Raw genomic sequence first — 225,880 nt, forward strand, 5'->3', positions numbered from 1 at the left:
ACCGTCGGGGTCGGGCAGTCCGAAGTGGACGTCGTGAAGCTGGCCGACACCACCGTGGTGCTGCTCGCGCCGGGGATGGGGGACGGCATCCAGGCCGCCAAGGCCGGGGTGCTCGAGATCGCCGACGTCTTCGTCGTGAACAAGGCGGACCGGGAGGGCGCCGACGCCACGGTGCACGACCTGAAGCAGATGATTTCCCTGGCCCGGCGGGAGCTCCGGGGCGCGAGCTGGCGGCAGCCGATCGTGCGGACCGTCGCCGCGAAGGGCGAGGGGGTCGACGAGGTGGTGCGGGCGCTGGCTTCGCATCACGAGTGGCTGGTCGCGCACGACGAGCTGGCCCGGCGCCGGGCGGCGCGGGCACGTGACGAGGTCGAGGCCATCGCGGTGCGACGGTTGCGGGCCGAGCTGGCCGATCTGCGCGGTGGTGGGCGGCTGGCCGAGGTGGCGGAGCGGGTGGTGGCGCGGGAGCTCGATCCGTTCGCCGCCGCTGATGAGCTGATCGCGGACTTGCGGGGTTGACGCGCTGCCGGGCGGGATGAGCCGGGCGCAGGTCTGCCGTGCGGTCCGGACCGCCGAGCTGAGGTGCGCGAGCAGAAACCGTGCCGCTGCAACGGTTCTTCGTCGGAACTCCATGACTTCCCCTCCTCTGGTGCGACCGGTTCGCCGCGTGATCACCATCGTGCGCCGGGGGTCCGACAATTTCCGGGGGTCCGCGGCCGGGTTCACCCGATGGGCTGACACGGGCGACTTTCGCCGGTTATTCCTGTCGGTGCCGGGCCCTAGACTGCGGGACGCTCCGGAAGCGGGCGATCACTGGGAGGGCGTGCAGGATGAAGAAGACACTCGTCACCGCGCTGGCGGTGGGTGCGTTGTTCGCGGCGGGCAACGGCGTCGCCACCGCGGCCGATGCTCCGCCGCCGAAGACGACGCACGGGCCGTGCCAGTACACCGAGACGCCGGATGAACCTGCCGCGCGGCCGGTGCCGTTGCCGCCCGATCCGCGGCGGACGCCTAGTCACGGCAAGGTGGATGTCGCGATTCCGACCAGTCAGGGTGCGCTGCCGCTGAAGCTCGACCGCGCGAAGGCGCCGTGCACCGTGCAGAGCTTCCTGCACCTGGCGCGGCACCGGTTCTACGACCACACCGTCTGCCACCGGCTCACCGCCTACCCGACGCTGAAGGTGCTGCAGTGTGGTGACCCGAGCGCGACCGGGGAAGGCGGGCCGGGCTACAAGTACAAGGACGAGCTGCCGGTGGACCTGCCGCCGGCGCCGAGCGATCCGACCGGTGCCCGGCGGGTTTACGCGCGCGGGTTGCTGGCGATGGCCAACGCGGGGCCGGACACCAACGGGTCGCAGTTCTTCGTCGTGTACGGCGATTCCGCGCTGCGGCCGAACTACACGGTGTTCGGGACGGTCGGGGCCGAAGGGCTGCAGACGCTGGACCGGGTGGCCGCCGGTGGGATCCAGCCGACCGCGGACGAGCCCGCGCCGGTCGACGGGACGCCCGTGCTGCGGACCGAGCTGCTGCGGGTTCGGCCGGACTGCTGGTTCTGACGGTGGCCGCGGGCCATCCGGACCGGGTGGCCCGCGGGCAACGGCGTGCGGGTATGAACCTTGGATGCGGGCGAAGCCGCTGCGGGCGCGGCGGCGGAACGCGCGAGTTCAGCTGGTGATCTCGTGGATCGCCTCGATCAACGTCTGCGTCGCCCCGGCGAAAGCGTGCTTCGCCGGCGCCGCGTAGCCCACGATCAAGCCGCCCGGGCGGTTCGCGTCCATCCAATAGCCGCCCAGGCCTTCGATGCCGATCGCGCGGCGGCGGCAGGCGGCGAGGGCCTGTGTTTCCGTCGGGCCGTCCGGGGGCAGCATCAGCAGCAGGTGCAGGCCCGCCGAAATGCCCTGGGGGCGGACCGAGTCCGGCAACGCGGCCAGGAGGCGGGTGCGGCGGGAGCGGTACTCCGCGCGGCTGCGGCGGACGTGCTGGTCGTACGCGCCCGAGTCGATCAGCTCCGCCAGGGCCAGCTGGTTGAGCAGCGCGGGGCGGGAACCGCTGTCGGCCATGGCCGCGCGGACCGGCTCCACCAGTGATCTCGGCAGCACCAGCCAGGCCAGGCGCAGGGCCGGGGCCAGTGTCTTGCTCGCCGTTCCCGCGTACACCACCCGCTCCGGTGCCAGTGCCTGCAGCGCCCCGACCTGCTGGTGGTCGAAGCGGAACTCGCCGTCGTAGTCGTCCTCCAGGACGATCGCGTCGGAGCGGGTCAGGGCGGCTCGGCGGTGCGGGGCCAGGGTGACGCCGGTGGGGTACTGGTGGGCCGCCGTCACGACCACCGCCGGACTGTCCAATGCGGACACGTCGAGGCCGTGCTCGTCGACCGGGACGCCGACCACGCGCGGGCCCTGGGCCGCCGCGATCGAGCGGTACATGCCCAAGGACGGGTTCTCGAACGCCACTTCGCCGATGCCCAGCCCGTAGAACGCCCGGGACAGCACCGCGATCGCGTGCGAATAGCCGTGGCACACGACGATCCGCGCCGGGTCGGCGACCACCCCGCGGGCGCGGGCGAGGTAGGCCGCGAGGGTGTCGCGCAGCTCGGGTGCGCCCAGCTCCGACTCGTAGCCGAACGCCGCCGCCGGGGTGCGCAGCAGGGCTCGGCGGGTTGCGGTGATCCACGCCTGGCGCGGGAACGCCGTCAGGTCCGGGCGGCCCGGCCGCAGGTCCCAGCGGGGTGCCGGGTCGCGGGGTGCCTGGCGCGGGGCGGACTGGGGGAGCGAACCCGCCGTCGCGACGCGGGTCGGCGCGCCCTGGGCCGTGCGCAGGTAGCCCTCGGCCGCGAGGTCGGCGTACACGCGGGTGACCGTGCCGCGGGCGACACCCAGGTCCTGGGCCAGCGCGCGGGTCGAGGGCACCGCCGCGTCCGGCTGCCAGCGGCCCTCGCGGATGGCCGCGCGGATCGCCGCCGCGAGGCCGGTCCGGCCGGTCGACGGTAGCCAGTCGAGGTGGACGTCGAGGCCGGAACTGGACCACGGATCTGCCATGTCACTGGACCATACCCGTGGACCAGTTCGGGCTAGCGTGAACACCATGACCAAGCGAATCGGACTCGGGGGCGCCCCCGAGCTCTACCAGGCGATGGCGAACCTCCAGGCCGAGGTGAACAAGGCCGGGGCCAACGCCGGGCTCGACCCGAAACTCCTCGAACTGGTGAAGACCCGCGCGTCGCAGATCAACGGCTGCGCGTTCTGCCTCGACATGCACTCCCGCGACGCGCTGGAGTTGGGCGAGTCGCCGCGGCGGCTGTTCGTCCTCGACGGCTGGCGCGAGACCGACCTGTTCACCGAGCAGGAGCAGGCCGCCCTCGCCCTCACCGAGGCGATGACCAAGCTGTCCGCGACCCAGACCGTGCCGGACGACGTCTACGAGCAGGCGGTCAAGGTGCTCACCGAAGACCAGTACCGCGCGGTCGCGTGGGAGATCATCGCGATCAACAGCTGGAACCGGATGACCATCACCAGCCACACGCCGCTGCCGAAGCGGGACTCGTGACCGCCGCGGCGCTCAAGGCGCTGCACGTCCCCGGCAAGCCGCTCGTGCTGCCGAACGCCTGGGACGCCGACACCGCCAAGCTCGTCGAAGCCGCCGGGTTCGCGGCCGTCGCGACCAGCTCGGTCGCCGTCGCGGCCGCGCTCGGGTTCGCCGACGGCGAGCAGGCGCCGGCCGGCGAGATGTTCGCCGCCGCCGCGCGGATCGCCAAGGCGGTCGGCGTGCCGGTGACCGTCGACGCCGAGTCGGGCTACGGCCTGCCCGGCGCCGAGCTGGCCGGACGGCTGGCCGACGCCGGCGCGGTGGGCTGCAACTTCGAGGACACCGACCACGCCACCGGCGGGGTGCGGCCGGTCGCCGAGCAGGCCGCGCGGATCGCCGCGCTGCGCGAGGCGGCGGGCGACGGCCTGGTGATCAACGCCCGCGTCGACTCCTTCCGCGGCGTCGACCCGAAGGACGCGCTGGCCGGCGGGATAGCCAGGGCGAAGGCCTACCTCGAAGCCGGCGCCGACTGCGTCTACCCGATCCACCTGCGCACGCCCGAGCTGATCGCGGAGTTCGTGCAGGGGGTCGGCGGCGCCGTCAACGCGCCCGCGTGGCCGGGCGGCCCGGGCCTCGACGGCCTCGCCGAACTGGGGGTGGCGAGGATTTCGCTCGGCGGCGGGCTGTGGCAGTACGCCCGCAAGCAGCTCGAAGCGACGCTCGCCGGGGTCGCCGAAGGCAAGCTGCCGTACTGACCCGGAAATGGCCGAAGGCCGCCGCGAGGGTGACTCACGACGGCCTTCGGTGTCTCGGGGGGTCAGTGCGCGACGGCCTTCTCGGCACCCGCGCCGGTCAGCGACCGGACCTCCATCTCGGCGTACTTCTTCTCGTCGTGCTCCTTGGACAGGACCGTGCCCAGCCAGCCCAGGATGAACGCGGCCGGGATCGAGACGATGCCCGGGTTGCTCAGCGGGAACCAGGCGAAGTCGGCGTTCTTGAACATCGACGTGCTCTTGCCGGAAACCGCCGGCGAGAAGACGATCAGCACGATCGTGATGGCCAGGCCGCCGTAGATCGACCAGAGCGCGCCCTGGGTGTTGAACCGCTTCCAGAACAGCGAGTACAGGATCGTCGGCAGGTTCGCCGACGCCGCCACCGCGAAGGCCAGCGCCACCAGGAAGGCGACGTTCTGCCCGTTGGCCAGGATGCCGCCGCCGATCGCGAGCGCGCCGATCACCAGCGCGGTGATCCGGGCGACCTTGACCTCCGAGTCCGGCGACGTCTTGCCCCGCTTGACGACGTTCGCGTAGACGTCGTGCGCGAACGACGCCGACGCCGTGATCGTCAGGCCCGCCACCACCGCGAGGATCGTGGCGAACGCGACCGCCGAGATCAGGCCCAGCAGCACCGGCCCGCCCAGTTCGAGCGCGAGCAGCGGCGCCGCCGAGTTCACCCCGCCGGGCGCCTTCTTGATCGTGTCCGGCCCGACCAGCGCGCCGGCGCCGTAGCCGAGGACCAGCGTGAACAGGTAGAACACGCCGATCAGCACGATCGCCCAGACCACCGAGCGGCGCGCGTCGCGGGCGGTCGGCACCGTGTAGAAGCGCATCAGGACGTGCGGCAGACCGGCCGTGCCCAGGACCAGGGCGATGCCGAGGGACAGGAAGTCCAGTTTGGACGTTCCGTTGGTGCCGTACTGCTTGCCCGGGCCGAGCAGCGTCTCGCCGGCCTTGCCCGCCTTGTCGACGGCGGCCTGCAGCAGGCTGGAGAAGTTGAAGCCGTACTTGCCCAGCACCCACAGCGTCATCGCGAGCGCGCCGACGATGAGCAGCGCGGCCTTGATGATCTGCACCCAGGTGGTGCCCTTCATGCCGCCGATCAGCACGTAGGCGATCATGATCACGCCGACGACGGCGATGACCAGCGCCTGCGCCCCGGAGCCTTCGACGCCGAGCAGCAGCGCGACGAGGCCGCCGGCCCCCGCCATCTGCGCCAGCAGGTAGAAGAACGACACGGCCAGCGTCGACGTCGCGGCCGCGGCCCGCACCGGGCGCTGCTTCATGCGGAACGCCAGGACGTCGCCCATCGTGAACTTGCCGGTGTTGCGCAGCAGTTCCGCGACCAGCAGCAGCGCGACCAGCCACGCGACCAGGAAGCCGATGGAGTAGAGGAAGCCGTCGTAGCCGTTGATCGCGATGGCGCCGGCGATGCCGAGGAACGACGCCGCCGACAGGTAGTCACCCGAGATCGCGACGCCGTTCTGCGGGCCGGTGAACGCGCGGCCGGCGGCGTAGTAGTCCGACGCCGTCTTGGAGTTGCGGCTGGCGCGGAACACGATCACCAGCGTGATGATCACGAAGAGGGCGAAGATGCCGATGTTCAGGAGCGGGTTGCTGCCTTCCACGCTCGCGGCAAGGGTCGCGGTCATGCCTGCTCCTTCTCGATGTCCTCACGGATCTTCTCGGCGACCGGGTCGAGCTTCCGGTTGGCGTAGCGGACGTACAGCCCGGTGATGACGAACGTCGAGACGAACTGCAGGAGGCCGAAGACCAGGCCGACGTTGATGTTGCCGACCAGCTTGGTGCTCATGAACCCGTGCGCGTAGTCCGCGAGGAGCACGTACAGCAGGTACCAGACCAGGAACAGCGCCGTCATCGGGAAGACGAACCGGCGCAGGCGGCTGCGCAGTTCCCGGAACTCCGTGCTGTCGTGGGCGTGTTCCCACACGGTCTCAGACGTTTCCGGGGGCCCGCCGCCGGTGTCCGTCGTGCTCATCGCTGCTCCTCGCGACGCTGCGGAAAGTGACCTGCGACACCGTAGGGACGTGTGAGTCTCGCGTGAAGATTCAGCGGCTCAACAGCCGGGCCAGACGACGAACGGTTGACGAACGGTCGCGCGGTCCCGTCGAACGGGGTTCGTCCAGGTGCAACCGGAGCATCGCCGACGTCGACCAGGTGGGTGGCCTGCCCCGCAAGGAGACCAGCACCATTGCGCCGAATGCCAGCGGTACCGACCAGGGTGCCGGTTGCTGCACCAAGATCGCCACCCAGCCGTGCAGATCCGGGCCGGCGAGGGCGAACAGGATCGAGCCCGACGACGCGATCAGCCCGGTCAGCACCCCGGCGATGCCGCCCGCCGCGGTCAGCCGCGGCCACCAGATGCCGAGCACGAGCAGCGGGCAGAACGTCGACGCCGCCACGGTGAAGCCCCACGTGACGAGCACCCCGGCGTCGAGCTCGGCCGAGCGCAGCGCCAGCAGCACCATGATCGCGGCGACGCCGAACACGGCGATCCGCAGCCGCCGCAGCCCGCCGGGCACGAGGTCGTGCGCGATGGCGCCGGACATCACCAGCAGCAGGCCGAGCGACGTCGCCAGGAACGCGGCGAACGCGCCCGCGGTCAGCAACGCCGTGAAGAGGCCGCCGGCCCAGCCGCTGTCCACCTGGCTCGGCAGCGCGACGACGACGGTGTCCGTGGCGCCGGAGAGGTAGAGCCCGGGCACGAGCACCCGGCCGAGCACGCCGTAGACGCCGGGGAAGAGGTAGAAGATCCCCAGCAGGGCCACGGTGATCGCGGCGGTGCGGCGGGCGGCGCGGCCGTCCGGGCTGGTGTGGAAGCGCATGAGCACGTGCGGCAGGCCCATCGTGCCGAGCATGGTCGCGATGAGCACGGCCCAGGTGCCGAGCAGCGGGTAACCCTCGTCGCCGAGGTCGAGCAGCGGCCGCTGCCAGTCGGCGCCGCCGAGCGGGGCCCCGCCGCGAACCGCCGGGACCGCCGCGCCCGCGCCGAACACGACCTCGTCCTGGCTGTGCGCGGTGAACTCGCCCGGCGGCAGGGTTTCGGCGACGCCGTTGCGCCGCACGGCGGTCGGCTCGCGGATCTCCATGGTGACGTCGACTTCGAAGCGGACCGGCGTATCGCGGGCGAAGTGGGTGAACTCGACGGGGTTGAGCGCGTCGGTCCGGTTGACCGCGCCCGCCTGGAGGACCAGCCAGATCGCCGGGATGAGGAACAGCAGCAGCTTCAGGACGAACTGGAACGCCTGGACGTACGTCGCCGCGCGCATCCCGCCGAGCGCGAGCGTGACGCTGACCGCGGCGCCGGCCACGACCACGCCGACCCAGTACTGCGTGCCGCCGACCGCGGCGAGCACCAGCCCGGCGGTGCGGAACTGCGGGACGACGTAGATGGTGCCGATCACGAGGACCACGACGGCGGTGAGGCGGCGCAGCGCGGGGGAGTTGAGCCGGGCCTCGGCGAAGTCCGGCACGGTCAGCGCACCCGAGCGCCGCATCGGGGCGGCGACCAGCACGAGCATCGCGATGTAGCCGGCGGTGAAGCCGACCGGGTACCACAGCGCGCCGATGCCGTCCTTGACGACGAGCCCGGCGACGCCGAGGAAGGACGCCGCGCTCAGGTACTCACCGGAGACGGCGGCCGAGTTGACCAGCGGCGAGATCCGCCGGGAGGCGACCAGGAAGTCGGACGTCGTGCGCATCGCGGCGACCCCGCGCACGCCGATGAGCAGCGTCACGAGCACGACCGGGGCGACGGCGAGCGCGATGCCCACTAGCGCGCTCCGCCGATCTCATGCGCCCCAATGTGGCGTTCGGTGCGTCCAACGCACCGAACGCCACATTGGGTGCGCTCGATGCACCCAACGCCACATTGGGGTGTTTGGGGCCGGGGGGAGCCGCGAGTCACCGGTCGTCCTCGAGGCGCTCGGCGCGGCGCAGCTGCCAGCGGGCGAGGAGCGCCATCGCCGGGTACGGGAGGACCGCCAGCATCAGCCAGGAGAGGGGAATGCCCAGCAACCGCACGGTGTCCAGGCCCGGGAAGATCGCGAAGACGCCGGGGAGGCCGAGCAGGAGGGCGAACATGAGGACGAGGGCCGGGATGCCGCGGCGGCGCTGGGCGCGGTAGAGGGTGGTGGCGCGCTGGGTGTCGCCGACGGGGAGACGGGTCTGGCGCCAGCGGTGGCGAGAACGGCGGCGGGCGTGGGCGAGACGCGTCTGCGGGCTGGTGACGGCGACGCGGCGGATCTTGCTCATCGCGGGCCTGGCCGGAGGTGCGCGGCCGCGGGGCGGTTCATCGCGGGCCCGGGCCGAGCTGACCGCGCTGGGCGGCTTCCAGGAGACGGTCCCGTAGATCGCGCGCGTGCCGCCGGCTGACCGGTACGTCGCCGGCCTCCGTGTGCGCCAGCAGTCCGCCCGCCGAATCGCTGCGCAGCTCCAGCACCGCTCCCACCGCGAGCAGGAACCCCCGGTGCACCCGGCTGAACCCGAATCCCTCCCAGTACTCCTCGAGCCGCGAAATCGGCATCCGCACCAGGTGCACGCCGCCGCGGGTGTGCAGCCGGACGTAGTCGCCGTGGGCTTCCACGAACAACACGTCGTCGCGGCGGACGTAGCGGGTGCGGCCGCCGGACTCCACCGGCAGGGCGGCCATCGCGTCCGGTGTCGAACGCGAAGACGGCGTCGCCATCCGAAGCACCTTCGCCAGTGCCGCCGAAAGGCGCTCCGCCCGGACCGGCTTCAGCAGGTAGTCGACGGCGCCGATGCCGTACGCCGCCACCGCGTGGCCGTCGTGGGCCGTGACGAACACGATCACCGGGGGCTCGTTCAACCGCGCCAGCAGCGAAGCGAGTTCGAGGCCGTCGAGACCCGGCATCGAGATGTCGAGGAACACCGCGTCGAACCGGTCCGCCTGAAGCAGTTTCAACGCCTTCAGCGCGTCACCGGCTCCGACGACTTCGCCGACCTCGGGGGCTTCGCCCAACATGCGGCACAGTTCGTCCAGCGCGGGCGGCAGGTCGTCGACGGCGAGCACGCGAAGCGAAGTCACGGCAGCACCCCCGGCTGGAACCGCGGCACCCGCACGACCACCCGGGTGCCCGCGCCGACCTCGGTCTCCACCGTCAGCCCGTACCAGGCGCCGTAGACGTCCCGCAGCCGACGGTCCACATTGGCCAGTCCGAGGCCGGCCGGGTCGTCGTCGCCCGCGCGGCCGGCGAGGAGGTCCGCCGCGCGCTTCGGGTCCATGCCGACGCCGTCGTCCTCGACGAAGATCACGCAGTCGTTCCCTTCCGCCTGGCCGTGCACCTGGACGAAGCCGGTGCCCGACCGCGGCTCGATGCCGTGCCGGATCGCGTTCTCCACCAACGGTTCCAGCACGAGGTAGGGCACCGCGACGGCGAGGACCTCCGGGGCCACCCGCACCTGTACGCGCAGCCGTTCGCCGAGCACCGCCCGCTGCAGCGCCAGGTACGTCTCGATCGCGCGGAATTCCTCGGCGACCACCGTGTACTCGCCGTGGCGCGCCAGGCTGTAGCGGGTGTAGTCGGCGAAGTCGAGCATGAGATCGCGGGCGCGGTCGGGGTCCGAGCGCACCAGCGACGCGATCACCGTCAGCGCGTTGTAGACGAAGTGCGGGGACATCTCCGCCCGCAGCGCCCGCAGTTCGGCCTGCGCCGCCTGCTCCGCCGACGCCTCCAGCCGCCCGCGCTCCAGCGCCTGGACGACCAGGTCGGCGGCCTGGGCCGCGACCGCGTCCCGGACGTCGCCGACCACCAGCAGCGCCCCGGCGAGCTCGTCGCGGACGTGCAGCGGCAGCACGAGGACATCGGGTGCGGAGCCGGGTTCCTCGGTGTGCAGCACGCCGTCGAGCACCGTCGCGACGACCGCGTCCGGCCCGGGCCGTCCCGACCAGAGCAGCGAACCGGAGAGGTCGGTGAGGCCGAGCCCGGGGAAGCCGAACAGCCGGCGCAGGCCGTGCGCGGCGCGGCGGGCGCGGGTGCCGGACAGGCCGTCGCGCAGGTCGCCGGTGATCCGGCGGGCGGCGGCGAGCACCGGCAGCGGGTCGGCGCGGGACGCCGGGCGCAGGTGCACGGTCATCGGGCCTCCCCTCGGCGGCGGTGTCCAGGGGAACAGATCCTACGGCCACGGTGCCGGCCGGTACCAATCCGACCGCGGCCCCGGCCGAATGGCTTCGCCGCAACGGTTGCGCGGCGCGCGGGGTGGCCGGATCAGTAGCCCGGCTCCTCGCGATCGGCCAGCACCTGGGCGTGGCGGCGGAAGCGGCGCCAGGTCCGGTAGTCGTCGAGCCCGGTGACCTTGGCGGGTTCCGGCAGCCGCACCAGCAGGCCTGCGTCGGCCGGGTAGGGCCGGTCGGGCAGCGAGATCCAGCCCGTCGTGCGGGTCTCCTTCACCGTCACCCGCACCGGCCGGAACGTCGCCGGGTCGAGCCCTTCGCTGTGCCGGACGACCTCGTCGAAGAACCACGCCGACGTGATCAGCCCGAGCACGCCGGGCGACTTCTTGAGCGCTTCCTTCAGCGGCGCCGCGTCCAGGAGCCGGAACGCGTGGTTGATCGCCGGCGCGGTGACGCCGTGGTCGTCGTAGGCCACCTCGCCCGCGTGCAGCGCCATCCGGAGCCGGATCCGGGCGCCGGCGTGGTGGGTCAGGTTGTGCCGGTGCAGCGCGACGGCGAGCGCGTTGGGCAAGTACTCGACGAAGAGCCCTTTCGGGATCTGCGGCGGGGCGAGGACGAAGACGCCGTCGCCGCAGTCCTCGCTCCGGCAGGCCGCCCAGGGGACGCCCGCGTCGTCGAACGCCCGGCGGAGCGCGCGGTACAGTCCGTCGCGCAACGCCAAGCGGTGTGGCGTGGTCCTGCTCCGGTCGCCGTAGCCCTCGACGTCCACGGCGAAGATCGTCCGGTGCACGGCCGATCGTTCGTAGTTCATCGCACCCTCCCTGCGATCATGCATGTGTAAATGCATGTGCAGATGAGTGTGACGGGGGACACTCGTCCGGGGGAACGGGTCGTGCGGTGAGCGGTTGCCCCACCGCGGTAACCGGCAGTGACCGATCACCGGGGGCGAAACCGCTGGTCAGGGCCCTGTGAGCGGTGCGCACACCCCACGCAGAGCCCTGACGGACGGATGATCAGCAGGACTGCTTGTAGAAGTACTGGGCGTTGGCGTCCATGTCCGCCTTGGTGATCGAGTGCAGCTGCGCGGTCAGGTTCCGCGTCACCGGCTTGCCCTCGATCGCCGCCACGGCCTGCTGCACGCCCTGGGTGCCGATCGACGCCGGGTCCTGGGCGATCAGGGCCTGGTACTGGCCGTTCTTCAGGCCCTCGACCTCGGACGGGCTGGCGTCGAAGCCGATCAGGTTCACCGCGCCGACCTTGCCCGCGTTGCGGAGACCGGTCGCCGCGCCCTCACCCGTGTTGAGGTTGGTCGCGAAGACGCCGATGAGGTCCGGCGTCGACGACAGGGCCGCCGTCACCTTCGACGCCGCCTGGTCGGGCTCGTTCTGGGTGAACTGGACCCCGATCGACTTGAGGTTCGGGGTGTTCTTCAGCTCGTCCTCGAAGCCCTTCGCGCGGGCCGCCGTGGTCGACGTGCCGGCGATCGTGTCGAGCACCAGCACCGAGCCGCTCTTGCCGGCGGCCAGCTTGGCCATCGTCTGCGCCGCGAGCTTGCCGCCCGCGGCGTTGTCGGAGGAAACGGACGACACGGCGACACCGGTGTCCTTCAGCGACGTGTCGACCTCGACGATCTTCGCGCCGCGGTTCTTGACCTGCTGGATCGGCGCGAGCATCGCCGTGTCGTCGGTCGGGGCGATGAGCAGCCCGGCCGGCGGGTTCGAGCCGAGCGCGTTGACGAGCTGGGTCTGCATGGCCGCGTCGAACTTCTGCGGGGCCTGTGTGGTCAGCTCGTAGCCGAGCTTCTTCGCTTCGGCCTCCGCGCCGCACTGCAGCGAGATGTAGAACGGTTCGGCCTGCACGCCCGGGATGAGCGCGAGCTTCTTGGAGCCGGACGGCTGGGCGGAGTCACCGGACCCGCTCTGCCCGACCGTGCCGGACCCGCACGCGGTGAGCAGCGCCGCGGCGGAGACCACGGCACCCATGGCGGTGAGAGTCTTGGTCAGCTTCATAAGCACCTCTTTGTACTCAGGGGGATTCAGCGGGAGTTGCGGCGACGGCGGCGCCGCTGGTCGAACCAGACGGCCGCGATGAGGACCGCGCCGACGGCGATCATCTGCCAGAAGTCCTGGACGTGGGTGATGTTGAAGCCCTTCTTCAGCACCGCCGGGATGAACACGCCGATCACCGTGCCCAGCACCGTGCCGACGCCGCCGAAGAGGCTCGTCCCGCCCATCACGACCGCGGCGATCGCGTTGAGGTTGTCGGTGGTGTGCGCCGAGATCGTGGTCGACGCGTAGTACGCCAGCGAGAGGAACCCGGCGATCCCGGCCAGGAACCCCGTCAGCGTGTACACCTTCAGCAGGTGCGCGGTGACGCCGATGCCGGCCCGGCGCGCGCCCTCGGCGTTGGAGCCGACCGCGTAGGTGTAGCGGCCGAACTTCGTGGTGTGCAGCAGCCACGCGCCGATCAGCGTGATCACGACGGCGACGATGACCAGGTTCGGCACGATGCCGAACGAGGTGCCGTAGCCGAGGGTCTGGTTGAGCGCGACCGGCACGCTGCGCACGTCCGACCCGTTGTTGAGCAGGTAGGCCGCGCCGAGCGCCGCGCCCATCGTGCCGAGGGTGACGATCAGCGGCGGGATCCCCGCCACGGCGATGAGGAACCCGTTGAGCAGGCCCCAGAGGGTGCCGGCGACGACCGCGGCGACCAGCCCGACGGTGATGACGCCCCAGCCGGCGTTCGACGCGTTGCCGCCGGACATCGCCTCCATCACCTTGCCGGCGACCATGCCGGCGAAGATGAGCACCGAGCCGACGGACAGGTCGATGCCGGAGGTGATGATCACGAACGTCATCCCGACCGACAGCACCAGCAGCACGGCGGTCTCGATGAGCAGCGTCTGGAACGTGAACAGCGTCGGGAACTCGCCGGGGGCGATCGCGCTGAAGACGATGATCAGCGCCAGCAGCACCAGCGCGATCCAGAACGTGTTGGCGCCGACCAGCCGCTTGCCCAGCGGCCGCTTGCCGAAGCCGGCTTCGGGCGTTTCCTGGATGTCCTTCGTGGGCGCGCTCACGCGGCCTCCTCCTGCACGAGCGCCCCGGTCATCGCGGCGACGAGGTCCTCGAGCTTCGTGTCCGCCCCGGCGAACCGGGCGACGCGCTTGCCGAGCCGCAGCACCTCGACGCGGTCGGCGACCGACAGCACCTCGGGCATGTTGTGGCTGATCAGCACGACGGCGATGCCCTTGTCGCGCACCTTCTTGATGACGTCGAGGACGCGCTCGCGCTGCACGACGCCCAGTGCCGCGGTCGGCTCGTCCATGAAGACGACCTTCGACGCCCACACGACCGACCGCGCGACGGCGACGCTCTGGCGCTGCCCGCCGGACAGCGAGCCGATCGGGACGTCGGTGCTCTGCAGCGTCACGCCGAGGCGCTGGAACTCCTCGACGGCCTGGCGCCGCATCTCGGCCTTGTCGAGCATCCCCAGCTTGCCGAGGATGCCCTTGCGGTGGATTTCGCGGCCCAGGAACAGGTTCGCCGCGGGGTCGAGCTCGGGTGCGACGGCGAGGTCCTGGTAGACGGTCTCGATGCCGAGCCGGCGCGCGGTGGTCGGCGAGTCGAAGTGCGCTTCGGCGCCGTCGAGGAGGATCTTGCCCGAGGTCGGCTGTTCCGCGCCGGAGAGGCACTTGACCAAAGTGGACTTGCCGGCGCCGTTGTCGCCGATCAGCGCCGTCACCTCACCCGCGCGGGCCTGGAAAGACGCGCCGCGCAGGGCTTCGACGGAGCCGTAGTGCTTGGTCAGGTCGACCGCTTCCAGGAGGATTTCGCTCATCCGTTCCTCTCTTCCGGCGCCGGCGGGCGGCAGCGGATCGCCGTCGCCGTGCCGGACAGCTCGGTCTGGCCGGCGTCGAACGGGACGACGTAGGTGTCGCCCTTCGCCAGCGCGTACTCGCCGCCGTGCTCGGTGCGCAGGGTGCCTTCGCCGTCGAGTACGACCAGGACCGCGAACGACGGGTCCGATGACAACGTTGTCGCCTTGTCGGTGCGCAGCTGCTCGGCTCGGAAGAAGCGCTCCGAACCGGTGGCCAGCAGGTCGACCGTGGCCGCGGTGTCGCCGGCGGTGCGCTTGATGATGGTGTCCAGGCGCTCGGCGTCCCAGCCCGAGGTGTCCAGCGCCTCGATCGCCGTGTCGAAGCCCAGGCCGAGGTGGCCCTTTTCGGGCGAGGCCAGGAAATCACGCCACTCGATGGTCAGCGAGAAGTCCGTCGGCTGCTGCAGTTCGACGACGAACACGCCCTCGCCGATCGCGTGCGGCAGGCCCGCCGGGATGTAGACGGTGTCGCCCGCGGTGACCGGGACGCTGTTCAGCGCGCCCAGCATCGACGGCACGTCCTGCTCCCGCGTCCACTCGGACACGGTGTCCTTCGACAGCGTCTCCTTGAAGCCGGGGTAGACGCGCGGGTCGTCGCCGTAGGTGCCGACCACGATCCACGCCTCGGTCTTGCCGAAGTGCGAGTCGAAGTGCCGCTTCGCGAACGCGTCGTCCGGGTGGAAGTGCACGGGCAGCCGCTGGCCCGCGTCGAGCAGCTTCACCAGCAGCCCGGTCGACGTCCCGAGCGCCTCGACGTGCTTGGTGCCGAGCCACGCCGGGGCGTCGCGCTCGACGGCGTCGCGCAGCCACGCGCCGTCCGGGAGGCGGGTGAGGCCGTTGGTGTCCTGGCCGAACATGGTGCTCACCGACGCGACCCAGTCCTCCGGGCCGAACTTCTTGTCGGACGAGGCGCCCCGCAGCGCCGCGATGGCGTCGCCGCCGCGGTAGAACTGCGGCGGCTGGTTGGCGGCGAGCCGGATCGGTTCGAGGGTCACGGGGCGACCTCACCGGAACCACGGGCGACGAGATGCACGGGCAGGACTACCTTTCTGGGCGGGGACTGGTCTCCTTGGACACGCGCGAACAGCAGCTCCGCGGCGGCGTGGCCGAGCGCGCTCACGTCGTGCGCGATCACGGTGACCGGCGGGTCGAGCAGGTCCGCCAGCTCGAAGTCGTCGAAGCCGACCATCGCCGGCCGGTGCTCGGCGTGGGCCAGCGCGCGCAGCACGTGCACGGCCACCCGGTTGTTGCCGGCGATCACCGCGGTGGCCGCGTCCGGCCCGGCCAGCAGGCGTTTCACCACGTCGCCGATGTACTCCGGCGTCGGCGTGCGCATGGAGACGAGCGACTCGTCGTAGGAGATGCCGTTGCGCACGCAGCCTTCGCGGAAGCCGCGCAGGCGCTCCGCCGCGGTGAAGATGTCCGGGCTGTCGCCGAGGAACGCGATCCGCCGGTGGCCGTGCTTCGCCAGGTGGGTGACGGCTTCGATGGTGCCGCCGAGGTTGTCGACCAGCACCGTGTCGGCGACGATGTCGCCGGCCGGGCGGTCGATGAACACCACCGGCGTGCCCGCCCGCATCTCCGGCACGAGGTAGCCGTGCTGCAGACCGGCCGGCACGACGAGGATGCCGTCCACCCGTCGCGCGCAGAACTCGAGGACGAGCTCGCGCTCGCGGTCGGAGTTCTCCTCGGACGAGCCGGTGAGCACCTGGCGCCCGAACGACGTCGCGATGCGCTCGACCGCGCGGTTCAGCTCGGAGTAGAAGGGGTTGCCGACGTCCTCGACGATCAGCCCGATGGTGCCGGTGGTCGACCCGCGGCGCAGGTTGCGCGCGCCCAGGTTGCGCCGGAACCCCAGCTGCTCGATGGCCGCCATGACCCGCTCGGCGGTGTCCGGGTGCACCGCCGGTTCGTCGTTGACCACGCGCGAGACGGTCTTGATGCTGACGCCCGCCAGCCTGGCCACGTCGCTCATCGTGGCCCGCCTGCTCGCGGTGCGCGTGCTGCCGTCCCGGTCCCGGCCGGGTGGAGACAACGTTGTCATAGTGACCGGGATTGAACGCCACGACCCCGCGGCTTGTCAACGCCTGCTGCGTGGATTGTGCCGATTCGGCTACCGACGTCGTAGGGCAGACGGCTGATCATGCTGTCCCGAAGTGGACAGGTCTTGACGAGCCCCCTTGACGACTTGGTGAGAGGCTGCCCAAGGTGACCCGGTTCGACCGACTGCGCGACAAGGTTGTCATGACACCGTTTCTGGTCGCGCTGATGAGGTGAGAGGCGATGGCGATGGCGCGAGCGCGCTTCAGAGCCGGTTTGGCTTTCCTGACATTGGCGGTGACCGCAGCGGTGGCTCCCGCTGTCCCCGCCGCGGCGGCCCAGGCGACGGACTTCGCGAAGTGGGTCAACCCCTTCGTGGGCACCCGTCCGGGTGGCGCCGACCACGGCACCGGGGGCGGGGCCGGCAACACGTTCCCGGGCGCGGTCGCGCCGTTCGGCATGGTCCAGTGGAGTCCCGACACGGTGAAGTCCCAGCCCGGCGGGTACTTCTACGACGACAACGCCCTCACCGGGTTCAGCCTCACGCACCTTTCGGGCGCGGGCTGTTCGACCTATGAGGACATCCCGTTCATCCCTTATGTCGGTGAAGTGACGACCTCCCCGGCGACCGACCCGTCCCACTACACGTCGAAGTTCTCGCACGCCAACGAACACGCGACCGCGGGCGCCTACGACGTCACCCTCGACAGCGGCGCGAAGGTCGAGCTCAGCGCGACCCAGCGCACCGGCTCCGCGCGGCTGACCTACCCGGCGGGCGCGTCCTCGACGCTGCTGGTCAACACGTCCGGCTCGGTCAACGGCACCGACGACGCGTCGATCACCATCGGCAAGGACACCATCAGCGGCTGGGCCACGAGCGGCCGCTTCTGCGGCGCGCAGAACAGCTACCGCGTCTACTTCTCGGCCAAGTTCGACACGCCGTTCGCGTCGATCGGCACCTGGAAGAACGGCGCCGTGACGCCGAACAAGGCCGCGGAAACCGGCGGGGCCAAGGCGAAGGTCGCGCAGCCCAACGGGGTGAACGCGTCGATCGCGCGCACCACGACCGCCAAGCAGCAGAACACCACCGTCTCCGGGCCGGGCAGCGGCGGGTACGTCACCTTCGCCAACCTCAACGGCGCCCAGGTGAACGTCCAGGTCGGACTGTCCTTCGTGTCCGTGGACGGCGCGAAAGCGAACCTGAAGGCGGAGAACACCGGCAAGTCGTTCGACACCGTCGCGGCGGGTGCGCGCAAGGCGTGGAACGCCCAGCTGGGCAAGATCGCGGTCACCGGTGGCTCCGACGCCGACCTGACGACGTTCTACACCTCGCTCTACCACTCGCTGATCCAGCCGAACGTCTTCTCCGATGTGGATGGTCAGTACACCGGCTTCGACGGGCGGGTGCACAAGGCCGACAAGGGCCACGCGATGTACACGAACTTCTCCGGCTGGGACATCTACCGCTCGGAGATCCCGCTGCTGGCGACGATCGCGCCGCACGAGACGTCGGACATCGTCCGGTCGATGATGGCCTACGCCGAGCAGGGCGGGTCGTGGGACCGCTGGACGGTCGCCAACGACTACACCGGCGTCATGAACGGCGACCCGTACCACATCATCGTGTCCAGCGCGTACGCGTTCGGCGCGCGTGACTTCGACGCCCAGAAGGCGTTGCTGCTCATGATCAAGGGCGCCACCCAGCCGACGCAGGGCTACACCGAGCGGCCGGGCCTCGACGACTACCAGAAGCTGGGGTACGTCCCGGGCGCCGGCGCGGACACGCTCGAGTACACCAGCGCCGACTTCTCCATCGCCCAGTTCGCGAAGCGGCTCGGCGACAGCGCGACGTACACGACGTTCATGAAGCGCGCGCAGAACTGGCAGAACCTCTACAACCCCGGTACCGGGCACCTGCAGCCGCGCAACGCGGACGGCTCGTTCGCCGGCACCTACGACCCCGCCAGCTCGCAGGGCTGGGTCGAGGGCAACGGCGCGCAGTACGAGTGGATGGTGCCCTACGACCTCGGCGGCGTCGTGACGGCGTTCGGCGGGAACACCGCGACCCAGTCCCGGTTGGACACCTTCTTCACCGACCTGAACGCGGGCACGCAGGAGCCGTACGCGTTCATGGGCAACGAGCCGAACTCCAACGCGCCGTACGTGTATTCGTACGCGGGCGCGCCGGCCAAGACCCAGTCGATCGTGCGCCGCTCGATGGACGAGCTGTACAACCCGCGTCCGGAAGGCCTGATCGGCAACGACGACCTCGGCCAGATGTCGGCCTGGTACGTGTGGTCCGCGCTCGGCATCTACCCGGAGATCCCGGGCCGCGCCGAGACGCTGCTCGTCACGCCGCGTTTCGAGCACGCCGTGCTCACCACCGGCGCGGGCAAGAAGGTCACCGTCAACGCGCCGGGCACCGGCGACTACGTGGGCAGCCTGAAGGTCAACGGCGGCGCGGCCGCGAAGGCGTGGCTGCCGGAGGCGCTGATCTCCAGTGGCGGCACGCTCGACTACACGCGCTCCGCCACGGCGACCGCGTGGGGCAGCGCGGCGGCCGACGCCCCGCCGTCGTTCCGCGAGCAGGAGAAGCCGAGCCTGTCCTTTGTGGACCCGGCGCGCGCGGTGACGCCCGCGGGGTCGACGTCGAAGGCGTCGGTGGGCGTCCAGGACCTTTCCGGGGTGGCCCGGACCTGGACCTACAGCGCGGGCAGCGTCGACGGGATCACGCTGACCCCGGCGTCGGGCAGCATCGCCGTCCCGGCGGGCGGCAAGGCGCACGCCGACCTGACGGTTTCCGTCCCGGCCGGGCTGGCCGACGGCGCCCGCCGCATCCCGGTGACGTTCTCGTCGCCGGGGCTCGCCTCGACGCAGGCGGTGCTGACGGTGCTGGTGGCCCAGCCGAACAGCTGGCTGGCCACGGTGAACAACGCCGGCATCTCCCCGGACGCGAACTCCGGCGCGGCCAACTTCGACGGCGGCGGCTGGAGCTACTCGGCCGACGCGCTGGCCGCGGCCGGTGCGACCCCGGGCGGCACGGTGACCAGTGACGGCATCAAGTTCACCTGGCCGGCGTTCCCGGCGGGCGACCCGGACAACGTGGTCGCCGGCGGCCAGACGGTGAACGTGTCCGGGTCCGGCCGCCTGGCGCTGCTCGGCTCGGCGTCCAACGGCAACGCGTCCGGCACGCTGACGGTGACCTACACCGACGGCACGACGTCCACCGCGACCATCGGGTTCTCCGACTGGACCCTCGGTGGCGGCGGCGCGCAGCCGGCGTTCGGCAACCGGATCGTGCTGTCCACGCCGTATCGCAACGCCGCGGGCAGCGACCCGCAGCAGATCCGCACGATGGTGTTCGGGACGAACCCGATCACCTTGGACGCGGGCAAGACGGTGGCGAGCGTGACGCTCCCGGCCACCGTCAACGGCGGCGCGCTCCACGTGTTCGCCATCGGCATCGGTGCGTAGTGATCCACCCCTGAAAGGCCGCCCGCCTCGCGCGGGCGGCCTTTCGCGGACTTCGGAGGAAGCTCAGTGAAGCGCAAGATCCTGGCGGGCGCGTTGACGCTCGCCGTGGTGGCGACGGGGGTGAGTCCCGTGGTCGCGGAAGCGTCCGGTGGGGACGCCCTCGACGCCGTCAACACGTTCATCGGCACGCAGGACGAGGGCAACACCTTCCCGGGCGCCTCGGCGCCGTTCGGGATGACGCAGGTCAGCCCGATCACCTCGCACTACGCCGGCTACCGCTACACCGACACGGCCATCCGCGGGTTCGGGCACTTCTTCCTGTCCGGCGCGGGCTGCTGGGAACAGGGCGGCCTCGTCTCGACGCTGCCGACGACCGGGGAGATCGGTCCCGGCAAGGCGTTCGACACCACGAAAGCGTCCAGTTTCGACCAGAAGCAGTACGCGTCGCCGTTCACGCACGACGGCGAGGTCGGCAAGCCCGGCTACTACAAGGTCCACCTGACCGGCTACGGCGGCGTCGACGTCGAGACGACGGCGGCCACGCGGGCGGGTGCCGAGCGGTACACCTTCACGAAACCCGGTGACGCCAACGTCTTCGTCAACGTCGGGCAGGCCAACGACAAGGAACCGGTGACGGGCAGCAGCATCCGCGTCGTCGACGACCGGACCGTCGAGGGAACCGTGGAGTCGCAGGCCTTCTGCGGCGGCAAGGCCTACACGACCTACTTCACGACGAAGTTCGACAAGCCGTTCAAGTCCTCGGGCACGTGGTCGCCGACCGGCGGCACGCCGGGTTCGCGCGAGTCGAGTGGCGGCGCGGGCCTGCGCGGTGCGTGGCTGACGTTCGCGGGCGGCGGTCAGGTAACCGCCACCACCGCGATCTCCCAGGTGGACGCGCAGGGCGCGCGGGTGAACCTGGCCGCCGAACGCATCCGGTCGTTCGACGCGGCGAAGGCCGACGTCCAGCGCGCTTGGCGGAAGGAACTGTCCAGTGTGGATATCAAGGGCGGCTCGACCGACGACCGGACGGTCTTCTACACCTCGCTCTACCACGCGCTGCTGCAGCCGCTGACCGCGAACGACGCCGACGGCCGCTACTACGGCTTCGACAAGAAGATCCACCGCGCGACCGGCTGGACCTACTACGACTTCTTCTCGCTGTGGGACACCTACCGCTCCCAGAACCAGCTCCTGGCGCTGCTGCGGCCGAGCCGCGCGAAGGACATCGCCAAGAGCATCCTCGCCATCCACGACCAGGGCGGCTGGCTGCCGCGGTGGGCGTACGCGAGCCAGGAGACGAACACGATGACCGGCGACCCGGTCACCCCGTTCCTGGTGGACCTCTGGCGGTTCGGCGCGCTGTCGGGCGAGGAAACGCGCGCCTACCAGGCGCTGCTGCAGAACTCGACGCGGATCCCGCCCGCGTCGTCGCCGTTCCAGGGCCGTTCCGGCAACGCCAGCTACCAGCAGGACGGGTTCGTCCAGTACGACCCGGACTTCCCCAAGAAGGGGCAGGACACCGACCCGAACCACGGCGCGTCGGCCACCCTGGAGTACGCGCTCGGTGACTGTTCGCTGTCGGTCATGGCCGCAGCGCTCGGCAAGAAGGACGACGCCGCCGCGCTGAAGGAGAAGGGCCGGACCTACCGGACGCTCTGGGACGAAACGCAGACCGACCGCGGCTTCACCGGCTTCTTCCGGCCGAAGGTGGCCGGTGGCGACTGGTTCAGCCCCGCCGACAAGCCGTACAGCCCGCAGAGCCAGGACGGCTTCCACGAGGGCACGGCCTGGCAGTACCAGTGGCTGGTCCAGCAGGACGTTCCCGGGCTCGTCGACCGCATGGGCGGCCCGGCGGCCACCGGGAAGCGCCTCGACGACTTCTTCGCCTACGACGAGCTGGTGAAGAACCCGGCGACGGCGGTCCGCGAGAACTGGGTCGTCGGCCCGTACGACTACTACGACCAGTTCCGCTACAACCCGAACAACGAGCCCGACCTGCACTCGCCGTGGATGTACGCGCTCACCGGCCAGCCGGCGAAGACCTCGACCGTCGTGCGGGCCGCGCACACACTGTTCACCAACGCGCCCAACGGCGTCACCGGGAACGACGACCTCGGCACCATGTCGGCCTGGTACGTCTTCAGCGCGCTGGGGCTCTACCCCGCCGTCCCAGGGACTGGGAACTTCGTGCTCAACGCGCCGCGGTTCGAGAAGTCCGTGCTGCACCTGGAGAACGGGCGCGACATCACGATCAAGGCGCCCGGCGCGGACGGCTCGAAGCTGCAGTACGTCTCGGGGCTGAAGGTCGGTTCGAAGCCCGGTGACAAGGTGTACGTCGGTGTCGACCAGCTCAAGCGCGGCGCGACGCTGGACTTCTCCCTGACTGCTGACGTCGCGAAGGCGACGTGGGGGACTTCGCCGTCCGCGGCACCGGTTTCCCCGTGTTCTGACTAGATAGCGGTGCTCACGAACGTGGTTCGGACCACAGTGGACCACGTTCGTGAGCATCATCACGGGACCCGGTGTTCCGGTGAGGGCCGTCACGCCTCACACTGGGATGAGCACGTCCGACGACGCCGTTGACGTACAAGGCAAGTCCGCCTTGGACGGTGTGTCGGGCGGCTTTTTCATGAACACAGCTCGTGCAGTGACCAACGTGGTGAGACCCCACAGGAGGAAGCAGTGTCCAGCAAGGCCGCTCTAGTGTTCCGCGTGGCCGCAGTAGCCGAAGCCCTTTCCTGGGCGGCGCTGCTTGTCGGGATGTTCCTCAAGTACGTCGTCCACTCTTCCGGTGAGGGCGGCGTGCCCGTCATCGGCATGGTGCACGGCGTGATCTTCGTCCTCTACGTGGTCGTCTCCCTGTCCGTGGCGAAGCCGCTCGGCTGGCGCCCGAAGACGCTGGTCCTCGCCCTGCTCGCGAGCATCCCGCCGCTGTTCACGTGGCTGTTCGAGAAGTGGGCGCTGCGCAACGGCAAGCTCGACGGCCCGCAGCGGCTGTCCCACGGCGGTGTCGGCCTGTTCCAGGTGCAGGAACCCGTCGCCGTCTGATCCCAGGATGTGAGAAAGGCCCGCACCGCCCGGTGCGGGCCTTTTTCGTCATTCCGTGAAGTCGCCCGCGGCCCGGCGCACCTTCGTCAGCAGGTCGGTCAGCTGCTCGGTCTGCCGCTCGGTGAGCCCGGACAGCCCGAAGTCGATCGCCGTCACGGCCTCGGTCGCGGTCTCGCGGCGCTTGCGGCCCTCGTCGGTGATCTCGACGAGCGTCGTGCGCCGGTCCGTCGGGTGCGGCACGCGCTTGACGAGCCCGTCGCGCTCCAGCCGGTCGACTATGTTGGTGACACTGGTGGGGTGCAGCTGGAGCCGCTCGCCCATCACCCGCATCGGCAGGCTGGCGCTGCGGGCGAAGGTGAGCAGCACCAGTGCTTCGTACCGGGCGAAGGTCAGGCCGTGCGGCTTGAGCGCGCCGTCCACCGCGGACTGGATGATCTGCTGGACCCGCATCACCCCGGTCACCGCGGCCATGGTCCCGGAGGGCCCGATCCGGTCCTCCCAGAGCGCGGCCGCGCGGGCGATCGGGTCGAACGGCAGCGGACGGTTCATGACACGCGAAGTTACCAGCGGGTACCGGCGCGTGTCCCACGACCGGCGGAAAGAGCACCGAAGAAGGGACTTCCGACCATGATCGTCGCGTTCAGCGTGAGCCCGTCCGGCGGGGAGCCCGACGGCGGAGTCAGCGAAGCCGTGGCTCGCGCCGTCAAGGTGGTCCGCGACTCCGGGCTGCCCAACTCGACCAACGCGATGTTCACGAACATCGAGGGCGAGTGGGACGAGGTGATGGCCGTCGTGAAGCGCGCGGTGGAAGCCGCGGGGGAGGGCTCGGCGCGCGTCGGGCTCGTCCTGAAAGCGGACATCCGGCCGGGCTTCGAAGGCCAGCTGGAGGCCAAGGTGGAACGCGTGGAAGCCCGCCTCCGCGAGTCGTGAGTCCCAAGCACCCCAATGTGGCGTTCGCTGCGCTGGACGCACCGAACGCCACATTGGGTGCGCTGGACGCAACCAACGCCACATTGGGGCGCGCGGGTCAGGGGAGCGGCGGGGTGAAGGCGACCGTCCAGCGGCCGTCTTCGCTCGTCACCGTCAAGGGGTAGCTGAACGGCTTGCCGTCTCCGAGCGTGCCCGTCACCGTGGCGCGCGACGGGGTGGCGGCGTCCGGCCCCAGCGCCACCCGCACGTCGTGGACGCCGTGGTCGGTCAGCACCGCGACGTAGTCCTTCGCGAAGTCGCCGCCGCCGGAGCCGGGGTAGTCGAGCAGGTCGGCCAAGGCGTCCGCGTCGTGCCCGGAAAGCGCCGTGGCCAGGCGGTCACCCAGCTCGGCGGGGGAAGCCGCGCCCGGGTCCGGCTCGTGCACGATGAGCAGCGTCACCGCGCCGATCCACGCGACGGCGGCGGCGATCGAGAGTCCCACCTTCACGTCACGCCGGATGTGCACCCGGCCGAGCCTGCCCCAGCGACGCCGTCCTGCCAAGCGGACCGGCCGGGGCACCCGGTGAAACCGTCCGGCGCGCGTGCCAGGATGGAAGCGTGACACAGCCACGCGGATCTGCAGCGAAGTCAGCGGCCTTGTCCGCCGCCCTGTCCGGCGCGGTCGACCTGTCCGCGCTCAAGGCGCGCGCCGACGCGGCGCAGCGGCAGCCGGCCCCGCAGGCCGGCCCGCCCGGCGGCGACGGCCCGCCGGCGCCCGTCTCGACCGACGCCGTGATCGATGTCACCGAGGCCACCTTCCAGACCGAGGTCGTGGAGCGGTCCCTGCGCCAGCTGGTGATCGTCGACCTGTGGGCCGAGTGGTGCGGCCCGTGCAAGCAGCTGTCCCCGGTGCTCGAGCGGCTGGCCGCCGAGTCCGCCGGCGCGTGGGTCGTGGCGAAGGTCGACGTCGACGCCAACCCGCGGATCGCGCAGCTGTTCGGCGCGCAGTCGATCCCGACGATCGTCGCCATCGGCGGCGGCCAGCCGGTCGACGCGTTCTCCGGCGCGCTGCCCGAGCCGGAGATCCGCAAGTGGATCAACGCGCTCCTGGACGCCCTGCGCGACAAGCTGCCGTCGATCCGCGAGGCGGAGGCCAACGGCGGCGGCCCGGTCGAGGAGCCCGAAGACCCCCGCTTCACCGAGGCGGAAGAGGCCTTCGAGCGCGGCGACTTCGCCGCGGCCCAGGCGGCCTACGAGCGCATCCTCGACGTCGAACCGGCCAACGAGCTGGCGAAGAACGCCCTGGCCCAGGTCAAGTTCACCGCCCGCGCGGAGAGCGCGGACCCGGAGGCCCCCGCGAAAGCCGACGCCGACCCGTCCGACCTGGCGGCCCAGCTCGACGCGGCCGACCTGGAGATCGCGGCGAACGACGTCGAGGCGGGCTTCAAGCGCCTGATCGACGCGGTCCGCCGCACGGCGGGGGAGGACCGGAACAAGGTCCGCGAGCACCTGGTGGCCCTGTTCGACCTCTTCGACCCGGCCGACGACCGGGTAATGAAGGCCCGCCGCGACCTGGCCAGCGCCCTCTTCTAGAGCTCACGGAAAAGGCCCCCACCGGGCGGTGGGGGCCTTTTTCACGCCTTCGCTCAGCCGTACTGCTTCGAGCAGACCGACGAACCTTCGAGATAGCCCTTCCGCAGCGACTCGACGCGGTCGAAACCGCTGTCCGGGCGCTTCCCGTTGACGTCCGCCGACACCAGGCTCTCCGGCTGCAGCAGGTCCGCGATGGCCTCGTCGAGGTCACCGGCCGACAGCCGCAGGTCGCCCGGCCGGTTCGTGAACGCCGCCCACGCGCCCACCAGGCACGCCGTGCGCAGGCCCGCGTTCGCGTTGTCGATCGACGCGCCGACGCCCTTCTGGATGCCGAGCGCGTACCGCGAAGCGACTTCCGAGAACGCCGCGAAGTCGCCCATGCCGCCCGGGTCCTCGCCCTTCATCTCGGCCTCGCGGTCGATCGGCTGGGCCAGCTCCGCCAGCTTCGCCAGGTCGATGCTCACCGTGTTGTCGCCGGGGCAGTACGACGCCGGCGGCGTGGTCTGGCAGCTGCCGCCGTCGGTGATCTCCGGCGCGGCGACGCCGGCGCCCTTGAAAGCCTCGTCGAGGCTCTTCTTCAGCAGCTCGACGGCCTGGTCGTTGAACTTCGCGTCGCCCTTGCCCTTGTCGCCCTTGTCGAACGGGCGCTCGGTCAGCCGGGCCTTGACGTTCTCGTTGTTCATCGCCGCGCACTCCTTCGGGCCCTTCTCGAACCCGGCCTGGAACGCGTACGTGCGGTCGAACGCCGTGCCGTGGGCGCCGCGGTCGGCGGCGCTGGTGCCCGCCTGGTCGCGGATCAGGAACATCGACGCCATCACCTGGTTCAGGCCCTCGGACGTCGACACCCGGTAGAACTTGCTCTTGTCCTCGGCGACCCAGCGGAAGTAGCCGCCGGCGAAGCAGTCGGCCTGCTGCTCCTTGACCACGGTCGGGGTGCTCTTGGTGATCCCCGCCTTGTCGCCGAGCCGGTACTGGACGGCGTGGCCGAACTCGTGCGCGAGCACGACGACCACCGACATCGGCCCGAACCGCTGGCGCAGCATCGGCAGCAGCACGCCGCGGTCCCACGCCACCGAGTCGTCGACCGGGCAGTAGAACGCGTTCACGAGCTTCTTGACGCTGCCGCAGCCGGTCTCTTCGGTGTCGGTCTGCGCGTCGTAGGACAGCAGCGACTTCACCGGCTCGAACTGCTGGCCGAAGTCGGCCTGCAGGTGCTCGCCCCAGTACGTCTGGACGTCGGCGATGGCGGCGGTGGCGAGCTTGTCGTCCTCGCCGCCGTCGGCGTTGCGGACGTCGAGGTCCGGCGATGGCGCGTCCGGCTTGAGGCCGCTTTCGAAGTGCGTCACCGGCAGCCCGGACACCGAACCGGCGCCGTTGTCCTGGACCGGCCCGCTCCCCGAGCTGCCCTTGTCGTTGCACCCGCTCACGGCCACGGCCGCGACGGCGAGCAACGCGACCAGCGCGCGCCGTCCTCCCCCTGGGATCATCTGTTCACTCGCTCTCGTACCCACCCGTACCCGACGGGCAGGACCATACCCAGGGCTTACGCGGAGCGTGCACGTTATCCCCGAACTACTCCCCCGCGCACCGCCGCCCGCGGCCCGATATCGTCGCATTCCATGCGTGCAGTCCGCCGGTTCACCGTTCGCGCCAGCCTCCCGGAGTCCCTGTCCGGCCTCGGCGCGCTGGCCACCAACCTGCGCTGGACGTGGCACCCGCCGACGCGCGACCTGTTCGCGTCGATGGACGCCGAGCTGTTCAACGCCGTGCGCGACCCGCTGCGGATGCTGACCGCGCTGCCGCCGGCCCGGCTCGACGAGCTGGCCGTCGACGACGACTTCCTCGCACGCGCCCGCGCCGCGGCCGAGGACCTGGAGCGGTACCTGGACGAGCCGCGCTGGTACCAGCAGCGCGACGACGCCGACCTGCCACCGGCGGTCGCCTACTTCTCGATGGAGTTCGGCGTCACCGAGGCCCTCCCGAACTACTCCGGCGGCCTCGGGGTGCTGGCCGGCGACCACCTCAAGGCCGCGTCCGACCTGGGCGTGCCGATGGTCGGCGTCGGCCTGCTCTACCGCAACGGCTACTTCCGTCAGTCGCTGTCGCTCGACGGCTGGCAGGTCGAGCACTACCCGGTGATCGACCCGAACGCGTTCCCCCTCGAACTGCTGACCGCGGGCGGGCGGCCGGTGCTGATCGGCGTCGCGATGCCGGGCGGGCGCGAGCTGTGCGCGCAGATCTGGCAGGCCCGCGTCGGCCGGGTCCCGCTGCTGCTGCTCGACACCGACGTCGAGGCCAACGACGAGGACCTGCGCGGCGTCACCGACCGCCTCTACGGCGGCGACGCCGACCACCGGCTGCGGCAGGAGATCCTGGCCGGCATCGGCGGGTTCCGCGCGGTGCGGAAGTACTGCGAGCTGACCGGCCACCCGCAGCCGATGGTGTTCCACACGAACGAAGGCCACGCGGGTTTCCTGGGGCTGGAGCGGGCGCGCGAGATCGTCCAGGCCGACGGCCTCGCGTTCGACGAAGCCATGCCCGCGGTCCGGGCCGGGACGCTGTTCACCACGCACACCCCGGTCAGCGCGGGCATCGACCGGTTCCCGGTGGACCTGGTGCAGCGCTACTTCAACGACGGCAGGCTCGTCCCGGACATCGACCCGCGGCGCGTGCTCGCGCTCGGCGCCGAGGACAACCCCGGGCTGTTCAACATGGCGCACATGGGCCTGCGGCTGGCGCAGCGGGCGAACGGCGTCTCGCAGCTGCACGGGCGCGTCACGCGGCGGATGTTCTCCCGGCTGTGGCCCGGCTTCGACCACGACGAGGTGCCGATCTCGTCGGTGACCAACGGCGTCCACGGCCCGACGTGGGTGGCGCGCGAGCTGAGCACGCTGCTCGGCCGCGAATGGGGCCTCGACGTCGGTGAGGGGCCGCTGCGCGACGGCGTCTCGGACGCCCAGCTGTGGGCGCTGCGGCGCGAGCTGCGCGAGAAGCTGGTGCACGAGGTGCGGCGCCGGGTGCGCGCGGCGTGGCTGCAGCGCGGCGCGTCCCCGCTGGAGCTCGGCTGGGTGGACTCGGTCTTCGACCCGGACGTGCTCACGGTCGGGTTCGCCCGCCGCGTCCCGACGTACAAGCGGCTGACGTTGATGCTGCGCGACCCCGAGCGCCTGCGCACGCTGCTGCTCAACGAGGACCGCCCCCTCCAGGTCGTCGTGGCCGGCAAGTCGCACCCGGCCGACGAGAACGGCAAGCAGCTGATCCAGCAGATCGTCCGGTTCGTCGACGGCGCGGACGTGCGGCACCGGATCGTGTTCCTCCCGGACTACGACATGTCGATGGCGCGGTACCTCTACCGCGGCTGCGACGTCTGGCTGAACAACCCGGTGCGCCCGCTGGAGGCGTGCGGGACGTCGGGCATGAAGTCGGCGCTCAACGGCGGCCTGAACCTCTCCATCCGCGACGGCTGGTGGGACGAGTGCTACGACGGCAGCAACGGCTGGGCGATCCCGACCGCGGACGGCGTCACCGACCCCCTGCGCCGCGACGACCTCGAGGCGGCGGCGCTGTACGAGCTGCTCGGCCAGCAGATCGCGCCGTTGTTCTACGACCGCTCCGGCGAAGGCGGCGTGCCCACCGGCTGGCTGTCGATGGTGTGGCACACGCTGGAGACGCTGGGCCCGCGGGTCCAGGCGTCCCGCATGGTCCGCGAGTACGTCGACAACGGCTACCTCCCGGCCGCCCGCATGGTGGCCACGGCCACCGGCGACGGCTACCGCGGCGCGCTGTCGCTGGCGGACTACCGCACGAAGCTCGAGGTCTCCTGGCCCCGGCTGCGCATCTTCGACTCCGAGCTCCTGGTGGAGCAGACCGAGCCGCTGGTGGTCGGCACCGAGGTGACCATCCGCGCCCGCATCGACCTGGCCGGCCTCGACCCGTCCGAAGTGGACATCCAGGCGGTGGTCGGCCAGGTCGGCGACGACGACGAACTCCGCGACGCGGTCACGGTCCCGATGACGGAGGACGGCATCGGCGCCTTCGCGGCGAGGTTGAAGCTGCCGAGGCCGGGGTCGATCGGGTACACGGTGCGGGTGCTGCCTAAGCACGGGCTGCTGGCGACGCCGGCGGAACTGGCCCGGGTCGTCCTGGCCTGAGTCACCAGTACGGCGGCGGCACCACCGGCCCCGGGAAGGGCGGCGGGATCCGGTGCGGCCCCGACGGCGGCGGCGGGGGAAACACGCCCAGCTCCTGCAGCCGGATCCGGTCCTGCAGGACGGCGACCAGGAAGTCGTGCTGCCGCTGCCGGCGCCGGAGCCAGCAGGTCGTCACCAGGCTGGTCGAGGTCACGCCGAACAGGTACGCGAAGACGAGCGCGGCCAGTTGCATCGGGTTCTCCGGGGGTCCGAGGGGCCGCTCCGTTCGCGGCCGACGAATCCACGGTAAGCACGGTGATCCTTTTTCGGCCACTGATCAGCGGTTTCCGCCGGAAACGTGACACCGGACAGTCGTACGGTTCTGTTTTGGTCAAGAAGTCGCCATGGCGGGTTCTTGGCCAGAATCGCCTTCGGACCGGTCGGGTGTGGCCACAATTTGGCATAAACGCAGGTGGGAGGCATTCCCGCGAGCTTGACACGCCAGTGGGCAAACCTGTTGTCGCACCGCATGAACACTCCTTTAAGATGCCTTTCCCGGTGGCGGAAAAGCAGGCGGAGGCGATGGACGAGAAGCGAAGCTCGGTTTCGAGCGCCGTGAAGAACGCCGCACTCGGCTTGCACAAAGGCGCCGGGCTCTGGCGACCTGGCCTGCGCGAATGGATCGGCCCCGAACTGCGGCGCATCTGGCGCATCACCGAGCACGACCCGGTGAGCCGGGTCCGGGCCGTCGTGGTGCTGCGCCTGAAAGCGGTGCTCGACGCCCTCGGGCGCGACGACCTGGCCTTCGTGGTCTGGACGGCTTACAACCTCGGCGTGACACCGGCGTCGGACAAGCTGGAAGACCGGCTGAAGCGCCTCGAACCCGAGGTGAAGAAGCGCACTTGCCAGCGGCGGGTCAAGGACTTCCTCGACGAGCTCGAGAACAGCCTGCTCGAAGACCAGCCGGAACTCGAAGAATGGGAGCTGCTGGAGGCCGAACGCTGGCTCGAGCACAACACCCGCCCGACGGTCGAGCCGGCACCCCGGACCGAACCCGGCGGGGAAGTGACGAAGCTGCTGAGCATTCTTTCGAGCCCGGAAGAGTGGTTCCCCCGGCTGGTTTCCCGCAGCATCGACGTCTTCCTGACCGGGCGGCGCCACGCACCGGCCGCCGCCGACGGCGCTCCGCTGGTCGTCGATTTGGGCGAGCGCGGGATCTGGATGTGCGTGTTCACCGAGCGGGAGCTCCTCGACGAGTACCGGGCGATCACCGACAAGCGCTGGGAAAAGACCCTGACCGCGACGGGACGCCATTTCGTCGGGCTCGCCCACGCCCGGCCCGAGCCGACCGGGGTGCTGATCGACCCGAGCGCCAGCCGGGGTGCGGGCGCCGGGACCACCCTTCCGCTGCCGCCGGTCGAAATCGCCCGGCTGGTCGGTGGACCGGACGGGGAGCGCCGTCGATGAGCGGGTTCGAGGTCGACCCTCCGCAGCTGCGGCTGTCCGGCGCACGGCTCGACGAGCTGGCCGGCGAGTGCGCCGTCCACCCGGCGCTCCGGTACTCGGCCCAGCCCCGGTTCGCCGGCGATCCGCTGCTGGCCGCGGCCCTGGAGACGTTCCAGGACGCCTCCGCGACCGCGGTCAAACAGCTCGTCGAAGACCTGGCGGAGCTCGGGGCGCGCCTGAACCGGGGTGCCGGGATGTACGAAGACCACGAAGCCGAGCGCGGGGCCGGGATCCGGAACCCGGAGGCGGCCGCGTCCGGCGCCCCGGCTGCACCGCGTCCGTCGAACGCCATCACGGCGGCGCTGAGCTGAGCGACGGACCGAACATGGCAGAGCCGCCGAGCCCCTGGTCGAAGGGGACCATCAACCTGCTCCGAGGCGAGGCCGACCGGATCAGGGGACTGGCGCACGCGCTCGAAGACCTGGCCGGCGACCTCGCCGGCGTCCAGCCGCGGAACTGGGCCGGTGACGCCCGCGACTCCTTCGTGGACGCGCGGGGCCGTCAGGTCCGGCAGGTCCGCACCGCCGCGGCCGCGCACGAAATCGCCGCGCAGGAGCTGGGCCACTACGTCGACGTCCTGACCGACCTGTCCGAACGCCGGCTCTACGAGTCGGACTCCCCGGCACTGGCCAAGCTCGAGCAGGAGCGCGTCGAAGCGGCCACGCACGCGGCCGCGATGATCGGCGAAGCGGCCGAAGAACTGCAGAAGGTCCGCGCCACGCTGCCCGACCTCACCGGTGACCTGCGGCCCGCGACGATGCCGGGTGCCGAGCCGGGCCTGGTCGTCGCGGTTCCGGCGCCGGCCGCCGTCCAGGAGCCGACGGTCCAGCCGAGGCCGCTGGTGGCCGGCCTGGACCCCCGGGCCGTCACCTTGGACCCGCGGGCCGTCGCCCTGTTCTACCAGCGGGTCCAGGACCTCAGCGACGCCATCCACGACCACCTTTCGGAGTCCTGAACCGCCCCTGACCTGGAGCGACTCCAGCCGGAAATCGCTGCGCACGCGGGCGCGGGCGGCGTTAGGTTGGCTGCATGCGCTTCGGAATCTTCGTCCCGCAGGGCTGGCGGCTCGACCTCGCCGGCATCGACCCCGCGGACCACTGGAAGACCATGCTCGGCCTCGCGAAGCACGCGGAGGCCGGGCCCTTCGAATCGATCTGGGTCTACGACCACTTCCACACCGTGCCCGTCCCGACCGAGGAGGCCACGCACGAGGCCTGGTCGCTGATCTCGGCCTTCGCCGCCGCGACCGACACCGTGCGGCTCGGGCAGATGTGCACCTGCATGGGGTACCGCAACCCCGCCTACCTGGCGAAGGTCGCCGCCACCGCCGACACCATCGCCGGCGGCCGCGTCGAGATGGGGATCGGGGCCGGCTGGTACGAGCACGAGTGGCGGGCCTACGGCTACGGCTTCCCGGGCGCCGGTGACCGGCTCGGGCAGCTCGACGAGGGCGTGCAGATCATGCGCGACCTCTGGACCACCGGGACGTCCACTCTGGACGGCAAGCACTACCGGACCGACGGCGCGATCCTGCGCCCGTTGCCGCCGCAAGAGGGCGGGATCCCGCTGTGGATCGCCGGTGGCGGGGAGAAGAAGACGCTCAAGATCGCCGCGAAGTACGCGAAGTACACGAACTTCGCCGCCGACCCGGAGACGTTCACCCGCAAGTCGGAGATTCTCGCGCAGCACTGCAAGGACGTCGGCACCGACTTCGACGCGATCGTGCGCTCGGCCAACCACAACGTCGTGCTCGGGGAGACCGAAAAGGACGTCCAGGACAAGCTGGCCTGGCTGAAGTCGCACCTCGACAAGTACGCCCCGGCCGACGCCGCCGAGCGCTGGCACGGGAACTTCGTGAACAGCCCGACGACCGGCACGCCCGAGCAGGTCACCGAGAAGCTCGCCGCGATGGGCGAACTCGGCATGTCGTACGCGATCTTCAACTTCCCCGAAGCGGCGTACGACCGGGCCGGCATCGACCTGTTCGCCGAGAAGGTCGCGCCCGCACTGGCTTAGGGCACCGCGGGGCTGCCGCCGGTCTGCACGGGCAGGCCGGCGGCGGCCCAGGCGCGGAAGCCGCCCACGAGGTCCGTCGCGTTCGCCAGTCCCAGCCGCTGCAGGTCGGCCGCCGCGAGGCTCGACGAGTAGCCCTCGTTGCACAGCACGATCACCTTCGAGTCCGCTGTCACCGAAGGCAGCCGCCACTCGCTGTCCGGGGCCAGCCGCCACTCCAGGTGGATCCGCTCGACGATCACCGCGCCCGGGATCTCGCCTTCGGCCTGCCGGTTTTCGAACGGCCGGATGTCGACCAGCAGCGCGCCGGCCTCCTGCAGCTCGCGGGCACGCGGGGGAGAAACCCGGTCCAGGCCGGAGCGGGCCGCGGCCAGGAACGTATCGACAGCGCTCATGGCCGGACGATAGCGGGCAAAGGCGGGATTTCCGCCGGGACGTCGGCCAGCGTGGCGTACTCGCGCGTCGCCACCAGGGGCGGCGAGTACGCGTGGACGCTCGCCGCGGGCCGGTCGCCGACGCCGGTGACCTGGTGGGCGCGGCCGGCGCCGAAGCCGAGGCCCTGGCCGGCGACGTGCGTGCGGCGCCGGATCGGCCCGCCGGGGTAGCGGTACTCCTCGCCGATCTCGCCCTGCAGCACGGTGAACGAGCCGGACGCGCCGCCGTGGTCGTGCGGCTTCGTGTGCTGGCCGGGCAGCCACGACAGCAGCCACAGCTCGACGCCGTCGGTGAGGGCCAGCCGGGCCCACCACCGCCGGTCTTCGTCGAAGCGCAGGATGCTCCGCAGGTTCGCGGTCAGCTCGGTGGTGACGGTGGCGGTCAGGTCGGCCAGCTCGCGCGGGGTCCAGAGCAGCCGCGAGGGGTGCAGCAGCTCGGGTAGCAGCGGGTCGGTCAGCTGCGGGTGGATCTCGACGGGCGGGCGGACGATCGAAGTGGTCAACGCGGGTGCTCCTCGGACGCGAAAAGTGATTCGGGACACGGGGCAGCGCGGCACGCGCACGCGTCGCGAAGCGGACGCGTGGGATCAGCGAAGCCGCGCCCGCGTACACCCGGCCGAAGCGACGAGGAGCAGGTCGATCGTGCGACGGCGCCAGAACGAACCCCGGGTGACCGGGGTGGCGGGCGCGTCGGCTGACATGCCAGTGATCGTGCCACAACTCCGCCGCGAGCTGCTCTCCCGCGGTGCGACGTTCCACGACGTGGACACTCTCCGACCTGCCGGATCGCCCACTCACCCGGGCGGGTGCGCACGCGCGCGCGACGGCAGACAGAATGGGGCTCGTGAGCGAGCCGATCCAGCCCAGCGAACTTGACGACCTCGTGGTCCGGATGGCCGGTGTCGGCGTCCGCCGGGGGACCAACGACCTCCTCAAGGGCCTCGACTGGTCCGTGGAACTGGACGAGCGCTGGGTGGTGCTCGGCCCCAACGGCGCGGGCAAGACCACCCTGCTGCGCCTCGCCGCGGCCGAGCTGCACCCGACGACCGGCGAGGTCGACCTGCTCGGCGAACGCATCGGCCGGGTCAACATCTTCGACCTGCGCCCGCGCATCGGCTTCACCTCGGCGGCCATCGCCCAGCGCGTGCCCGGCGACGAGCTGGTCAAGGACGTCGTGGTCAGCGCCGGCTACGCGGTGCTCGGCCGCTGGCGTGAGGAATACGACACCCTCGACACCGCGCGCGCGGCCGAGCTGCTCGACGCGATGGGCATCGGCAACCTGGCCGACCGCACCTTCGGGACGCTGTCCGAGGGCGAGCGCAAGCGGGCCCTGATCGCGCGCTCGCTGATGACCGACCCGGAGCTGCTGCTGCTCGACGAGCCGGCCGCGGGTCTCGACCTCGGCGGCCGCGAGGACCTGGTCGCGCGGCTCTCGGCGCTGGCCCTCGACCCGGACGCGCCGGCGCTCGTGCTGGTCACCCACCACGTCGAGGAGATCCCGCCGGGGTTCACCCACGCGCTGCTCCTCCGCGACGGCGGCGCGGTGGTCTCCGGGCTCGTCGACGACGTCATCACCAGCGAAAACCTGTCGAAGACGTTCGACCAGGACCTCGTGCTGGAGCGCTCCGGCGATCGCTTCTTCGCCCGCCGTCGCTAAGGTGTGGCTTACCGGCCGGTAGCCTGCTGGCAGTCCGTCAACGAGGAGGAGTGACGTGGGAGAGTTCGTAACCCTCGAGGTCAAGGACGGGGTCGGCACGATCCGGCTCGACCGGCCGCCGGTCAACGCCCTGAACGCCCAGGTCACCGCCGAGCTCGCGGAGCTGGCGAAGGAGGCCACCGAGCGCGACGACGTCCGCGCGGTGATCCTCTACGGCGGCGAGAAGACCTTCGCCGGCGGCGCGGACATCAAGGAGATGGCCACCCGCACGTACCCGGAGATCGCGAAGTTCGGCGCGACCCTCACCGGCACGCTGGCCGCCATCGCGAACATCCCGAAGCCGGTCGTCGCGGCCATCACCGGCTACGCCCTCGGCGGCGGCCTCGAGCTGGCGCTGACCGCGGACTGGCGGGTCGCCGGCGACAACGTCAAGGTCGGCCAGCCCGAGATCCAGCTCGGCGTCATCCCCGGCGCGGGCGGCACCCAGCGCCTGGCGCGCCTGATCGGCCCGAGCAAGACCAAGGACATCGTCTACACCGGACGGTTCGTCAAGGCCGAAGAGGCGCTGCAGCTGGGGATCGTCGACCAGGTCGTCGCCCCGGACGACGTCTACGCCGCGGCCCACAAGTGGGCGGCCCAGTTCGCGAACGGCCCCGCCGTGGCGCTGCGCGCGGCGAAGGCGGCCATCGACGGCGGCCTCGACACCGACCTCGCGAACGGGCTCAAGCTCGAGTCGCACCTGTTCGCCGCGCTCTGGGCGACCGAAGACCAGCGGAACGGCATGAAGTCGTTCATCGAAAACGGGCCCGGCAAGGCCACTTTCGAAGGGAAATGACGCCTTGACCGACGTGAACGACCCGGCCCCGAACCCGCACGCCACCGCCGAAGAGGTCCAGGCCGCCTACGCCGACCCCAAGCTGGCGAACGTGCTGTACCACGACTGGGAAGCCGGCACCTACGACGAGAAGTGGTCGATCTCGTACGACGAGCGCTGCATCTCCTACGCCACCGACGTGTTCAACGCCGTCGCGGGCGAGGACGGCCAGCCCTACCAGCACGCGATGGAGCTGGGCAGCGGCACGGGCTTCTTCCTGCTGAACCTCATGCAGGGCGGAGTCGCCAAGAAGGGGTCGGTCACCGACCTCTCGCCCGGCATGGTCCAGGTCGCGCTGCGCAACGCCGAGAAGCTCGGCCTCGACGTCGACGGCCGGGTCGCCGACGCCGAGCGCATCCCGTACGAGGACAACACGTTCGACCTCGTCGTCGGGCACGCGGTGCTGCACCACATCCCGGACGTCCAGGCGGCGTTCCGCGAGGTGCTGCGCGTGCTCAAGCCGGGCGGCCGGTTCGTCTTCGCGGGCGAGCCGACCAAGATCGGCGACTTCTACGCCCGCAAGCTCGGCCAGTTCACCTGGTTCCTGACGACCCGGGTGACGAAGCTGCCGGTGCTGAGCGGCTGGCGGCGCCCGCAGTCCGAACTGGACGAGTCGTCCCGCGCGGCCGCGCTCGAAGCCGTCGTCGACATCCACACCTTCGACCCGTCGGAGCTGGAGTCGTGGGCCCGCGGGGCCGGCGCCCAGGACGTCCGCGCGGTCACCGAGGAGTTCGCCGCGGCGCTCGCCGGCTGGCCGATCCGGACGTTCGAAGCCGCGGTGCCGCAGGAGAAGCTGACCGTCCGCTGGCGGCTGTTCGCCTACCGCCTGTGGCTGCGGCTGTCCGCTGTGGACAAGAAGGTGCTCGCGAAGGTCCTGCCGCGCGAGCTGTTCTACAACGTGATGATCACCGGGACCAAGCGGCCGTCCTGAATTGGGTTATTCGTTCAGCCTCGGCGACGTCGCCTACCTGCGCTCCGGCGCGGGGACGGCGGCGCTCGCCGAGGTCTCGTCGTTGCCCCTGACCGACCGCATCGCGGCGGTCGCCCAGGTGCGTCGCCTGGCCGGCGAGGAGCACGCGGCCGCCGTCCTGGAAACGGTGCTGCTGCGCCGGAAGGCCGTGGGCAAACTGTCCGGATCGGACTGGCTGTTCACCTCGGACGCGCTCCAGCAGGCGAGTGCCACGCCGGTCGCGCGGCACCGGGCGGCCCGGCTGGCCGGTCTCGACGTCCACGACGTGACGTGCTCGGTCGGTGCGGACCTCGTCGAGATCGCCCGGGTGGCGCGGCGGGCGTTCGGGTCCGATGTGGACCCGGTGCGGCTGGAAATGGCGCGGCACAACGGAACCGTCGCCGGTGTCGAGTTCGGGCTGGCGCGGGCCGACGCGCTGCATCCGGTGAGCCGGTCCGGCGTCGTCGTCGCCGACCCGGCCCGCCGCGACTCCGCCGGACGGCGGGCCTGGAAGCCCGCGGACTTCGCGCCGCCGCTCGACGGGCTGGTCGACGCCTACCCGGGGCGGGCGCTGTCCGTGAAGTGCGCGCCCGGCCTCGACTTCGCGCTGACTCCGTGGGCGGACGAGGTCGAGCTGGTGTCCCTGGACGGCCAGGTGCGCGAATCCTGCCTCTGGCGCGGCCTGGGCGAAGGCGTCACCCGCCGGGCGACCGTGCTGCGCTCGGACGGGACACAGTGGACGGTCACCGACGCCGAACCGGACGAACTGCCCACGCGGGAGCCGGGGGAGTGGATCGTCGACCCCGACGGCGCGGTGGTCCGGGCCGGACTGGTCCGCCACTACGCGGCGCGGCACGGGTTGTGGCAGCTGGACGAGCGCATCGCGTACCTGACCGGCGACACCCCGCCACTGGGCGTGCGGGCGTTCCGGGTGCTGGAGCAGGGGCCCTACAGCGAGAAAGCGCTCAAAGCCGTCCTCAAGCGACACGACGTCGGCCGGCTGGAAATCCTGGTGCGCGGCCTGGACGTCGATCCGGATGCCTTGCGGCGGCGGCTGAAACCCCGTGGTGGCGCGGAAGCTTCGGTGGTGCTGACGCGGATCGGCCGGTCGCCGGTGGCGTTCCTCTGTCGCGCCGAGAGGTGAACGGAAACTTTCGAGGGGTGGAACTCCGGGTGAACGTGACGTAGGTTCCCCGGGTCGGCAAGTCTGCACTGGAGGGTCGCTGTGTCCGGAAAATGGTCAGGTCTCGTCAAGCTCGCCGCCGCCGCGGCCATCGGCGCCACCGTCGCTTCGGGAGCCACCGCGCTGGCCGGCTCGGACGACGCGACCGCGGCCCGTGCCAAGGAGCCGGCCAACATCGGCCAGGTCAAGCTGGACGTCAAGGCGTACTACGGCGACTACCTCGACGCCGCGGGCAAGCACCACTACTCGGACACGAGCCGGTTCGTGAAGGACACCGACCGGATCGTCTCCGACGCGAAGCGCTTTCTCCAGCAGCAGCTGGGCAAGGTCAAGAACCCGGCGATCGTGCTCGACGTCGACGACACGTCCGAGGTCACCTACGGCTGGGAGGCCGACAACGACTTCGGCTTCGACCCGGTCAAGCAGCAGCAGGCGATCGACAACGGCACGTTCGTCGCGAACAAGCCGGTGCTGGAGCTGGCCAACTGGGCCGTGCAGCACGGCGTCAAGCTGTACTTCCTCACCGGCCGCAACGAGCTGCAGGGCCCGCAGTCGCTGAAGAACCTGGCCAACGAGGGCTACCCGGCTCCGGCCGGCGCGTTCTTCAAGCCGAAGGTGACCGCGCCGGACTACCTGCCGTGCGGCCTGACCTGCAATACGGTCCAGTACAAGTCGGGCACGCGGGCGCACATCGAGGCGACCGGCGCGAAGATCGTGCTGAACGTCGGCGACCAGTTCAGCGACCTCGAAGGCGGCTACGCGCAGCACCCGGTCAAGCTGCCGAACCCGATGTACTACCTGCCCTGACGCGGAATAACCACCGGGCCCGGCGTGCTGCTCCTGGTACACGACCTTTTCGAGGAGCAGACATGCCGGAGAAGAAGGTGCTGGTGCCGGGCCCGGACCACCCCATCACCGTCGAGCCCACCAAGGCCCGCGTGGTGGTCAAGGCGGGCGGGCGCGTCATCGCGGACAGCCGCAACGCGTTCACCCTGCAGGAATCCACGTACCCGGCGGTCCAGTACATCCCGCGGGCGGACGTCGACTTCAGCGTGCTGGAGCGGACCGACCACGAGACGTACTGCCCGTACAAGGGCGACAGCAGCTACTACAGCCTGAACGTCGGGGACGTGCACGGCGAGAACGCGGTCTGGACGTACGAGAAGCCGTACGACCCGGTCGCCCCGATCAAGGACCACGTCGCGTTCTACCCGAACGTCGTCGACTCCATCGAGCTCGTCGAGGACTGAGCTGGACCTCGACCTGCTGCGAACCTTCCTGGCCGTGCACCGGGCGGGTTCGCTGACCGGTGCGGCGCCGTCGCTGGGCCTGTCCCAGCCGACGGTGACCGCGCAGGTCAGAGCCCTGGAGGAGCAGCTCGGGCAGCAGCTGTTCGTCCGCCGCGCGCGGGGCGTGACCCCGACGTCGGCCGCGGACGAACTCGCGGCCCGGATCGCCCCGCACGTGGACGCGCTGGCGGTCGTGGCCGTCGGCGACGACCCGTTCGCGGCGCCGGTGCACCTGGCCGGCCCCGCGGAGCTGACCACCACGCGGGTGCTTCCCGCGCTGGCCGCCCTGGTCGCGTCCGGTCTCCGCCTGCGCGTGACGTTCGGCCTGGCCGACGACCTCCTCGCCGGCCTCGCGCAACGCCGCTACGACCTGGTCGTCTCCACGATCCGCCCCCGCCGCCGCGGCCTGGCGGCCACCCCGCTGACCGACGAGGAGTTCGTCCTGGTCGGCCCCCGCGGCTTCGACGGCGACCCCCGCACCGCGCCCCTGGTGGCCTACGCCGAGGACCTGCCGATCATCCGCCGCTACTGGCGTTCGGTACTGGGCGTCCGCCCACCGCCCGGCCCCGCGGTGGTCGTGCCGGACCTGCGCGGCGTCCTGACGTGCGTGCTGGCCGGGTTCGGCGTGAGCGTGCTGCCGCGGTACCTGTGCGCGGCGGAGCTGGCTTCGGGCTCGCTGGTCGCGTTGCTGGAGCCGGAGGAACCCCCGATCAACACGCTCTTCGCGGTCACCCGCGCGGAGCCCTGCCGGGCGGGCCCCGCGGCGGTGCGGGACGCACTGCTCGCGGACGCCGCCCGCTGGTGACTCAGCCCGTGTAGCCGGCGAAGATCTTGCCGAACTCGTACTTCGACTGCGGCACGTTCGTGCACCTGTACAGCGCGCCGGTGCACGCGTTGGCGTCGCGGCCGGCTTCCCAGAACGACAGCATGCCCACGTGGACGGTCTTCGCGAACGCCACCAGCGCCTGTGCGTCCTTCTGGTAGAAGATCTCGTTCTGCGAGTCGTTGACGCCGATCATCGGGGTCACGCCGACCTTCTTCCACGCCGCCGCGTCGCTCAGGCCGTACAGCGACTTGAGCTGCGCCTGCGTCGCCTTGGCCGCGGAAATCGCTTTCGCGCCCTGGTCGCCCGCGCCCTGGTAGTAGTCCATGGCCATGATGTTCACCAGGTCCAGGTTCACCCCGGCGTCCTTGGCGGACTTGACGACGTTGAGGCCGTCTGCGGTGAGCCCATTCGGGAGCACCGGCAGGGTCAGGGAGATCTTCAGGCCCGGGTTGTTGTTCTGGAGCGTCTTCAACGCCTGGGAGCGGCGGGCGATCGTCGTCGGGTCCGCGATGGCCGCGCCCTCGATGTCGAAGTCGGCGTACTTCAGCCCGTACGCCTTGACGACGGCGTCGTACTCGGCCGCGACCTGGGCGGACGTGCTGCACGCCTGCGCCAGTTCGATGCCGGACGCGCCGCCGAAGGAGATCTTGACGTCGCCGCCCGCGGCGCGGATCTTGGCGATCTCCTCCTGCTGCCAGGCCGTGCGCGGGTCGTAGGCGCCGAACCAGCTGGCCTTGCAGCCGTAGGAGTTGACGAACGCGAGTGTGAAGCCCTTGACGCCGCTGGCGGCCGACATCGCCGACAGGCTGGGCGTCGGCCAGGCGCCCATGTCGACGTAGGGCCCGACCGGGATCGGGGAGCCGGCCGCGGCGTTCGCGGGGGCGGAAAAGCCGGTGGCGAGCACGGCCAGACCGCCGACGGCGGCCAGCAGGGAACGGAGTCGCACGGGGGACCTCCACGACGTCGAACGCGGCGGCGGGAACTTGTCCCCATTGGTATAGACCAGTGACCTTGGTGTAGACCATAGACCGAACGGGGTACCCCGGTCACCCCGTGTGACGAACGGAACCGGAGATCATCCCGGGGAGTCCCAGTCCGGCAAGGCAGAGCCGACTGAGGGAGCTCGATGAACACCTGGAAGAGGAAGGCCGCCACGGTCACGGCGGGCGTCGCGGTCGCACTCGGGACTACCGTCGCCGCCGCCGAACCGGCGTCCGCCGCGATCAGCTGCTCGGCGACGTCGAGCGGGAAGCTCGCTTCGTTCTATTCCGGCCTTTCGGCGTCCTACGCCTACGACAGCCGCTTCGCGAAGGGCCCCGCGGTCCCGGAGCTGGACACCTACACGCCGCAGGGCGTCGCGACCTGGTACAGCTGGGACGGCGGCAGCGACCTGCTGGTCGTCGGCGCCTACCGCGCCGGCCACGACGCCCACCTGATCGGCATCGACGCGAAGACCGGCAAGCACGTCGGCACGGTCGCGATCGCCGCCACCCACGCCGGCGGTGTCGCGATCACCCAGGGCTGGGCGTTCGTGGCGGGCGAGGGGAACACGGTCCGCAAGTACAAGCTGTCCGAGCTCAAGGCCGCGATGAAGAAGTCCGGCACGCCGTACCTCAAGCAGGTCGGCGAAGCGCGGAAGGTCTACGGCGCGTCGTTCCTGACCAGCTACGGCGACAGCCTGTACTCGGGCAAGTTCAACGAGACCGGCCGCGACAAGATGTACCGGTACAAAGTGGGTACCGACGGGTCGCTGACCACGCAGTCCGGCGCGTACGAGGTGCCGACGAAGACCCAGGGGCTCATGGTCACGAAGTCCCGCTTCGTGTTCAGCACCTCGTACGGCAACGACAACCGCGGCAACCTCTACGTCGTCGACGCGGGTTCGCGGGACATCGACAAGGCCTCGACCCGGTGCTACCGCTCGCCCAGCATGAACGAGGGCATCACCGAGTCGGGCGGGTACGCCTACCTCGTCTTCGAATCGGGTGCCGCGCAGTACGTCGCGAAGAACCCGCGGAACATCATCCGGAACCTCCACAAGGGCAAGGTTTCCGGGCTGTAGGGCTCAGGCCGGGGACGGCGCGCGGCGGCGTCCCCGGCTCCGGCCCAGCCACCACTCGGCGGCCAGTAGCGGGACCACCCAGCCGGTCCACGTCGTCAGGCCCGCGATCGCCTGGCCCATCGCGACTTCGCTGCCGCCGAACATGGTGTCCAGCTGCCCGGGCAGCACGGTGCCCCAGAGGATCGCCCAGACCCGGTTGCTGATGATCGACATGCACAGCGCGAAGCTGCGGACCATCCAGCGGCGGTGTTCGCCGAACCGGCGGGCCCGCGCCGTCCGGAACCCCTGCACGGTGCAGGTGAACCAGAGCGTCGCCAGCAGGACGTTCGAGCCGGCGCCGACCGGGCCGAACGGCGCCGCGAGCGCGATCGCGAACCCCGCGATCGACGCCGGGATCGCGCCGGCGAACACGTACACGCGGCCGGTCCGGCGGTGCACCACCGGGTGCTTCTGCCGCAGCCACGGCCAGATCTGCAGCGCGCACGTCACCATCGCGATCGTCGCGAACCCGATGTGCGCCACCAGTACCGGGTAGTACCAGCCGGTGGGCGCCGGGATCCGGGACTCCGCGGGGTTCAGCCCGAGGTACGGCGGCAGGGAGTACACCAGGAACACCGTGACGAGCAGCCCCAGCGGGAACACCCACGGGCGGCGCCACCACGGCGTGGCCCTGCGGGCTCCGCCGAGGCTCGGCGCGGTTTCGGTCGTGGTCATGGGATCCCCCTGTCTCTTACGCTGTATCCGCACCGTACGAACCGGCTCGTGACCGCGGCAATCCTTCGCGTGGACATTGGGGGAGTACCCTGAAACCGTTCTAGGTGGACGGGCCAAGTGTTCTAGTACGGATCGAGGGTGTTCGTGGCCGAGCCGGCGCCGTACCTGCGGATCGCGGCGGACCTGCGCCGCCGGATCTCCGCCGGCGAGCTGCGGCCCGGCGACCGCGTCCCGTCGACGCGCGCGCTGGTCCGCGAGTGGGGCGTGGCGATGGCGACCGCCGCGAAGGCGTTGTCCGCGCTGGGGGAACAGGGCTGGGTGCGGGCGGTGCCGGGCAGCGGCACCGTCGTCGCCGACCGGACGCCGGTCAAGCCGCCGCTGGGCCGGACCACCCTGGTGCGCGCGGCGATCGCGCTCGCCGACGCCGAGGGCCTCGCCGCGCTGTCGATGCGGCGGCTCGCCGCGGAGCTGGGTGTCGGGCCGATGGCGCTGTACCGGCACGTACCCGACAAGGACGAGCTGCTCCGGCTGATGGCCGACACGGCGCTGGGGGAGGCGGAACTGCCGGAGCCGGGCCCGGTGCCGTGGCGGCCGCGTCTCGAGCTGGCCGCCCGCGCGCAGTGGCGCGCGTACCGGCGGCACCCGTGGCTCGCGCCGATCCTGCTGAACTCGCTGGTCCGCCCGCCGGTGCTGGCGGCGGGACTGCGGCTGGTCGACTGGTCGCTGCGCGCGCTGGCCGGCACCGGCCTGCGGCACCGGGTGCGGCTGCAGGTCGTCATGACGCTCAACGGCTGGGTCGGCGGCCTGGCGGTGAGCAACGCGTTCGAGGTCCAGGCCGAGCAGGACACGGGCATCACCGGCGACCAGCGGCTGGCGGCGGACATGGCGCTGCTCGCGGGGTACCTGGAGTCGGGCCGGTTCCCGGTGCTCGCCGAGGTGATGACCGGCGTCGAGGACGTCGGCCTCGACGAGGCCTTCGAGTTCGGGCTGCGCCGCCAGCTCGACGGCATCGCGGTGCTGCTGGGCGAACACCAGTCGCTTTGACGGATGGCCGGGCCGGCCGGGGCCGCCACGCTGGATGCATGAGCGAGAGCAAGGAAGAACCCCGCCGCTACAGCCGTCGCCGCCTGCTGGCCACCAGCGGCATCGCGGCCGGCGTCGGCGCGGTCGCCGGGGCCGGGCTGGTGCAGGGCGGCGCGAAGACGCCGCAGATCGGGCCGTCGGCGGCCCGCCGGTTCGCGGGCAAGGTCGTGCTGGTCACCGGGGCGACGTCGGGCATCGGCCGCGCGGCGGCGCTGCGGTTCGCGGCCGAGGGCGGCAAGGTCGGCTTCTGCGGGCGCCGCGAGAACCTCGGCGCCGCGCTCGAACGGGAAATCCGCTCGTCGGGCGGCGAAGCGACGTACGTGCGCGCCGACGTCCGGTCGGAGGACGACGTGAAGCGATTTGTCGACACGATCGCGGCCAGGTACGGCGGGCTGAACGTGTGCTTCAACAACGCGGGCGTCACCGTCCAGAAGCCGTTGCACGAGTACAGCGCGGCGGAGTGGGACGACGTCGTGGGCACCAACCTGCGCGGCACTTTCCTGGCGCTGAAGTACGAGGTCCCGCACCTGAAGGCGGCCGGCGGCGGCACGGTGGTGGTGACGGCGTCGTCCAACGCGCTGGCCACGGACGCGGGCCGCGCGGCGTACACGGCGTCGAAGCGCGGCCTGGTCGGCCTGGTCCAGACGGCGGCGCTGGACTACGCGGCGGACGGGATCCGCGTCAACGCCCTGGTCCCCGGTACGACGAACACGGAGCTGGTGCGCCGGGCCGGTGGCGCGATGGCCCTCCCGGACCCGGTCTGGGAAGCGATGGCGGCGAACTGGGCGCTGTCCAACGTGCCGGGCCTGAAGCGGATGGCGACGGCGGACGAGATCGCGGTCTTCGCCCTGGCGCTGGCTTCGGGCGACTTCCCCTACCTGACGGGCGCGCAGCTGGTGATCGATGGCGGGAAGACCGCGCACGCCTAAAGTGGACCCGGTGCTGATCACCACGGAACGGCTCACGCTGCACGCGTGGTCCGAAGACTGCTTCGACGGCTTGTTCGCGCTGGCCCAGCTCCCGGAAACGGTCCGCTACGTCGGAACCGGCGAGCCGTGGAGCCACGAGTACACCCTGGGCAAGCACCGCGCGACGCTGTCCCACTGGGAAGCGCGCGGCTTCGGCTGGTTCGCGGTGTCGGCCTCCCCGGGTTCGTTCGACGGCGTGGTGTCGCTGGTCAGCCGCAGCGCCGCGGAGTCGGGCCTGGGTACGCCGGCGGTGGAGATGGGCTGGTGGGTCGCCCCCTCGGGCTGGGGCCGGGGCTACGCGACCGAAGCGACTTCGGCGGTGCGGGACAAGGCTTTCGAGTCGGGCTGGGCGGACCGCCTGCTGGCGGTGTACGAACCGGCGAACACGGCTTCGGCCCGGGTGGTGGCGAAGCTGGGGTTCACCCCGCACAGCAAGTTCACGCTGGACGGCCGGGTCGAGCAGCGCGCGGTGCTGGACCGCCCGAGCTGACTCGCGGGCGTGGTTTTCCGAAGCGGCCTGCGGTAGAAGGAGGTGTGCGTAGGGAACCCGCGCTGACCTATGAGGGCGCCTTGCAGATCCTGGGCCACCGCGACCGGCGGTGGCTCAAGCGGGTCGACCTGGTGCTCGGCGGCGTCATCCTGGGCGCCGGCTTGGCCTCGGTGATCAACCCGGTCGCTTCGGTGGCCGCGTTCGCCGCGGTGTGGGGCTGGGTCGACCAGAAGAACGAGGCCGTCAGGCTCGTGCAGGAGGCGTTGAACGGCCTTCCCGCCGCGCTGCGCGGCTCTGCCGGGTTCGAACGCCGCCGGTTGGTCCTCGCGGCGCATTCGACGCTGGTGGTCGCGGCGTACTTCGAAGCGCTGCGGGAGCACATCGGCGAGGACGAGTACGCACTCCTCGAGATCACCGAGACCGAGAAGGCCCGCTTGGCCGCGCCGGGAGCCGAGCACCTGTACCGGAGCGAGGTGCCGGCGCCGTCGGCGCGGGCCGGGTTCGACGAGACCGCGGAGCACGTCCGCACGTGGCTGGTACAGCTCGACGAGCGGGTTCACCGCTTCGTCCGCGGTCTCGCGGTGGACGACCCGTACAGCCGGGACGTCGACACCTCCGTCGTCGACAAGGCCGTCCGGCGGTACACCTCGCACTACCTGAAAACGGCGGCGACCGTTCCGGAGTTCCGGGTGTGGGCCGAGCTCGGTGAGCACGCCGCGACCAGGACCAAGGTCGAGGACCTCGGGGAAGACCTGCGCAGTGCGCTGCACGGGCACGGATCCGCCCTGGTCCGCCTGGAGAACCTCCTGACCCTCATGGCGCCCGGTGCCGAACCCGCCGACGACCTGCGCACCGCGGTGCGCAGCGTCAACCGGGCCTTGCTCGACGAAGCGATCATCCCGCTCACCGCCGCCCGGCAGTACGGGAGGGACATCGTCTTCCCGCCGGTCGGGCAGATCTTCGTCAATCCGCGTTACCGCTTCGAGGTGAGCGCGCCGGACGCCCGGCCGGGTGACGAGACGTGGTGGGAGCATCGCGAGATCCACGACGACCTGGACGTCCGGCTCGTCGCCCACCTGGCGTCCGCGGACGCGCCGCGCCGGCCGTTGCTCGTGCTGGGCCACCCCGGCGCCGGGAAGAGCCTGCTCACCAAGGTGATCGCGGCCCGGCTCCCGGCGACCTCGTACACGGTCGTCCGGGTGCCGCTGCGCCACGTGCGCGCGCACACGCCCATCCACGAACAGGTGCAGCAGGCGCTCGACCTCGTGACCCACCGGCGCGTGCCTTGGGCCGACCTGGTCGAGCAGAGCGTCGAGACGGTGCGCGTGGTCCTGCTCGACGGGCTTGACGAGCTCCTCCAGCAGCCGCACGCGCGCCTGTACGGCTACCTGCACGACGTCATGGAGTTCCAGCGCAACGAGGCGAACCAGGACCGGCCGGTGGTCGTCGTCGTCACGTCGCGGACGACGGTGACCGACCGCGTGGAGATCCCCGACGCCATCCCGATCGTCAAGCTGGAGGACTTCGACCACGACCAGATCGGTGCCTGGCTGACCGAGTGGAACGCGGTCAACGCGGCCGGCACCGCCGCCGGGAGGACCCGGGCGTTCCCGCTGGAGGCGGCCCTCCGCCAACGGGAACTGACCCGGCAGCCTCTTCTGCTGCTCATGATGGCGCTGTACGTCGCCGACCCGGACGCCCCGGACCTGGAAGAGCAGCTCTCGTCGGCGGAGCTGTACCGGCGGCTGCTCACGCACTTCGCCCAGCGGGAAGCGGGGAAGTCGTCCACGGCGTTGTCCCCGCACCAGATCGAGCAGCGGGTCGACGACCACCTGCGACGACTGTCGACGGCGGCGCTGGGCATGTTCAACCGCGGCCGCCAGTCCATCACGGCCGAAGAGCTGGGCGCCGATCTCGCCGTCCTGGAGAAGAAGACGACGGACACGACGCAGACGCTCGCCGACCTCGGCCAGCGGGTCATCGGCGAGTTCTTCTTCGTGCACACGGCTCAAGCCCGTCTTCTCGCGGCGGCGCCACCTCAGCACCAGTACGAGTTCCTGCACGCGACGTTCGGCGAGTACCTGGTGGCAAGCCGCGTCACGGAGGAGCTGGCCGAGGTGGCCCACGCCGCCTTCAGCGCCCGGCGCGGGATCCGGGAGCCGGACGACGACCTGCTCTTCGCGCTGCTCGCCCACGAAGTGCTGGCTGTGCGCCAACCCACGCTGACGTTCGTCGCCGAGCTGGCGGCCGACCTCGACGGTACCGAGCGTGCGCAGATGCTCGAGGTGCTCGACATCCTGATCGCCCAGCACCGGAGCCGGACCGGTTCCACGCGCTACCTCGACTACCGGCCGAGACCCGTGGACCACGTGCGCGAGCTCGCCGGGTATTCGGCGAACCTCGTGTTGTTGCGGGTGGCACTCGGCGAAGACGCCGGGCTACCACTGGAGGAGTTCCTGCACGGACCCGAGAATCCGCTGCCGGCCTGGCGATCGCTGCTGGCCTTCTGGCGCGCGGGTCTCGCCGACGAATCCTGGGAGGCGATCCTTTCCGCCTTGTCGTACCGCGACGGTGAGCTGTCGCTGCCGAAGGAGATATTCTTCACGGGTTCCGAACCGATCACCTACGCCAGGCTAGCCGGTGACCTGCACGCGGAGCGGGTAGCGCGATTCGGGGAAGCTTTCGTCGACCGGAACTTCTACGCCGACGCCGGCGACGCGATGGCGGACATCGTCGAACCCTGGCTCGCACTCGGGCTGTCGAACCAGTACCCGGGGCCGTTCACCTCGGTGTTCAACAAAGACGCGGTGAAGCCGCCGCAAGAGCACCTCGACTCGATCTTCGACCGAGTCGAAATGCTTCTCAAAATGAGTTCTCCGTTCGCGGACACCCGGCATGTGGCGTGGCTGGTGCGGTGGGTGATGGACCACCGCGCGGACGGGCGGCTCGATCCGTACGCGCTCACGGCCGCGGTGCTGGCCCACCCCGGCCTCCTGGACGAATTGCCGGAACTGATGGACCCCCGGCTCTACGACGCGCCCGGCGTGCCGTTGATGCTGGAGGCCGAAATCGCGGCCCGCGGCGAGTCCGAGCCGCCGAAACTGGCCGAGCTCCGATACGCGATCCAACGGCGTCAGCCCGGTGAGCTTTGGCTCAACGAACGACTTCTCGCGGCCCTGCACGAGCTGCTTGCCGCTCACCGATGGCCGGCACCCCTGCAGGAGCCCGACGATCGGAGCGACCGCGACCCCGGCTTCCCGTGACGAACCGTCAGGCCGGCACCGGTGCCGGCGCGTCGCCGATCCACCGCCGCACGGCCTCCGCGAGCCCGGTGTCGTCCGCGCCCCCGGTCACCCAAGTGACGTGCCCGTCCGGCCGCAGCAGCACCGCGCCGAGGTCCGATGTGGACGAAGCCGCCACCACCTCCACCGCCGACGACCAGGCACCGAACGCCCCGGCCAGGTCCACCAGCACCGGCCGCCCGTGGTGCAGCAGCTCCGCCAGCCGCGTCGGCCGGCCCGCGACCGTCACCGGAACGTCCGGTGCCAGCCGCCCCAGCCAAGGGTGCCCGCCCGGCTCGTAGCAAGCGTCCAGTCCGGTGATGATCTCGGCCAGCGCCCGGTTCCCGGCCGGGTGCGCGGCCACCCGCCGCAGCAGGTCCGCCCAGGGCTCCCCGGCCGCCTCTTCCACCGCGACCTGCGCCTGGGTGTTGGCCAGAATCCGTTCCCCCGCGGCATGTCGCTCGGCGTGGTAGGTGTCGAGGAGCCCCTCGGGAGCCGTCCCGCGCACCGTCGCCGCCAGCTTCCAGCCGAGGTTGAACGCGTCGTCCAGCGCCACGTTCACCCCGATCGCCCCGGCCGGCGGGTGGATGTGCGCCGCGTCGCCGGCCAGCAGGACGCGACCTGACCGGTAGCTCGACGCCAGGCGCGCCGCGTCGCCGAAGCGGCTCAGCCAGCGGGGTGCGCGCAGCGGAACGTGCCGTCCCAGCACCGCGTCCACCTGGGCCTGCAGCAGCTCCAGCGTGACCGGCGTGTCCTTGTCCGCGGGCGGCTCGTCTTCCCGGACGACGATCCGGACGTACCCGGGCCGCGGGATGACGAACACCGTCCGGCCGTCCGGACCGGCCGAAGGTCCGTACGGCAGCTCGCATTCGACGTCGCCGAGCAGCGCGAACCAGCGCGCGTCCACGCCGGGGAAGCCGATCCCGGCCTGCTTGCGGACCGTGCTGCGCCCGCCGTCGCAGCCCACGAGGTAGCGCGCGCGGCCGGAAAGTCCATTGTGGATCGACGCCGTCACCCCGGAATCGTCCTGGGTGAAGGAAAGCAGCTCGTGGCCGCGCAGGATTTCGGCGCCGAGCTCCAGCGCCCGCGCCTCCAGGACCTCCTCGACGCGGGTCTGCGGGATGCCCAGCGAGAACGGGTGGTCGGTCGCCGCACCGTCGAGCAGCAGCGGGCCGGGCAGGCCGGTGACCGGGGCGTGTGGCACCTGGTGCCCCTCGGCGACCAGTCCGGCGGCCAGCCCGCGCCGGGCGAGCAGGTCCAGCGAGCGCGAGTTCAGGTTGAAGCCGCGGCAGTACGGCGGGCGCTCCGGGTGGCGCTCGACGATCGTGGTGCGGACGCCCGCCAGCGCGAGTTCCGCGGCGAGCAGCAGGCCGGCCGGGCCGGCGCCGGCGATGAGGACATCGGTTTCGTGCACGGTTCTTCCCCTCAGGAGTGTTCGGGCCAGGGCAGCGAGCCGGCGCGGATTTCGGCGGCCGTGCGGCGGGCCCAGTCGAGCTCGGCCTGCCAGGCGTGCCGGACGAACTCGACCTCGATCATGAACAGCCGCGGCGCGCCCTTGCCGACCGTTTCGGCCAGCGCCGTGTCCGCGCCCTCGATGCGTTCGGCCAGGTGCCGCGCCCGTTCCTCGAGCGCGTCGGCGGCGCGGTCCGGGCCGAGTGCGCCGAGGTAGCTCACCGCCGCGACGAACTTCGGGTACTCCGCGACCGGTTCGCGGACCAGTTCGTCGAGCCACGCGACGAACTCCTGGCGGCCGAGTTCGGTGTGCGCGTAGACGGTCCGCTCCGGCCGGTTGCCCTCCCGGACCGTCTCGACCGGCTCGATCCAGCGGTGCTTCGCCAGCGACTCCACGGTGTCGTAGAGCGAACCGGGGTTGATCTTGAAACTCGTGTCCTTGTACCGCTCGCGCAGCGTGGACGCCATTTCGTACGGGTGCATCGGGCGTTCCAGCAGCAGGCCGAGCAGGGCCAGGGCGAGGGTGTTGCGGATCTTGCGCGCCACTAGTCGCTCCCTATCAGTCGGAACCGACTATATGCCTGCCGTCAAGCCCGGCTAGAAGCGCGTGTGCGCCAGCCAGTGCCGGAACAGCTCCGCGTCGCCGGACACGCCGATCCGCGGGTCGTCCGCGGCGAGGCGCCCGGTCAGCGCGAGGAGCAGGTCGGCGGCCCGGCCTTCGACCACGACGTCCGCCGCGGCGGGCTCGTGGCTCACCTCGACCGCCGACGGCGTCCGCCGGACCAGCCAGCCGAGGTCCGGCTCGGTCGCGTGGAACAGCAGCGTCTCGCCGGTGCCCCGCAGCGGCGTCCGGTCCAGCGCCGGGTGGTGCGGCCGCGAGAAGACGGCGACCAGGCCGAGGCCTTCGGCGATGCCGTCCGCGGCGAGCTCGGCGTCGACGTCGTACGGCGTGCCGGTGGCGAGGGCCGCGTCCGCGCGGTGGACGACCGTCTCGTGGGTCAGCCGCCGCGTCCAGAACCCGGCGCGGCGATCGGGCGTCCAAGTCGACGTCGGCGTCTCGGGGCCGACCTCGGCCACCGCGGCGACGAGCCGCCCGGCGCCGTCGCGGAGCCAGTCGCCGAGGCCGGCGAACGCGGGCGGCTCGCCGATCGTGACGGCCTCGAACGGCACGTACCCCGCCGGGCGGCTCGCGATGATCGCGGCGGACTTGTGGTAGGCCACCCCGACGTGCCAGGCCAGGTCGCGCAGTGTCCATTCAGGACACGTCGGGACGGGCGAATCCGGTGCGGCGCCCGCGATCGTCGCGCCGAACCGCTCCGCTTCGCCGACGAGTGCGACGGCCAGCCGGTCGTGGCTCAACGACTTCACCTGGTCACGGTAGCCCTCCGCGCGGCGGCCATGGGGTCATGATCCGCTGCCCCGAAGGGCAGCCCGGTCCGTAGGGTGGCGGGGTGACGGGTGACTTGAAACGCGCCCGCCTGGGGGTTTCGGTCGTGTTCGCGGTGTGCGGTGCCGCGTTCGCGACCTGGCTGGCCCGGGTGCCCGCGGTGCAGGAGCAGCTGGGGCTGAGCACGGGGTCGCTGGCGACCGGGCTCTTCGGCCTCGCCGCCGGATCGGTGCTGGCGCTGCTGGGCGCGGGCGCGCTGCTGACCCGGATCGGCAGCCGCGCGGCCGTCGTGCTCGGGGCGGTCGTGCTGTGCGCGGGGCTGCCGCTGGTCGCGTTCGCCTGGTCGGCGCCGGTGTTCGTGGCCGCGCTCGCCGTGCTCGGCGTCGGCAACAGCCTGCTCGACGTCGCGATGAACGCGCACGCCGCCCGCGTCGAGGAGGGCTACGGGCGCCCGATCTTCGCCGGCTTCCACGCGTTCTGGAACATCGGCGGCCTCGCCGGTTCGGGCGTCGACGCGCTGATGGAGGCCGCGCACGTCCCGGTGTCGGTGCACTTCCCGCTCGCCGGCGCGGTGCTGCTCGCGCTCGCGCTGTGGGCCGCCCGCACCCGCTTCCTGACCGGCGCCGACCGCGGCCAGGGCGACGCGGCGTTCGCGTGGCCGAGCCGGGCGCTGGTCCCGCTCGGCGTGATCGCGTTCTGCGGGTTCGTCGCCGAAGGCGCGGTGAACAGCTGGAGCGCGGTGTACCTCGCCGACGTCACCGGCGCGACGCCCGCGTTGGCCTCCCTGGGCTACTTCGCATTCTCGGCGACGATGATCGCGGTCCGCCTGGTCGCCGACCGCGTCGTGGCGCGGACGGGGCCGGTCGCGTTCGTCCGCGTGGCGGCCGCGGTCGCGGTGCTCGGGTTCGCCGTGGTCCTCGCCGTGCCGTGGCCGGTCGCGGGCGTGCTCGGCTTCGCGGTGGTGGGGCTGGGCGTGGCCGGGATCGTGCCGATCGCGTGGAGCGCGGCGGGCCGGAAGCAGGCGGACGCGCCGGGCCGGGCGGTCGCCGCGGTCGCGGCGTGCGGCTACCTGGGCTTCCTGGTGGAGCCGGTGCTGGTGGGCGTGCTGGCCACCCGCGTCGGCCTGCACTGGGCGCTGTCGTCGGCGGTCGTGGTCACGTTCGCGATCGTCTTCCTCGCCCCGTCACTGCGGGTCCGGTCACCCCAGCCGCTCGCGCAGTAGCCGCCTGACGGCTTTCCGGTCGCCGCTCGCTTCCACGCGGCCGCCCGCGATCGCGGCGTCGAGGTCCGACGGCTTCTCGAGCAGCGCGTTCAGCGTCGGCGGGTCGGTGCGGATCGTGGCGTCCGGCGACTCGGGCGCACCGGGCTCGACCGTCAGGCGGCCCGGCTCGGTGCGGACCGTCCACACGCGAGTGTCGAGCTCGACGCGGTAGCAGGCGGTGCCGCGGGGCTGCGCGGCACCGCGGAGGAACAGCAGCACGGACGTCGTGCCGAGGTGCGCGTCCGGTGGTCGCGGAATGCCGCCACCCCAAGCCCCGAGCGCGAGCACGACGGGTTCCAGCTCACGACCCCAGCCGGTCAGTTCGTAGACGGTGGACCCGGCCGGCGGCGGCAGTTTCCGCCGCGCGACGACGCCGTGGCCTTCGAGTTCCCGCAGCCGGTCGGTGACGAGGTTCGAACTCGCGCCCGGCAGCGCGCGCCGGACGTCGGAGAACCGCTGCGGTCCGAGAAGCAGCTCGCGCACGACGAGCAGGGCCCACCGTTCCCCGACGACGTCCAGCGCGCGGGCGATCGTGCAGGCGTCCCCGTAGCTGCGGCTCGTCGACATGCTTTCAAAATACAACTTGGTGGTTGTTTTTAACAACTAGCCGGGCGTACGGTGCCGGTATGAGCCGACCTGTCGTGCACTTCGAGATCATCGGAACCGACCCGGCGAGCCTGCGCGGGTACTACGGCGAGCTGTTCGGCTGGGAATTCGACACCTCGGCGCCGGTATCGGCCCAGGTGTCGGAACCCGGCTACGGCTTCGTCGAATCCGGAACCATCCCCGGCGGCGTCGGCGGCGGCGCGGGCCACGAGAGCCACGTGCTGTTCTACGTCGGCGTCCCGGACGTCGCGGCCGCGCTGGCGGAGGCCGAGCGCCTCGGCGGCACCCGCCGGATGGGCCCGGACCGCGCCCCCGGGCGCGACCTGGTGGTCGCCCAGTTCACCGACCCGCAGGGCAACCTGGTGGGCCTGGCGGGCCCGGCCGACGTTCAGCGAGCTCCCTGAACGTCGGCGCGGCACGCCTCCAGGAACCGGTCACCGGCGTCGCTGATCCCCGACAGCACCCGATCGAGGCTTTCCCGCGGCACGGCCGACGCTCCGGCGTCCAGCTCGGCGAAGACGTCGTTGACGCCGTTGCGGGCCGCCTTCCACAGCTCCTTGCCGCGCCGCCGCGGGTCTTCGGTGCCCAGCAACGCCACCTGGTTGTGCGCCTTGCGCAGCTCGGAGCGCCGCTCGCGCCACCGGGTCTCGATCTCGGCCCGGTTCTCGGGCAGCTTGGGGAATTCCGACCTGACGAGCTGGAAAGCTTCTTCGCTCGCCGTCGACAGGTTCGCGTAGGCCTTCACGCGCTCGTCGCGCAGCCAGTCGGCGTGGTCCGCCGCACGCTTGCGCTCTTCGGCGCGCTGGGCCGCCTTCAGCTTGCGGCCTTCGACGAACGTGGTGGTCAGCATGGTGAGCAGGACCCCGCCCAGCGTGGCCCCCACGGTGATCAGCTGCGTGGTCGTCCCCGATTCCATGCCGGGATCATCCCAGCGCGGGACTGTCGTGGTAACCAGGTGGGTAGCAGCTCGGGGAGGGGTGCGATGGGCGACGAGTCCCGGAACGACGACGGCCGGCACGCCGGCTCGCACAACGAGGCGGCCGGCGGACGCAACAACAACTACGTGCAAGCCGGGAGCATCACGGGGGACGTCCACCTCCACCAGGCTCGCGGTGACGAACGCGGCGACATCGAAGATCCGATCATCGCCACCGTGGACCTGAAGCCGGGATCCACCCACGCCGTTCTCGTCGTGGACGACGAGCCACCCGGGGTCGTGACACCCAGCGGCACACTCCACGTCGTTACCTTGGAAGCCCGGACCTCGCGCGCGGTGGTCCTGCACTCGGCGCGGCTCGTGGTGGTGTCCCGGCGGTTCCCGCGGCCGGCGTGCCTCACCGCACGCATCGGAGGAATTCTGGAACCCCGCCGTTTCACGGCCGATTTCGACGCCGATCCGCCGGAGTTGCGGGCGGCCGGACCCGACTTCCCGTTCACGATCAGCGCCACCGACGTCGAGCAGTTCCGGTTCGAACCCGTCGTGCACGCCGAGGAGGTCCGCTGGCGCCTCGAGTTCGATTGGACCTGCGCCGGCCATCGCGGCAGCACCGTGGTCGACGACAACGGACAGCCCTTCGAGGTCTATCCGATCGCCGCGCTCTTCAGTGACGACGGCGGTCCTTCGGTCCTGCACTCGGGCTGCGGCTCGTACCGGCACGAGCCCGGCTGCCCGGTGGTCCGGCTCGAATCGCTGTCACCCGGAGCCACCCGGCGGGTGTACGGACCGGTGGTGCCGCGATGACCGGCGGCGACCCGACGCGGGTGCACCGAGACGTATGGAGCCTGCTGCGCGGGGAAACGGCCGACCCCGAGCACGTCGGCCGCACCGCCCGCGACCTGCTCGGCACCGCCGTGCTCCCCGACCCCGGCGGTCCCGGCTCGTGGCCGGTGTACCGCCTGCTCACCACGGACGTGCGGATGCTGCTGGCCGTGCTGGACCGGACCACCGTCGAGAGCCACGAACCCGAAGCGTTCCGCACGTTCTTGCTGCGTGTTCTCCGCTATCTCTTCGCGTCGGGGCAGCACCAGGTCGGTGTGACGGTGGGCCGGACCGTCCACCGGGGCTGGACAGCGGCACTCGGCGCGAACCACCCGGACACCCTCGCGGCGGCCGATCGCCTCGGCGCGAGCTTGTCCGGGCTGGGGAAGTTCGAGGGCGCGCGAGAACTGCTCGAGGACGCTCTGGCGCGGAGCCGGCAGGTGCTGGGCCCGGGTCACCCCCTGAGCGTGGCGCTGGCCGGCACCCTCTCCGGCAGCCTGATCGAGCTCGCCGAGCACGACCTGGCACGTGCCCTGGACGAAGACACGTTGCGTGTCAGCCGGCAGGTGCTGGGAGCGGACCACCCGGACACCCTGGCGTTCGCGGCTCGTCTCGCCAGTCACGAGGAGCTGATCCGGCGAGGTGCCGGCACCACGCCCGGCGCGATCGCGCGGTTCCGGCAGCTCAGGAAGGATCTCGACGCGATGGTGGCCGCGGCGGAGAACAGCGCCGTGGTTCGTGTCGCGGACGAACGAGCTTCGGACCTCGCCGGCCGCGCGAAGGACCACACCCAGCCGGATGACCTCCGCATGCCCGCCGCTCGGGAGCTGGCCGAGCTGACCGGGCACGAAGCGGAGGGCGCCCGGTTGCTCATCGGCTTCGCCCTGAACCGCGCTTTCGTCGCCCACCAGCGGCTGGACGCTGCCGCCGCCTTGGCCGAGCTGGACGGATTTCGAGCGGGCGGCGCCGGGTTGCTCATCCACCTCGCCGACGACACGTCGTTCGAGGAGGTCTACCGCGTGTACGCCGCAGCCGCTCTGGCCGGGGTGGACGGCTACACGGACGTGGGTGCCGAGTTGCTCACCCGCCTCGCCACCGACCGCACCGTGGACGAGGTCACCCGTGAGTACGCCGCCAGTGACCTGGCGAAGGTGAAGGGGTACGAAGCCGAAGGAACCACGTTGCTCATCAGCTTCGCCACCGACACGGCGCTCGAGTCCACGACACGCCTGTACGCCGCGGGGTCGGTGGCCCGGGTGGACGGCTACGCGGACGTGGGTGCCGAGCTGCTCACCCGCCTCGCCACCGACACCACCTTCGGCAGGCGGGTGGGCGCCGCCGCAAAGCTCCGTGTGGTCGGGTTTCGTGAAGAGAGCGCACGTCTGCTCTTGCAGCTCGCCACGGACACGACCTTCGGTGCTCGTGCTCGCGTCGACGCCGCCGGTTTCCTTTGCCTCTGCGACGAAACCGAGCGGCGGAACGAAGGCGAAGGTGTCAGGATTCTCCAGGACTTCTCCCGTGACCCCGCCTTTCCCGAACGCTCCTACGCCACCCGTGAGCTGACATACGTACTCACCCGGCGCGCTCGGACGGGCTAGGTGTGCACCTCGTCGAGCGGATGCCGCGGAACTCCCGGAGATCGTCAGGCTGTCGGGCGGCCCGCTCCCGCGTAGTCGTCGCCGTCCTTGCGGTACGAGTGGACCTGGACCGCCTGACCCGTCTGCGGCGCGTCGATCATCTGCTGGTTGCCGATGTACAGCCCGACGTGGTGGATCTTCGTCGCCGGCTCGCCGTAGAAGATCAGGTCGCCCAGCTGCGGGTCGGTTACGTGCTGGACGCTCCGGAACTGCGTGTCGGCCGTGCGCATCAGCTTGACCCCGGCACTCGCGTACGCCGCCGTCGTCAGGCCCGAGCAGTCGAAGCCCGGGTCGTTGCCGCCGGTGCCGTTGCCGCCCCAGATGTAGGGGAGGCCGATCTTGTCGATGGCGAAGTTCACCGCGCTCAGCACCGCGGCGTTCGGCGCCGCCGCGCCCTGGCCGACCGTGCCGTAGACGTTGACCGTGGCCAGCGTCCGGTGCAGGAACAGCGGCGCCGCCTGCAGCGTGCTGACCGAGTCCCACCACACCTGGCCCTGGGACAGGTCGTGGCCGTCGGCGCAGAGCGCGCGGCCGGTGGTCAGCGCGGCGTCGTCGATGTTCTGGACATCGGGCTTCCCGCCCGCGTAGCTCGCCTGGTACTTGCCCCAGATCGCCGGGGACAGCTGCAGCGGCCCGGCGGCGTTCGCCGTCGAGACGACCTTGTTGTAGAAGTCGCGCACCTCGATGGTGCCGAGGGCCTTGTCCAGCACGCCGGTGGTGCCGAACTGCCCGCCCTGCGCCCGCCCGTGGTCCGTGGTCACTTTTCCGACCGCGGCCAGCGTCACCCAGGAAAGGTGGCACCCGGGGACGTCCTTGCCGAGCTTCGTCGTCGCCTTCGCGTAGCCGACCATCGCGCGCAGCGGGATGTCGAGCCACTGGCTGGTCTTGGACGCCCAGGCGTCGAACTCGCTCGCCTCCGGCACCTTCGGCGGCGTGGACGTCTGCGGCGACGTGGTCGTTTTCGCGACAGGCGGCGTCGACGACGGCGTGACCGTCGCGGCCGCGTTCGCCGGCTCCTGCTGCTTCGGCGCGAACTGCACGCCGACCACCAGCGCGGCGGCGACCACGACCACGGCGGCCACCACGACGGCGGCCTTGCGGCGGCGGGGCTCGGGCGTCTCTTCGGGGACGATCTCGGGCTCTTCGCTCACCGCGCGGCCCCGGTCAGCCGGTCCAGCACGAAGCCGCGCAGGCCGTCGAGGTCGGTGTCCACCGCGACCTCGATCGGGCGGCCGGGGGAGAACTGCGGATCGTCTTCGCCGAGCCGCCGCCGGTCGACCAGGGTCTGCCCGCGCGCCGGCCCGAGCCCGCAGTCGACGTCGACGCGGTAGGTCTCGGTCCGCAGGATGCCCGGCGAGATCGCCTCGGCGACCGCGACGGCGTCGTGCATGACCATCCGGTCCTCGCCGAACACGCGCGTGTAGTGCTGCCGGTAGGTCGAGGTGAGGCCTTCGAGGGTGGCGCCGACCGGGCCCGACGCCGCGAGCTTCGCCAGCCAGTCGCCGTCGACGGCGCAGCGGTGGGTCAGGTCGAGCGGGACGAGCACCACCGGGACGTCCTCTTCGACGAGCACCCGCCGCGCCGATTCGGGGTCGCTCCAGATGTTGAACTCGGCGGCGGTCGTGCTGTTGCCGAACGTCACCCCGCCGCCCATGATCACCAGCCGCGCGATCTTCGCCGCCGCGCCCGGGTGGGCCGCGAGCAGCGCCGCGATGTTCGTCAGCGGGCCGATCGGGGCGATGGTCACCGGCTCGTCCGACGCGTCCAGCAGGTCCAGCATGAGCCGGACGGCGTCGCGTTCGTCGAGGGGCCGGCTCGCCTCGGGCAGCGTGTAGGAGTGGCCCGACAGGCCGTCGCCGCCGTGGACCTCCTTCGCGTCGCGCGGCTTGGAGTACACCAGCGGCCGCGCCGACCCGGCGGCGACGGGCACGTCGGCGCGGCCGAACAGCTCCAGCAGCCGCCGCGCGTTCGATGTCGTGCGGTCCAGGGGGACGTTGCCGAAGACCGCCGTCACGCCCAGCAGGTCGACGTCCGGTGACAGCGCCGCCAGCGCGATCGCCAGCGCGTCGTCGACGCCCGGGTCGGTGTCGATGATCAGCTTCGTGCCCATCCACGCTCCCCTTTTGTGAACCCGTCCCGTACACAGGTTACGGTCACGGGCATGACGTCGATGTGGGGTGCACCCGCGCTGTCGCGGGTGCGGGCCTGGCGCCGCGCCCGGCAGGACCCGCGGCAGGCGAAGTTCCTGACCGCCGACTCGCTGCGCTGGGTGCTGCGCAATCGCGCGTACACGCCCTGGTACCTCGTCCGGTACTACCGGCTGCTCAAGTTCCGGCTCGCCAACCCGCACATCATCCTGCGCGGCATGCTCTTCCTCGGGAAGAACGTCGAGATCCACTGCCGCCCCGGCTACGGGCGCCTGGAGATCGGCCGCTGGGTCCACATCGGCGACGGCAACGCCATCCGCTGCCACGAGGGTTCCCTGCGGATCGGCGACAAGTCCGTGTTCGGCCGCCAGAACGTCATCAACTGCTACCTCGACATCGAGCTCGGCGCGGCCACCCTGGTCGCCGACTGGGTGTACATCTGTGACTTCGACCACGTCATCGCGGACATCCACATCCCGATCAAGGACCAGGGCATCGTGAAGTCGCCGGTGCGCATCGGCCCGGACACGTGGCTCGGCACCAAGGTCAGCGTCCTGAAGGGCACCCGCATCGGCCGCGGCTCGGTGCTGGGCGCGCACGCGGTCGTCCGCGGCGACATCCCGGACTACTCGATCGCGGTCGGTGCCCCGGCCCGCGTCGTGCGCAACCGCGAAGAGGACTACGCGGCCGACGCGGCTCGGCGGGAGGCCGTCGCCGACATGGCGCGGAAGGCGAACAAGGCGCTGCAGAAGACCCTCGAGCAGTAGATCTACTCAGGTCCTTCGTCGCTTTCCCGGACATACTGATCCGGTGGGGGAGATCCGGACCGCGTGGGCCTCGGTCGTGCTGGCGTTGTGCGTCGTGGGCCTGCTGCTCGTCGTCCCGTTCCTGGTCCTGCTGGGCTTCTTGGCGAGCATCCCGGTGTTCGGCGAGACGAGCGGCGCGGCCGGCGGCTACCTGACCTGGGCGGCGGTGCTCGGCGCCGGACTGCCGTTGGTGGGCGTGGTCGTTTCGGCGACAACGCGGCGTCGCGGCTGGACCTGGTTCTTCGGCATCTGCCTGACGCCGGCGGCGGCGGTCGCGGCTTTCGCGTGGGCCGACCACGTCCGGCACGCGCCACCGCCACCGCCGGGCCCCCGCCACTGCGTCGAGCGCAGCGGCGGCACCACCGACTGCCCGGGCGGCTGACGGTGTGGCGCGATTTCGGCGACGTGGCCGCGGCCGTCCTGCTCGCGGTGGGCGCGGTGGTGTGGCTGATCGTCGTCCCGCTGATGTTCTTGCTGGGCGCGTTGACGGCGTACGGCATCGGGCTCGGTCCCGGCAACCCCGCGGCGGCGAGCGCGACCTTCACCTGGGCGTCCTGGCTCGGGGCGGGCATCCCCGTCCTGGGCGTGGTCGTTTCGGCGACCACCCGGCGGCGGGGCTGGACCTGGTTCTACGGAGTCTGCCTCGCGGTGGTCGCCGTGGTGGCGCCGGTGCGGTGGGCTCAGACCCACCACGCGCCGCCACCGCCGCCGGAGCCCACCCACTGCGTCGAGCGCAGCGGTGGCGAGAGTGACTGTCCCTGAGTCACTCCTCGAACGTCATCTCCGGCGGCGGACGCCGGAAGCCGCGGGTGATCGCGGCCAGCACGACGATGCCGATCGCCAGCCAGACCAGGCCGAACACCAGCGCGATGCCGTCGAGGTTGACCAGTAGCCACAAATCGACCACGGCGCCGACCACCGGGAAGACCACCCAGGTCAGCACGCGTTTCCCGGCGCGATCCCGCAGCCACGTCGCGAGCACGCTGACGTTGACGAACGTGAACGCGGTGAACGCGCCGAAGTTGATGAACGACGTCGACGTGCTGACGTCCAGCGACAGCGCGACCAGCCCGACGAGCCCGGTGAGGACGATCCCGAACACCGGCGTCGCGAACCGCGGCTGCAGCTTCCCGAAGACCCGCGGCAGCACGCCGTCCCGGCCCATGGCGAACATCAGCCGCGACGCGCTCGCCTGCGCGGCGATCCCCGACGCGAACTGGGCCACGACGAGCCCGGCGAGGAAGAACGACGCGAAGAGGTTCCCGCCGATCGTCGTCGCGATTTCGAACGCGGCGGACGACTCGTCGTCGAACGCGCTCCCCGGGTGCGCGAGCTGGGTGAAGTAGGCCAGCACGATGAAGATGCCCCCGCCGATCAGCGCGGTCAGCAGGATGGCCCGGGGAATCGTCCTGCGCGGCTCGGTCGTCTCCTCGGTCAGCGTCGTCACGGCGTCGAACCCGAGGAACGAGTAGGTCGCGAGCGCGGCGCCGCCGGAGATCGTGCCCAGCGTGCTGCCGGGGTGGAAGAACGGCTGCGTGCTCGCGAGCGAGCCGCCGACGTGCAACACCTGCTTGATCGACAGAACGACGAAGAAGCCGATCACCAGCAGCTGGAACGCCATCAGGACGAAGTTGGCCTTCTCGGCGATCTTGATGCCCAGGACGTTCAGGACCGTGGTCAGCACGATGAAAGTGATCAACCAGAGCCAATTGGGCACGGCGGGGAATTCGGCGGCGAGGTAGGCGCCGCCGATCAGCCAGATCACCATCGGCAGGAAGAAGTAGTCGAGCAGCACCGCCCACCCGACGAGGAAGCCGGCGCGCGCGTCGACCGATTTCCGGACATAGGTGTAGGCGGAGCCGGCGACCGGGTGCGTGGCGGCCATCTTCCCGTAGCTCACGGCCGTGAACAGCATGGCGACCAGCGCCAGCAGGTACGCGGAGGGGACGGTGCCCTCGGTCGTCGTGGCGACGATCCCGAAGGTGCCGAGCACGATCAGCGGCGCCATGTAGGCGAGCCCGAACAGGACGACGCCGGGCAGCCCGAGCCGGCGCTGCAGCGCGGCCGGGGCCGCGGCCGTGGTGGTCATCGGTCGTCTCCTCCTCGTGGGCGCCAGCGGTCCGGCTCGATCCGGCCCTGGTAGAGCGGCAGGTTCAGGGGCGCGTCGTCCGGGGTGAACTGCGCCCACATCCGGTTGGTGCCCGCGGTGCCGTCGCGGCGCACGCGAGCCACCTCGTCGAGGTCGATCGTGTGGGCGAGGACGCCGTGGTCGTTTCCCGGCAACGCGCCGAGGACGTCCCCTTCGGGCCCGACGAGCAGGCTGTCGCCCATCCCGACCGGCCCGGCCGTGTTCACGCTGGCGACGAAGACCTGGTTGACGATGGCGTTCGCCCGGGCCAGCACGAGTTCCTGGGCGCGGTCCGGGGTCGTCGTCTGCACGGGGTTGAGCACGAGCTCGGCGCCCAGCCAGGCGAGGTGCCGGGTCACTTCGGGGAACCAGGCGTCGTAGCAGATGGAGAACCCGACGCGCCCGGCATCGCCCAGATCGGCGACGACGAACCGGTCCCCGGGGTCGTACGGCTCGTGCGGCCGCCACGGGAAGACCTTGCGGTACCAGCCGGCGAGCTCGCCCTGCGGGGAGAAGACCAGCGCGGTGTTGAAGAGCTCGCCGTGGTCACCTTTTTCGCAAACGGTACCGGGCGCGAGCCAGATCCCCAGGTCACCGGCCAGTTCGCCGAGCTCCCGCGTTCGTTGCCCGTGCAGTGGCTCGGCGGCGTCCCGCAGCTGGGCGGTCCGTTCGTCGCCCTCGCCGTCGACGCCGCAGAGGTGCAGCTCGGGGAAGGCGGCCAGGCGCGTGTCCGGAAAACGGCGAAGGACGTCCTCGACCTCCCCGGCGAACCCCGCGTCCCCGGCCGGCCGGGGCGGCGCTTGCACCAGGGCGATCGGGAGTGGTCGCGACATGGACGAAAAATAGTCCATCTTGAACAGTTAAACAAGAGTGCTCAAGATGAGCAGTTTGTGCGGTACGGTCGTTTCATGGCGACGGCAGACCTGAGCGCCCCCGCGCTGACCGGAATCCGGCGGCTGTCGGCGCTCGACACCGTCCGCGCCCGGATCGCCCTCGCGGTGGAGCTCGGCTTGTTGAAGCCGGGGGAGCGGTTGCCGCCGAACGGCGAAATCGCGCGAGCCCTCGGCGTCGCGGAGATCACCGTCCGCAGGGCCCTGGAGTCCCTGGCCGAGGACGGCCTGATCGAACGCCGCCGCGGCCGCGCGGGCGGCACCCTGGTCGCCGAGCACCCCCCGGCATCCCGGGTCAGCGAGGTCGGCGCCTACCGCGAGTCGGCCGGCGAGGTCCGCGAGCTGATCGACCACCGCCTGGTGCTGGAGTCGGGCCTGGTCCAATTCGTGGCAAAACGGCCCCCGGACCTGGTGCGCCTGCGCGCGTTGGTCGCCCGGATGGACACGGTGCCGGACTGGGCGGAGTTCCACGAGCTAGACGCGGAGTTCCACCGCACGGTGGCCGCCCCCGCCCCACCGGCGGCGGTCGCCCAGTACGAGACGGTGCTGGCGGAGCTGTACCGGTTTTACCTGCCGTACCCGATGGAGAAGCTGCGCGAGTCGAACCGCGAGCACGCAAGCCTGGTGAAAGCCCTGGCGGCCGGCGACCCGAACGCGGCGGCCCGAGTGACGAGAAAGCACGTCGGCGGCCTCCACCGCACGATGTTCGTCGGCCTCGGCTGACCTGATCGGACGGGCGGTCGTGGCTCACGCACGGCCTGGCCGATTTCCGACCACGAGTCGGCCACGCACCCGCCTTGGCCGGAATCGCCCCGGCCGCGCACCAGCCCTGGCCGGAAATTGCCCACGGCTCGGCCGCGCATCAGCCGTGGTCGGAAGTCGCCCACGGCTCGGCCGCGCATCAGCCGTGGTCGGAAATCGCCCAGGGCCCGGCCCGCCGAACCCCGGTCGAATCCGGCCGCGCCTGGCCCGCCCGGGCCCTGGTCGAAACCTGACCACACCCGGCCCGCCCGGGCCCTGGTCGAAATCCGACCACCGCTCCCATCCCGGCCGTTCGGCGGCGAGCATCGGCTGATCGGCCGATCTCCCCACCACCCGGCGCCCGGCAGCCTGAGCCCCATGTCGATCACCCGGTTCGCCGTCCCGCTGCTCGCCGCCGCGGCGCTGCTGCCCGTTGCCCCCTCGATCGCCGCCGCCGACGGGGTCTCGTGGCAGCTCTGTGCCACCGTCGCCAAGGGCTGGGATCCCGGTGACCGCCGGACCGAATGCGCGCTCGTGCCGGTTCCGCTCGACTACGCCGACCCCGGTGGTCCGAAAATCGACATCGCCGTCAGCCGGATCCGGGCGAGCGGGGCGCGGGCCGGAGCTGTGCTGCTGAATCCCGGCGGTCCCGGGCAGTCCGGGCTCGACATGCCGCGCAGCATCGCCGACAGCCACGCCGGGGGCATCGGCGTCCACCACGATCTCATCGGGTTCGATCCCCGCGGGGTCGGCTACAGCGCCGACGTGCCGTGTTCCGCCGACGTCCAGGAGCCGGACCCGGGCCTCCCCGACAAGGAGAAAGCCCGCGAAGCCGCGGAGCGGGCGGCCCAGGCCAATTGGCGTTGCGTCGCCGCGCACCCGGATTTCGTCCGAAATCTGACCACGCCCACCATCGCCCGCGATCTCGACCGCATCCGCCTCGCGCTGGGCGAAGACAAGATCGGCTACTACGGCGTCTCGTGGGGCACCGCGCTCGGCGCGCAGTACCGGGCGCTCTTCGACGCCCACGTCGACAAGATGCTGCTCGACTCCGTCATGCCGCCCGACCTGAACGTCACCGCGATGGACGACGGCCAGGCGACCGCGGGCGAGAACACTTTCCACGACTTCGCCTCGTGGATCGCCAGGTACGACGCCGTCTACCACTTCGGGACCACCGAGCCGGCGGTCGCGAAAGCCCTGCTCGACCTCCGGGCCGAACTCACCGCTCACCCGCGGGGCGAGCTGAACGGCGCGACCGTCAACGGCATGCTCGCCAACCCGCGCCGCGAATGGGCGGGCCTGGCCCGGCAGCTCGCCCAGGTCCGCGACGGCGGCACGACTTCACCCGAAAGTGCGAAACAACCCGGGAAGCTCGGCTGGGACGGCGAACCGCACGCCTTCAACCACTTCCAGCAGACGGCGCTCCTCTGCAACGAGTCGCCGAGCCCGCGTGACTTCGAGACCGTCTGGCGGCACCGGCTCGAGCGGATGAAGCGGCTGCCGGTCGCGGGTGGCTACGGCCTCTACGAACAGCTCTGCGTCGGCTGGCCCCTGCCCGCGCGGCCGTGGGCGCTCACCGCCGGCAAGAGCCCGCTGCAGCTCGTCGGCCACGCCTACGAACCGGTCACGCCGATCGGCTGGGCGCTGGCGATGCGGCAGCGGGCCGGCGGTTCGCTCATGACCGTCGAGGACGACGTACACGGCTCCCTCAGCTCGCTGACCTGCGCGAACGCCGTTGTCACTTTTTTCGACACGGGCAAGACGACGTCGGAATCCTGCCCGGGGGCGCCCATCCCGGCGCCCTGATTCAGATGCGGGCGCGCAGCTGCTCGCGGACCTCCATCAGCGCGAAGCCGAGCAGGTTCAGCCCGCGCCAGTAGTCCGGCTTGGTCGCGTTCTTCTCCTCGCGAGCCAGCCCCGAACCCCACACGAGGTCCTTCTTCGACGCCTCGACGATGACCGCGTCCCCGGTGCCGAGCAGGAATCGCCGCAGGTCGCGGTGCTGCCGGAACTTGGCCAGGTTGCCGTCGACGGCGATGTCGAACCGGTGGCGCTCCCAGACCGCGGCGTCGAAGCCGGCGACCTCGCGGCCGAGCACCTTCGCCGTCTTCGGGTCGGGCGCCGAGCGGATCAGGGCCGCCTTCTCGTGGTCGCCGAACAGCTCGGCCTTGCCGGCCATCATGTAGTGCTCGGCGGTCGGGTAGACGACGCCGTCGTCCTCGAACGGGTCGAGCCACCACTGGCTCAGGCAGCTCGCGGTCACCCGCCCGGACGTCGAGGGCGCGTGCCCGTAGAACAGCAGGTATTCGGGCTCCGCACCCTCGTGGATCTTTTCGCGCAACGCCTCGACACTGCGGATCCCGTCGACCTTCACCATCCGACTAGTGGACCACAACCCTTATAGCAGGAAGTGGAACAGGGGGCTGCCCGGCTCGATCCGCTCCACCTGAAGCGGGCTCGCGGCCATCCGCGCCAGCAGCCCGGGCAGGTCGGACGGCCGGGCGATTTCGACGCCGACCAGCGCCGGGCCCATCTCGCGGTTGGTGCGCTTGACGTACTCGAAGCGCGTGATGTCGTCTTCGGGCCCGAGGACCTGCTCCAGGAACCGCCGCAGCGCGCCCGGCTCCTGCGGGAAGCCGACCAGGAAGTAGTGCTTCAGCCCTTCGTGCATCAACGAGCGTTCGAGGATCTCGCTGTAGCGGCTGACGTCGTTGTTGCCGCCGGAGACCACGACGACGACGGTCTGCCCCGGCTCCACCTGGACCACGGACCCGAGCGAAGCCGCGGCCAGCGCGCCCGCGGGCTCGGCGATGATGCCGTCGGACTGGTACATCGCCAGCATCTCGGTGCAGATGGCGCCCTCGGCGACCGCGGTCAGCTCGGCGCCGCTGTCGCGGACCAGCGGGTAGGTGACCGCGCCGGCTTCGCGCACCGCGGCGCCGTCGACGAACGAGTCCAGCTCGGGCAGCCGGACCGGGTGCCCGGCGGACAGCGCCGCCGCCATGCACGCCGCGCCGGCCGGTTCGACGCCGACGACCCGGACGTCCGGGTGCCGTTCGCGCAGCCAGCTGCCGACGCCGGCGAGCAGCCCGCCGCCGCCGACCGGGACGACCACGACGTCCGGGACGAAGCCGAGCTGCTCGACCACCTCGGACGCGACCGTGCCCTGCCCGGCGACCGTGCGGACGTCGTCGAACGCCGGCACCAGCGTGGCGCCCGTGCGCTGGGCGTCCTCGTTGGCCGCGGCGAAGGCGTCTTCGTACGTTTCGCCGACGACGATGACCTCGATGTGCGCGCCGCCGAGCGTCGCGATGCGTTCGCGCTTCTGCCGCGGCGTGGTGCCCGGGACGTACACGCGGCCGTTCGCGCCGAGCCGGCGGCACGCGTACGCGACGCCCTGGGCGTGGTTGCCGGCGCTGGCGCAGACGACCCCGAGCGCGCGGGTGGCTTCGTCGAGCTGGACGATGAAGTTGTAGGCGCCGCGGATCTTGTACGACCGGACGGTCTGCAGGTCTTCGCGCTTCACCCAGACCTGGGCGTCCACCCGGGACGACAGCCGCGCGCTCGGTTCCAGCGGCGTCCGGGTCACCACCCCGGCCAGCCGCTCGGCGGCCGTTTCGATGGTCGCCGCGGTCACCGTGTCGATGTCGTGCACCCCGATGAATCTACGACTCGCGCGTCCCGGGCAACCTGCCGGGCTCCCGGGCGCATCAAAGGGGTGACGAACAGGATGGGGGACGCCGGTGGACGACTTCACCGAGTACGTGACCGCCCGCGCGGGCTGGCTGCGCAAGGTCGCGTACCTGCTCTGCGGCGACTGGCACCGGGCCGACGACCTGGTCCAGTCGGCGATCACGCGGCTCTACGCGAACTGGTCACGGGCATCGCGAGCGGACAACCTCGACGGCTACGCGCGCCGGACGCTGGTCAACACGTTCCTCGCCGAACAGCGGACGTCGTGGTGGCGGCGGGTGGACCTGCGCGGCACCGGGCACGAACGGCCCGTGCCCGGCTCCGACGTCGACGCGGCGCTCGACCTGCGGGCCGCGCTCGACCGGCTGCCCGCCCGCCAGCGCGCGACCGTCGTCCTCCGCTACTTCAGCGATCTGCCGGTCGCGGAGACCGCGCGGGCGCTGGGCTGTTCGGAAGGCACCGTCAAGAGCCAGACCTCGAAGGCCGTGGAAACGCTCCGCGAGCTGCTGGGCGAACCGATCCGGGAGGGACGAGCATGACCGACCACGAGCTGGCCACCAAGCTGAAGGAACTCGCCGACGTGCCCGCCCCGCCGCTCCGGATCGACGTCGACGGCGCGCGCCGGGAGGGGGGACGGCGTCGGCGCCTGCGGACCACCGCGCTGGTCGTGGGCTGCGCCGCGGTCGTGACGGCCGGCGGGCTGACGGCGGTGTCGGTGTTCCGGCCCCAGCCCGCACCCGCGCCGCCCGCTGTCCAGCCCCGGCCGCAGCCCATCGCGCCCGCGCCCACCGACAACCCGCTGGTCGCGAAGGCGAGTTTCGGCTGGCTCCCGGAGGAGGTCACGGGCGTCGAGTACGCCGCCGGCGGCCACGGCGACACGACGCTGGCCATCGGCCGCGGCGAGCTGCCGCCGATGCTCTGGCTGTCGGTCTCGGACAAGGAACCGGCCCCGCCACGCGATCTCAGCGGTGAGCCGAAGACGATCCCGCAGCGCGTGGGCGACCGCGACGGCCACTGGGTGACGGCCGACGCGAACGACCCGCTCAACCACGGCGACAGCTACCTGCGCTGGTCGACCGCCGACGGCCGCTGGGCCCAGCTGCACACCTACTACCTCGCCCGGCCCGACCTGCAGCAAGCGCTGGTGCGGGTGGCCGAAGGGGCGACGTTCGCGAACCGGGGAGTGCCGCTGCCGCTGCGCATCACGAGCCTGCCGCCGTCGTTCCGCCTGTCCGACGCCTACACGTCGCGGCGGCCGGACCAGGACAACGTCCCGTGGAAGCTGGTGCTGCAGTACTCGGCGAACGGGGCGCTGGTGACGATCAACGTCGCCCCGCCGGGTGCCACGAGCAAGGACGGCCTCGGCGTGCCGAAGTGCGTGAAGAAGAACGGGCTCGAGGCCTGCGTCGCGATCGACAAGGAGAACGCCGCGGGCATCACGGCGAAGGAGCTGCTGAGCCGGATCACCCTGCTGGGTCCCGACGAGAAGACGTGGACCCCGCACGTGCTCGGCTGACCGGCCGGTCCCGAGTGGACAGTCGGCGGCGATCTGCGAGGGTGGGTGCGTGACGGAACTGCTCGTCGTGCTCGTGACCGGGTTCCTCGTGATCGCCGCGGCCACCGTCGTCGGCCCGCGGCTGGGAGTCGCCGCGCCGCTCGTGCTGGTGGTGCTCGGTGTCGCCGCGAGCCTGCTGCCTCTGTTCGCCACGGCGCACATCGAGCCCGAGTGGATCCTCGAAGGCGTCCTGCCGCCGCTGCTCTACTCGGCCGCGGTGTCGATGCCCGCGATGAACTTCCGGCGCGAGTTCGGTGCGATCAGCGGGTTGTCGGTGCTGCTCGTCGTCGGCAGCTCGCTGGTGCTCGGCCTGTTCTTCGCGCTCGTCCTGCCCGGGCTTGGGTTCGCGTGGGGTGTCGCGCTCGGCGCGATCGTCAGCCCGACCGACGCTGTCGCGACGTCGATCGTGAAGCAGACCTCGCCGTCCCAGCGGGTCGTGGCGATCCTCGACGGGGAGAGCCTGCTCAACGACGCGACCGCGCTGGTCGTGCTGCGGACGGCGATCGTCGCGACGGCCGCGTCGTTCTCCTTCTGGGGCGCGCTCGGCACGTTCGCGTACTCGGTCGCCGTCGCGGGCGTGCTCGGCTGGGTCGTGGGCCGGCTCAACCTGCTGGTCCGGCGGCGGGTGACCGACTCGACCGTCAACACGGTCATCTCGTTCGCCGTGCCGTTCGCCGCCTCCCTGCCGGCCACGCTGCTCGGGGCGTCCGGCCTGGTGGCGGCGGTGGTCGCCGGGCTCGTGACGGGCATCCGCGCGCCGCGGGAGCTCTCGCCGCGCAACCGCCTGTCGGACACGCAGAACTGGCGGACGGTCGAGCTCGTCCTCGAGGGCGCCGTGTTCCTGACCATGGGCCTGCAGATCAAGGCGATCGTGGCGAACGTGCAGCACGACCACGGCGGGGTCGGCGCGGCCGTGGCCATCGCGGCCGTCGCGCTCCTGCTGACGGTGCTGGTGCGCGCGGTGTACGTCGCCCCGCTGCTCAGGTACCTCATCGCGCGCGTCCGGCACGGCGAACGGCTGCAGGCCCGGCTGCAGGACATGTCGGAGCGGATGAGCACGCCCGAGGGCAAGCAGCAGACGTTCGAGGAGGTCAACGCGGGCCGGCGCAAGCTGTCGGAGCGGGACCTCGACCGGTTTTCGACCAGAGTCACCCGGGGGCTCGCCACCATCGACTACTTCCTGCGCGAACCGCTCGGGTGGCGCGAGGGCGTCGTCGTCGTGTGGGCGGGCATGCGCGGCGCGGTGACGGTGGCCGCGGCGCAGACCCTGCCCGAGGACACCCCGCAGCGCTCGGTGCTGGTGCTCGTCGCGTTCGCGGTGGCGATCCTGTCGTTGCTGCTGCAGGGCGGCACGATCGGCTGGGTGCTGCGCCGGCTGTCGCCGGAAATCGACCAGGCCGCCGCCGCGAAGCAGGCCGAGACCGAGCGGACCCAGATCTTCGAGCTGCTGCGGTCGAGCGCGGCCGGCATCCCGAAGCCGCCGGAGCCCGAAGGCCACCCGGAGCAGGCGGACTTCGACGCGGCGATGCGCTACCGGCTGGCTGTGCTGGAGACGCAGCGCGGCGCGTTGCTCGACGCCCGCGACAACGGCACGTTCGACGCCGACGTCCTGGCGAACGCGCTGGTCAACCTCGACGCGTCGCAGATCGCCCTCGAGATGCGCGGCAAGCCGGCCGACTGACGGGTTCAGCCCTTCGGCACCGCCGGGTAGGGGACGAAGGTGCTGGTGTTCTCGTCCACGGTCAGCTGCTTGCCGATCGTCGGGAACGCGCGCTGCGAGCACGCCGGGCGTTCGCAGACTTTGCAGCCCATCCCGATCGGCGTCGCCGCGGCGGGCTCGTCCAGGTCCAGGCCGGTCGAGTAGACGAGCCGGCCGGCGTGCCGGAGTTCGCAACCGAGACCGACCGTGAACGTCTTGCCGGGGCTGCCGTAGCCGCCGATGTTGCGTGAGATCGTGCGCGCGATCCAGAAGTAGCTCTTGCCGTCCGGCAGGGTCGCGATCTGGGTGAGGATCTTGCCCGGCTGGGTGAACGCCTCGTAGATGTTCCACAAGGGACACGCCCCGCCGACGCGGGAGAAGTGGAACCCGGCCGCGGACTGCCGCTTCGACATGTTCCCGGCCCGGTCCACCCGCACGAACGAGAACGGCACCCCGCGCTGCTTGGGCCGCTGCAAGGTGGACAGCCGGTGGCACACGGTCTCGAAGCCGACGCCGAAGTGGTCGCAGAGCCGCTCGATGTCGTAGCGGAACCGTTCGGCCGTCGCCAGGAACGGTCCGTAGGGGAGGATCAGCGCCCCGGCGAAGTAGTTCGCCAGGCCGACGCGGGCGAGCGAGCGGGCCGCCGGGCCGGAGAACGCCCACGAGTCGGCCAGCTCGGTGATCAGGTCGTCGTACTCGAGCAGCGCGATCTGCGAAGCCATCCGGAACGCCTGCTGCCCGACCCGCAGGCTCGGCGCCAGCCGCAGCACCCGCGTCACCGGCTCGTAGCGGTGCTGCTGACCGGCGGATTCGTCGATGCCGTCGCTGGTCACCTCGACGCCGTAGCGCTGCCAAAGCCGTTCCTTCAGCGCGCCCAGCACCTGACCCCGTTGCAGCGGGATCTCGGCGGCCATCTTCTCGGCGCGGTCGTCCAGCTCGGCGACGTAGTTCTCGCGCTCGTAGAAGAAGTCGCGAACCTCTTCGTGCGGCAGCGGCGCGGCGGCGCTGCCGTGCAGGCCCAGGCCGTTTTCCGTGGTCAGCGCGGCGGTGCTTTCGACGGCGTTGCGGTAGCTGCGGTGCAGCTTGACCAGTGCCTGCGCGATCGCCGGCAGGTTCGTGGCCAGGTCGTTGAGCTCGCCGGTGGTGACGTCGACGCCGAGCACCTCGTCGAGCAGCGCTTCCTTGACGTCGGCGACCAGCCGGGACGTGTCGTTGTTGGCGAAGAACTCGGTGTCGACGCCGAAGGCCTGCGTGATCCGCAGCAGCACCGGGACGGTTAGCGGCCGCGAGTTGTGCTCGATCTGGTTGAGGTAGCTCGGTGAGATCTCCAGCACACGAGCGAGGTCCGCCTGGCTCATCGAGCGGCTTTCGCGGAGGTGCCGCAGCCGCGCGCCGGCGAAAGTCTTCTCCATTCGAGCCCTCCTTCCCGGAAGGTTTCCGGCCCTGAACGGTTACGTGAACGGTCAAGAACGCGGATTTTCGATCACTTGCGAACCGGGCGATTCGCAACCTTTGCAAAGAGCGTACGTACCCTTCGCACAAATTGGCAAATTGGACGACTGGACCGGATTTCCCCTGGCGTGTGAGGGTCAGACCAGGCAAGGCGAGCAATCGCAAACTTCGCAACACCGGGAGTACCGATGACGGAACAGGCCAAGCAGGCGGCCGCGGAGCTGGCGGCGCAGTGGGCGAACGACCCCCGCTGGGCGGGCGTGCAGCGCTCCTACTCGGCTGAGGACGTCGTCAAGCTGCGCGGCAGCGTCGTCGAGGAGCACACGCTGGCCCGCCGCGGCGCGGAGAAGCTGTGGGACCTGCTGCACACCGAGGACTACGTCCACGCGCTCGGCGCCCTGACCGGCAACCAGGCCGTCCAGCAGGTCCGCGCGGGCCTGCAGGCCATCTACCTGTCCGGCTGGCAGGTCGCGGCCGACGCCAACCTCTCCGGCCAGACCTACCCCGACCAGAGCCTCTACCCGGCCAACTCGGTCCCGGCCGTGGTCCGCCGCATCAACAACGCGCTGGGCCGCGCCGACCAGATCAACTGGGCCGAGGGGAACACCGACATCGACTGGTACGCGCCGATCGTCGCCGACGCCGAGGCCGGCTTCGGTGGCCCGCTCAACGCGTTCGAGCTGATGAAGGGCATGATCGCGGCCGGCGCCGCGGGCGTGCACTGGGAAGACCAGCTCGCGTCCGAGAAGAAGTGCGGCCACCTCGGCGGCAAGGTCCTCATCCCGACCAAGCAGCACGAGCGCACGCTGAACGCCGCCCGCCTCGCCGCGGACGTGCTGAACGTCCCGTCGCTGATCGTCGCCCGCACCGACGCGCAGGCCGCGACGCTGCTGACCAGCGACGTCGACGAGCGCGACCAGCAGTTCCTCACCGGGGGCCGCACCGCCGAGGGCTTCTACGAGGTTCGCAACGGCATCGAGCCGTGCATCGAGCGCGGCCTGGCCTACGCCCAGTACGCCGACCTGCTCTGGATGGAGACCTCGGAGCCGGACCTCGAGGTGGCGCGCAAGTACGCCGAGGCGATCAAGGCGAAGTTCCCGGACCAGATGCTGGCCTACAACTGCTCGCCGTCGTTCAACTGGAAGAAGCACCTGGACGACGCGACGATCGCGAAGTTCCAGCGCGAGCTCGGCCACATGGGCTACAAGTTCCAGTTCATCACGCTGGCCGGCTTCCACGCGCTGAACTACTCGATGTTCGACCTGGCGCACGGCTACGCCCGCGAGGGCATGACCGCCTACGTCGACCTGCAGGAGCGCGAGTTCGCTTCGGAGAGCCGCGGCTACACCGCCACCAAGCACCAGCGCGAGGTCGGCACCGGCTACTTCGACAACGTCGCGACGGCGCTGAACCCGGAGAGCTCGACCACCGCGCTCAAGGGCTCCACCGAAGAAGCCCAGTTCCACTGATCCCGGCCGCGGCCTGACGACGGCACCCCCCTCCCGTCGTCAGGCCGCGTCCCTCCCTTCTTTTCCTTCCCTGCACAGCTCGTGGAGGCACCCCATGGTTGATCGGCTGAACTACCGCATCGAGGTCACCGGGCCGGTCGAGGGCCGGTTCGCGGAGATCCTGACCCCGGCGGCACTCGACTTCCTGGCCAAGCTGGACAACACGTTCGCCGGTCGCCGGCGCGAGCTGCTCGACGCCCGCCGCACGCGGCGCGAGGAACTGCAGTCCGGCGAGAAGCCGCTCGGCTTCCGGCCCGAGACGCGGCACATCCGCGAAGACCGGTCGTGGCAGGTCGCCCCGACGGCGCCGGGCCTGGAGGACCGCCGCGTCGAGATCACCGGCCCGACCGACCGCAAGATGACGGTCAACGCGCTGAACTCCGGCGCGAAGGTCTGGCTGGCGGACTTCGAAGACGCGACGTCGCCGACGTGGCACAACGTCATCGACGGCCAGCTCAACCTCTTCGACGCGATCCGCCGCAACATCGACTTCACCACCGAGGCCGGCAAGCGCTACACGATCGGCGACGACCCGGCGACGATCGTCGCGCGCCCCCGCGGCTGGCACCTGGTGGAGAAGCACATCCGCATCGACGGCCGCCCGGTTTCGGCGAGCCTGGTCGACTTCGGCCTGTACTTCTTCCACAACGCGCGACAGCTGCTCGCCCGCGGCGTCGGCCCGTACTTCTACCTGCCGAAGCTGGAGAACCACCTCGAAGCGCGGCTGTGGAACGACGTCTTCCTGATGGCGCAGCGCGAGCTGGGCGTCCCGCGCGGCACGATCCGCGCCACGGTGCTGATCGAGACGATCACCGCCGCGTTCGAGATGGACGAGATCCTCTACGAGCTGCGCGAGCACGCGGCGGGCCTGAACGCCGGCCGCTGGGACTACATTTTCAGCCTCATCAAGAACTTCGCCGCGCACGGCGCCGACTTCGTGCTGCCGGACCGCGCGCAGGTCACCATGACCGTGCCGTTCATGCGGGCCTACACCGAGCTGCTGGTGAGCACCTGCCACCAGCGCGGCGCGCACGCCATCGGCGGCATGGCCGCGTTCATCCCGAGCAAGGACCCGGAGGTCAACGCGACCGCCGCCGAGAAGGTCCGCGCCGACAAGGAACGCGAGGCCGGCGACGGTTTCGACGGCTCGTGGGTCGCGCACCCCGGTCTGGTCCCGATCTGCCGCGAAGTCTTCGACGACGTGCTCGGCGGCTGGCCCAACCAGCTCGGCAAGCTGCGCGAGGACGTCCACGTCACCGCTGAGGACCTGCTCGACGTGGCCAGCGCCGGCGGCGAGGTCACCGAAGCGGGCGTGCGCGCGAACATCAACGTCGCGCTGCGGTACGTCGACGCGTGGCTGCGCGGCACCGGCGCCGCGGCGATCCACAACCTGATGGAGGACGCCGCCACCGCGGAGATCGCGCGCTGCCAGGTCTGGCAGTGGATCCGCAACGGCACGAAGCTCGAGGACGGCACCGCGCTGACCCGCGAGCTGGCGGTCGAATACCTGGACGACGAACTCGCGTCGGTGCGCGCCGAGCTGGGCGCGGGCAACCGCCTCGACGACGCGTACGAGATCTTCACCGAAACCGCGCTGGGCGAGAAGCTGCCGAGCTTCCTCACCACGGGTGCCTACGCGCGGTACCTCACGGACGCCCGGTAGCAGGGGCCCCGCCCGCCCCTACCTGACGAGGGGCGGGTGGATTCCACACTGTTGGGATGGTGTGGGTCCGGACCGGTCCCGGTGGCGGCGGCTCCCCGCCACCGGGACCGGTTCATTTTTTCACCTCAGCCCACGGCGTACGCCCGGATCACCGTCTGCCGCACGGTGTTCCCGCGGTCGTCGGCCGCGCTCGCCCGCAGCGAGACGAACCCGCCCGCCGGGTTCCGCACGGCGACCGTCCAGTGGTCGCCGGTCCGCAGCGCCGGCGCGGGCTGCCAGCTGCGGCCGTCGTCGGTGGACGTCTCGACGGCCAGCTTCGTCCCGCTGCCACCGCCTTGCCGCTCGACGAACGCCGGGAACGTGAAGACCCGGTTGGCCGGCGCGCTGTTGCGCAGGTCGACCGCCGGCGCGAACCGGGCCGTCAGCAGGGGCAGTGCCCGGCCGTCCGCGGCGGCCGAGGAGCGGAACCCCCACTCCGCGACGACGTCCGTCCACAGTGGCCACCAGTCGGTGTGCCGGTGCGCCTCGGCGGTGAGCCGGTAGGCGCCGTCGGCGTCCGGCACCGGGATCCTCGCCAGCGTCGGCTCCCCCGACGGCTCCACGGGAATCGCGACGCCGTCCTTCGCGAGGGTCACCGAACCCGTGTCCCCGGCACCGGATTCCGGCTTGCGCGGGCGGCCGGCGGCGTCGCCGAACAGCGGCAGCCACAGGTCGAAGACGCCGTCCTTGCGCCACGCCCACGGCCGCGGCTGCTCGCCCGAGTGCGTCATGGTCAGCCCGCGCAGCGACGGCCCGGCCACCGCCTTGTTCCAGCTGAGCTGGTACTTGCGACCCGCGGCCAGGTCGAGGTTCTCGGTCAGCTCACCGCGGAACCCGGACGTCCACACGCTGTCCCACTTGCCGGGGGAGTAGTACTCGACACGTTCCTGTTGCGCGGCAACGGGTTCGGTGTAGCCGTACCCGACCAGCCGGCCGAAGAACTCGCGCCCGGCGACGTACCGGACCTCGCCGGGGGCGTTGTCGTGGTAGGCGGTGCGCACTTCGGCGAGATCGCCGGTCTTCGGCCGCTGCACCCGCGGAGCCGTCACCTGCCCCTCGACGCCGTCGCCCAGTTCGTAGCGGAAGCGCGGCGACGGCCGGCTGACCACCGTCGCCGAGGCGTGGCCCGTCTTCGCCAGCTCCGAGAACCGCTGCGCGGTGACGCTCAACCCGCCCCAGATCACCGGCAAGTGCAGCGTAGGTAGCCCGCCGCCGAGGACCGTGGTCCCGGCGGCGCCGCCGTCGAGCGCGACCACGCCGAGTTTCGCGCCGGCGTTCTCGACGTTCACCAGCCGCTGGTACGCCTCGTCGATCCGGATGCCGAGCGGCAGCCGGACGACCACGAGCTTGCCGCGCGCGTCGATCCCGGCCAGGTCCTCGGGCGTGCCCCCACCGCCGGACACGACCGGGAGCGCGCTGGTCCCGGCCGGGGCGGCCGACTCCAGCCAGACGCCCCGCACCGCGAACGGCTGCCCGTCGTCGGCGGTCAGCTCCAGGTCCGGCTCGGTGGCCCGGCGTTCCTGACTGAAGGCGAAGGTCGCCGACGACGTACCCGGGACCGTCGCGGCGAACGCCTCGTGGAACCGCGGGTCGAGGTCGAAACCGTCGGCGAAGACGCACGAGCAGCTGGTGACGCGGCTCAGCCGTTCGACGCTCTGGGTGCCACCGCGCGCCGCCGGGTTGTCCGGCTCCAGCGACACCGGCTTGCCCTCGCGTGCGTCGAAGGTCTGCGTGACGGCGTGATCCAGCGCCAGTTCGGGGTGCGTGATGAAGCTGTACGACGGCTCCTGGCCCGGCCGCGGTGTCTCGATGACGCTGTTCACGGCGTAACGGCCACGCGGTAGCCGGAACGTGCCCGGCTCGCCCAGGGTGAGGGCACCGGTGTCCAGATCGATGATCGACACCGGCGGGTAGCCCGTCGGCGCCCACGGCCTGCCGTCGCGGTCGACGAGGCCGACGGTCAGGTCGTAGGTCTCGGCTTCCTGCCGAAGCGACAACGCGGTCCGCGTGGTGACGCCGTCGCCGCTCGCGGTCAGGACGCCGGAGCGGGTGCCCGGGTGGCCGTCCTGCGCGGTGAAGGTCAGCTCGACGGGGGTGCTGCCCCCGGCGGGAACGGTGACGCTCGCCGGGAAGCTCACGCCGTCGACGGCCGCCCCGAGCGTCAGCGTGACCGGCGTGGCGCCGGAGTTGTACCAGGTGACGGTCGCTTTCTTGGTCGTCCCGCGGTTGGGCCACGGGAGGTACGCCGACGCGCTCCCGGTGGCGGTGACCGCCGTGGCCGTCGCGCGGGCGACGTCGACGCGGCCGGTGCCGACCGCGGCCGGTCCGGCGTCGACCGGGGTGGCGGTGCTGGTGAGGGCCGCTTTGAGGCGGTCCGCGGTCCAGTCCGGGTGCTGCTGGGCGAGGATCGCGGCCGAGCCCGCGACGTGCGGCGTCGCCATCGACGTCCCGTCCAGCGCCTGGTAGCCGCCGCCGGGCCAGGCCGCGGTGATCGACTCGCCGGGCGCCGCGACGTCCGGTTTCGCGGCGCCGTCGCCGATCCTCGGACCCCGGCTGGAGAACGGGCTGAGGACGTCCTTTTTGGACACACTGGCGACGGCGAGCGCCGCGTCGGCCGCGGCCGGGCTCGACACGGATTCGTCCGCGCCGAAGTTGCCCGCGGCGACGACGAAGAGCGTGCCGTACTGCCGGGTCAGGGTGTTCACGGCTTCGGACACCGGATCGGTCCCGTCGGACGGGCCGGCGCCGAGGCTCATGTTCACGACGCGGGCGTGCGCTTCGGTCACCGCCCACTGCATGCCGGCCAGGACCGTGTCGAGCGTGCCGTCGCCGGAGTCGTCGAGGACCTTGCCGACGGCCAGCGACGCGTCGGGCGCGACGCCCTTGTACTTACCACCGGACGCGGCGCCGGAGCCGGCGATCGTCGAAGCGACGTGCGTGCCGTGCCCGGCACCGTCCTCGACGGTGCCCTTGCCGGTGAAGTCCTTGGACAGCGAAACGCGGCCGCCCAGATCCGGGTGCGTGCCGGCGATGCCGGTGTCGAGCACCGCGACCGGCACGCCGCGGCCGGTCAGGCCCGCCTGCCACGCCGCGGGCGCACCGATCTGCGGCACGCTCTGGTCGAGGCTCGCACGCACCTTCGCGTTCAGCCACACCTTCGCGCCGCCCGCCGCGAGCGTGGCGGGTTCCGCGGCGAGCCGGTTCCAGAACGCCGCGGCGCCGGACTTCGGCTCGTCGAGCGCGGTGTAGCCGAGCGCGGACGCCCGGGCGGCGACGCCGGTCCGCGCGGCGAGCGCCGGGCCCGCCTGGCGGACCAGCAGCGGGACGTTCGGGGTGCGCGCGTCGTCGTAGCCCTGACGCAGCAGGCCGGTGACGTTGAACAGCTGCTCGTCGAGCCGTCCGGCGCGAACCAGCCCGGCGGCGTCGCCGGGCAGGACGTACTGGTCGCCGTGGCGGACGTACTGCCGGATCGGCACCGGCCGGTCGCGGCGGGCGGGCAGCACGCGGACGTCGGTGCCGCCGACCAGCACCTGATCGCCGGTGACCAGCGTGATCCGCGTCGGTGTCACGGGTGGCCGGTCCGCCGGGGCGGCCACCGCGCCGGGTGCGGTCAGCACGCCCGCGGCCAGGGTCACCGCGACGACCGCGGTGATCGGTTTCCTCATGGGATGGTTCCTCACTGTCGGGGTCCTCGGCTCGTGGAACGGCCCCGGCGCGCCCGCGGGTTGCCCGGATTTCGATCTCGGAGCAACCCCGCGGGCCGCGCACCCCGTTCCACCGGGTGTGGGGGCGACGAGGAGGAATCGGTGAAACGGTCCGAAGAAGCGGGGTACCGCGACTACGTGACGGCGCGGATGGAGGTCATGCGCCGCACGGCCTACCTGCTGTGCCGGGACTGGCACCTCGCCGACGACCTGGTGTCGATCACCATCGGCAAGCTGTACCGGCACTGGCCGAGGGCTCGGCACGTCGAGTTCCTCGACGCCTACGTGCGCCGGATCCTGGTGCGGACGTGGCTGGACGAGAAGGCCCGGGCGTGGCGGCGCGAGGAACCGGCGGACGTGTTGCCGGAGCCGACGGTGCTGCCCGCCGACGACGTCGTCGAGCGGCTCGGCCTGCTGGAGCTGCTCGACGCGCTGCCGCCGCGGCGCCGGGCCGCGGTGGTGCTGCGCTACTACTGCGACCTGTCGATCGAGGAGACCGCCGAGGTCCTCGAGTGTTCACCCGGAACCGTGAAGAGCCAGACCGCGCGCGGGCTCGACTCGCTGCGCGCGCTCGTCGCCGCGAGCCAGAGCTGAAGGAGGAGCCATGAGCAAGGACCAGTTCGACGCGGCGATCGGCGTCGTCCCGCCGTCCACGGTGGACGTCGAGGCGGTGCTGGACCGCGAACGCCGCCGGGCGCGGGTGCGCCGCGTGGCGAACCCGTGGACCGCCGCGGGTGCGGGCGTGGCGGCGGTCGCCGTCGGGGCGGCGGTGGCGTTCCTGCCCGCGGATCCCGCGCCGGTGCTCGTGCCGCCGGCGGCGAGCAAGCCGCCGCCGGCGGAGGATCCCTGCGCGGTGCTGCCGTACCCGCCGCAGACCGGCGCGCCGATCCCGGAGACCTCGACGGCCGCGTCGAGCCGGCTCACCACGGTGCTGACCGCCGCCGTCGAGCAGCGGCTGGCGGCCGGCTCGACGCTCGGTCCCCACGAACACGGCGTCTACCCAAAGGGTGTCGCGCACGGGCCGCTGGCCTTCTTCCACGTGTTTTCGGCGCGGGTGCCCCACGAAAGCACGTGCAGCGGCGGCGAGGACTACTTCATGTCGGCGGCCACGACGGCGAAGGGGGAGCTCAAGGGCAACGTCATGGCGATCGTCACCCGGATCGGCGGCGTCGCGACGCCCAGCACCGAGTGCACGCCCCCGCCCGAACGCACGGAGGGGTCGTGCCAGCGGCGGACCGGGCCGCACGGCGAAACGATCGTCGAGTCCACGGTGCTCCAGCCCGGCGGCCCGACGATGTACCAGTCGGACGTCACCAAACCCGACGGCACCGGCATCATCCTCTCGGCGGAGAACGTGGCCGGGGACGCCAAGCGGGGCGGCGAGCCCGACATGCCGTCGCCGCCGCTGAGCCTCACGCAGTTGACGGAGATCGCGCTCGACCCCGGCCTGACGCTCTACCCCTGAGCGGCCAGCAGCACCTTCGCGGCTTCGCGGGCCGTGCTCGCCTCGCCCGGGTCACCGGTGATCGCGGCGAGCACGGTCGCGCCCTCGACCAGCGAAAACAGCTGGTCGGCGAGCCTTTGGTCGGAAATCAGACCACGGAGGTACGCGCGGACTTCGTCCTTGTGCAGCCGGATGGCGGCGGCGATGCCGGGCGCCGGTTCGCCGAACTCGCCGAAGGAGTTGATGAACGCGCAGCCGCGGAAGCCGGGCTCGGCGAACCAGTTCGCGAGCCAGCCGAAGACGGCGAGGGGATCGTCGCCGCGGGCGTGGACGAAATCGCGCAACGACTTCCGCCAGCGCTCGTCCCGGCGTCGCAAGTAGGCCTCGACCAGGTCGTTCTTCGCCGGGAAGCACTGGTAGAGCCGCTTGAGCGAGACGCCGGAGCGCTCCCGCACGGCGTCCATCCCGACCGCTTGCACGCCGTGCGCGTAGAAGAGGTCCTCGGCGGCTTCGAGCAGCCGGTCGGTCGCCTCGGTGGAATTCACGTCACCTGCCCCTGGCGCGGAGAATGATCGTTCTCTAGGGTAGCGGATGCCACGGAGAACGCACGTTCTCCACGTTCCGAAGGAGCCGTCATGACCCCGCGACCGCCGTTCCCGCCCTTCGACGAAGACACCGCCCGGCAGAAGGTCCAGGCCGCCGAAGACGCGTGGAACACCCGCGACCCCGAGAAGGTCTCGCTCGCCTACACCGAGGACTCGGTCTGGCGGAACCGCGACCGCCACGTCGTCGGGCGCGCCGAAATCGTCCGCTTCCTTACCGCGAAGTGGGAGCGCGAGCTGGACTACGCGCTGCGCAAGGAGCTGTGGGGCTTCCGCGGCAACCGCATCGGCGTCCGCTTCCAGTACGAATCCCGCACGGCCGAGGGGCAGTGGTTCCGCAGCTACGGCAACGAGCTGTGGGAGTTCAGCGACGAAGGCCTGATGCGACGGCGCGAGGCGAGCATCAACGACGTCTCGATCGAGGAGGCCGACCGCCGCATCTTCGGCCCGCGCCCGGCGGACGAACACGGCCTCCTGCTGCCGGTCTTCTGAGCCGCACCCGAGTCCGCCCGGCGCGAAACGGGCCCTGTCCGCCCGCCGTGCCGGGCATGGTCGAAAAATGACCACACCGGCGTTCGGCGGCGAAGTGAGCGAGTTCTACCAGCGGTTCCGCCGCGGCTACCCGCCCGAAGCGGCGGACGAGCTGGCCGCGGCGTTCGCGCTGACCCGCGACGACGTCGTCCTCGACCTCGGCTGTGGCACCGGCCGGCTCACCCGGGTCCTGGCGGCCCGGACGGGCGCGGTGCTCGGCATGGACCCGGAGCCGGCGATGCTCGACCAGGCCCGCTGGGCGACGTCGCTGCCGAACGTCAGCTGGCTGCTCGGCGCGGACACCGAGGTCAGCGCGCTGTTGCCGATTTTCGGCAACGGCCGCCTGGCCGCGGTGACGGTCGCGCAGGCGCTGCACTGGATGGACCACGAGCGCCTGTTCGCGGACGTCCGGCCGCTGGTCCGCCCGGGCGGCGGGATCGCGGTGGTGACGAACGGCGAGCCGCTGTGGCTCCAGGACACGGCGTGGTCGGCCGCCCTGCGGGACGTCCTCTCGGCGTACCTGGGGACGCCGTTGCACAGCACGTGCGGCACGGACGCGGCGAGCCAGGAGCGGTACGAGGCCGCGCTCTCGGCCGCCGGATACGCCGTCGACCTGCGCGTTGTCGATTACGCGACAACGCTGACGGTCGAGGAAATCGTCGGTGGCGTTTTTTCGGCCATGAGTCCCGACCAGCTGCCTGCGCCCGACGAGCGGCCGGCTTTCACCGACCGCGTCCGGACGGCGCTGGCCCCGCACGGACCGCTCCGCGAGGCAGTCCGGGTGCGGATCCTCACCGGGATCCGGTGACCGGTCACTCATGGCGAATGCGTAGGCACCCCTACTGTTCCGCTTATTGTTTCCCCGGGGAGCGGCGCGGATGCTCGCTGCGAGGCGCCCGTCGCGCCGTCACCCCGAGGAGTCCCCATGACCAGCAAGGTGAGAGCGGCTGTCGCCGTCCTCTTCGTCGTGTTGTCGTTTTCGTCCGGCGCGGTGGTGATCACGGCCGCGCCCACCGCGGCGCGGCCCGACTGCGTCCGCCCCTGCCGCTTCTGAGCGGTCCGCTACCTACAGTTCCGGGATCCCGGCCGCGACCGGCTCGAACGCGTTGCCGGTCGCGATCTTCGGCCGCGGCAGCTCCACCGGTTCGGCCGGCTTCGCCCGCCGGTAGACGTCGGCGGTCGCCTCGGCGATCCGGCCCCAGTCGAAGTCCGCGGCCAGCCGGGACTGCGCCGCCTTCGCGCGCTTCGCCGCTGCCGGCGCGTCGCTGAGCACCGCCGTCACGGCGTTGGTCAATTCCGTGACATCGCCGGGGCTGAACGCGAGCCCGGTCTCGCCGTGCACCACGACCTCGCCGAGCCCGCCGGCGGTCGACGCCACCAGCGGCGCCTTCGCGGCCGCGGCCTCCAGCGCGACGATCCCGAACGGCTCGTACCGGCTGGGCAGCACGACGGCGTCGGCGGCGGCCAGCGCCGCCCGCAGGTCGCGGTCGGAGAGGTGCCCGACGAAGTCGACCGCGCGCCGCACCCGCAGCTTCCGCGACTGTTCGACCAGCTCGTCGAAGTGCCGTCCTTTTCCGGCGACGACCACGCGCGTCCCGGGGTGCCGCCGCCGGATGCGGGGGAGTGCGGCGAGCAGGTCCTGCACGCCCTTCTCCCATTCGAGTCGTCCGAAGTAGAGCAACAGCGGCGCCCCGGCCGGGCTGTAGACCTCCCGGGCCCGGGCGATCTCCTTCGCCGGCACCTGCCAGCCGCGTTCCTCGATGCCGTTGTGGATCACCGTGACGTCGGCGGCTTCGACCTCGAAGAGGTAGGAGACTTCGCGGCGCATGGCCTGCGAACACGTGATCAGCGCGTCGGCGCGGTTCGCCAGCCACCACTCGACGGAGTGCACCTGCTGGTTCAGCGGGTGCGACAGCCAGCCGGAGTGCCGGCCGGCCTCGGTCGCGTGGATGGTGCCGACCAGCGGCACCCGCGCGGCCTCGGCGATGGCGATCGCCGGGTGCGCGACCAGCCAGTCGTGCGCGTGGACGACATCGGGCTGCCAGGTCCGCAGCAGGTCCTGGGCGGCGCGGATCATGGCGTGCCCCATGGCCAGCGTCCAGGCGACGAGGTCCCGCTCGAACGTCACGTGCATCGGGTCTTCGGCCACCCGGACGATCCGCACGCCCTCGACGACGCGGTCGGTGCGCGGGTGCGTCCCGGCGTCGGTCCCGGCGGCGTGCCGGCAGAGCACCACGACCTCGTGACCCTGGCGCGCCAGGTGGGTGGCGAGCGCGTGCACGTGCCGGGCCAGGCCTCCGATGGCCACTGGCGGGTACTCCCACGACAGCATCAGCACACGCATGCGCAGAGGTTACTCGCGAGTCAGAACGCCCCGACGCGCCCGTGCTGGCGAAGTGTTCACATGTGATCCCGATCACTGGCGGCCGCGCCGAACTCTGCCACCATCGGCCGGGATGACTTCTCCCGAGGACACCGGCTGGCGCCGGCTCGACCCGCCCCTGCCGACCCCGTGGAGCGGCGACGTCGCTGCGGACAACGCGCTGCCCGAGTACCCGCGGCCCCAGCTGACCCGGCCCCGCTGGCAGAACCTCAACGGCGTCTGGGAGTACGCGGGCTGGCCGTCGTCGCCGGACGAACCACGGCCGTCCGGGTACGCCGAGCGGATCCTGGTGCCGTTCCCGCCGGAGTCGGCGTTGTCGGGAATCGGCCGACGCGACGAAGTCCTCTGGTACCGGCGGCTCTTCGAGGTCCCGCCCGGCTGGACCGGCTCCCGGGTCCTCCTGCACTTCGGCGCGGTCGACCAGACGGCGAAGGTGTGGGTCAACAACCAGCTCGTCGCGACGCACGAAGGCGGCTACACGGCGTTCAGCGCGGACATCACCGACGTCCTGCGCGCCTCGGGTCCGCAGGAGCTGACCGTGCGCGCCGAGGACCGCACCGACATCGAGCCCTTCCCGGTCGGCAAGCAGCGCAACACCCCCGGCGGCATCTGCTACACCGCGTCGTCCGGAATCTGGCAAACGGTCTGGCTGGAGCTGGTGCCCAACCACCGCGTCGACCGGCTGGACCTGACCCCGGACCTGACCGGCGTGACGGTGTTCCCGCAGGTCACCGGCGGTGCCGAGGTCGTTGTCGCAATTTCGGCAAACGGCACGGAGGTAGCGCGGGCGTCGGGAGCGGCCGGGACGTCGGTGCGCGTTGACGTCCCGTCGCCACGCCTCTGGACCCCCGACGACCCGCACCTCTACGAGCTGCGCGTCGAGCTCCGGGACCGGCACGGCGCTCTCCTCGACGAAGTCGGCAGCTACACGGGCCTGCGGACGATCGGCTTGGTCCCGGACGAGCAGGGCCGCCCGCGGATCGCTCTCAACGGCCATGTCACTTTTTTGCACGGACCGCTCGACCAGGGCTATTGGCCGGACGGCATCTCCACCGCGCCCACCGACGAAGCCCTGCGCTTCGACCTAGAGAAGACGAAGGAACTGGGCTTCAACTTCGTCCGCAAGCACGTCAAGGTGGAGCCGGCCCGCTGGTACTTCTGGGCCGACACGCTGGGCTTGGTCGTCTGGCAGGACATGCCGTCGCTGACGGTGTCGTTCGACGGCCCGCCCGGGATCGCGCCGGACCCGGTGCCGCTGGCCCGTGAACGGTTCGAAGCAGAACTGATCAAAATGATCACACAGCTGCGGGCGGTCCCCTCGATCGTCGGCTGGGTGCCGTTCAACGAGGGCTGGGGCGAGTTCGACACGGCCCGTGTCGCGAAACTGGTCAAAGCCCTGGACCCGACGCGTCTGGTGATCGCGAACAGCGGCGTCAACTGCTGCTTCTCCCGCCCGGACACCGGCGCGGGCGATGTCTACGACGACCACACCTACGTCGGCCCCGGTGACCCCGCGGTCCACGACGCCCGAGCGATCGTCGACGGCGAGTACGGCGGTCTCGGCCTGGTCCTCGACGACCACCGCTGGCCGGGCCCGCCGAACGCGTACGAAATGACGCCGACGCGGGAGCGGCTCACCGAACGCTACGCGGAAGTGAGCGCGGCCCTCGAGCGCGTGGTGGCGGAGCGCGGGTTGTCCGGTGCGGTCTACACCCAGACGACCGATGTCGAAAACGAGGTCAACGGCCTGCTGACGTACGACCGCCGGGTGGTCAAAGTGGACCCGGCCGTGGTCGCGAAGTGCGCCAAGGCGGTGATCGAGGCGGGCTCGCGCTGACCGGCTTTTCGCTGGTCAGCGCCGTGGTCAATTTTCGGCAACCGCGCTGAGCAGGCTGTTTCGCCCGTGGTCGAGCGCCGACAACAACGCGCCGCGCAGCGCCGCCGAGTCCGTCACTTCGCCGGCTTCGACCCGGACCGGGCCAGGGGTCATGGCGCGGACCGTTCGCCGGATTTCGGCGACGAGGGCCGCCCGGCTCCCGGCCGGCCCGCCCAACAGCACGAGGTCCGGATCGACGATGGTGCAGATCGCGGCCACAGCCCGGCCGAGCGTCGCGCCGAGCAGCCGCAGCCGTTCCGCGGCGACGGCGTCCTCGGCGGCTTTATCGAGCGTGGTCAAAATTGCGCCAACGTCCAGCGAGGGCGCATCCGGCCGGCCGAACCCCAGGTCGGCGAGTGCGGCGGCCAGCGTCGACCCCGAGTTGTCCAGGTAGCCGATCTCGCCCGCCAGTCCGTGCGCGCCCCGCACGAGCTGGTCGCCGACGTAGAGGCTCACGCCGAGCCCCGCGCCGACGTAGACGTACGCGAAGCTCTTCGCCTCCCGCGCGGCGCCCTCCCGGCGTTCGGCGAGCGCCGAGAAGTTGACGTCGTTGTCGAGCAGCACACCGGGCCCGACCTCCCCGGCCCGGAGCTTGCCCTCGGGGAACGGCGACCCCGGCAGCGCGACGACCTCGTGCGTGACCGGGTCCACCGGGTTGGCCACCGAGACCGCGGTCGCCCGCACCGGCCCCGTCCCCGTGGCGCTCGCGGTGGCGACGGCGGCCCGGACCGCGGCGGTGATCGGCCGGCCGTCCGGCGCGTGCCGTTCGGTGGCCAGGACGGTGCCGGTCAGATCCGTCGTCACCGTGCGGATGCCCTGCTGGTTCACCTCCGCGGCGACGACGCGCCCGGCGTCGGCGGCCAGCTCGTAGAAAGTCGCGATCCGGCCGCGGCGGCCGGTCTGGTCGGTGCCGGTCGCCCGCAGCGCGCCCGCCGTCTCCAGCCGCCGGACGGACTCCGAGATCGTCGGTTTCGAGATCCCGGTCGCCGCGGCGAGCTCGGCGCGCGTGGTCCGGCCGTGGACGAAGACCTGGTCGAGCACCGCGCGGTCGGTCATGGCCCGCAGCATCGCCAGACGCGGGAGCGGCCGGTCGGGGTCGGACATCGCACCTCTTGTGGCGGGGAAGGAACTGGGGTTACCGTAGCCGGGACATTCTAGTAAGGAGTCCTAACCAAAAACGGAGGACGTCGATGACCACCACCGAGCTGCCCGCGAACCTGGCCGAGGCCGTCACGCGGACCAAGCAGGAGCTGCGCGCCCGGGTCGGCGACGTCGCCGGCGCGTTCGCCGGGGTCCGCGACTGGATGCGGCGGGAGGTCGACGCCGTCGCCGCCGACCCGGCCGCCTTTCCCGTGGTTCGTTTTCGCGACATCGCCGAGGGGACCGTGCCGCAGCGGACGCTCGACGCGGTCCGCCGCCGCGGCTGCGCCGTCGTCAAGGACACCTTCCCGCGCGAAACGGCCGAAACCTGGGACGCCGAGCTCGCCGCCTACCTTGCCGACAACGACTTCGCCGGCACCTACCAGGGCCCGGCCGACGACGTCTTCGCCGGGCTCGCCTCCGGTCAGCCGCAGATCTACCCCGTGTACTGGTCGAAGCCGCAGATCCAGGCCCGCCAGCACGAGCACATGGTCGCCGTCCGGCGCTTCCTCAACTCCTTCTGGCGGCACGAGTCGCAGGGTCGCGTCTGGTTCGACCCCGACCGCGACACGGCCTACCCCGACCGCATCCGCCGCCGCGCGCCCGGCTCGGCGTCGCTCGGCCTGTCCGCCCACACCGACTCCGGTTCGGTCGAACGCTGGCTGCTGCCCGCCTACCAGCGGGTCTTCCGGCACGTCTTCGACGGCGACTGGCGCGCCTACGACCCCTGGGACGGCGCTCACCGCACCGAAGTCGACGAGTACCCGTCGACGGTGATGTGCTCGGCCTTCCGCACCTTTCAAGGCTGGACGGCGTTGTCGGAAATGCGACAAGGCGACGGCGTGCTGCACGTGGTGCCGATCCCGTCGGCGATCGCCTACGTCCTGCTCCGCGCGCTCCAGGACGACATCCCCGACGACGACCTCTGCGGCGCGGCCAACGGCCAGGCGCTGCCGGTCGACGACAAGTACCACAACGACCTGCTGCCGGCCTTGACGTCGATTCCCGACGTCGAACCGGGCGACACGGTGTGGTGGCACGGCGACGTCGTCCATGCCGTCGCCGACGGCACCAATCCGGACCGCTGGGGAAACGTCATGTACATCCCGGCGAGCCCGCATTGCGCGAAGAACGCCGCGTACGCCGAAAAATGCGGCCGCGCTTTCCTGACCGGCGCGAGCCCGGGCGATTTCGCGCCCGAAGACTACGAAGTGAACTGGACCGGCCGGGCCACGGTCGACGACCTCGACGCCATCGGCCGCGATCAGCTCGGGTTGTGAACGGGGGCCGCGCCGGGGCGGAGGCCATCGCCCCGGCGCGGCGGGCCGGCTACAGGTGCAACCAGAGCCCCAGTACGTGGATGTGCCCGTGGTGATGGTGGTGCCCGACGCACAGCAGCAGGCAGTGGCGGGCCTGGACGTCCGCGGCGGTCCGCGGCGCGGCCGACGCGGTCCCCACCGCGGGGCCGGCCAGCAGCAGCCCGAGTGCCACGGGGAACGCGGCCAGCGCGGCGCGGCGTCTGGAGGTGATCATGGGGTGGTCCCTTCTCCCGCACGTCGACGCCGGAATGGCGTCGTGAGAAGTATTCGGTGCGGCGAAGGGAAACGGCAGGCTGATCACCCGGGATCCGCCCGTCCGGCTCACGAAAACCATTTTCGACTACGTTTGCGTGATACCCGGACGGCCGCTGTTTCCCGCCGATCCGGTGAATTCCGGCGACGGCGGGGGACCGGTGTCCCCCGCCGCGGTGTCAGGCCGGGAGCGCCGCTTCGATGGCCTTGACGACGGCCTCGTCCTCGGGCTCGGTGCGCGGCCGGAAGCGGGCCAGGATCTCGCCGTCCGCGCCGACCAGGAACTTCTCGAAGTTCCACTGGACGTCGCCCGCGGCACCCTCCGCGTCGGCGGCCTTGGTCAGTTCCGCGTAGAGCGGGTGCTGTCCCTCGCCGTTCACGTCGATCTTCTCGAACAGCGGGAACGTGACCCCGTAGGTCGTCGAGCAGAACGTCTGGATCTCGTCCGCGCTGCCCGGTTCCTGCCCGGCGAACTGGTTGCACGGAAAACCGACCACGGAGAAGCCCTGGCCGCCGAAGCGTTCCTGCAGCCGCTCGAGCCCGGAGTACTGCGGGGTCAGGCCGCACTTCGACGCGACGTTGACCACGAGCAGCGCCTTGCCGGCGAGGGAGCCCAGCGAGCTGTCCTGCCCGTCGAGGGTCTTGACCGGAATTTCGTGGATTCCCATGGGGCCCTTTCAGTCGTGCTTCAGCGCCCGGGCGTCGAGGTGCCCGAACGGTCCGTCGTCGGCGCGGTAAGCGGCGGCGAGTTCTGCGGCCCGCGCGCGGTCGCCGCGGCGCAGCAGCCCGGCCAGCGCGTCGAAGCGCTCGGTGTGCACCGCCGCGCGGCGCCGGGCGTAGTCCGCGGCGGAGTCCTTGGTGACCATGAACGCCCAGTCGCTTTCCAGCGCCAGCATCGCCTCGGCCACCGCCTGGTCGGCGACGGTGTCCCGGGCTGTCGTCCCCAAATCGGCAACGAGGTCGAGCAGCCGCCGCTGGAGCGCCGCGTTGGCCTCGACCATGTCCTTGACCTGCTCGCCGTCCCAGACCCGCCAGTCCTTGCCCGATCCCCACGACGACGCGGGCAGGTCGATCGGCTCGCCGACGTGACCGGCCTCGATCGCGCCCTTCAGCGTCGTCACGCGGACACCGGCCTCGGGGAGCGCCCGCAGCACGCCTTCCAGCCAGGCCGGACCTTCGTGCCACCAGTGCCCGAACAGCTCGGTGTCGTACGCGGCGACCACGAGCGCCTCTCGCCCGTGCTGCGCCTTCAGCGAACGCAGCCGCGTCACGACCGTTTCGACGAAGTCCTTGACGTGCTGCTGCAGCACGTCCGCGGCGAGCGCGGGGTCGTAGGGCGCCTTGTCCTGCGGCTCGACCGTCTTGCCGGTGACCCGCGCCGCCTTCAGCCCGACCTCGTGCTGCCAGGTGTGGAAGTCGCGGTACGCGGCGTGCCCGGGGTACCCGGCCTTCGGCGACCAGACGCGGTAGGTGACTTCGAGGTCCCGCCCGAAACTGACCACGTCGCTCGCGCCGACCGGCCGCGCGGCCCAGGTCTCGCCGCGCAGCGACGGGCCGTCGACCATGAACCGCCGCACGCCGGCAGCGGCGTAGTCGGTTTCCATCCCCGGCGCGTAGCCGCACTCCGGCGCCCAGATCCCCTCGGGTCGCGACCCGAGCCGCAGCGCCGTGTCGTCGAGCCCCGCGTTCAGCGCGAACTCGCGGACCCGCGGGTCCAGCAACGGCTGGAACGGGTGGGCCAGCGGACCCCCGAGCAGCTCGATCGTCGAATTTTCGACCAGGGAACGCAGGACCGGGGAGAAGCCGTGCCGCCAGCGGGTCCCCAGCTCTTCGGCGGCGCGGACCGCGGTCCGGTGCTCGGCCGCCGCGAGCTCGCGCAGCAGCGGGTCGCCGCGCCACAACGTCGCCGCGTGCTGGGCGCGCAGCTGCCAGTGGCCGAGCCAGTCGTGGAACGCGCGGATGCTGTACGGGTCGTCGAGCTGCGCGGCCAGCACCGGCGTCACGCCCAGCGTCAGCACGTCCCGGCGCCCTTCGGCGGCGAACCGTTCGAGCAGGTCGACCATCGGCAGGTACGAATGCGCCCACGCCTGGTACAGCCATTCCTCGCCGACCGGCCAGGTCCCGTGGTGCGGCAGCCATGGCAGGTGGCTGTGCACGACGAGGCAGAACGTCCCTTCGCTCATCGGCGCACCGCCACGGCGATCAGGTCGAGGCTCGCGTCGATGTCGTCCCCGTGGATGTCGAACCCGGACGCTTCGATCGCCGCGACATCGGCGAGCAGCGCCGCCGGCCAGACGGCCTGGCCCGGCAGCTCGCCCATGACCACGTCGAGCTGGGCGTCGATGATCGAACCGCCGTACCGCTCGTCGAGCGCGCGCACGGCCTCGCCGTGGTGCAGCCCGTGCAGCGTCTCGACCTCGAAGCCGGCGTCGTCGAGCAGCCCGGCCAGTTCGGACGGCGCCAGTTCACGGGTGTGGAACGGGTTCAGCGGCGTGTCGCTGTCCGGCGTGAACGTCAGCCGGTTCGGGGTCGTGACCAGCAGTTTGCCGTTTTTCGGCAAGACCCGCCGGCACTCGGCGAGGAACCCGGCCTGGTCCCACAGGTGCTCGATGACCTGGAAGTTGGCCACGACGTCGACCGCGCCGTCCCGCACCGGCAGGAACGCCAGGTTCGCCCGCGCGACGCCGAGCTCCGGGTAGCGGCGGGCGACGTGCTCGGTGGTCGGCACGTCGTAGTCGAGCGCGAGCACCCGGCGGGCCTTCGTCGCGAGCAGGCTCGCGCCGTAACCCTCGCCGCAGCCGGCTTCGAGCACCGTCGCGTCCGCGCAGTGGGGGAGCAGGGCGGCGTACGCGGCTTCGTGGCGCTTGAACCAGTAGTTCTCCTCGGCGATGCCGGGGACGGTTCGTTCACCCGTCAGGTGCAGCGCCTCGGCCCGGGTGGCTGGGGTGGTCACCTGCGCGACCATAGCGGGTGTCACGTCCGGCCCGGCCGTGTCGTTCCGTGGTCATGCAACGGACCATCACCCGCGTTCTGCTCGTCTTCTTCGGCCTGGTCGAGGCCGTGGTCGGAATTTGGCCACTGGTCTCGCCCATGGGCTTTTACCAGGACTTTCCCGGGTTTCGCACCGGCTGGGTCGCCATGGACGGCGCCTTCAACGAGCACCTCCTGCGCGACTTCGGCGGCCTCAACCTGGCCCTCGCCGCGCTGCTGATCGGCGCCGCCGTGATCGGCACCACAGCCGTGGCGCGGCTGGCCGGCGTGGCGGGGCTGCTCTTCGGCCTGCCGCACTTCCTCTACCACCTCGGCCACGTATCGCACTTCGAGCGGATCGACCAGGTGCTGATCATCGCGATGACCGGGCTCGGCGTCGTGGTCCCGCTCGTGGTCCTGCTGGTCCCGGGCCGGCGGGTCAGCCCACCGGCGACACCGTGATGCCGAGCGCGCCCGGGCCGAGGTGCGCGCCGATGACCGTGCTCGCCTCGACTACCATGCTCTCGGCCATCGCGGGCACCCGGCGTTCGATCTGCCTGCCGATCTCGAGTTCGTGGTCGCTGGCGCCGAACCGGGTCACGGCGATGTCGGCGCGGAACCCGCCGGACTTCTTCACCGCGAGGTCGACCATCTTGGCCAGGGCCCGCCGCGTGCCGGGGACCCTGGCCAGCGGCGCGACCTCGCCGTCCTTGACGGTGAGCAGCGGCTTGATCGAGAACGCGGTGCCGATCATCGCCTGCGCGGCGCCGATCCGCCCGCCCCGGCGGAGGTACTCCAGCGTGTCGACGTAGATGAACTCGGTGCTGGTGAAGCACCGGCGTTCGGCGGCTTCGATGACGCGCGCGGCGTCGGCGCCGGCCGCGGCCGCCCGAGCTGCCGACACCACCGCGAAGCCCAGGCTCATGCCGGTGGTGCGGCTGTCGAGGACGTGCACCGGGATGCGGACCTGCTGGGCGGCGTCCCGCGCCGCGCGGACGGTGTCGGACATGCGGCCGGAGATGTGGATGCTGACGATGGCGGTCGCGCCGGCGGCGGCCGCTTCCTGGTAGGTCCAGAAGAACGCCCCCGGATCCGGGGGCGAAGTGGTGAGGACTTGCCCCGCTCTCAGCGCGTCGATCACCTCGCCGCGGTCGAAGCGGTTTTCGTCGTCGAAGTGACCACCCAGGTTCAGCTGGATCTGGACGACCCCGATCGCCCAGCGGGCGGCGACGATGTCGGGCAGGCAGGAGCTCGAGTCGGTGATGACGGCGATGCGCGCGGGCATGGGTGGGGAGGTTAATGCCTGACATCCACTGCGAGTAGGCCGTGGTTGGTCCGATCGGACGAACGGCTGTTCAAGTGGGGTAACCGGTCGACTACTGGGACGATAGTCCCACTAGATTGCGCATCCAGGTGAATGGCGTCACCTCGGCGGGTACTCAGCCCCGAATGGCCCTAATCTACCGGCCAGTAGAGCACTGTCCCGTGGTCGACCGCGGGCCACGAACCGGGAGGTCGAAGCAGACCCATGACCAACATCGTCGTCCTGGTCAAGCAGGTACCGGACACCTACTCGGAGCGGAAGCTCAACGGGTCCGACCACACCCTTGACCGCGAATCCGCCGACGCCGTGCTCGACGAGATCAACGAGAAGGCCGTCGAAGAGGCGCTGAAGATCAAGGAAGCCGGCGAGGGCGAGGTCACCGTGATCTCGGTGGGCCCGGACCGCGCGACCGACGCCATCCGCAAGGCGCTGTCCATGGGCGCCGACAAGGCCATCCACGTCTCGGACGAGGCGCTGCACGGCTCCGACGCGATCGCCACCGCCAAGGTGCTCGCCGCCGCGATCGGCAAGGTCGAAGGCTTCGACCTGGTCATCGCCGGCAACGAGTCCTCCGACGGCCGCGGCGGCGCCGTCCCGGCGATCCTCGCCGAGCTGCTCGGCCTGCCGCAGGTCACCTACGTGCGCGAGCTGACCGTCGACGGTTCGACGATCAAGGCGACCCGCGAGACCGAGGACGGCCTCACGCACCTCGAGGCGAACCTGCCCGCGATCGTGAGCGTCGGCGAGAAGATCAACGAGCCGCGCTACCCGTCGTTCAAGGGCATCATGGCCGCGAAGAAGAAGCCGGTCGAGACGTTCACCATCGCCGACCTGGGTGTCGACGCGGGCGACGTCGGTCTCGGCAACGCGTGGTCCACCGTGACCGAGTCCGCTCCGAAGCCGCCGCGCACCGCGGGTGAGAAGGCCGAGGACGAGGGTGACGGCGGCACCAAGGTCGCCGAGTACCTGGTCGGCCAGAAGCTCATCTGACAACGGCTCTTCGAGGAGGAACAAGAACATGGCTGAAGTACTCGTCCTCGTCGACCACGTCGACGGTGAGGTCAAGAAGGTCACGCTCGAGCTGCTGACCGCCGCCCGCGCGCTCGGTGAGCCGTCGGCCGTCGTCGTCGGCCCGACCGGCACCGCCGCCAAGGCGAAGGAGGCGCTGGCTTCGCACGGCGCCGCCAAGGTGTACGTCGCGGAAGGCGACGACGCCGCGAACTACTTGGTCACGCCGAAGGTGGACGTGCTCGCCGCGCTCGCGCAGCAGGCGTCCCCGGCCGCCGTGCTCGTCACCGCCAGCGGTGAGGGCAAGGAGGTCGCCGCCCGCCTGGCCGTGCGCCTGGGCTCCGGCCTGATCTACGACGCCGTGGGCGTCAACGGCGACGGCGTCATCGACCAGTCCATCTTCGGTGGCGCGTTCTCGGTGAAGTCCAAGTCCGCGAAGGGCGCGCCGGTCGTGTCCATCCGCCCGGGTGCGGTCGAGGCCGAGCCGGCCGAGGGCGCGGCGGCCGAGGAGTCCGTCGAGATCCCCGCGGTCGACGCGGCGAAGGCCACCAAGATCACCGGCGTCGAGCCGGTGACCGGCGGTGACCGTCCGGAGCTCACCGAGGCATCGATCGTGGTCTCCGGTGGCCGCGGTGTCGGTTCGGCGGAGAAGTTCGACGTCGTCGAGAAGCTGGCCGACTCGCTCGGCGCGGCCGTCGGCGCCTCGCGCGCCGCGGTCGACTCCGGCTACTACCCGGCGCAGTTCCAGGTGGGCCAGACCGGCAAGACCGTGTCGCCGCAGCTGTACATCGCGCTCGGCATCTCCGGCGCGATCCAGCACCGCGCCGGCATGCAGACGTCGAAGACGATCATCGCCGTCAACAAGGACCCGGAGGCGCCGATCTTCGAGATCGCCGACTTCGGCATCGTCGGCGACCTGTTCAACGTCGCGCCGCAGCTGACCGAAGCGGTCGAGAAGCGCAAGGGCTGATCCAGCTCTTCGGAAGGGCCTCCCGGGACGTCCCGGGAGGCCCTTCCCGCGTTTTCGGGACCTGAGAGAAGCCTGAGAACCCGCCATTAACTGAACGTGCACTAATCGGTCATCGGATGGCACTCTCCGCGGCTTCCTACGCGCGGGTACACCTTGACCATGACGACGTCACAGCTTCTCGTCAGCACTGATCAGGCGGGTGTCGAGCTCCCCGCGGACGCTCCCCGGTACTCCCTCCTCGTCGCCCACGCGAACGACGAAGTGGTCGCCGCGCAACGGCTGCGGCACCGCGTTTTCGCCGAGGAAATGGGGGCGCGCCTGCACTCGCTCCGGCCCGGTCTCGACGTGGACGAGTTCGACGAGTTCTGCGACCACCTCGTGGTCCGCGACGACAACACGGGCGAGATCGTCGGCTGCTACCGGATGCTGCCGCCCGAACGCGCCGCGCAGGCCGGGAAGCTCTACGCCGACAGCGAGTTCGACCTGGGCGCGCTCGACGGGATCCGGCCGCACCTGGTCGAAACCGGCCGCTCCTGCGTGCACCCGGACCACCGCAGCGGCGCCGTCGTCAGCCTGGTCTGGGCCGGCATCGCCCGCTACATGCTGCTTTCCGGCCACCGGTACCTCGCCGGCTGCGCGTCCGTCCCGCTGGTCGACGGTGGTTCCTTCGCCGCCGGCGTGTGGGACCTCCTGCAGGCCAAGCACTATTCGGACGAGGCCACCCGCGTCTCGCCGCTGACCCCGTGGGGCGCGTCGGAGATCGAACGCCCGGCGCGCGCGACGCTGCCGCCGCTGATCAAGGGTTACGTCCGGCTCGGTGCCAAGGTCTGCGGGCCGCCCGCCCTCGACGCCGACTTCGGTGTCGCGGACTTCTTCGTCCTGCTGGACCTGCACAACGTCGACGAGCGGTACCTGAAGTTCTTCCTCGGGACCCAGGGATGAGCCACGCGTGGATGCCGACGTCCCCCTGCGGTGACGGCTGCCTGACCGACGGCGACGCGATCGTCGGCCTCCCGCGCCGCATCGTGCGTTTCGCGGCGGCGATCACCGCCGTGCTCGCGGCGCTGCTGTCGGCGCCGCTGCTGCTGGTGCCGTGGGGCCGCGAACGCCGCATCCGGCTGATCTTCCGCGCCGTGCTGCGGGCGTTCGGCGTCCGCCTGGACGTCCACGGCGGCGCCGACTTTCTGACCACGCCCGCCGGCCGCGGCGCGCTGGTGGTCAACAACCACATCTCGTGGCTGGACATCGTCGCGATCAACGCGCTGCGCCCGATGCGCGCGCTGGCCAAGAAGGAGATCGCGGGCTGGCCGGTGCTGGGCGGCCTGGTCCGCCGCGGCGGCAGCATCTTCCTCGACCGCGAGCGGCTGACGACGTTGCCCGCCACGATGGCCTCGCTCGCCGACGCACTCCGGACGGGTTCGCTGGTCAGCGTGACCCCGGAAGGCACGACGTGGTGCGGCCTGGCCTCGGGCCGCTTCACGACGGCGACGTTCCAGGCGGCCATCGACGGCGGTGTCCCGGTGCGCCCGATCGCGCTGCGGTACCGCCTCGCCGACGGCCGCGAGACCAGCCGCCCGGCGTTCATCGGCCCCGAGTCGCTGATCGCGTCGCTGCGCCGGGTCGCCGCCCTGCGCGGCCTCGTCCTCGAAGTCCACATCTGCCCGGAGATCGCCCCCGGCCGCGCGGAAAACCGCCGCGAGCTGGCGGCCCTCGCCGAGGCGGCGGTCCATTCCGCGCTGGGCACGGTCCAGATCCCGGCCCAGCAGCGCCGCCGCACCCCGCGCCGCCAGCCGGCGCCCCTCGCTTCGCCTCCCGCGAAGTGATCCGGGCCCTGTCGCCGCGATCCGGCGACAGGCCCGGTTCAGCCGCGCTCAGCCGACGGTGATCGTGAGCTTCCCGCCGGGGTGCCCACCCTCGCTTTCGGTCTGCGCGGCGGCCGCGTCGGCGAGCGGGTAGCTCGTGCCGTGCGCGAGACCGACCCCGCGGTCGGTCACCCAGCCGGCGATCCCGGTCAGGACCTCGCGGGTCTGCTCACCCCCGCTGGAGAACGTGATCCCCAGCTCGAAGGCGGCCGCGTCGGCGATCGTGATGACCCGCTCCTTCGTGCCCCGCAGCTCGACGGACCCGGGCAGCACCCCGTGCCCGGCGGCGTCGAACACGGCGTCCACCGACCCGGACGCGGCCTCGCGGACGCGCTCCTCCCAGCCGTCGCCGTAGAGCACGGGGATGACGCCGAGCGACTTCAGGTCGTCGAGGCTCCGGCTCCCACCGGTCCCGATGACGGTCACACCCTGCGCGACAGCGACCTGAGCGGCGAACCGCCCGACCGTGCCGCTGGCGCCGTGGAGCAGCAGCGTCTCGCCCTCGCGGACGCCCAGCAGCCCCAGGACGCGCAGCGCGGTCTCCCCGGCGACCGGCAACGCCGCGGCGTCCGCCCACGAAAGGCTCGCCGGCTTCGGCGCGAGCGTCTTGGCCAGCGCGTACTCGGCGTAGGCGCCGGTCTCGGACCAGCCGAACACCTCGTCGCCGACGGCGAAGTCCGCCCCCGCGCCGACGGCGTCGACGACCCCGGCGACCTCGAGGCCAGGCGTGTGCGGGAAGGAGACCTGGAAGTTCTGCTGCATGAAGCCGCTGCGGATCTTCCAGTCGATCGGGTTGACACCGGCGGCCCGCACGGCCAGCCGCACCTGCCCCGGGCCGGGCTCCGGCACCGGCACCTCGGACAGCTGCAGGACGTCCGGTCCGCCGTAAGCGGAGAAGGTGATCGCTCGCATGGTGTTCGGCACTCCTCGGTTCGTGAGTCTTCGAATGTCCTCTGCACGCAGTCAACTCGCCCCGCCGGTCCCGCCGAACCACTCGGACGAGCAGTGTTCACTAGCCGGACGAGCAGGCCACCCGGCGGCGGACACGCCTACCTTGGACCGCATGGACGCTTCCTGGTCGGATCCGCGGCACGTGCTCGACGTCGTCGACCGCCTGCTGTCGGCCCCTCGGCCCCAGTTCCTCAGCCGGTTCTCCACGGAGCTGGCCAGGCTGGTCCCGCACCGCGCCGCCGCGATGCAGACGGGCGACTGCCCCCGCAGCCCGCTCAAAGTCATCGGCGACGAGACGATCACCGCGACCGTGACGAGCGTCGAGCTGCAGCGCCTGGTCGACCGCAGCGAGCCGGGCAAGGCCCTGGTCATCGACGGCGACCTCGGCGGCACCGAACGCCGCATCGTCCTGCTCGCGTCGACCCCGGCCATCGGCAAGGGCGCCGTGCTCGCCGTGGTGCCGGAGCCCGGGGAACTGCACGCCGCCGACCTGGAGCTGGCCGCGCAGCTGTGGCACATCGTCAGCACGGACGCGGCCCAGCGCGCGACGGACCCGGGCCCGGACGTCCTGGCCAGCAGCCTCGCCGCGGCCTCCGCACGAGCCCAGGCGATCACCGACCTCGGCCAGACCCACGCGGCGACGTTGACCACGCTCCTGGCGGTGCTCCGCTCCGGACGTCTCTCCGACACTGTCGCCCGCCGCACGGCGGTCGACCTCGCGGCCGACGCGCTGCTCTCGCTCAAAGGCGTGGTCGACCGCGACCAGGTCCTGTCGGTGGAACAGGCGGACGCCGCCTTCGCGGTACTGAAGACGCAGCTGGCCGACCTGGTACGCCACACGGAGGTCGCCGTCGACCTCGCCGACCCGATCGGCGACGCGTCCCTCCCGCAGGACATCGCCCACACGGCCCGCACCCTGACCCGCGGCCTGGTGCTCGCCGCCTTGGACCGCCCGACGACCACCCGCCTCCGAGCGTCCTGGCGCCTGGACGGAACGACGCTCCGCATCACGGTCCGTGACGACTGCCCGGACGTCGCCGACGCGATCCCGGCCCGCGGCCTCACCGACCGCCTCACGGCCCTGGGCGGCCACTGGGAAGTCGACGCGGTGCCCGGCTGGGGCACGACGATCACGGCGGTCCTCCCGCTCGGCGTGGCCGAACCGCCGGAGCTGCGCCCGCTGGACCGTCTCAACCCGCGCGAGCTCGAGGTCCTGTCAGGAATTTCCCAGGGCTTGCGCAACCGCCAAATCGCCGAACAGCTGCAGCTCAGCGAGCACACGGTCAAGTTCCACGTCCGCAACATCCTCGACAAGCTGAACGTGACCTCCCGCGGCGAGGCCGCCGCCCTGGCCCGCGACCTGCCGCTGGACCAGGTGGTCCACCGCACCGCTTGAGGCGGCTTGACCTCCAGCGGGCTGGAGGTTGCACGCTGCTGATCATGGCCTCGACGATCGACTCCGCGCCCCGCCGCCGAAGCGTGCTGTGGAGCGCGGAACACCGGCTGACCACGATCGCCCTGCTGCTCGTCGTCACGTTGGTCGCTTTCGAGAACATGGGCGTGGCGACGGCGATGCCGACCCTGGTCGCCGACCTCGACGGCCTGGCGCTGTACTCGTGGCCGTTCACGATCTTCCTGATTTCCAGCGTGGTCGCGACGGTGCTTTCGGGCCGCATCGGCGATCGCCGCGGCCCCGCACCGGCGTTGCTCGCAGGTCCAGCGCTGTTCGCGACCGGCCTGATCGTCGCGGGAGCGGCGAACGGCATGCCGGTCTTCCTACTCGGCCGCGCCCTGCAGGGCTTCGGCTCGGGGCTGCTCCTGGTCTCGATCTCGCTCTTGATCGCGCTGACGTTCACCGACCACGAACGCCCGGTCATCTACGCGGTCAACGCGGCCGCCTGGGTCCTGCCGGCGGTCATCGGCCCCTCGGTCGCCGGCCTGGTGACGGTGAGCATCGGCTGGCGCTGGGTCTTCCTCGGCCTGGTCCCGCTCGTGGTCGTCGGAGCGGTCATGCTGCTCGTGGTCGTCCGCCGGCTGCCCACCCACACGCCCGCCCCTGACGGTCGCCGCGCGAGCGTGCCCCAAGCGATCATCGCTGCCTTCGGCGTCGCGGCACTGACGTGGGCGGCCCAGCATCACTCCCTCCTCGCCCTCGCTTACGGCACGCTGGGCCTCGTTGCCTTGGGCTACGCCCTCCGAACCCTCCTGCCGAGCGGCACACTGACCTCCCGCCCGGGCCTGCCGACAGTCGTCGCCTCGCGCGCCCTGATTGCGGGCGCGTACGCCGGGATGGAGGCGTACCTGCCCCTGACGATGAGCGCGGTCCACGGCTACAGCCCGGCACTCGCCGGCCTGCCCCTGACCATCACGGCTTTGGGCTGGTCCGCGGCCTCGGCAGCCCAAGGCCGCTACCTCAACTGGTCGAGAGAGGCCTCACTGCGCACGGGGTTTTGGCTGGTCGCGGCCGGGCTCGTCTGCTTCGGCCTGGTCTCGCAACCCTGGTGCCCCGGCTGGCTCGCGTTCGTGGCCTGCGCGGTCGGTGGCGCCGGCATGGGGATCGCGATGCCTGCGATCTCGGTTCTCCTGCTGCGCTATTCACCCGAAGGTGAACGCGGGTTCAACACCTCAGCGATGCAACTCGCGGACTGGGTGGGCTCCGCCCTGCTGATCGGCTTGGGCGGCGTCTTGCTCGGCGTGGTCGGCTCGGTTCTCGACCCATCGCCGGCGATGGCCCTGCTCACGGTCGCATTGGCAGCGCTCGCGCTGATGGGCGTCCGGCTGACTGGTCGGTGGCCGTCGAAGGTGTGACAGCCCACTTCGAGGGCCAGGGTGGGCTTGGTCACGCGCTGAAGCGGACTACCCTGGTGGAGCGATGACCTATCTCGACCACGCGGCGACCACTCCGATGTTGCCCGAAGCCATAGCGGCGATGACCGAGGCGCTGTCCACCGTGGGCAACGCCTCCGCGCTGCATTCTTCGGGCCGCCGAGCCCGGCGGATGGTCGAAGAAGCCCGCGAAACCATCGCTGACGCGCTGGGCGCTCGTCCCTCCGAAGTGATCTTCACCGGCGGCGGCACCGAGAGCGACAATCTCGCGATCAAAGGCATCTACTGGGCTCGTCACGATGAACGAGAGCAACGACGTCGCGTCTTGTGCGGTGCCGCGGAGCACCACGCGGTGCTCGACACCGTCGAATGGCTCGAAACCCACGGTGGCGCCGAGGTCGTCTTGCTCGACGTCGACAGCCAGGGGCGGGTTTCGCCTGACGTCCTTCGCGCTGCCATCGCCGCGGATCCCGAGACCGTGGCGTTGGTCACCGTCATGTGGGCCAACAACGAGGTCGGCACCATCAACCCGATCGCTGACCTGGCCGCGGTGTGTGCCGAGTTCGAGATCCCGTTCCACACCGACGCGGTTCAGGCTGTCGGCGCGGTTCCGGTCGATTTCGCCGCCAGCGGCGCAGCCGCCCTGACCTTGACCGGGCACAAGCTGGGTGGGCCGATCGGAGTGGGAGCACTCTTGCTCGGACGGGATGTGACTTGCGTGCCTCTGCTGCACGGCGGCGGCCAGGAACGCAACGTCCGCTCCGGCACCTTGGACGTTCCGGCGATCGTGGGGTTCGCGGCCGCAGTGCGAACCAGCGTCACCACCCGCGCCGACTACGCCAAGCGCGTCGAGGGGCTACGGGACGAACTCGTTGAGGCGGTCCGCCGCGAAATTCCCGACGTGGTCCTCAACGGGGGAGACGGCGAAAGGCTGCCCAGCCACGCTCATTTCACGTTCCCTGGGTGTGCCGGCGACAGCTTGCTGATGCTGCTCGACGCCAAGGGCATCGAATGTTCGACGGGGTCGGCATGCACTGCAGGCGTCGCCCAACCGAGCCATGTGCTACTCGCCATGGGGGCTGACCCAGCCGCGGCCCGCGGCTCCCTCCGTTTTTCTCTCGGTCACACATCCACTGCCGCGGATGTCGAGGCAGTGGCCGCCGAGATCGGTGGAGTCGTCCTGCGCGCACGGCAGGCCGGCCTCGCCGGAATGCGCAAGCAGACCCAGAAGCAAGAGGTGTAAGGCAATGCGGGTTTTGGCCGCGATGAGCGGAGGAGTGGACTCGGCAGTCGCCGCAGCGCGCGCTGTGGACGCCGGACACGATGTCGTCGGCGTGCACCTGGCGCTGTCGGCCAAACCGGGAACCTTGCGGACCGGCTCGCGCGGGTGCTGCACGATCGAGGACTCGCACGATGCCCGGCGAGCCGCGGATATTCTTGGCATTCCTTTCTACATCTGGGATTTCGCCGAGCGCTTCACCGAAGAGGTCGTCGAGACCTTCGTCGGTGAATACGCCGCCGGGCGTACCCCCAACCCGTGTGTGACCTGCAACGAGAAGATCAAGTTCGAAGCCCTTCTCGAGAAGGCGATGGCGCTCGGGTTCGACGCGGTCGCCACCGGCCACTATGCACGGCTGTCGGTTATCGACGGTGTGCCTGAGCTGCGCCGTAGCGCGGACAGTGGCAAGGATCAGTCCTACGTGCTCGCCTCCCTCACAGCGGAACAGCTCAGCCACGCCATGTTCCCGCTCGGCGACTCCTGGAAGTCCGATGTCCGGGCCGAGGCAGAGCGGCGAGGCCTGTCCGTTGCCAACAAGCCTGACAGCCACGACATCTGCTTCATCCCGGACGGCGACACCAAGAAGTTCCTGGAGAACCGTTTGGGACAGCGTCCCGGCGAGCTCGTCGACGCGGAGACCGGTGCGGTCCTCGGCCGGCACACCGGAGTGCACGGATTCACCGTTGGCCAGCGCAAGGGCCTGGGGATCGACGCTCCGGCGCCGGACGGTCGTCCGCGGTACGTCCTGTCGCTCGAACCGGTGTCCGGCTCCGTCAAGGTCGGTCCCGCAGCCGAGCTCGGCGTCAAGGTCATCGAGGCTGATCGGGCGATCTGGCCCAGCGGCAGGCCGCTGACCGAACCGACCGAGTGCGTGGTCCAGGTCAGGGCTCACGGGGGCATCGTCGACGCGGTCGCCGACGTGGACTCCGACACCATGACGGTGCACCTGCGTGAGCCGCTTCGCGGGGTCGCGCCGGGCCAGGTCGTCGTTCTCTACCGGCCGGATTCCGAACACGGGGACGTCGTCTTGGGCAGTGCCAAGATTTCTGGCACTCGCTGACGGACCATCACTTCCGAGTCTTCCTTCGGCTTCGATTGCCTCGTCGCCGGTCCGGCTGGATCGACGGTGGCGTCGTCGAATGCACCTGCCCCGCCGGCGTCGCGACGTTCACGGTGCCGTCCGAGGTGACTTCGTAGTCCCAGCCGGGTTGCCTCTTCAGCCTACGGTGTCGTGCGCAATAGGTGACAGGCTGATCCGCCGTTCCTTCGGCCCCGCCCCCGGGACGCGTCGCTTCGATCCCGCAGTTCTGTGCCGGACGGGTACACCCCGGCTGCCGGCATTCCTGGTCGCGGACCCGGATGAACTCGTCGTGGTGAAGGGGATAACGGGTCGGAGAAAGTTCGAGCGCCTGACCGGTGCGCGGGTCGGTGAGAACCCGTCGCAATGCCGTGTTGGGTCCGCCGATGATGTTGCGGGCCACCGCGGCGGCGATGGGCCCGCGGCCTGCCAGAGCCGCTGGCGTCTCGCTGAGGCCGAGGTAGGTGTCCAGGTCGATGTGCAGGAAGACCTCGGTGCGCTCGCTCGGGCCACCCGCGCCGCTGAGCAGCAGATCCATGGCCACATCCGCGCGGAGCTGATCCAGGGTGCGCGCCTCTTGCGGAGTCTTCAGTGCTCGAGCGGCCCGATCGATGCGCGCGTACGCAGCGGTCGCCTTCTCGATGGGAGCGTTGTTGACTGAAATGTGGGTCACGCCGGTGTCCTGGTGGTGCAGTACGAATCGCCGCTCGACCAGTTTTTGCTCAGTGCGGAGGGCTGCACCTTCCGGGTCGGCTTGCGCGGCCGCGTAGGTTGCCGCTCGCCGGACCTGGGTGGCGTTCTTTCCCGGGACTCGGTCCTCGAGCGTCGCATCGACGGCGCCAACGTGTTCTTGGGATAGCCACGCCGTCGCGTCGGTGACCTTCATGGCGCGGTAGAGGTCGAGTCTGCCGTCGTCCATGAGGTTCAGCATCCGGGGGAACCGGACGATCAGTGCGCTGGCGGCCGAAACGATGGCTCTGGCGCGATGTTCGGTTATCGACAGCGCAAGTGCTACTTCCGAAGCTGCGCTGGGCTCCTGTCTCCGGCGCACGCTCAGATCTGCGATCGCTCTCAGCTGAACGGCTTGCAGCTTGGAGATTTCCGCATCGGTATCGCGGATGAGGGCGACGACTTGGTCATCTTTCATGCGCTGCAACGAATCCGGGTCACATCGGACCGAGCGCAGCATCATGGGTGGTCTGTCGTCCTTGCTCGTGGAGTCAGTCGCAGGGACGAGCTTGTGTACTGGTTGTGAAGGTGCCATGGGGCCGACCGTACGACGGCTCGCAACAAAAGTCATCGAGATTCGCGAAAAAGGGTGGCGAGAGGGCGCGAACGGTCCTTTCGCGCCCTTCACGGCTTGACGTAGTGCAATTAATTCGGAATGGTTCGCGTGCGCGGACGTCCGTGTCCCGACGTGCAGGAGGTGGACTTGAGTGACTTGGTGTCCGAAGTGGACAAAATTGAGTTCGGTCGCGGTGGGTGGTGCAGCTCAAAGCTTGAGCTTGAATCCCGTGTGGCTCGGTGTGAAGCCGAGCCGTTCATAGAAGCGATGCGCGTCCGTCCTGGACGTGTCGGACGTGAGCTGCACGAGTGCGCATCCGCGCCGCCGCGACTCGGCGATCGCCCAGTGCATGAGGTCGGCGCCGAGTCCGGAGCCACGGTGGTCCGCGTGGATCCGTACGGCCTCGATCTGACCGCGGAGCGCGCCTCGCCGGGCCAGGCCGGGAATGATCGTCAGTTGCAGCGTTCCGACCGGCTCGTCATCGGACGCGACGACAATCAGCAGTTGGTTGGGATCCCTGACGATTTCATCGAAGGCATGCAGATAGGGATCGAGGTCGTCAGGGTCGTCTCGGGTAGCGCCCAGCTGGTCGTCCGCCAGCATGCGCACGATTGCACCGATGTCCTCACGCCGTGCCCTGCGAATCACGTATTCGGTCACGGCGCCAGTATCACAGCGCGCGGGTGAACCCTTGATAGCTGTACTCGAAACCGAAGCGTGCGTAGAACTCCCGCAGATCGCCACGCGTGAGTCCGGAATCCAGGTGGACACGCGCGCAGCCGCGGCGGCGGGCTTCATCGATACCCCAGGTCAGGAGCGCGCTCGTCACGCCGCGTCGGGCGGCGCGGATACCCTCGAGCAGGCCGCGGGTCGCGCCGTTCCATGAGAGTCCTCGAAGCACCGTCAGCTGTGCGGTACCCACGACGCCGTTGTCGTCTTCGGCCACGACCAGCGCGACATGAGGGGTGTTCATGAGCTCACGGAGTGTGGCCGCCAACGGATCACCCGGCGCGCCGAACAGGCGCTCAAGCGCCTCGATGTCCGTGGTTCGGGCGCGTCTGATGACATCCATTTCACCCAGTATGCAGGACGCCCAATGATGGTTGTCCCTGTTACGGGGCGGCTACTCCCGGTGCTCCCTACGCGATCATCAAGCGACCGTGTAGTGCCGAACGCCGTCGACGGTCTGCGTGTTCAGTTTTCCTTGCGACGCCAGCAGGTCGAGGTGGGCGGCGGTTTCCAGCACCGCGAGCATCCGGTTGAACGAGTCCATTTCGGACAGCTTGCGGTTCCGGCGGGTCCAGCCGACCCGGTGCGCGGCTTCATTGGCGGTGGTAGCGCCGGCCGCGATCTGCGATCCCATCGTCTCGAGGCGCTGCCGATGGTGCTCAAGCAGTTCGTCGACTCGTGTGTGCACGCTGTCGGACACAGGGCCGTGCGCCGGCAGCATGCGGCGGTCCGGCATGGCGCGCACCAGGCGGAGGGAACCGATGAAGTCGTTGAGCGGCAACTCGGCGGGCACAGGCTGGAACCCGATCGAGGGCGTGATGTGCGGCAGCACGTGGTCGCCGGAGAACAAAAGTTCGGCGGTGTCGTCGACGAAGACCACGTGCCCGGCCGTATGCCCGGGCGTGGCGACGACGTCGAACTCGCGTCCGGGAAGGATCGGCCGACGGCCCGGTGTCAGCCACTCGTCGGGCGCCTCCCAGAGGTCGGCCTCCGTGTGACGCCGGTTCGTGCCGAACTCCCGGGCGAGCGCTTCTACGACTTCGCCGGCGCCGGCTTGGAACAGGAGATCGACCTGGGCCTCCATCGGCAACCGGTCGGGATTGCCTGATGCCTTGAGCGACGGTTCTTCGTCCTGGCCGAGGGCGATCTTCGAGCCGAATTCACGACGGAGGACCACGGCCTGCGAATAGTGGTCCCGGTGCACGTGGGTGACCAGGAATTCGCTCACGTCAGCGAGTTCCGCGCCGATGCCGCCGAGGGAATCAGCAAGCTGTTGCCGGGCCACGTTCAGCGCCCAACCCGAATCGACAAGCACGAGCTTCTCGCCATCGGTGACCGCGTACACGTTGACCGCGCGCAGACCGTCGTTCGGCAGCGGCAACGGGATCCGGTAGACACCAGCCGAGACCTCGTAGATCCCGGGCTCGGTCCAGTTCCGGTCGCTGTTTTCCGGCAACGGTTCCACGGTGACCTCCGTCCCGGCGAGACTGCGGCGTCCCGGCCCTTCTTCACATTGAGCCGTGCCGGGCCCGCTGTCCACCTGGAGAAGATGAGACACCGGTCACTCGATCAGTCGGTGTCCTGCTTCAGCGCGGTGTCGATCGTGAGCGCCGCGGCGACGACCATGCTGGCGAGCGGATCCGGCAAGGGGTGGGGGATCTCCACGACGTAGTTGTCAGCCGTCGTGAACGCGGCCTTGATGAAACCGCCCCACGTCTTCGTCACCCGGGCGACCTCGGTGCCGGCGTGGTCGCGGATCGAGAAGTTCCAAGCTCGCCAGTTTTCGGCGAAGATCCCGCCGACCGAACGACCGTCGACGATGAAGCCGAACCGGATCTTCCCGAAGACGTTCTCCTGCACGATCTCGCCGATCGGGGTCTCGTCGGCCCGTGTGACCAGGAATCGCGACTTGAACACCTTCGCGGGCCGGGTCACCTTCAGCACGGTGCTGTGGTTGGCGTCGCGGACCTCGAACTTGTGGGTCAAGAACTGGTCGTACTTGGTCAGGAGCCGGATCGCCTTCTTCAGCGTGCTCTGGCCGACCTCCACGACGCCGCCGAGGCGGTTGCCGTTCTGGTCGAAGACGCCGAACTCGTTGGCCATTTCGATCAGCTTCGCGCGTTGGTTCACCACCAGCACGGGTTCGGTGAACAGGGTTCCGCCGCCGTTGCGTGCCGCACCGCGGCCGCGCGTTGCACGGGTGACCTGGTCCTGGATCCGAGTGGGGTCGTGGCCGCGTTCGATGTCCAGCTCGATCGGCGTTGAGTCGCTCGGCGGTGGCGCCTGGTGGGCGGGCCGGGTGTTGGCGGTCCAGGCCTGGCCGTCCCACCATCGGTGCAGACGGGGGTCCCGCGCGTCGGGATACCAGCCCGGCTGCGGTGGCGAACTCGTCATGGCCGATGAGCCTATCCGCGCGGACCTGCTTGTGGCGGTGGTAGCTGGAAATGCGTCGAATGTCCGCATCGACGCCGGCTGTCGAGGCAGCCCGGTCGGCGCCGCCGGTGGGTGGTCGACCAGAATCGGTGGTCGTGACTGAGCGACTTTGGCCCATGGGTGCCGCGACGGCGATCGGTTCGATGCCGGGCACGGATCCCGCGGAAGCGGCAGCGGTCGTGTTCGGCGAGCTGCCCGACTTCCCGCATCTGCCCGAGCTGCCTGCCCGCGGTGTCGGGGCGGACTTGCTCGGCCGGACCGCCGCCCTGCTGGTCGACTTGGCCATCGACGTGGTTCCGAGCGGCTATCGCGTCGCGACCCGGCCCGGTCACGAGCATCGTCGTGCGGTCGATCTGCTTCGCTGGGATCTCGACGCCGTGCAGGAGGCGCGTGAGAAGGCCGGGGCCACCCCGCCGGTCTTCAAGGTCCAGGTCGCCGGCCCGTGGACGCTCGGTGCCGGGATTGAGCTGCCGAGGGGGCACCGGGTGCTCACTGATCACGGCGCCTTGCGGGATTTCACGTCTTCCCTGCTCGACGGGCTCGCGAGCCATGTCGCGGAGGTGCAAGCCAGGAGCGGGGCGCCGGTGGTGGTCCAGTTCGACGAGCCGTCGTTGCCCGCGGTGCTCGGCGGCGGCCTGTCGACACCGTCCGGCTACGGGAACGTCCCGGCGGTGCCGGAGCCCGAGGCCCGTGACCTGCTCGCCACCGTGATCGAGGGCGCCCGGCGGATCACCGGCCGGCCGGTGATCGTGCACTGTTGTGCCGGGAAACCGCCGCTCGGCCTGCTGCGCGAGGCCGGTGCGGACGCGCTGGCCTTCGACCTCGCCGCACTCGATGGTGCGTCCGCGGCCTTCCTGGACGAGATCGGCGAGGTGTGGGACGGCGGGGCGACGCTGTTCCTGGGAGCGGTCCCCACCACGGCACCCACGTCCCCGCTGAGCCTCAAGGATGTCGGCGAGCCGGCGTTCCGGCTGGCCGACCGGCTCGGCTTCAACCGCAGCGTCCTCGCGGAACGTGCCGTGCCGACACCCGCTTGCGGCCTCGCCGGTGCGACGCCGGAATGGATGCGCCGGGCCCTCTCGCTGACGCGCGATCTCGGCAAAGCCTTCGTGGAGCCGCCGGAAGGCTGGTGACGGAATCCGGCGACTCGCCGACGTCCGCTCCGCTCGGCCAGTAGCGTGTCGGGTAGCCGACCGAACGAGGACCATCCGCAACCATGCGCCTGTTTCGCCGCAAGAACACCGTCGCCGACCCGCCCGATCCCCGCACCGCGTGGCCCGAGCAGCACGTGCCGGAGGACCCGGCGGCTGCCGCGGAGGCGTTCTGGCAGGGGTGGTTCGAGCTGCTTCCGCTGGTCAGCGCGGCTCTGGGCGAGGGTGAACCGCACCGGGTGGAGCACGAGCTCTGCCAGCTCGTCGAGGCGCTGCACCCACGGCTGCACTTCTCGCTGGAGCGTGGTCGCCAGGCGATCTACGCCCTGGTCGTCACCGGTCAGGAGGATCCGGAGGTCCGGCCGTTCACCGACGCGTGGCGGGCCGCCGCGCCGCCGGATGATGCGATCTGGGAGTACCACGACTCGGTCCCGCCGGTGCCCGATCCGACCGAGGTCACGGTGAACCTCGGCGAGCGCCGGATCGCGCTGGCCGAGGTCCGGATCGTCGCGCAGGTGGACGAAGACGAGCGCGTGGTCGATGTCGCCGTCTACCACCCGGGGTTCGGCGACCTCGACGACGTCACCCGGCGGACCATGACCTTCCTGCCCCTCGACGCCACACTGGGTGAACGGCTCGCCGCCGAACGACTACGGCGCGTCGAGACCGCGGAGGTCGAGCCGGCCGGGGCGATCACCCTTCTGGAGTTCCGTGAACTGGTCCGCGGGCTGGCCAGTGGGCCGGACGAAAATGTCGGTACCTCCGGCTAGGGTTACCACCCGTGAGCAGCACCGAACTCCCCCAGGACCAGATCGCGGCGGTCGACGCTCCGGCGGCCGCCGAGGACGTCACCGACGTCCCGGCCGCCGTGCGTGAGCGGCACAGCGCCCTCGCCGAGGAACTGCGCAACCACCAGTTCCGGTACTACGTCCTGGACTCGCCGATCATCTCCGACGGGCAGTTCGACGAGCTGCTGGGCGAGCTGCAGCAGCTCGAGGAAGCGCATCCGGCGCTGGTCACGCCCGATTCGCCGAGCCAGCGGGTCGGTGGCACGTTCTCGACCGAATTCACCGCGTACGACCACCTCGAGCGGATGCTCAGCCTGGACAACGTGTTCGACCGGGACGAGTTCCTCGCCTGGGTGGAACGCGTCGAGAAGGAGGTCGGGCGCACCGAATTCCTCGCCGAGCTGAAGATCGACGGCCTGGCGATCAACCTGCTGTACGAGAACGGCCACCTCACCCGCGCGCTCACCCGGGGTGACGGCCGGACCGGTGAGGACGTCACGCTCAACGTCCGCACGCTCGACCAGGTCCCGGAGACGCTGACCGGCACCGATCAGTTCCCCGTGCCCGCGCTGGTAGAGGTGCGCGGCGAGGTCTACTTCCGCGTCGAGGACTTCCTCGAGCTCAACGCGAAGATGGTCGAAGCGGGTAAGCCGCCGTACGCGAATCCGCGCAACACCGCGGCCGGCTCGCTGCGGCAGAAGGACCCCAAAATCACCCGTGAGCGGCGGCTGCGGCTGATCTGCCACGGGCTCGGCAAGCGCGAGGGCTTCGAACCGCAGCGCCAGTCGGAGGCGTACGACGCGCTGGCGGCGTGGGGCCTGCCCGTGTCGCCGCACAGCAAGGTCCTGTCGACGGCCGAGGAACTCACCGAACACATCGTCTACTGGGGCGAGCACCGGCACGACGCCGAGCACGAGATCGACGGCGTGGTCATCAAGGTCGACCAGGTGGCGCTGCAGCGACGGCTGGGCACGACGTCGCGCGCGCCGCGGTGGGCGATCGCGTACAAGTACCCGCCGGAAGAGGCCATCACCACGCTGCTGGACATCCAGGTCGGCGTCGGGCGGACCGGGCGGGTGACGCCGTTCGCGGTCACCGAGCCGGTCAAGGTCGCCGGGTCGACCGTGGCCAGGGCGACCCTGCACAACGCCGAAGAGGTCAAACGCAAGGGCGTGCTGATCGGCGACCGGATCGTCATCCGGAAGGCCGGCGACGTCATCCCCGAGGTGCTCGGGCCGGTGGTGGACGCGCGCACGGGTGACGAGCGCGAGTTCGTCATGCCGACCCACTGCCCGGAATGCGGTACCGAGCTCGCCTACCAGAAGGAAGGCGACAAGGACATCCGCTGCCCGAACACGCGGTTCTGTCCCGCGCAGCTGCGGGAGCGGCTCTTCCACCTGGCCGGGCGCGGCGCCTTCGACATCGAGGTCCTGGGGTACGAGGCGGCGGTCGCCCTGCTCGACGCCCGGGTGGTCGCCGACGAGGGTGATGTCTTCGATTTGAACGAGGAGAGCCTCGCCGAGGTCGAGCTGTTCCGCACGAAGGCCGGCGAGTTGTCGGCGAACGCGCGGAAGCTGATCGCCAACCTCGACGCGGCGAAGGACCGGCCGTTGTGGAAGGTGCTGGTCGCGCTGTCGATCCGGCACGTCGGGCCGACCGCGGCGCAGGCACTGGCCCGCGAATTCGGGTCGATCGAGCGCATCGAAGAGGCCACCGAGGAAGAGCTGGCCGACGTCGACGGGGTGGGTCCGACCATCGCCCGCGCGACGCAGGAGTGGTTCGAGGTCGGCTGGCACCGCGAGATCGTCGAAAAATGGCGACGCGCCGGCGTGCGGATGGCAGAGGAGCGCGACGAGTCGATCCCGCGCAACCTCGAAGGGCTTTCGATCGTGGTGACGGGCTCGCTCGACGGCTTCTCCCGCGACGAGGCCAAAGAGGTCATCATGGCCCGTGGTGGCAAGGCCGCCGGGTCGGTTTCGAAGAAGACCGCGTTCGTCGTCGTCGGGGATTCGCCTGGTTCGAAATACGACAAGGCGGTTCAGCTCAAGGTGCCGGTGCTCGACGAAGCCGGCTTCCGCGTCCTCTTGGAGCGGGGGCCCGAGGCGGCGCAGGAGGTGGCGCTGCCGGCCGGGGACGAGACCGACGAGTCCGGGGAGACGGATGGGTGACGTCGAAATCCGGCCGCCGCGGTCCGAGGAGTACGCCGCGGCGGGCGAGGTCACGGTGCGCGCTTACGACGTCGATGGTCACCTGGCCGGCGACGTCGGGTACGACGCCGTGCTGCGTGACGTCGCGCGGCGGGCCGAGCAGGCCGAGGTCCTCGTCGCCGTCGATGGCGCGGGGGAGGTGCTCGGGACGGTGACCGTCGTGCTCCCGGGGTCCGGGCTCGCCGAGATTTCGCGTCCGGGCGAGCTGGAGTTCCGGATGCTGGCGGTGGCGCCGTCGGCGCGGGGCCGGGGCATCGGTGAGGCGCTGACGAAGGCTGTGCTCGACCGTGCCCGGACGCTGGGTATCCCGAGGGTCGTGCTGAGCAGCCTCGAGGGCATGCGCAGCGCGCATCGGCTCTACGAGCGGCTCGGGTTCACGCGCCTGCCCGAGCGGGACTGGCGGCCGTTTCCGCACATCAGCCTGATCGCCTACCAAATCGACGTCTGACCTGGGATTGGTCGAAAAAGGGACGAGCCCACGCGGGCTCGTCCCTTCGTCGATCCGCTCCGGGGTCAGCCGTCGAGGACGACCGCGACGATGCCCGCGAGGTGAGCCAGCCGGGCGACTTCGGCGGCCCGGAAGGCGGGGCCGCCCGGGCGGGCGACCAGCAGCGCCTTGCCCGGCTTGCCGAGCGGCGTGGCGGCCAGCTCGGTGCCGAGCTCCTTCCACGTCTCCGGGATCCAGGCCTCTTCGCCGTCGAGGACCGTCGCGCGCTCCAGCGGCAGCCAGGGCAGGTCGGTGATGGGCGTCTCCGGGGCGGCGCTCGACGACGCCAGCCGGACCGCGCCGGTTTCGGCGTGCTCGACGACCATCGCCCAGCCGGCGCGCACGATGCGGGGTACGCCCTCGGCCAGGATGTCGAGGCCCGACTTCGGTTGCGCGGCGATCTCTTCGACCAGCTCGAGCTCGCGATGGGTGTCCAGGACACCCGCGTAGGGCCGGACGGCGTCCACTTCGACGCCTTCGACGCTTTCCGCCGCCGTGATCAGCGCGTCGGGCAGGCGGCCCGACGGCAGCTCGACGACCAGGTCGTCCACGGCCACTCCGGTGCCGCGTTCGACGACGTCCACGCTGAGGATGTCGGCGCCTACCGTGCCGAGCGCCGTGGCGACCGCGCCGAGGGTCCCCGGGCTGTCCGGAAGGAGGACCCGGATCAGGAACGACACCACGCGCCCCTCTCACCTCTGGCGTCCCAGCCTTGCCGTGGGACGCTCGATGCCGGTCGCCGATTGTGACAGACCCGCCCGGCTCGCGGGACCTGCTGTCCGGCGGGCGGGACGCGAGCGTCGCCGGACGGCACCCGGCCTGCGCCGGGCGTAACCCAGTCGAGTCCGCCCACGCCGTCACCATAGACTTGCAGCTTCCGAGACAACCCGCACAGCACAACCCGGGAGTCACCCGCGTGCCCAACATTTCCCGAGACGAGGTCGCGCACCTCGCGAAGCTGGCCAGGCTGGCCGTGACCGACGACGAGCTCGACGTCTTCGCCGGCCAGCTCGACCAGATCCTGGACTCGGTGGCCAAGGTGAGCGAGGTCGCCGCCGACGACGTGCCGCCCACCTCGCACGCCGTGCCGCTGACGAACGTCTTCCGGCAGGACGTCGTCGTTCCCGGGCTCACGCAGCAGCAGGCGCTGGCCGGTGCGCCGGCCGCCGAGGACGGGCGTTTTCGGGTGCCGCGGATTCTGGGGGAAGAGCAGTGACCGAGCTCATCAAGCTGACCGCCGCGGAGCTGGCGGAGAAGATCCACTCGCGTGAGGTGTCCGCGGTCGAGGTCACGCAGGCTCACCTGGACCGGATCGCCGAGGTCGACGACCACATCCACGCGTTCCTGCACGTCGACACCGAGGGCGCGCTGGCCGCGGCCAAGGCCGTCGACGAGGGCATCGCCGAGGGGAAGGCGCCGGCGTCGTCGCTGGCCGGTGTGCCGCTCGCGCTCAAGGACGTCCTGACCACCCAGGGTGTGCCGACGACCTGTGGTTCGAAAACGCTCGAAGGCTGGATCCCGCCGTACGACGCGACCGTGACGCGCAAGCTGCGCGAGGCCGGTGTCGTCATCCTCGGCAAGACCAACATGGACGAGTTCGCCATGGGGTCGTCGACGGAGAACTCGGCCTACGGCCCGACGCACAACCCGTGGGACCACGCCCGCATCCCGGGCGGGTCGGGTGGTGGCTCGTCTGCGTCGATCGCGGCTTTCGAGGCGGCCATCGCCATCGGAACCGACACCGGCGGCTCGATCCGGCAGCCCGGGTCCGTCACCGGCACCGTCGGCGTGAAGCCGACCTACGGCGGCGTGTCGCGCTACGGGCTCGTCGCGTTTTCGTCGTCGCTCGACCAGGCCGGGCCCTGTGCGCGGACGGTGCTCGACGCGGCGCTGCTGCACGAGGTCATCGCCGGGCACGACCCGCTGGACTCGACCTCCATCGACGCGCCGGTGCCGCCGGTGGTCGCCGCCGCCCGGCAGGGCATGACGGGTGACCTCAAGGGCGTCAAGGTCGGCGTCGTGAAGGAGTTCGGCGGCGACGGCTACCAGCCGGGCGTGGAGCGGTCGTTCCAGGCCGCCGTCGAGCAGCTGCGTGCGCTGGGCGCCGAGGTCGTCGAGGTCTCGTGTCCGCATTTCGTCTACGCGCTGCCCGCGTACTACCTGATCGCGCCGAGCGAGTGCTCGTCGAACCTCGCCCGGTTCGACGCCATGCGCTACGGCCTGCGCGTCGCCGACGACGGCACGCACAGCGCCGAAGAGGTCATGTCGCTGACTCGCGAGAAGGGCTTCGGCGCCGAGGTCAAGCGGCGCATCATGCTGGGCACCTACGCGTTGTCGTCCGGCTACTACGACGCCTACTACGGCTCGGCGCAGAAGGTGCGCACGCTGATCACGCGTGACTTCGCGGCCGCGTTCGAGAAGGTCGATGTCCTCGTTTCGCCCACGACGCCGACCACGGCGTTCAAGATCGGCGAGCGCGTGGACGACCCGATGGCGATGTACCTCGCGGACCTGTGCACGATCCCGTCGAACCTCGCCGGCAACGCCGCCATGAGCGTGCCGAGCGGGCTGTCCGACGAGGACGGCCTGCCGGTCGGCCTGCAGATCATGGCCCCGGCGCTCGCCGACGACCGGCTCTACCGGGTCGGCGCCGCCTACGAAGCCGCTCGCGACGCCGCCGCCGGCGGGGCGCTCATCCACAAGGTCCCGGAGCTGGGAGGAACGAAGTGACTGCCGTGGCCGAGTTGATGGACTACGCCGACGTCATCGAGCGGTTCAACCCCGTGCTCGGGCTCGAGGTGCACGTCGAGCTCAGCACGAACACGAAGATGTTCTGCGGCTGCGCCAACGAGTTCGGCGGCGAGCCGAACACGAAGGTGTGCCCGACCTGCCTGGGCCTGCCGGGCGCGCTGCCGGTCGTCAACGGCAAGGCCGTCGAGGGCGCGATCCGGATCGGTCTCGCGCTGAACTGCGAGATCGCCGAGTGGTGCCGGTTCGCCCGGAAGAACTACTTCTACCCGGACATGCCGAAGAACTTCCAGACGTCGCAGTACGACGAGCCGATCGCCTTCAACGGCTACCTCGACGTCACGCTCGACGACGGTGAGGTCGTCCGCGTGGAGATCGAGCGCGCGCACATGGAAGAGGACACCGGGAAGTCGCTGCACGTCGGGGGCGCCACCGGCCGGATCCACGGTGCCGAGCACTCGCTGCTCGACTACAACCGGGCCGGCGTTCCGCTGATCGAAATCGTCACCAAGCCGATCGAGGGCACCGGCGAACGGGCCCCCGAGGTCGCGCGGGCGTACGTGAGCGCGTTGCGTGACCTGCTTCGCGCGCTCGACGTGTCGGACGTCCGCATGGACCAGGGCTCCCTGCGGTGCGACGCGAACGTTTCGCTGATGGCGAAGGACGCGACCGAGTTCGGTACCCGTACCGAGACGAAGAACGTCAACTCGCTGCGGAGCGTCGAACGGGCCGTTCGCTACGAGATGACGCGGCAGGCGGCCATCCTCGCCGAGGGCGGTTCGATCAAGCAGGAGACGCGGCACTTCCAGGAGGCCGACGGCACGACGTCGTCGGGCCGGACGAAGGAGACCGCGGAGGACTACCGGTACTTCCCGGAGCCCGACCTGGTCCCGATCGCGCCGTCGCGCGAGTGGGTCGAGGAGCTGCGCGGCACGCTGCCGGAGATGCCGTCGGAGCGGCGGAAGCGGATCCAGCAGGAATGGTCACTTTCCGACGAAGCCCTGCGTGACCTGCTGAACGTCGGTGCGGTCGACCTCGTCGCGGCCACCGTCGAGGCCGGTGCGTCGCCGGACGAGGCGCGCGGCTGGTGGGTCAACACCCTCGCGCAGGAAGCGAACACCCGCGAGGTCGAGCTGGCCGACCTGCCGATCACGCCGAAGCAGCTGGCCGAGGTCATCGGGCTGGTTTCGTCCGGTGAGCTGACGAACAAGCTCGCCAAGGAGGTCGTCCAGGGCGTGCTCGCCGGGGAGGGCGAGCCGCGCGAGGTCGTCGACAAGCGCGGGCTGAAGGTCGTCTCGGACGACTCGGCCCTGCTCGCGGCGATCGACGAGGCCTTGGCGGCCCAGCCGGACGTCGCGGAGAAGATCCGCGGCGGCAAGGTCGCCGCGGCCGGGGCGATCGTCGGTGCGGTCATGAAGGCGACCAAGGGGCAGGCGGACGCCAAGCGGGTCCGGGAACTGATCGTCGAGCGCGTCGGCTCCTGACCGTTTCATGACATCGCCGTTTTCCGTCAAGAGCGTCACCTGGCGCGAGTGGCTCGGCCTGGCGGCCGGGCTGCTCGCGCTGGGGTCGACGTTCCTGCCGTGGACCACGCTGAGCACCAACAAGCCGGACATCGAGGTCGTCCTCTCGTCCTTGCCGCACAGTGACGTCGTCCGGAACGCGTGGCAGTCGAGCTTCTTCGCCTGGTGCCCGCCGCTGCCGCTGGTGCTGGCCGGCCTGGTCGTGGTCGTTTTCGGGCGAATCCGGAAAGTGCGGGTCAGCGGCCTGCCGCACCTGTGGCTGGTGGTCGCCGCGGCGTCGCTGCTCCTGATGGTGCTCGGCTGGTTCACGATCGACTGGGAGTTCGACGCCGACCAGCGCGGCATCTTCGACGCCGCCGGGATCGCGATCAGTGCGGGTTTCGGGCGGTTCCTCGGGCTGTTCGCCGCGGTCGTTTCCGCTGTTGTCGCTTTTCTGGACATCCGCGCGGTGCGGGCCGAGAGCCGGCAGCCGCGGAAGCGGGAGCCCAAGAGCAAGACCCGCTGAACTACGGGTGCCGGAGTGGGGCAGCGCTCGGCCTGGGTGTCAGCGCTGAGGACGTGAAGCCTTGGTGGCGTTGAAGTCGCGATGCCGACGGGCCGCTGAGGCTGTCGTCCGTTCCGGTTGACCCACCCCTCGTGACAACGTTGACATCTGGTCGGCCGTTGCGTGAGAAAGCGCTTTCTGGAACGGTCGGCAGGGGTGGGTCGGCTGAGGGGACGGCCGCTGGGAGGCGTGTCACCGAGGAGGGAGACCTGGGTTGACTCACGGAAAGCGCTTACGGGTCGCTGTTGTCGGCGCCGGGGGGATCGCGGACAGCCATCGGGCCGCCTTCCAGGCGCACCGCGACGACGTCGACATCGTGGCCGCCGCCGATGTCGATGAAGCTCGGGCGGTCGCGTTTTGTGCCGCGGCCGGGAATGCCAAGCCCTACGGCGATCTCGACACCTTGCTCGCCGAGCAGGAGCCCGATCTCGTCTCGGTCTGCACGCCGCCGGGGCTGCACGTCGAGCAGACCACGAAGGCGCTCGAGAGCGGGGCCTGGGTCTGGTGTGAGAAGCCGCCGTGCCGGTCGCTCGCCGAATACGACGAGATGGCCGCCGCCGAGGGGGATGGCGGGCCTTACGTTTCGTTCGTTTTCCAGCAACGGTCCGGGGCCGGTGCCGCGCACTTCCGGCGCCTGCTCGCGGACGGGGAACTGGGGCGCCCGCTCGTCGCGCACTGCCAGACCACCTGGTACCGCGATGCCGCCTACTACGCGGTGCCGTGGCGCGGGCGCTGGGAATCCGAGGGCGGCGGGCCCGCCATGGGCCACGGCATCCACCAGATGGACCTCCTGCTCCACCTGCTCGGCGACTGGGCCGAGGTGCGCGCGATGACCGCGCGGCTGGTGCACGACGTCGAGACCGAGGACGTCTCCACCGCGCTCGTGCGGTTCGAGTCGGGGGCGCTCGCGACCGTCGTCAACAGCGTCCTGTCGCCGGACGAGGTGAGCCGGATCCGGGTCGACTGCGAAAACGCCACCGTCGAGCTGACTCACCTCTACGGCTACGGCGTCAAGGACTGGCGCTACACCGCCGCGCCGCACGTTGTCGAAAAAGTGACGAACCGCTGGTCGGCGCCGCCGGACGAGGTGGTCAGCTCGCACGCCGCCGCGTTCGCGCCCGTGCTCGCCGCCTACCGGGCCGGGCGGCGGCCGCCGTGCAGCGGGGACGACGGGCGGCGGGTGCTGGAGCTCGTCGCGGCCCTGTACAAGTCCGCGGCCACCGGGCTCGGGGTGCGCCGCGGGGAGATCGGTCCCGGTGACGCCTTCCACCGGTCCATGGCGGGAGCGCGGGCGTGACCGCGGCGATCACCGTCACGCACCGGCACGGGGAGCGCGTGACCGTCGAGGCAGGCGGCGTCCAGCTGATGTCCTATGTGTACAAGCCCGACCCGGTGGCCTTCGAGTCCCGCAAGCCCTACACCCACCCGCTGCGGACCCTCCGTGGCCGCGGCGTCAGCGGGTACCGGCCCGCCGACCACCGGTGGCACAAGGGCCTGCAGATGACGTCCAGCCACCTCTCCGGGCAGAACTTCTGGGGCGGCCACACCTACGTTCCCGGCGATTGGTACCAGGACCTGCCCGACCGCATCGGCTCGATGCGGCACGACGACTTCGCCGCCTTCACCGTCGGGCGCGACCGGCTCGGCTTCACCGAACGGCTCACCTGGGTCGCCAACGGCGGTGAGGAGTGGGCGCGGGAGCGGCGCGAGCTCGCCGTCCACTCGGTCGAGCCGGACGAAGGGGCCTGGGCGCTCGACTGGGGGATCGAGCTGACCAACGTCCGCGACACCCCGCTCGAGTTCGGCAGCCCGACGACCGCCGGCCGCGAGCGGGCCGGGTACACCGGGCTGCACTGGCGGGGGCCGCGCGACTTCAGCGGGGGGCGCGTCCTCGGGCCCGGTGAGCTCGGTGGCGAGGACATGATGGGCGTGCAGGCGCCGTGGCTGGCGTTCGTCGGTGAGCACGACGACGTCGACGCGCACTCGACCTTGGTCTTCGCCCATTCGCCGGAAAACGACCAGGCGATCCACGAGTCGCACTGGTTCGTCCGGTCGCGGGAGACGCCGATGGTCGCTTTCTCGTGGGCGTTTTTCGACGAATTCGTGCTGGAGCCAGGGGAGAGCTTCACCTACCGCTACCGGGTCGTCGTCGCCGATGGGGCGTGGGACCGCGATCGGGTGACCCGCTACCTCGATGGGCACGGGTGGTCATGAACACGTTCCCACTTCCAGGTGGAATCGGTGTCTCGCACCTGCGCGCCTACGACTGGGCGGCGGAGGATGGGGTGTGCGGTGGCAGCCCGCACGTGCACCTCGCCTGCACCGAGGCGTACGTCGTCACCGGCGGCCGCGGGGCGGTCCAGACGTTGAGTGTCGGCGGCTACGACGAGACACCGCTGGGAGCCGGCGTGATCGCGTGGTTCGCGCCGGGGACCGTGCACCGGATGGTCCAGGAAGACGGGCTGCGCGTCACGGTGCTGATGCAGAACAGCGGGCTGCCCGAGGCGGGGGACGCCGTGTTCACGTTCCCGCCCGACGTGCTCGCCGACCCGGGTTCCTACGCCGAAGCCGCGGCGTTGCCGAAAAACGACCAGGCCGCTCGACGACGCCGTGACCTGGCGATTCGTGGCTACCTGCCGCTGCGGGAGGCGCTGCGGGACGGCGACGCGGAGCCGTTGCGGGAGTTCCACCGGGCGGCCGTCGCGCTCGTTTTGCCGAAAATCGGCGAATGGGTTCCGCGCTGGCGGGCCGGGGCGTTACGGGCGGCCGAACTGACCGGGGCGCACCTCGCGGCGCTCGCCGGCGGCGACGGGAGTCACCTCGAACAGTCCGGTGTCCGGGTCGCGGCACCTTCGAACCCGGACGGCTACGGCATGTGCGGACGTCGCGCGGAATACGACATCGACCAGGAAGGCCGGCAGTGATGAACCAGCCCAGTATCGGAGTGCTGCTCAACGGGGTCACCGGCCGGATGGGGTACCGGCAGCACCTGCTCCGGTCGGTCCTGGCGATCCGGGACCAGGGCGGCGTCGCCCTGCCGGACGGCAGCCGCGTGCAGCTCGAGCCGATCCTCGCCGGGCGCAACGCCGGGAAGCTCAAGGACCTCGCGGGGCGGCACGGCCTGAGCGCGTGGACCACCGACCCGGACTCCGCGCTGGGCGACGTCGGGATCTACTTCGACGCGCAGCTGACATCCGCGCGGGAGCCGTCGGTGCGGGCGGCCATCGCCGCGGGCAAGCACGTCTACGCCGAAAAGCCCCTTGCCGAAAAACTGACATCGGCGCTGGAGCTGGCCGAACTCGCGCGCGACGCCGGGATCTGCCACGGCGTCGTGCACGACAAGCTGTTCCTGCCCGGGCTGCGGAAACTGCGGCGGCTGGTCAACGGCGGGTTCTTCGGGCGGGTCCTGTCGGTGCGCGGCGAGTTCGGCTACTGGGTCTTCGAGGGCGACTGGCAGGAGGCGCAGCGCCCGAGCTGGAACTACCGCGCCGAGGACGGCGGCGGGATCGTGCTCGACATGTTCTGCCACTGGAACTACGTCCTCGAGAACCTCTTCGGCCGCGTCGAGGCCGTGACCGCGAAAGCGACAACGCACATCCCGCGCAGGTGGGACGAGCGGGGCGACGCGTACGCGGCCACGGCGGACGACGCCGCGTACGGGATCTTCGAGCTGGAGTCCGGGGTCGTCGCGCAGATCAACTCGTCGTGGTCCACGCGGGTGTTCCGCGACGAGCTCGTCGAGTTCCAGGTCGACGGCACCGAGGGCAGCGCCGTCGCCGGGCTGCGGCGGTGCCGGGTCCAGCACCGCTCCGCGACGCCGAAGCCGGTGTGGAACCCCGACCTGCCCGCGACCGAGTCGTTCCGCGACCAGTGGCAGGAGGTGCCGGACAACAGCGAGTTCGACAACGGCTTCAAGGCGCAGTGGGAGGAGTTCGTCCGGGACGTCGTCGCCGGGCGGCAACACCGCTACGACTTCTTCTCGGCCGCACGCGGGCTGCAGCTCGCCGAAGCCGGGCTGACGTCGTCGGCGGAGGGACGGCGGGTGGAGCTGAAGCCGTAGGGCCGGCAGCGAGGGGCCGTCGGCCGGTCAGTCCTTGCCGTTGCCGCCGCCGGAGGTCGCCGGGGTGATCAGCACGACGCGGTCGTCGCTGGACACCGGGGTGCCGCCGTCCTTGTTGACCGTGCCGGCCACCGCGAGCTGGGGGTTGATCATGCTCATCCCGGCCAGGCGCCCGTACGTCACCGGGGGTTTGCCGGTCTTGCCGTCGAGGCTGACCGTCGGCTTGCCGCTGACCGCGCCCTCCGGGGTGACCGGCAGGTTCTGCAGGTTGCCGGCCAGTGACGTGCCGACCGAGACCGAGCCGTTGGCGTCGACGAAGTCGGCGCAGCCCGCGACGCCCGGCTTGTCCGGCCACGTCCACGCCGGCGCCGCCAGCGGCTGCCCGGCCTGCAGCCGGTAGAGGGCGTCCTTGTCGGCGAGCCGGTCGGTGATCCAGACGCGGCCGCCGTCGGCGGAGGCGCAGATGCCGCCGGGGGCGTGCAGGCCGGCTGCCACGGTGAGCGACCCGTTCGCGTTGCCCGCCGCGGCCTTGCCGGACGTGTCGATGCGCAGCACCTTGCCGGCCAGGGAGTTCGGGTCGGCGGCGGCGTTCGGGTTGCCCGCGTCGCCCGTCGCGACCAGCAGCGCGCCGCGGTTGTCGGTCGCGATCGTGCCGCGGTTGCCGGACGCGCCCTTCGGGATGCCGGTGAGCACCGGCTTCGCGGCCTGGCCCTTCGCGAAGCGCACGACGCGGTTGTCCGTCGCCGTCGTCACGTAGGCGAACACCAGCTGGTCCTCGACGTACGACGGCGAGAGCGCGAGCCCGGTGAGGCCGCCGTCCCCGGCCGCCTGGACGTCGAGCTTGGCGAAGTCCGTCGCGTCCTTGCCCGCCGTCGCCAGGAGCACGCGGCCGCTCTTGCGCTCGCCCGCGAGCGCGCTGGGCGTCGAGCCGTCGCCCGGCAGGCCGACCACCGCGGCGACGGTGTCCAGGCACGTCGAGATGACCGACGGGTCGAAGTCCTTGCAGCCCTGGGGCGGCGGTACCGGCGTGGCCGACTGGCCGGGGCGGGCCTGCTTGCCGTCGCCGCCCGAATCCGCGCCGGGGCCCTGGACCTGGGGCGGCGATTCGGGGCTCGGGACGGGCGCGGGGCTGAACGACTGGCCGGCCGCGGTGTCGTCGAACCGCGCGCAGCCGGCGGGCAGCAGGACGCCGCAGGCCAGGATCGCCAGCAGGGCCGACCGGTACCGAGTGCGCATGATCCCCCAGCCTAGGGGCCGCCGCGTGAACCATGGGTGAGTACTCCTGGTTTACGTTGGGGATCATGACGCTGACCGTGCTGGTTCCCGACGACGAGGGCATGACCGTGCTCGCCGAGGTCCCGCGGGTCCTGCCCGTGCGCTACCAGTGGGGCGAGCCCGTACCCCCGGAGGCCGCGAAGGCCGAGGTCCTCATCCCCGGCAAGCACCCGCCCGGCGAGGAGCTCTGGCGCACGCTGCCGAACCTGAAGCTGATCCAGCTGCTGTCCGCCGGCGCCGAGGACTGGGTGGGCAAGGTGCCCGACGGCGTCCTGCTCTCCACCTGCCGCGGCGCGCACGGCGGGAGCACCGCCGAGTGGGTCGTCGCGGTGCTGCTGTCGATGTACCGGGGGCTGGACGTCTTCGCGGCGGGGCAGCGCGAAGGCCGGTGGGAGCGGCAGACGGCCGACACGCTGCAGGGCAAGCGCGTGCTCGTCATCGGCGCCGGTGACCTGGGGCAGCACCTGCGGCGCCGGCTCGAGCCGTTCGACGCGCGGTGCACCATGGTGGGGATGACCGCGCGGGAGGGCGTGCACGGCGTGCGCGAGCTGCCGTCGCTGCTCGGGCTGCACGACGTCGTGGTGCTGATGGTGCCGCTGACCTCGCGCACCCGCGGGATGGTCGACGCGGAGTTCCTGGCCGAGATGCGCGACGGCGCCGTGCTGGTCAACGTCTCGCGCGGCCCGGTCGTGGACACCGGCGCCCTGGTCGCCGAACTGACCGCGGGACGGCTGCGCGCCGCGCTCGACGTCACCGATCCCGAGCCGCCGCCGTCCGGGCACCCGCTGTGGACGGTGCCGGGGCTGCTGCTGACGCCGCACATCGGCGGGGCCGTGCGCGGGGTGCGGGGCCGGTCGTACGCCGTCGCGGCGGCGGAGATCGCCCGGTACGCCGGCGGTGAGCTGCCGGACAACCTCGTGCACGGCGAGTACTGAGCGCGGCGGCTCGCCAGGCCCGGGTGGATCCCCTACCCTTCGCGCGTGAGCAGTGGAGACGATTTTTCGCAGCAGCCCACCAGCCTCCTGTCCGGCGTCGAGGACGACGGGGGTGACGACACCCCGCGCCAGGGCGGGCTCGGTCTCGGCCTGCTGATCCTGCGGCTCGCGCTCGGCGTGACCATGGGCGCGCACGGCCTGCAGCACCTGTTCGGCCTGTTCGGCGGGCCGGGCATCGGCGGGTTCGCGCGGGTGCTGGAGACGTTCGGCTACCACAAGCAGACGACGCTGCTGTCGTGGATCACGGGGATCGCCGAGGTCGGCGGCGGCGTGCTGGTGATCGTCGGGCTGTTCACGCCGCTCGCGGCGGCGGCGCTGCTCGGGGTGGCGGCGAACGCGGTGTACGCCAAGTTCCACGGCGGGTTCTTCGAGCAGCAGGGGCAGGGGTTCGAGTTCGAGCTGGTGCTCGGGGCGTCCGCGCTGAGCCTGCTGTTCACCGGGGCCGGGCCGATTTCGCTGGAGCGGAACACGCCGTGGCGGAAGCGGCCGCTGCCGCTGGGGCTGGTTTCGCTGCTGCTGGCCGCCGCGGCGGCCGTCGTGGTCATCGTTTTGACGCGGTAGGGCGCCGCGGTCCGGCTGGGGACAACTCGGCCGAGTCGGGGCGGGCTGTGGACAACCCGGGTTCGCCGGCCCGGGATTGTCGGTGGCCGCCGGTAACGTTGAAACCGGGGGTCCCCCTCGCGGGCGGGGGTGGTTCGGGCGCCGCGAAGGCCGCCCCGGAAGCCGGGACGGCCTTCGCGGTTCGAGTCCGGCCTACTTGTTCACGTCGCGGACCGCGCCGGTGTCCGCCGACGTCGCCATCCGGGCGTACGCGCGCAGGGCCGCCGTCACCGGGCGCTGGCGCTCCTTCGGCTGCCACGGCCGCTCGGACGCCTCCATCTTCGACCGGCGCTCCGCCAGGACCTCCGGGTCGACCAGCAGTTCCAGTCGGCGCTCGTGGACGTCCAGGAGGATGCGGTCGCCGTTCTCCACCAGGCCGATCAGGCCGCCGGCCGCGGCTTCGGGGGAGATGTGGCCGACCGAGATGCCCGAGGAGCCGCCCGAGAAGCGGCCGTCGGTGATCAGGGCGCACTTCTTGCCGAGGCCCGAGCCCTTGAGGAACGCCGTCGGGTGCAGCATCTCCTGCATGCCCGGGCCGCCCGCCGGGCCTTCGTAGCGGATCACCAGGACCTCGCCGGGCTGGATCTCCTTCTTCAGGATCGCCGAGACGGCCTCCTCCTGGCTCTCCAGGACCCGCGCCGGGCCCTCGAAGTGCCAGAGGTCCTCGTCGATGCCCGCCGACTTGATGACCGCGCCGTTCTCCGCCAGGTTGCCGCGCAGGATGGCCAGGCCGCCGTCCTTCGTGTACGCGTGCTCGACGTCGCGGATGCAGCCGCCCGCCGCGTCCGTGTCCAGGGACGACCAGCGGTTCTCCGTCGAGAACGCCTCGGTCGTGCGGACTCCGCCCGGCGCCGCGTGGAAGAGCTCGAGGGCGACCGAAGAGGGCGAAGAGGCCCGGATGTCCCAGGTCGAGAGCCACGAGTCGAGGTCGGGGGAGTGGACCGACCAGACGTCGGTGTTCAGCAGGCCGCCGCGGTACAGCTCGCCGAGGATCGCCGGGATGCCGCCGGCGCGGTGGACGTCTTCCATGTGGTAGTCCGAGTTCGGCGCCACCTTCGACAGGCACGGCACGCGGCGGCCGATCGCGTCGATGTCGGCGATCGTGAAGTCGACCTCGCCCTCCTGGGCGGCGGCGAGGATGTGCAGCACCGTGTTCGTCGAGCCGCCCATCGCCATGTCGAGGGCCATCGCGTTCTCGAACGCCGCCTTCGACGCGATCGAGCGCGGCAGGACCGAGTCGTCGTCCTGCTCGTACCAGCGCTTGCACAGCTCGACGACCGTGCGGCCGGCCTCCTCGAACAGCGCGCGCCGCGCCGCGTGGGTCGCCAGCGTCGAGCCGTTGCCCGGCAGCGAGAGGCCCAGGGCCTCGGTGAGGCAGTTCATGGAGTTCGCGGTGAACATGCCGGAGCACGAGCCGCAGGTCGGGCACGCCGAGCGCTCGACGATCGCGAGGCCGTCTTCGTCGACCTCCGGGCTGGCCGACGCGGCGATCGCGGTGATCAGGTCGGTCGGGGCCTGGGCGACGCCGCCGACGACGACCGCCTTGCCCGCCTCCATCGGCCCGCCGGAGACGAAGACCACCGGGATGTTCAGCCGCATCGCGGCGTTGAGCATGCCGGGGGTGATCTTGTCGCAGTTGGAGATGCACACCAGCGCGTCGGCCTGGTGCGCGTTGACCATGTATTCCACCGAGTCGGCGATGATCTCGCGCGAGGGCAGCGAGTAGAGCATGCCGGAGTGGCCCATGGCGATGCCGTCGTCGACGGCGATGGTGTGGAATTCGCGCGCGACGCCGCCGGCTTCCTTGACCGCGCCGGCGACGATCTCGCCGAGGTCCTTGAGGTGCACGTGGCCGGGCACGAACTGGGTGTAGGAGTTGGCGATCGCCACGATCGGCTTGCCGAAGTCGCTGTCGGTCATGCCGGTGGCGCGCCAGAGCGAGCGCGCGCCCGCCGCGTTGCGGCCGTGGGTGGTGGTCCGGGAACGGAGAGGCGGCACGGCGAAACTCCCAGGTCGGATGGTCGGCGGGAACACTCCGCCTAAAACTGGTCCTACCAATTTAGGCCAGTCGTGCGGAGCCCGTCCATCGAGGGTGCTACGAGCCGGGCTTGAGGTCTTCCTCTTCGAGCAGGCCGCTCGGGTCGGCGACGAGGCCTTCGCTCACCAGCGACAGCACCGGCAGGTGCCGGGTGCGGACAGTCGGCAGCGGCACCTTCGTGTCGTCCTTCAGCACCGCCTGGACGCGGGACTTCTTGGTGATCGCGAGGCCCTTCAGCGCCGACCACGGCACGTCGCGCTTGCCGAACACCGTCCGGATCGCGAGCCCTTCGCGCGTGGCGACGGTGCGGTGCCGGACCACGAAGACCGCCAGCGCGATCGGGAAGACGTAGAGCCACTGCAGGTACGGGATTTCCCCGAGTGCGATCGGCGTCACGCAGACGGTCAGGAGCGCGATCGCCATGAACGACGTGCGGGGGACGCGGAAGACGGCTTTCCGGCCCTCGTCCTGCTGAGCTTTTTCGGCCACCCCGAAATGGTGCACCGCCGCGCCGACCGGCCCGAACCCGGGTCGCGCAGGCGTGACACGCACCCCTTCCGGTGTCCAGCATCCGGACACACCGTCCCGCAGAGTTGACACCCGCGCGGCGTTGCGGCTAGCGTCGTCGCCGTGACACCGCTGACCGGCCTCGTACTTCCCAAGCGCGTCGACGCTTAGGGAAGTCCTTCCGCTGCGTCGACGCGCGACCCTCGTGCGACCTTACGGTCGGCGAGGGTTTTTTGTTGCCCAAGGAGAAGAGCTTCTTCGCCGTACCGCATCAAACTGACCCGAACGAGTGACACCGAGACCCACGAGGCAGAACCGATGACCAGTGCCACGTCGCGCAGCGACGCGAAACCCGGGCCGACGCCCGGTACGTCCGGAGCTCGTCCGAAGCCGGCGCCCCCGGCGGGAACGCCGGTGCGCGTCACCGGCGCCCAGTCACTCGTGCGCTCGCTCGAGGCCGTCGGCGCCGAGGTGGTCTTCGGCATCCCGGGCGGCACCATCCTGCCCGCCTACGACCCGCTGCTCGACTCGACGAAGGTCCGCCACGTCCTGGTGCGCCACGAACAGGGCGCGGGGCACGCGGCGACCGGCTACGCGCAGGCCACCGGCAAGGTCGGCGTGTGCATGGCCACCTCGGGCCCCGGCGCGACCAACCTGGTCACGCCGCTCGCGGACGCCAACATGGACTCCGTCCCGGTCGTGGCCATCACCGGCCAGCAGACCCGGGCGCTGATCGGCACGGACGCGTTCCAGGAAGCCGACATCTGCGGCATCACCATGCCGATCACCAAGCACAACTTCCTCGTGACGGACCCGGCGGAGATCCCGCGGACCATCGCCGAGGCGTTCCACCTGGCCGCGACCGGCCGGCCCGGCCCGGTCCTGGTGGACATCCCCAAGGACGTGCTGCAGGAGATGACCTCGTTCTCCTGGCCGACCGAGCTGCGCCTCCCGGGTTACCGCCCGACGCTGCGCCCGCACGGCAAGCAGGTCCGCGAAGCCGCGAAGCTGATCGCGAAGTCGCGCCGCCCGGTGCTCTACGTCGGCGGCGGCGTGATCAAGGCGGAAGCGCACGAGCAGCTGAAGCAGCTCGCCGAGCTGACGAACATCCCCGTCGTCACCACCCTGATGGCGCGCGGCGCGTTCCCCGACTCGCACCCGCAGCACCTCGGCATGCCGGGCATGCACGGCTCGGTCGCCGCGGTCGCCGCGATGCAGCGCGCCGACCTGCTCATCGCGCTCGGCGCCCGCTTCGACGACCGGGTCACCGGCCAGCTGTCGTCGTTCGCGCCGGACGCCGCGGTCGTGCACGCCGACATCGACCCGGCCGAGATCTCCAAGAACCGCAAGGCCGACGTGCCGATCGTGGGCGACTGCAAGGAGATCATCGGCGAGCTGATCGCCGCGGTCACCACGGAGTTCGAGCACGGCGGCAAGCCTGACCTCGCCGACTGGTGGACCCAGGCCGACGACTGGCGCAAGGGCTACCCGGCCGGCTACGAGTGGCCCGACGACGGTTCGCTGTCGCCGCAGTACGTCATCGAGCGGATCGGCCAGATCGTCGGCCCGGACGCGGTGTACGCCGCCGGCGTCGGACAGCACCAGATGTGGGCCGCGCAGTTCGTCAAGTACGAGAACCCGCGCACCTGGATCAACTCCGGCGGCCTCGGCACCATGGGCTACGCCGTGCCCGCCGCGATGGGCGCGCAGTTCGGTGTCCCGGGCACGCAGGTCTGGGCGATCGACGGCGACGGCTGCTTCCAGATGACCAACCAGGAGCTGGCCACCTGCGCCATCGAGGGCGCGCCGATCAAGGTCGCCGTGATCAACAACGGCAACCTCGGCATGGTCCGGCAGTGGCAGAACCTCTTCTACTCGGAGCGGTACTCCAACACCGACCTCGGCACGCACAAGCACCGCATCCCGGACTTCGTGCTGCTGGCCGAAGCGCTGGGGTGCGCCGGCCTGCGCTGCGAGACGAAGGAAGACGTCGACGCCACCATCCGCCGCGCGATGGAGATCAACGACCGCCCCGTCGTGATCGACTTCGTGGTCGGGAAGGATGCCCAGGTGTGGCCGATGGTCGCCGCGGGCACCGGCAACGACGAGATCATGGCGGTCCGGGGCATCCGGCCGCTGTTCGACGACGACGAGGTTTCGGTCGAGACGACCGAAGCCGTCGAAGCTGCCGCGGAAGGTGAGCGCTGATCATGAGCGTCCACACGCTGAGTGTCCTGGTCGAGAACAAGCCCGGCGTGCTCGCGCGCGTCTCTGGCCTGTTCTCCCGCCGCGGCTTCAACATCGAGTCCCTTGCCGTCGGGCCCACGGAGAACCCCGAGGTGTCCCGGATGACGATCGTGGTCGCCGTGGAAGAGCTACCGCTCGAACAGGTGACGAAGCAGCTCAACAAGCTGGTCAACGTGATCAAGATCGTCGAGCTGGAGCAGTCGACCGCCGTGCAGCGCGAACTGCTGCTCGTGAAGGTGCGCGCCGACAACACCGTGCGCAGCCAGGTCCTCGAAACCGTCCAGCTCTTCCGCGCCAAGGTGGTGGACGTCTCCCCGGAGGCGCTGACCATCGAAGCGACCGGGACGTCGGACAAGATCGGTGCGCTGCTGCGGATGCTGGAGCCGTATGGCATCCGCGAGCTCGTTCAATCCGGCATGGTCGCGGTGGGGCGGGGCGCCCGTTCCATCACCGCCACATCACCGCGTTAAAGAAGTAAGTCAGGAAAGGAAGCAGTAACCCCCATGGCAGTGGAAATCTTCTACGACGACGACGCCGACCTCTCGATCATCCAGGGGCGCAAGGTCGCTGTCATCGGCTACGGCAGCCAGGGCCACGCCCACTCGCTGAGCCTGCGCGACTCCGGCGTCGACGTCCGCATCGGCCTGCCCGAGGGGTCCAAGTCGCGGGCCAAGGCCGAGGAGCAGGGCCTGCGCGTGCTCACCCCGGCCGAGGCTTCGGCCGAGGCCGACCTGATCATGATCCTGGCGCCGGACACCAAGCAGCGCTTCATCTACGAGCAGGACATCGCGCCGAACCTCAAGGACGGCGACGCCCTGTTCTTCGGCCACGGCTTCAACATCCGCTACGACCTGATCAAGCCGCCGTCCAACGTGGACGTCGCCATGGTCGCCCCCAAGGGCCCGGGTCACCTCGTGCGCCGCCAGTTCGTCGACGGCAAGGGCGTCCCGGCGCTCATCGCCGTGGAGCAGGACGCGTCCGGCAACGCCCAGGCGCTCGCCCTCTCCTACGCCGCCGCCATCGGTGGCGCGCGGGCCGGCGTCATCAAGACGACGTTCACCGAGGAGACCGAGACCGACCTCTTCGGCGAGCAGGCCGTGCTCTGCGGTGGCGCGTCCGCGCTGGTGCAGACCGGCTTCGAGGTGCTCACCGAGGCCGGCTACGCCCCGGAGATCGCCTACTTCGAGGTGCTGCACGAGCTCAAGCTGATCGTCGACCTCATGTACGAGGGCGGCATCGCGCGCCAGCGCTACTCGATCTCCGACACCGCCGAGTACGGCGACCTGACCCGCGGCCCGCGCGTCATCTCGCCGGCGGTCAAGGAAGAGATGAAGAAGATCCTCGGCGAGATCCAGGACGGCACGTTCGCCCGCGAATGGGTCGCCGAGGACGAGGCCGGCCGGCCGAACTTCACCAAGCTCGAGGAGCAGGGCAACCAGCACCCGATCGAGGCGACCGGCAAGAAGCTGCGCGACCTGATGTCGTGGGTGGACCGGCCGATCACCGAGACCGCCTGAGCTTTTCCCGCAAGACGCTGAAGGGGACGCCCGCCACGGGCGTCCCCTTCAGTGCGTCTTGGCTACGCTGAGGAGCATGACCGACGACAAGGCGCACATCCGGCACCACCTCGACCTTTCCGGGGCCGAGTGGATCCGGGGCGAGCCCGCGGGCGTCACCCTCGACGAGGTCGTCGAGTACGCGTTCGTCGAGCACACCGACGGTGCCACCTACGTCGCGATGCGCCGTTCGCCGGACGTCGACGGCACGATCATGGTCTTCACGACGTCGGAGTGGGACGCGTTCACGAAGGGCGTCGACGACGGCGAGTTCGACGACCTCGGGGCTTAGGAACCCAGCTTCGCGGCCAGCTCGGGGATCTTGCCGAGATCGCCGGCGATGCCGAGGTGGTCGCCGTAGTCGCGGGACTCCGCGATGAGCCCGTCGCGGACCCGCAGGACGAAGATGTTCGCGATCCGCACCGGGCGCCCGCCGTACTCGCCCTGGTAGGCGAACTCGCCGATCAGCACCTCCGGATCGGTGCCCTGGTAGGTGACCAGGTCCGCGACCTCGAAGCCCGGGTTCAGCGCCTTCCCCGCCGCGAAGTGCGCGCGCAGCTCGTCGCGGGTGCGCACGACCTCGGCGCCCGGCAGGAACGGGTGCGTCACGTGGGTTTCTTCGGCGTACAGCTCCGGCAGCTCGTCCCAGCGCCCGCCCGCGACGCCGTGCACGAGCCGCTCGAACACCGTGCCCGAGCCCTCCGGCGTGACCGGCGAGAGCGCCCGCGGCGGTGCCTGCTCGTACGCCTTCACCAGCTGGTCGACGCCGTCGCGGATGACCGCGAGCTTCAAGTGGTCGTGGTAGTCGCGGGAATGGACGATCAAGCCGTCGCGCACGCGCAGCACCTGGATGTTGGCCGCCGCGATCGTCCGGCCGGTCTCGATCGACTCGGCGTCGTAGTCGTATTCGGCGACGATCACCTCGGGGTCGGTCGTCTCGTGCACGACGACGTTCTTGCGCTTGAGCCGGTACGCGCCCGCCAAGGCGCCGGTGAACCGCTCGTGGACCGCGTCGCGGCCGGTCAGGCGCGTCGGCCGGGGGACGGCCTGTGGGTGCTCGACGACGGTGTCCTCGGCGTAGAGCGCGGAAAGCTCGCCGAAGCGGCCTTCGCTGATCCCGTCGGACAACGCGGTGAAGACGTCGCGCGGTGCGGTCATGGTTCCTCCCAGAAGACAAAACGGAGTCTGCAGTCCGTCTCCGAAGATACGGACTACAGACTCCGGTTGTCTAGCGAAGCAGCTCACGGGCCGCGGGCTGCCCGCACACCTCCGCCCACGTCTCGGGAGTGCTGCCGAAGTTCGCGTCCCGCGCCCCGCGGTCGGCGCCGGCTTCGAGGAGGGCGTCGATGACCTCGAGGTGCCCGGACTGCGCGGCCAGGTGCAGGGCCGTGACGCCTTCGCCGTGCCCCGGCCCGCCGAACGTGCCCGGGTGGTTCACGGCGGCGCCGAGGTCGAGGAGCGTCCGGACGGCGGCGAGCCTGCCCTGCGCCGCCGCCCACGCCAGCGCCGTGCCGCGGTAGACGTCGGCGTCCACGTCGGCGCCGCGCGAAACCAGGGTGCGCAGGGCCTCGGTGCGGTCGTTGCGGGCGGCCCAGGCGAGGGCTTCGTCGCGGGCTTCGGCCGGGTCGCCGCTCGGGTGCCAGGCCGGGAAACCGCTGTGGGGCCGGTAAAAACCGCGGTGGGCGCCGCCGCGGCCCGACGTCAGGAGCTCGTCGAGGAGGGCGCCGTCGCCGAGCCCGGCCGCGACCCGCAGGTTGCCCGGCGCCCGGCTGTGCGCGGCCAGGGTTTCCGCGGCTTCGCGGTGCCCCCAGAAGAGGGCGACGACCAGGGGCGTGCCGCCGTCACCCCGGGCGGCGACGTCGACCGGGGCGCCCGCGGCGAGGAGCAGGTCGAGCAGCAGCGGCAGGTTGCGGTACGCGGCCTGGTGCAGGGGGGTCCAGCCGTGGACGTTGCCGCGGGCGGGGTCGGCGCCGTGGGCGAGCAGGACGCGGCTGAGCCGCTCGTCGCAGGTCGCGCCGGCCATGCCGAGCAGGTCGTTGCCGTTGGTGCCGCGGGCGGTGACCAGCCCGGGGAACTCGTCCAGGAGCGCTTCGAGCTGCCCGGCGTCCCGGGCCTCGACCGCCCGGTACGCGCGGGCGAACGGTTCACCGCTGTCCACAAGGGACTTGATGTGCGCGCGAAGTGCTTTCCAGGAAACGAATCCGTGCTCGCGGGCCACCACCACGCGGGCGCCGTCACGGGTGAGCGGCTGGCCCCGGCGCTCGAACGGCTCGCGTGCGCCGGGTGTTTCGTCCTCGGCGGAGGCGAGCAGCCCGAGCGCGCGCTCGGCGTAGTACTCGACGTCCTGGTGGTACGGGTGCTGCAGGGTTTCGCCGTGCTCGGTGACGCGCCGGACGTAGGCCTGCAGCTTCGGCCAGCTCGGGAACCCGTGCTCCCGGGCGATGCGGAACTGCGCTTCGGACAGCTTCACGGCTTCGGCGCGCGCGAGTTCCTTCGCGCGTTTGCGCAGCTGGTCCAGGCTGGGTTTGGCGGGCAGCACGCCCATGGTGCCTCCTTCCCTCGTCGCCCGTGGTCCGCCGGCACCGGGCAGGAAAGAAGGTGCGGAGCTGGTGGTGCGGTGCTGCAGGGGTGGGCTCTGCCCTTTCCGCGGACGGGGCGCGGCCCGCACCGCGCCCCGCCAGCGTACCCCCGTCAGGGCAGCAGGTCCGCCAAGCGGCGGTAGGAGTCCTTCGTCCGGGCGAGGACCTGGACGCAGACGTGGTCGGCGCCCGCGTCGAGGTGCGCGCGGATCCGGTCGGCGATCCGCTGTTCGCCGGTGACGACGACGGCGTCGACCAGGCGGTCGCTGCCGCCGCCGGCGAGGTCGTCGTCGGTGAAGCCGAGGCGGCGCAGGTTCGTCCGGTGGTGCGGTGCCTGCCGCACGTAGAGCCCGGCGTGCTCCCGCGCCGCCTCCGGGGCCGCGTCGAGCACCACCGCCTGCTCGACGGCGAGGTACTTGCCCGGGCCGAGCCGTTCGCGCGCCATCGCCGTGTGCTCCGGCGGGACGAAGTACGGGTGGGCCCCGTCGGCGCGTTCGGCCGCCAGGTCCAGCAGCTTCGGGCCCAGCGCGGCGAGCAGCCGGCGCGGGCGGGGCGACGGCCGGGGCAGGCCCGGCAGCTCGGCCGCGTCCATCCCGTCCAGATACTCGCGCAACGCCGTCAGCGGGCGGGCGCCGGGCCGGTGCCCGCCGAGCCCGGCGATGAACCGGCCCGGGTAGGCCTCGCCCAAAGCCCGGACGGCGCCCTCCGCGGCGAGGGGTGACCGCTGGTCGAACCGCGCGACCCCGGTGGCGACGGTCAGCTTCGCCGTCGCCGCGAGCAGCAGGGCGGCTTGGGTGAACGCCTCCCGCCCGGCGTACTCGCCGAACCAGATCGCGTCGAAGCCGAGTTCTTCCACTTCCGCGGCCGTTTCGCGGAGTTCGCCGATCGGGGCGCCGTCGAAGAACCGCCAGATCCCGACGCTCATCGGAGCACCGCCGGGGCCAGCTCGACGAGTATGTCCACAGTGGACTCGAAGGTGGCCGCGGACGGCGTCAGCAGGACGTGGTCCGCGCCCGCGTCGAGCACTTCCCGCACGCGTTTCGCGATGGTCGCGGCGTCGCCCCAGAGGACGAGGTCGTCGACGAACCGGTCGCTCGGGCCGTCGATGTCCGCTTCGGTGTAGCCGAGCCGTTTCCAGCCCGCGAGGTAGGCCTTCACCTGGAACTCCCGTGACTGCGCCACGCTGCGCCGGACACTCGCCCGGGCGTCCTCGCGGCTGCCGAGCAGGACGGTCTGGTGGGGGACGAGCAGCTTGTCCGGCCCGAGGATTTCGCGCGCGTACGGCGTGTGCGAGACCGGCTGGGCGAACGGGTGCGCGCCGTCGGCGTGGTCGCGCGCCAGCTCCAGCATCTTCGGCCCGACCGCGGCCAGCACGCGCGGGAACGCCACCGGGGCCGGGTTTTCCGCCGCGACCGCGTCCATTTCGGACAGATAGGCCCGCATCCGGTCCAGTGGCCGGTACTCCTCGCCGTACTTCGCCGCCTGGAACGCGTGGCCGATGCCGACGCCGAGCACGAACCGGCCCGGGTGCGCGTGGGCGAGGGTCGCCCCGCCCTTTTCGGCGGTCCGCCCCGGACGCGCCCAGGTGTTGGCGATGCCGGCGCCGAGCACGACGTCCGGCACCGAGGCGAGCAGGTCGCCGAAGGCCGCGAACAGTTCGCGGCCGCCGGGGCCCTCGCCGCTCCAGACCGAGCCGTAGCCGGCTTCGGCGAGCCGCCGCGTCGCCGCGCGTTCGACGTCCGGGGGCGGGGCCAGCGGGGCGCTCGGCAACCAGGCGCCGACCGCGCCGAGCCGGGCCCGCGTGTCTTCGATCAGGGTCATCCTCGAATTCCTCCCAGTAAGATGAGGCTACCTCCGGTTAATATACGGAGGCAGCCTCCGATTGGCTACCCGGTAAGGTCGGGAGGGCGATGACCGACGTGAAACCGATGCGCGCGGACGCCCGCCGCAACTACGAGCGCCTTCTCCGGGAGGCCCAGCGCGCCTTCGCCGAACACGGCGTCGAGGCGTCCCTCGAAGACATCGCGCGCCGCGCCGGGGTCGGCATCGGCACGCTCTACCGGCACTTCCCGACCCGGGAAGCGCTGCTCGAGACCCTCCTGAGGGCTCGGTTCGACGGCCAGGCCGATCGAGCACGCGAACTGCTGACCCATCCCGAACCGCTGAACGCGCTGCAGACGTGGCTGGCCGGCCTCGGCGATGCCACGGGCACCTACCGCGGCCTGGTCGAACTGACCGCCGACGCGCTGAGCGACGAATCGTCCCGGTTGTACGCGTCGTGCCACGCGATGCGCGACGCCGGTTCCCAGCTGGTGGAACGCGCGAAGGAAGCGGGCGAGCTCCGCGCCGACGTCACCACGCACGAGCTCCTTCTGTTGCTGCACGCGGCATCCTGGGCGGGCGGGCACCTGCCCGGCGAAGGGGGCATGCAGCGCCTGCTGGCTCTTGTTTTCGAAGGATTACGAGCGAGTTAACACCATGGGAAGCCAGGGGGCCGTCCAGCGGGTTAAACTCCGCCACGACCGGGGCACAACGACGTGCTGAATCCGTCTGTCGACACCTGGAAGCGACCAGATAGTGGGAGCCGCATCGTGAGCAAGCCCAGCAAGCCCGTCGTCCTCATCGCGGAAAAGCTCGCGCCTTCCGTGCTGAGTGTGTTCGGTGACGAGGTGGAGGTCCGGCACGTCGACGGCACGGACCGGTCCGCGCTGCTCGAGGCGGTGAAGAGCGCCGACGCGCTCCTGGTCCGCTCCGCCACCAAGGTCGACGCCGAGGTCTTCGGCGCCACCACGCAGCTGAAGGTCGTCGCCCGGGCCGGCGTCGGCCTGGACAACGTCGAGGTGCCCGCGGCCACCGAGCGCGGCGTCCTCGTGGTCAACGCCCCGACGTCCAACATCGTCTCCGCCGCCGAGCACGCCGTCGCCCTGCTGCTGTCGGTCGCGCGGCGCGTGCCGGCCGCCGACCAGAGCCTCCGCGGCGGCGAGTGGAAGCGCAGCTCGTTCTCCGGCGTCGAGCTGCAGGGCAAGACCATCGGTGTGGTCGGCCTCGGCAAGATCGGGCAGCTGTTCGCCCAGCGTCTGGCCGCCTTCGACACGAAGCTGATCGCCTACGACCCCTACGTCTCGGCCGCGCGCGCCGCGCAGCTGGGCATCGAGCTCGTCACCCTCGACGAGCTGCTGACCCGCGCCGACGCCATCTCCATCCACCTGCCGAAGACGCCGGAGACCAAGGGCCTCATCGACGCCGAGGCACTGAAGAAGACCAAGCCGGGCGTCATCATCGTCAACGCCGCCCGCGGCGGGCTGATCGTCGAGGAGGACCTCGCCGAGGCGCTGCGCTCGGGCCACGTCGGCGGCGCCGGCGTCGACGTCTTCGTCACCGAGCCGACCACGTCCAGCCCGCTGTTCAACCTGGAGAACGTCGTCGTGACCCCGCACCTGGGCGCCTCGACGGCGGAGGCGCAGGACCGCGCGGGCACCGACGTCGCGAAGTCGGTGCTGCTGGCGCTGCGCGGCGACTTCGTGCCGGACGCGGTGAACGTCTCCGGCGGCGGCGCGGTCGGCGAGCACGTCCGCCCGTACCTGTCGCTGACCCAGAAGCTCGGCACGCTGCTGACCGCGCTCAACCCGAAGGCGCCGACGTCGGTGACCGTGCAGGTCAAGGGCGAGATCTCCAGCGAGGACACCGCCGTGCTGCAGCTGGCGGCGCTGCGCGGCGTCTTCACCGGCGTGGTCGAGGACCAGGTCACGTTCGTCAACGCGCCGCAGCTGGCGGAGAAGCTGGGCGTGCAGGTCGAGCTGACGACCGAGCCGGAGAGCCCGAAGTTCCGCAGCCTGGTCACGGTCCGCGCGGTGCACTCGGACGGGCAGGCGCTGACCGTGTCCGGTTCGGTCACCGGCAAGGACGAGGTCGAGAAGCTGGTCGAGGTCAACGGCCGCGGCTTCGACCTGCGCGCCGAGGGCACGGTCCTGCTGGTCGAGTACCCGGACCGGCCGGGCGTCATGGGCCGCGTCGGCACGCTGCTCGGCGAGGCGGGCATCAACATCGAGGCCGCGCAGATCAGCCAGACCACCGACGGCTCCGACGCGGTCATGCTGCTGCGCGTCGACCGCCACATCGACGCGCACCTGCTGGAGCCGATCGGCGCCGCGGTGGGCGCGCACACGATCCGCGCCGTCGACTTCAACTGACGCAACGCTTTCGAAGGCCCCCTGTCACCCGGCAGGGGGCCTTCGTGCGCAATCACATTCACATAACGGAGTCCTTTGCCTACGTAAGTAGGTGTTTTGGGGCATTAAGTTCTCCCCGCGAGGTTGAACCACGCGTCGTCGAGGGCACGGCGCTGTGCCGCGCTTCACCGTCGGGGGTGTCAGGAGCGGCAGGCAGGTTCGGGTCCAGACCTCGAGTAAGGGGCCGACTCATGAGCAGATCCCGCTTACCCGCTCGCGTCACGACGGCGTTCTTCGCCGTCGTGCTGGCGGCCGCGCTGGGGGCGCCGGTGGCGAGTGCAGCGGACGCTCCGCTCGCCGACGGTGTCGCACCGGCGAAGATCGACGACGCTCAGCTCCAAGGCAAGCTTTCGCCGCGCCTGGGCGCCGCGCAGGGCCGCGTCACCGCGTTCGTCGAGCTGGCCAAGAAGCCCGCCGTCGACGCGTTCACCGCCGCGCAGCCGCAGGGCAAGGACCAGGCCAAGCGGGCCGCCAAGGCTGCCAAGGCCGACACCGCCGCCGCGGTCGAGTCCGTGGTCGGCCAGCTGCGCGCGGGCAACGCCCAGCCGCAGGTCGTCACCCAGACCGCCAACGCCGTCCCCGGCGTGGTGGTCACCGCCGACGCCGCCAAGCTGCGCGAGGTCGCGAAGCGGGCGGACGTCGTCGCGGTCCGCACGGTCGTGCCGAAGACCCGCACGAACGCCAGCGCCGAGCAGCTGACCAACACCCTCGCGGCGTGGCAGCAGACCGGCAAGTTCGGCGACGGCGTCCGCGTCGGCGTGATCGACGACGGCATCGACTACACCCACGCCGACTTCGGCGGCCCGGGCACGCAGGCCGCGTACAAGAGCGTCGATTCCACCAAGCCGACCCCGCTGTTCCCCAGCGCCAAGGTCGTCGGCGGCACGGACCTCGTCGGCAACGACTACGACGCCGCCACGGCGGGCAAGACCACCCCGAAGCCGGACCCGAACCCGCTGGCCTGCGGTGAGCACGGCACGCACGTCGCCGGCACCATCGGCGGCTTCGGCGTCACCGCCGACGGCAAGACCTTCAAGGGCGACTACAAGAAGCTGGACGCCAAGAAGGTCGACGCGATGCAGATCGGCCCGGGCACGGCGCCGAAGTCGCTCCTCTACGCCATCAAGGTGTTCGGCTGCGCGGGCTCGACGAACGTCACCTCGCAGGCGCTGGACTGGGCGCTCGACCCGGACGGCGACGGCGACTTCACCGACCACCTCGACGTCGTCAACCTGTCGCTGGGCTCCGACTTCGGCGCCCCGGACGACCCGGACTCGCTGTTCGTGCGCAAGCTCGCCGCGAACAACGTGCTCCCGGTGATCTCGGCGGGCAACGGCGGCGACATCAACGACATCGCCGGTTCGCCGGGCAACACCCCGGAGGCGCTCACCGTCGCCAGCACGCGCGACGCGGGCATCCTGCGCGACGCCGCCGAGGCGAAGGCGCCGGCGACCGCCGCGGGCCAGAAGACCGGGCAGTACAGCCAGAACTACACCGGCTACGACACGCTGGACCTGACGGCGCCGGTCGTCGCGTTGTCCGCGGCGAACAACGCGGGCTGCGCGCCGTACTCCGCCGAGGACAAGGCGAAGGCAGCCGGCAAGTTCGTCTGGCTGGAGTGGGACGACAACGACTCGACCCGCGCCTGCGGTTCGGCGGCGCGCGCCAACAACGCGCAGGCGGCCGGGGCGAAGGGCGCGCTGCTGTCGTCCACTTTGGAGCACTTCAGCGCGGGCATCGCGGGCAACGCGGCGATCCCGATGTTCCAGTTCACCGGCTCCGCGACCAAGACGCTGCGCGCGGCGCTGACCGCGGGCACCCTGCAGATCCGGCTCTACGGCACCGGCCGCGCCTCGATCCAGACCTACGACAAGACGATCGTGGACACCCCGAGCTCGTTCACCTCGCGCGGCACCCGCGGCCCGGCCGTCAAGCCGGACGTCGCCGCGCCGGGTGACACGATCACCTCGGCGTTCCGCGGCAGCGGCAACGGCCGGACCGTGCTCTCGGGCACCTCGATGGCCGCCCCGCACACCGCGGGCATCACCGCGCTGGTCCGCCAGTCCCACCCGGACTGGTCGGTCGAGGAGGTCAAGGCGTCGGTCATCGACACCGCCGGCCACGACGTCTCCGACGGCGCCGGCCACACCTACGCGCCGCAGCGCGTCGGCAGCGGCCGGATCGACGCCAAGGCGGCGCTGGACAACCAGGTGCTCGCCTACGTCCAGGACGACCCGGGCGCGGTCAGCGTCAGCTTCGGCACGGTCGAAGCGTCCGGGCCGGTGACGCTGTCGAAGACGATCAAGCTCGTCAACAAGGGCGTCACGCCCGCCGAGTACACCGTCGCCTACCAGGCGGTCAACGCGCTGCCGGGTGTCGAGTACACAGTGGACAAGCCGACGGTGAAGCTGACCCCGCGCGGCACCGCCAAGGTCAAGGTGACGCTGAAGATCACCGACCCGAAGGCGCTGCGCAAGGTCATGGACCCGACCATGCAGGCCACCCAGGCCGGCCTGGCCCGCCAGTTCGTCGCGGACGCCTCCGGCCGCGTCGCCTTCACGCCCACCAGCGGCGCCAAGGTGCCGCTGCGGGTTTCGGTCTACGCCGCGCCGAAGCCGGTGTCGACGATTTCGACGCCGCAATCGGTCAAGTTCGGGCCGGACGCGACCCAGGCCGTGCTGAACCTGACCGGCAAGGGCGTCGACCAGGGTGCCGGCGCGCAGCGGTACCGCTCGCTGATCAGCGTGCTCGAGCTGCAGGCGGAGTCCCCGCAGCTGCCCGAGTGCGACGCGGACGTGGTCACCGACTGCACGCTGAACAAGACGGCCAAGGGCGGCGACCTCCGCTACATCGGCGCGGCTTCGACCGCTCCGCTGGCGAAGGCCCAGGGCGAGCCGGAGAACGCGATCCTCGCGTTCGGCCTTTCCACGTGGGGCGACTGGGCGAACATCGGCAGCAACACCTCGCCGTTCGTCGACATCGACACCACCGGGGACGGGCAGCCGGACTTCGAGACCTACGTGACCAAGGCGACGTCCACGGACGTGCTGCTGGCCGTCACGGTCGCGCTGACCGCGGGCTTCCCGACGGTCGACGTCCAGGCGGTCAACGGCCAGCTCGGCGACGTCGACACCAACGTGTTCGACACGAACGTCGTCACGCTGCCGGTTTCCCTGGCGGCGCTGGGCATCGACGCGAACGCCGACAGCCACCGCATTTCCTACACGGTGGGCACCAGCGGCTTCTACGTCGCGCCGGGCACGACGAACGGGCTGATCGACTACGTCGGGACGCCGCTTTCGTTCGACGCGCTCGCCCCGGGCTACTCCGTCCAGGGCGGCGGCGACGCCGCGCTGGGCTACGTCGCGAAGCCGGGCACGGCGCTGGTCGTCACCCGGAACGCGGCTTCGGCCGCGGCGGACAACGCGCTCGGGCTGCTCGCCATCGAGCACCACAACGCCGCGGGGAACCGGGCGAACGTGGTCAAGGTGGACGCCGCGCCGGGCGGCCAGGCGGCGCACGGCCGTCAGCCGATCGGGGTGGGTCGCCGCTAGTCCGCGGCAAGATCGATCTGTGCAGGAACAGGGGCGTCTCCGGCGGCTTCCCGCCGGGGGCGCCCCTGCCCGTATTCACCCGATTGGGTGTCTCACCCTGCGGGAGGATGCGGCATAAGGGTGGTGCGGCTACGGCCGTTTGTCTACGGCCGGTAACCTTCCGGCTGCTGGCGTTTTGTTGCGGTGGGCCATCGGTGCGCCGGTGGCCCGGTCGACGGAGGTGTGTGGATGCGGCTCGCGGTGATCCCAGGTGACGGGATCGGGCCCGAGGTGGTCTCCGAGGCGCTGAAGGTGCTCGGCGAAGTAGTACCGACGGCGGAGATCACGAACTACGACCTCGGCGCGGCCCGGTGGCACTCGACCGGCGAGCTGCTCCCGGAGTCGGTCCTGGGCGAGCTCCGCCAGCACGACGCGATCCTGCTGGGCGCGGTCGGCGACCCGACGGTGCCGAGCGGCATCCTCGAGCGCGGCCTCCTGCTGCGCCTGCGGTTCGAGATGGACCACCACGTCAACCTGCGCCCGGCGCGGCTGTACCCGGGCGTCCGTGGCCCGCTGGCCGACGCGGGCGACGTGGACATGGTGGTCGTGCGCGAAGGCACCGAAGGCCCGTACGCGGGTACTGGCGGCCTGCTGCGCAAGGACACGGAGCACGAGATCGCGACGGAGGTCAGCGTCAACACGGCGTTCGGCATCCGCCGCGTGGTCGCGGACGCGTTCAACCGCGCCGAGGCCCGGCCCCGCAAGCACCTGACGCTGGTGCACAAGACCAACGTGCTCGAGTACGCGGGTTCGCTGTGGTCGCGCATCGTCGAAGAGGTCTCGCTGGAGCACCCGGAGGTGACGGTCGCCTACTCGCACGTGGACGCGGCGACCATCCACCTGGTCACCGACCCGTCCCGGTTCGACGTGATCGTCACGGACAACCTGTTCGGCGACATCATCACGGACCTGGCGGCCGCGGTGACCGGCGGCATCGGCCTGGCGGCGAGCGGCAACCTCGACATCACGCGCCGGAACCCGAGCATGTTCGAGCCGGTGCACGGTTCGGCGCCGGACATCGCGGGACAGGGCCTGGCGGACCCGACGGCGGCGGTGCTGTCGGTTTCGCTGCTGCTGGACCACCTGGGCCAGAAGGAAGCCGCACGGCGGATCGAGGCGTCGGTGGCGTTCGACCTGGCGACGCGGGACCAGTCTTCGCCGGGGGCCACGCAGGCCATCGGTGACCGGCTGGCGGCGCTGGTTTCGTCGAACGTGCGGACGGCCGGCTGAGTTTTCGTTTTGTCGGGAAGGCCCCGCACCCCTGGTGGTGCGGGGCTTTTTCGTGCGCGCGGGTTGGTGGTGGGCGGGCTCGGGCTTGGGATGGCCCGCTCTTGGGGGTACTCCCGGGGTTTCGGCAAAGTCGCGCGGCCAGGTCACTCCGCCGCCGGTGACCCGCTCGCCGGCGCAACGCTGCGGACCGCACCGACGTGACTTTGCCGGAGCCCTTGGGGGTGCTCCGGTCTGGGGTTGCTCGGTCTCGAATGACCCGGTCTCGGAACGTCGCGAATGACTCATTCGGGACCACTGACGTCCCCAATGAGTCATTCGCGACCCCACCGCCGGCGCCTTGTCCACAGGACCACCGTGCTGTGGACAAACCAGTGCCCGAACCTCTTCCCGGCCGGTTTTGTCGGCGGACGCCGATAGACTGGACCGGGGTCAGCCCCCAGGGACGGGTGGGGCTTGCGGGGTGGGGTGTTCCCGGATCGTGGGAGCTTGACCCAGCTTGTGGACTTCGCCGGAAGCCCTGTGGCATGATGCGACCATGACCAGCTTCGCGATCATTATCGACGAGCGCGCCGGACGATAGCTCCACAAGAGCCCCCGGCGCGCAACCTCTCGCACCCTGCGGGAGGTTTTTTTGTTGCCTCGAAACGCTAGGAGATGACCGTGACCCGCCAGGAGCCCGCCGATACCCCGCTCGGTGACGCCTTCCACCTCTACGACACGACGCTTCGCGACGGGGCGCAGCGCGAAGGCATCACCTACTCGGTCCAGGACAAGCTCGCCGTCGCGCGGCTGCTGGACGAGCTGGGCGTCGGGTTCATCGAGGGCGGCTGGCCGGGGGCGCTCCCCAAGGACACGGAGTTCTTCGCCCGCGCGGCGAAGGGCGAACTCAAGCTGAAGCACGCCGCCCTCGTCGCGTTCGGGGCCACGCGCAAGGCCGGTACCACCGCCGACACCGATCCGCAGGTGCGCGCGCTGCTCGACAGCGAAGCGCCGGTCATCACGCTCGTCGCGAAGTCCGACCTGCGGCACATCGAACGCGCGCTCCGCGTGGACGTCGACGAAGCCTGCGCCATGGTGCGGGACACCGTCGCGTTCCTGACGCGGGAAGGCCGCCGGGTCTTCCTCGACGCCGAGCACTTCTTCGACGGCTACGCGTTTTCGCCCGAGACCTCGCTCAGGGTCCTCGACGCCGCCGCCCACGCGGGCGCCGACGTGCTCGTGCTCTGCGACACCAACGGCGGGCAGCTGCCGCTCGACCTCGCCCGGACCGTCGGGGAAATCAAGGAAAAGACCGGATTCCGCCTCGGGATCCACTGTCAGGACGACACTTCCTGCGCCGTGGCGAACTCCGTCGCCGCGGTGCAGGCCGGCGTGACGCACGTCCAGTGCACCGCCAACGGTTACGGGGAACGGGCCGGCAACGCCGACCTCTTCGCCGTGACAGGGAACCTCGTGACCAAGCTCGGCATGGACGTCCTCCCGACCGGAGGAGCGGCCGAGCTGACCCGGGTCTCCCATGCCCTTGCCGAAATCGCGAACATCGCCCCCTACACCCACCAGGCTTACGTAGGGGCGTCGGCTTTTGCCCACAAGGCAGGACTGCACGCGAGCGCGATCAAGGTGGATCCGTTGCTGTACAACCACATCGATCCGTCTTCCGTCGGCAACGACATGCGGGTGCTGGTCACCGAGATGGCCGGCAGGGCCAGCCTCGAGCTCAAGGGACGTGAGCTCGGGGTCGACCTTGCCGGCCGGCCCGAAGCGCTGACGAGCGCCATCACCAAGGTCAAGCGCCTCGAATCCGAAGGCTGGTCCTTCGAAGCCGCCGACGCCTCCCTGGAACTGCTGCTGCGCCAGGAGGCCGACGTCCCCGCCGAGGCGCCGTTCGAGCTCGAGTCCTACCGCGTGGTCCTCGACCACCGCGCCGACGCCGAGGTCGTGTCCGAGGCGACGGTCAAGGTACACGTCGGCGGCCAGCGCGTGATCGCCACCGCCGAGGGCATCGGCCCGGTGCACGCGCTCGACGCCGCCCTGCGGAAGGCGCTCTCCCCGCACCTGTCCTGGTTGGACAGTGTGGAGCTCGCCGACTACAAGGTCCGCATCCTCCAGGGCCACCCGGGCACCGACGCGGTGACGCGCGTGCTGGTCGAGAGCACCGACGGCGAGCGTGAGTGGACCACGGTCGGGGTGCACGGCAACATCGTCGAGGCCAGCTGGCTGGCCCTCTGCGACGCGCTCGTCCACAAGAGCTCGACCGTGGCCCCGGTCACGGATCCGGCGGACGTAGACTGACGCGGTGCGCCTAGCCCGTATTGCTCATCCCGGTGGTGTCGCGTTCGCTTCGGTCGAAGGGGACGGTGACGACGCCCAGGTCCTGGAAATCGCCGAGCACCCGTTCGGCAACCCCAACTTCACCGGCAAGCGGTGGCCGCTGGCCGACGTCCGGCTGCTCGCGCCGATCCTGCCGTCGAAGGTGATCGCCGTCGGCCGGAACTACGCCAAGCACGCGGCCGAATTCGGCAACGAGGTGCCCAGCGCCCCGATGCTGTTCCTCAAGCCGTCCACCACGGTCGTCGGCCCGAACGCGCCGATCCGGCGTCCGTCGGGCATCGGCCGCGTCGACTTCGAGGGCGAGCTGGCCATCGTCATCGGGCAGCCGGTGAAGAACGTGCCCGCCGCCCGCGCCGCGAGCGCGATCCTCGGCTACACCGTGGCCAACGACGTCAGCGCGCGCGACCTGCAGAAGTCCGACGGCCAGTGGGGCCGCGCCAAGGGCTTCGACACGTTCTGCCCGCTCGGCCCGTGGATCGAGACGTCGCTCGACGCGTCCGACCTGGCGTTGCGGGCCGAGGTGGACGGCGAGCTCAAGCAGGACGGCCGCACGTCCGACCTGGTCCACAAGATCCCCGAGCTGGTCGAGTTCGTCTCCGGCGTGATGACGCTCCTGCCCGGCGACGTCATCCTGACCGGCACGCCCGAGGGCGTCGGCCCGATCGAGGGCGGCCAGAGCGTCTCGATCACCATCGAGGGCATCGGCACCCTGACCAACCCGGTCGAGAACGTCTAGTCCCGCGCCACCGGCTCCATCGGCCGCCGGGCGAACGCCGGAGCGTGCTCCGGCCGCAGCCCGAGGCCGAGGAGCCGGGCCGGGAAGTACGACAGCCGCGGGAACCGCGCGAACGCCTTGATCATCGGCTCAGGCGGGCCGTTGCGCTTGTCGGTCATCACCCCGCGCACGACGGTCCGGTGCATCAGGCGTTGCAGCCCCTGCACCATCAGCGTCGGCGCGAGCCGCCGCGAACGCACCTTCGCCAGGTCCGCCTCCGTCGGCCGGCCCCGGCGCAGCGGTTCGGCCAGCAGCGTCGCCGCCGCGACCGCGTCCTGCACCGCGAGGTTGATGCCGACGCCGCCGATCGGCGACATCGCGTGCGCCGCGTCGCCCAGGCAGAGCAGCCCGTCGACGTGCCACCTGCGCAGCAGGTTGAGCCGCACGTCGAGGAACTTGACGTCGTCCATCGTCTTGAGCTCGTGCACCCGGTCGGCGAACTCGGGGCAGATCTGCGTCACGTTCTCCCGGAAGGCCTCGATGCCCTGCTGCCGCAGGTCGTCGCCCTTCGGCGCGAGGTAGGCGACCTGGTAGAAGTCCGGCCGGGGGAGCGGCACGGCGAAGCGCCGGTCCCGCATCTTCGGCAGCAGCATGCCGCCCTTTTCGTCCTCGTGCCGCGAGAGCCGGAACCACCAGACGTCGAACGGGCAGTCGTACTCGTGCGGCACCAGGCCGGCTTCGCGCCGGGCCGACGACCAGCGGCCGTCGGCGGCGATGACCAGGTCTGCGCGGATCTCCCCGGTCTCACCGGCCGCCGTGCGGTAGGTGACGCCCGCGACGCGGCCGTGCTCGCGGACGAGGCCGGTGCACTCGGTCTCCATCCGCTGGACGAACGTCGGCTCCTTGCGGGCGCTCTCGGCGAGCAGGTCGAGGAAGTCCCACTGGGGCACCATCGCGATGTACCGGTGGGCGACCTTCAACCGGGTGAAATCGGCGAGCTTCATCATCTCGCCGTTGTCCTGCGGGAACCCGGCCGCGGTCAGTTCGCTGTGCGGCAGCGCGTGGAACTTTTCGCCGAGGCCCAGCTCGTCGAGCAGGGTCAGCGTCGAGGGGTGCACCGTGTCGCCGCGGAAGTCGCGCAGGAAGTCCGCGTGCTTCTCCAGCACCGTCACCTCGACACCGGCCCGGGCCAGCAGCAGCCCCGCGACCATCCCGGCCGGCCCGCCACCGATGACGACGCAGCTCGTGCGCTCGGCCATCTCGACCATCTCCCCATCTATTCATCGCTTGTTGAATAACTTGAGGATGCACCCGCCGGACCCCGGCGTCAAGGGGTGTGACCGGGGATACGCTGATCGGGCGAGCCCGCTTCGTTACCGGAAACCGTCCAAACGCGACGGTTGGTCGAATTTGCCCGGGAGTGGCCGGGGTTCACGGCCGCGCGCTTGTGGACCGAACGGATCTCCCGTCGCCGCAACGGTTTTCACGGGATGGGACCGGTGCGCACCGGAGGAGTCGACGTGGCCCCGGATAACCGTCGGAAGACGGTGCGCCAACTGGGAGTAGAGCCGGTGCGCCGGAACAGGCGAACGCCAATCACCTTTTTGGCAGCGTCGCGAACGCGGCGGTTGCCCTAGCCTCACTGGGTGGATTTCGCCTTGGCACCCCGGACCCCTTCGCGAACCGCCTCGCCCACCGCGGGAGCGTCCGAGCCCTGGGCGCCGCCCGAGTTGCGGCTGGTGTGCCTGGACATCGACGACACCTTGATCGACTGCACCGCCGCGATCCGCCGCAGCCTCCACATCCTCACCGGCCGGGGCGACCTGTGGCCGTTGTGGGACTTGATCACCGAAGAGCACGTCGCCCTGGTCGTCGCCGGCGAACTCGACTACGCGACCATGCACCAGCGGCGCACCGACTGCTTCCTCGCCGAGATCGGCATCCTCGCCGACGCCGAGCAGGTCATCTCGTTCGAACGCCGCCGAAGAGAACTGCTCGACCATTCGTGGCAGTTGTTCGACGACGTCCTCCCGTGCCTGGAGTGGCTCCGCGCGGCGGGCCTGGCGCTGGCCGCCGTGACGAACGCCTCGGGCGTCCACCAGCGGCGCAAGATCGCCGACCTGGGCCTGGCGCCGTTCTTCGACCACGTGGCCATCGCGGGCGAGCTGGGCGTGGCCAAGCCCGACCCGGTGATGTTCCACACGGTCTGCCTCGGCATGGACTGCGCCCCCGCCCAGGCGGTCCACGTCGGCGACAAACTGGACACCGACGCGATCGGCGCCCGCGACGCGGGCCTGGGCGCGATCTGGCTCGACCGCGACGGCATAGCGGAGCGCGCCCCGGCGGGCGTCCACACGGTGACCGGCCTCGCCGAGCTGCCTGAGCTGCTGGTTTCCGAGTACGCGACGATCGGCGTCCCCGCCCAGCGCCGCGGTGAGACCCCCGCGTTCACCGTCGGGAACGGCGTGCTCTAGTATTTCTCCTCGTGCGGTGCTGAACCGGCAAGCCGGGAAAGTACCTCACTGGGGTATGGTGTAATTGGCAGCACGACTGGTTCTGGTCCAGTTAGTCTAGGTTCGAGTCCTGGTACCCCAGCTGCGGAGAGTGACCCCCCTGCAGAGCGAGAAATCGCCTCTGGTAAGTTCTCTCCAGCAAGAAAAACAGAAAAGCCCCTGGGAAACCAGGGAAGTTCCTAGCCCCCGTCGTCTAGCGGCCTAGGACGCCGGCCTCTCACGCCGGTAGCGTGGGTTCGAATCCCATCGGGGGTACCAGCAGTAATGAAGGAAGTCGCGTTGACTCAGGTCGACGCGGCTTTTTGCTGTGTGTAGTGGGCGCCACGTCGGCGGAGATCCTTTCCGCGCTTGAGTCGGATGACTTCGAACAGCTCGTACAGGAGCTCCCGCGATGCTTTCGCCAGGTTCACGGCGAGGTAGGGGAGTGCATCCAGCCGAGCGATGATCGCCAACGCCCCTGATTCGCGAACATGTGGCAGCCGACCTGCCGCTCTGATCATTCGCTGATGAGGTGTGGCCCGGCGTGGACCTTCTTCGCGCGGTCGATTGGGTCTGAACGCTCGTCCGGATCGAGCCTGCTCCAAAGAAATCCCACGGACCGGCCTGGGTGGCTGACCGCGCGGACTAGATTCTCGGCTTTCCCGGCGTGAGCTTGCCGGCGCTGTAGGTCCAGGTGGTCTGCGCGCGGCCACTGGGACAGCAGTGGGCGTCGTCGGGGTGGTACCAGTCTTCGATGGCTTCGATGCGGCCGCGGGAGATCGCGATCGTTTCGACGCCCGAGGTGTACGTCTGCGGTGTCTGCTTCTGTGCCGTGACGACGCCGACCGGGGCGGGTTTGCCGCTCTTGCCGGTGATGACGACGAATCCCTGCCCGGGGACGCCGTTGCCGCCGCTGAAGTTGCAGTAGACGTCGATGGCGGCTTCGTCGAGGCCGTCGCCGTCGAGGTCGCCGTAGACGACGGTGCCGTTGGTGCCCGCGTCGAGAGGCCCGTACCGGGACGGGATACCGCCGGCGGAACCGTTGCGCAGGGTGAAGTCGCCGTTGGTGTCGCAGAGGGCGGCCGGGACGCGGATCGAGGTCAGCTTGGTGCGGTGCAGGTCCACCGGTGGTACGTGGGCATCGACGGTGATCGTGAACGTATCGGTGCCGCTCGCGCTGCGGACGACTCCTTCGAGGCCGGCCGCGACCAGGCCGATGCCGGTGGTGAGGATGCCGATCGCCACCTTCACCCGGCGGCCTGTCTCATCGTCTTTCACCGCCGCGCTGACGCAGGAAAGCACCGACTTGGTCAGATCGGCGACGGCTTCGGCGGTCGGTGGCGTCGGGACGTGCGCGGCCTCGATCGCGTCGCCGAGGCAGCGCATGCTGTCGGCGGCGGTCTCGAGGTGTCCGGCGCCGCTCTCGAAGACCTCGAGTGCCTCTTCGACGCCGAACAGCAGCGCCATGCCGAGGTAGGTTCCGGCGTCGATCTTCCCGGTGATCACACCGGGGAGCCGGGCGACCGGGAAGCGGTAGGTCCGTGGTACGCCCGGGATGAGGAGTCCTTCGGCGTACGGCTTGGTTTTGATCAGGGTGTCGTAGCCGGCGAGCACGGCTGCCTTGCCGGCGTCCACGGTGCCAGGCGGCTCCAAGACGGCCTCGGGAGCGGCGCGGAGCAGCCACGGCAGAGGCGAGCCGGGCGTCATCGTGACGACCGCTTGGCCGTTCTCGACGCGGAGGCACGACCACACCGGATTTCCGGCGACGGCCCCGCCGAGCGTCACGCTCGTGCCGTCGCCGGTCGTCGCGGGCGAGGTCGAGCAGGTGGGCTTGGCCGAGGTGATCCCGGTCGTCTGCGCGGCGAAGCGCGTTACGGATCCAGTCAGCTTGCCGAAGTCGAAGAAGCCCGGCCAGAAGCTGCTGAGGTGGTCGATTTCCGCGGTCAACGTCCGTTCCCCGGCGTTGTACACAGCCGGAATCAGGTGTGTTTCGGCCGTGCCGGCCGGATTCGTCAGCACCGCTCCGGCCGCGGCGGCGGGTGGCGAGGCAGGAACGGGGAACCGGATCGACATCGGTTTGGCGGGTTGCATTCCGTTCGCGAGTTTCAGTTCGAGCGGCGAGCCGGTGCCGGCGAACATGGACGCACCCTTGCCGAACGGGGCGCCGGTCCCGGCCTCCGCGCTGAGGACCGTGCCCGCTGGTGCCACCCCGGCCGGGCCCGTGACGAGAATACCGGCCACCACCAGGGAAACGCCTTGCTCGGTGACCTCCGCCGTGGCACTCCGCCCGGCGGCGGGGGCAGCACCGCCGCCGCCGAACACGACGATCGCGCCGACGGTGGCCAGGCAGGCGACCACGGTGGCGATCGCGATCGACCATTTGACACGGTTTCGGCTCACCCCTCGGAGATCGCCGCATCGGCCGCGAGGTGTTACGGCGGATGTGGTGTTGTTATCCGAGGGTGTCAATCGGCGGGAAGAACCGGTTTCGCCGCTGGTTTGTTGGTCATTTTCGGTGGCCCTCGCTGTAACAGCAATACGCCCTCCGGCGCTTAAGAGGATCGTGGCCGCCGGACGGATCAATCGCGGCCGCCGTTTCCCAGCGATTCTGGAGGCCGAGTGCCAGGGCAAAGACGAACGCGTGCCGCGGTCGCGGTGTGGGCGGGAGTGTTCCTGGCCGCGACGACGTTCGTGGTGGTCGCGGCGAGCAGCGACGCGCGCCCGGACCTGGACTTCCAGCAGGAAGGGCACTGGGTCTACAACGCGGCCGAGCAAGCCGCCTTCCACGTCAACGGCGGGACCAAACAGGTCGACGCGCGCACCGGCAAGGTCCAGCTCACCGGTGCGGTCGCGATGGGGCAGGGCGACCGCCAGTTGAGCGCCGTCGGCGACGGCAAGGCCGTGGTCTTCGGGAAGTCCGACCTCGCCGTAGCGGCCACGTTGGCCGCGCCTGGCGGAGATGTCCCGGTCAGCCTCGAAGTTCCCGGCGGGCCGTACTACGTCTACAAGCAGGCCGGCACGGTGGTGCGGTTCGCGCAGCTGCCGCCGGTCACCATGCGGGCCGGGGGCACGGTCGGTGAACCCGCGCCGCTCGCCGACGGCACGATCTGGTTCCAGCGGGTCGACAACGGCGCCTTGTGCCGGGTCAAGCGTGATGCCGGGGATGTGCTCTGCCCGGTGGACACCGGCGGCAAGCAGGGTGACGTGGTGGCGACCGGCGACCAAGCGGTCTTCGTCGACCCGGCCGGGGGAACGATCACCCCGTTCGGGGAGCGGGGTGCCGGTACGCCGGCGAACCTCGGGGTGCGGGTCGGCAAGGACGCCCGCACGGCGACCGTCGCGGTCGCCCAGCGGCTGCCCCTGGTCGACCCGGCGGACAACCGGCTGATCCTGGCCGGCCTCGACGGCCTCGGCGGCGAGCGACCCGGATCGGCGCCGATCACCGTCGGCCTGGGCCAGGGTGACTTCGCCGCGCCGGTGACGTCGACGGACGCCGTCGCGGTGCTCGATCGCGCGGGCCGGCGGGTGCTGACGTTCACCCCGACCGGCAAGCAGAAAGCCACGACGCCGCTGCCCGAAGGCGCCGGCCGGCCGCGAATCACCCGCGGTCAGGACGGGCGGGTGTACGTCGACGCCCAGGACGGCGCCCACACCGTGGTGGTCGACCACGACGGATCGGTCACCACGGTCGGTATCGGCAAGCAGGACGTGCCGTCCCCGGACACGCCGAAGACGCCTCAGCCGCCCGTGAACCCGCCGCCGGTCGCACCGCACGGCAAGCCGCAGGCGCCCTCGGCCGGCAAGGGGACGAAGGACCCGGCGAAGACGGCTCCGAAGGCGCCGGGTGCGCCGGGGCCGGTCCAGGCGCAGCCCGGCAACGCCACGGTGAAGGTGTCCTGGGGTGAAGCGAGTGCGAACGGCGCGGCCGTCACGGAGTACCGGGTGAGCTGGCGCTCGACCGCCGGGGAGGGCACCGACGGCGCGCTGGGTGTCGGGGGCAACCAGCTGCAGACCGACGTGCCCGGCTTGCGCAACGGTGCGACCTACGTCTTCACGATCATCGCCGTGAACTCCGTCGGTACCGGTCCCGGTGCCGACTCGCCGCCGGTCACGCCGAGCTCCGAGGTCCCCGGTGCACCCGGTGCGCCGACGGCGACCGCGGGCGAAGCCGGCACGGTGCAGCTGACCTGGGCGCCGGCCGACGGGCAGGGGCACCGGATCACCGGCTACACGGTGACCGCGCACGGCGCCGACGGCAGCACGACGGCCGCGGGGACTTCGACGGAACCGTCGCTCACCACCGCGGCCGGCGTGCTGACGCTCGGCACCGCGTACACGTTCACCGTGACCGCGGCCAACGAGCTGGGGCTGTCCAGTGCGGACTCCCCGTCGAGCGGTGCGGTTTCGCCGTACTCGCCGGCCGCGGCGGTCGGCGGCCTGAGCGCGGCAGCCGACGACTCGACCGTGACCCTCACCTGGACCGCGCCCGAGCTCAACGGTGGCGACCTGGCCGGGTACCTGGTGGAGGCCGACGGCCTGACGCCGCAGACGGTCACCGGCACGACAGCGACCTTCAACGGGCTGTCGAACGGCACCAAGTACAGCTTCACCGTGAAGGCGCAGACCCGCCAACGCGGCACGACCGGAGCCACGGTGGACGGCGCGCCCGCGACCGCCGAGGCCACGCCCGGCCGGGCCCCGATGGTGGACGTGACCGGAGCCTCGAGCAGTGGCGACCGGCAGATCACCCTGACGGTCAACGTTTCGGACTACAGCAGCGGTGCGGTGACCTGCCACGTCGTGTTCAACGGCGCCGAACGCTGGACGGGCGGTTGTGCCAGCGGCAGCTCGATCACGGTCGGCGGCCTGGACTACGCGACCACTTACGACATCTACGTGACGGGCGAGAACAGCTTCGGCCGCGGGCCCACCGGGTCGAGAGGATCGGCGCGCACCAACGATCCGCCGCCGCCACCGCCGTCGGTCACGGTGTCCAGAGGTGGCGCCTACTCCAGCTCGGCTTGCACCGACCCGAGCTGCGCTTACGTCGTCATCTCGGCGCGCAACTTCGCCGCCAACGCGAGCTATTCGGTGTCCTGTGTGTCCTCTGGCGGCGGGACTTACTACACGTACAAGACGCCTGCGCGAACCAACGGTTCCGGCGCTTTCGACAGCGCCGTCTGCTTCTTCGGCTACCGGGGCCAGCAGGTCTGGGCCGTCGTCGGTGGCGTCGAGTCCAACCACATGACCTGGTGACCCGGTTTCAGTGAACGAGGAGAACGAATGAACCAGCAGCTGACCCCGGGCGACGCCTACAGCCTGATCTCGGCCAACGTGCAACGCGTCGTGCAAGGCAAGCCCGACGTGGTCCGGATGGCGATCGTCGCCATGTTCGCCGAGGGCCACGTCCTGCTGGAGGACGTGCCCGGTCTCGGCAAGACCACACTGGCCCGCTGCCTCGCCGCGAGCGTCGACGGCACGCTGAACCGGATCCAGTTCACGCCGGACCTGCTGCCCGGCGACATCACCGGCGGGTCGATCTACCACCAGAGCAGCGAAACGCTCGAGTTCCACCCGGGTGCCATTTTCGCGAACATCGTGCTCGCCGATGAAATCAACCGCGGCACGCCGAAGACGCAGTCGGCCCTGCTGGAGGTGATGGCCGAAGCGGCGGTGACCGTCGACGGTCACCGCTACGCCATGCCACGGCCGTTCCTCGTGCTGGCGACGCAGAACCCGATCGAACTCGAAGGCACCTACCGGCTCCCGGAGGCGCAGCTGGACCGGTTCCTCGTACGGCTCAGCGTCGGCTATCCCGGCCACGACGCCGAAGTGCAGGTGATCTTGGGCGACATGGCGGGGGCAACGCCCGCTCAGCTGGGTCCGGTCCTGAGCCAGGACGCACTCGCCGGCGTGATCGCCGCGGTGCGGCAAGGGCAGGTGCACCCGGCCGTCTGCTCGTACGCCGTGAGCCTCGCGGAGGCGACGCGGCACCACGAACTGGTGCGCTTCGGTGCCAGCCCCCGTGGCAGTGTCGCCCTCGTCCGTGCCGCACGGGCGTGGGCAGCCACCGACGGCCGCGCCTACACGACGCCCGACGACGTCAAGGCCGTGGCGCCCGCGGTGCTCGAGCACCGGCTCGTGCTCACCCCGGAAGCGGAGCTCAACGGCCGCAAGCCCGCCGACGTGCTCGGCGAGGTGCTGCGGGCGGTTCCCGCCCCCGGTGGCTCGGCGACGGTCCGGGGCTGAACCGTGCCGTCCATTCCTGCCCCTCGTGGTCTCCGGCTGACCCGCCGGGGCACCGGTCTGCTGGGCGCCGCCGCGGTCTGCCTCGCCGCCGGGATCGGACTGGGTTTCCCGCTCCTGCGGCTGGTCGCCGGTGCGGCGACCGCCGTGGTCGTCGTAGCCGTGCTGAGCTGCCTGCGACGGGTGAGTGTCGACGTCCACCGCGAACTCGTGCCCGACCGGGTCGAACGAGGCGACACCGCGGTCGCCACGCTCACCCTGACCAACCGCTCGCGCCGGCGCAGCGGCGGGTTCACCGCCGTCGACCCGCCCACCGAGGACGCGCGGCTCGCCGTGCACCCCCTCGCCCCCGGCGCTTCGGTCGAGAGGGCCTACCGGCTGCCGACCCGGCGGCGCGGCGTGCTCACGGTCGGCCCGCTGACCGTCCGGCGCGCCGACCTGCTCGGACTGGTCGCCGCGGACGCGCGCGGCGGCAGCACGTCGACGCTGCTCGTGCACCCGCGGCGGCACCGCGTCGGTGTGAGCCTGGGGGCCCACCCGCGCCACCACCACGAGGGTGTCATCGCTCCGCGGCCGATGGCGGGTTCGGCCGACCTGCGCGCCGTGCGCGAGTACGTGCTCGGTGACGAGCTCCGGCACGTGCACTGGCGCGCCACCGCCAAGACCGGCCGGATGATGGTGCGCGAGTACGTCGATCCGGCGCAGCCCCGGTTCACGGTGCTGCTCGACGACCGCGCCGGAGCACTCGACGAGGACGGCTTCGAGGCGGCCGTCGAGATCGCCGCTTCGCTCACCCACGCTGCCACCGCCGCGGGCACCCAGACCCGGCTGCTCACGACGACCGGCCTCGACCTGAACACCCGGGGTGGTGTGGCGGGCAGCCGCGTGCTGCAGGACGCCCTCTGCGCCGTGGAACAAGGCACCGACGAGCTGAACTCCGAGGTTCTGGTCTCACGGTGTGCCAGCGGCACCAGTCTGGCTCTGCTCGGCGGCAGGTTCGAGACGGCTTTGGTCGGCGCATTGGGCAAGAGGGCGCGCGAGGTGACGCTGTTCGACTTCGGGAACTCCGAGCCGGTCGTGCTGCCCGGCGTGACCGTCATCAAGGAGCGTGACGCCGTCGCGGCCGCGGCGGCCTGGAACCGGGTGGTGGCCGCGTGACCCGGTTCGCGGCGTGCGCCGCGGTCATCGTCGCGGCCGGCATCGGCGGCCTGCTGTTCCAGCCGGTGTTCACGCTGCCCGCGTTGCTCATCCCGGTGCTCGCCGCCTGCGTGGCCGTCGTGGCCGCGGACCTCGCCGCCATACGCGCGCCGGCGGTCCTGCGGCCGCCGCTGGCCTTGCTGTTCGGGCTGCTGGCCCTCATCGCCACCGTGCTGCGCCCGACGTTGAACGGCGTCCTGCCGACGTCCGCCACGGTGCACGCGCTGGGCGACGGACTGCTGCACGGATGGCTGCGCACCCTGGAGAGCACGTGGCCCGCCCGGCCGGAGCCGGAACTCCTGCTGTTCGTGCCCGTGCTCGTGCTGCTGACCGGCGTGCTCGGGGTCGAATGCCTCCGCCGGGACCGCAGTCCGCTGGTGGCGCTGGTCCCCAGCCTGGCGCTGGTCGGGCTTTCGCAGGCGTTCTCCGTGGCCGACGGCGGAGACGCTCTGCTGTTCGGCGGCGGCTACACGGTGGCCGCGGTCGTCGTCCTGGCCGCGGCGAAGTCGGCGGAGAACCGGATCGGGGCACCCGCCGGGCACCGGCGTGCGGCGCGGCTCCGCGGTTCGGTCACCGGGTACGCGCTACCGGCGGTGGCGACCGTCGCGGCGATCGCGGCCGGCTGCTTGGCGTTCACGGCGTGGACGCCGCTGAGCAGGCCCGCGTATTCGCTGCCCGCCCACCACCAGCCGCCGGCGGTCACTTCGGTGCTGGCCAATCCGCTCGACGAGATCGGCTCGCGGCTGGCGACCCCGGCCGCCGAGGTGTTCCACGCCCGCGTCTCCGCACCGGTCGACCGGTGGACCGTGTCGGTGCTGAACCGCTTCGACGGGGTGAACTGGACGAGCAGCGCGCGGTTCCGGCCGCTGGGCAGCACGTTGCCGGGCCTCGCCGGGGTCCCGGCAGGCGGCCCGACGGCCGAAGCGGCCGTCACGCTCGCCTCGGCGCCGGGTGCCTGGCTGCCCACGGTCACCCGGACCGACCACGTCGAGGGAGCCAGCCCGCTGGTGGACCCCGCCACCGGGACCCTGCTGTCGACCCAGGCCGCGGACGGGCTGGCCTACCGCCTGTTCTGGCGCCCGCCGTCGGTGGACGCCCCGAAGCTGGCGTCGTCCGATGTGGACGGCGCGGCGGACGGGCTGGAGCCGGTGGGACAGCTGCCGAAGGAGATCGCGCCGCTCCTGCGTGAGGCCACCGGCGGATCGGGGCCGTCGCTGCGGACCGCGTTCGTCCTGGAACAGTGGTTCCGCAAGAACTACAAGGTGGCCTCGGGGGAGGACATCCCGACCGGGCACGGCTACGCGCAGCTGAGCTTCTTCCTCGCCTCGAGCAAGCGCGGCACGAGCGAACAGTTCGCCACGGCCTACGCCGTGCTCGCCCGCGCCGCGGGCCTGCCGGTGCGGGTGGCGGTGGGGTTCCGGCAGCCGGCGGCCGCGCCGGGTGGCTCGGTCGTGGTGCACAACAGCGACGTCCTGGCGTGGCCGGAAGTCGCGGTCCGCGGGGTCGGCTGGGTGCCGCTCGACCCGTCCGGCGCGGCCACCGCGGACGCCGGACGGCCGGAAAGCAGCGTGGCGCAGGCGACCGACGACGCGCGCAAGAATCTCCCGCCGCAGCCGGACAACCGGCCGCAGCCGACGACGAACCCGCCGCCGCAGCCGGCGGCGGCCGGCACTCCGTGGTGGGTGTGGATCGCGCTCGCCCCGCTGGCACTGCTGCTGCTCGTCGCGCTGACACCCGTAGCGGTCAAGACCGTGCGGCGCCACCGCCGCCGTCGCGGTGCACCGGCGGAGGCGGTGGTCGGAGCGTGGCTCGATGCCCGTGACCGGTTGCGCGACCGCGGTGTCACGGTGGTGCCCGGCATGACGGCGCGAGAGCTCGCGGCGCTGGTCGGGCCGGACTACCCGGAAGCGGTCAGCCAGGGGCTCCGGCAGCTGTCCCAGTGTCTCGACCTGGCGTTGTGGTCGGGGTGGACCGCCTCCCCGGAGGTGGCGCGGCGGGCCTGGGCGGCGTCCGACGCCGTGCGCGCCGCCAGTCGGGGCAGCTTGCGGCAGCGGATCGCTTCGCTGTTCGCGGTGCGCAGCCTGGTGCCCGTGCGAGCGTGAAATGCCGAAGGGGCGCCGGAAAACCCCGGCGCCCCTTCGGCATTTCTCACGAGCTAGGTGCCTTGGTGCACGCATCGGGCCTGGCGAATACCGAGGCTTTCACTGGCGGCCGTGCGGTTCCCGCTGTCCCAGGTGGCTTGGATCTGGAAGCAGTACCGCTTGCCGGCCGTCACGTCGACCGTGTAGGAGGTCTGGCGGTCGGCGAGTTGGACGGTCGGCGCGGAGCCACCTTCTTCGGCGATGACGACCGCGTAGTCCCAATCCGGCCCGCCGGTCCACGAAAGCCGCACCTGCGCGCCGAGGTCCTCCGGCGGGGCCAGGACCGGCGCGGCCACGGCGGTGGCCGGCGAGGTCGGCGCCGGGGACGGGACCGGCGCGGCCGCCGGCGGCGTGGTGGTGTCCCGGGTCAGCAGGACGGTGAGCCCGCCACCGGTCACGACGACGAGTGCGGCCGCGCCGGCGATCAGCCAGCGGGTGGCCGCGGACCTGCGCTTGGGCTGCTCCGGTTCCGGGACGACCGGCCGCAAGCCGGTCTCGCTACCCGGTGCGAAGCCCGCCGGGAAAGATCCCGCAGCCGGACGTAGGCCGGTCGAGGCCGAGCCGTCGTACGGGGTGTCCGGGACCCAGCGCCGCGGAGAGCCGGACGGCGCGGACAGCGTGGCCAGCTCGGTCGCGAAGTCGTTCGCGCTGACGTGGCGGGCATCCGGGTCGGCGGCGAGCGCCTTGCCCAGCACGGCCGAGAACGCCGGGCCGGCCACCGTCTCCGGCAATGCCGGTGCCGGCGTCGCGACCGCGCGCAACCGGTACTCGCGCAGGGGCTCACCCGGCGCCCGGGGGATGGGCGGGCGTCCGGTGAGCGCGGTGTAGAGCGTGGAACCGAGGCCGTACACGTCCGAGACGAAGCTCGAACGGCCCTGGTAGACCTCGGGACCGGCGTGTTCCCACGTGGCGTAGTCGGCTCGGGCACCGTCGGCGTCGGCGTGGAGCGTCAGCCCGAAGTCGCCGAGGACCGGCTGGCCGGTGGGGCGGAAGAGGATGTTCGACGGCGTGATGTCCCCGTGCACCAAGCCGGCGTCGTGCACCGCGTGCAGGGTCACGGCCAGCCGCGCGCCCAGGGCGGCGACCTCGCCGGGCTGCAGCGGCCCGTGCGCGATCCGGGCGGCCAGCGATTCCCGGCACAGTTCCATGACCACATACGGTCTGCCGTCGCTGCCGGGGATCACCCCGCTGTGGAACATGGTGACCACGTCGAGCCCGCCGGGCAGTTTCCCGATCGCCTCGCACTCCGCGCTGAAGGAATCGCGCGAGCGACGGTCCGGCAGTGCGGTGTGGAAAACTTTCACCGCGACCTCGCGGTGAAAACTTTCCTGTACCGCGCGGTAAACCGTCGCGAAACCACCCCGCGCGATCGGTGTCAGTCCCGACAGGCCGGGTATCCGCGGAATGTCGTTGCCGTTGTTTTCGAAACCCACGCCGAAAGCGTAGCGTCCGGCGCCCCGTCGGCGATAGTTTCCGCGAGAACTGCGGACCCCGTGGGAGAAAAAGTGCGCATTCGTTTGTCAGTCCGTGATCCGCGCGATGGGGTGTTACGCGATTTCGGTATCGAATGCGTACCGGAGAATACCGCGGGCGAGGTGCTCGAGGCGGTGGGAGCGGTGCTCGGCGGGACCGGCCCGGCGACCGTCGGCGGCAACCGGATCGACGAGGCTCTGCCTGTCGCCGATTCGCCGGTGCGCGACGGCGTGGTCGTGGACTTCTCCGGTGCCGTCGCGCCTCCACCGGTGGCCGCACGCGGTCCGGTGCTCCGGGTCGTTTCCGGACCCGACGCGGGCCGGTCACTCCCTCTCGTGCTGGGCCGGGACACGCGGATCGGCCGCCGTGGCGAGGTCGATCTCGCGCTGTCCGACGGTGATGTGTCGCGGCTGCACTGCGTGGTCCGGTGGGACGGTACCCGGATCCGGCTCGTCGATCCGGGGTCCCGGAACCGCACCGTGGTGAGCCGCGACGGCCGGTTCGACGGCCGTACTCCCTTGCCGCACGGCGTGCCCGAGGACCTGCCGCCGGGAGAGCAGTTCCAAATCGGCGGAACCCGGCTCGCCGTCGAGCTCCCCGGTGCGCGTGTTCCACTGAGGCCCGACGGGAAGGGAGGTCTCCTGGTCAACCGCGCACCGCGCACGCGCGCACGCTTCACCAAGTCCACAGTGGACCTGCCGGGACTGCCGCCGGTCCAGACGGCGCACCGGAGCCCGCTGTTGCTGATGGCCGGCTTGCCCCTGGTGCTCAGCGTGGTGATGGCTTGGGTGTTCCACCAGCCGTCCTTCCTGATGCTCGGGTTGCTGTCGCCGGTGATGGCGGTCGGGATGTGGTGGAACGCGCGCCGCGTGGCGAAGCAGGCCAACGCGGACAACGCCCTTGATTACGACCGGCGCCTCGCCGGGGCCAAGGTCGCGGTGCACGCCGCCGTCGACGAAGAAGACGCTTTCCTGCGCCGGGAGTGGCCGGCGCCGGTCACGGTGCTGGAGCGGGCCGAGCCGGGCGCCGCCGGCCTGTGGCAGCGGCGTACCGGTGACGACGACTGGCTGCGGTTCCGGCTGGGGCGCAGTACCCGCGCGGCGTCGGTCGGGCTGAACGGACCCGCGCCGGCGGACGGGTGGCGACCGCCTCAGCTCGCCGACGCGCCCATCGGTGCCGGCCTCGACGGTGGCGCGCTCGGTGTTGCCGGCCCCGCCTCGGACGCCGGGCGGGTGCTCGACTGGCTGCTGGTCCAGGCCGCCGTTCTGCACGGGCCGGACGAGCTGCGCATCGCGGTCCTCGCTCCCGGGTCGCGAGAGCTGCTCTGGACGCGGTGGCTGCCGCACCTGAGGACCGGCACCGGCGGTGTCCGGGCAGCGTGGGCGCACGAAGCGGTGGGGGACGCGGTGAAGCCGCTCACCGAACTCGTGCGGACGCGGCTGGAAAGCCGGCGGCCCGGTGAATCCGCGGCGGACACGCTCGTGGTGCTCGTCGGTGCCCGGGAACTCGGCGAGCGGCAAGACGTCACCGATCTCCTGCGGGAAGGCCCGCTCGCCGGGCTGCGCTTCCTCTGCGTCGACGAATCGGTCGCGGCGCTGCCCAGCTCGTGCGACGCCGTGCTCGCTCTGGAACCCACCGGGGACCGCCTGAGCGTGGCACAAGGGGATCCGTTCGCGGTGACCGCCGACCGGATCGACACCGGTGCGGCGGAGCGGGTGGCGCGGATGCTGGCGCCGCTCCGGGTCGTCGGCTCGGCGAGTGCGGCAGCCGCGCTGCCGGACGTGGTCCGCTTCAGCGACATCGTGCCGGCGATCGCCGAGGACGAAGTGCGGGCTGCCTGGCAGCTGTCCCCCGAATGCACCTCGGTGCCGATCGGTGCCGACGCGTCGGGGACCGTGCACGTGGATCTCGTGAAGGACGGCCCGCACGGCGTGATCGTCGGCACCACCGGCGCCGGCAAGAGCGAGTTCGTGACGACCTTGGTCGCGTCGCTGGCGCTCGCGAACTCCCCGGCGCACCTGAACTTCCTCTTCGTCGACTTCAAGGGCCACTCGACGTTCCAGGACCTCGAGCGGCTTCCGCACGCCGTCGGCACGGTCACGAACCTCGACGGCGCGGTTCCCCGGTTCTTCGGCTCGCTGCAGGCGGAACAGCTGCGCCGGCAGCGGCTGTTCGAAGCGGCCGGCGTGAGCGAGTTCGGCGGGTACGGCTGTGCGGCCGCCCGGAAGGGGTTGCCGCCGCTGGCCCGGCTGGTCGTCGTGGTCGACGAGTTCGCCGAGCTCAAGCACCACCTGCCGACCGCCGTCGACGACCTCGTCGGCCTCGCCAGGCTGGGCCGGTCACTCGGCCTCCACCTGCTGCTGGCCACCCAGGACGAAGCCGATGTGACGACCCAGATCAAGCACAACGCGGAGCTGAAGGTCGCGTTGCGGGTCAGCCGGTCGGTGAGCGACATGCTCCTGGACAGCCCGCTCGCCGGTGAGATCGGCAAGCGGCAGAAAGGTCGCGCCGTGCTGCGGCAGTCCGACGTCCTCCGCACGGTGCAGACCGCCTGGTGCGGTGCGCCCAGCGGCAGCGCGCAGACCATCGCGCTGCGCGTGGTTCCGCTGCGGGACCAGGATCTGGAGCTGCCCGAGCCGCCCCGGAAGAAGAAGATTTCCGCGGACCGCACCGAACTGGACGACCTCGTCGACGCGATCACCGCGGCCACCGAGGCCGCCGGAATCCAGGTCCCGCACCGGCCGTGGCTCCCGCCGTTGCCGGATCTGCTGGTCCGCGACGCGTGCGCCCCGGTCCCGTTCGCACTGGACGTGGGACTGCGCGACGTCCCGGCCGAACAGCAGCAAGTCCCGTTCGCTCCGCGCCTGGGCAGCGGGCACCTCCTGCTGATCGGCGCGCCCCGTTCGGGTCGCACGAGCGCGGTGCGCGCAATCGCTTGCGGACTGGTCGCGGACACGTCGCCCGACGCGCTGCAGCTGCACGCGATCGCGGTCGGGCACAGCCTCGGCGAACTGGCGGACCTGCCGCACAGCGGTGTGGTCACCGACGTCGGTGATGCCTGGCAGGTGGAACGGGTGCTCAGCCGGCTCGGCGAAGAGGTGCGATCCCGCCGCGAGACGCTCGCCGCGGCCGGCGTGAGCACCCTGGACGAGCTGCGGGAACGCGACTCCGGAGCACCGCCGCACCTGGTGCTGCTCGTCGACGGTGTCGACGTCCTCACCGAACGCGACAGCACGGCCCAGCTGCTCCAGCGGCTGTTGGAGGACGGCGTGACCGTGGGACTCACCGTGTGCGTGACGAGCACCGGAACCAAGCTGCGGACGCGGTTCGCCGGACTGTTCGAGCACCGCCTGAGCCTTCGCCGCGCCGACAACGACTGCCTCGGCGCACTGGGGTTCGCCCACCGCGCCGACGTCACCAAGCTCCCGCCCGGCCGTGCGCTCCTGCGGGACGATTCCACCCTGGTCCAGATCCCCTTGCTGACCGGCGATCCGTCCGGTGGGGCACAACGAGCGGCGCTCGCCGAGGAGGTCGGCCGCGCGGTGAAGCGCTGGACACCGCCCAGGCGGGCACCCCTGCGCGTCGACCGGATTCCGGCCACCTTGCCACTGTCCGGCGCGCTGGCGTACGGGAACCGGCCGGCCGGCCGGCCGGCCCTGCTCGGAGTGGGCGGCGACGAGCTGACCACGCACTGGGCCGACTTCGACCGCGATCACGTGGTGGCGATCGTCGGTCCACGCAGGTCGGGACGCTCCAGCGCACTCTGCTCGATGGCGCTGAGTGCCGCGGCGAACGGCCTCCGCGTCGCCGTGGTCGCCGACCGGCGAGGTGCGGCGCACGCGCTGGTCGAACGGGCGGGCATTTTCGTCGGCGGCGCGGACGAGCTGGCGCGGGCGCTGACACCGGGGCTGGACGCGCTGTTCGTCGACGACGCGGACCGCTTGGGCTTCCCGGAGCCGCGTCCCTTCGGCCTGCCCGGCCGGCCGGCGTTGGTGGGTGCGTTCATCGCCGACAAGTTCGCCCACGGCCGCGGCTTGGCCCAGGTCCTCGCGGCCGCCGAAGTCGGTGTCGTGCTCAGTCCCGGCCGGGGCGAGGTGCTCGGCGTCGACTTCCCGCGCCCGGCGTTCGACTTCCCGGTGGGACGCGGCTACCTCGTCTCGCACGGCGAGGCGGTGCTCGGCCGGATCGCCGAGCCCGAGGCGGTCACCCCGGTGGGCTGACCGCCTCGCGGCGGTCAGCCGACGAAGCGGAAGGTGTCCGCGATCTCGGTGAAGAGCCGGTCGAATCCGGCGGCGAAGTCCACATTGGGCGTGACGAACGCCAGCACGGCGACCTGGTCCAGCCCGGGCACCGGGACGTGGAACCGGCGGGTGAACGCCTCGGTGCCGGTGTGGGGCAGGCGCACGCGCCCCCACGTGGTGAGAGCCGGGCCACCGGAAAGGTCGTGGACGCCGATCTCGGTGCCGGTGGCCCGCGCTTCACGCTCGATCTCGCCCCGCACGCCGGCACCGTCGCCGACGTGCGGGGACAGCGCGACCGTGACGTTGGCCGTGAAGACCTCCAGTCCGCCGGAGCCGCTGTCGACGTATTCGGTGAAGAAGCCCGCCAGCACCACGTCGACGTGCGCGGACAGGCGTCGCAGCTCGGTGCTGAGCGGCGCGACGAACCGGGCCACCGCGGCTTGGTCGCTCGTGTCGGCCCCGTGCTCGGCGAGGGTGCGGAGGACTTCCGCGTCCAGATCGGGCACGCGGGGATCGACTTCCAGCCAGGTCTCCGGTAGCCGCAGCCGGACGCCGGTCGCGGTGCGGCCGGGAAGGTCTTCGACAGTCACCGTTTCACCTCGACGAGTGTTTCCAGGGACTTCCAGCCGAACGTACCCAGTTCGCCGATCCGTTCCGAGGTCGACGGCTCCGGGCCGTACCAGTCGCCGTCGATGTCGCGGCGGACCTTGTCGATCGAGCCGGTGACGTCGGATCCGGTGTTCGCGAGCTCGTCGGCCTGCACCGCCGCGCCGGTCAGGTGGTAGGCCCGGGTGACGAAGTTGCCGCCGGGTGCGTCGAAGAGCCGGACGTGGTCCACCAAGTTCTCGGCGTCGTGCACGGAACTGACGGTCTCGGTGCCCTTCGCCGTGAGCCCCGCCTTCCCCACCGCGCCCAGCGATGCGATCCCCAGCGCGACTCCGGCGTCCACCAGCTTCGGGGCTTTGCTGTGATCGGCCGCGGTTTGCAGGCCGCGTCCGACGACGGCGATCCCGCCCAGCACCAGCCCGGCGCCGTACATGCCCGCGGCGATCTCACCGGCGCCGGGGACCAGGCCGACGAGCGGCGCGATCTGGGTCAGCATCGAACTGCAGTCCGACATCCAGGTGAGGAACTCGTCGAACTCGGTCGACGTCACCAGAGCCTGGAACCCGTGCCAGGCCGTTTCGAGGGGGTTGCGGTGGTAGCTGTGGGCGACTTCGGCGGCCCGGTCGACGGCCTCCGCGGCGGTGTTGCCGGCGTCCTGGTGCAACGCCTGGACGCGGCTGCCCGTGCGGCGTGCGGCGTCAAGCCGCTCATCGGCCAGGTCCAGCTGTGTCGAGGCGTACTTCGCGTCACCGTCGGCTTGTCCCTTGGCCGCGATCGCCTGGCGCTTGACCTGCTCGTCCTGCTGGATGTGGTGCTGCGCGTCGGCCGTGCCGGCGGCGTCGGCCGCGGTCTGGCTCACCACCAGCCGCTGCCGGGTGAAGACCAGCCGGGTCTGCGCCGAAGTGGCTTGCCTGCCGGAGTCGGCCGACCGCCGCTGGGCGTCGGCGAGGTTCCGCCTGAACAGCTCGGCGTCGGCGGCCGCGGCGGCGGCGGAGCGTTCGGCTTGCTGCGCGTCGAGCTGGTTCTGGACCAGTTCGTCGGCGTAGATCATCAGCGCGTCCCCGGCTTCCCGGTAGGACTCGGAAAGCCGGTCGAGGTCCGAGCACAGCTCGATGACCGACCGCCCGAAGGCCTCCGCGCCGAGCCCCGCCCACACCTCGTCGGCCTGGCCATTGCGAATCTCGCGCAGCTCGTCGCGGGCGTGCTCGGCGCGGTCGGAGATGGCCAGGAAACCCTTGGCGGTACCGCGCACTTGTTCGGGGTCGCCGGGAGCGGGATCCCAGCCCAGGTGCTCGAAGCTCATTGCGCGCCCCCGAGCGTGCGCACGACTTCGCCCTCGGTGCCGGTGTAGGCCCCGAGGGCCTGGTCGAGCCGGTCGGCGAAGTCGTCGAACTTCGCACCCAGCTCACGCCGGCCGTCGCCCCACTTGCCGACGAAGCTGTGGACGGCGTCGGCCAGCCGCGGGTAGCCGGTCTCCGCGGCACTGAGCGAATCGGCCTCGGCAACCGATTCGAGGTCGCCGTGGATCTCTCGCACGGTCGCGGCCAGCCGTCCCACTGCGGAGGGGTCGACCGAGAACCCGGTCATCGCCGGAGCCACTCGGCCGAGGGATTGGGGGTCGCACACCTGGATGACATGCCAAGAGGTCGCTTGGCCGAGCACACCTGTTACGGCTACGAAGGTTGACGACGAGTACCGCGCTGTCAGCAGCCGTCCTCCCGGTTGGTCGGAGCGTGGCCCGGCAACCCGACGCCCGCGACGTAGGAGACCTTGGCGCGGCCGGCGGCGTAGTCGCTCTGGCTACCGTCCTCCAGGCCGAAGCCGATGGCCCCCTTCGCCGAGCTGACGACCACCCCGTTGGAGCCCTGCCCGAAGTCGAGGTCGAGCTGCTCGTCGATGGTGTAACCGGCGAACGCCTTCCGCAGCTCGGCCAGTGTGGAGCCGACTCCGATCCCGCCGACCTGCGTACGGAGGGCCTGGTCGCCGCCGAAATTGCGCACGGCGAGGATCCGGCCCGTCTTGGCCTCGACGCTGGCGCTGAGGCTTTGACCGTCCTTGGCGTACCGCACGCACGACGGGGAGTTCTGGTCGTAGGCGTTGCCCTGGTCGGTGTATCCGCGCTCGCGGAGATCGTTCGCGGTCAGGTCGAAGTTCACCGGCCCGATTCCGTCGAACCGCACGACGTGGGGGTCCTGGTCGCTCACCTTCGGGCGGTAGCCGACGGTCACGGTCTCCCGGTCGCGGCCGCCCAGGAGATCGCGGAGGGTTTCGAACTGGCTGCGGAAGAACTCGGCGGCGGGGCCCGCGACCATCACCGCACCCAGGAGCACACCCCGCCAGCCGAACACCTCCGCCAGCGCCGCCGGGCTGAAGCAGCCCTTGAGGATGGCGCCGACGTCCGGCGTCCGCTGGTCGACGGCCGCGGCGCACTCCTTGATGCCGAGGGCCTTCGCCATCTTCTCGACGACCCGGTCGTACTCGCTGATCTTGAGGGCGCCGTTGCTGATCGTGCCGCCCCCGGCGCCGAACCGGGTGAGGATGTTGATCAACGAGGTCAGGCCGAACTCGAGCTGGTACAGGGACTCGGCGAAGCCGTCGTATTCGGTCGTGAAGCTGAGGTTCTGCCCGCTGCCGAGCTGGAAGGTCAGTCCGGCCTGGTCGAACGGCATCAGAGCCGTGCGTTTGTCGCTGAAGGACTGCTGGGCGACCCACTGCAGGGCGAACCTGTCCTTCGGCCGCTCGGCGACGGTGAGTCCGGCGTGGTTCACCAGGATCGGATAGCGCCGCTTGTCCACGATCCGCACGATCGGCTTGCCGTTCTCGATGCCCAGGCACCAGTGGAGCGGGTCGCTGCCCTTCGTGCCGATGGAGTAACCCCGGGCGCGGGCGTCGCGCTCACCGGCGCACTTCGGCTGCTCCGCCTCCGCGAACGCGTCCCCGGTCAAGGTGTCGAAGCTCTTCTTCAACTCGGTCTTGACCGCGTCCACCAGGTCGGTGAAGGGCCGGATCAGCGGATCCCACCGCGACAGGTGGTCGGTCGTGACGTAGGCGAAGCCGCCCTCCACCTTGGAAGGTGCCACGAGTTCCCAGCCGTCGGCCTCGCCGGTCCGGTTGACGGCGATGACCACGTCGGCTGCCTCGACCTGGCGGTCCAGCGCGAACCGGAGCGTGACGGGCGCCGGCAGGTCACCGTCGGGTGTGAGGTGGACGACGCCGTTGAGCGACTCGGTTCCCGTGAAGGACGGCTTCGCGGCCTGGTCGTCGGGGATCGCCTTCATCGATGGCGGAGCGCCGTCCGAGACGCTCACTCCGCTGCCGATGTCCCGGAACGCACCGTTCGCGGGGTTTTGCGGCGGCGCGGAGGTGCCGGTCAGCAGCCAGGCGGTCAGCCCGCCCGCCACCAGCACGCCCACCACCACGAGCGCGAGAACGGCACGCTTTCGACGCGATCGCGGCAGCACGCGTCCTCCTCGGCATTCCGGCATCGAGGAAACGGCGGGTGTGCGTTCCTCCCCGCCAGAGTCTCTCCGCCGACGGCCGCTGTTACGGACGACGTTCGCATGCCGGTAGCTCGCCGGCCATGGCTACCGGGACGCTCGACTGGGTCTGGCGGGCCGGCACTGTTGGAGCGCGCGAAGCGTTCCGCCGTGACTGGTTGACCGCCTGATCGTGACTGCTCAGCGACGCCGTGGCGCGCTGGGCACGCACGCCAGGATCGAACCGGCGACCAGCCAGCCGAAGTGTGTAATCGACGTGGCGATCCACTGGGCTGATGCCCACGATCGTCCGGCGTCCCTCCTGGCCGAGATCGATGATCGGTAGGGCCGAGTCTGCGGTGAAGACGAACGGATTCCAGGGCGCGCCATCGCACCGACCACGGGTGGCGGTGACAGCGGTCGTCCGCGGCCTGGCCCGCGCCATCGGCGACGCGCTGCGCACGCGGCGAAGCCGAACGCCGGCCCTTTTCCGTTCGAGCCTTGGTCGGTGGCGCGGCGGGCTCGTTCCTACCCGGTGCTCGGTCGCCGTACCCATCGCCGGATCCGACGGGCCCGTCGTGCCTTGCGGCTCCGAGGCGGAGCCTTGGGAACCGGGGAACCAGGGCCGATCGTGGCAGAGAGGGCGGACTCGACGGGCAGAATCCGGTCCAGGCCGGCGAGCAGGTCGTCGGATGCACTTCCCAAGAAGGTGTAGACCGCGGCGACGTCCTCGGCACCGCGGGGCGCGCCACCCTCCCGATGCGGATCACTGGTCATGGGACACCGCCTTGAGCTTGAGGCTGAGCGTGGTCAGCGCACGTGAGATGTTCTTGCGGACGGCAGCTTCGGTCTTTCCCGTCTGGGACGCGATTTCCGTGTTGGTGTAGCCGTCCAGGTGCCAGGTCAGGTGCAGTCGCTGGGTCGGTGGGAGGGTGTCGAGCACGAGGCGGGCGTCGGCCGTGCTGTTCGCGAGGGCGACGACGTCTTCGGGCATCAGGTCGCTATCCGGGTGGTCGGGCACGTCGCGGCGCGACCGGTGCGTCCGGTCTGGGCTGAGGCGCCAATACGCCCTGGTGGCGGTTGTTCGGAGCCAGGCCTTTCTCGCCATGCGATTGTCGGAGAGAGTGGCCCACTTGACCCACGCGCTCGTGAAGGCCGTCTGTGCCGCGTCCCAGGCATCCTCGGCGGACGCACCGAAAGCCATCATCAGGAATCCTGCGAGAGGAGCGGCCTCGTCGCGGTAGAACCGCGAGTAGTCGGCACGCAGACGATCCGCGCGGCTCCGGGTGGTGACGGGCTGCCGATCGAGCGAAGACGGCGGGAACAGCTGTCTGCGTGTGCGGTAGTGCGCTTCGGTGCGAGGTCGGTCATCGTCGGCCAGGAATACCCGGCTCCTTCGCGGGTTCCCCAATGGTGACCCAGGTTCGGCTCCCTTGCCCGAACGTGGTGAGCGTACTGCCGGGCGGCGCGCCCCGGGTGAAGTCGCGGACGATCGACCGCCGGATCCCGGTGGTCCGGCTTCGGGCTTTCGCGCAGATCCTCGCCATCGCCACGGCTGTACTGGCGACGACGGTCGCGGCGACCACCACCAAGGAAGTCACGACGTCTGATCACCTTCCCTCGGTCTGATGAGCTCGTACGTCACCTAGAGCGGCCGGGGGCGTGAACTGTGACATTCACGAGGATGCGGCCCAGTCGGACGCGGCTGCCCCGTAAGAACGGTCCGCGTGGTCTGCGACAGGCACACTTCGTCCAGCGGTAGCCCGCGATGGGCTCACCCGTTCGGCGGCCAGTCGGGGTGCGTCCTTGCCTCCGCTCAACTTCGTAGAACTCCCACATCGTTGAGCCGGCAGGGATTTCTCCGTACCCGCGTCGAACAGGTGAGCGACCGATTGGTCTCTGTCCTCTATGGACAAAATTGGCCGGCGGCGACGTATTCGCAGGTCAGGTGGATATTCTTGCTGCGCGTGTGTGTCCAGGTGGGACTCGATGAGGGTGCGCTTGCCGCTGTTTTCCCAGTGGTGCAAGAGAGTTCACCGCCGCCCTCGTTTGGATTTTGGCCATCTTGGTAATACTCTGTGTGACGTCGGCCGTGATGGGCCGTGGCGAGTTCCGCTATGGAGGACTGGAATGACGAACAAGGCCCAGCTGATCGAGGCGCTGTCGGAGCGTCTGGGCGACAAGAAGGTGGCTTCGCAGGCCGTGGACGGTCTGGTGGACATCATCATCCGGACGGTCAACAAGGGCGAGAAGGTCAACATCACCGGCTTCGGTGTGTTCGAGAAGCGCGCCCGCGCCGCTCGTACCGCGCGCAACCCGCGCACCGGTGAGGCCGTGAAGGTGAAGAAGACCAACGTGCCCGCCTTCCGCGCCGGTACCACGTTCAAGGACGTCATCGGCGGCTCCAAGAAGCTGCCGAAGGCGACCCCGGTCAAGCGCGCGACCGCGACCCGCGCGACGGCGACGAAGACCGCTGCCGCGGCCGCGCCGGCCAAGGCGACCACGACCCGTACGACCCGCGCGGCGGCCGCGAAGCCGGCCACCACGCGCGCGGCCACCACGCGGACTCGCGCCACTGCGGCGAAGCCGGCTGCCAAGGCCACCGCCACCAAGGCGGCGCCGAAGACCACCGCGGCGAAGACCACCGCGGCGAAGACCACCGCGGCCAAGGCGACGACGGCCAAGGCCACCACGGCGAAGGCCACGACCACCCGCGCCAAGGCCGCCGCCAAGCCGGCCGCCACCAAGACCGCAGCGGCGAAGAAGACCACCGCCGCCAAGGCTCCGGCCAAGCGCACGTCGGCCGCCAAGAAGAAGTAACACCTGCGTCACACGCAAAGGGCCCCGCGCCGAGCCGGTGCGGGGCCCTTCGTCATGACACGCCCAAGCCCGAGAACAAGTCAAAGCCGCCCGAGCTTCGGTCGTCGGTCGGACCCGGCTCCGGTCGAGCCCGACGACCGACGGCCTGCGTTCGCCTTGACCCAGTCGCTACACGTGACGCATCCAGATGTTGGTTTCCTCGTAGCACCCGTGGTCGCGTTCGCGGTCGATCTCGACCAGGTCGAGTCCGCCGGGAACCACGTACCGGCCGGTTTGGGGGAATGCCATGTCCGCCCACTCTTCCCACCGGTTCACCGTGCCGGTCACGACCATCGAACGGGGTGCCGGGGCGATGAGTGCTGCGCCGAGGCGCTGGTGCGTCCGGACCCAGGGATCCAGGTGCAGGCCGTCTTCGCGAGTCCACTTCATGAAGTCCGCCATCGGGGTCAACGGGTAGCTCGCTTTGAGCGTCGGCCGCACCGGCACGATGACCCGCTGGAGCCCGGCTTCGGTGGCGCGGTCGCGCAACTCGGTGAGCAGCGTTCCCGCCAGGCCGCCCCGGTTCGGTCGGGGCGCACGGTGGCGGCCACGACGCACAAGGTGTCCGGCTCGACCGAGTTCTCGTGCTCGGCCACTGACGCGATCAACGCGCCGTCGTAGCCACTGGGGAGCGTCGGCACGCTGCCGTCCCAACGCAGCGCCACCGCGGTTGCCCGGCCCAGCACCTCGCTGTCGTTTTCCAGCAGCAGGACGTCGAACTGAGGGAAATATCGCTGCACGGCATCGCGGTGGGTGCCGGAGATCGGGTCACGGAGCACAAAGGGCGGCCAGCCGAGACGAAGCGGAGCCATGCCGTCACCCTTGAGGTCGGGTCGCTCGCCGGTGGTGACGATCTTCATGCCCGGGACTTGAGGGTCTCGTCGGCGAGCCGTCCAAGAAGAGGCGTCGCGAGTCACCGCTCGGGTCAGGTGAGGTGAGCCGCCGGGTGGGACTCCCAGCCGAGGTGGGCTGAAATCCTCGCTGCCGCCTTCGCTGTCTCCCGGCCCGCCGCCTCGAGACTCTCGCCCAGGCGCTCCGTGGGCGCCGAGATGTTCACCGCGGCGATCACGCGGCCGCGGAAGTCGCGGATCGGGGCTGATACTCCCGCCAGGCCCGGCTCGAACTCCTCGAGGACGCGGGCGTAGCCGGTGCGGCGGGCTTCCTGGATCTTCAGAAACAGGTCCGGCAACGCGGGTTCTTCCGCGCCGGCGAAGCGGATGTACAGGTCGTCCGGGGTGGCGTCGAGCAGGAGTACCCGGCCCGCCGACGTGCAGTGGGCCGGGACGCCTCGGCCTTCCCAGTCGTGGGCGCGGAAGGAGTGCCCGGACACCGACAGCAGCGTCAGGACCTCCTGGTCGCGCAGGACGCACAAGTGGCTGGTCTCTTCGAGCTCGGCCGAGAGTTCGCGCAGCACCGGTTCGGCGGTGCGGACGAGACGGTCCTCGACCGTGCGGGCGACGAGGGAGAACAGCCGCCAGCCCAGGCGGTAGCCGAGGGTGTCCGGGTCGCGCTCGACGACGCCCTCCTCGGCCAGTGCCTTGAGGGCGCGGGAAACCTGGCTCTTCTCGCGGCCGGTCAGCTGGGCGAGGCGGACGACGCCCAGCTCACCCGCGCGCTGCGCCTCGGGGGAGGCCAGGGCCTCCAGCAGGTCCAGGTCGCGGCGCAGGCCGTGGCCCTGGTGCCGGGCGCCGTCGTCCGGGGTGGGCATGGCAGCGAAAGTACCCGCCGGGGCGGGAGTTGGCGTCAGCGCAACGGGCGTTGCAATGCCCGGTCGATCCTTGCTCGCCGGTTTCGCGCGCTCTTACCGTCGGAAGGGCCGCACAGCCGAAGGAGCCGGAGCCATGACTTTCGCGGGGCACGTGCCGCCGGTCCGCGCCACGCTCGCGGCGGTGGCCCGGTGAAGATCGCCGCCATCTCCCTGGACCGGCTGCGGCTCGACCTCGACCCGCCGCTGCGCGCGGCCTGGGACCCGGACCCGCGGCGGCACTTCGACGCCACGATCGTGCGCGTGCACACCGACGAGGGCGTCACCGGCATCGGCTCCGGCGACACGATGGCCGGCTTCGACGCGGTCGAGCACCTCTTCCTCGGCGAGGACCCGCTGGACATCGTCCGGCACGTCCAGGCGATCGAGACGGCCAACTTCCACGGCGGCCGCTACTGGCCGCTGGAAGCCGCGCTCTGGGACGTCATCGGCCAGGTCGCCGGCCTGCCCGTCGCGACGCTGTTCGGGAACGCCGCCCGCGCGCTGCCCGCATACGCCTCGTCGGCCGAGCTGAAGCCGCCGCCGGAGCGCGTCGAAACCGCGTTGCGGGCCCGGGAGGCCGGGTTCCGGGCGATGAAGATCCGCATCGCCCGTGACCGCGTGGCCGACGGCGTCGCCGCTGTGACGGCGGTGCGGGACGCGCTCGGGCCGGACTTCGGGATCATGGTCGACCTCAACCAGTCGTGGCGGATGGCCGGGGACACGAGCGCCGCGGCCGGCCTGGCGGAGACACGGAAGCTGGTGCGGCGGCTCGCCGAGCTGGACGTCCTCTGGGTCGAGGAACCGCTGCCGTACCACGACCTGGCGGGGTTCAAGACCCTGCGCGCGGAGAACCCGGGCGTGCGGATCGCGGCGGGCGAGATGCATCACTCGGTCCCGGAGCTGCTGCGCTACCTGGAGGAGGACGTCCTGGACGTCTACCAGATGGACGTCGTGCTCGCGGTCGGCCTGCACCGGGCGCGCACGCTGGCCGAGCTGGCGCGGCTCAAGCACCGCGCGTTCACGCCGCACAGCTGGACCAACGGCATCGGCCTGCTGGCCAACCTGCACGTCGCGGCCGGCGTCGGCGGCGGCCCGTACTTCGAGTTCCCCTGGGACCCGCCCGGGTGGACGCCGGAACGCCGCGACTTCATGTTGGCCGAGCCGGTGCCGATCACCGCCGCGGGCGAGGTCGAAGTGCCGCGGCGGCCCGGGCTCGGCGTCGAACTGGACGAAGAGGCGGTGCGGCGGTGGCGGATCTGACGGGCGAAGACCGGCTCACGGAGTCCACTTCGGACGAGACGGTCGCGGGCGGTTCCACCGGCGCGGCGGCGCGTACCCCGTCCCGGCTGTCCGTCGAGCCGGGCGGCCGCACCGAATACGGCCCCGGCGTCGTCGCCGAACTGCCCGCCTTCGTCGAACAGCTGGGTCGCACCCGGGTGTTCGTGGTCACCGACCGCGGCCTGCGGGCCACCGGGATCGTCGGCCGCGTCGAGAAGATCCTCGCGCGGGCCGGGATCGAGTACGCCGTCCACGAAGACGTCGGCCCGAACCCGTCGACGGCCGAACTGGACCGCGGCGCGGCCTGCCTGCGCGCGTTCGGCGACGCGGCCGTGCTCGCGCTCGGCGGCGGGTCGGCGCTGGACGCGGCGAAGGGCATTTCCCTGCTCGCGGGCAACCCGATGGCCGGCGCCGCGGACGCCGACCGCCTGTGGGACGCCGCCGACGGCCTCCCGCTGATCGCGGTCCCGACGACGGCGGGCACGGGCGCGGAGACCAACGGGTTCGGCGTCACCGAGGACGTCCGCGCCTGCCGCAAGGTCTACATCGGACATCCGTCGGTGCGGCCGCGGATCGCGGTCCTGGACCCCGAGCTGACACTGGGCCTGCCCGCGCCGGTCACGGCGGCTTCGGGCCTGGACGCCCTGGTCCACGGCATCGAGTCGCTGGCTTCACGCGGCTCGAGCCCGATTTCGGCCGCGTACGCCACCCAGGCGATCGGCCTGGTCGGGCGCTGGCTGCCGGTCGCCTTCCGGGACGGCGGTGATCTCGAAGCGCGTTCTCAGCTGATGCTGGGCGCCCACCTGGCCGGGCACGCGCTGACGCTGTCGGGACTCGGGCTGGTCCACGGCATCGGGCACGCGCTGACCGCGCACACCGGAACCCCGCACGGCGTCGCGCTGGCGGCGGTGCTGGCGGAGGTGATGGAGTTCAGCGCGGAGGCGGCCGAGGAGGCCTACGAGACAACGGCGTGGGCCCTGCGGGTGCCGCCCGGCTCGGCGATCGCGGCGGTGCGGGAGATTTCCGGCGTGCTCGGCATCAAACGGCCGTTGCGGGAGCTCGGGGTGAACCGGGACCGGATCGCGGTCATCGCGGCGGACGCGGTCGGTGACGCTGTGACGAAGAACGCGCCGCGGTTGCCTCGGGAAGCCGAGGTCGTCTCGCTGCTGGAGTCGGTTTACTGAGATCCCAGGGTGTTCAGCCGGGCTCCGATCTCGGCGGCCCGCTGGTACCGGCCGTATTCGGTGGGACGGCGACGTTCAGATCGAGGTTCATGTCGAGGTGGCGGCTGATGGCGATCGCTTTCCGGCAGAGGACGATGGCCGCTCCGTGGTCTCCCAGTCCCTGCTCGGCGCGGGCGACGTGGTGGAAGGTGGACCGCCGCCAGGCGTTGCAAAAGCCGGCGAGTGCGCGAGAGCGGCAGTCAGCGACCGCGGCGGCCGCGTGCGGGCTGAAGTCGGGATCCACGTGCGTGCCAAGACGGCGGAACAGCCGGGCTTCATCGGCGGGGAGCTTTTCGCAGGACCGGCCGAACACCGAGCGGATCGCGGCCCGTTCGTCCCGGTCCCAGCTCAGCGCATCCAGCCGAGATCGGTCGTCGGTGAGTTCGGTGACCAACTTCGGAGACGGTGGCTGTCTCCGTGGACACCCGGCTGGCAGCGAACCTCAAAGCCAGGGGCAGGCGCGCGCACAAGCGGGCCAGTTCCTCGATCGCTCCCGGCACGACAGTGCCACAGCGAGAACCGAGGATTCCCCGCACCAGCGCCACCGCCTCGCCGGGGGAGAGAGGGTCCAGCGTGAGCCGGGAGGCCGGCTCGGTCACCACCAGGCCGGTGAGGCTGTCCCGGCTCGTCACGACCACGACGCACCCGGGGGCTCCCGGCAACAGGGGCCGGACTTGCTCGGCGATGTTCGCGTTGTCCAGGACGATCAGCACCTTGCGGCCGGCGAGCAGGGACCGGTAGCGGGCTGATTGCACGTCGGCGCTCTGCGGCAGGGCGTCCGCCCGGACTCCCAGTGCTCGCAGGAAGCCGTCGAGCACCTCGGCCGGAGCGGCCGGATCGCCGGGGCCGTAGCCCCGCCGGGCGCGGGTCTTCCCGATTCCCGCGGTACCGGCGACGAGCTTGTCCAGTGCCGTCGGCTGATCTGTGCGGCCGGTGAACTCACGGATCGACATGGCAGCTGACGCGGTACTTCCGCAGGACCGGAGCCTTCGAGGCTCTCGGTTTTCCCCTCGAACCGTCCGGTGGGGGAGAAGAAAAGAATGCCTGCCCCGGAATTCGGGGTACTGCCAAAAGTGACGGGTTGATCGCTGCCCGTGCGGGGAGCCTTGCGGGAAATGGCCTCCGTCGGCGGCGAGGGTGTTCAGTCCTTGCCGCCAACGGGCCGGGTCCCCAGTGATCTGCCGGCCAAAGCCTTACTTCTTCGCGGCGGCGACCTTCTTGCGCGGGGCACGCTTGCGCGGGGCGGCGGCGGGGGTTTCCGCTTCTTCGGCCTGGGCCTGCTCGTAAGCCGCGATCACCTCGGAAGAAAGGCGGCCGCGCTCGGAGACCTCGTAGCCGTTCGCGTTGGCCCAGGCGCGGATCTGCTGGTTGCGCTCGCGGTCGGTCGTGCTGGTCGTCGTCGACTGGCCGGTGGCCACGCGGACCTTGCGGCCGCCGATGCGGCGGCCGGCCGAGACGTAGCGGGCCAGTTCGTCGCGCAGGGCGGCGGCGTTGTCGTCCGACAGGTCGATTTCGTAGGTGACGCCGTCGAGGCCGAACTGAACGGTCTGGGCGGCTTTGCTGCCGTCGATGTCGTCCAGGATCTCGACGAGGACTTTCTGGGCCACGGGAATGCTCCTCAGCTGGATGTGCGTCCGGGGAACGTGACGTGTGACAAGTTGCACAATGGTCGACGTTCTTCGGTGGAGTGTATCCAGTCGAGGATCGGTAGGGCAATTTCCCGTCCGCTTGCGCGACGTTCGGCGGGTTTCCGAAGGGCTTATCGGCTCACATTCCCGGGTCGGTGCCCTCTTCGCCGTGCCGCTCGGGCGGATCGGTCTTCTGCGCCTCGGCCGCTTCGCCCTCGGCCGGGTCGGTCAGCTCGGCCGCCGCGGCGGCCTCCTTGGCCTCCTTGATGGACTGCCGGCTGCGGGCGAGGTCCGCTTCGGGGTCCTGTGGCCGGTTCTCGTTCATCGCGACTCCTCCGCCGGGTCTGCTTCCCCGGCGGCTACCCCGGAACCGGGAACGGCAACCACGGGCGTTCACCCCAACGGGTGGGCCGGGACCGGTTTCGGAGTGCCTGGAACGCGGAAGGGCCCCGCACCGAGTCCGGTGCGGGGCCCTTCCGATGTCGCCAGGGGTGTTACTTCTTCTTGGCGGCGGAGGTGCGCTTGGCCGGGGCCTTGGCGGCGGCCGGCTTCTTGGCCGCCGCGGTCTTGGTGGCGGCCGGCTTGGCGGCGGCCTTGGCGCGGGTGGTGGTGGCCTTCGCCGTGGTGGCCTTGGCCGCGGTGGTCTTCGCCGCGGTCTTCGGGGCCGCCTTGGTGGCGGTGGCCTTGGCGGCCGGCTTCGCCGCGGTGGCGCGGGTCCGCGTGGTGGTCGCCCGGGTGGTGGCCGGCTTGGCGGCGGCCGCCCGCGTGGTGCGGGTGGTGGTGGCCTTGGCCGGGGCCGCGGCGGCGGCCTTGGTGGCGGTCGCGCGGGTCGTCGTCGCCGCGGTGGCGCGCTTGACCGGGGTGGCCTTCGGCAGCTTCTTGGTGCCGGAGATGACGTCCTTGAAGGTGGTCCCGGCGCGGAAGGCGGGCACGTTGGTCTTCTTGACGCGCACGGCCTCACCGGTGCGCGGGTTGCGCGCGGTACGAGCGGCGCGGGCGCGCTTCTCGAACACACCGAAGCCGGTGATGTTGACCTTCTCGCCCTTGTTGACCGTCCGGATGATGATGTCCACCAGACCGTCCACGGCCTGCGAAGCCACCTTCTTGTCGCCCAGACGCTCCGACAGCGCCTCGATCAGCTGGGCCTTGTTCGTCATTCCAGTCCTCCATAGTGGAACTTAGTCACGGCCCATCTCGGCCGACACTGCACACGGTATTACCAATACCGCACAAAATCCAACCGGGGGTCGAAATTTTTCCTTGTACGGGGGCGGGTTCCGCCTCCCCGGCGGCCTCCGCCGAGGAGTTCCCGGACGGCGTCCCGGACTCCGCGCACGGCTCTGAGCAGGCAAAACCCCGGTCCGGCGCCGTCCACTGTGGTCGTCCATATAGGACCCGAGGGTGTTTTGGAGAACTTTCGCCGCGACACGCCGGGAGCGGCCCGTCCCGGCGTGTGGTGGGGGCCACCCGGGCGCCGATCCCGCGCAGCGGCCGGGGTTCGGGGCCCGTCCGGAGGTCGTCCGAGGGGTGCCCGGCGCCGCTTCGCCGTGGAGCCAGGCGGAAGCGGGACGCGGCGGCGGCGGGCCCGCCGCGGGGCCGGGGCGGCCGCCGGCGGGAACGGCCTGTGGTGGCAACGGATCTTCCCCGAAGGGTGAACTCACTCGTTCGGCGCAGTCTTGGCCTGCCGGGACAACTCGGGGAGAACGCCGTGTTGGGCGCGGAGCGGAACCCCGGGCGGGCTAGTCTGCCGCGGGAGGAACACCCGCGCGGACAGGGAGAACCGTGGACCAGGAGACGCTCACCACCGTGGTCGGACGGGTGGCAGGCACCGAGGACTCGACGCCGCTGCAGTTCAGCGTGGCCATCGATCCGGAAGCCTATCTGCAGCTCGACGACGTCGTCGTGACCCGGCGGGATCTGCCGGGGCTCGGGGAAGTCACCTCCTACGGCGTGGTCACGCAGGTGAGCGCGCGGCACGAGGGCGCCAGCTTCGGCAGCGACGTCTTCCTGATCTCCGACGGCGTCCTGCCCGCGCAGGTGCAGGAGATCGCCGAGATCGCCACCACCCGCGTCGAACCCGAGTGCTACGTGCCGCCCAAGCCGGGCGCCGTCGTCTCGCGGGCGGTGGGGGAAGATCGCGCGCAGGCGCTGTACTTCGACAACATGACCCGCCAGGTGGCGGTCGGGCTGGGCCGGGACGGCGAACCCGTCTACCTCAACATGGACTTCCTCGACGGCACGCGGGGTGCGCACGTCAGCATCAGCGGGGTCTCCGGCGTGGCCACCAAGACGTCGTTCGCGTTGTTCCTGCTGCACTCGATCTTCCGCGGCGGCGCCCTGCCCAACGCCCACAACGCCAAGGCCCTCGTCTTCTCCGTCAAGGGCGAGGACCTGCTGTTCCTCGACACCCCGAACGTCCACCTCGACGAGAAGCTCAAGGCCGAGTACGCCAAGCTCGGCCTGCCCGCGGAGCCGTTCGCCTCGGTCGGGTTCTACGCGCCGCCGACGCCGTCGGACACCACGGGGAAGCCTTACGTCACCGGGCGCACGTCCGGTGTCGGCGCGTTCTGGTGGACCATCGCGGAGTTCTGCGCGAAGGACCTGCTGCCCTACGTCTTCGCCGACGCCGAGGACGAGCGCAACCAGTACACGATGGTCATCCACCAGGTCGCGAACCGGTTGCGGCTGGACAGCACCCCGGCCGGGAAGGACGGCGCGGCCAACGTCGACGGCGAGCTGTGCCGCACCTACGCCGAGCTCGTCGACGTCATCTGCGACCGGGTCACCGACGAGGAAACCCGCGCGAGCTGGGCGGGTGCGGTCACCGGCGCGGGCACGGTCAACGCCTTCATCCGCCGCCTGCGGTCCAGCCAGCGCGCCCTGTCCGGCCTCATCCGCGGCGACCTCGCCGATCACCCCGCGCGCTCGTTGTCCACGGAGAACCAGCAGGTGACCGTGGTGGACATCCACAACCTCGTCGAGCGCGCGCAGCGGTTCGTCGTCGGTGTGACGCTGGCGGCGGAGACCGCGCGCAAGGAAGCCGCCGGCCCGGGCGGGCTGCTGTTCACCATGCTGGACGAGCTCAACAAGTACGCGCCGCGGGAAGGCAGCAGCCCCATCAAGGAGGTGCTGCTGGACATCGCCGAGCGCGGCCGGTCCCTCGGCGTCATCCTGATCGGCGCGCAGCAGACCGCCAGCGAGGTCGAGCGCCGGATCGTCAGCAACAGCTCGGTGCGGATCGTCGGGCGCCTCGACGCCGCCGAGGCTTCGCGGCCCGAGTACGGCTTCCTGCCGCAGAGCCAGCGGGTCCGCGCGACGCTCGCCACGCCCGGCACGATGTTCGTGAGCCAGCCGGAGATCCCGGTGCCGATCGCCGTCGGCTTCCCGTTCCCGGCCTGGGCCACGCGGCTTTCCGAGGCCGGTCAGGTGCCGGTCAAGACCGCCACGGCGAAGAAGGCCGATCCCTTCGCCGGCCTGCCGTCGGGGAGCGCCGACCCGTTCGGTGACGACCCGCCTCCCTTCTGAGCCCGCCGCCCGCTATCCGAACGGAAGGACGAAGTGTGAAGTTCCTGCACACCTCCGATTGGCACGTCGGCAAGACGCTCAAGGGCCGCAACCGGCTCGACGAGCAGCGCGCGGTGCTCGGCGAAATCGTCCGGATCGCGCGGAAGGAGGAGTTCGACGCGATCCTCGTCGCCGGCGACCTGTACGAGACGTCGGCGCCGTCGGCCGCCGCGCAGGAGCTCGTGGTGCAAGCGCTGATGGCGCTGCGCGACACCGGTGCCGAGGTGCTGGCCATCGCCGGGAACCACGACCACGCCGCGACGTTCGAGGCCTACCGGCCGCTGCTGCGGAAAGCGGGCATCCACCTCACCGGGAACCCGCGCCCGGCCGCGGACGGCGGGGTGGTGTCGTTCGACGCGCGTTCGACGGGCGAGCGCGTCAACGTCGCCGTGCTGCCGTTCCTTTCCCAGCGCTACGCGGTCCGCGCCGCCGAGCTGATCACCGGGACCCCGGCGGACAACGTCGGCGAGTACGACCAGCGCGTGCGCGACATCCTGGAACGCCTCAAGGAAGGCTTCACGCCCGGCGCGGTGAACCTCGTCATGGCGCACCTGACGGTGACCGGCGGCGCGCTGGGCGGCGGGGAGCGGGCGGCGCAGTCCATCTTCGAGTACCACGTGCCGGCCACGGCGTTCGGCGCCGATCCGCACTACGTCGCCCTCGGCCACCTGCACCGCCGCCAGTCGCTGCCCGCCGCGTGCCCGGTGCACTACAGCGGTTCGCCGTTCGCCGTCGACTTCGGCGAGCAGGACAACAAGAGCGTCGTGCTGTCCGTCGAGGTTTCGCCGACGACGCCGGCGAAGATCACCGACCTGCCGCTGACCTCGGGGCGGCGGCTGCGGACCGTCCACGGCGCGGTCGCCGAACTGATCGGCCGCGCGGCGGAGTTCGGTGAGGACTACCTGCGCGTCTACGTGCGCGAAGCGACCAGGGCCGGGCTGCGCGAGGAGATCCAGGAAGCCCTGCCGAACGCCCTGGAAATCCGCATCGACCCGGAGTTCGCCGCGCCGGTGACGACGTCGGGCGGCGACCGCGCGATCGCGGACCGTTCACCGGGGGAGCTGTTCGCGTCCTACTGCGAAGAGCGGACCGTCGACGACAAGCGCGTGCAGTCGCTCTTCGCGCGGCTGCACGACGAAGAGACGAGCGGGGTGTGACATGCGGCCAGTGCTGCTGGAGATGACCGGCTTCGCGTCCTTCCGCGAGAAGACCGAAGTCAGCTTCGCGGACACGGACTACTTCGCGCTCGTCGGGCCGACCGGTGCGGGCAAGAGCACCGTGATCGACGCGCTCACCTTCGCCCTCTACGGCTCCGTCGCCCGCTGGGACCACGAAGGGCTCGTCGCGCCCGCGCTCGCCCCGACGGCGAACCGCGCCACCGTGCGGCTGGTGTTCGACGCCGGGGGCACGCGCTACCACGTCGTGCGGGAAGTCCGGCGCAGCGGCGGGAAGAAACCCACGGTCAGCGTCAAGAACGTCCGCCTGGAACGGCTGATCGACCCCACCGCGCTCGGCGGTCCGGAGGACGACGCCGACCCGGTCGCCGCCGACTCCGAGGTGACCCCGGCGGTCGAACGCCTGCTCGGGTTGACGTTCAAGCACTTCTGCACCTGCGTGGCGCTGCCGCAGGGCGACTTCGCGGAGTTCCTGCACGCCAAGGCCGCCGACCGGCAGAAGATCCTCATCAAGCTGCTGGGCCTGGAGGTCTACGAGCGGATCGGCCGGCGCGCCGGGGTCACCGCCGAGCAGCAGAAGCAGCGGGCCGCCGTCCTCACCGAACAGCTGGGCAGCTACGCCGACGCCACCGAGGAAGCCGTCGAAGCGCTCGCCGCGCGGATGACCGCCCTCGCCGAGCTGGACGCGCGCGTGACCGCGGCCCTGCCGGGGCTGAACGACGCGACCCGCACGCACGACGAAGCCCGGCAACGCGTCGCCGCGCTGACGAAGGAGCTCGGCGTCCTCGACGCGCTGGAACGCCCGGACGGCGTCGAAGACCTCGAATCCCGGCGCCGGGCCGCGGCGGACGCCGTGACGGCCGCGCAGGCCGGGCTGGAAACCGCGGAGACGGCCGACGAAGCGGCCCGTGCCGCGCTGGCCGCCGCGCCGGACCGGACCGGGCTGGAGCGGATCCGGGCCGCGCGCACGGAACTCGCCGAGGCCGAGCAGGCGCTCCCGGGCCTGGAAGAAGCGGCGAAAGCGGCGACGGAGGCGAAGACGGCCGCGGCGGCGGCGGTCACCGAAGCGGTGGCCGCGGTCGACGCGGCCCGCAAGATCCGGGACACCACCGCGCGGGCCGCCGAAGACGCGGCCGGGCGCGCGGACGTGTCCCGCCGGGAACGCGACCGGCTCGCCGGGCTGCGGCCGCCGGCGGATCTCGGGGATCTGTCGGAAGCTGCGGCTCGGGTGGCGAAGCGCACGTCCGCCGCCGAAACCCGCCTGCGCACCGCCGAGACCGCCGACGCCGAAGCACGCGCGGCGCTGGCCGCGCAGCCCGACGTCGCCCCGCTCGCCGCCGCCCGCTCCGACGCCCGGACGCTCTACGCGGTCGCCGAAGCCCAGCGGAAGGCCGCACCCGAGCAGGCCGCCCGCCGGACGGAACTCGAAGCGGCGCGGACCGCCTTCGCCCGTGCCGACGCCGAAGTCGCCGCGGCGAAGGCGGCGGTGACCGAAGCCGACCGGGCCGGGCAGGCGCTGGGCCTGCGGGCCGGGCTCGCCGTCGGGCACCCGTGCCCGGTGTGCGAGCAGGAAGTCGCGACGCTGCCCGACGCCGGCGGGCACGCCCACCTGGCCGAGGCGCGGGACCGCCTCGAGCGCGCCGAAGCCGGCCGCGCCACGGCGGAGGCCGCGCTGCGCAAGCTGGAACGGGCCGTGGACCGCGACGCCGACTCGGCCGCGTCGGCGGCCGCGCAGGCGGAAGAACTGCGCGTGGTGCTCGCGGAAGTGGCCGGACCACCGGAGTCGGTGGTCCTGCGCCGCCCGGTCGAATCGGCGTTTTCCGAGCAGGACTACGCCGACCTCGTCACGGCCGTGCGCGAGCGGGGGGAGTGGCTGTCGGCGACGATCGACGCCCGCACCCGCGTCGCCGAGGCCGCCACCGCCGCCGACGAGGAACTGGCGGCGGCCCGCGCCGACAACGCGGCCGCGCAGCGCGAGGCCGACGTCGTCGAGAAGTCCTTCGCCGCGGCCGGGGAAGCCCTGCGGGCGGCCCGCGATCCCCTCGTGGAGCTGGGCGCGCCCGCGGTCGACACCGGCGACGTCCCGGCGGGCTGGCGGCTGCTGACGACGTGGGCGGCGTCGGCGGTCGAGGAACGGCGGACCGCGCTGGCCGCGCTCGAAGCGGCCGCCGAAGCCGCGGGCAAGGAAGCCGTCGTCGCGGCGGACGACCTCGCCACCGCCGAGCGGACCGCGGAACAACGCCGGAAGCAGGCAGGAGAAGCCGCGCTGGCCGAGCAATCGGCGAGCACCGCGGTGACGACCACCCGGCGCCGGCACGGCGAACTCGTCGAAACGCTGGCCGGGGCGCCGTCCGCCGAAGTCGTCACCGAGCAGCTGGCGAAGGTCGCCGAACTCGAGCGAGCCGCGAAAACGGCCGACGCGGACCTGCGGACCGCCCGTGCGGTCGCGAAACAAGCGGCGGAGGCCCAGGCCCGCGTCGCCGAGCAGGTCGCCGCCGAACGGCAGCGGCTGTCCCGGGCGCGCGATCCCTTGGTGAGTCTCGGCGCGCCGCCGATCGACGGCGAGAGCCTGCTCGGCGCGTGGACCGCGCTCACGGACTGGGCGGCCGGGCAAGCGGACGAGCACCGCACCCGGCTGGCTGCCGCCGGAAAAGCCGAGGGCGAAGCCGCCGAAGCGTTGCGGGCGGCCGAACGCAAGGTCGCCGACGACATCACCGCGCTCGAAGTCGCGCTGCCGGAAGGATCGGTGCGGGACCGGGCCCCGGTGGCCCTCGCGACCGCGCGGGCCCGCGCCGAAGCCGACCACACGGAAATGAAGCGGCGCGTGGCGCACGTGGCGGGCCTGCAGGGCGACATCACGGCCGCCGAGTCGGACGCGCAGGTCGCGCGGCTGCTCGCGGACCTGCTGCGCTCGGACAAGTTCCCGCGCTGGCTCATCGCCGGTGCGCTCGACACGCTGGTCGCCGAGGCGTCGGCGTCGCTGCTCGAACTCTCCGGCGGCCAGTTCGAGCTCACCCACGACAAGGGCGACTTCCTGGTGGTGGACCACAACGAGGCCGACGCCCGGCGCCCGGTCAAGACGTTGTCCGGCGGGGAGACGTTCCAGGCGTCGCTTTCCCTGGCGCTGGCGCTGTCGTCCCAGCTCGGCGCGATGGCCGCGGAGGGCGCGACCCGGCTCGAGTCCATCTTCCTCGACGAAGGCTTCGGGACGCTGGACGAAGCCACCCTCGACGTCGTGGCTTCCACGCTGGAGAACCTCGCGGCCACCGGTTCCCGGATGGTCGGGGTGATCACGCACGTGCCCGCGCTGGCCGAGCGCGTCCCGGTGCGGTTCCTGGTCACCCGCGACGGCTCCGGCTCGCACATCGGCCGGGAGGGCGCATGACCGCCGTGGCAGGCATGAACTTCAGCATCGACACCTGGGACCCGGGCTACGGCAGCTCGATGGAAGCCGAGGAACTGGGCCGCTCCCAGGCCGAGGTCGAGCTCGACGTCGAAGTCCCGGAAGACGAGTGGGCACCGATCGACCCGTCGCCGGTGACGCCGCCCGAGGCCGTGCTGTTCGTCGACGGCGTCCGCCGGATCGACGCGCGCGTCTGGATCGACGACCCGGCCGGGACGAACTCGGCGTCGATCGGGATCTGCGCGTCCTACGCGGCCGGTGTCGTGTGCTGCTGCGCGGGGCAGGCGCACGTCGTCGGCACCGACGTCCGGCGCGGGCTGTTCACGGTGGCCCCGCAGGCCGACGACATCGCGACCCCGGCGGGCGTCTACACGGCGCACCGCGCGGCGCCCAAGGAAGACAAGCCGCTGCCGGTGGTGCTGTCCTCGGCGTTGCAGGAGCAGCTGGCCGAAGCCGAGCTGGAGACGGCGGTCCGCGCGCGCACCGCGAGCCACGTGCGCGGCGACCTGCTGGTCGTGGACGGTCCCCTGCGCGGCCGCGCGCACCTCGAGCGGGCGGTCGGGTTCATCAAGAGCCACCAGACGACGTACCTGCCCGGCGAGCTCAACGCGATGGTCGGCGCGCTCGGGCCGCACCAGCGGACGCCGGTGTTCCTGATGGGGACCACCTGGGTCCGGCACTCCTGGTACCTGCGCCTGCCATCGGTGGGCGGGCCGCCGTGGTCCGGGGTCGTGCGGGTGGAGGCGGCGCCGCACCTCGGGCGCGCCGAGGTGGCCGGCCTGGCGAACCTCACGCAGTCGGTGCTGGGGCGGTTCGCGTCGGTGGCTTACAAGGACTCGCGGGCGCCGCAGAACCTGTACCCGATCGCGGGGCTGGAGCGCGACCTGCGGCACCGGCTCGGGGACCAGCAGTTCGTCTACCGGGCGCTGCGGCTGGCCGCGGCCCGCTGACGCGCCGGGGCCCCGGGACGGTGGGCCTGGGAGTGCGCGCCGCCCCGGGGTGTCCGGTGTGGAGGGTCAGCTCGCCGAGCCGTCGCCGGTCTGCGGTGCGCCGGCCGGTTTGACCGCGACCTGCGGTTTCGCCGGCTTGGGGGTCTTCGACGTCGCCGGCGGCTTCGGCTTCGTGGTGGGCGGCTTCGGGTGGGCCGAGCTGCTCGGCGGCGGCGTGCCGAGGATCGTGAAGCTGCCGGTGGCCACGCGCCCGTCCGAGCAGGTGAACTGCGCGGTGTACTTGCCCGGGGTCGTGATCGCGGTGGTGTGACCGCCGGCGCGGCCCCAGTTGCCGCCCTCGGTGAACACCAGCGGGGCGGCGAACCCCTTCGACGTGACCGCGGTTTTCGGGGAGCAGCCGCCCAGCGCCGCGTGGGTTTCCGCGTCGACCCGGCCGCCCGGTTCCACCTGCTGGGTCAGTCCCCAGCTGACTTCGGCCGCGCTCGCCGGCGCCGCGAGCGCGAGGGTCGCCGCGCTCGCCGCCATTAGGCCGATCAGGGTTTTCTTGACCATGGTTCGTCCCCTCTCCTTCGTGCTCTTCCCACGCTTGAGCCGGGGAAATGGTTGAGTCCACCAGAAATTTCATGTACGTGAACATCGTCGTGGTTGTGTTTCCTGCTCACGTATGGGTTAGCTGGGTCGATGCGCAACGGCCGGCTCGTTCTCGCGGTGGTCCTGGGTTTGTCGCTGGCGACGTCGGCGGCGGCCGACGCGCAGCCCTGGCGCGATGCCCGGCAGTCACCGGATCGCCGGGCCGCCGAGCTGATCGCGGCGATGACCCTCGACGAGAAGATCTCCCAGCTGCACCTGCAGCCCGACGCCGAGCACCAGCGGTTCGTGCCGCCGATCCCGCGCCTCGGCGTGCCCGGGTTCCGCATCGCCAACGGCCCTGCGGGCATGGGCCCGGCCGACGACAAACCGCAGAAGCCGGCGACCGCGCTGCCGGCCACGATGGCGCTGGCGTCGACGTTCGACACCGATGCCGCACGCCGGTACGGCCGGCTGATCGGCAGCGAAACCCGCGCGCTCGCGCACAACGTGTCGGAGGCGCCGGACATCAACATCGCCCGCGTCCCGCGCAACGGCCGGACGTTCGAGGGCATGGGGGAGGACCCGGTGCTCGCCGGCGCGCTGGCCGCCGCCGACATCCGCGGCATCCAGGAGAACGGCACCATCGCCGAGGTCAAGCACTACGCGGCGAACAACCAGGAGACCCAGCGCTTCACCATCGACGAGCACATCGACGAGCGCACGCTCAACGAGATCTACCTGCCGCACTTCGAGCAGGCGGTCGTCGAAGGCCGCGCCGGCTCGGTGATGTGCGCGTTCCCGAAGATCAACGGTGTCTTCATGTGCGAGAACCCGGCGCTGCTGCAGGGCAAGCTGCGCGACGACTGGGGGTTCGACGGCTTCATCCAGTCGGACTGGGGAGCCGCGCACAGCACCGTGGGGTCGGCGGCCGCGGGCATGAACCTCGAGATGATCGACGGCACCTGGTACGGCGAGCGGATGAAGCAGGCCGTGCTCGCCGGGCAGGTGACCGAGCGGCGGGTCGACGAGCTGCTGCTGCCGCGGTTCCGCACGATGTTCGCCTTCGGCCAGTTCGACCACCCGCCGGTGCTCTCGCCCCTGCCGACGGCCCGGCACGACGCCGCCGCGAAGGACTTCGCCGAACGCGGCATGGTGCTGCTGCGCAACGAACACGCCCAGCTGCCGCTCGACGACCGCGCGGTGCGGTCGATCGCGCTGATCGGGCCGTTCGCCACCCAGGCCAAGACCGGGGGCGGCGGCAGCTCGGCCGTCCTCCCGACGTCCACAGTGGACCCGCTGCCCGGGCTCCGGCAGCGCGTTCCCGGCGCCGCGGTGACGCTCGACGACGGCAGCGACCCCGGGCGGGCGGCCGCGCTGGCGGGCACGGCCGACGTCAGCGTCGTGATGATCGGCGACAACGAGACCGAGGGCAAGGACCGGCCGAGCCTGGCGCTGGATGGCAACCAGGACGCGCTCGTGGCGGCGGTCGCCGCGGCGAACCCGCACACCGTGGTCGTGGTGAAGAGCGGCGGCCCGGTGCTGATGCCGTGGGCGGCTTCGGTGCCCGCGATCCTGCAGGCGTGGTACCCCGGCCAGCAGGACGGCGCGGCGGTGGCGAGCGTGCTCTTCGGCGACGTCAACCCGTCGGCGAAGCTGCCGATCACGTTCCCGGCGGCGGACACCGACACCCCGGCGAACACGGCCGCGCAGTTCCCGGGCGTCGGCGGGGTCGCGACGTATTCGGAAGGCCTGGAGGTCGGCTACCGCTGGTTCGACGCGCAGGGCCGCGCGCCGCTGTTCCCGTTCGGCTACGGCCTGTCGTACACGACGTTCGCGTTCTCCGGCCTGTCGGTGCGGAACACCGGTGACGGCGCGACGGCGACGTTCACGGTCCGGAACACCGGGCGGCGGGCGGGCGCCGAGGTGGCCCAGCTCTACCTGGGCTTCCCGGCGGCGGCCGGGGAACCGCCTCGGCAGCTGAAGGGGTTCTCACGGGTTTCGCTGGCGCCGGGGGAGGCCCGGCGGGTGACGATCCGGCTGGCCGCGCGCGACTTCGCGGTGTGGGACACGGCTGGCCACGCGTGGCAGCCGGTGCGGGGCGGGTTCACGGTGTCCGTCGGCGGCTCTTCGCGGTCCTTGCCGCTGCAGGCGTCGCTGGCGCGGTGACGGCACGCCGCCGCGCGGTCAGCCCTTGCAGCCCGGCGCGGTCGCGGCGGCCAGCATCGCTTCCGGGGATTCCGCCATCGGCGCGACCGGGTCGTAGGCGCCGTCGACGTCCTGCTGCGCGCGCCGGATGGCGTCCGCGGCCGGGCCTTGGGAAGCGCCGTCGCCCGGTTTGGCGTTGTCGAGGGTCTTCTTCGCGTCCGCCGCGTGGTCGCGGGCCGTCGTGTACTTCGTCACGAACGCCTGCCGGACCTTCTCGGCGACCGGGACCGGGGCCGGGGGCAGGGCCGTCAGCTTGTCGACCACCTCGCCGGTGCGGGCCGCGATGCCGCCCAGCGTCGCGCTCAGCACCCGCTGCGCTTCGGCCACCGAGCCCGGCTCGGGCTTCGGCGGCGCGGCCTCCTCGTTGGTGCGCTCGCGGTAGCCGTGGATCGCGGAGCAGAACCCGTCCATCCAGCTGAGCACGGCCGGGTCGGCGGCGGTCGCCGACGGTGTCGCGGGTGCCGTCACCGTCACGGTCGGCGGCGCCGCCGGCGGCGGGGGCGAGCCCGAACACGCGGTCAGCAGCAGGCAGGCGCCGAACAGTCCCGGAACGATCCTCATAGGGGTCCCCCTCGCGGTGTCCTCGGCCGGTACACGCGCGAGCCTGCCGGAAGGTTGCCTTCAGGCCGCGGCGAGGGTCCCGCCCAGCGCCCGCTGCCCGTCGTCGGTGAGCTCCGCCCGCGCCCACTGCCCGACGGCGACGACCCGCGCCGGCCGGATCAGGCCCGCCCGCGCGAGCTCGTGCGCCGTCGACTGGTCGCAGCACGGCAGGCCGTCGACCCGCAGGTCCGGTTCGCAGCTGCAGGTCAGTTCGGCGCGGCCGGCGCCGACCGCCCGCAACATCGCCAGTGCTCGTCTGTTCAACATCGTGGTCCCCCTCCGTGGAGCTGTCTTGAAGGAGACGTGACCGCCGTCACCGAATACGCGGGATTCGCGAGGTTCCCCCGAACGGTGCACCATGAGCGCCATGACCGATCCGATCGCCGATCCCGCGGTGCGCGCCTTCGTCGACGCGCTGAACGCGGGCGACCGCACGGCGTTCCGGGCCGCGCTGGCCCCGGACGCGACGATGTCCGACGACGGCACTGAGCGCGACCTGGGGGAGTGGACCGAGCGGGAGATCTTCGCGAGCCAGGGCCACCTCGAGGTGGTGACCGCGGAGGACGACGGGCGGAAGTTCGTCGCCGACTACGCGAACTCGACCTGGGGCGCGATGCGGACCCGGTGGGCCTTCACGGTTCGCGACGGCAAGGTGGCGCGGTTCGAAACCGGTCAGGCCTGACCGGCGGCGCGGTCCGGTGTCGCTAAAGCCGTTCCTGCAGGGCGTCCGCCGCCGCGAGGAGGTCCGCCGCCCAGCGGGCGCCCGGCTTGCGGCCGATCCGCTCGATCGGCCCGGACACCGACACCGCCGCCACGACCGTCCCCGCCGAATCGCGCACCGGCGCCGAGATGCTCGCCACGCCGGGCTCGCGCTCGGCCACGCTCTGGGCCCACCCGCGCCGCCGCACCTCGAGGAGCGTGCGCTCGCCGAAGACCGCGTCGGCCAGGATGGTGCGCTGCGTGTGCGGGTCCGCCCACGCCGCGAGCACCTTCGCGCCCGAACCCGCCGTCATCGGCAGGCGTGAGCCGATCGGGACGGTGTCGCGCAGGCCGCTCGGCGGTTCCGCCGTCGCCACGCACACGCGCTGGACGCCGTCGCGCCGGTAGAGCTGCACGCTTTCGCCGGTGACGTCCCGCAGCTTCGGCAGCACCACGCCCGCCGCGTCGAGCAGGGGATCGGTCGAGCCGCCCGCCAGTTCGGCCAGCGCCGTGCCGGGGCGCCAGCGCCCGTCCGGACCGCGGCGCAGCAACCGGTGCACCTCGAGCCCGACCGCGAGCCGGTGCGCGGTGGCGCGCGGCAGACCGGTTCGCGTGCAGAGTTCCGCGAGGCCGCAGGGGTCGTCCGCGACCGCCTGCAGCACGGCCACTGCTTTGTCCAGTACTCCGATACCGCTATGCTGTCCCACGACCCGATACTAGCGTCCCGCACTTTGGGAAGTCCAGCATCTGGGAAAACCCTGAACTCGAGCTGCGCTCCTCCTTCGCGGCTCGCATTCGCCCCCGCGGTGCGCGCCCGAGTTCCGACGTCGAACCGTGGAAGGAGCCGGAGATGACCAGCCCGACCGGCAAGGCCCGCACACTGGCGGAGAAGGTGTGGGAAAGCCACCTCGTGCGCCGAGGGGAAGGCGCCGAACCGGACCTGCTCTACATCGACCTCCACCTGCTGCACGAAGTGACCAGCCCGCAGGCCTTCGACGGCCTCCGCCTGGCCGGGCGGCAGCTGCGCCGCCCCGACCTGACCATCGCGACCGAGGACCACAACGTCCCGACCGTCGACATCGAGCTCCCCATCGCCGATCCGGTCTCGCGCACCCAGGTCGACACCCTCCGGCGCAACTGCGAGGAGTTCGGTGTCCGGCTGCACCCGATGGGTGACGCCGAGCAGGGCATCGTGCACGTCATCGGCCCGCAGCTCGGCCTGACCCAGCCCGGCATGACCGTGGTCTGCGGCGACAGCCACACCTCCACGCACGGCGCGTTCGGCGCCATCGCCTTCGGCATCGGCACGTCCGAGGTCGAGCACGTCATGGCCACCCAGACGCTGCCGCTCCGTCCTTTCAAGACCATGGCGATCACGGTCGACGGCGAGCTGCGCCCCGGCGTCACGGCGAAGGACGTCATCCTCGCGGTGATCGCCAAGATCGGCACCGGCGGCGGCCAGGGCTACGTCCTGGAGTACCGCGGCTCGGCCATCGAGGCGCTCTCGATGGAAGCCCGGATGACCGTCTGCAACATGTCGATCGAGGCCGGCGCCCGCGCCGGGATGATCGCCCCGGACGAGACGACGTTCGAGTACCTGAAGGGCCGCCCGCACGCGCCGCAGGGCGCCGACTGGGACGCGGCGGTCGAAAACTGGCGGCAGCTGCGCACCGACGAAGGTGCCGAGTTCGACGCCGAGGTGCACCTCGACGCCGGCGAGCTGACGCCGTTCGTGACCTGGGGCACCAACCCCGGCCAGGGCCTCCCGCTGGGCGCCGAGGTGCCCGACCCGGAGCGGATCCCGGACGAGAACGACCGCGTCGCGGCCGAGAAGGCCCTGTCCTACATGGACCTCAAGCCCGGCACGCCGCTGCGGGAGATCGCGGTGGACACCGTCTTCCTCGGCTCCTGCACCAACGGCCGGATCGAGGACCTGCGGGCCGCGGCCGAGGTGCTGCGCGGCCGGAAGGTGGCGGACTCGGTCCGGATGCTGGTGGTCCCCGGCTCGATGCGGGTCCGCAAGGCCGCCGAGGCCGAGGGGCTCGACGCCGTGTTCACCGAGGCCGGCGCCGAATGGCGGCAGGCGGGCTGCTCGATGTGCCTCGGCATGAACCCGGATCAGCTGAAGCCGGGCGAGCGCAGCGCGTCGACGTCGAACCGCAACTTCGAGGGCAGGCAGGGCAAGGGCGGCCGGACGCACCTGGTGTCGCCGCTGGTGGCCGCCGCGACGGCCGTCCGGGGGACGCTTTCGTCGCCGGAAGACCTGCTGACCGCCGCCCGCTGACCCACCCGAGGAGCTCCCACCATGGAACCGTTCACCCAGCACACCGGCGTCGGCGTCCCGCTGCGCCGGTCCAACGTGGACACCGACCAGATCATCCCGGCCGTCTACCTCAAGCGGGTCACCCGGACCGGCTTCGAGGACGGCCTGTTCGCCGCCTGGCGCGGTGACGAGGACTTCATCCTCAACCAGGAGCCGTTCAAGGGCGGCAGCGTGCTGGTCGCGGGACCGGACTTCGGAACCGGTTCCTCCCGCGAGCACGCCGTCTGGGCGCTGATGGACTACGGCTTCCGGGCCGTCATCTCCGCCCGCTTCGCCGACATCTTCCGCGGCAACTCCGGCAAGGGCGGCCTGGTGGCCGCGCAGTGCGAGCAGCACGACGTCGAACTGCTCTGGAAGCTGCTCGAGAACGAGCCCGGCACCGAGGTCACGGTCGACCTCGAGACCAAGACCGTGCGGGCCAAGGACTTCACCGCGCCCTTCCAGATCGACGACTACGTCCGCTGGCGGCTGCTGGAGGGCCTCGACGACATCGCTCTCACGTTGCGCCATGCCGGTGAGATCGATGCCTTCGAAGGCGGCCGCCCGTCCTGGAAGCCGACCACGACGCCGATCACCGCCGGCTAGCTCGTTCCACAGCGGGATCCCTTGCCCGGCAAGGGATCCCGCTGCCGTTTCCGGCTCCGGAACACGGCCGGACGGCGCTTGCGAGGCCTTCTCCGCGGGGCGGAACCCGCCCCGGGGCAAGGGAAAGGGTTCGCGTGCCGGTTGGAATTTGTGCTGCCTTGGTAATACCGTGTTGTGGTCGGCCGACCGGGCCGTGGACGGGTACTCCCTTCTTGGAGGACTGGAATGGCCAACAAGGCCCAGCTGATCGAGGCGCTGACGGAGCGCCTGGGCGACAAGAAGGCCGCTTCCGAGGCGGTCGACGGTCTGGTCGACATCATCATCCGGACGGTCAACAAGGGCGAAAAGGTCAACATCACCGGCTTCGGTGTGTTCGAGAAGCGCGCCCGCGCGGCCCGGACGGCCCGGAACCCCCGCACCGGCGAGGCCGTGCGCGTCAAGAAGACGAACGTGCCCGCGTTCCGCGCCGGAACCACGTTCAAGGACGTCATTTCCGGCGCGAAGAAGCTGGCCAAGGCAGCACCGGCGAAGCGCGCGGCCGCGGGCACCCGCGCCTCCACGACAACGCGCGCAACCACCCCCCGCGCGGCGGCGGCCAAGCCGGCGGCGGCCCGGGCGACGGCGACGCGCACCCGGGCGGCAGCGGCGAAGCCGGCGACGACGCGTACGAGGGCGGCGGCCCCGAAGGCGGCTGCGGCCAAGACCACGACGACGCGCACCCGCGCGGCGGCCACGAAGACGGCGGCGGCGAAGCCCGCGGCGGCCAAGACGACGGCGGCGAAGCCGGCGGCCGCCAAGACGACTGCGGCGAAGCCGGCGGCCGCCAAGACGACTGCGGCCAAGACGACGGCTGCGAAGACGACCGCCACGAAGACGACCACGACCCGGAAGACCACCGCGGCCAAGGCACCGGCCAGGCGAGCTTCGACGGCGGCGAAGAAGAGCTGACCTCCGAAAACTGTCGGACCCCTGCGGTAACGTGAAATCGGGGGGTCCCCAGGGGGCGACCTCTGGTCAGGTGAGCGACTTTTCGGGCAGGGCCCCGCGCGAAGTGCGCGGGGCCCTGCCGCATGTCCGGGGCTTGGTGCGGCGGAAGCGCTGCCGGCCGGGGTCGGCTCCAGCGGGAGGACCGGGCAAGGCGGTGCCACCTGGAGGAGAGGCGCTTCCGGCGGAGACGGCTTCAGCTGGGAGAAGTGGGCAAGGTGCGCTGCTGGCCTGGGCTGGTGGGGCCGAAGTGATCCGGGCTGGCGGCGTGGGCTGGTGCACGAGTTCGCGGGGTCGGGTCCCGGCTGGGGAGAAGTGCTTCCGGCGAGGCGGCTTCAGCTGGGAGAAGAGGGCAAGGTGCTCTGTTCGCTTGGGCTGGTGTGGCAGAAGCGGTCCGGGCTGGCGGGTGTGGGCTGGTCGGTGCGCGAGTACGCGGGCCGGGTCCCGGCTGGGGGAGAAGTGCTTCCGGCGGAGGCGGCTTCTGGGGGCGCAGAGGGCAAGGTGTGCTGCTGGCCTGGGCCAGTGGGGCAGAAGTGATCCGGGCTGGCGGGCGCTCGGCCTGGCTGGTGCACGAGTGCAACGGGCCGGGTCCCGGCTGGAGGAGAAGCACTTCCGGCAGGGCCCGGTGCGGCACAAGCGCTGCCTTCCGGCCGGACTCGGCTCCAGCGGGGAGAACCGGGCAAGGGTGCGTGCGCGCGCCGCTGCCCGTGCGGCAGAAGCGATCCCCGCCCGCGACCCAACCCCTAACCGGAACCGGCCCAAGAAACCCGCCCCTCCGGCCGTGAAAGTCACTCACCGCCAACTCCGCTATCCCGAACGGAACCTTCACCCCACCCGCTCGGCCGAACCCCGCGCCCGGGACCGGTTCCGCCCAATTTCGCAAAGTTGCTTGAGCGCCCGGCCGAGTGATGCCACGCTGCGTTCCTCGGGGCCCGCGTGCGGCGCGGGCCCGGCGGTGCGCGACGGCTAACCTGGGGGCGACCACCATCGACATCCGGCTGCTCGGCCCGTTCCAGGTGCTCGTCGGCGGTTCCCCGGTCGTGCTGACCAGTTCCCGGCAGCGCGCGCTGCTCGCGACCCTCGCGCTCGCCGCGGGCCGGCTGGTTTCGATCGATGCGCTCGCTCGCGGGGTCTGGGGCGAGACGCCGCCCGCGCACATCCGGGGCAGCCTGCAGACCTACGTCATGCGCCTGCGCCGGCTTTGCGGCGAAGACACCGTCGTCACCGAGCCGGACGGCTACCGGCTGGTCGTCGACCCGTCCCGGGTGGACGCGCTGCGCTTCCTGCGCGCCCTCGACCAAGCCGCCGCCACGACCGATCCCGCGCAGCGGCGGGCGCTGCTCACCGCCGCGCTCGCCACCTGGGGCGGGACTCCGCTGGAGGGCGTCGGTTCGCCCGCGCTCGCCGCCGAATGGGGGCCGTTGCTGACCGAGCGGCACCTCTTCGCCGTCGAGCAGCGCATCGACCTCGACACCGGGCTCGTCCCGGATGCGCGGCTGGTCGCCGAACTGACCGACCTCGTCGCCCAGCACCCGCTGCGGGAGTCGTTGTGGGAGCGGCTGGTCCGCGCCCTCGCCCGGTCCGGGCGCCGCGCCGAAGCACTCGCGCGCTACGCCGGGCTGCGCGCGTTGCTGGCCGACGAACTCGGGGTCGAACCGGGGGAGGACCTGCGGCGCCTGCACGCCGAACTCCTCGCCGCCGACGCCGGGCCCGCGGCGCACACCGTTCCGCGGCAGCTGCCCTTCGACGTCGCCGGCTTCACCGGCCGCGGCCCCGAAATCGCCGAGCTCGACCGGCTGCCGCCCGGCGGGGCCTCCGGCATCGTCGTCATCGAAGGTACCGCCGGTGTCGGGAAGACGTCGCTGGCCGTGCACTGGTCGCACCGCGTCCGCGACCGCTTCCCCGGTGGCCAGCTGTTCCTCGACCTGCGCGGCCACTCCGCGGGCACCCCCGTCACGCCGGACGCCGCGCTCGCCGGCTTCCTCCGCGCCCTCGGCGTCCCGCCCGAGTCCGTGCCTTCCACAGTGGAGGAACGCTCGGCCCTGCTGCGCAGCCGGCTCGACGGCAGCCGCACGCTCATGCTGCTCGACAACGCCCGCGACGCCGACCAGGTCCGCCCGCTGCTGCCCGGCTCCGGGAACCTCGTGGTCGTGACCAGCCGAAACCAGTTGCGGGGCCTCGTCGCGCGCGACGGCGCCCGCCGCATCGCGCTGCGGTCCTTCGACGACGGGGACGCCGCCGCGCTGCTCGCCGGCAGCGTCGGCCCGCGGCGGCTGGCCGCCGAACCCGACGCCGTCGCCGAACTCGTCCAGCTCTGCGGGCGCCTGCCGCTCGCGCTGGCGCTGGCCGGAGAACGCGCTTCCCGCTTCCCCGGCGTTTCGCTCGCCGGCATCGTCGAGGAACTCCGCGACCAGCGGCTGCGCCTGGACACCCTGCGCGACCCGCAGGACGCCGGCACCGACCTCCGCGCCGCGTTCTCCTGGTCCTACAAGGCCCTCCGCCCGGCCGCCGCCCGGTTCTTCCGGTTGCTCGGCCTGCACCCCGGCCACGGCTTCAGCCTGTCCGCGGCCGCCGCGCTCGCCGGTACCGACCTGCGCGAAGCGCGCGAACTCGCCGACCAGCTCGCCGCCGCGCACCTGCTCAACCAGCCCGGCACCGACCGCTACCAGTTCCACGACCTGCTGCGCGTCTACGCCGCCGAACTCGTCGAAACCGAAACGACCGCGGACGACCGCGCGGCCGCCCTGCGCCGGCTGCTCGACTGGTACCTCGCCACGGTCGCGGAGGCGAACAAGCTCGTCCGCCCCGACCTGCTCACCGAGGACATCACCCTCGGGCCGCCGCCGGTGCCCGCCGTCCACTTCACCCAGCACGAGCAGACGATCGCCTGGTACGCCACGGAACGCCCGGCCCTCACCGCACTGGTCGGCGTCGCGGCCGCCCGCGGCTGGACCGCCCACGCCTGGAAACTCGCGTGGCTGCTGCGCGGCTTCTTCGCCGAACGCCACGACCGCGACGACTGGATCACCACCGCGCGCGCGGCCGTCGCCGTGACCCGCGACGCCGGCGACAACACCGGTCTCCAGTACAGCGCCAACAACCTCGGCTCGGCCTACTTGCGCACGCTCCAGCCGGACCAGGCGCTGGAAGCGCTGGAGGAGGCCCGCGCCGCCTCGGAGTCCGGCGGCGGCACCGCGCTGGCCGTGGCGATCCTGTCGAACCTCGCCGGGGCCTACTACGTCCGCGCCGAGTACGCCGAAGCCGAGCGCTACGCCCTCCAAGCCGTCCACCTCGCGCGCGACCACGGGCAGCGCACCTTCGTCCCGCACGCGCTGCTGAACGTCAGCGCCAGCCGCATCGGCCTGCACGACTACGACCACGCGGCCGAAGCCGCCGAAGCCGCGCACGAGGCCTTCGCCGAGTTGGGCGACCGCTACCACGCGGCGCTCGCCCTCGGGAACGTCGCCGAAGCGCTCGCCGGCGCCGGACGGCACGACGAAGCCGAGAAGGCGGGCCTCGACGCGCTGGCCGAGCTGAAGGAGCTGAACGCCGACTACGGCACCATCGACGTCCAGATCACCCTGGGCCGCCTCAAACAGCGCACCGGACGCGGCCGCGAGGCGGGCGGCCACTGGACCGAGGCGCTGACCGTCAGCCAGCGCCTCGGCGACCCCCGGGTCACGGAGATCCAAGCCCTGCTGGCCACGGTGCCGACAGACGAGCCCTCGCCCGGGGATGCGCCGTACCCCTAGCCCGGCGCAGCCCAGCGGGACCCGGGACAAGTACACCAAGATCTACTGTCAGGACGCTGTCTTCCCGCCCCGGGCCCCGAGCACCCCAATGTGGCGTTGGTTGCGTTCAACGCACCGAACGCCACATTGGGTGCGCTGGACGCACCGAACGCCACATTGGGGTTGTTTCATCGTGGTTGTGGCTGGTTGGGGCGGTGTGGCTGGGTGGATGAGGTTGCGTGGCAACACCTGCCCGCGCGGACCAGCGTGGTGGCCCGGACATAGGCGAAGCCCTCGGCAAGATCGAGATGTGAGTCAATCACCCGCCGAGGGCTTCGGTTCTCTTTCCTACCAGGTCACCCTTCCCCTCTCACGACAGACCCTGCAGCTGACCGCCGAGCTGATCCGCACCCATCGCCGGCGGCGGCGCTCCCGCTGGCGCAAAGCCACCCCGGCCGGGCAGGCCCTGGTCGTGCTGGCGGTGCTGCGCCACGACCCCCGCCTGGCCCACATCGGCGCCGGCCACGGTGTCTCAGCGGCCACGGTGCGCCGGTGGGTGCTGGAAGTCATCGCCCTGCTCGCCGCCCGAGCCGCACGGCTGGACCGCGTGCTGCGCGGCCTGCTCACCCGAGGTGAAGCAGTGGTGCTGGTCGATGGCACCCTGATCCGCACCCGCCGCCGCACCGGGCGAGCGAACCGCGGCAACTACAGCGGCAAACACAAACACCACGGGCTGGTCGTGCTCGCGTTGACCGACGAGGCAGGCCGGTTGCTGTGGGTATCGGCGGTGCTGCCGGGCAAGACCGCCGATATCACCGCCGCCCGCCGGCTGGGGCTGCGGGAACGGCTGCACGCTCACGGTCTGACCCCGGCCGGAGATAAAGGGTTTCACGGCTGGCACAAAGACGTCCGCGGCACCCGCGACTGCGGTATCTGCGGCGGGGTGTGTGAGCAGATCGTGCTCACCCCTGACAAAGCCGAGGCGAATCGGCCGTTGACTCCGGGCCAGCAGCAGGCCAACGCGGCGTTCGCTGCGATGCGCTGCGCTGTTGAGGGCGGCTTCGCCGCCCTCAAAGCCTGGCGGGTGCTGGACAAACTCCGCCTGCATCCCCGCCACGCCACGACGTTGCTGCGGGCTCTGCTCGTGCTGACCCAGCACGAGCAGAGCGTCCGACACGCCCAGGCCTGAACCAATACCAGACTTGGTCAACCCGCCCTGACCAGCACAGACCACGATGAAAAAACCCCATTGGGGTGCTTTGGTCAGGAGCGGGTGGGCGCCGGTGCCGGGAGCGCGCTCGGGTAGTAGTCCGCCGCGAGGAGCAGCGGGCCTTCCTCGGCCGTCGGCGGGCGGAACGACAAGACCCAGAACGAGCCCTTCTTGCTGGGCACGACCCCGCCGCGCGCGGCGGACAGCTCCACGCCGTCGCGGTCGGCCAGCGCGCTCACCAGGTCCGGGATCACCCCGCCCTGGCTGGACACCACGGGTGTCCCGCCGTCGCCGGCCACGGCCAGCAGCCGCGCCACGCCGAGCACCGGGTCCGGCCAGTAGCCCTCTTCCGAGAACAGCGGTTCGTGCCGGACTTCGGCGCCGACGTCCTCGGCGATCCCGTGCACCGTCTGCACGCACCGCAGCCGCGGCGCCGACAGCACCCGGTCCGGCCCGAACAGCGCCACCACGCGCCGCAACGCGGCGGCCTGCCGCTGGCCCGCTTCCGAGAGCGGGCGCAGGTCGTCGTCGCCGGTCCACTCGTCGCGCTTGCCCGCCTTCGCGTGCCGCACCAGCAGCACCGTCGACAGGCCCACCGGCAGCTCGCAGAACGCCCGCAGCACGCGCACGTCCCCCGGCCGCGTCAGCAGCTTTTCCGCCGCCGGCGGCTCGAGCCAGCGCAGCTCGTCGACCTCGTCGTTCGCCGCGAACTCGCCGGACACCGCTTCCGCGGCGAAGTAGTCGACCGTCTTCGGCACCGTCCCGGACCCGTCGCGCGACGGCACCGCGTACGACGTGCGCGCCACGTAGCGGCCCAGGACCGCGGCGAACCCGGTCTCTTCGCGCACTTCGCGGACGGCGGCCTCGGCGATCGTCTCGCCCGCGTCGAGCTTCCCCTTCGGCAGCGACCAGTCGCCGTACCGCGGGCGGTGGACCAGGGCGACCTCGGTCACCCCGGCGGTGACGCGCCACAGCACCGCGCCGGCCGCCCGTACCTCGTGGGTCATCCGGCGGCCCCGTGCAGCTTCGCCAGCTCCAGCTGGTGGTCCCGCACCCGCGAGCCGTCCGCCGGGAACGGCGCCCACTCGCCGCTTTCGGTCAGCACCCAGCAGCGCGTCGCCGGGTCGAGCGCCGAGTCGAAGATGTCGTCGAGCTGCCGGGTCAGCTTCGGGTCCTTCACCCGCACCAGCGCCTCGATCCGCCGGTCCAGGTTCCGGTGCATCATGTCCGCGCTGCCGATCCAGTGCGTGCCGCCCGCGCGGAAGTGGAAGACCCGCGAGTGCTCCAGGAACCGGCCCAGGATCGACCGGACGTGGATGTTCTCCGACAGCCCTTCGACACCGGGCTTCAGCGTGCAGATCCCGCGCACGACGATTTCGACCGGCACCCCCGCCTGCGACGCGTGGTAGAGCGCGTCGATGACCTGCTCGTCGACCAGCGAGTTGCACTTGATCCGGATCCCGGCCTGCTGCCCGGCCCGCGCCAGCTCGATCTCCTCGCCGATCGCGCGGACGATGCCCCGGCGGATGCCGTGCGGCGACGTGAGGATCGTCCGGTAGGTGTCCTGGCGCGAGTAGCCGGTGAGCACGTTGAACAGGTCCGTGACGTCCGCGCCGATGCTCGGGTCGGCGGTGAACAGGCCGATGTCCTCGTAGAGCCGCGCGGTCTTCGGGTTGTAGTTGCCGGTGCCGATGTGGCAGTACCGGCGGATGGTCGAGCCCTCCTGGCGCACGATCATCGACACCTTGCAGTGCGTCTTCAACCCGACCAGGCCGTACACGACGTGCACGCCCGCGCGCTCCAGCGTCCGCGCCCAGGTGATGTTGGCCTGCTCGTCGAACCGCGCCTTGATCTCGACCAGCGCGACGACCTGCTTGCCCGCCTCCGCGGCGTCGATCAGCGCGTCGACGATCGGGGAGTCGCCCGAGGTCCGGTACAGCGTCTGCTTGATCGCGAGCACCTTCGAGTCGGCCGCCGCCTGCTCGATGAACCGCTGGACGCTGGTGGAGAACGAGTCGTACGGGTGGTGCACCAGCACGTCACCCTCGCGCAGCGTGGCGAAGACGCTCTTCGGCGTCTCGCGCTCGCCGAACGCCGGGTGCGTCGCCGGGACGAACGGCCGGTCCTTGAGCTCCTTGCGGTCCACACCGGACAGCTGGTGCAGGCAGGTCAGGTCCAGCAGGCCGGGCACCTCGACGACGTCGGCCGGGTCGACGTCCAGCTCGCGCAGCAGCAGCTCGAGCATGTGCTCGCTCATGTCCTGCGCGACCTCGAGGCGGACCGGCGGGCCGAACCGGCGCTGCGCGAGCTCGCGTTCGAGCGCCTGCAGCAGGTCTTCGTCGCGGTCTTCGTCGACCTCGAAGTCGGCGTTGCGGGTCACGCGGAAGACGTGGTGCTCGGTGACGTCCATGCCGGTGAACAGCTCGCCGAGGTGCGCGGCGATGAGCTCTTCGAGCGGCAGGAAGGTCGCGGTGCGGCTGGCGCGGTCGGTCTCGACGCGCATCAGCCGCGGCACGTTGCTCGGCACCTTCACCCTGGCGAACCGCTCGGTGCCGCCCTCCGGGTCGCGCACCGTCACCGCGAGGTTGAGCGACAGGCCCGAGATGTACGGGAACGGGTGCGCGGGGTCGACGGCCAGCGGCGTCAGCACCGGGAAGATCTGCTCGGAGAAGTAGCTGGAGAGCCGCAGCTGGTCGGCGCCGGAGAGGTCGGCCCAGCCGACGATGTGGATGTCGTGCTCGGCCAGCTGCGGGCGCAGGTGCTTCTCGAAGGCGCCGGTCTGGCGCTCGACCAGGTCCTGGTTGCGCTTGGCGATGTAGCCCAGCTGCTCGCGCGGGGTGAGCCCGTCCGCGCTGCGCACCAGCAGGCCGGTCTCGTCGCGGCGCTTCAGGCCGGCGACGCGGACCATGTAGAACTCGTCCAGATTGGACGCGAAGATCGCGAGGAACTTCGTCCGCTCCAGCAGCGGCTGCGACTCGTCCTCGGCCAGCGCGAGCACCCGCGCGTTGAAGTCCTGCCACGACAGCTCGCGGTTGAAGTACCGGTCGTCGGGCAGCGTCTCGACGGCGGCCGGCGCGGTGGTGACCGCGGGCGGCGCCGACGGCACGGCGCGGAACTCCTCGGCGTTGCGCCCGTTGCCCTGCGCGGAGCTGCGGCGGCGGGTGGTCGCCGGGGTGGCCTTGCGGGCCCGTGGCTTCCCGGCGGTGGCCCGGGCGGCGGTGTCGCGTGCGGTGGCCTTCGACGGGACCTTCTTGGCCTGGCCCGCCCGGCTGGTGGATTTCTTCGCCGTCTCCGAAGATCCGCTTGCCGGGTTCCTGCGCCTCCGCGGTGCGGGCGTGCCGCCGTCGTCTGTGCTCACGGACCCCATTCTTCACCAAGCCACGCGGAATTGCGCAGGGCGCGGTGAAGGTCAGATGAACAGCTCAGCGCGGTACCGCACAGGCTTCCGCCGTGTGTTTTCCGACACCCAGCGCGCGCACGTGGGCGAGATCGTCCGCGGTGTCGACGTCGCTGCGGAGGGTGGCGAGCGGCGCCCGCAGGGGGACGGCCCCGGAGCGGCGGTGCGCCGCCGCCGAACCCAGCCCGAACCGCGGGTCGAGGGCCGCGCCCGGCGCGGAGAGCAGCAGGGTGGTGCCGGTGCCTTGGCGGTCGGCGACGAAGGCGCGCTGCCCGGCCGCTTCCGCGATCGCCGCGGTCAGGTCGACGGCGCGGAGGGCAGGCAGGTCGGCTTGGAGGGCGCCCACGACGGCCGCGGGGTCGTCCGCGCGCAACCGGGCTTCGCCGTGCCGGAAAGCTTCGTTGAGACCTCCGAGCGGGGGTTCGGGGATGATTTCGACGCCGAGCTCCGCCAGTTCGGCGACGGCGCGGGGGTCGGCGGCGACCAGGAGGACGCGCCGGACCCGCCCGGCCGAGACGACGGCGGCGAGCGTGTCGGCGGCGAGGGCCAGGACCAGGGCGGGGTGCTGGTCCGGTTCGACCGCGCCACGCAGCCGCGACTTGCCGTCGCGGGGGTGTTTCATCGGCACGACCAGGTCTACGTCCACGTCTCCATCTTTACCGGAAAGCCGGGGCGGGTGCCGGGGCGCGGGGTGGGTTGTCCACAGGTGACGGCAGTTGTGGACAACCTGGGAGCGGCGGGCCGGCGAACCGCCCCCGACCAGGCCTCCCGGCCACCCCGGATCGCCCCGCCACGGGCGGAACGCACCCTCCCTGGACTGCCCGGACCCCGGCGCGGCAGGATCAGCACCGGACGTGAGACGTGGAGGAGGAGATCGTGGCCCGGCGTGAAAAGGGTGGCTTCTGGGTGGGGCTCGCCGCCGTACTGTTCTACCCGGTCACCGGGATCGCGCGGCGCGTCTACGTCGGGGACGAGAAGGTGCCGCGGCAGGGGCCCGCGCTGCTCGTGCTGAACCACATCTCGCACCTCGACCCGGTCGTCGACGCCGTCTTCGTGCACCGGGCGAAGCGGGTGCCGCGGTTCCTCGGCAAGGAGAGCCTGACCCGCACCCCGATCTTCGGGAAGATCTTCGTCGGCTCCGGGCAGATCCCGGTCTCGCGCGGGTCGGCCGCCGCCGGCGACAGCCTCAAGGCCGCGCACGAGGCGCTGCAGGCGGGCAAGGTCGTCGTGATCTACCCCGAGGGCACCATCACCAAGGACCCGGCCGGCTGGCCGAAGGAGTCCTTCACCGGCGCCGCGCGGCTCGCGATCCAGAACGACGTCCCCGTGATCCCCATCGCGCGCTGGGGCACCAGCCAGCTCTTCAACGGCTACACCAAGAAGTTCACGCCGTTCCCGCGCAAGACCATCACCCACCGCGTCGGCGACCCGCTCGACCTGTCGGCCTACCGCGAAGGCAGCGTCCGCAGCGCGTCGAAGCTGCGTGAGGTCACCAAGGTCATGATGGACGAGGTGACCCGGCTGCTCGCCGAGATCCGCGACGAAGAGCCGCCGTCGGAGGAGAAGCCGGGGGACGCCGTCTGATGCGCGCCGACGTGCAGCGGGTCACCGTGCTCGGGGCCGGGTCCTGGGGCACCGCTTTCGCGAAGGTCCTCGGGGACGCCGGCCGCGACGTCACGATGTGGGCGCGCCGGGACGAGGTCGCCGAGGACGTCCGCGAGCGGCACGCCAACAGCGCGTACCTGCCGGGTGTCGCCCTGCCGGAGAACATCACCGCCACCAGCGACCCGGCGAAGGCGCTCGAAGGCGCCGAAGCCGTCGTGCTCGCCGTGCCCAGCCAGAGCTTGCGCGCCAACCTGACGTCGTGGCGCGGTCTGCTGCCGCCCGACGCGATCCTCGTCAGCCTCGCGAAGGGCGTCGAACTCGGCACGCTCAAGCGGATGAGCGAGGTGATCGGTGAGATCGTCGGGATCGCCGCCACCGACGTCGTCGTCGTGACCGGGCCGAACCTGGCCAAGGAGATCGCCGCCGGCCAGCCGTCCGCCTCCGTGCTGGCCTGCGCCGACCACGAGCGCGCCGTCGCGATCCAGCGCGCCTGCGCCAACTCCTACTTCCGCCCGTACACCAACACCGACGTCGTCGGCTGCGAGCTGGGCGGCGCGTGCAAGAACGTGATCGCGCTCAGCACCGGGATGGCGGCCGGTCTCGGCCTGGGCACCAACACGATGGCGACGCTCATCACGCGCGGCCTCGCCGAGATGGCCCGGCTCGGCGCGAAGCTGGGCGCCGACCCGCTGACGTTCGCCGGGCTCGCCGGCGTCGGCGACCTGGTCGCCACCTGCTCGTCGCCGCTTTCGCGCAACCGGACGTTCGGCGAGCGCCTCGGCCGCGGCGAGACCCTCGAACAGGCGCAGGCGGCGGCCGGCGGGCAGGTCGCCGAGGGCGTCATGTCGTGCTCGTCGATCCGGGCGCTCGCGCAGAGCCTCGGGGTCGACATGCCGATCACCGACGCCATGCACCGCGTCTGCCACGAGGGCGTCGACCCGCGGCGGGCGGGCGCGGAGCTGCTCGGGCGGTCCCAGAAGCACGAGTGGTCCTGATCTCCCGGCAGGTGGGACGTCTTGACCGGGCGGGGAGCGGCTGCGACTCTGGTCGCATGTTCGCGCACGAAATGACCGAGCTGCGGGGCCTCACGGGTCGCCGCGCCGTCGTGTGCGCGTGTCGCTGTTGTCGGTGAACCCAGCCCCGGCCCAGCTCGACACCCCTTTCCTTCCGTGAGGACCCCCATGTTCGCCGTTCCGGACAACACCCTGCTGCGTCCCGAAAACCCCGCGCTGCGCCACCCGGTGCGCGTCGCGCTGGAGGTCGCCGCCGACCGCGACCGCTGGAAGCACCTGCTGCGCTACGACCCCGAAGAGCGTTTCGCGGCGCTCGTCGAGAAGGACGAGCGCCAGGAGGTGTGGCTGATGAGCTGGCTGCCCGGCCAGCACACCGACCTGCACGACCACGCGTTCGCCAGCGGTGCGTTCACCGTGGTCAGCGGGCACCTGACGGAGGCGGTGGCGCGCCGGGCCCCGGGCGGCCGCGCGGTCACCGAGCTGCACGCCCTCGCGGCGGGGCAGTCGCGGGTGTTCGGCCCGGGGTACGTGCACGAGGTGCGCAACGACGGCCCGGACCCGGCGGTCTCGGTCCACGTCTACCGCGACGCGGGCCGCGCGATGCGCCCCTACCACCTCGACCCGCTGGGCGGCCCGGTCCTGGACTGATCCGAGCACCCCAATGTGGCGTTGGTTGCGTTCAACGCACCGAACGCCACATTGGGTGCGCTGGACGCACCGAACGCCACATTGGGGTGCTTCGGGCCGGTCAGTCCAGGTCGCCGCGGCGGCGGAATTCGTGCTCGACGCGGGCGCGGTCGGCGCCGGAAGCCAGCAGCGTGTGCAGGAGGATCCGGGACTTCCGCGCGTCCAGCCAGCCCGCCGTCGTCGCGCCCATCGCGATCAGGCTCGACTCCGATCCGTGGAAGCCGTACGTCGACCGCAGCGTCGGGCCCGCGCCGGTCCGCGAAGCGACGACCACCGGCAGCGAAGGCAGCAGCCGGGCCACCACGTCGGCCGTGCCGGACGAGACGTGGCCCGCGCCCGTCGCCGCCAGCACGATCCCGCGCACACCCGGCTGTGTGGCCGCGTGCGCGAGCACCGCGCCCGAGTCGTCGAGACCCGCTTCGACCACCGGGACCAGCCCGCCGAAGTCCTCGCCGCCGAGCACCGGCGGCCGCGGCGGCGACGGGTGGAAGTAGTGCACCGCGTGCTCCACGACCATGCCCAGCGGTCCCGCGGGCGCCGACGTGAACGCCTCCAGGTGGCTCGAATGCGCTTTCCGCACCCACCGGGCCGCGTGGACGTCGTCGTTCAGCGTCACCAGCGCGCCCCGGCCGCGGCTGCGGGGATCGGCCGCCACGGTCAGCGCGTTCCGGAGGTTCGCCGGGCCGTCCGGGCTGAGCAGGCCCGCGTGGCGCATCGCGCCGGTGACGACCACGGGGATCTCCGACGGCCAGCACAGGTCGAGGAAGTACGCGGTCTCCTCGAGGGTGTCGGTGCCCTGCACGACGACGAACCCGTCGGCGTCCTGCCGCAGGCCCCAGTCGCGGCACCGCAGCAGCGTCGCGAAGTCCATCGACGCGCTGCCGATCCCCGCGAGGGTTTCCGCCAGGACGTCCATCGGCAGATCGCCGAGCGCGCCGAGCAGCTCGGCGGCACCGAACCGGGGGACGGCGCCGGACCCGGGAGCCGGGGCCATCGAGATGGTTCCGCCGAGGGTGGCGACCGCGATCAAGGGCATGCGGCCACCCTATTCAGCCGGGCTTGACCGCCTGGAGCGTGTAGCTCGCCGCGATCCGCGACGGCGTGTCCTTCAGCCGCCACTCGCCGGCGGCTTCGTCGTGCACCATCTGGCCGGGGATCGCGTTCCACGGCACGCTGTCGTGCTCGGTGAACGCGGTCAGCGCGAGGCCGTTGTCCAGCAGCGCGGTGATGATCTCGCCGAGCGAGTGGTTCCACGAGTGGCTGACGCTGTGGGTGAGCGGCCGGTCGGTGGCGACGTAGGTCCCGGGCTCGTCGAACACCAGCGGCTCGGCGTGCTCGAAGTACGGGTACCGCGGCACCGCCGGGTCGGCCGTCTCGTCGAGGGACAGCAGCATCGGGTGGCCTTCGCGGATGAAGAGCCGCCCGCCGGGACGCAGCAGGCCGGCGACGACCGACGCCCAGCGGCCCGCTGAAGGCAGCCAGCACAGCGCCCCGATCCCGGTGTAGACCAGGTCGAACTCGCCCGCGCCCAGCACCTCGACGGCGTCGTACACGTTGGCTTCGCGGAAGTCGATCGACGCGCCCGCCGCTTCGGCGAGCTTCCGTGCCTCCGCCAGCGCCGCGCCCGAGAAGTCCAGTCCCGTCATCGAAGCGCCCAGCCGGGACAGCGAAACCGTGTCCGTCCCGATGTGGCACTGCAGGTGCACCGCGCGCAGCCCGCCGATGTCGCCCAGGAGCGGCCGGTCGAACCGCACGACGGCGCTCAGGTGGGCGGGATCCGCGAAGCCGGCGAAGTCGTAGTCCGGCGACGCCGCGTGCAGCTGCGCGCGCTCGTCCCAGTTGGCCTTGTTGACGGCGAACGAGTCCGTCACGACGTCGCCGCGCGTTCGGCCGCGCTGCGCAGGACGCAGAACTCGTTGCCCTCGGGGTCGGCGAGCACGGCCCAGCCGGTGCCGTCGGGCTTGCGGAGGTCGTCGACGAGCGTCGCGCCCAGGCCGAGGATCCGCTCGATCTCTTCGTCGCGCGGTTCGTCCGGCTGCAGGCAGACGTGCAGCCGGTTCTTCACCGTCTTCGGCTCGGGGACCCGCAGGAACAGCAGGTCGATGCCGCCATCGAGAGCGATGCCGCACTCGTCGTCGCCGGGCTGGTCTTCTTCGGGGACCGGCTTTCCGGTGACCTCGCTCCAGAACTGGCACAGCCGGTACGGGTCGGCGCAGTCGACGGACACGTGCAGGACGGACGAAGGCATGGCACTCCTCGGCAGACGGGTGCCGCCGAGTCTGGCTCAGGCGAAGCGCCGGGGCGAGCCGATTTCAGGACGCCAGCGCGAGGCCTGCCGTCCGGTGCACGCGGCGGCTGTCGTCGACGATGAGGATCTCGCAGTCGGGCCGGTCGGCCGCCCACGTGATGCCTTCCTCGCCCATCGCGAACGCCGCCGTCGCCAGCGCGTCCGCCGTGACCAGGTCGCCGGCCACGACGGTCACGCTCATCAGGCCCGTCGCGGGCGTGCCGGACCGGCCGTCGAGGATGTGCGAGCCGCGTTCGTACGCCGCCGACGTCGCGATCGCGCCGTTGCGCGACTCCAGCACCGCGCACACCGCCAGTGGCTGCTCGGGGTGGCGGACGCCGACCCGCCACGGGCGGCCGGGCTCCGGCTCGCCCGCGGTGACGACGTCGCCGCCCGCGTTGAGGCAGAACGTCGTCGCGCCCTCGGCCTTCAGCATGTCGGCGGCGCGCTGCACCGCCCAGCCCTTCACCACCGCGCACGGGTCGAGGCCGCGCCCGGGCAGCCGTGCCCGGAACGCGCCACCGGAGAGCTGCTCGTAGTACGCGCAGAGCTCCAGGACCTCGAGGAGGTCGTCGCTCAGCTCGGCGGCCGCGAGCTCGCCGCGGTCGTAGCGGCTGACTTCGCTGTCCTCCTTGAACGGGCTGAACCGGGCGTCGACGTCGTGGAACCAGGCGAAGACGTCGTCGACGACCTCGGCGAAGTCCTCCCGGTCGCGCAGGTCCAGGGAAATCGGCAGGCCCATGATCTGCTCGACGCGGACGCTCATCGGTTCCCCCGCTGGTCGATCGCGGCCTGCAGCGAGGTCTTGTAGGACTCGCTGGTCTCGGTCGCGCCGGTGATCGTGTCGATGTCGGCGCTCTGGGCTTGCATCGCTTCGTCCTGCAGCCGCGGCAACGCGGTCAGTGCCCGGCCTTCGTTCGGCGCCTGCAGCAGGGTGATGGCGGTGAGCCGCGAACCGGTGAACGTCACCTGCACCTGCACGGTGCCGTACTTGCTGGACTCGGCCGAGCCCTGCGTCGTCACCGTCGCGTCCGCACTGTCCGAAGTGGAGGGTGCAGCCGACGGCGCCGCCGAGGTGGCCGGTGCGCTGGTGCTGGGCGGCGCCTGCGCCACGGCGGCGGTGTTGTGCACCGGCCCCGGCTCGAACCGCCAGACCGCGATGAACCCCGCGATCGAGAGCGCGACGACGAAAATGGTCTTCTTCACAGCGGAAATCCCCCTAGGCCGCGAGGCTGAAGCGTTCGGCGTGGACCTGGGTCTTCGGCACCTTCAGCTCGCGCAAGCTGCGCAGCACGGCCGAAGTCATCCCCGGCGGGCCGCAGACGAACACGTCCCGGTCGTGCACGTCCGGCACCATCATGTGCAGGTTCGCCGGGCCGAGCATCGCCCCGCGCGGGCCGACCGCCTGGTCCGGTCCGGTGAGGACGCTGACTTCGGCGCCGCGGGCCTTGGCCAGCCCGTTCAGCTCCGGCAGCAGCACCGCGTCGGCCTGCGTGCGCACCCGGTACAGCACGACGACGTGCCCGTCGATGTCCTCCAGCAGCGCGCGGATCGGTGTGATGCCGACTCCGCCCGCCACGAGCAGCGCGTTGGGCCGCCGCTGGTGGATGGTCGTGAAGGCGCCGTACGGGCCTTCGGCGAACACGCGCGTCCCGACCCGCAGGTTCCGCAGCGAAGCGCTGGAGCCGCCGAGCGCCTTCGCGGTCAGCCGCAGCGTGCGGCCGTCGGGCGCGGCGGACAGCGAGAAGGGGTTGGCCTGCCACCAGCGGTCCTTCGTGAGGAACCGCCACAGGAAGAACTGGCCCGCCCGCGCCGGCATCTTGTCCAGGTGCTTGCCGGTCATGTACACCGAAACGACGTCCGGGGCCTCGGAAACCACGGCGGTGACCCGCAGCTGGTGGCGCACGTTGCGCCACAGCGGGAGCACGACGCGGCCGGCGAGCACGGCGGCACCGGCGCCGAGCCAGAGCGTCCACCAGTACGCCTTCGCCGGCTCGGAACCGGCGAACGACTGGCCCAGCGCGATCTGGTGGGTGAAGGCCAGCAGCACCGCGGCGTAGGTGTAGAGGTGGATGAAGTGCCACGTCTCGTAGGCCAGCCGCTTGCGCGCGAACTTCGCCGAAGCCGCGCCCACGATCAGGATCACCGCGAACGCGACCAGCGCGCGCAGGATGCCTTCGAGGGTGTTCGCCATCTCGACCAGCTCGTCGACGACGCCCTTGTCGGACACTTCCGCGTAGCCGAAGGCGATGAACACCAGGTGCGCGAGCAGGGTCCACAGGATCGTGAAGCCGGTCCAGCGGTGCCACGTGGTGAGCCGGTCCATCCCGATCCGCCGGTCCAGCCAGGGGAGCCGGGCGACGAGCAGCAGCTGGAACGCCATGGCCAGCGCGCCGTACATCCCGGCGAGCCGCCCGATGCTGATCAGCACGTTCTGCGACAGGCCGGCCTGCGCGAACAGCGCGGTGACGGCGGCCACGTTGGCGCCCAGGAAGGTGAAGAGGCCGGATTTCGCGGCGATCCGGGGGCGGATCGCCGGGCGCGCGGCCTCGGCGGTCTGCGTCATGGTGGTCACACGGATCCCCTTCGGTTTCGGTTCACGAAGGCCAGCCTCGCCACGCAGCCTGTGGCGAGTCTGGGTGCGGGCTGTCGGATTCCTGTCGGCCCGCGCCACGGGTCGCCCGCGCCGCGCGCGCCGGGAGAAGATGGGGGAGTGCAGAGCTCCGAGACCGTGCGCCTGCTCGTCGTCGACGACGAGCCGCACATCGCCGACCTCGTCGCCACCGTCGCCCGGTACGAGGGCTGGCAGGCGGTCACCGCGGGGTCCGGCAAGGCCGCGCTGACCGAGGCGGCGGCGTTCGCCCCGGACATCGTCGTGCTCGACCTGATGCTGCCCGACCTCGACGGCTTCACCGTGCTCGACCGCCTGCGCGAGAACGGCAACGCGGTGCCCGTGGTGTTCCTCACGGCCAAGGACGCGACGGCCGACCGGATCGCCGGGCTCACCCGCGGGGGTGACGACTACCTGGTGAAACCGTTTTCCGTCGAGGAGCTGATGGCGCGGCTGCGCGCGGTGCTGCGGCGCAGCCACGGCGGTGTCCAGGCCGCGGCGCGCGGCGCGGTGCTGCGGGTCGGGGACCTCACGCTGGACGAGGACACCCGCGAGGTCCGCCGCGGCGAGCGCCCCGCCGAGCTGACGCCGACCGAGTACGAGCTGCTGCGCTACCTCATGCGCCGGTCGCCGTCGGTGCTGACGAAGGCGCAGATCCTCGACCACGTCTGGGAGTACGACTTCGGCGGCCGGTCCAATGTGGTCGAACTGGTCATCTCGCACCTGCGGCGCAAGGTCGACGCGGGCGGCGGCGAACCGCTGATCCACACCGTGCGCGGCGTCGGCTACGTCGTGCGCCAGGTCAACCGGTGAGGCGCTTCTTCGCGAAGTGGTACGGGGCCTGGCAGCGCACGCGGCTGGGCACCCGGATCACGCTGGGGCTCGGCGCGCTCGCGCTGGTCGTGTTCGCGGCCGTCGGCGTCACGATGGTCGGGATCATGCACGGCTACCTCGACCGCCGGCTGGACGAGCAGCTGTCGAAGAGCCAGAACACCCAGCTGCCGCAGCTGCGCGAGACACACGGGTCGCCGCAGTCGGTGTACTCCTGGTATTCGGCGCTGTACAAGGTTCGCGACGGCGTCGCGATGCCCGAACCGGGCGGCAAGCTGCCGGACGACGCCAAGCAGCTGGCGAAGATCGCCGCGGACGCGGTCGGCGGCGACGTCACGCGCACCGTCTACCTGCACGACGACGGGCCGTACCGGGTGCGCGCCTGCCCGGTCGACAACGGCTCGGTGCTGCTTTCGGCCGCGCCCCAGAAGGACCTCGACGGGACGGTCCAGCAGCTGATCTGGGTCGAGGTGGCCGCCTTTTCCCTCGCCCTCGGCGTCCTGGTGGTCGTGGGACGGCTGGTGCTGCGCCGCGGCCTGCGCCCGCTGGCCGACATGGCCGGGACCGCGCACGACATCGCGTCCCACGACCTCACCGCGAACCCCGACCTGCCGGTGCGCGCGGCCGGCACCGGCGGCGGCGCCGAAGTCGACGAGCTGCGGACGGCGTTCAACGTGATGCTGGCGCACATCGACACGTCACTGGCGGCGAAGACCGAGGCGAACGAGCGCCTGCGCCGGTTCGTCGCGGACGCGTCCCACGAACTGCGCACGCCGCTGACGTCGATCCGCGGTTACGCCGACCTCTTCCGCTACGCCGCGGCGAACGAGCCGGCGGAACGGGAGGCCCACCTGGCCAAGATCCGCGAGGAGACCGCGCGGATGACGGTGCTCGTCGACGACCTCCTGCTGCTGGCCCGTCTCGACGCGCGCGCCGCCGAGACGCCGTTGCGGCCCGAGCGCGTCGACCTGGCCGAGCTGGCGGGCGACGCGGCGGACGCGTTCGCCGCCGGGCGGCCCGGCCACCCGCTGACGTCGTCGCTCGAACCGGCATTCGTGGACGCGGACCCGGTGCGGTTGCGGCAGGTGCTCGACAACCTGCTGGCCAACGCCGCCGTGCACACCCCGCCCGGGACCGCGGTGCACCTCTCGGTGGCGGCTTCGGGTGCCGAAGCGGTCGTCCGGGTCGGCGACGCCGGGCCGGGCATCGCCGCCGCGGATCAGGAACGGATCTTCGACCGGTTCTTCCGCGTCGACGACTCCCGCACCCGCGGCAACGGTGGCACCGGGCTCGGGCTGTCGGTGGTCCAGTCCCTGGTGACGGCGCACGGCGGCACGGTCGCGGTCGCCTCGGAGCCGGGCCGCACGGTGTTCACGGTCAGGCTCCCGCTCGCGGCTCACGACCGGTGACGTGCTCGGGTACCGGCCGGCCGGGGGAGAGGTCCTCGGACGGCTCGGGTGTGCCGAAGACCGTCCGCACCGGCAGCACCCCGGCCCAGGCGGCGTCCGCCTCGACGTCCTCCGGCTCGTCGCCGGGACCCTCGGCGCGCATCTTCACCGACGCCTCGGCGAGGTCGAGCGCGAGCACGCTGACCGCGGCGAACTCCTTCGCGTTCACGTCGCGCGCGTGCTCCCACGAGCCCGGCGCGAGGTGGTCGGTGAGCACCTTGAGGCCGTGCATCTTCGCTTCGGCGTCCACGACCGGCTCGGCCTGCCCGAGGATGACCGCGCTGCGGTAGTTCATCGAGTGGTTGTTCACCGAGCGCGAGTAGACGATGCCGTCGAGGAGCGTCACCGTGACGCACACTTCGAGGTCCTTCGCCGCCGCGCGGAGGCTGGCCGCGCCGGTGGATCCGTGCAGGTAGAGCGTGTCACCGTCGCGTCCGTAGCCGGTCGGCAGGACCAGCGGGACGCCGTCGCGGACGACACCGAGGTGGCAGATGAGCCCCTCGTCGAGGACGGCGTACAGCGCCGAGCGGTCGGTCACGGCGCGATGCTTCTTGCGGCCGAGCGTGGTGCGGGGCGTGGTGGACAGCATGCGATCAGCGTCTCCCGGCACAGTGGCATCGGAAAACGTCCACTTCTCGTACACTTGGGAAGTCCACTCGAGGAGGTCCCGTGTCCCACGCCGACACCGCGCTCCCGGTCAGCCTCGACCGCGCGGCCGTCACGCCGCTGGCCGTCCAGCTCGCCGACGCGCTGCGCGAAGCGGCCGCGTCCGGCCACCTCCGGGGCGGCGACCGGCTCCCGTCGACCCGGGCCTTGGCGGGGCGCCTCGGCGTCAGCCGCACGGTGACGTCGGCGGCCTACGAGCAGCTGCACGCCGAGGGCTGGATCGCCGGACGGCACGGCTCCGGGACGTACGTGACGACACCGCCGTCCTTTTCGGCGTCGGAGGTCCCGGCGCCCGCGGTGCCGGCGCCCGAGGCCGCGGCCCCGTCGCTGCTCGACCTCGGCCCCGGCACGCCGTGGGCGGACGGCCTGGACCGCGCGGCCTGGCGCCGCGCCTGGCGGGCGGCAGCCGACCCGGACCCGCTGGTCCGCGCCCACCGCGCGGGCCTGCCGGAGTACCGCGCGGCGGTGTCGGAGCACCTGCTGCGCCACCGGGGTCTCGCCGCGGGATCGGTCCTGGCGACCGGCGGCACGACGGCGGCGGTGGTCGAGCTGGCGGCGGCGGTGCTGGAACGCGGGGACGTCGTGGCGGTGGAGGAGCCGGGCTACCAGCGCGCGGTGCAGGCGTTCCGGCGCGCGGGCATGCGGGTCGTCGGGGTGCCGGTGGACCTCGAGGGGTTGCGGCCGGACGCGATCCCGCCGGGCGCCCGGGCGGTGTACTGCTCGCCGGCGCACCAGTACCCGATGGGCAGCCGGTTGAGCGCGGCCCGGCGGGTTTCGCTGGTGGAACGGGCGCGGGCTTCGTCGATGCTGGTCATCGAGGACGACTACGACGGCGAGCTGCGGTTCGACGTCGCCCCGCTGCCGATGCTGGCTTCGCTGGCGCCGGACGTCGTGGCGCACCTGGGGACGACGTCGAAGATCCTGACGCCGACGTTGGGTGCCGGGTGGATGGTGGCGCCGGAGGCGATCACGTCGGCGGTGCTGGCTTATCGCGACCTGACGGGCACACGGCCGTCGCCGGCGGGACAGCGGGTGCTGTACGAGTTCGCGCGGAACGGGGATCTGGGGCGGCACCTGCGGAAACTGCGCCGCGAGATGGCGGAGCGGCGGACGTTGCTGGCGGGCGCGCTGGCTTCGGCGGGTGTGCCGGTGCGGGGCGACGACGCCGGGGCGCACCTGGTGGTGCCGTTTTCGTCGGCCGCGGTGGAGGCTTCGGTGATCGCCGCGGCCGAGCGGCGGGGGATCCGGCTGGACGGGCTGGCGCGGCACTTCGCGGGGGAACCTTCGGCGCACGGGGTGGCGATCGGGTACGCGGGGTGTTCTCGGGAGGCTTTGGTGGCCGCTTTGCCGACGCTGGTGTCTTTGCTGCGGTGAGGGTGGGGGCGGCGGGGCGTCTTGAATGAGTCATTCAAGACACTGGTTGCGGCGCCGGTCGGGTTGTGGGGCAGGTGCCGATCCGGGTGGTGGCTGCGGCCTCGGTTGCGGTGCTGACCGGGTGCCGGCTCCGGCGCCGGTCGGGTGTTGGCTGCGGCCTTGGTCGTGGTGCTGATCCGGGTTCCGTCCGGGTGCGGCTGTGGCCTTGCTCGCGGTGCGGGTCGCGTTGGCTGCCGTGCCGGTCGGGTGTTGGCTGCGGCTTTGGTCGTGGTGCTGATCCGGGTTCCGTCCGGGTGCGGCTGTGGCCTTGCTCGCGGTGCGGGTCGCGTTGGCTGCCGTGCCGGTCGGGTGTTGGCTGCGGCTTTGGTCGTGGTGCCGACCCGCGTTCCGCCGAGGCCGGCCGGTCGTGGTGCCGATCCGGGTTCCGCCAAGCGCGGCCGCGGCGGCGGGCGCGGTGCCAAGCCGGGTTCCGCGCGGCTGCGGCCTCGGGCCGCGGTACCTGCCGGGTACCGACCGCGGTCCCGTCAGCCGCAGCGGGCTTTGTCCACAGGCCGGCCGTGATGTGGACAACTCCGGCCCAGCGGCGGCTTTCCCCCGCTTCCCGTCGGTCCAGGCCGATACGCTCGGAGTGGCGGTGAGCCCCCAGGGAGGGCGGGGCCCGGCTCCGGGCCCACCAGCCCCTCGATGTACCGGACGTGCCACGGCCCTCACCGGTTGCGTTCGGCGCTCTCCGGTCGCCGCCCGGCGTACGGGGCTGGGCTGTTCCGCGAGGTCACCGGGTACGGTGGCTCACCATGAGCGAGAAGATCCGGGTGGCGGTCGTGTTCGGTGGGCGCAGCAGTGAGCACACCATCTCCTGCCTGTCCGCCGGTAGCGTCCTGGGTCACCTCGACCCCGCGCGGTTCGAGGCCGTTCCGGTCGGGATCACCCGCGAAGGACGCTGGGTGCTCGGTACCGGGGACTCCGCGCAGCTCGCCATCCGCGGGCGGGAACTGCCTTCCGTGGACGACGGCAAGGGGCTCGTGCTCGCCGGGGATCCGTCCAGCCAGGGGCTCGTCGCCGTCGAGGCCGGGCGGGAAAGCGAACTGCTCTCGCAGGTGGACGTCGTCTTCCCGGTGCTGCACGGCGCCTTCGGCGAGGACGGCACCATCCAGGGCCTCCTCGAGCTCGCCGGCATCCCGTACGTCGGGCCCGGCGTGCTCGCCAGTGCCGCCGCCATGGACAAGGAAACCGCGAAGAAACTCCTTGCCGCCGAAGGGCTTCCGGTCGGAACCTTCGTTGCCCTGAAGCGCGGTCAGTCTACTTTGGACGGCGACGAGCGGGCCAAGCTCGGGCTGCCCGTCTTCGTCAAGCCCTCCCGCGCCGGGTCGTCCGTCGGGATCAGCCGGGTGACCGCGTGGGACGACCTCGACGCCGCCGTCGAACTCGCTCGGGCCACCGATCCCAAGGTGCTCGTCGAAGCCGCCGTCGTCGGGCGTGAGGTCGAGTGCGGGGTGCTCGAGTTCCCGGACGGCCGCGTCGAAGCCTCGCTGCCCGCCGAGATCCGTGTCCTGTCCGAGGACGAAAACGCTTGGTACGACTTCGAAACCAAGTACCTCGGGGACGACGCCGAGCTGGACATCCCCGCCAAGCTCGACGACGCCCTCACCGAAAAGCTCCGCGCGATGGCCGTCGAGGCGTTCAAAGCGCTGGACTGCCAGGGCCTGGCCCGCGTCGACTTCTTCGTCGGTGAAGACGGCGAGCTGACCATCAACGAGGTCAACACCATGCCCGGCTTCACCACGAAGTCCGCCTACCCGAAGATGTGGGAGGTCACCGGCGTGGACTACGCGACGCTGCTGAGCACCCTCGTCGACACCGCCGTCGCGCGGGGCACCGGCCTCCGCTAGCCGAAGCGCAACGGCCGCGGCGGGAGCTTCGCGGCCACCGTGTCCGAGATCTGCTGCAGCGGGCCCGTCCCGGCGCTGTCCGGCACCGTCAGCGCCGCGTAGACCTCCCGGTCCACGACGTACCACGTCGACGCGCCCTCGCCCGGCACCTGCAGCCACTGCACCTTGTTCACCAGCCGCAGCGCGGCCGTCGGGGTCAGCTCCGGGGGGCGGTTCAGGCCGCAGCGCAGCACCAGCGGGTCGGTTGTGCCCCACGCGACCGTCGCGGGCGGGGCCGGGTCCGCCAAGGTCCGGACCTTCAGGGAAGTCCCGTTGGACGTCAGTTCCGCCGGGACGGCGCCCAGCAACGTCGTGCAGCCCGGCGACGCCGCGAAGGGCGCCGGCACGGGGACCAAGGGCAGCGGGCCCGCGGAGTCCGAGGACGAGGAACGCTGGGTCAGCGCGAAGACGGCGACGGCGACCGCCAGGGCCACGGCGAGCGCGGCCGCGGTGACGAGGACCACCCTGGGCGGGGCACCGGTGTCGGATTCAGGCACCGCACCACTACACCACCGAAGTCTTTTCGGGGGGCCTGGGGGGCGTCCCCCAGGGGGTGGCACTGCTCAGAGGTGCACGACCGGGCAGGTCAGCGTCCGCGTGATGCCTTCCACGTTCTGCACCTTCGCGACCACGAGCTGGCCCAGCTGGTCGACGCTGTCGGCGGCCGCGCGGACGATGACGTCGTACGGCCCGGTGACATCCTCCGAACTGGTGACGCCCGCGATGCTGGAGATCTCGGCCGCCACCGCGGCCGCCTTGCCGACCTCGGTCTGGATGAGGATGTATGCGTGGACCACGGCGCGCCCTTTCGTCGGGATCGGTCAGCTCAGGTAGGAACGTATCGCCAGCTCATCGAAAAACATAGGGCATCCGACTATCGGTGATCGACTCTTTGTCCCGGTAGAGAAAGCAGAGGTGACCGGTGTCACCGAACGACGCAACGGTCGCCGAGACCGGGGAGTTCGCGCTCATCCGAGCCGTCACCGAAGGACGGCGCCAGCCGCCGGGCACGCTGCTCGGCCCGGGTGACGACGCCGCCGTCGTCGCCGCCCCCGACGGCCGCGTGGTCGCCAGCACCGACGTGCTCGTGCAGGGCGTGCACTTCCGGCTCGACTGGTCGCCGCCCGAGCACGTCGGGCGCAAGGCCGTCGCGGTCAACCTGGCCGACATCGCCGCCATGGGCGCCACGCCGACCACCGTCCTGGTCGGGATCGCCTGCCCGCCCGACACCCCGCGCGAGGTCGTCACCGGCCTCGCCGACGGCATGTGGGCCGAAGCCGAACGCGCCGGCATCGGCGTCTCCGGCGGCGACATGGTGCGCGCCGACCAGCTCGTGATCAGCGTCACCGCGCTCGGTGACCTCGGCGACCGCGAACCCGTGACGCGCTCGGGTGCCCGGCCCGGCGACCTCCTCGCGGTGTGCGGGCGGCTCGGCTGGGCCGCCGCCGGCCTGGCCGTGCTCGGCCGCGGGTTCCGGTCGCCGGTCGGCGTCGTCAACGCCCAGCGCTGCCCGGAACCGCCGTACGAAGCCGGTCCGCGCGCCGCGCTCGCCGGGGCCACGGCGATGATCGACATCTCCGACGGCCTGCTCGCCGACCTCGGGCACATCGGCGCGGCCTCCGGCGTCGGCATCGACGTCCGCACCGCCGACCTGGACATCCCGGGCCGGCTCACCGAAGTCGGCGCCGCCCTCGGCGCGGACCCCCTGGACTGGGTGCTGACCGGCGGCGAGGACCACGCCCTGGCGGCCACGTTCCCGCCCTTCACCGAGCTCCCGGAGGGCTGGCGCACCATCGGCGTCGTCACGATGGCCGACTCGGGGATCACTGTGGACGGAAAGCCGTTCTCCCGAGAAGGCGGCTGGACGCACTGGCGCTGATCTAGAGTCGGTGGACGTGAGAATCGTTCCGGTCCCCTACGACCACCCCGACGCGGCCAAGCTGATGGCCGCGGTGCAGCAGGTGTACGTCGAGCGCTACGGCGACGAGGACGTGACCCCGATGAGCCCGGCGGACTTCGACCCGCCGCAGGGCGTTTTCCTCGTCGGCTACCAGGGCGAGGAAGCCGTCGCCTGCGGCGCGTGGCGCGCCCACGACGGTCCCGCGCCGGACTTCCAGGACGGCGACGCCGAGTTCAAGCGGATGTACGTCGCCGATTCCGCCCGCGGCCGCGGGTTCGCGCGGATGATCCTGTCCGAGCTGGAGCGCACGGCGGCGCTGTGCGGCCGCAAGCGCGCGATCCTGGAAACCGGGACCAAGCAGCCCGAAGCCATCGCGTTGTACACCTCGTCGGGCTACACCGAGATCCCGAAGTTCGGGGTGTACCGGGACGAGCCCGAAAGCCGTTGCTACGGCAAGGACCTCACCTCGGTGTGAGCTTGAGGAAGGCCGCCGCGTGCGGCCGCAGCGACGCCGAGACGCCGGTGCCGACGTCCTGGTGCGCCCACAGGTCCCGGACGGTCCACGAGCCGGGCAGCGACGCGGAGACGGTCGCGGTGGTGCTGCCGGTGTTGAGCAGCACCACCGCGAAACCGCCGCCGGACAACGGTTTCCCCCACACCTGGTAGCCGGGGCCCGCCTCGAGCCGACGGCCCTGGCCACCGGCGAAGTCCTGGTCGACCGCGATCGCCTCGGGGTTGGCGAGCGTCGTGAGATCCGCGTCACCCAGCTTCGCCGGGTCGGTGCCGGCGAACAGCGGCGCGTTCAGCACGGCCCAGACGCTGAAGTGCGCGCGGGACTCGTCGGCGGTCAGCGTGCCGTTGCCCACCTGCAGCATGTCCGGGTCGTTCCAGCCGCCGGGGGAGCCGCTGTGGACGGCGACGGTGGCCTGCTGGTCGATGGTAGCGAGCACGGAGTCCCAGGTCGGCACGAGGTCGTAGGTCGTGCGCCACAGGTTCGCCACCGGCCGCGCCCAGGTCCACGGGCTCGAGACGCCGTATTCGGAGATCGCGTAGACGATCGGCCGGGGCAGCGCGGCGAGCTCGTCGCGCATCTTTTCGAACGCCGTCTTCCGGTCGAGGCCGTCGACGGTGTCGGCGTTGCACCAGTCGTACTTGAGGTAGTCGACACCCCAGCCGTCGAACGTCTCGGCGTCCTGGCGCTCGTGCCCGAGCGAGCCGATGCCGGACGCGGGGTAGGCGTCGTTGGCCATCGCGCAGGTCCGGCTGCCGGGCACGGCGTAGATGCCGAACAGCAGGCCGCGCGAATGCACGTAGTCGGCGAGGTCGGCGATGCCGTGCGGGAACCGCGTCGGATCCGCTTGCAGCGAGCCGTCGCCGGCGCGCTTCGGGGCCTGCCAGCAGTCGTCGACGACGACGTACTGGTAGCCGGCGTCACGCAGGCTGGTGTCGGCGAGGGCGTCGGCCGCCCGCTTGACGACGTCTTCGGTCAGGTCGTAGCAGCGGACCTGGTTCCAGCTGTTCCAGCCCATCGGCGGCGTCGCGGCCAGCCCGTTCGCCGACGCGGGATTCGCTGTGGGCAGGCTGAGCAGCCACGTCAGCGCGACGAGGAGGAGCACGAGCAGGCTGGTTTTCGGCTTGGTGGCGATGCCGTGATCCAATCGCACGGCACGTGAAACCGCAGTCACCCGGAGGCGGCATGGCCATCTACGCACTCGGTTCGCTCGAGCCGGCGATCCACCCCGACGCCTACGTCCACCCGGACGCCACGGTGATCGGCGACGTCCGGATCGGCGCGTTCGCGTCCGTCTGGCCGCAGACCGTGCTGCGCGGCGACCACGGCTACATCGAGATCGGCGAGCGCTCCAACGTCCAGGACGGCTGCGTCCTGCACTGCACCGAGCGGCACCCGACGATCCTCGGGCCGTCGTCCGCGATCGGGCACGCGGTGCACGTCGAGGGCGCGACGATCGGCACGGGCTGCCTCATCGCGTCCGGTTCGGTGGTGCTGAACGGCTCGGTGATCGAGGACGGCGGGATGGTCGGCGCGGGCGCGGTGCTCTCGTACGGTTCGCACGTCAAGACCGGGGAGATCGCGCTGGGCGTGCCGGCGAAGGTGCGGGAGAACAAGTCGTTCGGGCCGGAGAGCATCGCGCTGGTGGTGGATTCCTACGTCGAGCGCGGGAAGCGGTTCCGGACCGAGCTGCGGCGGCTCGACCCGCTCGGGTGACGTCGGCCACGCCCGGTAGGCTTGCGCGCCGTGACCGCACGACCGCTGCAGGACATCGTCGAGGCAGGCTGGGCCGAGGCCCTGGAACCGGTGGCGCCGCAGGTCGCCGCGATGGGGGAGTTCCTCCGCGCGGAGATCGCCGCGGGCCGGACGTACCTGCCGGCGGGTGAACACGTGCTGCGGGCGTTCAAGCAGCCGTTCCACGACGTGCGCGTGCTCATCGTGGGCCAGGACCCGTACCCGACGCCCGGGCACGCGGTCGGCTTGAGCTTCTCGGTGGCGCCGGACGTCCGGCCGATCCCGAAGAGCCTGGTCAACATCTACAAGGAGTACGCCGACGACCTCGGCCACCCGCTGCCGGCCAACGGCGACCTGACGCCGTGGGCCGACCAGGGCGTGCTGCTGCTCAACAGGGCGCTGACGGTGCAGCCCGGCAAGTCGAACTCGCACCAGGGCAAGGGCTGGGAAGAGGTCACCGAGCAGGCGATCAAGGCCCTCGCGGCCCGGTCGGAGCCGATGGTGGCGATCCTGTGGGGCCGCAACGCGCGCAACCTGCGCCCGATGCTGGGCGAGGTGCCGTGCATCGAGTCGGCGCACCCCAGCCCGCTCTCGGCGCACAACGGCTTCTTCGGGTCGCGGCCGTTCAGCCGCGCGAACGAACTGCTGGAGAAGCAGGGCGCGGCCCCGGTCGACTGGAAACTCCCGTAGGTTCGGTGTCCGGATCCGCGTGACGGCTCCGACCAGGGGTAAACCTTTGGAGGAAGCATGAACGTCACTTCGGCCGACGGCACGTCGATCTTCTTCGAGCAGCGCGGTTCCGGTGCGCCGGTGATCCTCGTGGGCGGCGCGTTCAACGACCGCACGACCGTCGTGGGCCTGGCGGAAGTCCTGGCCGCGGACTTCACGACGATCGCCTACGACCGGCGCGGGCGCGGCGACTCCGGTGACTCGCCGGACTACGCGTTCGAGCGGGAGATCGAGGACATCGCGGCGCTGATCGCCCACGCCGGCGGGACCGCGTCGGTGTTCGGCCACTCGTCGGGCGCGGTCCTCGCCCTGGAGGCGGCCGCGGCGGGCGTCGGCATCGACAAGCTGGTGGCCTACGAACCGCCGTACGCGACCCCGGACCACGACCGGGGCGACGTCCTCGGGCAGGTGCGGGCCCAGCTCGCGGCGGGCGACCGCGACGGCGCCGTGAAGACGTTCCTGATGGTCGCGGGCACGCCGGAAGAGCTGGTCGAGGGGATGAAGCAGGCCCCGGTGTGGGGCTGGTTCACGGGCCTGGCGCACACGCTCCCGTACGACCTGACGATCTGCGGCCCGGGTGCCCGCCCTCGGCTGGACCACCTGGCGAAGATCTCGGTCCCGGCGCTGGTGATCGGCGGCGGCGCGAGCCCCGAGGAACTCCAGGCAGGCGCGCGCGTGGCCGCCGAAGCGGTGCCGGGGGCCCGGCACGAGATCCTCGACGGGCAGGACCACGGCGTGCTCCAGTACCCGGAGACGCTCAAGCCGCTGCTGACGGACTTCCTGAAATAAAAAATGGCGGGTGCTCCGAGGAGCACCCGCCACCCAAACTCTTCTCGCCTCAGCCGCGAACGACCTTGCCCGCCTTGATGCACGAGGTGCACACGTTCAGGCGCTTGCGCTGGGACACACCCACCTTGGCGTGGACGGTCTGGATGTTCGGGTTCCACCGGCGGTTGGTACGGCGGTGGGAGTGCGAGACCGACTTGCCGAAGCCGGGTCCCTTGCCACAGACGTCGCACACGGCAGCCACGTCGAACTCCTTTGGATCTGGGTCATAGAAATGAGCCCAGATGCACTGGGCAACTCGACCATAGTAACTACTGCGTTCGAGCCCCCCGGCACCGGGTCGATACGCTGCCGGGAGACCGGTCAGGAGGTTACGGGGTGCGGGTGCTGGACGCGGCGGCGGTGGCGGCCTGGGCGGCGGGCTGCGTGCACAGCCTCGCGAGCCTGCGGCCGGCGATCGACGGGATCAACGTCTACCCCGTGGCCGACTCCGACACCGGCTCCAACATGCTCTTCACGATGACCGGCGCGGCCGCGGAACTCGCCGGCGCCACCCCCGCGGACGCCGCCGAAGCGCTGAAGGTCCTCGCGCGGGGCGCCGTGGCCTCCGCCAAGGGAAACTCCGGCGTGATCCTGTCGCAGGTCGTGCGCGGGCTCGCGGACCGCGCCGAAGGGGAGCTCGACGGCGCCTGGCTGGCCACGGCGCTGGGGCACGCCGACGAGGTCGCCACCGGCGCCGTCAGCCGCCCGGTCGCCGGGACCATCCTCACCGTGCTGCACGCCGTCGCCCTCGCCGTGCGCGGCGACACGAGCACGCTCGGCGAAGTCGCGCTGAAGGCCGCGAAGGAAGCCGCGTACGCCCTCGAGAAGACGCCCGAGCAGCTGCCCGCGCTGGCCAAGGCCGGGGTGGTCGACGCCGGCGCGCGCGGGCTCGTCGCGGTGCTCGACGCGCTGGTCGGCGTGCTCACCGGCGCCCCGATCGAGCAGGACCACGCCCTCGAAGTGCACGCCGCCCCGCACGCCGAGGCCTACGCGTGGGAGGTCATGTACCTGCTCGACGGCGTCGACGAGGCGAGCCTGCCGACCCTGCGCAAGGAGCTCAGCGGCCTCGGCGACAGCGTCACCGTCGCCGGCGACGGCTCGGGCAGCCACGCCGTGCACGTCCACTGCGCCGACATCGGCGCCGCGATCGAGGCCGGCCTCACGCTCGGCCGCCCGCGGAAGATCCGGGTCGAGCCGCTGCTCACACCGACGCCGATCGAACCCGGCGGCGGGATCGACCGCACCGTCGTCGCCGTGGTGCACGGCGGGGCGCTGGCCGAGCTGCTGCGCGCCGAAAGCATCCCGGTGCTGGCCGTGCCCGAGGGCGGGACGCCGAGCGTCGAAGACATGATCAGCCTGCTCAACGAGGCCGCCGGGCAGCACGTCACGGTGCTGCCGGGCAGCGTCGCGCTGACCGCGGCGGCCGACGCCGCGGCGGGGCACGCCGTGGCCGCCGACCGGGACGTCGTCGTCATCCCGTGCGTGTCGCCGGTGCAGGTGCTGGCCGCCCTCGCCGTGCACGACGCCGGCCGCCGCACCAACGACGACGTCGTCGCGATGGCCGAAGCCGCCGCCGCGACCAGGCGTGGCGAACTGCGGATCGCGCAGGAGGAGTCGCTAACCTGGGTGGGCCGGGCCCAGTCCGGTGACGTCGTGGGCCTGGTCGACGACGAGGTGGTCCTGATCGAGCCGGCGCCCGCGTCGGAGACGAACCTGGTCGCCGCCGCGATGAAGGTGCTGAACCGCATGCTGGCGCTCGGCGGCGAGCTCGTGACGGTGCTGAGCGGAGCCGCCGCGCCGCCCGGGGTCGCCGGGGAGCTCGCGGAGCAGCTGCGGGTGGAGCACCCCGAGGTGGAGCTGACCAGCTACGCCAGCGGCCAGGCGGACGCCGTGCTGCTGATGGGAGTCGAATAGCGAGATGGCCGGACTGCGCGACAAGCTGCCGTTGCTGCTGGGCGCCAAGACGGCGAAGGCGCTCGCCACGTCGTTGGACATCGAGACGGTCAGCGACCTGCTGCGCCACTACCCGCGCCGCTACGCCGAGCGCGGCGAGCTCACCGACATCGCCGGCCTCGAGCTGGGCGAGCACGCGACCGTGCTGGCGCGCATCGAAAAGGTGAGCAAGCGCCGGATGAAGGCGCGCAACGGCACCATCCTCGACATGGTGATCACCGACGGGAAACGCCGGCTCACCTGCGCGTTCTTCAACCAGGCCTGGCGGGAGAAGGACCTCGTCCCCGGCAAGACCGGCCTGTTCGCCGGCAAGGTGTCCGCCTTCCGCGACACCCTGCAGCTGACCAACCCCGAGTACGAGCTGTTCGACGCCGAGAACGAAGCCGAGGCGATGGACAACTTCCTCGCCGCGATCATCCCGGTCTACCCGGCGGCGCAGGGCATGCCGACCTGGTCGATCGCCAAGTGCGTGCGCCAGGTCCTCGACGTCCTCGAGGTCGACGACGACCCGATGCCCGCCGAGCTGCGGCGGCTGCACCGGTTGTCGGACCTCGACAACGCGCTGCGCGGCATCCACCGCCCGGAGAACTGGGCCCACCTGGAAGCTTCGAAGAAGCGGCTCAAGTGGGACGAGGCCATGGCCGTCCAGCTGATCTTCGCGCAGCGGCGCCACTCGGCCGTCTCGCGGCCGGCGAAGCCGAACCCGCACGTCAGCGGCGGCCTGATGGACGCCTTCGACAAGCGGCTGCCCTTCGACCTGACCGACGGCCAGCGCGGCATCGGCGACGAGATCGCCGCCGACCTGGCCACCGAGCACCCGATGAACCGGCTGCTGCAGGGCGAGGTCGGTTCCGGCAAGACGGTCGTCGCGCTGCGGGCGATGCTGCAGGTCGTGGACAACGGGCGGCAGGCCGCGATGCTGGCGCCGACCGAGGTCCTCGCCGCGCAGCACGCGCGGTCGCTGCGGGAGATGCTCGGCGACCTCGGCCAGGCGGGCGAGCTCGGCGCGGCGGAGAACGCCACGAAGGTCACGCTGCTCACCGGGTCGATGGGCGCGAAGGAACGCAAGAAGTCGCTGCTGGAGATCGTCAGCGGCGAAGCCGGGATCGTCGTCGGCACGCACGCGCTGATCCAGGACCACGTCGAGTTCGCCGACCTCGGCCTCGCCGTCGTCGACGAGCAGCACCGCTTCGGCGTCGAGCAGCGGGACGCGCTGCGCACCCGCGGTGCCGGCGACACCAGCCCGCACGTCCTGGTCATGACGGCGACGCCGATCCCGCGCACGGTCGCGATGACCGTGTACGGCGACCTGGAGGTCTCCGCGCTGCGCGAGATGCCGGTCGGGCGCTCGCCGATCTCGACCACGGTCGTGCCGGTCGCCGAAAAACCGGCCTGGTTCGAGCGGATCTGGCAGCGCGTGCGCGAAGAGGTCGGCAAGGGGCACCAGGCCTACGTCGTCTGCCCGCGGATCGGCGACGAGCCGCCGTCGGACAAGAGCGACAAGCGCCCGCCGCTCGCGGTCCTCGAAGTCGCTCCCGAACTGGAGCACGGCCCGTTGCAGGGCCTGAAGATCGGCGTGCTGCACGGCCGGATGCCCCCGGACGACAAGGACGCGGTGATGCGCGCGTTCTCGGCGGCCAAGCTGGACGTCCTCGTGGCCACCACCGTCATCGAGGTCGGCGTGAACGTGCCGAACGCGACCGCGATGGTGATCATGGACGCCGACCGCTTCGGCGTCAGCCAGCTGCACCAGCTGCGCGGCCGCGTCGGCCGGGGCAGCGTGCCGGGCCTGTGCCTGCTGGTCACCGAGGCCCTCGACGGCACGGCGACGCGCGAACGGCTGGCGGCGGTCGAGTCGACCACCGACGGCTTCGAGCTGTCCCGCCTCGACCTGGAACTGCGGCGGGAAGGCGACATCCTCGGCGCGGCGCAGTCGGGCAAGCGGTCCACGCTCAAGCTGCTGTCGCTGCTGCGCGATGAAGACGTCATCGCCGCGTCCCGCCAGAGCGCGCAGGAAATCGTCGAAAAGGACCCGGAGCTGAAGAAGTACCGCGGCCTGGCCCAGATGGTCGACGACGTCGTCGACGTCGATCGGGCGGAGTACCTGGAGAAGAGCTGACGGGTCAGGTGCCGTCCGTGAACACCCCGGCTTTCGCGGCCGCGGCGGCTGCCGCGGCGGCGACTCCGGCGTCCCGCGGTGTCACGCCCTCGCGGGAGACGAACAGGCGGTAGAAGACCGGGCCGCAGGCCACGCGCACGACCTCGACCGGGTCGGTGCCGGCCGGGACCTCGCCGCGCTCGACGGCCCGCTCGACGATGGGCGCGGAACGGGCGTGGCGGTCGATGTAGAACTCGCGCAGGGCGTCCGCGGCGCGCGCGGAGAGGAACGCGGCCGAGATCGACGCGGTCGGGAGCTCGCGCTCGCCCGGCGAGGTGAAGTAGTGGACGAGCTCCAGGTTGACCTCGCGCAGGTCGCCTTCGAGCGAACCGGTGTCCGGTGCGGCCCACTCCCGCTCGGTGCCCATCAGCAGGGCCGCCGCGACCAGGCCTTCGGCGGACTCCCACCGCCGGTACAGCGTCGTCTTGTGCACGCCGGAGCGGTCGGCGACCGCCTCGACGGTCAGCTCGGCGTACCCGCGTTCCCCGAGCAGTTCCAGGGTGGCGTTCAGCGCGGCGAGGCGGGTCCGCTCGGTGCGGCCGCCCGGCCGTCTGGTGCCGGAAATCTCGGTTGCCAACTGCTACTCCTGTTGCGTTAGTGTGCCCAGTATGCCAGAAACCGAGTCCGTCGCCGTCGCTTCCATCGCCGACCTGATCGGCGACGCGGAGGTCGTCGCGATCGGTGAGAACAACCATCACATCCGCGAGTTCGGCGCGCTGCGCGACCGCCTGCTGCGCCACCTCGTCGCGGAGCGCGGGTTCACCGTCCTCGGGTTCGAGGGCGGGTTTCCCGAAGGGCGCCTGGTCGACACGTGGCTTCGGGGTGGCGCCGGCGACGTCGCCGGCATCGCGCGGGACGGCTTCACGTTCGGCCTCGGCGACTCGGCCGAGGTGCACTCGATGCTGACCTGGCTGCGCGGTCGCGGTGTCCGGTTCTTCGGGCTGGACGTACCGGGTTCGGCGGGT

General features: G+C 71.5%; 207 protein-coding genes and 2 tRNA genes (2 of these 209 cut by a window edge). 119 read left to right on the forward strand and 90 right to left on the reverse strand.

The features are described from left to right. On the forward strand, window positions 1–519 hold the 3' portion of the coding sequence (gene meaB, locus AB5J73_RS20440; RefSeq protein ID WP_370971276.1) for a methylmalonyl Co-A mutase-associated GTPase MeaB. Its footprint begins 447 nt before the window's first position; only the last 519 of its 966 coding nucleotides appear in the window; its start codon lies beyond the left edge, outside the window; its stop codon occupies window positions 517–519. Window positions 520–830: 311 nt separating this feature from the next. Then, window positions 831–1,556, forward strand: coding sequence for a peptidylprolyl isomerase (locus tag AB5J73_RS20445; RefSeq protein WP_370971277.1), 726 nt, complete (start codon window positions 831–833; stop codon window positions 1,554–1,556). 108 nt (window positions 1,557–1,664) lie between these two features. Here AB5J73_RS20445 and AB5J73_RS20450 read toward each other — a convergent pair whose 3' ends face one another. Further along, the gene (locus tag AB5J73_RS20450) at window positions 1,665–3,035 is read right to left on the reverse strand and encodes a PLP-dependent aminotransferase family protein (RefSeq protein ID WP_370971278.1); all 1,371 of its coding nucleotides are present in this window, start codon (window positions 3,033–3,035) and stop codon (window positions 1,665–1,667) included. Window positions 3,036–3,081: 46 nt separating this feature from the next. Here AB5J73_RS20450 and AB5J73_RS20455 point away from each other — a divergent pair, with 46 nt between their 5' ends. Further along, window positions 3,082–3,543, forward strand: coding sequence for a carboxymuconolactone decarboxylase family protein (locus tag AB5J73_RS20455; RefSeq protein ID WP_370971279.1), 462 nt, complete (start codon window positions 3,082–3,084; stop codon window positions 3,541–3,543). Then, a complete protein-coding gene (locus AB5J73_RS20460; RefSeq protein WP_370971280.1) occupies window positions 3,540–4,277 on the forward strand; it encodes an isocitrate lyase/phosphoenolpyruvate mutase family protein in 738 nt (245 codons plus the stop codon). Before AB5J73_RS20455 ends, AB5J73_RS20460 begins: the two co-directional genes overlap by 4 nt. Before the next feature lie 62 nt (window positions 4,278–4,339). Here AB5J73_RS20460 and AB5J73_RS20465 read toward each other — a convergent pair whose 3' ends face one another. The 12 genes from AB5J73_RS20465 to AB5J73_RS20520 all read right to left on the reverse strand — a co-directional run bounded on the left by AB5J73_RS20465 (window position 4,340) and on the right by AB5J73_RS20520 (window position 16,306). Further along, window positions 4,340–5,950 carry a cation acetate symporter gene (locus tag AB5J73_RS20465; protein ID WP_370971282.1) on the reverse strand — a complete coding sequence of 537 codons (1,611 nt, stop codon included), beginning with the start codon at window positions 5,948–5,950 and terminating at the stop codon, window positions 4,340–4,342. Continuing rightward, window positions 5,947–6,297 carry a DUF485 domain-containing protein gene (locus AB5J73_RS20470; RefSeq protein WP_125305655.1) on the reverse strand — a complete coding sequence of 117 codons (351 nt, stop codon included), beginning with the start codon at window positions 6,295–6,297 and terminating at the stop codon, window positions 5,947–5,949. Before AB5J73_RS20470 ends, AB5J73_RS20465 begins: the two co-directional genes overlap by 4 nt. 70 nt (window positions 6,298–6,367) lie before the next feature. Beyond that, on the reverse strand, window positions 6,368–8,092 hold the full coding sequence (locus tag AB5J73_RS20475; protein WP_370971284.1) for a cation acetate symporter: 1,725 nt from the start codon (window positions 8,090–8,092) through the stop codon (window positions 6,368–6,370). Between the two features lie 130 nt (window positions 8,093–8,222). Next, the gene (locus tag AB5J73_RS20480) at window positions 8,223–8,573 is read right to left on the reverse strand and encodes a hypothetical protein (RefSeq protein ID WP_370971285.1); all 351 of its coding nucleotides are present in this window, start codon (window positions 8,571–8,573) and stop codon (window positions 8,223–8,225) included. 37 nt (window positions 8,574–8,610) lie between these two features. Beyond that, on the reverse strand, window positions 8,611–9,366 hold the full coding sequence (locus AB5J73_RS20485; protein ID WP_370971286.1) for a LytR/AlgR family response regulator transcription factor: 756 nt from the start codon (window positions 9,364–9,366) through the stop codon (window positions 8,611–8,613). Continuing rightward, the gene (locus tag AB5J73_RS20490) at window positions 9,363–10,415 is read right to left on the reverse strand and encodes a sensor histidine kinase (RefSeq protein WP_370971287.1); all 1,053 of its coding nucleotides are present in this window, start codon (window positions 10,413–10,415) and stop codon (window positions 9,363–9,365) included. The genes AB5J73_RS20485 and AB5J73_RS20490 overlap by 4 nt, the downstream gene beginning before the upstream one ends. Before the next feature lie 131 nt (window positions 10,416–10,546). After that, the gene (locus AB5J73_RS20495; RefSeq protein WP_370971288.1) at window positions 10,547–11,263 is read right to left on the reverse strand and encodes a hypothetical protein; all 717 of its coding nucleotides are present in this window, start codon (window positions 11,261–11,263) and stop codon (window positions 10,547–10,549) included. 202 nt (window positions 11,264–11,465) lie between these two features. Beyond that, entirely contained in the window at window positions 11,466–12,461 is a 996-nt protein-coding gene (locus tag AB5J73_RS20500; protein ID WP_370971289.1) for an ABC transporter substrate-binding protein, read from the reverse strand. Window positions 12,462–12,487: 26 nt separating this feature from the next. Next, window positions 12,488–13,531, reverse strand: coding sequence for an ABC transporter permease (locus AB5J73_RS20505; protein ID WP_370971291.1), 1,044 nt, complete (start codon window positions 13,529–13,531; stop codon window positions 12,488–12,490). Next, window positions 13,528–14,292 (reverse strand): ATP-binding cassette domain-containing protein, encoded by a 765-nt coding sequence (locus AB5J73_RS20510; RefSeq protein ID WP_370971293.1) that lies wholly within the window; start codon window positions 14,290–14,292, stop codon window positions 13,528–13,530. Before AB5J73_RS20510 ends, AB5J73_RS20505 begins: the two co-directional genes overlap by 4 nt. Continuing rightward, entirely contained in the window at window positions 14,289–15,326 is a 1,038-nt protein-coding gene (locus AB5J73_RS20515; protein ID WP_370971295.1) for a class I mannose-6-phosphate isomerase, read from the reverse strand. The genes AB5J73_RS20510 and AB5J73_RS20515 overlap by 4 nt, the downstream gene beginning before the upstream one ends. Next, entirely contained in the window at window positions 15,323–16,306 is a 984-nt protein-coding gene (locus tag AB5J73_RS20520; protein WP_370971297.1) for a LacI family DNA-binding transcriptional regulator, read from the reverse strand. Before AB5J73_RS20520 ends, AB5J73_RS20515 begins: the two co-directional genes overlap by 4 nt. A 314-nt stretch (window positions 16,307–16,620) precedes the next feature. Between AB5J73_RS20520 and AB5J73_RS20525 the strand changes: the two genes are divergently transcribed. From AB5J73_RS20525 to AB5J73_RS20535, 3 genes are all read left to right on the forward strand, one after another. Next, the gene (locus AB5J73_RS20525; protein ID WP_370973251.1) at window positions 16,621–19,845 is read left to right on the forward strand and encodes a GH92 family glycosyl hydrolase; all 3,225 of its coding nucleotides are present in this window, start codon (window positions 16,621–16,623) and stop codon (window positions 19,843–19,845) included. 66 nt (window positions 19,846–19,911) lie between these two features. Further along, window positions 19,912–22,299, forward strand: coding sequence for a GH92 family glycosyl hydrolase (locus AB5J73_RS20530; protein WP_370971298.1), 2,388 nt, complete (start codon window positions 19,912–19,914; stop codon window positions 22,297–22,299). A gap of 228 nt (window positions 22,300–22,527) precedes the next feature. Continuing rightward, complete coding sequence (locus AB5J73_RS20535; protein WP_285999236.1) at window positions 22,528–22,893, forward strand: DUF3817 domain-containing protein; 366 nt, start codon at window positions 22,528–22,530, stop codon at window positions 22,891–22,893. A gap of 48 nt (window positions 22,894–22,941) precedes the next feature. Here the strand turns inward: AB5J73_RS20535 and AB5J73_RS20540 are convergent, their stop codons facing one another. After that, window positions 22,942–23,442, reverse strand: a complete 501-nt coding sequence (locus tag AB5J73_RS20540; protein WP_370971299.1) for a MarR family winged helix-turn-helix transcriptional regulator — start codon at window positions 23,440–23,442, stop codon at window positions 22,942–22,944. 78 nt (window positions 23,443–23,520) lie between these two features. On the opposite strand from AB5J73_RS20540, the gene AB5J73_RS20545 reads away from it, so the two are divergent. After that, window positions 23,521–23,823 carry an MTH1187 family thiamine-binding protein gene (locus AB5J73_RS20545; protein ID WP_370971301.1) on the forward strand — a complete coding sequence of 101 codons (303 nt, stop codon included), beginning with the start codon at window positions 23,521–23,523 and terminating at the stop codon, window positions 23,821–23,823. A gap of 97 nt (window positions 23,824–23,920) precedes the next feature. Here AB5J73_RS20545 and AB5J73_RS20550 read toward each other — a convergent pair whose 3' ends face one another. Beyond that, complete coding sequence (locus tag AB5J73_RS20550) at window positions 23,921–24,328, reverse strand: hypothetical protein (RefSeq protein WP_370971303.1); 408 nt, start codon at window positions 24,326–24,328, stop codon at window positions 23,921–23,923. Window positions 24,329–24,420: 92 nt separating this feature from the next. On the opposite strand from AB5J73_RS20550, the gene AB5J73_RS20555 reads away from it, so the two are divergent. Next, window positions 24,421–25,395, forward strand: coding sequence for a tetratricopeptide repeat protein (locus tag AB5J73_RS20555; protein ID WP_370971304.1), 975 nt, complete (start codon window positions 24,421–24,423; stop codon window positions 25,393–25,395). A gap of 53 nt (window positions 25,396–25,448) precedes the next feature. On the opposite strand, the gene AB5J73_RS20560 is transcribed toward AB5J73_RS20555, so the two are convergent. Next, window positions 25,449–26,882, reverse strand: coding sequence for a neutral zinc metallopeptidase (locus tag AB5J73_RS20560; protein WP_370971306.1), 1,434 nt, complete (start codon window positions 26,880–26,882; stop codon window positions 25,449–25,451). A 132-nt stretch (window positions 26,883–27,014) separates the two neighbouring features. On the opposite strand from AB5J73_RS20560, the gene glgP reads away from it, so the two are divergent. Further along, window positions 27,015–29,546 carry an alpha-glucan family phosphorylase gene (glgP, locus tag AB5J73_RS20565; protein WP_370971307.1) on the forward strand — a complete coding sequence of 844 codons (2,532 nt, stop codon included), beginning with the start codon at window positions 27,015–27,017 and terminating at the stop codon, window positions 29,544–29,546. 1 nt (window position 29,547) lies between these two features. On the opposite strand, the gene AB5J73_RS20570 is transcribed toward glgP, so the two are convergent. Then, a complete protein-coding gene (locus tag AB5J73_RS20570; RefSeq protein ID WP_370971308.1) occupies window positions 29,548–29,778 on the reverse strand; it encodes a hypothetical protein in 231 nt (76 codons plus the stop codon). 62 nt (window positions 29,779–29,840) lie between these two features. On the opposite strand from AB5J73_RS20570, the gene AB5J73_RS20575 reads away from it, so the two are divergent. The 4 genes from AB5J73_RS20575 to AB5J73_RS20590 all read left to right on the forward strand — a co-directional run bounded on the left by AB5J73_RS20575 (window position 29,841) and on the right by AB5J73_RS20590 (window position 33,047). Beyond that, a complete protein-coding gene (locus AB5J73_RS20575; protein ID WP_370971309.1) occupies window positions 29,841–30,992 on the forward strand; it encodes a hypothetical protein in 1,152 nt (383 codons plus the stop codon). After that, window positions 30,989–31,342: a hypothetical protein gene (locus AB5J73_RS20580; RefSeq protein ID WP_370971310.1), complete on the forward strand. Its 354-nt coding sequence runs from the start codon at window positions 30,989–30,991 to the stop codon at window positions 31,340–31,342. Before AB5J73_RS20575 ends, AB5J73_RS20580 begins: the two co-directional genes overlap by 4 nt. 14 nt (window positions 31,343–31,356) lie before the next feature. Continuing rightward, the gene (locus tag AB5J73_RS20585) at window positions 31,357–31,986 is read left to right on the forward strand and encodes a putative T7SS-secreted protein (RefSeq protein WP_370971311.1); all 630 of its coding nucleotides are present in this window, start codon (window positions 31,357–31,359) and stop codon (window positions 31,984–31,986) included. 74 nt (window positions 31,987–32,060) lie between these two features. Next, window positions 32,061–33,047 carry an LLM class F420-dependent oxidoreductase gene (locus AB5J73_RS20590; RefSeq protein ID WP_370971313.1) on the forward strand — a complete coding sequence of 329 codons (987 nt, stop codon included), beginning with the start codon at window positions 32,061–32,063 and terminating at the stop codon, window positions 33,045–33,047. Here the strand turns inward: AB5J73_RS20590 and AB5J73_RS20595 are convergent. Both AB5J73_RS20595 and AB5J73_RS20600 read right to left on the reverse strand, forming a co-directional pair. Further along, a complete protein-coding gene (locus tag AB5J73_RS20595) occupies window positions 33,044–33,439 on the reverse strand; it encodes a rhodanese-like domain-containing protein (protein WP_370971314.1) in 396 nt (131 codons plus the stop codon). The genes AB5J73_RS20590 and AB5J73_RS20595 overlap by 4 nt on opposite strands. Next, window positions 33,436–33,981, reverse strand: a complete 546-nt coding sequence (locus AB5J73_RS20600) for a cysteine dioxygenase family protein (protein ID WP_370971316.1) — start codon at window positions 33,979–33,981, stop codon at window positions 33,436–33,438. The genes AB5J73_RS20595 and AB5J73_RS20600 overlap by 4 nt, the downstream gene beginning before the upstream one ends. 332 nt (window positions 33,982–34,313) lie before the next feature. Here AB5J73_RS20600 and AB5J73_RS20605 point away from each other — a divergent pair, with 332 nt between their 5' ends. The 7 genes from AB5J73_RS20605 to AB5J73_RS20635 all read left to right on the forward strand — a co-directional run bounded on the left by AB5J73_RS20605 (window position 34,314) and on the right by AB5J73_RS20635 (window position 40,235). Then, window positions 34,314–35,135, forward strand: coding sequence for an ABC transporter ATP-binding protein (locus AB5J73_RS20605; RefSeq protein ID WP_370971318.1), 822 nt, complete (start codon window positions 34,314–34,316; stop codon window positions 35,133–35,135). 55 nt (window positions 35,136–35,190) lie between these two features. Then, entirely contained in the window at window positions 35,191–35,970 is a 780-nt protein-coding gene (locus tag AB5J73_RS20610) for an enoyl-CoA hydratase/isomerase family protein (protein ID WP_370971319.1), read from the forward strand. 4 nt (window positions 35,971–35,974) lie between these two features. Then, the gene (locus AB5J73_RS20615; RefSeq protein ID WP_370971321.1) at window positions 35,975–36,940 is read left to right on the forward strand and encodes a class I SAM-dependent methyltransferase; all 966 of its coding nucleotides are present in this window, start codon (window positions 35,975–35,977) and stop codon (window positions 36,938–36,940) included. A gap of 1 nt (window position 36,941) precedes the next feature. Continuing rightward, a complete protein-coding gene (locus AB5J73_RS20620; protein ID WP_370971322.1) occupies window positions 36,942–38,102 on the forward strand; it encodes a class I SAM-dependent methyltransferase in 1,161 nt (386 codons plus the stop codon). An 81-nt stretch (window positions 38,103–38,183) separates the two neighbouring features. Further along, window positions 38,184–38,948 (forward strand): HAD family acid phosphatase, encoded by a 765-nt coding sequence (locus AB5J73_RS20625; protein WP_370971323.1) that lies wholly within the window; start codon window positions 38,184–38,186, stop codon window positions 38,946–38,948. 62 nt (window positions 38,949–39,010) lie between these two features. Beyond that, the gene (locus AB5J73_RS20630; RefSeq protein ID WP_370971324.1) at window positions 39,011–39,391 is read left to right on the forward strand and encodes a DUF427 domain-containing protein; all 381 of its coding nucleotides are present in this window, start codon (window positions 39,011–39,013) and stop codon (window positions 39,389–39,391) included. A gap of 16 nt (window positions 39,392–39,407) precedes the next feature. Beyond that, window positions 39,408–40,235 carry a LysR family transcriptional regulator gene (locus AB5J73_RS20635; protein ID WP_370973253.1) on the forward strand — a complete coding sequence of 276 codons (828 nt, stop codon included), beginning with the start codon at window positions 39,408–39,410 and terminating at the stop codon, window positions 40,233–40,235. A gap of 1 nt (window position 40,236) precedes the next feature. Here the strand turns inward: AB5J73_RS20635 and AB5J73_RS20640 are convergent, their stop codons facing one another. Next, the gene (locus AB5J73_RS20640; RefSeq protein WP_370971325.1) at window positions 40,237–41,202 is read right to left on the reverse strand and encodes a chitinase; all 966 of its coding nucleotides are present in this window, start codon (window positions 41,200–41,202) and stop codon (window positions 40,237–40,239) included. A gap of 180 nt (window positions 41,203–41,382) precedes the next feature. Here AB5J73_RS20640 and AB5J73_RS20645 point away from each other — a divergent pair, with 180 nt between their 5' ends. Beyond that, entirely contained in the window at window positions 41,383–42,318 is a 936-nt protein-coding gene (locus AB5J73_RS20645) for a hypothetical protein (protein ID WP_370971326.1), read from the forward strand. Between the two features lie 3 nt (window positions 42,319–42,321). Here the strand turns inward: AB5J73_RS20645 and AB5J73_RS20650 are convergent, their stop codons facing one another. Continuing rightward, window positions 42,322–43,032, reverse strand: coding sequence for a DUF2306 domain-containing protein (locus AB5J73_RS20650; protein WP_370971327.1), 711 nt, complete (start codon window positions 43,030–43,032; stop codon window positions 42,322–42,324). A gap of 138 nt (window positions 43,033–43,170) precedes the next feature. On the opposite strand from AB5J73_RS20650, the gene AB5J73_RS20655 reads away from it, so the two are divergent. Genes AB5J73_RS20655 through AB5J73_RS20670 form a run of 4 tightly spaced genes read left to right on the forward strand, consistent with a single transcriptional unit; the run spans window position 43,171 to window position 48,836 of the window. Continuing rightward, window positions 43,171–44,076: a TetR/AcrR family transcriptional regulator C-terminal domain-containing protein gene (locus AB5J73_RS20655; RefSeq protein ID WP_370971328.1), complete on the forward strand. Its 906-nt coding sequence runs from the start codon at window positions 43,171–43,173 to the stop codon at window positions 44,074–44,076. Between the two features lie 38 nt (window positions 44,077–44,114). Continuing rightward, window positions 44,115–45,044 (forward strand): SDR family NAD(P)-dependent oxidoreductase, encoded by a 930-nt coding sequence (locus tag AB5J73_RS20660; protein WP_370971329.1) that lies wholly within the window; start codon window positions 44,115–44,117, stop codon window positions 45,042–45,044. Between the two features lie 10 nt (window positions 45,045–45,054). Next, window positions 45,055–45,573, forward strand: a complete 519-nt coding sequence (locus AB5J73_RS20665; RefSeq protein WP_370971330.1) for a GNAT family N-acetyltransferase — start codon at window positions 45,055–45,057, stop codon at window positions 45,571–45,573. A 44-nt stretch (window positions 45,574–45,617) separates the two neighbouring features. Next, on the forward strand, window positions 45,618–48,836 hold the full coding sequence (locus AB5J73_RS20670; RefSeq protein ID WP_370971331.1) for an NACHT domain-containing NTPase: 3,219 nt from the start codon (window positions 45,618–45,620) through the stop codon (window positions 48,834–48,836). Between the two features lie 7 nt (window positions 48,837–48,843). Here the strand turns inward: AB5J73_RS20670 and AB5J73_RS20675 are convergent, their stop codons facing one another. Genes AB5J73_RS20675 through AB5J73_RS20685 form a run of 3 tightly spaced genes read right to left on the reverse strand, consistent with a single transcriptional unit; the run spans window position 48,844 to window position 51,674 of the window. After that, entirely contained in the window at window positions 48,844–50,268 is a 1,425-nt protein-coding gene (locus tag AB5J73_RS20675; RefSeq protein ID WP_370971332.1) for an FAD-dependent monooxygenase, read from the reverse strand. An 11-nt stretch (window positions 50,269–50,279) separates the two neighbouring features. Then, window positions 50,280–50,852, reverse strand: a complete 573-nt coding sequence (locus AB5J73_RS20680) for a PadR family transcriptional regulator (protein ID WP_370971333.1) — start codon at window positions 50,850–50,852, stop codon at window positions 50,280–50,282. Window positions 50,853–50,903: 51 nt separating this feature from the next. Further along, window positions 50,904–51,674, reverse strand: coding sequence for a maleylpyruvate isomerase family mycothiol-dependent enzyme (locus AB5J73_RS20685; RefSeq protein ID WP_370971335.1), 771 nt, complete (start codon window positions 51,672–51,674; stop codon window positions 50,904–50,906). Window positions 51,675–51,757: 83 nt separating this feature from the next. Here AB5J73_RS20685 and AB5J73_RS20690 point away from each other — a divergent pair, with 83 nt between their 5' ends. Further along, window positions 51,758–52,915: an MFS transporter gene (locus AB5J73_RS20690; RefSeq protein ID WP_370971337.1), complete on the forward strand. Its 1,158-nt coding sequence runs from the start codon at window positions 51,758–51,760 to the stop codon at window positions 52,913–52,915. Here the strand turns inward: AB5J73_RS20690 and AB5J73_RS20695 are convergent. Next, the gene (locus AB5J73_RS20695) at window positions 52,892–53,521 is read right to left on the reverse strand and encodes a winged helix-turn-helix transcriptional regulator (protein WP_370971338.1); all 630 of its coding nucleotides are present in this window, start codon (window positions 53,519–53,521) and stop codon (window positions 52,892–52,894) included. The genes AB5J73_RS20690 and AB5J73_RS20695 overlap by 24 nt on opposite strands. A 59-nt stretch (window positions 53,522–53,580) precedes the next feature. Here AB5J73_RS20695 and AB5J73_RS20700 point away from each other — a divergent pair, with 59 nt between their 5' ends. Further along, window positions 53,581–53,964 carry a VOC family protein gene (locus tag AB5J73_RS20700; protein WP_370971340.1) on the forward strand — a complete coding sequence of 128 codons (384 nt, stop codon included), beginning with the start codon at window positions 53,581–53,583 and terminating at the stop codon, window positions 53,962–53,964. Here the strand turns inward: AB5J73_RS20700 and AB5J73_RS20705 are convergent. After that, on the reverse strand, window positions 53,949–54,476 hold the full coding sequence (locus tag AB5J73_RS20705; protein ID WP_370971341.1) for a hypothetical protein: 528 nt from the start codon (window positions 54,474–54,476) through the stop codon (window positions 53,949–53,951). The genes AB5J73_RS20700 and AB5J73_RS20705 overlap by 16 nt on opposite strands. Window positions 54,477–54,542: 66 nt before the next feature. Between AB5J73_RS20705 and AB5J73_RS20710 the strand changes: the two genes are divergently transcribed. Both AB5J73_RS20710 and AB5J73_RS20715 read left to right on the forward strand, forming a co-directional pair. Continuing rightward, on the forward strand, window positions 54,543–55,301 hold the full coding sequence (locus AB5J73_RS20710) for a hypothetical protein (protein WP_370971343.1): 759 nt from the start codon (window positions 54,543–54,545) through the stop codon (window positions 55,299–55,301). A gap of 176 nt (window positions 55,302–55,477) precedes the next feature. Beyond that, on the forward strand, window positions 55,478–56,917 hold the full coding sequence (locus tag AB5J73_RS20715) for a tetratricopeptide repeat protein (RefSeq protein WP_370971344.1): 1,440 nt from the start codon (window positions 55,478–55,480) through the stop codon (window positions 56,915–56,917). Between the two features lie 44 nt (window positions 56,918–56,961). Here AB5J73_RS20715 and AB5J73_RS20720 read toward each other — a convergent pair whose 3' ends face one another. Further along, window positions 56,962–58,089, reverse strand: a complete 1,128-nt coding sequence (locus tag AB5J73_RS20720; RefSeq protein ID WP_370973255.1) for an NlpC/P60 family protein — start codon at window positions 58,087–58,089, stop codon at window positions 56,962–56,964. Between the two features lie 14 nt (window positions 58,090–58,103). Further along, window positions 58,104–59,066 carry a nucleoside hydrolase gene (locus AB5J73_RS20725; RefSeq protein ID WP_370971346.1) on the reverse strand — a complete coding sequence of 321 codons (963 nt, stop codon included), beginning with the start codon at window positions 59,064–59,066 and terminating at the stop codon, window positions 58,104–58,106. A gap of 51 nt (window positions 59,067–59,117) precedes the next feature. On the opposite strand from AB5J73_RS20725, the gene AB5J73_RS20730 reads away from it, so the two are divergent. Genes AB5J73_RS20730 through AB5J73_RS20740 form a run of 3 tightly spaced genes read left to right on the forward strand, consistent with a single transcriptional unit; the run spans window position 59,118 to window position 60,671 of the window. Beyond that, window positions 59,118–59,870, forward strand: a complete 753-nt coding sequence (locus AB5J73_RS20730) for an acyltransferase (protein ID WP_370971347.1) — start codon at window positions 59,118–59,120, stop codon at window positions 59,868–59,870. Between the two features lie 43 nt (window positions 59,871–59,913). Continuing rightward, a complete protein-coding gene (locus AB5J73_RS20735) occupies window positions 59,914–60,291 on the forward strand; it encodes a hypothetical protein (RefSeq protein ID WP_370971348.1) in 378 nt (125 codons plus the stop codon). 2 nt (window positions 60,292–60,293) lie between these two features. Beyond that, window positions 60,294–60,671: a hypothetical protein gene (locus tag AB5J73_RS20740; RefSeq protein ID WP_370971350.1), complete on the forward strand. Its 378-nt coding sequence runs from the start codon at window positions 60,294–60,296 to the stop codon at window positions 60,669–60,671. A 1-nt stretch (window position 60,672) separates the two neighbouring features. Here the strand turns inward: AB5J73_RS20740 and AB5J73_RS20745 are convergent, their stop codons facing one another. Both AB5J73_RS20745 and AB5J73_RS20750 read right to left on the reverse strand, forming a co-directional pair. Then, the gene (locus AB5J73_RS20745; RefSeq protein WP_370971352.1) at window positions 60,673–61,998 is read right to left on the reverse strand and encodes an APC family permease; all 1,326 of its coding nucleotides are present in this window, start codon (window positions 61,996–61,998) and stop codon (window positions 60,673–60,675) included. Then, a complete protein-coding gene (locus AB5J73_RS20750) occupies window positions 61,995–62,870 on the reverse strand; it encodes a carbon-nitrogen hydrolase family protein (RefSeq protein ID WP_370971354.1) in 876 nt (291 codons plus the stop codon). The genes AB5J73_RS20745 and AB5J73_RS20750 overlap by 4 nt, the downstream gene beginning before the upstream one ends. A gap of 75 nt (window positions 62,871–62,945) precedes the next feature. Here AB5J73_RS20750 and AB5J73_RS20755 point away from each other — a divergent pair, with 75 nt between their 5' ends. The 3 genes from AB5J73_RS20755 (at window position 62,946) to AB5J73_RS20765 (ending at window position 65,477) form a co-directional block, all read left to right on the forward strand. Next, complete coding sequence (locus tag AB5J73_RS20755) at window positions 62,946–63,650, forward strand: FadR/GntR family transcriptional regulator (RefSeq protein WP_370971357.1); 705 nt, start codon at window positions 62,946–62,948, stop codon at window positions 63,648–63,650. A gap of 74 nt (window positions 63,651–63,724) precedes the next feature. Beyond that, window positions 63,725–63,922, forward strand: a complete 198-nt coding sequence (locus AB5J73_RS20760; protein WP_370971359.1) for a hypothetical protein — start codon at window positions 63,725–63,727, stop codon at window positions 63,920–63,922. 124 nt (window positions 63,923–64,046) lie between these two features. After that, on the forward strand, window positions 64,047–65,477 hold the full coding sequence (locus AB5J73_RS20765; protein ID WP_370971361.1) for an alpha/beta fold hydrolase: 1,431 nt from the start codon (window positions 64,047–64,049) through the stop codon (window positions 65,475–65,477). Between the two features lies 1 nt (window position 65,478). Here AB5J73_RS20765 and AB5J73_RS20770 read toward each other — a convergent pair whose 3' ends face one another. Next, on the reverse strand, window positions 65,479–66,048 hold the full coding sequence (locus tag AB5J73_RS20770) for an NADAR family protein (protein WP_370971363.1): 570 nt from the start codon (window positions 66,046–66,048) through the stop codon (window positions 65,479–65,481). Window positions 66,049–66,069: 21 nt separating this feature from the next. Next, entirely contained in the window at window positions 66,070–67,326 is a 1,257-nt protein-coding gene (gene ilvA / locus AB5J73_RS20775; RefSeq protein WP_370971365.1) for a threonine ammonia-lyase IlvA, read from the reverse strand. Window positions 67,327–67,414: 88 nt separating this feature from the next. Here ilvA and AB5J73_RS20780 point away from each other — a divergent pair, with 88 nt between their 5' ends. From AB5J73_RS20780 to AB5J73_RS20790, 3 genes are read left to right on the forward strand one after another with little or no spacing between them, the layout of a single operon-like run. Then, window positions 67,415–67,903 (forward strand): SigE family RNA polymerase sigma factor, encoded by a 489-nt coding sequence (locus AB5J73_RS20780; RefSeq protein WP_370971368.1) that lies wholly within the window; start codon window positions 67,415–67,417, stop codon window positions 67,901–67,903. Then, window positions 67,900–68,880 (forward strand): hypothetical protein, encoded by a 981-nt coding sequence (locus AB5J73_RS20785; RefSeq protein WP_370971370.1) that lies wholly within the window; start codon window positions 67,900–67,902, stop codon window positions 68,878–68,880. Before AB5J73_RS20780 ends, AB5J73_RS20785 begins: the two co-directional genes overlap by 4 nt. A gap of 49 nt (window positions 68,881–68,929) precedes the next feature. Then, window positions 68,930–70,600, forward strand: a complete 1,671-nt coding sequence (locus AB5J73_RS20790; protein WP_370971372.1) for a cation:proton antiporter — start codon at window positions 68,930–68,932, stop codon at window positions 70,598–70,600. Window positions 70,601–70,605: 5 nt separating this feature from the next. Here the strand turns inward: AB5J73_RS20790 and AB5J73_RS20795 are convergent, their stop codons facing one another. Beyond that, the gene (locus tag AB5J73_RS20795; protein WP_360774538.1) at window positions 70,606–72,030 is read right to left on the reverse strand and encodes a short-chain fatty acyl-CoA regulator family protein; all 1,425 of its coding nucleotides are present in this window, start codon (window positions 72,028–72,030) and stop codon (window positions 70,606–70,608) included. A 228-nt stretch (window positions 72,031–72,258) separates the two neighbouring features. Here AB5J73_RS20795 and aceA point away from each other — a divergent pair, with 228 nt between their 5' ends. After that, window positions 72,259–73,539: an isocitrate lyase gene (aceA, locus tag AB5J73_RS20800; RefSeq protein ID WP_364513156.1), complete on the forward strand. Its 1,281-nt coding sequence runs from the start codon at window positions 72,259–72,261 to the stop codon at window positions 73,537–73,539. Between the two features lie 94 nt (window positions 73,540–73,633). Beyond that, complete coding sequence (aceB, locus tag AB5J73_RS20805) at window positions 73,634–75,241, forward strand: malate synthase A (RefSeq protein ID WP_370971375.1); 1,608 nt, start codon at window positions 73,634–73,636, stop codon at window positions 75,239–75,241. Window positions 75,242–75,366: 125 nt separating this feature from the next. On the opposite strand, the gene AB5J73_RS20810 is transcribed toward aceB, so the two are convergent. Next, window positions 75,367–78,945, reverse strand: coding sequence for a S8 family serine peptidase (locus tag AB5J73_RS20810; RefSeq protein ID WP_370971377.1), 3,579 nt, complete (start codon window positions 78,943–78,945; stop codon window positions 75,367–75,369). Between the two features lie 141 nt (window positions 78,946–79,086). On the opposite strand from AB5J73_RS20810, the gene AB5J73_RS20815 reads away from it, so the two are divergent. Both AB5J73_RS20815 and AB5J73_RS20820 read left to right on the forward strand, forming a co-directional pair. Continuing rightward, window positions 79,087–79,578 (forward strand): SigE family RNA polymerase sigma factor, encoded by a 492-nt coding sequence (locus tag AB5J73_RS20815; protein ID WP_370971379.1) that lies wholly within the window; start codon window positions 79,087–79,089, stop codon window positions 79,576–79,578. 10 nt (window positions 79,579–79,588) lie between these two features. After that, window positions 79,589–80,449 carry a hypothetical protein gene (locus AB5J73_RS20820; protein ID WP_370971381.1) on the forward strand — a complete coding sequence of 287 codons (861 nt, stop codon included), beginning with the start codon at window positions 79,589–79,591 and terminating at the stop codon, window positions 80,447–80,449. On the opposite strand, the gene AB5J73_RS20825 is transcribed toward AB5J73_RS20820, so the two are convergent. Then, window positions 80,440–80,973, reverse strand: coding sequence for a TetR/AcrR family transcriptional regulator (locus AB5J73_RS20825; protein ID WP_370971383.1), 534 nt, complete (start codon window positions 80,971–80,973; stop codon window positions 80,440–80,442). The genes AB5J73_RS20820 and AB5J73_RS20825 overlap by 10 nt on opposite strands. A 90-nt stretch (window positions 80,974–81,063) precedes the next feature. Between AB5J73_RS20825 and AB5J73_RS20830 the strand changes: the two genes are divergently transcribed. The 3 genes from AB5J73_RS20830 to AB5J73_RS20840 all read left to right on the forward strand — a co-directional run bounded on the left by AB5J73_RS20830 (window position 81,064) and on the right by AB5J73_RS20840 (window position 82,615). Then, window positions 81,064–81,522 carry a DUF1348 family protein gene (locus AB5J73_RS20830; protein WP_370971385.1) on the forward strand — a complete coding sequence of 153 codons (459 nt, stop codon included), beginning with the start codon at window positions 81,064–81,066 and terminating at the stop codon, window positions 81,520–81,522. 67 nt (window positions 81,523–81,589) lie between these two features. Then, the gene (locus tag AB5J73_RS20835; protein ID WP_370971387.1) at window positions 81,590–82,369 is read left to right on the forward strand and encodes a methyltransferase domain-containing protein; all 780 of its coding nucleotides are present in this window, start codon (window positions 81,590–81,592) and stop codon (window positions 82,367–82,369) included. Window positions 82,370–82,486: 117 nt separating this feature from the next. Next, a complete protein-coding gene (locus AB5J73_RS20840) occupies window positions 82,487–82,615 on the forward strand; it encodes a hypothetical protein (RefSeq protein WP_370971389.1) in 129 nt (42 codons plus the stop codon). A gap of 12 nt (window positions 82,616–82,627) precedes the next feature. On the opposite strand, the gene AB5J73_RS20845 is transcribed toward AB5J73_RS20840, so the two are convergent. Next, on the reverse strand, window positions 82,628–83,905 hold the full coding sequence (locus tag AB5J73_RS20845; RefSeq protein ID WP_370971391.1) for a glycosyltransferase family 4 protein: 1,278 nt from the start codon (window positions 83,903–83,905) through the stop codon (window positions 82,628–82,630). 112 nt (window positions 83,906–84,017) lie between these two features. Between AB5J73_RS20845 and AB5J73_RS20850 the strand changes: the two genes are divergently transcribed. Beyond that, window positions 84,018–85,781 (forward strand): glycoside hydrolase family 2 protein, encoded by a 1,764-nt coding sequence (locus tag AB5J73_RS20850; RefSeq protein WP_370971393.1) that lies wholly within the window; start codon window positions 84,018–84,020, stop codon window positions 85,779–85,781. A gap of 27 nt (window positions 85,782–85,808) precedes the next feature. Here AB5J73_RS20850 and AB5J73_RS20855 read toward each other — a convergent pair whose 3' ends face one another. Beyond that, on the reverse strand, window positions 85,809–86,924 hold the full coding sequence (locus tag AB5J73_RS20855) for an ROK family protein (protein ID WP_370971395.1): 1,116 nt from the start codon (window positions 86,922–86,924) through the stop codon (window positions 85,809–85,811). An 86-nt stretch (window positions 86,925–87,010) separates the two neighbouring features. On the opposite strand from AB5J73_RS20855, the gene AB5J73_RS20860 reads away from it, so the two are divergent. Continuing rightward, window positions 87,011–88,240 carry a YbiU family protein gene (locus tag AB5J73_RS20860; RefSeq protein WP_370971397.1) on the forward strand — a complete coding sequence of 410 codons (1,230 nt, stop codon included), beginning with the start codon at window positions 87,011–87,013 and terminating at the stop codon, window positions 88,238–88,240. A gap of 49 nt (window positions 88,241–88,289) precedes the next feature. Here AB5J73_RS20860 and AB5J73_RS20865 read toward each other — a convergent pair whose 3' ends face one another. The 4 genes from AB5J73_RS20865 to AB5J73_RS20880 form a co-directional block, all read right to left on the reverse strand. After that, window positions 88,290–88,493 carry a hypothetical protein gene (locus AB5J73_RS20865; RefSeq protein WP_370971398.1) on the reverse strand — a complete coding sequence of 68 codons (204 nt, stop codon included), beginning with the start codon at window positions 88,491–88,493 and terminating at the stop codon, window positions 88,290–88,292. Between the two features lie 217 nt (window positions 88,494–88,710). After that, window positions 88,711–89,199 carry a glutathione peroxidase gene (locus AB5J73_RS20870; protein WP_370971400.1) on the reverse strand — a complete coding sequence of 163 codons (489 nt, stop codon included), beginning with the start codon at window positions 89,197–89,199 and terminating at the stop codon, window positions 88,711–88,713. A gap of 9 nt (window positions 89,200–89,208) precedes the next feature. Next, window positions 89,209–90,714 carry a 1,4-alpha-glucan branching protein domain-containing protein gene (locus AB5J73_RS20875; RefSeq protein ID WP_370971401.1) on the reverse strand — a complete coding sequence of 502 codons (1,506 nt, stop codon included), beginning with the start codon at window positions 90,712–90,714 and terminating at the stop codon, window positions 89,209–89,211. Further along, window positions 90,711–91,484: a methyltransferase domain-containing protein gene (locus AB5J73_RS20880; protein ID WP_370971403.1), complete on the reverse strand. Its 774-nt coding sequence runs from the start codon at window positions 91,482–91,484 to the stop codon at window positions 90,711–90,713. Before AB5J73_RS20880 ends, AB5J73_RS20875 begins: the two co-directional genes overlap by 4 nt. A gap of 53 nt (window positions 91,485–91,537) precedes the next feature. On the opposite strand from AB5J73_RS20880, the gene AB5J73_RS20885 reads away from it, so the two are divergent. After that, window positions 91,538–91,963, forward strand: a complete 426-nt coding sequence (locus tag AB5J73_RS20885) for a hypothetical protein (RefSeq protein ID WP_370971405.1) — start codon at window positions 91,538–91,540, stop codon at window positions 91,961–91,963. Here the strand turns inward: AB5J73_RS20885 and AB5J73_RS20890 are convergent. Further along, window positions 91,941–92,786 (reverse strand): DegV family protein, encoded by an 846-nt coding sequence (locus tag AB5J73_RS20890; RefSeq protein ID WP_370971407.1) that lies wholly within the window; start codon window positions 92,784–92,786, stop codon window positions 91,941–91,943. The genes AB5J73_RS20885 and AB5J73_RS20890 overlap by 23 nt on opposite strands. A gap of 243 nt (window positions 92,787–93,029) precedes the next feature. Between AB5J73_RS20890 and AB5J73_RS20895 the strand changes: the two genes are divergently transcribed. From AB5J73_RS20895 to AB5J73_RS20910, 4 genes are all read left to right on the forward strand, one after another. Then, a complete protein-coding gene (locus tag AB5J73_RS20895) occupies window positions 93,030–93,815 on the forward strand; it encodes an electron transfer flavoprotein subunit beta (RefSeq protein WP_370971409.1) in 786 nt (261 codons plus the stop codon). Between the two features lie 28 nt (window positions 93,816–93,843). After that, complete coding sequence (locus AB5J73_RS20900) at window positions 93,844–94,803, forward strand: electron transfer flavoprotein subunit alpha/FixB family protein (protein WP_370971411.1); 960 nt, start codon at window positions 93,844–93,846, stop codon at window positions 94,801–94,803. A gap of 159 nt (window positions 94,804–94,962) precedes the next feature. Continuing rightward, window positions 94,963–95,745, forward strand: coding sequence for a GNAT family N-acetyltransferase (locus AB5J73_RS20905; protein WP_370971413.1), 783 nt, complete (start codon window positions 94,963–94,965; stop codon window positions 95,743–95,745). Further along, window positions 95,742–96,626: a lysophospholipid acyltransferase family protein gene (locus AB5J73_RS20910; protein ID WP_370971415.1), complete on the forward strand. Its 885-nt coding sequence runs from the start codon at window positions 95,742–95,744 to the stop codon at window positions 96,624–96,626. Before AB5J73_RS20905 ends, AB5J73_RS20910 begins: the two co-directional genes overlap by 4 nt. A 48-nt stretch (window positions 96,627–96,674) precedes the next feature. Here the strand turns inward: AB5J73_RS20910 and AB5J73_RS20915 are convergent, their stop codons facing one another. Beyond that, window positions 96,675–97,577 (reverse strand): NADP-dependent oxidoreductase, encoded by a 903-nt coding sequence (locus tag AB5J73_RS20915; protein ID WP_370971417.1) that lies wholly within the window; start codon window positions 97,575–97,577, stop codon window positions 96,675–96,677. A 151-nt stretch (window positions 97,578–97,728) separates the two neighbouring features. On the opposite strand from AB5J73_RS20915, the gene AB5J73_RS20920 reads away from it, so the two are divergent. From AB5J73_RS20920 to mnmA, 4 genes are all read left to right on the forward strand, one after another. Beyond that, window positions 97,729–99,012, forward strand: a complete 1,284-nt coding sequence (locus AB5J73_RS20920; RefSeq protein ID WP_370971419.1) for a LuxR C-terminal-related transcriptional regulator — start codon at window positions 97,729–97,731, stop codon at window positions 99,010–99,012. 44 nt (window positions 99,013–99,056) lie between these two features. After that, window positions 99,057–100,424 (forward strand): MFS transporter, encoded by a 1,368-nt coding sequence (locus AB5J73_RS20925; RefSeq protein WP_370971421.1) that lies wholly within the window; start codon window positions 99,057–99,059, stop codon window positions 100,422–100,424. Window positions 100,425–100,488: 64 nt separating this feature from the next. Next, complete coding sequence (locus AB5J73_RS20930) at window positions 100,489–101,685, forward strand: cysteine desulfurase family protein (protein WP_370971423.1); 1,197 nt, start codon at window positions 100,489–100,491, stop codon at window positions 101,683–101,685. A 4-nt stretch (window positions 101,686–101,689) separates the two neighbouring features. Beyond that, window positions 101,690–102,781, forward strand: coding sequence for a tRNA 2-thiouridine(34) synthase MnmA (gene mnmA, locus AB5J73_RS20935; RefSeq protein ID WP_370971425.1), 1,092 nt, complete (start codon window positions 101,690–101,692; stop codon window positions 102,779–102,781). 7 nt (window positions 102,782–102,788) lie between these two features. Here mnmA and AB5J73_RS20940 read toward each other — a convergent pair whose 3' ends face one another. The 5 genes from AB5J73_RS20940 to AB5J73_RS20960 all read right to left on the reverse strand — a co-directional run bounded on the left by AB5J73_RS20940 (window position 102,789) and on the right by AB5J73_RS20960 (window position 107,207). After that, window positions 102,789–103,988: a DUF222 domain-containing protein gene (locus AB5J73_RS20940; protein WP_370973256.1), complete on the reverse strand. Its 1,200-nt coding sequence runs from the start codon at window positions 103,986–103,988 to the stop codon at window positions 102,789–102,791. 303 nt (window positions 103,989–104,291) lie between these two features. Then, a complete protein-coding gene (locus AB5J73_RS20945; RefSeq protein ID WP_370971427.1) occupies window positions 104,292–104,744 on the reverse strand; it encodes an N-acetyltransferase family protein in 453 nt (150 codons plus the stop codon). A 10-nt stretch (window positions 104,745–104,754) separates the two neighbouring features. After that, on the reverse strand, window positions 104,755–105,156 hold the full coding sequence (locus AB5J73_RS20950) for a GNAT family N-acetyltransferase (RefSeq protein WP_370971428.1): 402 nt from the start codon (window positions 105,154–105,156) through the stop codon (window positions 104,755–104,757). Window positions 105,157–105,234: 78 nt separating this feature from the next. Beyond that, complete coding sequence (locus tag AB5J73_RS20955; protein ID WP_370971430.1) at window positions 105,235–106,278, reverse strand: MBL fold metallo-hydrolase; 1,044 nt, start codon at window positions 106,276–106,278, stop codon at window positions 105,235–105,237. 104 nt (window positions 106,279–106,382) lie between these two features. Then, window positions 106,383–107,207, reverse strand: a complete 825-nt coding sequence (locus AB5J73_RS20960; protein WP_370971432.1) for a phospholipid scramblase-related protein — start codon at window positions 107,205–107,207, stop codon at window positions 106,383–106,385. Window positions 107,208–107,341: 134 nt separating this feature from the next. On the opposite strand from AB5J73_RS20960, the gene AB5J73_RS20965 reads away from it, so the two are divergent. The 4 genes from AB5J73_RS20965 (at window position 107,342) to AB5J73_RS20980 (ending at window position 111,840) form a co-directional block, all read left to right on the forward strand. After that, window positions 107,342–108,379: a methionine synthase gene (locus AB5J73_RS20965; RefSeq protein ID WP_370973258.1), complete on the forward strand. Its 1,038-nt coding sequence runs from the start codon at window positions 107,342–107,344 to the stop codon at window positions 108,377–108,379. Between the two features lie 83 nt (window positions 108,380–108,462). Next, window positions 108,463–109,167, forward strand: coding sequence for a hypothetical protein (locus AB5J73_RS20970; RefSeq protein WP_370971434.1), 705 nt, complete (start codon window positions 108,463–108,465; stop codon window positions 109,165–109,167). Window positions 109,168–109,178: 11 nt separating this feature from the next. Then, window positions 109,179–111,353 carry an NAD-dependent DNA ligase LigA gene (ligA, locus tag AB5J73_RS20975; RefSeq protein ID WP_370971436.1) on the forward strand — a complete coding sequence of 725 codons (2,175 nt, stop codon included), beginning with the start codon at window positions 109,179–109,181 and terminating at the stop codon, window positions 111,351–111,353. Next, entirely contained in the window at window positions 111,346–111,840 is a 495-nt protein-coding gene (locus AB5J73_RS20980; protein WP_370971438.1) for a GNAT family N-acetyltransferase, read from the forward strand. The genes ligA and AB5J73_RS20980 overlap by 8 nt, the downstream gene beginning before the upstream one ends. A 65-nt stretch (window positions 111,841–111,905) precedes the next feature. On the opposite strand, the gene AB5J73_RS20985 is transcribed toward AB5J73_RS20980, so the two are convergent. Further along, window positions 111,906–112,559, reverse strand: coding sequence for an amino acid-binding protein (locus AB5J73_RS20985; RefSeq protein ID WP_169734881.1), 654 nt, complete (start codon window positions 112,557–112,559; stop codon window positions 111,906–111,908). Window positions 112,560–112,795: 236 nt separating this feature from the next. On the opposite strand from AB5J73_RS20985, the gene gatC reads away from it, so the two are divergent. The 8 genes from gatC (at window position 112,796) to AB5J73_RS21025 (ending at window position 120,754) form a co-directional block, all read left to right on the forward strand. Continuing rightward, window positions 112,796–113,095: an Asp-tRNA(Asn)/Glu-tRNA(Gln) amidotransferase subunit GatC gene (gene gatC, locus AB5J73_RS20990; protein WP_003080804.1), complete on the forward strand. Its 300-nt coding sequence runs from the start codon at window positions 112,796–112,798 to the stop codon at window positions 113,093–113,095. After that, window positions 113,092–114,609 (forward strand): Asp-tRNA(Asn)/Glu-tRNA(Gln) amidotransferase subunit GatA, encoded by a 1,518-nt coding sequence (gatA, locus tag AB5J73_RS20995; protein WP_370971441.1) that lies wholly within the window; start codon window positions 113,092–113,094, stop codon window positions 114,607–114,609. Before gatC ends, gatA begins: the two co-directional genes overlap by 4 nt. Next, on the forward strand, window positions 114,606–116,111 hold the full coding sequence (gene gatB, locus AB5J73_RS21000) for an Asp-tRNA(Asn)/Glu-tRNA(Gln) amidotransferase subunit GatB (protein WP_370971442.1): 1,506 nt from the start codon (window positions 114,606–114,608) through the stop codon (window positions 116,109–116,111). Before gatA ends, gatB begins: the two co-directional genes overlap by 4 nt. Before the next feature lie 7 nt (window positions 116,112–116,118). Continuing rightward, window positions 116,119–116,655, forward strand: a complete 537-nt coding sequence (locus AB5J73_RS21005; RefSeq protein ID WP_370971444.1) for a hypothetical protein — start codon at window positions 116,119–116,121, stop codon at window positions 116,653–116,655. 253 nt (window positions 116,656–116,908) lie between these two features. Beyond that, a complete protein-coding gene (locus AB5J73_RS21010) occupies window positions 116,909–117,991 on the forward strand; it encodes a Gfo/Idh/MocA family protein (protein WP_370971446.1) in 1,083 nt (360 codons plus the stop codon). Then, window positions 117,988–118,908, forward strand: coding sequence for a PmoA family protein (locus tag AB5J73_RS21015; RefSeq protein ID WP_370971448.1), 921 nt, complete (start codon window positions 117,988–117,990; stop codon window positions 118,906–118,908). The genes AB5J73_RS21010 and AB5J73_RS21015 overlap by 4 nt, the downstream gene beginning before the upstream one ends. Further along, window positions 118,905–119,618 carry a cupin domain-containing protein gene (locus AB5J73_RS21020; RefSeq protein ID WP_370971449.1) on the forward strand — a complete coding sequence of 238 codons (714 nt, stop codon included), beginning with the start codon at window positions 118,905–118,907 and terminating at the stop codon, window positions 119,616–119,618. The genes AB5J73_RS21015 and AB5J73_RS21020 overlap by 4 nt, the downstream gene beginning before the upstream one ends. Next, window positions 119,618–120,754 (forward strand): Gfo/Idh/MocA family protein, encoded by a 1,137-nt coding sequence (locus tag AB5J73_RS21025; protein ID WP_370971451.1) that lies wholly within the window; start codon window positions 119,618–119,620, stop codon window positions 120,752–120,754. Before AB5J73_RS21020 ends, AB5J73_RS21025 begins: the two co-directional genes overlap by 1 nt. Window positions 120,755–120,781: 27 nt before the next feature. Here the strand turns inward: AB5J73_RS21025 and AB5J73_RS21030 are convergent, their stop codons facing one another. After that, the gene (locus AB5J73_RS21030) at window positions 120,782–121,990 is read right to left on the reverse strand and encodes a sorbosone dehydrogenase family protein (protein WP_370971453.1); all 1,209 of its coding nucleotides are present in this window, start codon (window positions 121,988–121,990) and stop codon (window positions 120,782–120,784) included. A gap of 65 nt (window positions 121,991–122,055) precedes the next feature. Here AB5J73_RS21030 and AB5J73_RS21035 point away from each other — a divergent pair, with 65 nt between their 5' ends. Together AB5J73_RS21035 and AB5J73_RS21040 are read left to right on the forward strand one after the other, a co-directional pair. Next, complete coding sequence (locus AB5J73_RS21035) at window positions 122,056–122,964, forward strand: 2-hydroxyacid dehydrogenase (RefSeq protein ID WP_370971455.1); 909 nt, start codon at window positions 122,056–122,058, stop codon at window positions 122,962–122,964. 45 nt (window positions 122,965–123,009) lie between these two features. Next, a complete protein-coding gene (locus AB5J73_RS21040; RefSeq protein WP_370971457.1) occupies window positions 123,010–123,585 on the forward strand; it encodes a DoxX family membrane protein in 576 nt (191 codons plus the stop codon). A 192-nt stretch (window positions 123,586–123,777) separates the two neighbouring features. Here AB5J73_RS21040 and ilvD read toward each other — a convergent pair whose 3' ends face one another. Both ilvD and AB5J73_RS21050 read right to left on the reverse strand, forming a co-directional pair. Next, entirely contained in the window at window positions 123,778–125,622 is a 1,845-nt protein-coding gene (gene ilvD, locus AB5J73_RS21045; RefSeq protein WP_370971459.1) for a dihydroxy-acid dehydratase, read from the reverse strand. 97 nt (window positions 125,623–125,719) lie between these two features. Continuing rightward, complete coding sequence (locus AB5J73_RS21050) at window positions 125,720–126,151, reverse strand: PH domain-containing protein (protein WP_370971461.1); 432 nt, start codon at window positions 126,149–126,151, stop codon at window positions 125,720–125,722. 336 nt (window positions 126,152–126,487) lie between these two features. Here AB5J73_RS21050 and AB5J73_RS21055 point away from each other — a divergent pair, with 336 nt between their 5' ends. The 4 genes from AB5J73_RS21055 to AB5J73_RS21070 all read left to right on the forward strand — a co-directional run bounded on the left by AB5J73_RS21055 (window position 126,488) and on the right by AB5J73_RS21070 (window position 130,264). Beyond that, complete coding sequence (locus AB5J73_RS21055; protein WP_370971463.1) at window positions 126,488–128,377, forward strand: acetolactate synthase large subunit; 1,890 nt, start codon at window positions 126,488–126,490, stop codon at window positions 128,375–128,377. 2 nt (window positions 128,378–128,379) lie between these two features. After that, window positions 128,380–128,886, forward strand: a complete 507-nt coding sequence (ilvN, locus tag AB5J73_RS21060; RefSeq protein ID WP_370971464.1) for an acetolactate synthase small subunit — start codon at window positions 128,380–128,382, stop codon at window positions 128,884–128,886. Between the two features lie 33 nt (window positions 128,887–128,919). After that, window positions 128,920–129,933 carry a ketol-acid reductoisomerase gene (ilvC, locus tag AB5J73_RS21065; RefSeq protein ID WP_086842286.1) on the forward strand — a complete coding sequence of 338 codons (1,014 nt, stop codon included), beginning with the start codon at window positions 128,920–128,922 and terminating at the stop codon, window positions 129,931–129,933. Between the two features lie 76 nt (window positions 129,934–130,009). Then, window positions 130,010–130,264, forward strand: coding sequence for a DUF397 domain-containing protein (locus AB5J73_RS21070; protein ID WP_370971466.1), 255 nt, complete (start codon window positions 130,010–130,012; stop codon window positions 130,262–130,264). Here the strand turns inward: AB5J73_RS21070 and AB5J73_RS21075 are convergent. From AB5J73_RS21075 to AB5J73_RS21090, 4 genes are all read right to left on the reverse strand, one after another. Further along, window positions 130,261–131,130 carry a nuclear transport factor 2 family protein gene (locus tag AB5J73_RS21075; protein ID WP_370971468.1) on the reverse strand — a complete coding sequence of 290 codons (870 nt, stop codon included), beginning with the start codon at window positions 131,128–131,130 and terminating at the stop codon, window positions 130,261–130,263. The genes AB5J73_RS21070 and AB5J73_RS21075 overlap by 4 nt on opposite strands. Window positions 131,131–131,200: 70 nt before the next feature. Next, window positions 131,201–132,517: an ankyrin repeat domain-containing protein gene (locus AB5J73_RS21080; RefSeq protein WP_370971470.1), complete on the reverse strand. Its 1,317-nt coding sequence runs from the start codon at window positions 132,515–132,517 to the stop codon at window positions 131,201–131,203. A 146-nt stretch (window positions 132,518–132,663) separates the two neighbouring features. Beyond that, complete coding sequence (locus AB5J73_RS21085) at window positions 132,664–133,476, reverse strand: TIGR03620 family F420-dependent LLM class oxidoreductase (RefSeq protein ID WP_370971471.1); 813 nt, start codon at window positions 133,474–133,476, stop codon at window positions 132,664–132,666. Beyond that, a complete protein-coding gene (locus AB5J73_RS21090) occupies window positions 133,473–134,372 on the reverse strand; it encodes a TIGR03620 family F420-dependent LLM class oxidoreductase (RefSeq protein ID WP_370971473.1) in 900 nt (299 codons plus the stop codon). Before AB5J73_RS21090 ends, AB5J73_RS21085 begins: the two co-directional genes overlap by 4 nt. An 89-nt stretch (window positions 134,373–134,461) precedes the next feature. Between AB5J73_RS21090 and AB5J73_RS21095 the strand changes: the two genes are divergently transcribed. From AB5J73_RS21095 to AB5J73_RS21120, 6 genes are all read left to right on the forward strand, one after another. Further along, a complete protein-coding gene (locus AB5J73_RS21095) occupies window positions 134,462–135,025 on the forward strand; it encodes a TetR/AcrR family transcriptional regulator (RefSeq protein ID WP_370971475.1) in 564 nt (187 codons plus the stop codon). Between the two features lie 117 nt (window positions 135,026–135,142). Further along, window positions 135,143–136,741: a phosphoglycerate dehydrogenase gene (gene serA / locus AB5J73_RS21100; protein WP_370971477.1), complete on the forward strand. Its 1,599-nt coding sequence runs from the start codon at window positions 135,143–135,145 to the stop codon at window positions 136,739–136,741. Window positions 136,742–136,971: 230 nt separating this feature from the next. Beyond that, window positions 136,972–140,334 carry a S8 family serine peptidase gene (locus AB5J73_RS21105; RefSeq protein ID WP_370971479.1) on the forward strand — a complete coding sequence of 1,121 codons (3,363 nt, stop codon included), beginning with the start codon at window positions 136,972–136,974 and terminating at the stop codon, window positions 140,332–140,334. A 228-nt stretch (window positions 140,335–140,562) separates the two neighbouring features. Further along, window positions 140,563–141,603, forward strand: a complete 1,041-nt coding sequence (locus tag AB5J73_RS21110; RefSeq protein ID WP_125306359.1) for a 3-isopropylmalate dehydrogenase — start codon at window positions 140,563–140,565, stop codon at window positions 141,601–141,603. A gap of 660 nt (window positions 141,604–142,263) precedes the next feature. After that, window positions 142,264–143,895 (forward strand): citramalate synthase, encoded by a 1,632-nt coding sequence (gene cimA, locus AB5J73_RS21115; protein WP_370971481.1) that lies wholly within the window; start codon window positions 142,264–142,266, stop codon window positions 143,893–143,895. Window positions 143,896–143,899: 4 nt separating this feature from the next. Then, window positions 143,900–144,670: a fumarylacetoacetate hydrolase family protein gene (locus AB5J73_RS21120; RefSeq protein ID WP_370971483.1), complete on the forward strand. Its 771-nt coding sequence runs from the start codon at window positions 143,900–143,902 to the stop codon at window positions 144,668–144,670. Here the strand turns inward: AB5J73_RS21120 and AB5J73_RS21125 are convergent. Beyond that, complete coding sequence (locus tag AB5J73_RS21125) at window positions 144,667–145,917, reverse strand: FAD-dependent oxidoreductase (RefSeq protein ID WP_370971485.1); 1,251 nt, start codon at window positions 145,915–145,917, stop codon at window positions 144,667–144,669. The two genes, AB5J73_RS21120 and AB5J73_RS21125, sit on opposite strands and share 4 nt — an antisense overlap. Before the next feature lie 378 nt (window positions 145,918–146,295). Here AB5J73_RS21125 and AB5J73_RS21130 point away from each other — a divergent pair, with 378 nt between their 5' ends. From AB5J73_RS21130 to AB5J73_RS21140, 3 genes are all read left to right on the forward strand, one after another. Continuing rightward, complete coding sequence (locus AB5J73_RS21130) at window positions 146,296–147,123, forward strand: HAD family hydrolase (protein WP_370971487.1); 828 nt, start codon at window positions 146,296–146,298, stop codon at window positions 147,121–147,123. A gap of 49 nt (window positions 147,124–147,172) precedes the next feature. Beyond that, a tRNA-Gln gene (locus AB5J73_RS21135) sits at window positions 147,173–147,244 on the forward strand. 100 nt (window positions 147,245–147,344) lie between these two features. Next, window positions 147,345–147,420 (forward strand) — tRNA-Glu (locus tag AB5J73_RS21140). 366 nt (window positions 147,421–147,786) lie between these two features. Here AB5J73_RS21140 and AB5J73_RS21145 read toward each other — a convergent pair. Beyond that, a complete protein-coding gene (locus tag AB5J73_RS21145; RefSeq protein ID WP_370971489.1) occupies window positions 147,787–149,724 on the reverse strand; it encodes a hypothetical protein in 1,938 nt (645 codons plus the stop codon). A 36-nt stretch (window positions 149,725–149,760) separates the two neighbouring features. On the opposite strand from AB5J73_RS21145, the gene AB5J73_RS21150 reads away from it, so the two are divergent. From AB5J73_RS21150 to AB5J73_RS21165, 4 genes are read left to right on the forward strand one after another with little or no spacing between them, the layout of a single operon-like run. Continuing rightward, the gene (locus AB5J73_RS21150) at window positions 149,761–152,397 is read left to right on the forward strand and encodes a fibronectin type III domain-containing protein (RefSeq protein WP_370971490.1); all 2,637 of its coding nucleotides are present in this window, start codon (window positions 149,761–149,763) and stop codon (window positions 152,395–152,397) included. A gap of 27 nt (window positions 152,398–152,424) precedes the next feature. Beyond that, a complete protein-coding gene (locus AB5J73_RS21155) occupies window positions 152,425–153,390 on the forward strand; it encodes an AAA family ATPase (protein WP_370971492.1) in 966 nt (321 codons plus the stop codon). A gap of 3 nt (window positions 153,391–153,393) precedes the next feature. Next, on the forward strand, window positions 153,394–154,545 hold the full coding sequence (locus tag AB5J73_RS21160) for a DUF58 domain-containing protein (protein ID WP_370971494.1): 1,152 nt from the start codon (window positions 153,394–153,396) through the stop codon (window positions 154,543–154,545). Further along, window positions 154,542–156,686 (forward strand): DUF3488 and transglutaminase-like domain-containing protein, encoded by a 2,145-nt coding sequence (locus tag AB5J73_RS21165; RefSeq protein WP_370971495.1) that lies wholly within the window; start codon window positions 154,542–154,544, stop codon window positions 156,684–156,686. The genes AB5J73_RS21160 and AB5J73_RS21165 overlap by 4 nt, the downstream gene beginning before the upstream one ends. Window positions 156,687–156,739: 53 nt before the next feature. Here AB5J73_RS21165 and AB5J73_RS21170 read toward each other — a convergent pair whose 3' ends face one another. Continuing rightward, window positions 156,740–158,158, reverse strand: a complete 1,419-nt coding sequence (locus tag AB5J73_RS21170; protein ID WP_370971497.1) for a protein kinase — start codon at window positions 158,156–158,158, stop codon at window positions 156,740–156,742. A 162-nt stretch (window positions 158,159–158,320) separates the two neighbouring features. On the opposite strand from AB5J73_RS21170, the gene AB5J73_RS21175 reads away from it, so the two are divergent. Further along, window positions 158,321–162,418 (forward strand): FtsK/SpoIIIE domain-containing protein, encoded by a 4,098-nt coding sequence (locus AB5J73_RS21175; RefSeq protein ID WP_370971498.1) that lies wholly within the window; start codon window positions 158,321–158,323, stop codon window positions 162,416–162,418. 14 nt (window positions 162,419–162,432) lie between these two features. Here AB5J73_RS21175 and AB5J73_RS21180 read toward each other — a convergent pair whose 3' ends face one another. The 5 genes from AB5J73_RS21180 to AB5J73_RS21200 all read right to left on the reverse strand — a co-directional run bounded on the left by AB5J73_RS21180 (window position 162,433) and on the right by AB5J73_RS21200 (window position 167,515). Continuing rightward, window positions 162,433–163,029, reverse strand: a complete 597-nt coding sequence (locus tag AB5J73_RS21180) for a hypothetical protein (protein ID WP_370971500.1) — start codon at window positions 163,027–163,029, stop codon at window positions 162,433–162,435. Then, window positions 163,026–164,348: a hypothetical protein gene (locus AB5J73_RS21185; RefSeq protein ID WP_370971501.1), complete on the reverse strand. Its 1,323-nt coding sequence runs from the start codon at window positions 164,346–164,348 to the stop codon at window positions 163,026–163,028. The genes AB5J73_RS21180 and AB5J73_RS21185 overlap by 4 nt, the downstream gene beginning before the upstream one ends. Then, on the reverse strand, window positions 164,345–164,632 hold the full coding sequence (locus AB5J73_RS21190; protein WP_370971503.1) for a hypothetical protein: 288 nt from the start codon (window positions 164,630–164,632) through the stop codon (window positions 164,345–164,347). The genes AB5J73_RS21185 and AB5J73_RS21190 overlap by 4 nt, the downstream gene beginning before the upstream one ends. 116 nt (window positions 164,633–164,748) lie before the next feature. Further along, the gene (locus AB5J73_RS21195; protein ID WP_370971504.1) at window positions 164,749–166,506 is read right to left on the reverse strand and encodes a hypothetical protein; all 1,758 of its coding nucleotides are present in this window, start codon (window positions 166,504–166,506) and stop codon (window positions 164,749–164,751) included. 781 nt (window positions 166,507–167,287) lie between these two features. Further along, complete coding sequence (locus AB5J73_RS21200) at window positions 167,288–167,515, reverse strand: RNA polymerase sigma factor (RefSeq protein ID WP_370971506.1); 228 nt, start codon at window positions 167,513–167,515, stop codon at window positions 167,288–167,290. 452 nt (window positions 167,516–167,967) lie between these two features. Here AB5J73_RS21200 and AB5J73_RS21205 point away from each other — a divergent pair, with 452 nt between their 5' ends. Both AB5J73_RS21205 and AB5J73_RS21210 read left to right on the forward strand, forming a co-directional pair. Then, a complete protein-coding gene (locus AB5J73_RS21205; protein ID WP_370971508.1) occupies window positions 167,968–168,150 on the forward strand; it encodes a hypothetical protein in 183 nt (60 codons plus the stop codon). A gap of 501 nt (window positions 168,151–168,651) precedes the next feature. Then, complete coding sequence (locus tag AB5J73_RS21210; RefSeq protein WP_370971510.1) at window positions 168,652–169,341, forward strand: HU family DNA-binding protein; 690 nt, start codon at window positions 168,652–168,654, stop codon at window positions 169,339–169,341. Between the two features lie 168 nt (window positions 169,342–169,509). Here AB5J73_RS21210 and AB5J73_RS21215 read toward each other — a convergent pair whose 3' ends face one another. The 3 genes from AB5J73_RS21215 to AB5J73_RS21225 all read right to left on the reverse strand — a co-directional run bounded on the left by AB5J73_RS21215 (window position 169,510) and on the right by AB5J73_RS21225 (window position 171,088). Continuing rightward, a complete protein-coding gene (locus tag AB5J73_RS21215; protein ID WP_370971512.1) occupies window positions 169,510–169,770 on the reverse strand; it encodes a hypothetical protein in 261 nt (86 codons plus the stop codon). A 17-nt stretch (window positions 169,771–169,787) separates the two neighbouring features. Then, window positions 169,788–170,240, reverse strand: coding sequence for a hypothetical protein (locus tag AB5J73_RS21220; RefSeq protein ID WP_370971514.1), 453 nt, complete (start codon window positions 170,238–170,240; stop codon window positions 169,788–169,790). 65 nt (window positions 170,241–170,305) lie between these two features. Then, on the reverse strand, window positions 170,306–171,088 hold the full coding sequence (locus AB5J73_RS21225; RefSeq protein WP_370971515.1) for an IclR family transcriptional regulator: 783 nt from the start codon (window positions 171,086–171,088) through the stop codon (window positions 170,306–170,308). A 189-nt stretch (window positions 171,089–171,277) separates the two neighbouring features. Between AB5J73_RS21225 and AB5J73_RS21230 the strand changes: the two genes are divergently transcribed. Both AB5J73_RS21230 and AB5J73_RS21235 read left to right on the forward strand, forming a co-directional pair. Continuing rightward, window positions 171,278–172,387 carry a mandelate racemase/muconate lactonizing enzyme family protein gene (locus AB5J73_RS21230; RefSeq protein ID WP_370971517.1) on the forward strand — a complete coding sequence of 370 codons (1,110 nt, stop codon included), beginning with the start codon at window positions 171,278–171,280 and terminating at the stop codon, window positions 172,385–172,387. After that, a complete protein-coding gene (locus tag AB5J73_RS21235) occupies window positions 172,375–173,589 on the forward strand; it encodes an iron-containing alcohol dehydrogenase family protein (RefSeq protein WP_370971519.1) in 1,215 nt (404 codons plus the stop codon). Before AB5J73_RS21230 ends, AB5J73_RS21235 begins: the two co-directional genes overlap by 13 nt. 13 nt (window positions 173,590–173,602) lie before the next feature. Here the strand turns inward: AB5J73_RS21235 and AB5J73_RS21240 are convergent, their stop codons facing one another. From AB5J73_RS21240 to AB5J73_RS21255, 4 genes are all read right to left on the reverse strand, one after another. Then, window positions 173,603–174,022, reverse strand: coding sequence for a hypothetical protein (locus tag AB5J73_RS21240; RefSeq protein WP_370971521.1), 420 nt, complete (start codon window positions 174,020–174,022; stop codon window positions 173,603–173,605). A 799-nt stretch (window positions 174,023–174,821) separates the two neighbouring features. Beyond that, entirely contained in the window at window positions 174,822–175,235 is a 414-nt protein-coding gene (locus AB5J73_RS21245; RefSeq protein WP_370971523.1) for an Lsr2 family protein, read from the reverse strand. Window positions 175,236–175,395: 160 nt separating this feature from the next. Further along, on the reverse strand, window positions 175,396–175,581 hold the full coding sequence (locus tag AB5J73_RS21250; RefSeq protein ID WP_370971525.1) for a hypothetical protein: 186 nt from the start codon (window positions 175,579–175,581) through the stop codon (window positions 175,396–175,398). Window positions 175,582–175,750: 169 nt separating this feature from the next. Beyond that, window positions 175,751–176,413, reverse strand: coding sequence for an HU family DNA-binding protein (locus tag AB5J73_RS21255; RefSeq protein WP_370971527.1), 663 nt, complete (start codon window positions 176,411–176,413; stop codon window positions 175,751–175,753). A 625-nt stretch (window positions 176,414–177,038) separates the two neighbouring features. Here AB5J73_RS21255 and AB5J73_RS21260 point away from each other — a divergent pair. From AB5J73_RS21260 to AB5J73_RS21275, 4 genes are read left to right on the forward strand one after another with little or no spacing between them, the layout of a single operon-like run. Then, window positions 177,039–178,781, forward strand: a complete 1,743-nt coding sequence (locus tag AB5J73_RS21260) for an ATP-binding protein (RefSeq protein WP_370971529.1) — start codon at window positions 177,039–177,041, stop codon at window positions 178,779–178,781. 35 nt (window positions 178,782–178,816) lie between these two features. After that, window positions 178,817–179,977, forward strand: coding sequence for an exonuclease SbcCD subunit D (locus tag AB5J73_RS21265; RefSeq protein WP_370971531.1), 1,161 nt, complete (start codon window positions 178,817–178,819; stop codon window positions 179,975–179,977). Window position 179,978: 1 nt separating this feature from the next. After that, entirely contained in the window at window positions 179,979–183,380 is a 3,402-nt protein-coding gene (locus AB5J73_RS21270) for an AAA family ATPase (protein WP_370971532.1), read from the forward strand. Further along, entirely contained in the window at window positions 183,377–184,348 is a 972-nt protein-coding gene (locus tag AB5J73_RS21275; RefSeq protein WP_370971534.1) for a hypothetical protein, read from the forward strand. The genes AB5J73_RS21270 and AB5J73_RS21275 overlap by 4 nt, the downstream gene beginning before the upstream one ends. A gap of 66 nt (window positions 184,349–184,414) precedes the next feature. On the opposite strand, the gene AB5J73_RS21280 is transcribed toward AB5J73_RS21275, so the two are convergent. Beyond that, window positions 184,415–184,873: a hypothetical protein gene (locus tag AB5J73_RS21280; RefSeq protein ID WP_370971536.1), complete on the reverse strand. Its 459-nt coding sequence runs from the start codon at window positions 184,871–184,873 to the stop codon at window positions 184,415–184,417. Between the two features lie 156 nt (window positions 184,874–185,029). On the opposite strand from AB5J73_RS21280, the gene AB5J73_RS21285 reads away from it, so the two are divergent. Further along, a complete protein-coding gene (locus AB5J73_RS21285) occupies window positions 185,030–187,084 on the forward strand; it encodes a glycoside hydrolase family 3 C-terminal domain-containing protein (protein ID WP_370971538.1) in 2,055 nt (684 codons plus the stop codon). Window positions 187,085–187,102: 18 nt separating this feature from the next. Here AB5J73_RS21285 and AB5J73_RS21290 read toward each other — a convergent pair whose 3' ends face one another. Together AB5J73_RS21290 and AB5J73_RS21295 are read right to left on the reverse strand one after the other, a co-directional pair. Next, window positions 187,103–187,684: a hypothetical protein gene (locus AB5J73_RS21290; protein WP_370971540.1), complete on the reverse strand. Its 582-nt coding sequence runs from the start codon at window positions 187,682–187,684 to the stop codon at window positions 187,103–187,105. Window positions 187,685–187,744: 60 nt separating this feature from the next. Continuing rightward, on the reverse strand, window positions 187,745–187,990 hold the full coding sequence (locus AB5J73_RS21295) for a hypothetical protein (RefSeq protein ID WP_370971542.1): 246 nt from the start codon (window positions 187,988–187,990) through the stop codon (window positions 187,745–187,747). Window positions 187,991–188,090: 100 nt separating this feature from the next. On the opposite strand from AB5J73_RS21295, the gene AB5J73_RS21300 reads away from it, so the two are divergent. Then, on the forward strand, window positions 188,091–188,405 hold the full coding sequence (locus AB5J73_RS21300; RefSeq protein ID WP_370971543.1) for a nuclear transport factor 2 family protein: 315 nt from the start codon (window positions 188,091–188,093) through the stop codon (window positions 188,403–188,405). A gap of 22 nt (window positions 188,406–188,427) precedes the next feature. Here AB5J73_RS21300 and AB5J73_RS21305 read toward each other — a convergent pair whose 3' ends face one another. Then, window positions 188,428–189,129, reverse strand: a complete 702-nt coding sequence (locus tag AB5J73_RS21305; RefSeq protein ID WP_163046815.1) for an IclR family transcriptional regulator — start codon at window positions 189,127–189,129, stop codon at window positions 188,428–188,430. Between the two features lie 143 nt (window positions 189,130–189,272). Between AB5J73_RS21305 and leuC the strand changes: the two genes are divergently transcribed. The 5 genes from leuC to AB5J73_RS21330 all read left to right on the forward strand — a co-directional run bounded on the left by leuC (window position 189,273) and on the right by AB5J73_RS21330 (window position 197,234). After that, window positions 189,273–190,706, forward strand: coding sequence for a 3-isopropylmalate dehydratase large subunit (gene leuC / locus AB5J73_RS21310; protein WP_370971546.1), 1,434 nt, complete (start codon window positions 189,273–189,275; stop codon window positions 190,704–190,706). Between the two features lie 21 nt (window positions 190,707–190,727). Further along, complete coding sequence (gene leuD / locus AB5J73_RS21315; RefSeq protein WP_370971548.1) at window positions 190,728–191,330, forward strand: 3-isopropylmalate dehydratase small subunit; 603 nt, start codon at window positions 190,728–190,730, stop codon at window positions 191,328–191,330. A 225-nt stretch (window positions 191,331–191,555) separates the two neighbouring features. After that, on the forward strand, window positions 191,556–192,278 hold the full coding sequence (locus AB5J73_RS21320) for an HU family DNA-binding protein (RefSeq protein WP_370971550.1): 723 nt from the start codon (window positions 191,556–191,558) through the stop codon (window positions 192,276–192,278). Between the two features lie 944 nt (window positions 192,279–193,222). Further along, window positions 193,223–196,066 (forward strand): BTAD domain-containing putative transcriptional regulator, encoded by a 2,844-nt coding sequence (locus tag AB5J73_RS21325; RefSeq protein WP_370971551.1) that lies wholly within the window; start codon window positions 193,223–193,225, stop codon window positions 196,064–196,066. A 289-nt stretch (window positions 196,067–196,355) separates the two neighbouring features. Next, the gene (locus tag AB5J73_RS21330) at window positions 196,356–197,234 is read left to right on the forward strand and encodes a transposase family protein (protein ID WP_370971552.1); all 879 of its coding nucleotides are present in this window, start codon (window positions 196,356–196,358) and stop codon (window positions 197,232–197,234) included. A 74-nt stretch (window positions 197,235–197,308) separates the two neighbouring features. Here AB5J73_RS21330 and AB5J73_RS21335 read toward each other — a convergent pair whose 3' ends face one another. From AB5J73_RS21335 to cofC, 3 genes are read right to left on the reverse strand one after another with little or no spacing between them, the layout of a single operon-like run. Further along, window positions 197,309–198,262, reverse strand: a complete 954-nt coding sequence (locus AB5J73_RS21335; RefSeq protein ID WP_370971553.1) for an NUDIX domain-containing protein — start codon at window positions 198,260–198,262, stop codon at window positions 197,309–197,311. Next, window positions 198,259–200,622, reverse strand: coding sequence for an RNA degradosome polyphosphate kinase (locus AB5J73_RS21340; RefSeq protein WP_370971555.1), 2,364 nt, complete (start codon window positions 200,620–200,622; stop codon window positions 198,259–198,261). Before AB5J73_RS21340 ends, AB5J73_RS21335 begins: the two co-directional genes overlap by 4 nt. A gap of 55 nt (window positions 200,623–200,677) precedes the next feature. Further along, window positions 200,678–201,298, reverse strand: a complete 621-nt coding sequence (gene cofC / locus AB5J73_RS21345; protein ID WP_370971557.1) for a 2-phospho-L-lactate guanylyltransferase — start codon at window positions 201,296–201,298, stop codon at window positions 200,678–200,680. A gap of 215 nt (window positions 201,299–201,513) precedes the next feature. On the opposite strand from cofC, the gene AB5J73_RS21350 reads away from it, so the two are divergent. From AB5J73_RS21350 to AB5J73_RS21360, 3 genes are all read left to right on the forward strand, one after another. Beyond that, window positions 201,514–202,236 carry a lysophospholipid acyltransferase family protein gene (locus tag AB5J73_RS21350; protein ID WP_370971559.1) on the forward strand — a complete coding sequence of 241 codons (723 nt, stop codon included), beginning with the start codon at window positions 201,514–201,516 and terminating at the stop codon, window positions 202,234–202,236. Then, window positions 202,236–203,252 carry an NAD(P)H-dependent glycerol-3-phosphate dehydrogenase gene (locus tag AB5J73_RS21355; RefSeq protein WP_370971561.1) on the forward strand — a complete coding sequence of 339 codons (1,017 nt, stop codon included), beginning with the start codon at window positions 202,236–202,238 and terminating at the stop codon, window positions 203,250–203,252. Before AB5J73_RS21350 ends, AB5J73_RS21355 begins: the two co-directional genes overlap by 1 nt. A 186-nt stretch (window positions 203,253–203,438) precedes the next feature. Further along, window positions 203,439–203,918, forward strand: a complete 480-nt coding sequence (locus tag AB5J73_RS21360; protein ID WP_370971563.1) for a cysteine dioxygenase family protein — start codon at window positions 203,439–203,441, stop codon at window positions 203,916–203,918. 100 nt (window positions 203,919–204,018) lie between these two features. On the opposite strand, the gene AB5J73_RS21365 is transcribed toward AB5J73_RS21360, so the two are convergent. The 6 genes from AB5J73_RS21365 to AB5J73_RS21390 all read right to left on the reverse strand — a co-directional run bounded on the left by AB5J73_RS21365 (window position 204,019) and on the right by AB5J73_RS21390 (window position 208,810). Continuing rightward, window positions 204,019–204,993 carry an asparaginase gene (locus tag AB5J73_RS21365; protein WP_370971565.1) on the reverse strand — a complete coding sequence of 325 codons (975 nt, stop codon included), beginning with the start codon at window positions 204,991–204,993 and terminating at the stop codon, window positions 204,019–204,021. A gap of 13 nt (window positions 204,994–205,006) precedes the next feature. Further along, window positions 205,007–205,828, reverse strand: coding sequence for a class I SAM-dependent methyltransferase (locus AB5J73_RS21370; protein ID WP_370971567.1), 822 nt, complete (start codon window positions 205,826–205,828; stop codon window positions 205,007–205,009). Then, the gene (locus AB5J73_RS21375) at window positions 205,825–206,205 is read right to left on the reverse strand and encodes a VOC family protein (protein ID WP_370971569.1); all 381 of its coding nucleotides are present in this window, start codon (window positions 206,203–206,205) and stop codon (window positions 205,825–205,827) included. Before AB5J73_RS21375 ends, AB5J73_RS21370 begins: the two co-directional genes overlap by 4 nt. A 64-nt stretch (window positions 206,206–206,269) precedes the next feature. Beyond that, entirely contained in the window at window positions 206,270–207,010 is a 741-nt protein-coding gene (locus tag AB5J73_RS21380) for an FAD:protein FMN transferase (protein WP_370971571.1), read from the reverse strand. After that, the gene (locus AB5J73_RS21385) at window positions 207,007–207,450 is read right to left on the reverse strand and encodes an FMN-binding protein (protein ID WP_370971573.1); all 444 of its coding nucleotides are present in this window, start codon (window positions 207,448–207,450) and stop codon (window positions 207,007–207,009) included. Before AB5J73_RS21385 ends, AB5J73_RS21380 begins: the two co-directional genes overlap by 4 nt. A 13-nt stretch (window positions 207,451–207,463) precedes the next feature. Then, the gene (locus AB5J73_RS21390; protein WP_370973260.1) at window positions 207,464–208,810 is read right to left on the reverse strand and encodes a ferric reductase-like transmembrane domain-containing protein; all 1,347 of its coding nucleotides are present in this window, start codon (window positions 208,808–208,810) and stop codon (window positions 207,464–207,466) included. Between the two features lie 147 nt (window positions 208,811–208,957). Between AB5J73_RS21390 and AB5J73_RS21395 the strand changes: the two genes are divergently transcribed. Then, complete coding sequence (locus AB5J73_RS21395) at window positions 208,958–209,668, forward strand: response regulator transcription factor (protein WP_370971575.1); 711 nt, start codon at window positions 208,958–208,960, stop codon at window positions 209,666–209,668. Then, a complete protein-coding gene (locus AB5J73_RS21400; RefSeq protein WP_370971577.1) occupies window positions 209,665–211,095 on the forward strand; it encodes a sensor histidine kinase in 1,431 nt (476 codons plus the stop codon). The genes AB5J73_RS21395 and AB5J73_RS21400 overlap by 4 nt, the downstream gene beginning before the upstream one ends. On the opposite strand, the gene AB5J73_RS21405 is transcribed toward AB5J73_RS21400, so the two are convergent. Continuing rightward, window positions 211,064–211,723: a pyridoxamine 5'-phosphate oxidase family protein gene (locus tag AB5J73_RS21405; protein WP_370971579.1), complete on the reverse strand. Its 660-nt coding sequence runs from the start codon at window positions 211,721–211,723 to the stop codon at window positions 211,064–211,066. The two genes, AB5J73_RS21400 and AB5J73_RS21405, sit on opposite strands and share 32 nt — an antisense overlap. Before the next feature lie 80 nt (window positions 211,724–211,803). On the opposite strand from AB5J73_RS21405, the gene AB5J73_RS21410 reads away from it, so the two are divergent. Together AB5J73_RS21410 and AB5J73_RS21415 are read left to right on the forward strand one after the other, a co-directional pair. Further along, the gene (locus AB5J73_RS21410; protein ID WP_370971581.1) at window positions 211,804–213,174 is read left to right on the forward strand and encodes a PLP-dependent aminotransferase family protein; all 1,371 of its coding nucleotides are present in this window, start codon (window positions 211,804–211,806) and stop codon (window positions 213,172–213,174) included. A gap of 794 nt (window positions 213,175–213,968) precedes the next feature. Beyond that, entirely contained in the window at window positions 213,969–215,063 is a 1,095-nt protein-coding gene (locus tag AB5J73_RS21415; RefSeq protein WP_370971583.1) for a D-alanine--D-alanine ligase family protein, read from the forward strand. Here the strand turns inward: AB5J73_RS21415 and AB5J73_RS21420 are convergent. Further along, window positions 215,060–215,599, reverse strand: coding sequence for a DUF3515 domain-containing protein (locus tag AB5J73_RS21420; protein ID WP_370971585.1), 540 nt, complete (start codon window positions 215,597–215,599; stop codon window positions 215,060–215,062). The genes AB5J73_RS21415 and AB5J73_RS21420 overlap by 4 nt on opposite strands. Before the next feature lie 66 nt (window positions 215,600–215,665). Beyond that, window positions 215,666–215,899 (reverse strand): Lrp/AsnC ligand binding domain-containing protein, encoded by a 234-nt coding sequence (locus AB5J73_RS21425; RefSeq protein WP_155545137.1) that lies wholly within the window; start codon window positions 215,897–215,899, stop codon window positions 215,666–215,668. A gap of 125 nt (window positions 215,900–216,024) precedes the next feature. Between AB5J73_RS21425 and AB5J73_RS21430 the strand changes: the two genes are divergently transcribed. Continuing rightward, entirely contained in the window at window positions 216,025–216,981 is a 957-nt protein-coding gene (locus AB5J73_RS21430; protein ID WP_370971586.1) for a thiamine-phosphate kinase, read from the forward strand. A gap of 16 nt (window positions 216,982–216,997) precedes the next feature. Further along, a complete protein-coding gene (locus AB5J73_RS21435) occupies window positions 216,998–217,477 on the forward strand; it encodes a GNAT family N-acetyltransferase (protein ID WP_370971588.1) in 480 nt (159 codons plus the stop codon). On the opposite strand, the gene AB5J73_RS21440 is transcribed toward AB5J73_RS21435, so the two are convergent. After that, window positions 217,464–218,666, reverse strand: a complete 1,203-nt coding sequence (locus AB5J73_RS21440) for a glycoside hydrolase family 27 protein (RefSeq protein WP_370971590.1) — start codon at window positions 218,664–218,666, stop codon at window positions 217,464–217,466. The genes AB5J73_RS21435 and AB5J73_RS21440 overlap by 14 nt on opposite strands. A 32-nt stretch (window positions 218,667–218,698) precedes the next feature. Here AB5J73_RS21440 and AB5J73_RS21445 point away from each other — a divergent pair, with 32 nt between their 5' ends. The 3 genes from AB5J73_RS21445 to AB5J73_RS21455 are packed head-to-tail and all read left to right on the forward strand — an operon-like array spanning window position 218,699 to window position 220,765. After that, complete coding sequence (locus AB5J73_RS21445; RefSeq protein WP_370971592.1) at window positions 218,699–219,229, forward strand: gamma carbonic anhydrase family protein; 531 nt, start codon at window positions 218,699–218,701, stop codon at window positions 219,227–219,229. 30 nt (window positions 219,230–219,259) lie between these two features. Continuing rightward, the gene (locus AB5J73_RS21450) at window positions 219,260–219,937 is read left to right on the forward strand and encodes a uracil-DNA glycosylase (protein ID WP_370971593.1); all 678 of its coding nucleotides are present in this window, start codon (window positions 219,260–219,262) and stop codon (window positions 219,935–219,937) included. A 57-nt stretch (window positions 219,938–219,994) separates the two neighbouring features. Further along, complete coding sequence (locus tag AB5J73_RS21455) at window positions 219,995–220,765, forward strand: alpha/beta fold hydrolase (protein ID WP_370971595.1); 771 nt, start codon at window positions 219,995–219,997, stop codon at window positions 220,763–220,765. Between the two features lie 49 nt (window positions 220,766–220,814). Here the strand turns inward: AB5J73_RS21455 and rpmB are convergent, their stop codons facing one another. Beyond that, window positions 220,815–221,006: a 50S ribosomal protein L28 gene (rpmB, locus tag AB5J73_RS21460; RefSeq protein ID WP_003091970.1), complete on the reverse strand. Its 192-nt coding sequence runs from the start codon at window positions 221,004–221,006 to the stop codon at window positions 220,815–220,817. Between the two features lie 134 nt (window positions 221,007–221,140). Between rpmB and AB5J73_RS21465 the strand changes: the two genes are divergently transcribed. Together AB5J73_RS21465 and recG are read left to right on the forward strand one after the other, a co-directional pair. Continuing rightward, complete coding sequence (locus tag AB5J73_RS21465; RefSeq protein WP_370971597.1) at window positions 221,141–222,718, forward strand: DAK2 domain-containing protein; 1,578 nt, start codon at window positions 221,141–221,143, stop codon at window positions 222,716–222,718. A 4-nt stretch (window positions 222,719–222,722) separates the two neighbouring features. Then, window positions 222,723–224,876 carry an ATP-dependent DNA helicase RecG gene (gene recG, locus AB5J73_RS21470; RefSeq protein WP_370971598.1) on the forward strand — a complete coding sequence of 718 codons (2,154 nt, stop codon included), beginning with the start codon at window positions 222,723–222,725 and terminating at the stop codon, window positions 224,874–224,876. A gap of 4 nt (window positions 224,877–224,880) precedes the next feature. Here the strand turns inward: recG and AB5J73_RS21475 are convergent, their stop codons facing one another. Beyond that, window positions 224,881–225,492, reverse strand: coding sequence for a TetR/AcrR family transcriptional regulator (locus tag AB5J73_RS21475; RefSeq protein ID WP_370971600.1), 612 nt, complete (start codon window positions 225,490–225,492; stop codon window positions 224,881–224,883). A gap of 31 nt (window positions 225,493–225,523) precedes the next feature. On the opposite strand from AB5J73_RS21475, the gene AB5J73_RS21480 reads away from it, so the two are divergent. Continuing rightward, window positions 225,524–225,880: the beginning of an erythromycin esterase family protein gene (locus tag AB5J73_RS21480; RefSeq protein ID WP_370971601.1), read on the forward strand. The gene runs 777 nt beyond the window's last position; 357 of the gene's 1,134 nt are visible here — the first part of the coding sequence; its start codon is at window positions 225,524–225,526; its stop codon lies beyond the right edge, outside the window.

The organism is Amycolatopsis sp. cg9 (genome assembly GCF_041346945.1).
Lineage (GTDB): Bacteria > Actinomycetota > Actinomycetes > Mycobacteriales > Pseudonocardiaceae > Amycolatopsis.

What these genes read in the sequence shown, in the direction of transcription:
- AB5J73_RS20465 (WP_370971282.1), bottom strand. Translation starts at nt 5,950, where the DNA reads ATGACCGCGACCCTTGCCGCGAGCGTGGAAGGCAGCAACCCGCTCCTG.
- AB5J73_RS21255 (WP_370971527.1), bottom strand. Translation starts at nt 176,413, where the DNA reads ATGACGAACAAGGCCCAGCTGATCGAGGCGCTGTCGGAGCGTCTGGGC.
- AB5J73_RS20595 (WP_370971314.1), bottom strand. Translation starts at nt 33,439, where the DNA reads ATGAGCGCTGTCGATACGTTCCTGGCCGCGGCCCGCTCCGGCCTGGAC.
- AB5J73_RS20855 (WP_370971395.1), bottom strand. Translation starts at nt 86,924, where the DNA reads ATGTCCGACCCCGACCGGCCGCTCCCGCGTCTGGCGATGCTGCGGGCC.
- AB5J73_RS20705 (WP_370971341.1), bottom strand. Translation starts at nt 54,476, where the DNA reads ATGGAATCGGGGACGACCACGCAGCTGATCACCGTGGGGGCCACGCTG.
- AB5J73_RS20480 (WP_370971285.1), bottom strand. Translation starts at nt 8,573, where the DNA reads ATGAGCAAGATCCGCCGCGTCGCCGTCACCAGCCCGCAGACGCGTCTC.
- AB5J73_RS20570 (WP_370971308.1), bottom strand. Translation starts at nt 29,778, where the DNA reads ATGCAACTGGCCGCGCTCGTCTTCGCGTACCTGTTCGGCGTGACCTCG.
- AB5J73_RS20820 (WP_370971381.1), top strand. Translation starts at nt 79,589, where the DNA reads ATGAGCAAGGACCAGTTCGACGCGGCGATCGGCGTCGTCCCGCCGTCC.
- AB5J73_RS20900 (WP_370971411.1), top strand. Translation starts at nt 93,844, where the DNA reads ATGGCTGAAGTACTCGTCCTCGTCGACCACGTCGACGGTGAGGTCAAG.
- AB5J73_RS20730 (WP_370971347.1), top strand. Translation starts at nt 59,118, where the DNA reads ATGACGTCGATGTGGGGTGCACCCGCGCTGTCGCGGGTGCGGGCCTGG.
- leuD (WP_370971548.1), top strand. Translation starts at nt 190,728, where the DNA reads ATGGAACCGTTCACCCAGCACACCGGCGTCGGCGTCCCGCTGCGCCGG.
- AB5J73_RS20545 (WP_370971301.1), top strand. Translation starts at nt 23,521, where the DNA reads ATGATCGTCGCGTTCAGCGTGAGCCCGTCCGGCGGGGAGCCCGACGGC.
- AB5J73_RS21275 (WP_370971534.1), top strand. Translation starts at nt 183,377, where the DNA reads ATGACCGCCGTGGCAGGCATGAACTTCAGCATCGACACCTGGGACCCG.
- AB5J73_RS21055 (WP_370971463.1), top strand. Translation starts at nt 126,488, where the DNA reads ATGACCAGTGCCACGTCGCGCAGCGACGCGAAACCCGGGCCGACGCCC.
- AB5J73_RS21360 (WP_370971563.1), top strand. Translation starts at nt 203,439, where the DNA reads ATGTTCGCCGTTCCGGACAACACCCTGCTGCGTCCCGAAAACCCCGCG.
- AB5J73_RS21270 (WP_370971532.1), top strand. Translation starts at nt 179,979, where the DNA reads ATGCGGCCAGTGCTGCTGGAGATGACCGGCTTCGCGTCCTTCCGCGAG.
- AB5J73_RS20725 (WP_370971346.1), bottom strand. Translation starts at nt 59,066, where the DNA reads ATGGGCACGAAGCTGATCATCGACACCGACCCGGGCGTCGACGACGCG.
- AB5J73_RS21295 (WP_370971542.1), bottom strand. Translation starts at nt 187,990, where the DNA reads ATGTTGAACAGACGAGCACTGGCGATGTTGCGGGCGGTCGGCGCCGGC.
- aceB (WP_370971375.1), top strand. Translation starts at nt 73,634, where the DNA reads ATGGTTGATCGGCTGAACTACCGCATCGAGGTCACCGGGCCGGTCGAG.
- AB5J73_RS20905 (WP_370971413.1), top strand. Translation starts at nt 94,963, where the DNA reads ATGACGACGTCACAGCTTCTCGTCAGCACTGATCAGGCGGGTGTCGAG.
- AB5J73_RS21005 (WP_370971444.1), top strand. Translation starts at nt 116,119, where the DNA reads ATGACATCGCCGTTTTCCGTCAAGAGCGTCACCTGGCGCGAGTGGCTC.
- AB5J73_RS20700 (WP_370971340.1), top strand. Translation starts at nt 53,581, where the DNA reads ATGAGCCGACCTGTCGTGCACTTCGAGATCATCGGAACCGACCCGGCG.
- AB5J73_RS21320 (WP_370971550.1), top strand. Translation starts at nt 191,556, where the DNA reads ATGGCCAACAAGGCCCAGCTGATCGAGGCGCTGACGGAGCGCCTGGGC.
- AB5J73_RS21030 (WP_370971453.1), bottom strand. Translation starts at nt 121,990, where the DNA reads ATGCGCACTCGGTACCGGTCGGCCCTGCTGGCGATCCTGGCCTGCGGC.
- AB5J73_RS20980 (WP_370971438.1), top strand. Translation starts at nt 111,346, where the DNA reads ATGGGTGACGTCGAAATCCGGCCGCCGCGGTCCGAGGAGTACGCCGCG.
- AB5J73_RS21405 (WP_370971579.1), bottom strand. Translation starts at nt 211,723, where the DNA reads ATGCTGTCCACCACGCCCCGCACCACGCTCGGCCGCAAGAAGCATCGC.
- AB5J73_RS20650 (WP_370971327.1), bottom strand. Translation starts at nt 43,032, where the DNA reads ATGACCACGACCGAAACCGCGCCGAGCCTCGGCGGAGCCCGCAGGGCC.
- AB5J73_RS21390 (WP_370973260.1), bottom strand. Translation starts at nt 208,810, where the DNA reads ATGACGCAGACCGCCGAGGCCGCGCGCCCGGCGATCCGCCCCCGGATC.
- AB5J73_RS20785 (WP_370971370.1), top strand. Translation starts at nt 67,900, where the DNA reads ATGACCGACCACGAGCTGGCCACCAAGCTGAAGGAACTCGCCGACGTG.
- AB5J73_RS21085 (WP_370971471.1), bottom strand. Translation starts at nt 133,476, where the DNA reads ATGAGCGTCGGGATCTGGCGGTTCTTCGACGGCGCCCCGATCGGCGAA.
- AB5J73_RS21185 (WP_370971501.1), bottom strand. Translation starts at nt 164,348, where the DNA reads ATGAGCTTCGAGCACCTGGGCTGGGATCCCGCTCCCGGCGACCCCGAA.
- AB5J73_RS20850 (WP_370971393.1), top strand. Translation starts at nt 84,018, where the DNA reads ATGACTTCTCCCGAGGACACCGGCTGGCGCCGGCTCGACCCGCCCCTG.
- AB5J73_RS21365 (WP_370971565.1), bottom strand. Translation starts at nt 204,993, where the DNA reads ATGCCCTTGATCGCGGTCGCCACCCTCGGCGGAACCATCTCGATGGCC.
- AB5J73_RS20890 (WP_370971407.1), bottom strand. Translation starts at nt 92,786, where the DNA reads ATGCCCGCGCGCATCGCCGTCATCACCGACTCGAGCTCCTGCCTGCCC.
- AB5J73_RS21375 (WP_370971569.1), bottom strand. Translation starts at nt 206,205, where the DNA reads ATGCCTTCGTCCGTCCTGCACGTGTCCGTCGACTGCGCCGACCCGTAC.
- AB5J73_RS20835 (WP_370971387.1), top strand. Translation starts at nt 81,590, where the DNA reads ATGACCACACCGGCGTTCGGCGGCGAAGTGAGCGAGTTCTACCAGCGG.
- AB5J73_RS20450 (WP_370971278.1), bottom strand. Translation starts at nt 3,035, where the DNA reads ATGGCAGATCCGTGGTCCAGTTCCGGCCTCGACGTCCACCTCGACTGG.
- AB5J73_RS21105 (WP_370971479.1), top strand. Translation starts at nt 136,972, where the DNA reads ATGAGCAGATCCCGCTTACCCGCTCGCGTCACGACGGCGTTCTTCGCC.
- AB5J73_RS20580 (WP_370971310.1), top strand. Translation starts at nt 30,989, where the DNA reads ATGAGCGGGTTCGAGGTCGACCCTCCGCAGCTGCGGCTGTCCGGCGCA.
- mnmA (WP_370971425.1), top strand. Translation starts at nt 101,690, where the DNA reads ATGCGGGTTTTGGCCGCGATGAGCGGAGGAGTGGACTCGGCAGTCGCC.
- recG (WP_370971598.1), top strand. Translation starts at nt 222,723, where the DNA reads ATGGCCGGACTGCGCGACAAGCTGCCGTTGCTGCTGGGCGCCAAGACG.
- AB5J73_RS20445 (WP_370971277.1), top strand. Translation starts at nt 831, where the DNA reads ATGAAGAAGACACTCGTCACCGCGCTGGCGGTGGGTGCGTTGTTCGCG.
- AB5J73_RS20765 (WP_370971361.1), top strand. Translation starts at nt 64,047, where the DNA reads ATGTCGATCACCCGGTTCGCCGTCCCGCTGCTCGCCGCCGCGGCGCTG.
- ilvN (WP_370971464.1), top strand. Translation starts at nt 128,380, where the DNA reads ATGAGCGTCCACACGCTGAGTGTCCTGGTCGAGAACAAGCCCGGCGTG.
- AB5J73_RS20715 (WP_370971344.1), top strand. Translation starts at nt 55,478, where the DNA reads ATGCTGCTGGCCGTGCTGGACCGGACCACCGTCGAGAGCCACGAACCC.
- AB5J73_RS21335 (WP_370971553.1), bottom strand. Translation starts at nt 198,262, where the DNA reads ATGACCCACGAGGTACGGGCGGCCGGCGCGGTGCTGTGGCGCGTCACC.
- AB5J73_RS20710 (WP_370971343.1), top strand. Translation starts at nt 54,543, where the DNA reads ATGGGCGACGAGTCCCGGAACGACGACGGCCGGCACGCCGGCTCGCAC.
- AB5J73_RS21290 (WP_370971540.1), bottom strand. Translation starts at nt 187,684, where the DNA reads ATGAGGATCGTTCCGGGACTGTTCGGCGCCTGCCTGCTGCTGACCGCG.
- AB5J73_RS21250 (WP_370971525.1), bottom strand. Translation starts at nt 175,581, where the DNA reads ATGAACGAGAACCGGCCACAGGACCCCGAAGCGGACCTCGCCCGCAGC.
- AB5J73_RS20490 (WP_370971287.1), bottom strand. Translation starts at nt 10,415, where the DNA reads ATGACCGTGCACCTGCGCCCGGCGTCCCGCGCCGACCCGCTGCCGGTG.
- AB5J73_RS20645 (WP_370971326.1), top strand. Translation starts at nt 41,383, where the DNA reads ATGAACACCTGGAAGAGGAAGGCCGCCACGGTCACGGCGGGCGTCGCG.
- AB5J73_RS20500 (WP_370971289.1), bottom strand. Translation starts at nt 12,461, where the DNA reads ATGAAGCTGACCAAGACTCTCACCGCCATGGGTGCCGTGGTCTCCGCC.
- AB5J73_RS20810 (WP_370971377.1), bottom strand. Translation starts at nt 78,945, where the DNA reads ATGAGGAAACCGATCACCGCGGTCGTCGCGGTGACCCTGGCCGCGGGC.
- AB5J73_RS20895 (WP_370971409.1), top strand. Translation starts at nt 93,030, where the DNA reads ATGACCAACATCGTCGTCCTGGTCAAGCAGGTACCGGACACCTACTCG.
- aceA (WP_364513156.1), top strand. Translation starts at nt 72,259, where the DNA reads ATGACGGAACAGGCCAAGCAGGCGGCCGCGGAGCTGGCGGCGCAGTGG.
- leuC (WP_370971546.1), top strand. Translation starts at nt 189,273, where the DNA reads ATGACCAGCCCGACCGGCAAGGCCCGCACACTGGCGGAGAAGGTGTGG.
- AB5J73_RS20585 (WP_370971311.1), top strand. Translation starts at nt 31,357, where the DNA reads ATGGCAGAGCCGCCGAGCCCCTGGTCGAAGGGGACCATCAACCTGCTC.
- AB5J73_RS21340 (WP_370971555.1), bottom strand. Translation starts at nt 200,622, where the DNA reads ATGGGGTCCGTGAGCACAGACGACGGCGGCACGCCCGCACCGCGGAGG.
- AB5J73_RS21190 (WP_370971503.1), bottom strand. Translation starts at nt 164,632, where the DNA reads ATGACCGGGTTCTCGGTCGACCCCTCCGCAGTGGGACGGCTGGCCGCG.
- AB5J73_RS20560 (WP_370971306.1), bottom strand. Translation starts at nt 26,882, where the DNA reads ATGATCCCAGGGGGAGGACGGCGCGCGCTGGTCGCGTTGCTCGCCGTC.
- AB5J73_RS21325 (WP_370971551.1), top strand. Translation starts at nt 193,223, where the DNA reads ATGCCACGCTGCGTTCCTCGGGGCCCGCGTGCGGCGCGGGCCCGGCGG.
- AB5J73_RS20930 (WP_370971423.1), top strand. Translation starts at nt 100,489, where the DNA reads ATGACCTATCTCGACCACGCGGCGACCACTCCGATGTTGCCCGAAGCC.
- AB5J73_RS21300 (WP_370971543.1), top strand. Translation starts at nt 188,091, where the DNA reads ATGACCGATCCGATCGCCGATCCCGCGGTGCGCGCCTTCGTCGACGCG.
- AB5J73_RS20915 (WP_370971417.1), bottom strand. Translation starts at nt 97,577, where the DNA reads ATGCGAGCGATCACCTTCTCCGCTTACGGCGGACCGGACGTCCTGCAG.
- glgP (WP_370971307.1), top strand. Translation starts at nt 27,015, where the DNA reads ATGCGTGCAGTCCGCCGGTTCACCGTTCGCGCCAGCCTCCCGGAGTCC.
- AB5J73_RS21070 (WP_370971466.1), top strand. Translation starts at nt 130,010, where the DNA reads ATGACCGACGACAAGGCGCACATCCGGCACCACCTCGACCTTTCCGGG.
- AB5J73_RS20755 (WP_370971357.1), top strand. Translation starts at nt 62,946, where the DNA reads ATGGCGACGGCAGACCTGAGCGCCCCCGCGCTGACCGGAATCCGGCGG.
- AB5J73_RS20870 (WP_370971400.1), bottom strand. Translation starts at nt 89,199, where the DNA reads ATGGGAATCCACGAAATTCCGGTCAAGACCCTCGACGGGCAGGACAGC.
- AB5J73_RS20605 (WP_370971318.1), top strand. Translation starts at nt 34,314, where the DNA reads ATGGGGCTCGTGAGCGAGCCGATCCAGCCCAGCGAACTTGACGACCTC.
- AB5J73_RS20770 (WP_370971363.1), bottom strand. Translation starts at nt 66,048, where the DNA reads ATGGTGAAGGTCGACGGGATCCGCAGTGTCGAGGCGTTGCGCGAAAAG.
- AB5J73_RS20925 (WP_370971421.1), top strand. Translation starts at nt 99,057, where the DNA reads ATGGCCTCGACGATCGACTCCGCGCCCCGCCGCCGAAGCGTGCTGTGG.
- AB5J73_RS21125 (WP_370971485.1), bottom strand. Translation starts at nt 145,917, where the DNA reads ATGGTCGAGATGGCCGAGCGCACGAGCTGCGTCGTCATCGGTGGCGGG.
- AB5J73_RS20885 (WP_370971405.1), top strand. Translation starts at nt 91,538, where the DNA reads ATGCAACGGACCATCACCCGCGTTCTGCTCGTCTTCTTCGGCCTGGTC.
- AB5J73_RS21200 (WP_370971506.1), bottom strand. Translation starts at nt 167,515, where the DNA reads ATGCCCGAAGACGTCGTCGCCCTCGCGAACAGCACGGCCGACGCCCGC.
- AB5J73_RS21110 (WP_125306359.1), top strand. Translation starts at nt 140,563, where the DNA reads ATGCGGCTCGCGGTGATCCCAGGTGACGGGATCGGGCCCGAGGTGGTC.
- AB5J73_RS21035 (WP_370971455.1), top strand. Translation starts at nt 122,056, where the DNA reads ATGACGCTGACCGTGCTGGTTCCCGACGACGAGGGCATGACCGTGCTC.
- AB5J73_RS21155 (WP_370971492.1), top strand. Translation starts at nt 152,425, where the DNA reads ATGAACCAGCAGCTGACCCCGGGCGACGCCTACAGCCTGATCTCGGCC.
- AB5J73_RS20495 (WP_370971288.1), bottom strand. Translation starts at nt 11,263, where the DNA reads ATGAACTACGAACGATCGGCCGTGCACCGGACGATCTTCGCCGTGGAC.
- AB5J73_RS20940 (WP_370973256.1), bottom strand. Translation starts at nt 103,988, where the DNA reads ATGCTGCGCTCGGTCCGATGTGACCCGGATTCGTTGCAGCGCATGAAA.
- AB5J73_RS20540 (WP_370971299.1), bottom strand. Translation starts at nt 23,442, where the DNA reads ATGAACCGTCCGCTGCCGTTCGACCCGATCGCCCGCGCGGCCGCGCTC.
- AB5J73_RS20860 (WP_370971397.1), top strand. Translation starts at nt 87,011, where the DNA reads ATGACCACCACCGAGCTGCCCGCGAACCTGGCCGAGGCCGTCACGCGG.
- AB5J73_RS20845 (WP_370971391.1), bottom strand. Translation starts at nt 83,905, where the DNA reads ATGCGTGTGCTGATGCTGTCGTGGGAGTACCCGCCAGTGGCCATCGGA.
- AB5J73_RS20510 (WP_370971293.1), bottom strand. Translation starts at nt 14,292, where the DNA reads ATGAGCGAAATCCTCCTGGAAGCGGTCGACCTGACCAAGCACTACGGC.
- AB5J73_RS21280 (WP_370971536.1), bottom strand. Translation starts at nt 184,873, where the DNA reads ATGGCGGCGAGCGCGGCGACCCTCGCGCTCGCGGCGCCGGCGAGCGCG.
- AB5J73_RS21225 (WP_370971515.1), bottom strand. Translation starts at nt 171,088, where the DNA reads ATGCCCACCCCGGACGACGGCGCCCGGCACCAGGGCCACGGCCTGCGC.
- AB5J73_RS20660 (WP_370971329.1), top strand. Translation starts at nt 44,115, where the DNA reads ATGAGCGAGAGCAAGGAAGAACCCCGCCGCTACAGCCGTCGCCGCCTG.
- AB5J73_RS21415 (WP_370971583.1), top strand. Translation starts at nt 213,969, where the DNA reads ATGAGCGAGAAGATCCGGGTGGCGGTCGTGTTCGGTGGGCGCAGCAGT.
- AB5J73_RS20960 (WP_370971432.1), bottom strand. Translation starts at nt 107,207, where the DNA reads ATGACGAGTTCGCCACCGCAGCCGGGCTGGTATCCCGACGCGCGGGAC.
- AB5J73_RS20865 (WP_370971398.1), bottom strand. Translation starts at nt 88,493, where the DNA reads ATGATCACCTCCAGACGCCGCGCCGCGCTGGCCGCGTTCCCCGTGGCA.
- AB5J73_RS20795 (WP_360774538.1), bottom strand. Translation starts at nt 72,030, where the DNA reads ATGGAGAAGACTTTCGCCGGCGCGCGGCTGCGGCACCTCCGCGAAAGC.
- ilvC (WP_086842286.1), top strand. Translation starts at nt 128,920, where the DNA reads ATGGCAGTGGAAATCTTCTACGACGACGACGCCGACCTCTCGATCATC.
- AB5J73_RS20840 (WP_370971389.1), top strand. Translation starts at nt 82,487, where the DNA reads ATGACCAGCAAGGTGAGAGCGGCTGTCGCCGTCCTCTTCGTCGTGTTG.
- AB5J73_RS21025 (WP_370971451.1), top strand. Translation starts at nt 119,618, where the DNA reads ATGAACCAGCCCAGTATCGGAGTGCTGCTCAACGGGGTCACCGGCCGG.
- AB5J73_RS21455 (WP_370971595.1), top strand. Translation starts at nt 219,995, where the DNA reads ATGAACGTCACTTCGGCCGACGGCACGTCGATCTTCTTCGAGCAGCGC.
- AB5J73_RS20750 (WP_370971354.1), bottom strand. Translation starts at nt 62,870, where the DNA reads ATGTCGCGACCACTCCCGATCGCCCTGGTGCAAGCGCCGCCCCGGCCG.
- AB5J73_RS21080 (WP_370971470.1), bottom strand. Translation starts at nt 132,517, where the DNA reads ATGGGCGTGCTGCCCGCCAAACCCAGCCTGGACCAGCTGCGCAAACGC.
- AB5J73_RS20950 (WP_370971428.1), bottom strand. Translation starts at nt 105,156, where the DNA reads ATGGATGTCATCAGACGCGCCCGAACCACGGACATCGAGGCGCTTGAG.
- AB5J73_RS20470 (WP_125305655.1), bottom strand. Translation starts at nt 6,297, where the DNA reads ATGAGCACGACGGACACCGGCGGCGGGCCCCCGGAAACGTCTGAGACC.
- AB5J73_RS21210 (WP_370971510.1), top strand. Translation starts at nt 168,652, where the DNA reads ATGACGAACAAGGCCCAGCTGATCGAGGCGCTGTCGGAGCGTCTGGGC.
- AB5J73_RS21090 (WP_370971473.1), bottom strand. Translation starts at nt 134,372, where the DNA reads ATGACCCTGATCGAAGACACGCGGGCCCGGCTCGGCGCGGTCGGCGCC.
- AB5J73_RS21355 (WP_370971561.1), top strand. Translation starts at nt 202,236, where the DNA reads ATGCGCGCCGACGTGCAGCGGGTCACCGTGCTCGGGGCCGGGTCCTGG.
- AB5J73_RS20630 (WP_370971324.1), top strand. Translation starts at nt 39,011, where the DNA reads ATGCCGGAGAAGAAGGTGCTGGTGCCGGGCCCGGACCACCCCATCACC.
- AB5J73_RS20455 (WP_370971279.1), top strand. Translation starts at nt 3,082, where the DNA reads ATGACCAAGCGAATCGGACTCGGGGGCGCCCCCGAGCTCTACCAGGCG.
- AB5J73_RS20520 (WP_370971297.1), bottom strand. Translation starts at nt 16,306, where the DNA reads ATGAGCGACGTGGCCAGGCTGGCGGGCGTCAGCATCAAGACCGTCTCG.
- AB5J73_RS21380 (WP_370971571.1), bottom strand. Translation starts at nt 207,010, where the DNA reads ATGAGCGTCCGCGTCGAGCAGATCATGGGCCTGCCGATTTCCCTGGAC.
- AB5J73_RS20910 (WP_370971415.1), top strand. Translation starts at nt 95,742, where the DNA reads ATGAGCCACGCGTGGATGCCGACGTCCCCCTGCGGTGACGGCTGCCTG.
- AB5J73_RS21075 (WP_370971468.1), bottom strand. Translation starts at nt 131,130, where the DNA reads ATGACCGCACCGCGCGACGTCTTCACCGCGTTGTCCGACGGGATCAGC.
- AB5J73_RS20920 (WP_370971419.1), top strand. Translation starts at nt 97,729, where the DNA reads ATGGACGCTTCCTGGTCGGATCCGCGGCACGTGCTCGACGTCGTCGAC.
- AB5J73_RS21215 (WP_370971512.1), bottom strand. Translation starts at nt 169,770, where the DNA reads ATGAAGTGGACTCGCGAAGACGGCCTGCACCTGGATCCCTGGGTCCGG.
- AB5J73_RS20695 (WP_370971338.1), bottom strand. Translation starts at nt 53,521, where the DNA reads ATGTCGACGAGCCGCAGCTACGGGGACGCCTGCACGATCGCCCGCGCG.
- AB5J73_RS21020 (WP_370971449.1), top strand. Translation starts at nt 118,905, where the DNA reads ATGAACACGTTCCCACTTCCAGGTGGAATCGGTGTCTCGCACCTGCGC.
- AB5J73_RS20830 (WP_370971385.1), top strand. Translation starts at nt 81,064, where the DNA reads ATGACCCCGCGACCGCCGTTCCCGCCCTTCGACGAAGACACCGCCCGG.
- AB5J73_RS21445 (WP_370971592.1), top strand. Translation starts at nt 218,699, where the DNA reads ATGGCCATCTACGCACTCGGTTCGCTCGAGCCGGCGATCCACCCCGAC.
- AB5J73_RS21220 (WP_370971514.1), bottom strand. Translation starts at nt 170,240, where the DNA reads ATGAAGATCGTCACCACCGGCGAGCGACCCGACCTCAAGGGTGACGGC.
- AB5J73_RS20970 (WP_370971434.1), top strand. Translation starts at nt 108,463, where the DNA reads ATGCGCCTGTTTCGCCGCAAGAACACCGTCGCCGACCCGCCCGATCCC.
- AB5J73_RS20875 (WP_370971401.1), bottom strand. Translation starts at nt 90,714, where the DNA reads ATGAGCGAAGGGACGTTCTGCCTCGTCGTGCACAGCCACCTGCCATGG.
- AB5J73_RS20590 (WP_370971313.1), top strand. Translation starts at nt 32,061, where the DNA reads ATGCGCTTCGGAATCTTCGTCCCGCAGGGCTGGCGGCTCGACCTCGCC.
- AB5J73_RS21095 (WP_370971475.1), top strand. Translation starts at nt 134,462, where the DNA reads ATGACCGACGTGAAACCGATGCGCGCGGACGCCCGCCGCAACTACGAG.
- AB5J73_RS21285 (WP_370971538.1), top strand. Translation starts at nt 185,030, where the DNA reads ATGCGCAACGGCCGGCTCGTTCTCGCGGTGGTCCTGGGTTTGTCGCTG.
- AB5J73_RS20525 (WP_370973251.1), top strand. Translation starts at nt 16,621, where the DNA reads ATGGCGCGAGCGCGCTTCAGAGCCGGTTTGGCTTTCCTGACATTGGCG.
- AB5J73_RS20745 (WP_370971352.1), bottom strand. Translation starts at nt 61,998, where the DNA reads ATGACCACCACGGCCGCGGCCCCGGCCGCGCTGCAGCGCCGGCTCGGG.